The following is a 217,551-nucleotide window of genomic DNA, read 5'->3' as shown; positions in this document are numbered from 1 at the left end:
GCAGCTTCCTCTCGATTGGAAATCCGGGATGGCCGCTGCTTTGTTTGAGTATGCCCAAATTTATGGAAGGCGTATGTATAATTTTGGATAATCAACACTCGTGGTTTTAAAAAGGAGTGGTGGTAAAAGTGGACCATATTCCAACTTTATGGAAAAGAGATGAATTTTCAATTTCGACTGAAAAAAGTTACTTGGATATGGATGTAATATTTAATTTCTTGAATAAGGAATCATATTGGGCAAATGGAATCTCCAGAGAAATTATTGCGGAATCAATTAAAAATACTCCTTTATGTTTTGGAATTTATAAAGGAGACCCAACCATTGGGCCAGCACAACTAATTGGCTTTGGAAGAGTTATTTCAGATTTATCCACGTTTGCATATTTAGCTGATGTTTTTGTTCTAAAGCCTTTTCGTGGGTTAGGTTTATCAAAATGGTTAATGAGTATAATTAAAGAACATCCCCAACTTCAAACTGTCCGTAGATTTATGTTGGCAACAAAAGACGCACATTCTTTGTATGCACAATATGGCTTTGAACCATTGGATAATCCATCCATTTTTATGCAGATTGTTCGTAAAAATATTTATCAGAATCGGGAGTAGCCACGATGCAGAGCTAAACAGCTCCATTTTTGTTTACTTGGCTAACATGACAAGATAGTTAAGACTAATGTTAAATAAAGGAAGGTAACTATGAACACTTTCGGAATTGGTGTGATGATGTTATTAGTAGGTATAGGCATTTTTCCTTTTGGAGTGTTATATTTTAAGGAAAGTTGGAATGAATACAAAAATTTACCACCAAACCAAAAGAAAGTAGTTATCTTTCTTGAAATATTAGACATATTCTCATTTTCACCTATCTTATCAACGTGGTTAATTTTTATCTCACTCCTACTTATTATTGGAGGTGCCGGATTAATTTTTTTATACCTAACGAGAGCTTTAGTTTAATAAAGGTGTTGAGTAACACAAAAAGTCGTTTAGTTTACAAAAATATTGTTTAAAAAAGTAAAAAACAATTAGAACGTTAGATGGTTACAGAAATAATACGTATTAGGATGAATATAATGGGTGTGCAAAATACAAATGAAGTAGATATTATAGGTATTAATAAAGAGACAGGTATTTGTACTTTAACAATAATTGATAGTCTTGATTGGCGGAACGAAGAAGAACACTTATTGCTTCTACAAGGGAAGATAAATGTTTATTTAAGTTTCATCGAAAGTGGTGAGATTTATACTACATATACACCATCTAAGGGGAAAAAGTTTGAAATTAAAATTTGCTTTAAAGAGTCTATTCCTGATAGTTGTATACTATTTCTACAACAAGCATCTAAAATTATAGCCGATGCAGGCTTTTTCTTAACTTACTCAGTTGGGCTTGAAAATGAATAATTCAACCATATATGTTTTCATTCATTTTCTGGTGCCGCCACGTGGCATGAAGGTCTATTCTGAAAATGAATATTTTCATCCTTCTGATGGTCCAGCATAGATGTAGCATAGTTTTCTCCTATGGAAGACCCAATCACCTTTCATCATCTGTGATGAAGCTCGATTCATGGGTGGCTACGGGCAGTTTAATAGTTAAACGAGGAGGGGATATGATGCAATATACCATTACACCAATCGCATTTGTTAAAAATAACCGCAAAGATGTTGAAGATGATAATTGGGGTAGTGTTATTTCAATAATTGAATTATCAGATGAAATCGATGATTCAGCTTTACAAGGTATCAGTGAGTTTTCGCATTTAGATATTATTTTTTATTTTGACCGAGTTACAGATGACAAAATTCAATATGGAGCAAGGCATCCAAGAAATAATAAAGAATATCCAAAGGTCGGAATTTTCGCTCAAAGAGGCAAAAATCGACCGAATAAATTAGGTTTAACAACCGTTGAATTGTTAGAACATAAAGGGCGAACATTGAAAGTAAGAGGATTAGATGCAATAGATGGTACTCCTATTGTTGATATTAAGCCGGTTATGAAGGAGTTCTTACCCAAAGGCGAAGTAAGGCAGCCTGCTTGGTCGGTATCATTAATGGACCGATACTGGGATTAATGTTATTGAATTAACAACGTACTTTATTTAAATTGATAACAGAACAAGTTTTCAAATAAAAAACAATTTTTAAGCAAAACAATCTCTTAATCAATACCGAAGCCTTCGACAATATGTTGAAGGAAAGTGTTGGCAATACTTTATGCCAACACTTTTATTATTTTGGCTCTATTAAATGTAAATGTTGATTTTACTTATTCAACTCCCATGGAAGAACGAATGAACTTCCTCATCTGTGGTGCCATGAAACGTGGTATGGGTGGCTAACGGGGGAGTTCAGTAGAATAAGATTCTGGGTGGTATATGCTAAACTGAGTAGAATGATACGGAAGGTGTGAACGTTACAAAATGGATATTAAAAAATCCACCGATAGAGAACTTAAACAAATTATGGCACTTTCTCCACAAGCCATGTTTGAAGGAACATTGGGTGAAGTAAAACCGACTGGTGAGAAAATTAAGCAACTTGTGGAACCACTCTTAGAGAAGGGATGTTATTATTTAATTGCAACAGAAAACGATAAATTAATGGGCTGGATTTTGATTGGGGAAAACAAAGACCAATTTATTGATAAAAGGATTGGATTTATATATGAACTTTTTGTTCTGGAAGAATTCAGAGGAAAAGGGGTTTCTAAACAGTTGTTGAGTAGTGCTATTGACCGTTTAAAACGAGAAGGATACCCTGGAGTTCGACTTAGTGTATTTGTGGAAAACCCTGCTATTAAACTTTATGAGAAAATGGGTTTTCATTCAAGAAACATTACTATGAGTTTACCATTGTAAAAGATAATGAGGCTGAACACATCCTTTCAACTTCCGTGGAAGAACAGAATTCTTCCATCATCTGTGGTGCCATGAAATGTGGTATGGTTGGTTAGCGGATGCAAGAGTTCAATTAACCCACTCTTTTCTGAGCGGGTTTCTTTTGTTCGGAAACAACAACCAACGGTTATAGAGCTTAGAATAAAAAACCACTCCATCACCACTGGAAGTGGTTAATGTTGATTTATCGTTCTGTTTCTTCAACAACGATTGCTTGGGCCCTTTCGGTTGCTGTATCGAATGTTATTCTTACATAAACTCCAAACTCACGATTTCCTTGCTTTAGCCAAAGTTTGAATGTTTCTCGGGTAGTAGTTGAGGATATGGTTTGTCGACCTACATGTAGATAGTCAACAATTTTGGCGTTAGGATACTTCTTGGTGGTTTCCTGTATGGCTAATGTACCCCATTTTGCGTATGGAGAATTATGATTAGATTGTTCAGTTTGTTTTCCATATAGTTTTGGTTCAGCATGGACAGGAATAGATGTTGAAGCCATTAGCAAAGCGAGTAAGAACATCATAAAGGTTCTTTTCATCAAATCACCTCTTGTTTATGTTTCCCAATTATCGGCAGAGCATGAACATCAATAAGACTACTCCGTTAGCGTTGGAAGTGGTCTTTGTTTTGGTTAGATACAAATAAAAACCTTATTTTCAAAATCAACTTTGTTATTTGGTGAAGTTCGGTGGAAGGAAAGCAGAACCGAAGTTGGTTATAAAAGATAATGAATAGTATTCAACAGCAGTATATAAAGTGGTATAAGGAGAATATATTCAAGCACTAAGTAGGATAATTGAACATTGCAATACCAGTTAATAAAAATTTTGTACAAAAAATACTTCAACAAAAATATTTACAAAAATTTTCCATATTTATTGGAATACAGCTTGTCTCAATTTTTATGTAAACATATAATAAAAATAAACCAACAAATACTTCGTTTATAACCGATAAATTATGGTGAGATGGCAAAGTGATATTGGTTAAAATCCCAATGTTTTTCTAATTTTATGTTTTAATGTTCGTTTTATATAAGGGGTGAGCCGCGGCAATCTCGAATCCATTTCTTCCTTATTTGGCTACACCGTCAGCATGTAGAAAGCAAAACCGACGAACTCGGAATTAATTGCTCCAATGTAGAAAAATTCACGAATTTTAATAATGCAGAAAAAAGGCAAGAAAAAGTATTGACCAAAAATGAGATAATTTATATAATATCTGCAAACAGCATGAAGGCTCGAGTCGTATTCGGTAATAATGGACCAAAAGATGAGAAAATGAAAGAACCCCTTGTCGCATATGGGTTTGCTTTAATTGAGAGGGATGCACGGTTTCATAATCGACTCAAAATCGTGTGGGGTAGCCCCCCGTGTGGGTTCGACTCCCACCATCGGCATCCTTGGAATTCGATAGCCCACGATCTAAAATCGTGAAACCCTTGATACGACCGCGTTTGCGGTCGTTTTTCATTTTCTGGGAGTTCCGAAAAAATTTTGCATGAATTTTGCATTTCTACCATCTAGATCATCCATGATTTCGTCAATCATCATGTTTTTTTAGTACCCATGATGGATTTGACAAACTGGAGCTTTTCATAAAAGAGTGAAACGATTTTTTCGTAAATGCGACTAATGTAACAAAGGAGGAGGAGATTGGGCTGAAAAGATGGCTTGCTTTCATTGCCGCCGTGTGGAGTGTTTGGTTGGCAGGTTGTAGCGGGCAAACTGACCGCTATGCCATTGAAGGGTATGTCGTGAGAAAAGAAGGAGGGAGCATTTTGGTTGTCAGTTCTGATCCGCAAGATTTTCGTTCCACAGGCGGGCTTAAAGAGTTTTATAATGCCATCTTGGTTTCTAGTGCACCAGCGCGAGTGAACATTGGTCAAAAAGTTCAAGTTTGGATAGATGGGGGGATTGCTGAATCGTATCCAGGCCAAGGGAAGGCGGGCAAAGTATTGGTTGTGCCAAGCTCTCCGCGTGATGGCGCCAGCTTATCGGAGGAGGAGGCGATTCGCCAAGCGTTGAAGCAAGAAGAGAGTCGGCTCGAGCATATGATTCCTGTGATTCGAGCTGTTCATTATGACAAACAAGCGGACACTTGGATGATTCAAATAAAAGACGCCCATGAACGAACGGAATTCGACGTTCGGATCAAAGATGAATAAAAGCGTTTTGCCGCATGCGAAGCAAAAGCTGTCCCCCTCTTCCCAGCACGGGGGAGAGGGGACAGCTTGTCGATGACGCACCCAAACAATTCGTTGGATTCCGAAAACAAGTTATTACGAAGACAACGCCGAGACAAGCGGACGGTCCGGCAAGTAGAGCTGGGCGTTGTCGCTTTGGCCGGCCGCGATCCAGTCGCTTTGGGGGAATTTCTTTCGGACAGCCCCCGCGGTTCGTGTCTGGAAGGAATGTTTTTTCCATGTTGCGCTGCACAGCTCGCCCCTTGTCCATTTGTTCCCTTGTCGAGTTATTGCGCTTGCCGCAGGCTGGCGATGGATGCCTCATGTTCAATCGAGCGTTTGGAGAGGATGGCCAAAATGTGCTCGTGGCGTTCTTGGTTGACCTCGATCCTTTTGACAATTTGATCGATTTCCATGACCGCTTGTCGAATAGGAACGAGATCGTCTTTGGTCGCCATCTTTGCTTGAATTTCGTTTACATTGGATTGAAGTTCGTTCGCTTTGAATTGGAGTTCATTCACTTTGGACCGGAGTTCAGCCAGTTCCTCTTTGGTCGCCATCTTTGCTTGAATTTCGTTTACGTTGGACTGGAGTCCGTTTACAGTGGAGCGAAGTTCAGCGAGTTCGTCTTTCGTGGCCATTTTCGCTTCGATGTCGTCCACTTTGGATCGGAGCTCGGCGAGTTCGTCTTTGGTGGCCATGTTGGTTTCAATGTTGTTTACTCTTGATTCGATGCTGTCTACTCTCGCCTCGATGCTGTTCACTCTCTCTTCGATGCTGCCCGCTCTCGCTTCGATCTTGTTCAGTTGATTTTTCATCTCGTTGACCTCGGATGTCAAGACGCCGACGCTCGAATGGAGTTGATCGAGTCGATCCAAAATTTGGTTAAGCAATGCTTCCATATGGATCATCCTTTCCAAGTGTGGATTGACGGTGATTCAAAACAGCTATTCATGGCTTTTGTTGCTTTCCTAACGCTGTCTGGACCTTGTTGGTGAAGGGGTTGCCAAAGGAGTCGATCATCTGTGGGCATGTGTGCAGCAGATTTGGGGACATCCAGCTTCCATTTTAGCATAAATCGTATGGGGGGAGACAAGGGATTTTTTGAAGAATGATGATGAACAGGGGCGACAAGTTCTAGAGGGCTGGTGATTTAGCGCAAAATATGGCTGATTCCTGCTATCTTTCAATTCGAGAAATGCGGCTGAATCGGCTTTCTTTTCTGATGAAATGCCATCGATTTGCAGGCCGTTCTCGTTTTTCACCATCCTTCTAGAGGGTGGGTGATTGGGTAAAAAAGACTATCGATTCGCATTCTTTCTCAATTAGAGAAACCCTTGCAAAACTGACTTTCTTTTTCTGCGAAAATGCGCCGCTTTGATCAGCGATTTTCATGCCAGGGTAGGGAGCAACGCTTGCTTATGAATGTTTTTTATTATTGTATTGACAAAGATATTCAATATCAATTATCATCTTAATTGATAAGGATTATCATTATTAAATATAGATTGAAGGAGGAATATGTAACGTGTTGCAGAAAAAATGGACCTCTCTTCTTGCCATGCTGATGGCGCTGTTCGTGTTGCTTGTGCCGTTGGCTCAACCGGCTGCGCCTGTCGAGGCCGCATCCAAGACAAGGGTGTTTAAGACGGAGCTTGGCAAGCTGGTGATCAAAGGTACCCCGAAGCGGATTGTCACGTTAAGCATGGCGGGGACAGATGCGGTTGTCACGTTAGGCTTAAAGCCAGTGGGGTATACGATTTCCAATTCTGGAACGGTGCCTACATACTTGCGCAATAAACTAAAAGGGGTGCCAAGCGTTGGGGCACTTAGCGCCCCGAGTTTAGAGAGAATCGCAGCGCTCAAACCGGATTTGATCATTATCGACCATGAATTTGAGTTCCATAAAGCGATTATCCCTCAGCTGAAAAAGATTGCGCCAGTAGCGGGATTTCGTGCGAACAGCTACAAAGAAGCCATGAATCAGCTTCTTGTATTAGGAGACATCTTAGGGCGGAAGGCGAAGGCAAAATCGTTTGTGAATCAGTTTTATAAAGAATTGAAATCGCAGCAGGCAAAATTAAAAGATAAAAATCTTCGTGTATTGGGCTTTTTCGTCAATAAAGATGGCATTAATGTATGGCAGGACAACTCATTCTCCGGATCGATTTTTACGGCGCTTAAGGCTGATTATGCATTTAAGGAAAAAGGGGATGAATACTCCGACTTTAAAACAGTAAGTTTAGAAAGAATTTTAGAAATCGATCCAGACGTGCTGTTTGCCTATACGGATCCTGGGAAGAATGACCTGAAAAAAGTGAAAGCCAACCCGATTTGGTCCCAATTAAAAGCGGTGAAAGAAAAGCGGGTGGTGGAAGTCAATCGCGATCTTTGGTCTCGCAGTCGGGGACCGTTGGCGGCAAAATTGATTGTAAAAGAAGCGGCATCCATTTTAAAACGTTATCAGTGATGGGATGGGGCTAGCGAGAGGATGTCATCTTTGACATACGGAAAAAGAGCGATATGGATCAGTTCGATGTTAGTGTTGGGCATCATTTTGTTGATCATCGTTTCTTTAGTCTCTGGTCCGTTTTTTGTGCCTATTCCAAAAGTGCTGGATGTCCTTTTGCATGACGATGGATCCAAAGCACGAACGGTGGTTTGGGAACTGCGTTTTCCCCGCGCCCTTCTAGCGGTTTTGATTGGGGCGAGTTTGGCTGTAGCTGGAGCGATGATGCAATGTTTAACGAAAAATCCAATGGCCGAGCCAAAAATCATGGGAGTGTCGGCCGGCGCTGCTGCGATGGTTGTTCTAATCGAATATTTTTTCGCCGGCCTTCCCCTTCTTTTCTTTTCTCCCCTTGTCTTTTTGGGGGCGGCGGTTGGAGGGGCGACCGTATATAGTTTGTCGCTGAAGAGAGGATCCCTTTCCCCCGTCCGTTTAACACTCGCTGGAGTAGCGGTCAGCGCATTTTTGCATGCGATCACCGTCGGAATTTTGGTCTTGCTTGGCCAGGATGCGGCCGCCGTATATGCCTGGTTGGCCGGTGGGTTAAACGGCTTGACATGGCGCCATGTTTCGCTGATCGCTCCATGGTCTCTCGCCGGCTTGCTCCTCTCCATCATGATTGCTTCGAAAATGGATCTGTTGGAGCTCGGCGATGATACAGCCAAAGGGCTTGGTGTTCATGTGGGGATTCTCAAAACTGTGATGGCAGTCATTATTATTATTTTGGCTGGAAGTGCGGTGTCCGTATCCGGGGTCATCGGGTTTATCGGCTTGATCATTCCGCACATCGTCCGAAAAATGGTCGGGGTGAACTATACGTATATCGTTCCAGTCAGCGCCTTGTGCGGAGGAATGTTGCTTTTGACGGCTGACTTGCTTGCACGCTTGGTGGCGCAGCCGATTGAACTTCCTGTCGGGGTGTTTACCGCCGCCATTGGTTGCCCATATTTTTTGTATTTGATTAGGAAGCAGGGCGAATGGAATGCGTAAGCGTGATGTGGGACTTGTGGCTGGTTTGGCATTGCTTCTTGTCATCATCGTGCCGCTCAGCGCTTGTTTCGGGGATGTGAAAATCCCTGTTTCGCAAGTATGGGAGGCATTTTTCAACCGAAAGTCTTCCCTGAATGGGGAAATCGTGTGGGAATATCGCTTGCCAAGGATATTGGTTGGGCTGTTTGTCGGTGCCAACCTCGCCGTATCCGGAGCGCTGTTGCAAGCCGTGACGCAAAACCCGCTTGCTGCTCCGAATGTCATTGGAATGACGGCTGGCGCCAGCTTGTTTGCTGTGTTGGCGCTGCTGATCATTCCGCATTTTCCTGTCAGCGGCCTGCCGTTCGTCACCTTTTTCGGGGCTCTCTTCGCCGGCCTTTGCGTGTATGCGTTTGCCTGGAAGAAAGGAATGGATAAGGGCCGGTTTGCTCTATCGGGAATTGCTTTTGATGCCTTGTTTCAGGCCGTCATTACAGGGATTTTGGTTTTTGCGACCAAAGGGATTGATGCCGCGGTCATTTGGTTGGCGGGGAGTTTATGGGGACGGACATGGGAACATGTTTTTCTCATTGTTCCCTGGTCGGTGATCGGACTCGGATTTGCTTATCTTTGTTATCGCCGCATGAATGTTTTGCAGCTGCATGATGATATAGCGGCGAGTTTGGGACTGCGTGTCCAAGCAGCCCGTTTCCTGATTTTTCTCATTGCGGTCGGCTTGTGTGGAAGCGCCGTAGCTGTATCGGGTCCGATTGGATTTGTGGGACTGGTCATCCCCCATCTTGCCCGTTTGTTGACAAGGGCCGATTATCAGCGGCTCATTCCGGTCAGCGCCTTATTAGGAGCGATTTTGATGATCAGCGCGGATACGGCAGGAAGAACCATCGCGGCGCCAATCGAAATCCCAGTCGGCATCCTGACGGCATTCCTTGGTGCCCCGTACTTTCTCTTTCTGCTTCGACGAGCAAAATTATAACATGATCGAATCTATCGATGAAAAGGGGATCGTTATGGGTTGGAAAAAATGGATGGTTTCTAGTTTCGTAACAGCCAGTTTAGTCATAGCGGGTGCGGCGGAGTCTGAAGCATATGCGGCGAAACCGGCCAAGCTTGCCATTGAAAGTGCACAGCCGGTGAATGCTTCAACTGTGAAAGAGTATATCGTAAAAGGAAAAGGGCTCAAGGGAGCGAAGATCAAAATTGTGATCACCGATGGAAAAGCATCTGTCACTCATTACACTGTTGTTCAAAAGAGCGGATCGTTTGAAGCGCCGGTCAACGTATCGACATTACGAGATGGGACATTGACGGTGTCTGTCACGCAAATCATCAAGGGACAGAAGCATAGCCGCGTACAAAAAAAGATTATCAAGGATACGAAGGCGCCTTCCGTTCCGGTGATCACGAATAAAGGATGGATCAATGCCAAGCAGCAGAACGCTTATGCTGTTCAAGGAACAGCAGAACCCCATAGCGCTGTGAAGGTTTCATTGAGCGATGGAAAGCAGCGCATCACCAAAACGGTGCATGCAGACGGCAAAGGGAGATTCCGAGCGGTGATCGATGCGAGAAAACTGGCGGAAGGAGAGATTACGGTCTCCGCGGTTAGCGTGGATTCGGCAGGAAACCAAAGCGGCCAATCGAAGAAAGTGCTTCGGAAAGATGTGAGCATAGAGGCCCCTGAACTGTTGAATGAAGGATATATTAACGCTTTCAACTATGAAGCGTATCCAGTCACGGGGACAGGCACGCCTGGAGAGAAAGTGGTGGTGGAGGCTGCTGATGGAAAAAAATCCGTCTCAGCGAGCGGACTTGTGGATGAAGATGGGAATTATGAAGTAGAGATCAATACTTCTTCTCTGAAGGACGGGAAGATCACGATCCGTGTGAAAACGATCGATCAGGCGGGAAATGAAAGCCGGATGGCAAGCGTCGTCCTCATCAAATCGTTGACCTCTCCTGCCAAGCCGTCTATTGAGAATAAAGGATATGTGAACGCCAGTGCAGATGCAACTGCTTATGAGGTGACGGGCAAGGGAGAGCCAGGGGCGGAAGTGGAGGTCACTTTGTCCGATGGAACGAATGAAATCAGCACAGTCGGTACGGTGGAAGAAAACGGGAGATACCGTGTAGAAGCTGATATTTCCCCGTTAAGCGATGGACTGATTACCATTACAGCCGTTCAAACGAGTGCAACGGGCAATGTAAGCCCAGAGGCAACCACGACGGTTTGGAAGGATACCGCTGTTGCCGCTCCATCATTGAACGCCCTGCCAGCCGTTACGAATCAAAATCAAGCGGCATATACGATCGCAGGAACGGCAGAAAGCAACGCATCGGTGCAAATCATCATTACGGATGGACAAAAATCTCTCGTTGAACGGACGTCGGCGGACTCGAATGGGAATTTTTCGAAGACGATCGATCTGTCTGCATTCAACAATGGCCAGCTGATGATCATTGTGACACAAGAAGACAAAGCGCAAAACCATAGTGAAGCGACCACAGCGACGGTGACGAAAGGGCAATAAGAAGGAACCTGTCGGCCGAGCCTTTCTTTGAAGCGGGATGCTTCAAAGAGGGTTAGGCCGATTTTTTTATGAGTAGAAATGTTTCATAAGTATATGGCATAATCGTTGTAACATGTGGGTCCCTTGGGGAATCGATGGGAATCGATGATTTGATTAACGATGATCATGCAATTGTTCGCAATTGTTCGGGACCGTACACGACTTTTGGGCCTGGGAACAGAAAGCAAGGGGGATTTCCTATGGGAAACATCCAGCCAAGGCGGTTGGTGACGGCAAGCGGCCAACCGATTGTTATACGGACGGCATGGCCCGAGGATGCCGAGCGTGTCGTTGCGTTTGTGAAGGCGGTGGCGGCGGAAGCGCCGTATTTGCTGACGACGGAAGCGGAAGTGGTGACGACGAGCGAGCGGCAAAAACAATGGCTGCAACAAATCATGGATGATCCCGGAAAGCTGGCGATTGTCGCCGAGCAGGAAGGGGACATCATCGGGTTTTTGGATTTTCATAACGGTAATAAGCAGCGGACGAAGCACCAAGGGTCTTTCGGCATGAGCGTGAAAAACGGCTTTCGAGACCAGGGGATCGGCACGGCGTTGCTTGCAGCGCTCCTTGATTGGGCAAAAGAAAATCCTTTGATTGAAAAAGTTTGCCTCGAAGTCGTCGCTGACAACACGAACGCGATTCGATTGTATCAAAAGTTTGGATTTGTGGAAGAAGGCGTGAAGAAAAAAGCTGCAAAAATCGATGACGGGACGTATTGGGATTTGATTTTGATGGCCCGCTTTGTCAAGTAGGTTCGGCGGATGAGTGCGGGGAGATCGCTCGATGAGCATTTCCTTCCTTTCTATTGCGCCGGTTTGCGCTTCGGTGCGGCGGCCGGCGTGACAAGGAGGGAGAACGTGAGCGACAAGGGAATGAGGTTGTTGCCGCTTGGCGTCAGGCTCATGAAGCCGCAGCGGGAACAATACAAACGGATGGCGGCCTGCGAGAGAAAGGCCGCCATGTTGGTTTTGGCTGAAATGCCCAATCTTTTGTCATTTGGTCCCGATGTGCTGTTATTTCTGCCGTTGCTTCTCCTAGAAGACTTGTGATTTAAGGGGAAATGTTGCTCCCCAACAGCGTTTCTCAAATTGAAAAACCTTGCAACACCATAACTTTATCCCTTTCGACTTCTCGCAAATCGAGCGAATCCGTTGTTTTTCACCGGTCCTCTAGGAGGCGCGGCACTTTTTTGAGTAAAAGAGGTGTTGGAGGCTGCTCGCAGAAAGGAGCGGCCGCTCCTGGCCGCGCGCCGCTACGAACGCTCGCTGAAGGCGATTTGAATGCCGATTAGGGCGAACAGGGCGCCTTTTAGCCGATTGATCCGCTTGGCGATTCGTTTGTTCGACAGCAACAGATGGCGCAGTTTTTCCGCGCCGATGCTCACAAGGGTGAAGACGGCGAGCGCTTGAGCGAGAAAGACGGCGCCAAGAAGCAACATCTGTTGCGGCACGCGGCCCTCTGACGGATCAACGAACTGAGGCAAGAGCGCCAAAAAGAAGAGCGACACTTTCGGGTTGAGCACGTTCATGACAATGCCTTTTTTGTACAGCGAGGCGTATGCCATTGGCTTCTGCCGCCCAAAGGCGAGACTGCTGTCTTTTTCGCGGAACGCCTGCCATGCCAAGTACAGCAAATACGCGGCGCCGGCGTACTTGACGATGGCAAACGCCAAGGCGGATTGGTAAATGACAGCCGAGACGCCAAGCGTGGCTGCACTGATGTGGACAAGCAGTCCGGTGCACAGCCCGAGCGCGGTGGCGATGCCCGCCTGTTTGCCTTGGGACAGGCTTTGGGCGATGACGAACAAAATGTCTGGCCCCGGCGCTAACGTAAGCAAAACGGCGACGCCGAAAAACGAGAAGATCGTTCCGATTCCCATGAGGCATCCCTTCCTTCGGCATGATGACTCTATATGTTCGCCGCGGATCGTATTGATTCCTTTTTGTTTGAAAGGGAAAATGGACAAACGAAAAAGCCGCCCATGCCATTAGAAGTAGAGGCGGCATTTCCTATTCATGGAAAGCTTTTTTTCTCCAAAAACGCCCGGCCATAGCGGCCATGGTCATGGAGCATGGCGTGCTCCACCTGGATGGTGGCGTGCTCGATTCCGTATTTTTCCTTCAACATTTCATTCACCGCCAAGATGACGCATAGCGGCTGGATGCGTTCGTTGACAAACACATGAGCCGACAGCGAGTAATGGTCGGTCGAGATGGCCCATAAGTGCATGTCGTGCACGTCTTCGACCCCTTCGATCTTTCGAATATCGGCGCGGATTTGTTCGAGGTCGAACCCATCTGGCACGGCTTCCATTAAGATGAGATACGATTCGCGCATAATTTTCGCCCCGCCTGTGAAAATGATGGCGGCGATCACTAAGCTGATGATCGGGTCGAACACCGTCCAGCCGGTGAAGTAAATGAGCAGCGCGGAAACGATGACGCCGATCGAGCTAATCAAGTCGCCGATGAAATGCCAAAGGGCGCTCTGAACGTTCAAGTTGTCTTCCTCTTTCGTGCTCCGGCTTAAGACGATGGTCAACGTCAAGTTGACGACGAGGCCGATCGCTGCGATCCCGAGCATGAGGCGAAAGTTGATCGGTTCAGGATGGAGAAAACGCTGAATGCCTTCCCATAAAATCCACAGCGCAATGACGGCCAACGTCAGCCCATTCAAAAACGATGTGATGATTTCAAACCGCAAAAAGCCGAACGTAAACCGACGGTTCGGCGGGCGCGTCGCCATGTAGAGGGCGACCATGCTTAAGCCAAGCGCCAGTACATCGGATGCCATATGGGCCGAATCGGACAAGAGGGCGAGTGAGTTGGAAATCAGTCCGCCAATGATTTCGACGGCGGTGAAAAACATGGTCAACAAAAGCGTCACCCAGAGCGCTTTTTTCGATTCATTTTGCGTTTTGACGTGCGGGAGATGGTGAAAATCGTACAGTGTTGGAGCCATAATGCACCTCCATTATTTATAATAATTATCAATTTGTATATATTATAATATAAAAATCCACCTGTGTGCAAATGAAATTTCGACAGCCAGAAACAGCGGTTGTTGGAATTTGTCTAAAAATATAGACGAAGCATTCAAGGAATAAAGCCTTCTGTTGGCGAATAGGAATCAATGCTGTGTATGGCCATCATTTTGCTTCGGAAAGGATGCGATCCAGCTTGATTGCGGCGAATCCGACAGATTTAGAAGTGTATTTGTTTCATGAAGGCCGTTTGTATCAAAGTTATGAGCTGTTCGGCGCTCATGTCATCCGCGGCGGCGGAGCGGTCGGCACTCGCTTTTGCGTGTGGGCGCCCCATGCGCGGGAAGTCCGTCTTGTCGGCAGTTTCAACGATTGGAATGGGGCGAATTCCCCCCTGACGAAGGTGAACGACGAAGGGGTATGGACGATCGTTGTTCCAGAAAACTTGGAAGGGCATCTCTATAAATATGAGATCATCACACCGGATGGCCGTGTTCTGTTGAAAGCGGACCCGTACGCCTTTTACTCCGAATTGCGCCCTCATACCGCCTCGATTGTCTACGATTTGAAAGGATACGAGTGGAATGATTCACCTTGGCAGCGGAAGAAACGGCGAAAGCGGATTTATGACCAACCGATGGTCATTTATGAACTTCATTTCGGTTCGTGGAAAAAGAAACCGGACGGCCGCTTTTATACGTACCGTGAGATGGCCGACGAACTCATTCCGTACGTGCTGGAGCGCGGATTTACGCACATTGAGCTGCTTCCGCTTGTCGAGCATCCGCTCGATCGTTCGTGGGGATATCAAGGGACCGGCTATTATTCGGTGACAAGCCGCTATGGCACGCCGCACGATTTCATGTATTTCGTCGACCGCTGCCATCAAGCGGGGCTTGGCGTCATCATCGACTGGGTGCCGGGGCATTTTTGCAAGGACGCCCACGGGCTGTACATGTTTGACGGCGCGCCGACGTATGAATACGCGAATGAAAAAGACCGAGAAAATTACGTCTGGGGGACGGCGAATTTTGACTTGGGCAAGCCGGAAGTGCGCAGTTTTCTGATCTCCAATGCGTTGTTTTGGCTGGAGTATTACCATGTGGACGGGTTTCGCGTCGATGCGGTCGCCAATATGCTTTATTGGCCGAACAACGACCGGCTCTATGAAAATCCGTATGCGGTCGAGTTTTTGCGCCAGTTGAATGAGGCGGTGTTTGCCTATGACCCGAACGTCTGGATGATCGCTGAAGATTCGACCGACTGGCCTCGGGTGACCGCGCCGACGTACGATGGCGGCCTTGGGTTTAACTACAAGTGGAACATGGGCTGGATGAACGACATGCTGAAGTATATGGAAACGCCGCCGCATGAGCGGAAATACGCCCATAACCAAGTCAGTTTTTCCCTCCTTTATGCGTATTCGGAAAATTTCATTTTGCCATTTTCCCATGATGAAGTTGTGCATGGCAAAAAATCACTGCTCAATAAAATGCCTGGGTCGTACGAAGAGAAGTTCGCCCAGCTGCGCCTATTGTATGGCTACATGATGGCCCACCCTGGGAAAAAGCTGCTGTTTATGGGCAGTGAGTTTGCCCAGTTTGATGAATGGAAGTCTGCCGAGGAGCTGGACTGGGTGCTGTTCGATTTTGAATTGCACCGGAAAATGGACGAATATGTGAAGCAGCTGATCGCCTGCTATAAACGGTATAAGCCGTTTTACGAGCTTGATCATGATCCGAGAGGGTTTGAATGGATTGACGTTCATAATGCCGAGCAAAGCATTTTCTCATTCATCCGCCGGGGGAAAAAAGAAGGTGATGTGCTGGTCATTGTTTGTAATTTCACAAATCAGGCGTATGACGATTACAAAGTCGGCGTGCCGCTTTTGGCGCCGTACCGCGAAGTGCTTAACAGCGATGCAGCGGAGTTTGGCGGTTCGGGACATGTCAACGGGAAGCGGCTTCCCGCTTTCAGTGAGCCGTTTCATGGAAAACCGTACCATGTGCGCATGACGATTCCGCCGTTTGGCATTTCCATTTTGCGGCCAGTGCAAAAACGAGGGGAGAGAAAGCAGAATGAAGAAGAAGTGCATCGCCATGTTATTGGCCGGCGGGCAAGGAAGCCGGCTTCGCTCGCTGACGAAAAACATCGCGAAACCAGCCGTGCCGTTTGGGGGGAAGTACCGGATCATTGATTTTACGTTGAGCAATTGCACGAACTCGGGCATTGACACAGTCGGGGTGTTGACCCAATATCAGCCGCTTCTTTTGCACTCGTACATCGGCATCGGAAGCGCATGGGATTTAGATCGAAGAAACGGGGGCGTCACCGTCCTTCCCCCTTACTCCGCCTCTTCCGGCGTCAAATGGTACGAAGGCACAGCGAACGCCATTTATCAAAATATGAATTATATTGAACAATACGACCCGGATTACGTTCTCGTGCTGTCTGGCGATCATATTTACAAGATGGATTACCAGCAGATGCTCGACTACCATATCGCCAAACAGGCGGATGCAACGATTTCCGTTATTGAAGTGCCGTGGGAAGAGGCGAGCCGATTCGGCATTATGAACACGAATGAAAACATGGAAATTGTCGAATTTGCCGAAAAGCCGGCCAATCCGAAAAGCAATTTGGCATCGATGGGCATTTACATTTTCAATTGGCCGTTATTGAGGGAGTATTTGCAAATCGACAACGCCGATCCGCATTCGTCGCACGACTTCGGCAAAGATGTGATTCCGCGGCTGCTTCGGGAGAACAAGCGGCTCGTGGCCTATCCGTTCAAAGGCTATTGGAAAGATGTCGGCACCGTCAAAAGCTTGTGGGAAGCCAACATGGATTTGCTCGATGAACACAATGAACTTGACTTGTTTGATCGCTCGTGGCGCATTTATTCGGTCAACCCGAACCAGCCGCCGCAATACATCGCTCCCGAGGCGGAAGTGAGCGATTCTCTCATCAATGAGGGATGCGTCGTGGAAGGAACGGTGGAGCGCTCGGTGCTGTTTCAAGGCGTCTGCATCGGCAAGGGAGCGGTTGTGAAAGAATCCGTCATTATGCCAGGGGCAACAGTTGGTGAAGGAGCGTATGTCGAGCGAGCGATCGTCACTCCGGAGATCGTCATCCCGCCGCATTCGACTGTGAGCCCGGGCGATGCTGATGATGACGTCGTGCTCGTAACGACCGAGTGGATCAAGCAACGGAATAAGGACACCGCAAGGAAGGATGGAGCACAATGAACAACAACATGATGTTGGGCGTCATCGACGCGACCACGTATATGGAGGCAATGGCGCCGCTTGTCGAGCAACGCTCAATCGCAGCGGTGCCGTTTGCCGGGCGGTATCGGCTCATTGATTTCGTGCTTTCAAGCATGGTCAACTCCGGCATTGAAAGCGTCGCGATTTTTCCGAAATACCAATATCGGTCGCTGATGGACCATTTAGGATCAGGGAAGAATTGGGATTTAAACCGAAAGCGGGACGGATTGTTTTTCTTCCCATCGCCGGACTTGTTGTTTTCCGGTGAGCGCCGGGTCGGGGCGTTTGCCCATTTTGAGCAGCATATCGACTATTTTTTGCGGAGTCGGCAAAAGTATGCGGTCATCGTCAATAGCTACACGGTGTGCAACATCGACTTTGACGCCGTCCTCGAGCGCCATATCGAACGCGGCTGCGATGTGACGCGAATCTGCCATCGCGGCGAGCCGCTGGAGATGTACGTGTTGGAGACGTCTCTTCTGCTTGATTTCATTGCCAATTATAAAAACCGCGGCTATCGAAGCATCGTCGATGTCGTCTGCGATAACTGTCATTCGCTGTCCATTTGCGACTATGAATACAGCGGGTATGCGGCCGTCATCGATTCGCTCGCCCGCTATTTCCGCGCGAGCATGGAGCTTCTTGACCGCAGTGTTTGGGAGCAGCTTTTTCTTCCATCGCGGCCGATTTATACGAAAGTGAAAGACGAGCCGCCGACGAAATACCGGCGGGAAGGGAATGTGAAGCGCTCGATGATCGCCAACGGCTGCGTCATTGAAGGAACGGTGGAAAACAGCGTCTTGTTTCGTTCCGTGAAAATCGGCAAAGGAGCCGTTGTGAAGAACAGCATCATTATGCAAAAATGCCAAATCGGCGATGGTTGTGTGCTTGATGGCGTCATCGTCGACAAAGACGCGAAAATCGAACCGGGGGTCGTTTTGCAAGGGACGGCGGAGCGGCCGTTTGTCGTTCGCAAAGGAACGGTGCAAGGGGAGGTCGTGAATCGATGAACGTGCTGTTTGCCGTATCAGAATGCGCTCCGTTTGCCAAATCGGGAGGATTGGCTGACGTCGCCGGCGCGCTACCGAAAGAGCTGCGCCGGCTCGGCGTGGACGTCCGTGTTATGATGCCAAAGTATGAAACGATTGCTCTAAAGTGGAAAGAACGAATGGGCAAAGTGGCGGAGCTCGTCGTGCCGGTCGGGTGGCGCCGCCAGTATTGCGGCGTTGAGAAGCTCGAGCATGACGGGGTCGTCTATTACTTGATCGACAACGAATACTATTTCAAACGGCCGCAGCTGTACGGCCATGGTGACGACGGCGAGCGGTTCGCCTATTTTTGCCGGGCGGTGCTGGACGCGCTTCCGGCGATTTCGTTTCAGCCCGACATCATTCATTGCCATGACTGGCACACCGGCATGATTCCGTTTTTCTTGCGCGAGCAATACCGTCATGATCCGTTTTATGCGGATATCCGCACTATCTTTACGATTCACAACTTGCAGTTTCAAGGGCTGTTTCCGCGCGGGATTTTAGAGGATTTGTTGAATTTGGACGGACGGTATTTCACCGTCGACCATCTCGAGTTTTACGGAAGCGTCAGCTTTATGAAAGGGGCTCTTGTCGCCTCCGATTTGATTACGACGGTCAGCCCGACGTACAAAGAAGAGATTCAGACCGCCTATTACGGCGAGCGGCTTGACGGGCTGTTGCGGGCGCGGCGGGATGATTTGCTTGGCATTTTAAACGGCATTGACGACGAGTTTTACAACCCGGAAACCGATCCGTTTTTAGCGGCGACCTATAGCGTACATACGCGGGAAAGAAAAAAACTCAACAAGCGCGCTTTGCAGCGGCGGTTTGGTCTGCCAGAGCGGGATGATGCACCCGTTGTCGCAATGGTGACGCGAATGACGGCGCAAAAAGGGCTCGATTTAGTCACGTGCGTCTTTCATGATTTGATGCAGGAAGAGATGCAGCTTGTTGTGCTTGGAACGGGGGATTGGCGGTTTGAACAGTTTTTCTCGCAAATGGCGGCGGCCTATCCGGACAAAGTCGGGGTGTACATCGGCTTTCACGAACCGCTCGCCCATCAAATTTATGCGGGCGCGGACTTGTTTTTAATGCCGTCGTTGTTTGAACCGTGCGGGCTGAGCCAAATGATCGCGCTTCGGTATGGGACGATTCCGATCGTTCGGGAAACGGGCGGGCTGAACGATACGGTGCAATCGTACAATGAATTCACAGGAGAAGGGAACGGGTTCAGCTTTACGAACTTTAACGCCCACGACATGTTGTACACGATCCGCCGGGCGCTGTCGTTTTACCGCCAGCCGTCTGTCTGGGAGCGGCTCATGGAGCGGGCGATGCGCGGCGATTACAGCTGGCGCCGGTCGGCGAGGGAGTATCGAAAAGCGTACGAACAGCTGAACAAAAAGGGGGAAGACGCGCTTGTTCGCGGATAAAGAAACGTTTCAACGGGCGTTTGTGACGCGGGTCGAGGCGTTGTGCGGCAAACCGTTTGCGGAGTCGACGGCGCGCGATCATTATCATGTCCTTGGCCATATGGTGCGCGAACATATCAGCCGCCATTGGATCGCGACGAACGAGCGCTGCCGGGCGGAGCGGCGGAAGCAGGTGTACTATTTGTCGATCGAGTTTTTGCTCGGCCGTTTGCTCGGAAGCAACTTGTTAAACCTCGGTGTCCGCCCGATGGTCGAAGAGGGGCTTCGCGAGCTCGGCATCCGCCTCGAAGACGTCGAGGAGAGCGAGGCGGACGCTGGGCTTGGCAATGGCGGGCTCGGGCGGCTCGCCGCCTGTTTTCTTGACTCGCTCGCCACATTGAATTTGCCGGGCCACGGCCACGGCATTCGCTATAAACACGGGCTGTTTGATCAAAAAATCGTTGACGGCTATCAAGTCGAGCTGCCGGAGCAATGGCTGCGAAACGGGAACGTTTGGGAAATCCGGAAAGAAGAGCTGGCGGTCGAAGTTCGCTTCTGGGGAAGGGTCGAGGTGTCGGAACAAAACGGCCGTCTTGTGTTCCGCCATGTCGACAGCGAAAACGTGATGGCTGTGCCGTACGATATGCCGGTCATCGGCTTCGGGACGAACACGGTCAACACGCTCAGGCTTTGGAGCGCCGAGCCGGCGAAAACGTTCCCGCTTCATAAAGATGCGATGAAGTACAAACGGGAGACGGAAGCCATTTCGGAGTTTTTGTACCCGGACGATACGCACGATGAAGGCAAACTGCTGCGGTTAAAGCAGCAGTATTTTCTCGCCGCCGCCAGCCTCGGCAGCATCACTCGCGCCCATCGCCGCCAGCACGGGAGCTTGCGCCGCCTCCATGAATATGTCGCCATTCATATCAACGACACGCACCCCGCGCTTGCGATTCCGGAGTTGATGCGCATTTTGCTCGATGAGGAAGGGATGAGCTGGGAAGAGGCTTGGCACATTACGACCCATACGATCGCGTACACGAATCATACGACGCTGGCGGAAGCGCTGGAGAAATGGCCGATTCGTCTGTTTCAGCCGCTGTTGCCGCGCATTTATATGATCGTCGAGGAAATCAACGAACGGTTTTGCCGCGAGCTGTGGGAACGTTATCCCGGCGATTGGAGGCGGATTGAACAAATGGCCATCGTCGCCCACGGGATGGTGAAAATGGCGCACTTGGCCGTTGTTGCGAGCCATAGCGTCAACGGTGTGGCGAAACTGCATACGGACATATTGAAACAGCGGGAAATGCGCTTGTTTTACGAATGGGCGCCGCACAAGTTCAACAACAAAACGAACGGGGTGACGCATCGTCGCTGGCTGTTAAAGGCGAACCCGGAGCTGTCGGCGTTGATTACGGAAACGATTGGTCCGCGCTGGATCCGCGAGCCGGAAGCATTGATTGAGCTGAAGTCTTATGCTTCCGATCCGGTGTTTCAGCAGGCGTTGGCTGCGGTCAAACAGCAGCGGAAGGCGAGGCTCGCCGCCCGCATTTACGAAAAAACCGGGATTCACGTGGACGAATCGTCCATTTTTGACGTGCAAGTGAAGCGGCTGCACGCTTATAAACGGCAGTTGTTAAACGTTTTGCACATTATGCATTTATACAATCGGCTGAAAGAAGACCCGTATGTTTCGATCCACCCGCGCACGTTCATTTTCGGAGCGAAAGCGTCGCCAGGCTATTACTACGCCAAGCGGATCATCAAGCTCATCCATTCGGTGGCGGATCAGGTGAACAACGATAAACGGACGAACGAGCAACTGAAGGTCATTTTTTTGGAAAATTACCGCGTATCGCTCGCGGAAGAAATCATTCCGGCCGCCGATGTGAGCGAGCAAATCTCAACAGCCAGCAAAGAAGCGTCCGGGACGGGCAACATGAAGTTTATGATGAACGGCGCCGTTACGCTTGGCACGCTGGATGGAGCGAACGTCGAAATCGCGGAAGCCGTCGGGGAGGACAACATGTTTTTGTTCGGACTGACGGCCGATGAAGTGCTCCGCTACTACGAACACGGAGGCTATCGGGCGCATGAGTATTACCATCATGACAAACGGATCAAGCAAGTTGTCGACCAGCTCATCAACGGCTTTTTCCCTGATGTCGGCGACTACTTTGAGCCGATTTACGACTCGCTGCTGGCGCAAAACGACGAATATTTTGTGCTGCGCGACTTTGCCGCCTACGCCGAGGCGCACGAGCGGGTTGAGGCCGCTTACCGCGATCCGGCGCGCTGGTGGCGGATGAGCGCCGTCAACATCGCCCATTCCGGCCGTTTCGCCAGCGATCGGACCGTAGCGGAATACGCCGCCGAAATTTGGGGTCTTTTGCCGTCGGGGGAACGTTTCTCAACTTAGGAAAGGACATTTTTGGGCTGCTTTTTCATTCAATCATCGTCCTTTTAGGGAATTTCGAGGGGGAAGGCAGAAAAGCAAAAGGGCGTTCCGTTTGGCCGGAGCGCCCTTTCTCGCTTAGTCGTCGCCGTCGAGCCAGTCGCCGATGCCGCCGAGGATGCTGCCTTCGCCGACCGACCGTCCGCCGGCGCTCGGGGCGGCAGCGAGGACGCGGTCAGCGAGCCGGCTGAACGGAAGCGACTGCACCCACACTGCTCCCGGACCGGTGACGGTGGCCAAAAACAATCCTTCGCCGCCGAAGAAGGCGGTTTTGATGTTGCCGACATATTCAATATCGTAGTTGACGTCTTTCGTCATGGCGACAAGGCAGCCGGTGTCAATACGAAGCGTTTCCCCGGGTTGCAAGTCGCGGCGGTGGATCGTTCCGCCGGCGTGCAAAAAGGCAAGCCCGTCACCTTCCAACTTTTGCATAATAAACCCTTCGCCGCCGAAAAAGCCAGCGCCGAGCTTGCGCTGAAACTCAATGCCGACGGAAACGCCTTTTGCCGCACACAAAAAGGAGTCTTTTTGGCAGATGAGCTTCCCGCCAAGTTCGCTTAAATCGACCGGGATGATTTTTCCCGGATACGGAGCGGCGAAGGCGACGCGGCGCTTGCCGCTTCCTTGGTTGGTAAACACGGTCATGAACAAGCTTTCGCCGGTGAGCAGCCGCTTTCCCGCGCCGACAAGGCGGCCAAGCAGCCCTTTTCCGGACGAGGAGCCGTCGCCAAATACGGTTTCCATGACGATGCCGTCATCCATCATCATCATCCCGCCCGCTTCCGCGACCACGCTTTCGTATGGGTCGAGCTCGATTTCGACAAACTGCATGTCATCGCCGTACAGCCGGTAATCGATCTCATGTGCGTTCATCATTTCGCCTCCATTCGGATCATATGACGTTCTGCTCTGTACTACGGAAAACGGCATCGGCCCGTTTCACAAAAAAGACCATCTTGCCGATGGCCTTTTTCATGGAGTTGTTTCCCCAAAATGCTGCTGGGACGGTCTTTCATCGTACCGGCGGTAGCTGTCTGTCGATGTATACGGGTCTTTTTCATACGCCGGCAAATCGCCGATGTTCGACATGATGCCTTCGTCATCCAATATGTTTTCCAGCAGCTCATGCTCCCGCGTCGGGTACACACGTACGTGTCTGCCATGCAAATCGACGGCCGCGAAATTTTCCAAGTCTTCGACATAGCCGACGTTCTCTTCCGACTCGGCATACACTTCGCTGTAGGAATCGACGTTTTTGCCAAGGTCCGAAGGGGTGTCGGATGTGCCGTAGCGGGCTGCTTCCTGCCATGCATCTTCCGCGTCGTAAGCGACCGATTCCGCGCGGTCATCGAAATCGAATTTGCCAAACGGCGGCATAAGCACGCCCTCTTCAAGCGGCCGCTTTTGCGACACCGTTTGATCCGGGCTGTGCTCGCGGCAGTAGAGTGTTGTCGGCAGCGCCTCGAGCCGTTCGTATGGGATCGGCCGGCCGCATACGCGGCACGTTCCGTATGTGCCGTCGGCGATGGCGCCAAGCGCCCGTTCAATCTCGCGAACTTCGCGCTCGGCATGCTCCTTTAGGGCGAGATCTTTTTCCCGCTCATACAGCTCTGTCGCCTCATCGGCCGGATGGTTGTCGTAGCTCGCCAGCTCACCGACCGCATCGTGGGCGTGGCTGCGGATCATGCCGAAATGGTCGTTTTGCTTCAGCCGGTCTTCCGTCTCCCGTTTCATGTCGAGCAGTCTTGAGCGGAGGGCGGCAAGCTGTTCGTTCGTCAGCATCAGTCGCAATCCCTTCCTTCGCAGTAGCGTCTATATGGTGTAGTATGGGCGAAAATCAAAAAAAAACACGGTCATGTTGACCGTGTTACAGCCAATGGGCAATGAGCAAGCCAGCGGCGAGCAAAAAGCCGAACTGTGTATTCGTTTGCGCCGTCGCCTTCATGGCCGGCATCATCTCGATCGGCTTGATTTTGCCGATAAATCCGCGCGTCGCGGCGATTGCTTTTGGAATGCTCAATAAAGCGAGCAGCGCCCAAAACGGCACGATCTGAAACACCGCAAGCGCGGCCGTCCAAAGAAAGGCAACGGCGAACATGGCAGCGAGCAGGCGGATGGCCCAATCGCGGCCAATCAAAATGGCGAGCGTCTTTCGCCCTTTTTCACGGTCGCCGTCCAAGTCGCGAATATTGTTCGCCAGCAAAATGGCGCCGACCAAAATCGCGATCGGAATGGCGGTGAGCACGGCGCCGCCGCTGATATAGCCCGTTTGGATGAAAAATGAAATCAAAATGATGACAAAGCCCATAAAAAACCCAGCCGCCAGTTCGCCAAACGGCGTATAGGCGATCGGAACCGGCCCTCCGGTGTAAAAATAACCGGCCGCCATGCAAATCGTTCCGACAACGGCGAGCCACCAACTGCTTTCGGCGCAAATGTAGATGCCGATGAGCATAGCCAACCCAAGACAGCCAAACGCCAACGCCAGCACCGTTTTCGGCTTGAGGCCGTCGCGGACGATGGCGCCGCCGATGCCGACCGACTCCGGTGAATCGAGGCCGCGTTGATAATCGTAGTATTCGTTGAACATGTTCGTCGCCGCCTGAATCAACAAAGAGGCGATCATCATCGCGGCAAACAGCAGCCAATCGATCGATGTTTCGCCAAGCGCCAGCACCGTGCCGACGCATACGGGCACAAATGCCGCCGTCAGCGTATGCGGGCGCGTCAGCCGCCAAAAGACGCGCCAGTCGCGGCGCGCCGGCGGGCGATGGTCCATATGTGTGAATGATTGCATATTCATTCCCCTTAGATTCTGTGAAAATGTCATTCGTTTGTGTCCAAAATAAGTGTAGGCAAACGTTGAAAGCATGTCAACCCTTCCCGATAGATAAATGATTTCCTATTATATTATAATGGGAAGTGGGGATGGAGGGGGAATTTTACGACAGAAAGCGTGAGGAACGTGGCGATTGGATTTCGACATCACCTGCAGCAACAATTGCATAGATTGGCGGTGAATGCAGGGCGGCCGTTTGTCAGCTGGGCGGAACCGTGGGAGGGCGTTGATCCGGTTTCTTTTTTTATGCAAGGGCCGTCATGCGGCTTCCGCGAACGGTTTTTTTGGGCGGATCGAACCGGAGGCACGATATTGGTCGGCCTCGGCTCCGTTTATGCGATCGAAACGGAGAAGGCCGACAGCCGGTTTGATGACGTGGAAGCGGGCCGGCGCCGATGGAAGAAGGAGATGGAGCCATACGGCGCGGCCGATGCGCCGCCGTTATTGTTTGGCGGATTTTCGTTTGACCCCTATCGGCCGGGCACCGACATGTGGCGCGGCTTTCCGGCCGGGAAGCTCGTGGCGCCGGCCGCGCTTCTTGCCGTAAGAAACGGCAAAACGACGTTGACCGTCACCGTCCCAACGGACAAAAGAGGACGGGACTGGGAGCGGGTCGGGCGCTTGCTTGAGCGGATCAGCGACCCCATGGCCGCTCCAAAGCGGCTTCCGCGCCTTGTGTCAGACGAAGAAGAAGAGAAAGAACGATGGTTGGCGGCTGTTCGCGAAGCGATCGCCTCGATTCGGGCGGGGGCGTTGGACAAGGTGGTGCTCGCCCGCGCTCGGCGCCTGGCGTTTGCCAAAACGGTGGATGCCGCGGCCGTACTCCAGCGGCTTCGCGAGCAGCAGCCGTTTGCTTACATTTTTGCGTTTGAACAGGACGGCCGCTGTTTTATCGGGGCTTCCCCTGAGCAGCTTGTCCAAAAAGAAGGGAAAATGTGCCGGTCGGTTTGCCTCGCCGGATCGGTGCGCCGCGGGGCCGATATGGAGGAAGACGAGCGGCTTGGCGCTTGGCTGCGGGCAGATCGAAAAAACAACGAAGAACATCAGTTTGTTGTGCAAATGATCGGCCGCTTGTTTTCTTCCGTCTGCGAGACGGTCGAGATGCCGCCCGCACCGCAGCTGCTCAAGCTGCCGCACATCCAGCATTTATGCACTCCGGTTGTCGGCCGTGGCTCCCGCGAGCGCTCGGTGCTCCGCTTAGTGGAAATGATGCATCCGACACCCGCGCTCGGCGGAACGCCGCGCGATCGAGCGCTGGAGGTGATCCGCGCCCTTGAGCCGCTTGACCGCGGATGGTATGCAGCGCCGATCGGCTGGGTGGATGGCGAAGGCAATGGGGAATGGGCGGTCGCCATTCGCTCCGCCTTGCTCGCCGGGAAGGAAGCCATGCTGTTTGCCGGCTGCGGCATTGTCGCCGATTCCGACCCAAACAGCGAATATGAAGAGACAAATGTGAAAATGGCCCCGATGTTATCGGCGTTGGGAGTGATGAACGATGGCTGATGCCTTGTCTGTTTATGCAGCGGCATTGGTGGACGGATTGGCGCAGGCCGGGGTGACGGAGGCGGTGATCAGCCCCGGTTCGCGCTCGACGCCGCTTGCGATGGCGATGGCGGCCCACCCTGGCCTTCGACTATATATGAATATCGATGAGCGGTCGGCCGCGTTTTTCGCCCTCGGCTTGGCGAAAGCGAAGCAGCGTCCGGTCGCGCTCGTATGCACGTCCGGAACGGCGGCGGCCAACTATGGGCCCGCGGTTGTCGAGGCATACTATTCGCGCGTGCCGCTCGTGGTGCTGACGGCCGACCGGCCGCATGAACTGCGCGATGTCGGGGCGCCGCAGGCGATTGATCAGCTGCACTTATACGGACGCTACGCCAAGTGGTTTGTGGACTTGGCGCTGCCGGAAGAGGCGGATGATATGCTGCGATACGCGCGGACGATGGCGGCAAGAGCCGTCCAAACGGCCGCCGGTGCACCGTGCGGGCCTGTGCATGTGAACGCGCCGTTTCGCGAGCCGCTTGTCCCGCATATCGATGAGGCGGTTTGGGAGCGGGTGCGGTCTGTTTCGAGAGCGCCGCAAGTGTGGCACGGCCGCCCAGCGCTGCCGCAAGAAAGCGTATCGGCGCTGTATGAGCAGCTGTCGGCGGCGGAACGCGGGTTGATCGTCTGCGGGCCGCTCGATCGCCCTGGGTTTGCCGAGGCGGTCACCGAGTTGGCGCGGGCGCTTGATTTTCCGATTTTGGCCGATCCGCTTTCCCAGTTGCGCGTCGGTACGCATGACAAAACGTACGTGCTGGACAGCTATGACGCCATATTGCGGGAGGAAACCGCCGCTTCCAAGCTTGTGCCGGATGTGGTGCTTCGGTTCGGCGCCATGCCGGTGTCGAAGCCGCTCTTTTTATGGCTCAAGCGCCATCGCGCGATTCGTCAAATTGTTGTCGACGACGGCGGCTGGCGCGATCCAACGTTGTCCGCGGACAGCTTCGTTCAGAGTGATGAACTGATTCTTTGCCGCCAGCTTCTTGAATGGGCGAAACCGAAAGAAAACAAAAGCGCGTGGTCGGCGATATGGCTAGAGATGAACGCGATCGCCCGCGCGGCGCTTGAGCGCCATCTGCCAAAAGAAGAATGGTTTGAAGGGAAAGTGTTCACGGAACTTGCCAATTTGCTTCCAGCCGGGGCGGCGCTGTTTGTCGGCAACAGCATGCCGATTCGCGATGCGGATACGTTTCTCTTTGCGACGGACAAGCCGCTTCGCGTTTTGGCCAACCGCGGCGCCAACGGCATTGACGGAGTCGTCTCGAGCGCCTTGGGCGCAAGCGTTGCCGCGAACCCGCTTGTGCTGGTGATCGGCGACTTGTCGTTTTACCACGATGTAAATGGCTTGTTGGCGGCGAAGATGCATTCGTTGTCAGCTACCATTGTGTTGTTGAACAACAACGGCGGCGGCATTTTCTCGTTTTTGCCGCAGGCGCGCCATAAAGGGGCGTTTGAAACGCTGTTTGGCACGCCGACGGATTTGTCGTTTGCCCACGCCGTCGAGATGTACGGCGGCCGCCATACGGTGCCGCACAATTGGGCGGAGTTCCGCCGCCATGTATCGGAATCGCTGTCGTCAGGCGGGCTTCATGTCATTGAAGTGCGCACGTCGCGCGCGGAAAATGTCCGAATGCATCGATTGTTGTGGAACGAGGTTGCTCGGGAAATCGCGAAATGTCTCGAATGAAGAGGATTGGCATGACCATGATGGTGAATGGGGTTTGTTACCATGTGGAACAATACGGAGAAGGAGAGCCGCTTCTGTTGCTTCACGGGTTTACGGGCAGCGCGGACACGTGGCGGCCGCTCGCCCCGTTTTGGCCGGACTTCCGTGTGATGGCCGTCGACTTGTTGGGCCATGGGCGGACCGAGGCGCCAAAGGACGCCCGACGGTATCGGATCGAACACGCGGCGGCTGACTTGGCGGCGCTCCTTGACGAATGGGGCGTCGAACAAGTGAACGTGCTCGGCTACTCGATGGGCGGCCGGCTCGCGTTGGCGTTCGCCGTTTGGCATCCGCGCCGCGTTCGCCGCTTAGTGCTGGAAAGCAGTTCGCCCGGCTTGGAGACAGAGGAGGAGCGGCGCGCGCGGCGGGAAGCGGATGAGGCGTTGGCGCGAAAGATCGAAACGGAAGGCGTCCGTGCTTTTGTCGATGATTGGGAAAAAATCCCGCTGTTTGCCACTCAGCAGACGCTCCCGGATCCGGTGCGAGCGGCGATTCGCCGCGAGCGGCTCCGCCATACGGCAACGGGGCTTGCCAACAGTTTGCGCGGGATGGGGACCGGCGTGCAGCCGTCGTTTTGGGAACGGCTTGGCGAACTTGCCATGCCTGTGCTCCTTGTTTGCGGGGAGCGCGATGAGAAGTTTTGCCGCATCGCCGCCCAAATGCACGAGCGGCTGCCCAACAGCGAACTTATCTGTGTAAAAGGAGCCGGACATGCAATTCACGTGGAACAGCCCGGCATTTTTGCTAAAATAGTAAGTGAATTCATGACAAAGGGGGAAGTGTAAATGCCGTTTGAATGGGTGAAGCAGTACGACTATGAGGATATTATTTACGAAACGTACAACGGCATCGCCAAAATTACGATCAACCGTCCGGAAGTACATAACGCGTTTCGGCCGAAAACGGTGAACGAGATGATCGATGCGTTTACGAAAGCGCGCGATGATTCGAATATCGGCGTCATCATTTTGACCGGCGCCGGCGGCAAGGCGTTTTGCTCGGGCGGGGACCAAAAAGTGCGCGGCCATGGCGGCTATGTCGGCGAGGATGAAATTCCGCGCCTCAATGTGCTTGATTTGCAGCGGCTCATCCGCGTCATTCCGAAGCCGGTCATTGCGATGGTCGCCGGCTATGCCATCGGCGGTGGGCATGTGCTTCATGTCGTATGCGATTTGACGATCGCCGCGGACAACGCCATCTTCGGCCAAACCGGGCCGAAAGTGGGAAGCTTTGACGGCGGCTATGGCGCCGGTTATTTGGCCCGCATCGTCGGCCATAAAAAGGCGCGGGAAATTTGGTATTTATGCCGTCAGTACACGGCGCAAGAAGCGCTCGAAATGGGGCTGGTCAACAAAGTCGTGCCGCTTGAGCAGCTTGAAGAAGAAACGGTCAAATGGGCGCAAGAAATTTTGGAAAAAAGCCCGACGGCCATTCGCTTCTTAAAAGCGGCATTCAACGCCGACTCCGACGGCTTGGCCGGCATCCAACAGCTCGCCGGCGACGCGACGCTTCTCTTCTACACGACCGAAGAGGCGAAGGAAGGAATGCGGGCGTTCAAAGAAAAACGGAAGCCGGACTTCAGCCAATTCCCGCGCTTCCCGTGATGAGAACGAAGAAGCAGCTTGATGGCGCGTCAAGCTGCTTTTTGTCGCTTTTCCGAAGGGAGGAATCCTTTCGCTGGCCGTCGGCGGAGGAGGGGGCAAGAAAGGAGGACGCTAGATGACAACGATGCCAAACTGGCTGAAGCAGCGGGCGTTTTTAACCCCGGAGCGAATCGCCGTGAGCGACGGGCGGCGGACAAAAACGTTTGCCGAATTGTATGAAGCGGCTGCCGTCTGGGCGCGGCGCCTCGCTCAAGCAGGCGTCAAGGAAGGAGATATTGTCGCCTTGCTGATGAAAAATCGCATCGAGATGATCGAGATCATCCATGCGTTGTTTTTTCTCGGCGCCCGCGTCCTGCTGCAAAACGTGCGCCTTACGTCCTATGAGCTTGGCTGGCAGCTTGATGACAGCGGCGCGCGGCTTGCCATCGCCGATGAGGAGCTAGCCGGGAGCCTTGACGGCGATGGACGCGTTCTGACTGTGGGCGCGGTTGCCGCGCTTCCGGAAGTGGACGTCTCCTTAAAAGAAACGTGCGATTTGGAGGAAGTCGCCACGATCATGTATACGTCCGGGACGACCGGCACTCCGAAAGGCGTCTTGCAAACGTACGGCAACCATTGGTGGAGCGCGGTCGGTTCGGCGCTCAATTTAGGCTTGCATGAGCGCGACTGCTGGCTGGCCGCCGTGCCGCTGTTTCATATCAGCGGCCTGTCGATCGCCATGCGCAGCGTCATTTATGGCATGCCGATGCGGCTGCAAACGTCATTCGACCCAAAGGAAGCGAACGAATGGATCATGCGCGGCGACGTGACGATCATGTCGGTCGTGGCTGCCATGCTTCAGCGGATGGTGGCCGAGCTCGGGGAAGCGCGCTACCCCGATACGTTCCGCTGCATGCTGCTGGGGGGCGGGCCGGCGCCGCGCCCGCTGCTTGAGGCATGCAAAGAAAAGGGCATCCCGGTGTACCAGACATACGGGATGACGGAAACGGCGTCGCAAATCGCAACACTCGCGCCGGAATACAGTTTGACGAAGCTCGGTTCGGCCGGCAAGCCGCTTTTTCCGGCGGAGCTTTGCATCCTAAAAGACGGAAAGCCGGCTGCGCCGCATGAAGCGGGGGAAATTGTCGTCAAAGGGCCGAATGTGACAAAAGGATATTGGCAACGCCCGGAAGCGACGGCGCAAGCGATCCGCGGCGGCTGGTTTTTTACCGGCGATATCGGCTATCTTGATGAAGACGGATTTTTGTACGTCCTTGACCGCCGTTCTGACTTGATCATTTCCGGCGGCGAAAACGTCTATCCCGCTGAGGTGGAGGCGGTGCTGCTGTCGCATCCCGATGTGGAAGAAGCCGGGGTGACGGGCGTCGAGAATGAAACGTGGGGGCAAGTGCCGTATGCGTTCGTCCGCCTGAAACGCGGAGCGTCGCCAGACGAAGCGGCCCTTCGCGCGTTTTGCCGCGAGCGGCTGGCGAAATATAAAGTGCCGGCCCGCATTTACTTCGTCGACGAACTGCCGCGCAACGCCGCGCAAAAACTGCTGCGACGCGAACTGAAAAGGCTCATTCCAAAAACGGAACAAACCTTTTGATAGGAGTAAAAACACCTGTTCGGAAGCAGAAAAGGCAGGACCTCGCCTAAGTCGAGGTTCCTGCCTTTTTGCCGCTGCCATTCCCGCGGCGTTCCGACCGGGAGGCATGGCGTTCGCCGAATCGAAGCCCTTGCTTTTAGACCGCTGCGATCCAGCTTCATCCGTCCGCTTTGTCCCCTGTTGGAGGACGGCAGTCAAACGTCATCCCTTGCACGACCGATTTCCATCGCGCAGATGGAAACATAGGGATGGCCATCCAACGTCGTTTTTTGCTCCACCTGGCGTTTGTTCCGAAATGGACGGCCCTCAAACGTCATCCATCCACCCGAGTTCAGCGGCCCGATGGGCGATGAGCCGTTCAATCTCAGGTGGGAGTTGATCAAACGAACCGAACTCATAATCCCACAAACGGGCGAAGGAGTCGATGCAAGCTGGGTATGTTCCTAAAGCGGCCCGCTTCATTTCCGTTTGCAGCGCTTGAATGAGGCTGGCGCGTTTGTCCATCGTCATCCCCCTCGAACGATGCAAGCGCCGCCCGGTTGGCCGGGCAGCGCCTCGTTGGTCTCGCATCATGCTTTATGGGCCGGAACAAACGTTTTGCAGTCTGTTTCCGTTGAATCAGACGCCATTTTTCCTGCATGGCTGACCACGTAAATGGCTTCAGCGCTGCAGCGATTCCCTTCTGCCCAATAACGGCAGTTGTGCACTTCGCAAAGAACATCTTTCGCCATGGTCATCCCCCTTGTCGTGATGAAATCGCCCGCCTCTATAGTTTGACGCATTTGCAGGCATTTTATCCATCTCTAACCGAGAAGACTCCCGCTTCCATGATCAACGGAAGCAGGGGTAATCGGCGGCTTCCATCATGGTTGTTCTCCCACGCCGCCCCAAATATAAAAGAAGGACTTCGCGCAGAAATGGCGTTTCCTTCTTTACCATCGTTGAAGCGGGGGCTCATCGCCCCAAAAAATGATGAAAATATCTCTTGTTATAATTGACATAGAAAATCATTCTCAATTAAAATAAAAAAGAAAGAAGCGAGCAAAGGAGGCTTTCGTGATGGCATCACTGCTTGTTGTCGGAGCCGATCATTTAGGCCATATTACCGATAAATTGGAGCGTTCCGGATTCCGGGAAATCATTCATCTCAATGGACGAAAAGTGAATATGGTGAGACGTGACATTCCGGAGCATGTGGACGCCGTATTGGTCATGATCGATTACGTGAACCATAATTTGGCGAAGAAAGTGAAAGAGAAGGCGAAAAGCAAAGACAAGCCTATTTATTTTGCGAAACGGTCATGGAGCTCGATAAACGCTGTATTGGAGCAGCTGGAAAAACATTCATGAACAAACAGGAGGCGAGCCATGGTGCCTATCCATCACGAGACGTTGGATGTCTGGCCGTATGCGCTGCGCCGGTTTCTTCGCCGCGTCATTCAAGCGTATTGCGACACCGCTCCTTCGCTGCGGTCGCCGCTTTGCTTGCTTCGGTTGATTGATCAGCACCGTTCGCTCCTTCCTTTGTCGATGTTTCCGACGCCGTTGCATTACGGTCTTGTCTTGGCGAAGGTGACGGATCATTTGCTGCAGTTTTTCGGTTCGATGGAAGAGGCGGCATGCAAGCCGCTGCTGCTGGCGGACGGCGGATTGGGCGAAGAAGCGGATCGGGAGTTGTACATCGTTTACCGCGACCGGGTTCGCGTGTTGCTGTGGTGTGAGGAAGAGGAAGCCATTCGGCGATGCAAAGAAACGGCGTCGTCCTTATGCCGCAAAACAATCGGACGTTGTCCGAACGAACTGGAATGCTGCTTTTTATGGACGGGCGGACGCCGCATTGAGTGGATTCCGGCTTAAGGGAAGGAGAAAAGAGGCATGAAAAGCGTCTTTCTCGGGTGGAATGTGATGGAACGGATTCCGGCTTGAATGAAGGGGATCGCCGGCGTATAATGAAATAGGTTGAAAATGAAAATCGTTATTTTTAAATAAAATGGGGGAGCAAGTCATGAAACGCATGCCTTGGAAAGTCATGGCCACGTCGGCGGCGGCCTCGCTGCTTTTGGCGTCCGGCTGTTCCGCCGTCGGGGAGAAAGAGAACGGCCGTTCAGCGGAAGCGCCGCGCCTGCACGTGCCGGTGGCGGACGATCATTTTGATACGGCCGGCAATATGTTTGCCTATTCCGAATTTGAGCTGTCCGGAGAGCCGTTGGCGGAAGGGCTCGGGCTTGATTTGGACACCCTTGACGCGAGAAAGCCGGATGAGCCGACGAAATTTGACTATACGGCCGGCATCGAGTCATACGAGTATTCCGAAGAAGCCATGTATGAGGTGACGGAAAAGTCAGGGCTCGGGCTCCATCTCATAAACGGCCCGATCGCCAAGCAACGGGCCGAACAGCGGCATAAGCCAGCCGATGAAGCACTCGCCGACCGTTTTTATGAGCTTGCGGACAGCGTCGGCTATCCGCGCGAGGAAATTTTCCGCAACATGTTCCCGACCTTCATCGAGTACGCCGGCGGCGATCCGCATTATGCGCAAAAGGTTGACACGGACGTGTACGCGGAAAATGACGACGGTACATACGTTCCCGTCTATCAAGTCGATTTCCAATCGCTTCGCTGGGATCGCGGAAAAATGGACAAAGTGCTCACGCCATCGGCTTACGGCGGCGTCTTTTTGAAGCAAGCGCTTTGGGCCGGCGACTTTTTGGGCAATTTTCATCAAAAAGACAGCGATGAAGAGGTGGAGGCGAAAACGCCAAACGACGATCAAAGCGGGAACGTCGCTCTTGGCGTCAGCTCCGCCGACGGGATGCAAGGGATGATTTTGACGGAACAAATATGGAACAAGCTGGCTTTTATCCGTGACCATTTATTTTATGATGCGAAGCAGCAGGCGTTGACGAAGGCAGCCGGCAGCCGTTACGACCCAAGCGGAGGATTCGTCTATTTGCCGCACGCGGTGGAAGTGGCTGAAAGGGGAAGCGAGCTGGCGCCGGATGCCGCGAAGTTGGTCGTCAAAGATCCCCGCAGCTTGCTTGAGGACCAATGGCTCATGCTATGGCCGGCGGCGGAGTTTTTCGGCATGACCGACCAGCGGCCGGAAAACAAAAATCAAAACCCCGCGTTTTTGGCCGTGTTTGACGGAAAACCGTTCCCGAAAGCGGCAAAAGAAAATGTGGATGCCGATCCAGCCAACGACCGTGTGGCCGACGACCCGTATTCCGTCAACCGCGACGTGCTGCTGCAAGTGTTCCGCAACATCGATGCCATGCATTTCAATGAAAAAGCGGGCGCGTTTGTGACAGAACATGACGGGCGAACGCAAGGAAATCGGGTCGATACGTTCCAAGCCGGCTATACAATGGAAGCGCTCCGCATCTTCGAACGGGCGATTGACGGGATGCCGGTCGGCTATGCGAGCGGAGAGAGCGCCAAAGGGCTTGGCACGCCGGAAGGAAAGCGGGCGCTTGAGCTCATCCGCCGGCAAGCGGATTTTATCATGCACAACTTGATGCGAAAAGACGGGCTTGTCGCCAACGGCTATACGATCGGCCAAGGGCCGGATCAAGACGAGCCGACGCTTCTTGCCCAGCTTGGTGCGATCCGCGGGCTGACGGTGGCGTTTTTGGCGACGAAAGACGAAGCGTACCGCGATGCGGCGCGCCTTGTTTATGAGGCGATGGACCGCCATTTTTGGGATCAAAAATGGCACGTGTACCATACGGGAGAAACAGAGGACAAGTACACCCCGTGGCTCGCCGGCGCGTTGTCGGGGGTGTTCCGCGTGGCGCTGCAAAACTTGAACAACGACCAAGCGGATGAGACGGCGAAATCCCTTGACCGCGAAACGATCATCTCCCGCTACGTCGACTTTTACGACCGGATCGTCGATGGCCCGACGCTTCAGGAAGGGATGCAGGCAAGCGAGTTTTGGGATACGGGAGATGTCTACATCAAAGGGAAAAAATTGGGCAACACTGACCGCGACCATGTGCCGCAAGTGCAGGCGGCCGGCGGCCCATACGGCGTGGCGCCGGTGTTGCGGACGGTCAAGGTCAATGTTGGATCCGGCAACAAATAACAGAAAGAAAGCGGCGAATACGATTGAGATTCGCCGCTTTTCTTTGTAAAATTGAGGATGGTTATCATTTTCGTGAAAAAACGGGGGAATATTGAAATGCGAAAATGGTGGTTCGCCGCGGCGATCGCCGCGCTGTTGGCCGGCTGTCAGGACGAAAAGGCATGGCATGAGCAGCCGAAAGTGGTCAGACACGCCCCGGCGCACGGCGACAACATCGCCGTAAGCAGCGACGGGCGCTATGTCTACACCGCCAACATCGATGTGGATACAGTGACAATCATCAACGCGAAAACCAAAACGAAGGAAGCGGAAATTCCCGTCGGCCGCGAACCGCGCCAGCTGGCGCTCAGCCCGGATGGACGGACGCTGTATGTTTCCTGCATGTACGATGATGAAGTGGACGTCGTATCGCTTGACAAGCGGACAGTCGTCGACCGTTGGAAAACGGGGATCGAGCCGTTCGGCATCGTCACCAGTCCAGATGGGGAGGAAGTATATGTCGCCAACTACCGCTCGGGCACGGTCTCGGTGTTTGACGCTGAGAGCGGGAAGCGGACCAAAGACATCCAAGCGGGCGATCGGCCGCGGGCGCTGGCGCTGACAGCGGACGGAAGGAAGCTGTACGTGACGCAATATTTGGCGGCTAAAGTCACCGTGATTGACACAAAGAAACGGCGGGCGGTCAAGGAAATCGCCCTCGCCCCGTCGCCGGACAAAGCCGATCGAAAAAAGAGCCAAGGCATTCCGAACACGCTTGAGCAAATCGTCATCGCCCCGGACGGCAAAAAAGCGTATATTCCGCACTTATTGACGAACATCGATACGCCGATCCAATTTGAGGAAACGGTGTTTCCGGCCATCTCGGTCATTGATGTGACGAACGACGTTGAGTTGCCGGACGAGCGGAAAGAGCTGTTTGCCGCGATCAATGTCACTGATGTTCATAACGAGACGATCATCGTCTCCAATCCGTACGATGTGGCGTTTTCCCCGGACGGCGGCAAAGCGTACGCGGTCATGTCTGGAAGCGAGGACCTCGTCGTCTTTGACTTGCGCCGCGGCGGCAAGGCGACGCAAATTTTGCGACGCATCCACGGCAACAATCCGCGCGGGATCGCGATTTCGCCGGATGGGAAGACGCTTTACGTCCACAACGCCATGAGCCATGATTTGGCCGTGATCAAAACCGGAGGAAAAAGCCCATATGCGAAAGCGAAGCAGGAGAGCGGCACGATCCGCCTCATTGCGAAAGATTCGCTCTCCCCGCTCGTGCGTGAAGGAAAAACGATCTTTTACAGCGCCAACAGCGACGAGTTTGCCATCAACATTACAGGAAACAATTGGATGAGCTGCGCTTCGTGCCATAGCGACGGCGACATCAACGGCTTGACGCTCATGACGGCGAAAGGGCCGCGCAACGTGCCGAGCAATATTTTGGCGACGAAAACCGGGCTGTTTATGTGGGATGGTTCGCGCGACGATTTTACCGACTACATTCATACGGTGCAAGGCGAGATGGGCGGCATGACGGCGATCGACCCGTCCAAGCCGCTGCCGCCGAAAGTCCAGCATATGTTTGACGCCATTCTCGCCTACTTGAACGACCCGCGTTCGTTCCCCGTGCCGAAAAGCCCGTATCGAAAGGCGGACGGCAGCTTGACGGCGGAAGCGAAGGAAGGGGAGCGCCTGTTTAACGGGAAAGGGAATTGCTTAAGCTGCCATGGGGGCGAGTATTTCACCGACAGCGTCAAGGCGGTCGGGCCGGACGGGAAATTGACGACTGCCAATACCGCCTACTTGCACGATATCGGCACGGCCAATCCGAAGGACCGCGCCTCCAAAGGCGACGCCCGCGCCCGGTTCACAAACCCGCGGACGCCCAAACAGTGGGATACGCCGACGCTGCGCGGCGTATGGGCGACAGCCCCGTATTTGCATGACGGCAGCGCGAAAACGATCGAGGAAGCAATCCGGCGCCATCGGACGAAAGAAGTGCAAACATTGACGCCGGGAGAAATTGCGGCCATTGCGGCCTATGTCCGCTCGCTGCAATAGTGAGAGTGATGGGTGAGGAAAAGGGTGCTTTTCTTTCTGCAGGGCAGAAGATCGCACGTCATAAAGGAAGGTGTCCCACGCTCGTTGGGGACACCTTTTTCCTTGTTATTTTGGCCGTACATAGCGCTTATCGTGCATAAACAAACGCCAGAAATAGACGAAGCCGGGAAACAAAATGAGAAAGCCCACGAATCGAAAGAGACAGGCGGTTGTATTTTAATAAAGGGCTTTTTGCAGCACGCGGAGATTCTCGGCCATAAGAGCAAAGTAATCTTTGTGGGCTTTTCGATCTTCATCGGTCAGCGATTCCAAGTTATGCAGACGGAGCGGCTTGGCGCCGATTTCGTTCTGAATCACTTCCGCCGTTTTGGGATGAACATTTTGTTCGAAAATGACATAGCGGATGTGATGCTGTTTGGCTGTCTGGATGAGCTGAGTCAGCTCTTTTTGCGATGGTTCGTTGCTCGGAGAAAGCCCGGAAACGCTCAGCTGTTTGATTCCGTAGCGGTCTTCCCAATATCCGTAGGCTTGATGGGAAACGAGCATCTCTTTTCTGGGAGCTTTCTCCACTGTTGAACGGAATTGCCCGTCAAGGCGCTCGAGTTTCATCTTTAACGTTTCAAAGTTTTGCATAAACAGGTCTTTTTTGTCAGGTTTCAGTTCAATCAGCAAATCGCGGATGTTCTCGGCGATCGCAATGGAGCGGATCGGGTCAAGCCATACATGAGGATCTTTGTCTCCGTGTTCGTGGCCATGTTCTTCCTCATGTTCGTCTTTGTGCCCTTCGCCATGCGCATGCTCCTGTTCATGGTTCGATTCAAGCAATTCGATGCCGTTTGTGGCAACGAGAAATCGGACGTGCTCATTTTGTAATGTTTCCTGCAGTTTTTCGGCGAACGGTTCCATCCCGTGGCCAATGTAAATGAAGGCGTCCGCATCGGCAATCTGCTGCACGGTTCTGGTTGTCGGTTCGAACGTATGGGCTTCCACTCCCGGCGGGTAAACACTTTTGACGTTCACAGCGTCGCCGCCGATTTTTTTCGTAAAGTCTTCAAGCGGATAGACGGTTGTATAAATCGTTAGCTGATCGTTCGATGTTTGGCCCTCTTTTGCCTCTGGCTTCGATTGACAGCCGTATAGCAAGGCGCTCGTCGCCAAGAGGAAAGACAAAATGATGGACGTTGCTCTCATGTTGAACTCCTTTCTGGAATAAAGATGTCCGCATTTATTATATCGTAATCATTACGATTTGAAAATGAAGGATCACCGTTTAGGCCGAAGGAATCAATGAAGGAAACGGATTGGGCAACAGCGTCCAATCTTCCTTCATCTCCTCATCGGTCAGCAAGCATTGGTCCAGCGAGCGTTCGATGTCATCCGCGTTCATCTTGATGCCAATCAACACGAGTTCGGTCAAGCGGTCGCCGTAGGTGTCATCCCACTTTTCCCGCCATGTTTCCTCTTCTTGCAACAGCTGTTTGATGTCCTCTTCTGGATAGGAAGCCATCCATCGCCCCGCTGCTTGGATGGAGATCGATGTCCCTGCTTGTGATAGAAGAACGCACATGTCATTCCAAGAGGCAAGCCAAAGAAAGCCTTTGGCGCGCACCACTTCTGTTGGCCAATGTTCAAGCCAATTCATCAAACGTTCCGGATGAAACGGCCGCTTTCTTCGATAAACAAAGGAAGAGATGCCGTATTGTTCAGTCTCGGGTGTGTGCTCTTCATTCAGCTCTTTGATCCAGCCGGCTGATTGGCTCGCTTTTTCAAAATCAAATAAGTGGGTGTTTAAAATGGAATCGAGCGGCACTTGGCCGAAAGTTGCCGGGATGATGACGGCTTCCGGATTCAGCTTTTGAAGCACGGTTTGTAATTTTTGCGCTTCCTCCGCCGATACAAGATCGATTTTATTGATGATAATGACATTGGCGAATTCGATTTGTTCAATAAGCAAATCCGCAATTTCGCGGCTGTCCGTTTCATCGACGGCCTGTTGGCGGTCAAGCAAGGTTTCACCCGAGGAAAAGTCCGTCCAAAAGCGGTTGGCGTCGACAACCGTCACCATGGTGTCCAATCGGCATTTTCGGGATAGATCGATTCCAAGTTCCTCATCCAAATACGTAAAAGTTTGCGCAACTGGAATGGGTTCGCTAATTCCGGAAGATTCAATGACAATATAGTCGATTTCTCCGTTTTCGACGAGCTGATCGACCGCTTTGATCAAATCCTCCCGCAAGGTGCAGCAAATACAGCCATTTTGAATTTGAATGAGCTTTTCTTCGGTGCGGAAAAATCCGTTTTGCCGAATGAGTTCGGCATCCATATTGATTTCGCTCATATCGTTGACAATGACGGCGATTTTTTTTCCTTCCCGATTGTGCAAGATATGATGAAGCAAAGTCGTTTTCCCTGATCCTAAGTAACCGCTTAATACAGTGACAGGGATTTTTTTCATCTGCTGCTCCTCCTCTTTTGAAAATAGTAATCATTACGATTTAACAAGATCGATCATACAAAAAAATGAAGTAAAAGGCAAGGGCCATCAAGTGATTTTGTTTTTTTTCAGGTGTTGGGATGGTTCAGGAACGGGATCAAAACCGCCCGGATGGAACGGATGGCATTTCAAAATGCGCTTGACCGTCAGCCATCCCCCTTTTATGGCGCCAAACCGCCGGACCGCTTCGATGCCATAGTTCGAGCAAGTCGGATAAAAGCGGCATGTCGGCGGTTTGAGCGGAGAGAGGAAGCGTTGATAAAAGCGGATGCACCAAATCAGCCATTGGCCCATGTACAGTTCTCCTTTCCGTTATCATCATGATTACAATAGAACAAACGGTTCTTTTGTTCAAGAAAAACGACTGTCATTCGCTCGGAATGGGGCGCCGACCCAGCCTTTGCTTTTTGGGCATAGACGCCAAGCCGAGCGAGAGGCAAAAAAGATGCAGGACGCCCCCCGTTTTGGTTATGATAAAAAAGAGAATCAATAACTAGGAGTGATTGACATGCCTTCACCGGTGGAAAGCTTTGAATTGGACCATTGCGCGGTTAAGGCGCCGTATGTGCGGCATTGCGGAGTTCACAAAGTCGGCAGCGACGGCGTCGTCCATAAGTTTGACATTCGCTTTTGCCAGCCGAACAAGGAAGCGATGGACCCCGCCGCCATTCATACGCTCGAACATTTGTTGGCGTATACGCTGCGCCAACATGCGGTGAAATATGATCATTTCGACATTATCGACATCTCGCCGATGGGCTGCCAGACTGGGTTTTACCTTGTGGTGAGCGGTTCGCCGACCGTGGACGAGGTCATCGATTTGTTGGAAGACGCCATGAAGGACGCGCTCGCCGCGACGGAAGTGCCAGCGGCGACCGAGCGGCAATGCGGCCAAGCGAAGCTGCATGACCTAGAGGCGGCCAAAAAGCTTATGCGTTTTTGGCTTTCGCAAGAGAAAGAAGAGTTGAAAAAGGTGTTTGGCTGATGAACAAGCCGGCCCAGGGCCGCTCTACTGTGGCTGCTTCGGGCCGGCTTGTTGTCCGCTGCCGCGCTCTTCCGGGAGCGGATCGACGACCGTATGCTTGTGCGCGTACGCTTTCGAAGTCGTCGCGACCGCTAAAGCGAGAACGACAGCGACAATGATGAGGCAAACAGCCAACGTCCAGTACATCATAGCGGCTCCTTTTTTTCTTTTCATTATACCATATCCCGCAGGCCGGGCGTTCATATTTCCGGCGAAATGGGGGAAGCTATCCATCGGCAGGTTTCCATGTTTCATCAGCAAGCCAGCTGGGTACAACAACCATGAGGAGGAGTGAGATGATGGCAACCCGACTGATCGATCTCGTCAACAAACAAATCGCCAACTGGACCGTTTTGTACGTGAAATTGCACAACTACCATTGGTATGTCACCGGGCCGCAGTTTTTCACGCTGCATGAAAAATTCGAAGAGCTGTACAACGAAGCCGCGACCCACATTGACGCCCTGGCCGAGCGGCTGCTGGCGTTGGGCGGCAAGCCCGTGGCGACGATGAAAGACTGCCTCGAGCAGGCGTCCGTCAAAGAAGCGGCCGGGACGGAAACGGCCGAACAAATGGTGGCTTCGATTGTCCGTGACTTTGAAACGATGATCGGCGAATTGAAAGAAGGCATGCAGCTGGCGGATGAAGTGAACGATGAAACGACGGGGGATATGCTGCTTGGCATTCATCGCAGCTTGGAAAAACACGTCTGGATGTTGAAATCGTTCTTAGGACGATAAGAATGAGGAGGCTGTCCTCAGGCCGGGGGACGGCCTTTTGCTTTGTCCTTTCTTTGTCGAAAAAGGGCGATTTTTTAGGGAATGCGCCGCGCCGCGTTCTCCCCTCCGGGCATACGATAGTTACGCGTATCCTATGTTCAAGGAGGGGGGAGCGTGAACAAGCCGATCCCGATGGTTGCCGTGTCGCTGTTCGGTTCGTTTCTGTCGATGTTTGTCGGCAGCGTGGACTCATTTGTCGTGATTTTGCTTGCTTTGGTCATTGTCGACTACCTTACCGGCATTGCCGCCAGCGCGGTCGAAGGCAAGCTGTCAAGTCAAGTCGGCTTTCGCGGCATCATCCGCAAACTGTTGATTTTCGTTCTGGTGGCAGCATCGCATCTCGTCGATTTGGCCATTGGATGGAACATGCATGTAATCCGCGATGCGATCATTTTTTTCTATATCGCCAATGAGTTTATCTCGATTGTGGAAAACGCCGGCCGGGCGGGCGTTCCGATCCCGTCCGTGCTGCGCAAGGCGATCGAGCTGTTGAAAGATGAAATAAAATAAGCATATTTTTCCCCGATTGCCCCACACTAAGCAAAAAGAGCAAAAGAAGGAGTGGACGAAGGTGGCAGACGAACGAAAAAAGACGTATTACGTCTCGATGGCAACCGGAGAAATCTCGCAGTTGAAAACCGCTTCGCCGTGGGACTTCCAAATTGAAGCAACGGATGAGGAAATCACCCAGCTGCGCGAATATTTTGATCAAAATTATTCGACCGACTGGCAGGCGTTTTGGCGCACCCATGTGCCGTACATCCAATACCATTATGATCGGGAAAACGATGCTTACGACCGGACGTTGACGAAAATTTATGAAATGATTTACCGCCTCGGCAACGAGGAGGCGAAGGAGCATATCCGCTCGCTCGGCATCCTTCCTGACGAAAAAGAAGAGTAAACGCCGCGAGTCGAGCGGCGTTTTTCTGTATAATGGGGAGAGGAAAGGGGAGAGTCCGATGCATGAATTTCGCGATTACTACGGACATCGCGTTCGGCTGGCCTTTGCGGATCATCCGTTTTCCCCCTCCCCCGGGCATGTATGGGTCATTTGCCGCTATGGCGGGCGATGGCTGTTGACGGATCATCCGCGCCGCGGCCTTGAGTTTCCCGGCGGCAAGGTGGAAGAAGGGGAAACAGCGGCGGAAGCCGCGGCCCGCGAAGTGATGGAAGAAACGGGGGGAATCGTCGGCCGGCTTGAATACATCGGCCAATATGAAGTGGAGCCGGATATCGTGAAAAACATGTATTTTGCCGACATCGCTGCGCTCGTCGAGCGGGGGTCGTATTTGGAAACGAACGGCCCGGTGCTGCTTGAGGCGCTGCCGGATGACATCCGCGCCGATCAGCGTTTCAGCTATTTCATGAAAGATGACGTGCTTTCACTGGCGCTTGCCAAGTTGAAACAGCGCGGGCTGATCGATTGAAAAGGGGCGCCGATCGGCGGCGGCTCCCGAAGATGGGCTTCCCAAAAGCGGCGGATGCCGGCTCATTGGGACGACAGGAATGAAACGAGACGCCCGGCAACATTCGGCGGGCGTCCCGCTAGCGGCGGTTTCCCCATTTTTTCTCGATCAAGGCGACAAGCTGATACATAACGGTCGACAGCAAGGCGACGATGAGCAGGCTCATCAACACAAGCGTGAAGTTGAACACTTGGAAGCCGTAAATGATTAAATACCCAAGCCCTTGTTTCGAGACGAGAAACTCGCCGGTGATGACGCCGACCCAAGCGAGGCCGACGTTTACTTTCAACGTCGAAATGATCGCCGGGAACGACGCCGGCAGCACCGCCTCTTGAAAGCATTGGTAGCGGGTGGCGCCGAACGTCCGCAATACTTTCAAATAGTTCGGATCGACCTCTTGGAACGCCGAATAGACGACGATCGTCGTGATGATGATGGAGATGACGACGCCCATGGCGACAATCGACGTAAATCCCGGTCCAAGAGCGACGATCAAAATCGGCCCGAGGGCGACTTTTGGCATGGCGTTGAACACGACCAAATACGGATCAAGCGTCTTCGCCAGACGCGGAAACCACCAAAGAAGCGCGCCAATCAGCGCCCCGCCGGCTGTGCCGATGAAAAATCCAAGCAAGGTCTCAAACAGCGTCGCCGATGTATGGGCGAATAGAGAGTGATCGCTCATTTTTTCGACAAACAGCTTGGCGATGGCGGATGGAGAGCTAAATAGAAGGGGATCGACCCAATGGAAGCGGCTTGCCGCTTCCCAGACGGCGAAAAAGGCGACAAGCAGCACCGTCTGCCAAAGGCGGATGATCCGCTGTTCTTTGCGCAAGACGGTGAGGTATTCTGTGTGCAGCGCTTCAATGCGTTCATTGGGCGGATTCAAGGGCCTCCATCTCCTTCCAAATGGATTGAAAGAGCGCCGGAAACGATGGCTGCTGGCGGGCGGCAAGCGGCGGGCGGCAGCGCAGTTCATCCGGGATGACAAACGTCCGCACCAGGCGGCCGGGGCGTGGCGAAAACAAGAAAATGCGATCGCTCATGGCGATGGCTTCTTCGATGTCATGGGTGACGAGCACCGCTGTTTTTTCGTATTGTTTTAACGTCTTCCAAACGAGTTCTTCCAGTTTCAGCTTTGTTTGTTGATCGAGGGCGGAAAACGGTTCATCAAGCAAAAGCAGCTTCGGGTCGGTCGCCAACGTGCGCACGAGCGCCGCGCGCTGGCGCATGCCGCCGGACAGCTGGCTCGGGTAATACAACTCGACGCCGGCTAGGCCGATCTCCGACAGCAGAGCGAGCGCTCGTTCTTTCGTGTCAGCGGTCAGCGTGTCGGTGATTTTCAACCCGAGAAGGATGTTTTCTTCGATCGTTTTCCACGGAAACAAATAGTCTTGCTGAAGCATGTAGCCGACCGCGCGCCGCGCCGCCGGCGCGGCCGTTCCGCTCGGCCAAATCGGTTGGCCTTCGATGTGGACCGCCCCTTCCGTCGGCTCAATCAGCCCAGCGATGATCGACAAAAGCGTCGTTTTGCCGCAGCCGCTTGGGCCGAGAAAGGAGACAAATTCTCCTTTCTCGACGGACAGCGACACGTCATCGAGCGCAGTGACAGCGGTCGTTTTCGTCAAATACGTATGCGAAAGGCGGTCGATCGAAAGAAACATGACGTTCACCCGCTTTCGTCAATCGTTCATCGCTTTTTTGGCAAACGACGAATCGACAAGCGTATTCAGGTCGATGCGCTTCGGCAGCTCGCCGGCTTCGGCCATAATGGTTTGCAAGTTGTTCCATTCTTCTTCATCCAAAATCGGATCGGTCGCATAGGTCCCTTGGCTTTTGTAGCGCTCAACCACTTTTTCGATGATGGCCGAGTCCGTGTCCTTAAAGTACGGTTGAATGGCTTTGGCAATTTCAGCTGCGCTGTGCGATTCGACCCATTGCTGCGCTTTGTAGATCGCGCGCGTAAATTTTTCAATCACGTCTTTGTTTTCGTTCATGTAGCTTCGTTTTGCCATATACGACGTGTACGGCACGCGCCCGGATTCGGTGCCGAATGAAGCGACGATATAGCCTTTCCCTTCTTGTTCAAAAATGCTCGCTGTTGGCTCAAACAGCTGGACGAAATCGCCGGTGCCGCTCGCAAAGGCGTTGGCGATATTGGCGAAATCGACGTTTTGAATGAGATGCAAATCGTTGTGCGGGTCAATGCCGTGTTTTTTCAGCACAAACTCGCCGACCATCTGCGGCATGCCGCCTTTCCGTTGGCCGAGGAACGTGCTTCCTTTCAACATCTCCCATGTAAAGTGGCCGATTTTTTTGCGCGAGACGAGAAACGTTCCGTCCGTCTGGGTCAGTTGGGCAAAGTTGATGACCGGGTCGTCCGTTCCTTGGCTGTAGACGTAAATCGACGTTTCCGAGCCGACAAGGGCGATGTCCGCGCCGCCGGAAAGCAGCGTCGTCATCGTTTTGTCGCCGCCCCATGTCGTCGTCAGTTCGACATCCAGCCCCTCTTCTTTAAAGAAGCCTTTTGCCAGGGCGACGTACTGTGGTGCGTAAAAAATCGAGTGCGTCACTTCGGCGAGCCGCACTTTTTGGAGCGGCTTTTCGCTTTGGCCCCCGTCATTCGTGCAGGCGGAAAGCGGCAAAAGCAGCAGAAGCGAGCATAACCATACGGCCCATTTTTTCATGTTCGTTAACCCCCTTGGTTCGCATGCGGTAAACCGTGGTTTCACCTTATCGTATGCACGCAGCCAAAATGTGTGAATGCCTAGAAAAAATGGGCGGTCGAACGAGAACGGGCGGCGGTCGGGACGCTCCTCGCGCTCCAGGGCTTTTTCAAGCTGACGCTCGGCCAAGGGGCGGCATGCACCAACAGCGAGGCAGTCGGACAGCCCCACTTGCCCTAATGAAAGAAGGCGTTGGGGGATGATGACGGGTGGTTCGCATCATCTGTTTTCGCGTAGGAAGGAGGCAGGCGTATGGACGGGGACATCATCGACCAATACCGGTTTCCGTCGCCGCATCCGGGAATCGATGTGTTCTTTGTCACCTATATGTCCCAAGGGCTGAAGGTGAAAGGATTTTTAGCGGCGCCGAAGCGAAAAGGCGTTTATGACGGGTTTTTGTATTTGCGCGGCGGCATCAAAAACGTCGGGCAAGTGCGGGTGCCGCGCCTTGTCCAATTCGCTTCGCACGGGTTTGTCGTCTTCGCTCCGCTCTATCGCGGCAATGGGGGCGGAGAAGGAAACGAAGATTTCGCCGGTGAAGACCGTTATGACGCGCTCGCTGGGTTTCATCTCCTTCGCCGCCATCCGCTCGTCCATCCCGGGCGCGTTCACATGTTCGGCTTCTCCCGCGGCGGGGCGATGGCGCTCCATGCCGCCCTAATGGCCGAGGGGGTCTGTTCGGTGGCGGTCTGGGGAGGGGTGGCGGATATGGAGCTTACGTATTGGGAGCGGCCTGACTTGCGGCGGATGATGAAGCGCGTCATCGGCGGGACGCCGAACAAATGCCCGGAGCGCTACCGGCACCGCACGCCGCTCTATCATCTGGAACGGCTCAAGGCCCCGGTGCTCATCATCCACGGCGAGCGCGATGAGAACGTCTCGATTGAGCACGCCTGGCGGCTGGAACGGCGGCTGAAGCAGCTCGGCAAACCGGTCACGGCTTGGTACTTCCCTGAGTTCACCCACTATTTTCCGCCGCAAGCCAATCGCGAGACGGTGCAAAGGCTCACGGAATGGATGAAACAACAGCCGACGATGTGATACGATACAACTAGAGGGGCGGCTGCGTGCGCCGCTCGGGTGGCGGCGCGGCCGCCAACGAATCGATGGGGTGCCAAGGAGGTTGGAATCATATGGGCATGCCGATGGAGCTGCAGACGGTCATTGTGACAAAAGGAAAGGAACAGCGCGTTCAAGGAAATGTGTTTGTGTTGAAAAAAGAAGGCTACCGCTTGTATCCGCTTGACGTGCCGCTTGAAGTGCGCCGGACGGTGCAAAGCGAAGCGAGCGGCGTCGCGGTCGTGAGAAAGCTCGAATGGGAAGACAGTCGGACGACGGTGACGTATGAGCTCGTCAGCCTGTATTCGACGAATTGAACGAGGCTGCACACCATGAAGCGGCTGAATGAGAGCTGAACGGGTTCATCGGCCAGGAGCGCAAACGGAAGAACGGTTTGCGCTCTTGGCTCAAGTTTTTTCCGTCTATAGTTAACTTGTGGCGTCAGGCCGGTTCAGACAAGCATAAAAATAGCCTTTGCTTGAGGATTTCCTGTGCGACGTTTGATCATACCATAAAAAAAGTAGGGGGGAGGAGAAGGAGTTTGGCCGCGGAGAGCGAATATCATACGATGAATTCGATGCCGCAAGGAGGGGAAACGTGGCCAAACCGCGAATCGATCACGACCGGTTGTTCAAAGAGTTGCTGTCGACGTTTTTCGAAGAGTTTTTGCTTCTTTTCTTTCCCAACGTGTACGAGCACATCGACGTTCGCCACCTTTCTTTCCTCACAGAAGAACTGTTTACCGACGTGACGGCCGGAGAGAAGCATCGCGTCGACTTGTTGGTCGAAACGAAGATGAAGGGGGAGGAAGGGCTCATCATCGTCCATGTCGAACACCAAAGCTACGCACAGCGGACCTTCCCCGAGCGAATGTTCCTCTACTTCAGCCGCTTGTTTCAAAAATACCGCCGCCGCATTGTTCCGATCGCCATCTTCAGCTATGATGAACACCACGATGAACCTTCCTCATTGGTCGTCCAGTTTCCGTTTTTGACGGTTCTCGATTTTCGTTACTTGACGGTGGAGCTGCGCAAACTGCCGTGGCGCGCGTACATCCGCCATGACAATCCCGTCGCCGCTGCCTTGTTAAGCAAAATGGGGTATAATGAAGAAGAAAAGGTCGAAGTGAAAAAAGAATTTTTGCGCATGCTCGTCCGCCTTGAGCTCGATGAGGCGAAACAGCGGCTGTTGTTCGGTTTTTTTGAAACGTATTTGCGGTTGTCCGAAGAGGAGGAAGCCAAACTGCGAAACGAGGTGAGCCAAATGGAAACGAAGGAAGCGAAGCAAGTGATGGAGCTCATCGTCTCGTACGAACAGCGGGGAATGGAAAAGGGAATTCAACAAGGAGTCAAACAAGGGATGAAGCAAGGGCGCCAAAAAGGGATTGAGGAAGGGAAGCTCGACGTGGTGAAGAGAATGCTGGCGAAAGGGTATGATGTCGACACGATCCACGAACTGACCGGGCTGCCGGTTGAGAAGATCGAACGGGTGAAGGGGTAAGCAGAGCAGACTCTTCGCCGTCGAGCCTCACATTGTCGTCGACCCCCAATCGTGCAAAAACCCCGGGGGATCGACGACAATCATTTTATGCGTTCGAAAAAACAGCCGGACAGGGAACGGCTCCCTGTCCGGCCGGGTTCTTGTTACACGAGCGGTCCGCCGAGTTTTTCGATCGTCGGGTCGATATGGGCGAACTTTCGGAAGTTGGCGCGGAACTTTTGCGCCAGCTCTTTTGCTTTTTGTTCGTACGCTTGTTTGTCAGCCCATGTGTTTTGCGGCTGCAGGACGTCATCCGGCACGCCGGGGACGTGGGTTGGGATAGCGAGGCCGAAAATCGGGTCTTGCACCGTTTCGACGTTGTCCAGCTCCCCTTCGACGGCGGCTTGCACCATCGCCCGGGTGTAGGCGAGCTTCATGCGGCTGCCGACGCCGTACGGTCCCCCTGTCCAGCCGGTGTTGACCAAAAAGACGCGGACGTTGTGTTCGGCGATTTTTTGCCCGAGCATTTCCGCGTATTCGACGGCCGGGCGCGGCAAAAACGGTGCGCCAAAGCACGTTGAGAACGTTGCTTCCGGTTCGGTGACGCCGCGTTCGGTGCCGGCGAGTTTGCTTGTGTAGCCGCTTAAGAAATGGTACATCGCCTGTTCGCGCGTCAGCTTGCTGATTGGCGGCAGGACGCCGAACGCATCAGCCGTCAAAAACACGATCGTGGACGGATGGCCGGCGACGCTTGGGTCGACGATGTTTTTGATCGCTTGAAGCGGGTAGGCGGCGCGCGTGTTTTCCGTCAGCGTGCCGTCGTCGTAATTCGGCACCCGCGTCGCGTCGTCGAGGACGACGTTTTCGAGCACCGCGCCGAAGCCGATGGCGTCAAAAATTTGCGGCTCTTTCTCGCGCGATAGGTTGATGCATTTCGCATAGCAGCCGCCTTCGATGTTGAAAATGCCGCGGTTTGACCAGCCGTGCTCATCATCGCCGATCAAGCGGCGGTTCGGGTCGGTCGAGAGCGTCGTTTTTCCCGTTCCCGACAAGCCGAAAAAGAGGGCGACGTCGCCTTCCTGGCCGACGTTGGCCGAGCAGTGCATCGGCAGGATGCCTTGTTCCGGCAGCAAATAGTTCATCACCGAGAAAATCGATTTTTTCATTTCGCCGGCATACTCGGTGCCGCCGATCAACACGGTGCGCCGTTCAAACGAGATGATGATGAACGCTTCCGAGCGCGTGCCGTCAACTTTCGGGTCGGCTTTAAAGTTCGGCGCGCAAATGACGGTGAATTGCGGCTCATGCGCGGCGAGCTCTTCGGCGTTCGGCCGGATGAACAGCTGATGAACGAACAAGTTGTGCCAGGCGAATTCGTTGACGACTTGAATCGGCAGCCGGGATTTCGGATCGGCGCCGGCAAAGCCTTTAAACACGAACAGTTCATCTTTCTTCATTAAATAGTCGAGCACTTTGTCGTACAGTTTATCAAACGTCTCCGGAGACATCGGCTGGTTGACCGCGCCCCAGTCGATCGTTTGCTTCGTTGACGGTTCTTCGACGATGTATTTGTCTTTCGGCGACCGCCCTGTGTACTTGCCGGTTGTCACCGCGACGGCTCCGGTGTGCGTCAGCCGTCCTTCGTTCCGCCGCAGGACTTTCTCGACGAGCTCGGCGACGGACAGTTGATGATGCACGTACGGTTTTTGCAGCAATAAATCAAGCTTATTCGTCATGTTTGCGATCCCCATATTCAAAACCTGCCTTCTTTTTGTAATCACTCTTGAAAATAGTATAACACATTTTTATTAATAGTCCATACTAATTGTGTGGGTTTTTCAAACTTTATTTTGCCCAATGTGTTGGTTTCCTTGAGGAAAGAATTTTCGCGGCTGGAAATGATAAAAAATGAATTTTGATAGTTGACTTTGCCGATTCCGTTGCGATAAGATAAGTCATTGAACGGATACTCTTATCCCGAGCCGGTGGAGGGACAGGCCCGATGAAGCCCAGCAACCGTCACAACTGTACATGTGTGAAATGGTGCTAACCTGTGGCAAGGCGCAGTCCTTGAACGATAAGAGTGAAAGGAAGCAATACGATTGCCATGACCTTTCCTCAGCCGTTACAGGAAAGGTTTTTTATATTGCGAAGGGAAAAAGGGAAATGAGTTCCGTGTCGCCACATTATGCCAAGAGGAGGAAACAAACCGAATGTCAGCCAAACGCCGCTTGTTTACTTCAGAGTCTGTGACGGAAGGACATCCGGATAAAATTTGCGACCAAATTTCTGACGCCATTTTGGATGCCATTTTGGAAAAAGATCCAAACGCCCGCGTCGCCTGCGAAACGAGCGTTACGACCGGGCTGGTGCTCGTGAGCGGGGAAATCACGACATCAACATACGTGGACATTCCGCGCATCGTCCGCGATACGGTCCGGGAGATCGGCTACACGCGCGCCAAATACGGATTTGACGCCGATACGTGCGCGGTGCTGACATCGATTGACGAACAATCGCCGGACATTGCGATGGGGGTGGACCGGGCGCTCGAGGCGCGCGAAGGTCAGATGACTGACGAGGAAATCGAAGCGATCGGCGCCGGCGACCAAGGATTGATGTTTGGGTTCGCCTGCAATGAGACGGAAGAATTGATGCCGATGCCGATTTCGCTTGCGCACCGCTTGGCGCGCCGATTGGCGGAAGTGCGCAAAACGGACGTCTTGCCGTACTTGCGGCCGGACGGGAAAACGCAAGTGACGATCGAATACGATGAAAACGGCAAACCGGTGCGCGTCGATACGATCGTCGTTTCCGCGCAGCACCATCCGGAAATTACGCAAGAGCAAATCCAGCGCGACATTAAAGAGCAGGTCATCAAGCCGGTCGTGCCCGCGGAGCTGCTTGATGAGAACACGAAATATTTCATCAACCCGACAGGACGGTTTGTCATCGGCGGTCCGCAAGGGGATGCTGGGTTGACGGGGCGCAAAATCATCGTCGATACGTACGGCGGCTACGCCCGCCACGGCGGTGGCGCGTTCTCGGGCAAAGATCCGACGAAAGTCGACCGCTCGGCGGCGTATGCGGCCCGCTATGTCGCGAAAAACATCGTCGCGGCAGGACTGGCCGACAAATGCGAAGTGCAGCTTGCCTACGCGATCGGCGTCGCCCGCCCAGTTTCGATTTCGATCGATACGTTCGGCACCGGCAAAGTGTCGGAAGACATTTTGATTGAAGTCGTGCGCAACAACTTCGATCTCCGCCCGGCGGGCATCATCAAAATGCTCGACCTTCGCCGCCCGATTTACAAACAGACGGCTGCTTACGGCCATTTTGGGCGTACGGACATCGACCTGCCGTGGGAGCGCACCGACAAAGCCGCCTTGTTGAAAGAACAAGCGCTGGCGTTGGCGGACAAGTGATGAAAGAAAAAGAGCTGCCTGATCACGGCAGCTCTTTTTTGTCGGCGCACGATGTCCGCTGTTGCTGCAGCGCTTTGTAATACTGCCCTTTCTCGACATATTCGCGGCGGATGCGCTCCATTTCGCGGATATCGTCTTCCGTCAGTTCGCGGACGACTTTCGCCGGCCGGCCGAGGGCGAGCGTGTTGGGCGGAATTTTTTTGCCCGGCGGCACTAAACTGCCGGCGCCGATAAACGCGCCTTCCCCGATTTCCGCGCGGTCCAAAATGATTGAGCCCATGCCGATGAGCGCGTTTTTGCGAACGATGGCGCTGTGCAAAATGACTTGATGGCCGACCGTCACCCCGTCCTCAATGATAAGCGGATTGTTTGGACTTTGATGCAAAATTGAGTTATCTTGAATATTGACCCGGTTGCCAATCACCGTTGGCGCCACATCGCCGCGAATGACGGTATTGAACCAAATGCTTGTCTCTTCGCCGATCACGACATCGCCGGTGATCGTCACATAGTCGGCGATAAAGGCGGAGGCGGCAATTTGCGGCGTTTTGCCTTTGTATGGGTAAATCATGGGCGTTCGTTCCTTTCTGTTGCAAAATCGATCGTTCACCATGTATTGTACAACGCTGCGTCCAAATCGCCAACGAAAGCGAGCGCGCCTAATCGGGATTGGTGAAAAACGTTTCGTTTCGCCCGATGAGTGGTTGGGATCGGGGAAGAAGATCCGATTTCACAAAGCTTCTCAACGTGAGAAGAACCGTTGTTGAGCGGCTTTTTCACTCCGTCGCCAACCCTTTTATGGTTTGCCCCGGCCGCATTGATGGCAATACTGGAAGACGAGATCGCAAGCTGTTCAGACGCGAAACGATTTTGGTTGCCGATAAGATGGAAATGCTAGGAGACGAGACCATGGTGTTTGCACCTGAGGTGAGCCGATTGAACATTCCGAAAAACCCCATCGCCTTGATGAAAATGGTGTATCGTGACGTGCTTCCGCTTGTCCACCGCGAGCTTGCCTATTGGCGGCGCCAAGCCGAGCGCATTCCCGACCCGGAATTGCGGCGCCAGGCGCTCGCGAGCATCGCTTCGAAAACGTTCCATTGCGAAGGCGGCTCCATTTTGGCGCTCTTGGCCGGAGAAAACATGGAGGATTGCATCCGCTTTATCGTTGCTTACCAGACGATCAGCGATTATTTGGATAATTTGTGCGACCGCAGCACCTCGCTCGATCCGCTCGACTTTCGCGCCTTGCACGATTCGATGCCGGACGCTTTGACGATCGGAGCAGAGCCGTCGAACTATTACCGCCATCGCCGCGAACAGGAAGACGGCGGCTATTTGCCGGCGCTTGTCCGCACGTGCCAAGAGGTGCTCGAGACGGTGCGCCATTATGAGACGATCGCCCCATTTTTGCATGAATTGGCCGGATATTATTGCGACTTGCAAGTGCATAAACATGTCGAAGCGAGCGAGCGGGTGCCGCGGCTGGAGAAATGGTTCGCGCAATACAAAGACGCCTTGCCGCCGATGGAGTGGTATGAGTTTTCCGCCTGCTCCGGTTCGACGCTCGGCATTTTCTGCCTCGTCGCCTATGCGTTTGGCGAATCGCTGCCGCCGGAGATGGCGAGACAAGTGCGCGACGGTTATTTTCCTTACATTCAAGGACTGCACATTTTGCTCGACTATTTGATCGATCAGGAGGAAGACCGGGACGGCGGCGATTTAAACTTTTGCTTTTACTATCCGAATGAAACGGTGATGCTTGAGCGGCTTTGCCATTTCATCGAAGAGGCCGACCGCCATGTCGGCGCCCTTCCGCACGGCGAGTTTCACCGCCTTATTCACCGAGGGCTTCTTGGGTTGTATTTGTCGGATGCCAAGGTGAAAAAGCAGCGCGGGCTGCGCCGGCTGGCGCGCCGGCTCGTCCGCGCCGGCGGGGCGGCGTCGCAGTTTTTCTATTGGAACGGAAAAGCATACCGCTTTTGGCAGGAGCGGCAAAAACGGCTGTCCTTTTCATAAGGGCGGCCGTTTGCTTGTATTGGCAAAAGGGGCGGGATCCGATTGAATCAGGCGCCCTTATCCGCCCGGGTTTCGAGCGCGAGCAAAAACGGCGGGTTGTTTTGCCGATTGATGAATTCGTATTTCAAGGCATGGACGCGCCGTTGATCAAGAGAGCGGACGTAATCAAGGAGCGCGTCGCGTTCGCGCTTTCCTTCCGGATGGCCGTGGTAGACGACAAGAACGATGACGCCGCCCGGCTTCATGACGGAAAGCAACTGGCGGACCGCTTCGATCGTCGATTCCGGCTGGGTGACGATTTGCTTATTGCCGCCCGGCAAATAGCCGAGGTTGAACACCGCGCCGGCGATGCGCCCGTGTACATCGGCGGGAAGCGCCTCAAGCAGTTCACTATGGCTTCGCTCGAACAACGTCGCCCGCCCGCATAGCCCATGTTTCGCGAGGCGGGCGGAAGCGGCGGTGATGGCCTCAGACTGAATGTCAAAGCCGAACACATGGCCGAAATCCCCGACGCGTTGGGCCAAATACACGGTGTCGTGCCCGTTGCCGACGGTCGCGTCGACGGCGATGTCGCCTTCGTTGACTGCTTGATCAAGCAAAAAGCGGGCAAACGGCAAAATGTTCATCAAAGCCATCGGTTGGCCCCTCCTTGTGATCGTTTCATCGTTTACGTTGGCAGGCGTGGCGTTGCGCCAAAGTGTCGGATGCCATCGCTTTTCCCCTAAACTTTCCATCCTCTGCGCCGGCGTGACAGAAAACCTTGAGCTGACCGACATTGATCGAGCTGAACGAAGATCCTCACGTCGGCATTGTAACAAAAACTTCATGGAAAATCGACCGCTGCCAATCATTGGCGTGATACGGCCGGCCTATGCGGCGCATAGTAAACATGAGGGAATATCACGAAACGAGGTGAGCGCATGGCGACAAGACAATCCGTTGAGGAATTTTTGCAGCGGTGTGAAGATGTGATCCGCTACGCGAAAGAGCAATATACGGAAGCGCAAAAGCAGGAGCATTACAACATCACCGAATACACCAACGCCCAGCAGATGCTCGAGCAGACGGTCATCGATTTAGCGCACTTGGCGCGAAGCTGCAACGCCCAGCAGCGCGAGCAGCTGCATCGGATGCGGCTCCAACTGGAGCAATTGCAAAACGACATGATTTTGCTTGACCGCTGAAACGAGGAGGAACACGACATGAAGCGACGCTTGAAACAAACGAATCCGGAACAAAAAACACGCAACGGCCAAAACAATAACGATCTTGAGCTTGGTCAAGACTTTGACCCGGTGAAGCTGGCGAAAAAGCAATACGAGGAAACGGGCGGCCAACCGATCCGCTCCAAGCAGCGGAACGGGTGACGACAAGCCAAAGGGGCGGAAGCCGCTCCAACTTGTTCTTCTTTTCGCGCAGGAGCCCCGCTTCAAAAGCCATTGTTTCCGTGGGGAGTTAGTTTGGCAAAAAAGTGGCGGACGCATCGGAACGCTCCGCCTTTTTGATTGCATTTTTTCCTGTTTTCCCCTACAATTATTTCGGAACTCAAAATAAAAACCAGAAAAGGATGATGACCGATGCCCCGCGCTCTTTGGTGGCTGCTTGTCGGCATGGCGCTCAATGTGACAGGGGCGTCGTTTCTATGGCCGCTAAACACGATCTATTTGCACGAACAGCTCGGCCAGCCGCTCGCTGTCGCTGGTGTCGTGCTCATGCTCAACTCTGGGGGAAGCGTCATCGGCAGCTTGGCCGGCGGCTTTTTGTTTGACCGGATCGGCGGGTTTCGCGTTTTGTTGGCCGGAGCGGTGTTGACGATGGCCGCGCTCGGCGGCTTAAGCGTTTGGCACGGTTGGCCGCATTATGCGGTGTTTTTGGCGTTTGTCGGCGTTGGCAGCGGCGTCGTCTTTCCGGCGGCGTCGGCGTACGCCGGGGCGATTTGGCCGGAAGGGGGGCGGCGGGCGTTCAACGCCTTGTATGTCGCGCAAAACATCGGCGTCGCCGTCGGGTCGGCGCTTGGCGGGCTTGTCGCTTCATATTCGTTCTCGCTCGTTTTTTTCGCCAATCTTTTGTTGTATGCCGCGTTTTTGTTTACGGTTGTGGCCGGGCTGCGCCGCGTTCCGCTCTTGCCGCCGCCGAGAAAGAAACGATCCGGAGAAGCGGAAAGAGCGCCATCCCGCTCCGCGGGCTGGGCGCTTGCCCTCCTTTGCGCCGGCTATGGACTGTGTTGGTTGAGCTATGTCCAATGGTCGACGACGATCGCCGCCTATACACGCGAGCTCGGGATACCAGTCGGGCAGTACAGCTTGCTTTGGACGATCAACGGAGCGTTGATCGTCTTGGCCCAGCCGCTGTTGTCAGCGGTCATCCGCCGCTTCATGCCGACGTTGAAGCGGCAAATCGTGATCGGTTTTTTTATTTTCGCCGTTTCGTTTGCCATGCTGTTGGGGGCGCATTCGTTTGCAGAGTTTGCCGCGTCCATGATTGTGCTCACGATCGCCGAGATGATCGTCTGGCCGGCGATTCCGGCCGCGGTGAACGAATGGGCGCCCCCGGGGAAAGCCGGGTTTTACCAAGGAATCGTCAACGGGACGGCCACGGCCGGACGGATGATCGGACCGGTCATCGGCGGCTCGGTCGCCGATCTGTTTGGAATGAAACTGCTCATCATGATGTTAGCATTGTTTGCCTTATTGGCGGTGCTGGCCGCGCTTTTGCATGATCGTCGGCTCCCGAAGCGGACGGAGAACGCGGATGAAAAAACCGCGGCTTCCGTATAGATTTCGGCTTGCAATTGATCGACAAATTTTTTAAAATAATAATAAATTTGTCATTCTGTCCACTCATCGGTCGATTCATGTGCGAATAAGGCGAATAACGGTGAAGAGGAGCAGTAGCGGGCCCGACGGACGGCAGAGAGTTGACGGATGGTGCGAGTCAACCGAAGTCGGCTCGTGAACTCGCCTCGGAGTTGCCGGCGTGAACGGTCATCGACAGCGCCGGCCGTCCATCCGCGTTAAGGAAGAAAGCGGGTGCGCCGTTTGGCGCGCCAAAAAGGGTGGTACCGCGGGAAGCGCGCCTCTCGTCCCTTTGCTGTGGGGATGGGGGGTTTTTTTGTACATATTTTCGTCAATGATGCAAGTAGAACTTGATAGGAGGAGTGCTGCGATGAGCTTCAACCACCGCGAAATTGAACAAAAATGGCAGGACTATTGGGAGAAAAACAAAACGTTCCGCACGCCCGATGATGATGACAAGCCGAAGTTTTACGTTCTCGACATGTTCCCGTATCCATCCGGCGCCGGCTTGCACGTCGGCCATCCGGAAGGATATACGGCGACCGATATTTTGGCGCGCATGAAGCGGATGCAAGGGTACAACGTCCTTCACCCGATGGGCTGGGACGCGTTCGGGCTGCCGGCCGAGCAATATGCGCTCGATACCGGCAACGACCCGGCGGAGTTTACGCAAAAAAACATCGACAATTTCCGCCGGCAAATCAAATCGCTTGGCTTTTCGTACGACTGGGACCGGGAGATCAATACGACCGACCCGAACTATTACAAATGGACGCAATGGATTTTCTTGAAGCTGTATGAAAAAGGGCTCGCCTACATGGATGAAGTGCCGGTCAACTGGTGTCCGGCGCTCGGCACGGTGCTGGCGAACGAAGAGGTGATCAACGGCCGGAGCGAGCGCGGCGGGCATCCGGTCATCCGCAAGCCGATGCGGCAATGGATGCTGAAAATCACCGCCTATGCCGACCGCTTGCTTGAAGATTTGGAAGAGCTCGACTGGCCGGAAAGCATTAAAGAGATGCAGCGCAACTGGATTGGCCGTTCGGAAGGAGCGGAAATCGAGTTTGCCGTCCACGGCCATGACGAAACATTCACCGTGTTCACGACGCGTCCGGATACGCTGTTTGGCGCGACGTACACCGTCTTGGCGCCGGAGCATCCGCTCGTTGAAAAAATCACGACGCCGGAGCAAAAGCCAGCCGTTGACGCCTACTTAAAGGAAATTCAAAGCAAAAGCGACCTTGAGCGCACCGATTTGGCGAAAGAAAAAACGGGCGTGTTCACCGGCGCGTACGCCATTCACCCGGTCACCGGCGATCGGCTTCCGATTTGGATCGCTGACTACGTCTTGATGAGCTACGGCACCGGAGCGATCATGGCCGTGCCGGCGCACGATGAGCGCGACTACGAGTTTGCGAAAAAATTCCACTTGCCGATGAAAGAAGTCGTCGCCGGCGGCGATATCGAAAAAGAACCGTACACCGGAGATGGCGAGCATATCAACTCCGAGTTTTTGAACGGGTTGAACAAGCAGGAAGCGATCGACAAAATGATCGCCTGGCTTGAGGAGCACGGCAAAGGGCGGAAAAAAGTGTCGTACCGGCTGCGCGACTGGCTGTTCAGCCGCCAGCGCTACTGGGGCGAGCCGATTCCGATCATCCATTGGGAAGACGGCACGATGACGCCGGTGCCGGAAGAGGAATTGCCGCTTGTGTTGCCGAAAACGGATGAAATCCGTCCGTCGGGAACGGGCGAGTCGCCGCTGGCCAACATCGAAGAATGGGTCAATGTTGTCGACCCGAAAACCGGGAAAAAAGGGCGGCGCGAAACGAACACGATGCCGCAATGGGCCGGAAGCTGCTGGTATTATTTGCGCTACATCGACCCGCACAACGACAAGCAGCTCGCCGATCCCGAAAAGCTGAAACAATGGCTGCCGGTCGATGTCTACATCGGCGGAGCGGAGCACGCGGTCTTGCATTTGCTTTACGCCCGCTTCTGGCATAAGTTTCTCTACGACCTTGGCATCGTGCCGACGAAAGAACCGTTCCAAAAGCTTTTCAACCAAGGGATGATTTTAGGCGAAAACAACGAAAAAATGAGCAAATCAAAAGGCAACGTCGTCAACCCGGACGACATTGTCGAAAGCCATGGAGCCGACACATTGCGGCTGTATGAAATGTTCATGGGGCCGCTTGAGGCGTCGATCGCTTGGTCGACGAAAGGGCTTGACGGGGCGCGCCGCTTCCTCGACCGCGTCTGGCGTCTGTTTGTGACCGAAAACGGCGAACTGAATCCGAACATCGTCGACGAACCGGCGAACGATACGCTCGAGCGGGTCTATCACCAAACGGTGAAAAAAGTGACGGAAGACTATGAAGCGCTCCGCTTTAACACCGCCATTTCGCAGCTGATGGTGTTCATCAACGAAGCGTACAAAGCGGAGCAAATGAAAAAAGAATACATGGAAGGATTCGTCAAACTTTTGTCGCCGGTCTGCCCGCACATCGGCGAAGAATTGTGGCAAAAGCTCGGCCATGCGGACACGATCGCTTATGAACCGTGGCCGACGTATGATGAAACGAAGCTTGTGGAAGACGTCGTGGAAATCGTCGTGCAAATCAACGGCAAAGTGCGGTCGCGCTTGCACGTGCCAGTTGACTTGCCAAAAGAAGCGCTCGAGGAGCGGGCGCTCGCCGATGAAAAAATCAAAGAGCAGCTTGAGGGCAAAACGGTGCGCAAAGTGATCGCCGTCCCCGGCAAACTCGTCAATATCGTCGCCAACTGATGGCAAGAGCGGGCTTCGGCCCGCTCCCTATCCACCAAAGAAAGGAGTACATCCGCCATGGAAGAGATCAAGGAAATCACGCCGGCTGAAGTGAAAGAAAAACTCGAGCGCGGCGAAAAGCTGAACATTGTCGATGTGCGCGAAGACGAGGAAGTCGCCCTCGGCATGATTCCGGGCGCCAAGCATATCAAAATGGGCGACATCCCCGATCGGCTTGAGGAATTCGACCGCAATGAAGAATATATTTTCGTCTGCCGCTCCGGGCGGCGTAGCGAAAACGTCTGCCGCTATTTGCAAGAGCGCGGCTATCGCGTCCGCAACATGACAGGCGGCATGCTTGAGTGGGAAGGGGAAACGGTGCCGAAGCAATAAGCGCTTTCGGCTCAAAGAACAGGGCATGGCGGTGGGCCGTCATCCAAAGTGATCCCGTTTTTGTCGAGACCAAAACGACCGAACGTGTCAGCGGATGGAACAGCCCCGCTCGGTCAAGAGGAATGGCTTGCTGGCGCCGGCCTTTTCATGCGTCCGGCGGCTTGCGCGTCTTCGGTCGGCGTATAGTGGGGAGTCGGGCGGTTCCGCGTTTCTCAACGGTGAATATTGTTCTTCCCGCACGGTCCAATGGTTGTTTGCCGCTGGTCTTGCATGAGCGAAAAAGCGTCCCAGCTTTTTGGGGCGCTTTTTCCATTTTGTTTTAGTACCAAAGTGTGATGAAAGAAAAAAAAGGAAAGGATATAATTTTCGGTAAAATCAGACACTTGTTCGAAGGAGGAGCTCTCTGTTGAAACTCGGCGACCGCTTGAAATTCGCCCGCTTGATGAAAGGCCTGACCCAAGAAGAAACGGCTGAAGGCATTATTTCGGTTTCTTATTTATCGAAAATTGAGAATAACCAAGTCATACCGAGCCAAGAGGTGCTCGAATGGCTGTTTCGGCGGCTGGACATCCGGCCGGGCGGAAACGAAACAATGCCTTCATGGTTCGAATGGGTGATGTCGTGGTATAAGGCGATGACGAACCGTGATGTGCCTGCCGCGCGGGAACTGTATGAAACGGTCAAAGAACGATGCGAGCAGTCTGGGGATGCCGAAGCCATGATTTATTTTCAGCTGATGCGAATCCGGTATTGGCTGCTTCTTGGCGACAAAAAGGGGGCGGAAACGGCGGCGCAAAGCGTGCGGGACTGGTATGGGTCGTTGAGTGATGACATGCGCTATTATTATTGGAAGTTTTTTGGGCTTTTATATTATTGTCAAGAAAAATATGATGATGCCTTGCATTGTTATCAAAAGGCAGAAGAGTTGTTGAAGGGAGAATGGAAAACGAGCGGGGAGGAGGCCGATTTGGCTTACTTGTCGGCGCTTGCATGCAGCCGTCTGTGGAAATGGTTCCAATGCCTTCATTACGCCGAGCGCGCGCTGGCGCTCAGCCAGGCGGAATACGACTTGCGGCGGAGCGCCGAATGCCATGTGCTGCTGGCGATTTGCCATCGGCGCTGCGGGGAGATCGACAAAGCGGTCGACCATTGCCTGTTGGCCCAAAAGGCGGCGAGGATGGTGGATGATCGACGGCTTCTTGGGATTGTGGAACACAATCTCGGCCATTTGAAAGGAATCAAACGCCAATACCGCGAGGCGGTGCAACATTATGAGAACAGTTTGATCTATAAAGAGGCCGCTCCGCTGGATTCCCGGCTCATCACGCTTTTGTCGCTCGTGCGCGTGCATTGTGATGCCAAGCATTATCGCAAAGCGTTGATGGCTGTCGAGGAAGGGTGGAAACAGCTCGAACAAGCCCCTAACGGCGCGTCCGAGCATTATGAGTATTATTTGCATTTTTCCATTTACCGGCTGCTTTTGAGCGAAGAAGATGAACCGTTGGAGCGGCTGCTCAAACAGGAGGCGATTCCCTATTTCCAAAAAAAGAAGGAGTATGACGACGCGTCATTGTATGCCGAATATTTGGCGGATTGTTATATGCGGAGGCGCCAATACAAGCAGGCGGCCCAATATTATCAATTAAGTTGCGCTCTCTTGCGGGCGCAAACCGGCGTTTGAAAGGAGGTGAAGCTCGTGAAAAAGCGGGTCGTTGTGATCATCGCTCTCGCCGTCCTTGGCCTCGCTTCAGCCTTTGGCCAAGGCATCGGGGTGAAAGAAGCGGCTAAAGATGAGCATCCGCCGCCGACGGTGATCGCCCGATAAAAGAAGCGGCTGGATTGGCGCTTTGCCTGTCTGTGTTGATCTTCTTCGAACCGATCCGTCTCCTGTTTTCGCCATGGGGCGAAAGCGGGGGATGAGTCGGTTTTTTGTTTTGTCCGTTGAAGCACGTTCTGTGGAAATCCGTCGGCTCAAGCGAAAAAGATCAATCGTTTTTTCGCTTGGCAGCTTCGCTGTCGGTCGTTTTTCACTTTGGCTGTTTTGTCGCAGGCGGAAAGCCGCAAAGAGGGAAAAACGGAAAATAGGCTGCCGGATCAGGACGCATGTCGCCCGATCATTTTCCCAATACCCAATCAAAATATATTGTAATAAAATTTTTATTAGAATAAATAATTTGAAAATATAAGAAAGGGGTAAAGGGAATGAACAAACGGGCGATGCTTGGCGCGATTGGGTTGGCGTTTGGATTGATGGCTTGGCCGTTCGGGGCTTCGGCGAAGGAAAAGTCAATGGTGTGGAACGAACAGTGGAAGACGCCGTCGTTCGTTTCTGGTTCGCTGTTAAAAGGCGAGGATGCTCCGGAAGAATTGGTTTACCGTTATCTTGATCAAGAGAAGAATACGTTCCAGCTTGGTGGACAAGCCCGCGAACGGCTGAGCTTGATTGGCAAACAAACGGATGAACTCGGCCATACGGTCATGCGTTTTGAACAGCGCTATCGCGGCATCCCAGTGTATGGCGCCGTGCTCGTTGCCCATGTCAACGATGGCGAATTGTCCTCTTTGTCGGGTACGCTCATTCCGAATTTGGACAAACGAACGTTGAAAACAGAAGCTGCCATTTCCATTCAACAAGCGGAAATGATCGCGAAACAAGATGTGGCTGATGCGGTGACGAAAGAACGGCCGGCGGCCGAAGAGGGAAAACCAACGCGGCTTGTCATCTATCCGGATGGGGAGACCCCGCGCCTCGCCTATGAAGTCAATGTCCGCTTTTTAACCCCTGTCCCAGGCAACTGGATCTACATGATCGATGCCGCAGACGGAAAAGTGTTGAACAAATGGAACCAAATGGACGAGGCGAAGCCGGGCGGCGGGCAGCCGGTCGCCGGCACGTCGACGGTCGGCGTGGGCCGCGGTGTGTTGGGGGATCAGAAATATATCAATACGACGTATTCCTCGTATTATGGCTACTACTATTTGCAAGACAATACGCGCGGCAGCGGCATTTTTACGTATGACGGACGAAACCGCACCGTTTTGCCCGGCAGCTTATGGGCCGATGTCGACAACCAATTTTTCGCCAGCTATGACGCGGCGGCCGTGGACGCCCATTATTACGCCGGTGTCGTGTATGATTACTACAAAAATGTGCACGGCCGGCTGAGCTATGACGGCAGCAACGCCGCCATCCGTTCGACCGTCCATTACGGCCGCGGCTACAACAACGCGTTTTGGAACGGTTCGCAAATGGTGTACGGCGATGGCGACGGACAGACGTTTTTGCCGTTTTCCGGCGGCATTGACGTCGTTGGGCATGAGCTGACCCATGCGGTGACGGATTATACGGCCGGGCTTGTTTACCAAAACGAATCCGGCGCCATCAATGAAGCGATGTCCGATATTTTCGGCACGCTCGTGGAGTTCTACGCCAACCGCAACCCGGACTGGGAGATCGGCGAAGACATTTACACGCCGGGAATTGCCGGCGACGCGCTTCGCTCCATGTCGGATCCGGCGAAATACGGCGATCCGGATCATTATTCCAAACGGTACACCGGCACACAAGACAATGGAGGAGTCCATACAAACAGCGGCATCATCAATAAAGCGGCGTACTTGCTCAGCCAAGGCGGCGTCCATTACGGCGTAAGCGTCACCGGCATTGGCCGCGACAAAATGGGGAAAATTTTCTACCGGGCGCTTGTCTACTATTTGACGCCGACGTCGAACTTCAGCCAGCTGCGCGCCGCCTGCGTGCAAGCGGCCGCTGATTTGTACGGGTCGACAAGCCAAGAAGTCAACTCGGTGAAACAGGCGTTCAATGCGGTTGGAGTGTATTAAGACGAATGAAGTTTCTGACGTCACGCGTCCCGCTGTTCGAGGGCGCGTGACGCCTTTTGTGGGCAGGATTTTCCCTAAATGCGTGGAAAAGGAAAAAGAAAACGGGGGAATGGCGATGTACAAAGTGAAAGTGTTTGATAAAGAGCATGAAAAAGATTTGGAAGCGGCGGTCAATGATTTTTTAGCCCGATTGAAAGACGGACAGTTGATCGATGTCAAGTACAGCGTGGCGGCGATGGAATCGGAAGGCGAGCAAATCTACTGTTTTTCCGCCATGGTCATTTACCGGACTTGACACTTCACACGGCTCCAGACTGCGGGATTCTTTGGCCGTTTTCGTGCTGATCCCCCTAAAGCGGGCGACGCTTTTTTCGTTGCGGCATTTCCATTTCAGGCGGCGAAATTTTGCGATCGCCCGCCTTGAAGACGGGCGTTGTCGGAATGTCAGCGAACGCCCCGGAGCACCCGAGGGGCATGAGGACGGCGGTCAATTCGTTGCTGTCTGCCCCGCGGAGCCGCTCGCCCCGTTTTTTTCCGCCAATGCATAGCGGGCGGCGTTCACGCCGGCGAGCCGCCCGGTGACAAGGGCGGCGGTGATGTTGTAGCCGCCCGTGTAGCCGTGAATGTCCAAAATTTCCCCACAAAAGTAAAGGCCGGCCATGCATTTGGAGGCCATTGTTTTCGGCTCAATTTCTTTGACCGACACGCCGCCGCCGGTGACGAATGCTTTCTCAAGCGGCAGCGTGCCGTGGACGTAAAAGGTAAATTGTTTGCACTGTCGGACAAACGCCCGCAGCGCCTCATGGCCGACCGTGCCGGCAGAGGCGTGCGGGTCGATGCCGGCCCGCTCGAGCAAAAAGACGGCGTACCGCTCGGGAAGCACCGTTTTGGCGATCGTTTTCATCGCCTTTTTCGGCTCCTCTTTGCACAGCTTGGCGAACTGTTGAAACAGTTCTTCCTGTGTCACGTCCGGAAGCGCGTCGATGCTCATTTTGACCGCGCCGTCCGCCGCTTTTTTCAACGCCTTAACGACAAACTGGCTGCAGCGGAGAGCAGCTGGGCCGGAAATGCCGAAGTGCGTAAACAGCATATCCATCCGGTGGGTGATGATCGGTTTGCCATTCGGCTTTAAGACGCTTAACGCGACGTCGCGCAGCGACAAGCCTTGCAGCGTCCGCTCTCGGATGAACGGCTCATGCGAGACGATCGGAACTTCGGTTGGAAACAATTCGGTCACCGTGTGGCCCGCTTTTTCCGCCCACGGATAGCCGTCGCCCGTTGAGCCGGTTTGCGGCACCGATTTGCCGCCGACGGCGACGACAACCGCACGGGCGTGGATCGTCTCCCCGCTTTTCAGCGTGACACCGACTGTTTTTCCTTGTTCATACAACACGTCCGCCACTGGCGATTCAAGCCGAACATCGACGCCAAGGCGCGACAATTCGCGAACAAGCGCGTCGACGACCGACTGGGCGCTGTCGCTTTTAGGAAACATGCGGCCGTGGTCTTCCTCCTTGAGCGGCACGCCGAGCCGCTCAAAAAAGCGGATGATGTCTTCATTGTTAAATACGGAAAAGGCGCTGTATAAAAAGCGGCCGTTGCCGGGAATATGGCGGACCATTTCATCCACCGGCAGCCGATTCGTCACGTTGCAGCGTCCGCCGCCGGAGATGGCGAGCTTGCGCCCGAGCTTCGTTCCTTTTTCCAACAAGAGCACCTTCGCCCCTTCTTCGCCGGCGCCGATGGCCGCCATGAGCCCGGACGGACCGCCGCCGATGATGATGACGTCGTATCCCATGTTCATTCCACCCTTTCTTTCTGCGCGTGGCCGATATTTTTCGTTCCATTGACAACTATGGTAAAATAGATACGTTGTCATTTTCAACGTCCATGGCTAGGGAAGGGGTCATATGTCAACATCGAAACTGCTGCGCGGCACGTTTATTTTAACGGCTGGCGTGATGATTTCTCGCCTTCTTGGTTTATTTTACGTCATCCCGTTTTACCATCTTGTCGGCGAGCGTGGCGGGGCGCTGTACGGATACGGCTATGTGCCGTACCAAATTTTTTTGAGCTTGGCGACCGGCGGGCTGCCGGTGGCGGTGTCAAAGTTTGTGTCGAAATACAACGCGCTTGGGGAATACGGCGTCGGCTATCGGCTCTTTCGCTCCGGCCTTATCTTGATGATCGCAAGCGGCATCGCCTCATGGCTCATTTTGTACGCCCTGGCGCCCATCTTGGCGCCGCACGTCATCGATGCGAAAACGAACGTCAACTCGGTCGACGACGTCACGGCCGTCATCCGCGCGGTCAGCTTTGCGCTCCTCATCGTGCCGGTGATGAGCTTGATCCGCGGATTTTTCCAAGGACATGAGTCGATGGGCCCGACGGCGCTGTCGCAAGTCGTCGAACAAATCGCGCGCATCGCTTTTTTGCTTGGGGCGTGCTACGTCATTTTGCGCCTGATGGACGGCTCGATCGTCTCCGCTGTAAGCGCGGCGACGTTTGCCGCGTTTGTCGGGGCGGCGGCGGGGCTTTTGGTGTTGCTTGTCTATTGGTGGAAGCGGCGTCCGTATTTGCAGTCGCTGCTTGCGCGTGACCGCGGCGAAGCGGACGTGTCGCTTTTGGCGATGTATAAAGAGCTGCTTCTTTCTTCGATTCCGTTTGTTTTTGTCGGCTTGTCGATGTCGCTGTACCAGCTCGTCGATCAGTTTACGTTCAATCACGCGATGGCGGCGGCGGGCCGCGGGAACATCTCGGAGCACGCGTATTCCGTGTTCAACATGTGGGCGCAAAAGCTCGTCATCATACCCGTGACGCTCGCGACCTCGTTCAGCTTGGCGCTCATCCCGACGATTACGAAAGCGTATGTCGCGCAAGACCGGAAAGCGCTGCGGCAATATTTGAACCAGACGTTTCAAGTGCTCATGTTTTTAACGCTCCCGGCGGTGATTGGCATGGCGGTGCTGGCAGGGCCGGTGTACAGCTCGTTTTACAGCTATGATCCGCTTGGTGAACAAGTGTTGCGCTGGTATGCGCCGGCGGCGATTTTGTACGCTTTGTTTTCTGTGACGGCGGCGATCATGCAAGGCATCAACGAGCAGCGGTTTACGGTCGTCAGTTTGACAGCCGGCTTGCTTGTGAAGCTTTTGCTCAACACGCCGCTCATTATGAAATGGTCGGCCGTCGGGGCCATTGTTGCCACGATGGCGGGCTATTTCGTCTCTGTGGCGTTCAACTTATGGGTCATTCAGCGCCGCACGCGCTACCGCTATCGGTTTGTCGCCCGCCGGACGGCGTTTATGGCCATCTTGACGGCGGCGATGTCAGCGGCGGTTATGGGGGTCGAGGCGCTGGCGTCCCGATGGATCGATTACCGCGCCGGCACCGCTGAATCGGTGGGCGCTGCTGCCATCGGCGCAGCGGTCGGGGCAGCCGTCTACTTGTTTCTCAGCATCCGCTCCGGGTTGTTTTCAGCGCTGTTTGGCGACCGGTTTGCGTTTTGGCGCCGGAAAGAGAAAAAGGCGGTATCGTAGAAGGGATCGGCCGTTGACCGGACGGCCGTTTCCTAGAAGCGGCTCGTTTAGGCCGGGAGCCCGGCGGACGGCGCTTCTTGCGAACATCGCGGCGCCCGAGCAAAAGGGTTCGACGACGGCTGTTTTTCGCCCTCCCCCATGCCGTTCGGCTTGCGGCAAAAAAAGAAGAAGGCGGTCGTCCCCGCCTTCTTTCTCCATTTCGCTTACGACAGGCCAAGCCGGCGTTCGATGCGATCGAGGCGGCTTTCCACCCGGTCGAGCCGGCGGTCGAGCCGTTCGACGGCCCGCTCAAGCCGTTCGATGCGCCGCGCCCAGTTGGCGAATGGCCCGCCTGGGTATCCGGGCCAAAATTGGCTGGCTGGCGGCTGTTGACGGTAATCATCCAACGTTGGGACATAATAGTAATATTCATTCATCGGCAAATCCCCCTTCTTGATGTTTCCTTCACAGTGTATGGGGGGAAGGCGGAAGCGGACTAGATGAACGCCTAATGAAGGCCATATTTTTAGGAGGGAGATTTGTGGAGCTGCGCATTGACAAGCTGCTCGCCCATATGGGGTATGGGACGAGGAAGGAAGTGAAAAAGCTGCTCAAGTCCGGAGCGGTGAAAGTGGACGGCGCGCCGGTTCGTGATGCGAAAACGAAAGTGCGGCCGGATGAGCAAATCGTGACCGTTTGGGGAGAAACGGTCGAGTACAAGCCATTCATTTACTTGATGATGAATAAGCCTTCGGGGGTCGTTTCCGCGACGGAAGATGCCGTGGAAGAGACGGTCGTCGATTTGCTTGAAGAAGAAGACCGGGCATTTTCCCCGTTTCCGGTCGGGCGGCTTGACAAAGATACGGAAGGGCTGCTGCTCTTGACGAACGATGGCCAGCTCGCTCATCAGCTGTTGGCGCCGAAAAAACATGTGCCAAAAACGTACTTTGCGGTCATTGACGGGGACGTGACGGAAGCCGATGTGGCGTCGTTCCGGCGCGGCGTCGTGCTTGATGACGGATACGAAACGAAGCCGGCCGAGCTTGTGATTTTGAAATCAGGGCCGCGTTCGGATGTCGAAGTGACGATCACCGAAGGGAAATTTCATCAAGTGAAGCGGATGTTTCAGGCGGTCGGCAAACGGGTCGTGTATTTGAAGCGGGTGAAAATGGGTCCGCTTGCCCTTGACCCGGATTTGGCGGTCGGTGAGTATCGGGAATTGACGGACGAAGAGGTGGACATGTTGAAGCAATACCGGCCAGAGACGGACGAAAAAAAAGGAACCTGACGCGGTTCCTTTTTTATGGAAAAATAGTGGATATCCATCTGTGGAAAAATGGTTCGCGTTCATCTCCCATCTTGCCTACCCTATTGGCACCGGGTTTACGAAGAGATGCGCACTTTTTTGTTTGTGGTCGTCCATTTGCCCTTGCTTGGGCTGCGAACGAGATCGTTGTACATAAGCACGTTTAAGTCGCGCTGGATCGTTCGTGGGGTGGTGCCGAACTCATCAACAAGCTCTTGGGTCGTAACCGTTCCTTTTTCGCTAATGTACATATACACGGATTTGATGCGGGTAAGCATCCGATGTGTTGAAGGTTTCAAAAGACCACTCCCTATCTTAGCATCATTCGCATGGCACAACCGACCGCTAGCAGATGAGAGATGTCTTTGTCTGTTTACTACCATTGTACACGAAATGAGAGGGAAAATGCTACCCGGTTGCCTCTATTCACGAAAAATTTCAACATTTTGTCATGAAACGGAAATCGATTTGCAACGAATGAAACATTTTGACTTCCTGTTTTTGATATGATACGTTGGCAACAAAGGGTGTTGAATAAGGAAAGGAAGAATGGCGTTGAACATCGACTGGATGAACGAAGCGAAGAAACGAAAAGACGATCTTGTCCGCGACGTGCAAGCGCTTGTCCGCATTCCGAGCGTCCGCGATGATCAGCAGGCGCAGCCGGGTGCGCCGTTTGGGCCCAAGGTGGCCGAGGCGCTTGAGCATATGCTTCGCCGCGGCCGGGAGGAAGGGTTTCGCATCAAAAATGTGGACGGGTTTGCCGGGCATATCGAAATGGGGCATGGGGAGAAACTTGTCGGCGTGCTCGGCCATATCGACGTCGTGCCGCCTGGGGACGGCTGGACGATGGATCCGTTTGCCGCTGAGGTGCGCGATGGCCGCCTTTACGGGCGCGGCGCGATCGATGACAAAGGGCCGACCGTCGCGGCGTTTTACGCGATGAAAATCATCCGTGACCTCGGGCTGCCGCTTGGCAAGCGGGTGCGGCTTATCATCGGGGGCGATGAGGAAAGCGACTGGCGGTGCGTAGAGCACTATTTTCGTCATGAAGAAATGCCGGATGTCGGATTTGCGCCGGATGCTGATTTTCCGATCATTCATGCCGAAAAAGGAATCATTGACGCCGATTTGTCGTACCGCCCGCCTGAATCGGCGGAGGCGGAAGGGCTCGCGCTTGCCTCATTCCAAGCCGGGCGCCGCTACAATATGGTGCCGGATGCGGCCGAAGCGGTGGTGGAAGGAGCGGGACGGACGGAGGAGCTGCTTGGCCTCTATGAACAGTTTTGCTGGGAGCGCGGCGTAAAGGGGAGCATCAGGCAAAGCGAAGGGGCCGTCGTCTTTCAATTGGAAGGGGTGTCCGCTCATGGCGCCGAGCCGGAGCGCGGCAAAAACGCCGGCGTCTATTTGGCTCAGTTTTTGGCGTCGCTTCCGCTCGATGGCCGAAGCCGGCCGTTCGTTCAGTTTGTGGCCTCCGCCTTTTTCGGCGATGCCCGCGGCCGGCGGCTCGGCCTTGCGTATCGGGACGAACAAAGCGGCGACTTGACGGTCAACGTCGGGGTGCTGTCGTATGACCGGCGGCATGGCGGAACGATTGGGCTGAACATCCGCTATCCGGTGACGGCCGACGGTGACGCGATCCGCCGGACGCTCGCCGGCGCTGCGGCTGAACATGGATTCGCGCTCAGCCGTTTCAGCGATACGAAGCCTCATTATATCGATCCGAGCCACGAGCTTGTCCGCACGCTTCAGCGCGTCTACGAAGAGCAGACGGGCGAGCCGGCCCGGCTTTTGGCCATCGGCGGCGGCACATACGCCCGCGCCTTGACCGCCGGGGTGGCGTTTGGCGCGTTGTTTCCGGGCCGTCCGGATGTCGCCCACCAGAAAGATGAGTATATCGAAATCGACGATTTGGTGAAAGCGACAGCCATTTACGCGCAGGCGATCTACGAGCTGGCGAAATAAACGGCGGTCCGCCGCCCCGGCGAAAAAAGAGAGCGGGGCGGGCGTTGTTTTAACGAAAGGGGGGACGGGATGGAAGCGGCGTTCAAACGGGAGGCGGCGGTGCGAAAACAGGTGTTTCCGCTCTTTTATTTTCTCATCTTTTTTGCTTTTGGCGCGTTGTTTCCGCTTTTGTCCGTCTATTTGCAGGAAGAGGCGCGCCTTTCGGGGGCGGCGATCGGCTGGATCATGTCGCTTCCCCCGATCGTGACGATGGCGGCCCAGCCGCTTTGGGGCACGGCGGCCGATTATACGCGCAAACCGGTCGAACTGTTGACGCTGGCGCTCGGGGTGACAGCGCTGTTTGGGCTTCTTTATTCGCTGGCCGGAAACTACCAGGTGTTCGTCGCCCTGACCGTGCTGCTTTCGGCGGCGCAAAGCGCGATCGTTCCGCTCTCAGACAGCATCGCCCTTCATCATGTGCGCCGCTCGGGCGGAAACTACGGGGCGATTCGGCTTTGGGGGTCGATCGGGTTTGCCGCGTCGGTGTTGGTTGTCGGATGGCTGTCCGATCATGTCGCGTTTGCGGTCATTTTTTACGCCTTTTCGTTGGCGCTGTTGGCCGCGTCTGTTTTGGCCGCCCGCCTGCCGCGCTACCCGATGGCGGCGCCGGGGGCGTTGACGTTTCGGGATGTGCGCGGGCTGCTGTCCGTCCGCTCGTTTCAGCTCCTGCTTGTCGCAACATTTTTGCTGTTTGGTCCGATTTATGCCAACAATTCCTATTTCGGGCTGTTGATCCACGAGCTTGGCGGCACGCTGACCGGCATCGGCTTCGCCTTTTGGCTGGCTGCCGGAAGCGAAGCGCCGTTTATGAAAACGGCCGACCGGCTCATCGGCCGTTTCGGCATGGTGCGGCTTCTTCTATTGGCTGCGCTCATCTCGGCAGTCCGCTGGTTGTCGTATGCGGTCGACCCGCCGCTTTGGTTTGTGTATGTAACGACGGTCGTCCAAGGCTGCTCGGTCGGGCTGGCAATTCCAACCGCCCTCCAGTATGTGCGCCGCTTGGCGCCCGAGCGGGTGCAGGCGACGGCCGTCGCCCTTTACTCGGCGACGAGCAGCGGACTTGGCGCGTGGTTTTGCACGTTGGTGGGCGGATATTTGTTTGAGCGTTGGCAGATCGGCGCTGTCTACGTGTTTTTTGGCGCTTGCACCATCGTTGGAGTGTTCGTGCTCATTTGGTTGGGGAAACTGGAAAAAACGACCAAATCGGCAGGTGAGAAAGGATGAAACGGAGTCATTATTTCATCGCTGTTCCGCTGACAGCCGAAGCGAAACAAGCCATCGCCCGTTTTTCGAGCAATGCGGCGCCGTCGCTGCCGTTTCGCACATGGGTGCATGAAGAGGACTATCATATCACCCTCGCGTTTTTAGGCGATGTGCCGCCGAAAAAAATGGCGCCGCTGTGCGAAGCGATGGCCGCCACCGCCGCCCGATGCGCCCCGTTTCCCCTCGTGCTTGCCGGGCTTGGGACGTTCGGGGAGCGGACGGCGCCGCGCATTTTTTGGCAAGGAGTCGAAATGGAAGAGCGGCTGCATGCGCTGCGGCGCGACGTGTATGAAGCGTGCATGAAGCTTGGGTTTTCCTTGGACCGGCGGCCGTTTGCCCCGCATATTACGATCGCTCGCAAATGGCAGGGAGCCGAACCGTTTCACCCGGATCGCCTCCGTTCGCTTGCCGCGGCCAAGGCGGTGTTTTCGGTGCCTGAGATCGTGCTGTATCGGACGAATATGGAACGGACGCCGAAGTACGAAGCGATCGCCGCGTTCCCGTTGCTTGGCGCGCCGATGAATGGCCGGAAATAGCAGGTGAAACAATGGGTCAGCTCGTTAAACTCATGGATTGCATTTCCCGCTACGAAACGGATGTGTACTATTATGTGCCGGAGTTCATCCGGCTGAAGCAGCGGCAATGGGAGCAGGCAAAAGCGCGGTGGCAAGCCGAACGAACGGCTGAGGCCAGCGGATGGCTTGAAACGGGCGAGACGTGGAATGCTTGGCTTGACAAACCGTCATGGTGGGAACGGCTGACGAAACGATGGCGCCGCCGTGCCGCGCTTACGGAAGAAGAGACGTTTTCTCTTGCGCCGATGGCTCGTCCGGCGGCTACTCTGGAGGAATTGAAACAGCAGTTTTTGGATGAGTTGTTCGAGTTGCAGCTGAAATGGGCGAGTTCCACGATGATGTACGTTTCCTCCCTCGATGAAGCCGTGTATGGCGATGAGACGTTGAAATATTTTTTGCAACGGTTTCCGGATACGCATTTATGCTTTTACCGGCCGGTGGCGATGGTCGGCAAGGCGCCGGTGGAGCTGGAGACGATGATGTTGACGCCATCCGCGCTCTGGTGCATTGCCTTCGTCGAAGGAAGGCCGGACAACATCGTCATGGCGTCAACCGGCCGGTTTTGGGTGGAACAGGCCGGAACGAACGAAACGAGGCTGGTCAACCCGGTCGTGTCGCTGCGGCGGACGGAGCAGATCGTTTCGGAGATTTTTCGCAAACATGAGGTCGATTGGCCGATCCACCTCGTGCTGTTAAACCGCTCCGGCTACATTGACAGCGGCGGTCTTTTTCCGTTTATCCGCTATATTGATAAGCGAAATTATGACGAGTGGTTTTCCCGCCTGCGCCGCTCCGCTCTCCCGCTTCGGCACGGGCAGCTGAAAGCGGCTGAGGCGCTGCTTCGCCATTGCGCCAGCTTTTACGACCGCCGCCATGACGGGAATATGAGCGGCGAGGAAGGGCAACAATAGAAACATCTGTGCATCGATAGGGCGACCGGCCGATGATTTGGCACCGCCCTTTTTCTTTTACGTATGATGGTATTAACGGGAGAAAAAAGGGGTGAACGCACATGCTTCACATCAGCCGAACGTTTGCCGCCTATTTGGACGAGATGGATCAAATCGTTGTGCTTGCGCCGAAATCGCTCGGCTTTGATGGAATGGCGCCGTTTACGCTCGTGGCGCCGAGCGGCGAGGAGATTCCGCTGTCCGTGCAGCACGTCGAGGATGTTGGGGAGACGGTGAAATATGTGTGCCGGTTTGCATCCGCGTTCGAGTTTGGAGCGACATACTGGGTGCGTTCTTGCCGCGGGGAGGAGACCGATGTTCAAATCGGCGCCGTTGTGCGCACTCCTGCATTTGATGATCGGTTTTTCTATGATGGACCGTTAGGAGCGGAGTATCTCAAAGAACAGACGGTATTTCGCGTATGGGCGCCGACCGCCACCGCGGTTAGCGTCAAGCTGGTTCATCCGCATCTCGACGAGATCCGCTGCGTGCCGCTTGTGCGCGGCGAACGCGGCGTATGGTCAGCCGTCGTCCCCGGCGATTGGGAGCGAGCGCGTTACACATATATCGCCTGCATCAACCGCGTATGGCGCGAGGCAGTGGACCCGTATGCGACCGCGGTTTCGGTCAATGGCGAGTTCGGCGTCGTGATCGACTGGGAGAAAACGAAGCTGGCGCCGCCCTCTTTGCCGCTTCCGCCGCTCTGTTCGCCGACGGATGCCATCATTTATGAGCTGAGCATCCGCGACTTTACCAGCCACCCGGACAGCGGCGCCGTCCATAAAGGGAAGTATCTCGGGCTGGCCGAAACGAACACGAGCGGGCCGAACGGGACGGCCACCGGGCTTTCGTATGTCAAAGAGCTGGGCGTCACCCATGTGCAGCTCATGCCGTTTATGGACTTTGCGGGCGTCGATGAGCGCGACCCACAAGCGGCTTACAACTGGGGATACAATCCCCTTCATCTATATGCGCCGGAAGGGAGTTATGCGACCGATCCAGCGGATCCATACGCGCGCATTGTAGAATTGAAGCAGGCGATCCACACGCTGCACGAAAATGGCTTGCGCGTCGTGATGGATGCGGTCTACAACCATGTCTATGACCGGGAGCAATCGCCGCTTGAGAAGCTCGTTCCCGGTTATTACTTCCGCTACGACGCCTATGGCCAACCGTCCAACGGCACCGGCGTCGGCAACGACATCGCTTCGGAGCGGCGGATGGCGCGCCGCTGGATCGTCGATTCGGTGGTGTTTTGGGCGAAAGAATATGGCATTGACGGGTTCCGCTTTGATTTGATGGGCGTGCACGATATCGAGACGATGAAAGCGGTGCGCGATGCCCTCGACGCCATCGATCCGTCGATCCTTGTGTATGGGGAAGGGTGGGATTTGCCGACGCCTCTTCCACCGGAACAAAAGGCGACGATGGCCAACGCCAAGCAGCTGCCGCGCTTCGCTTATTTCAATGACCGGTTTCGCGATGCGGTGAAAGGGAGCACCTTTCATTTGCCGGACCGTGGGTTCGCCCTCGGCAACCCAGGCGGGCGAGAACAGGTGAAGCTCGCCATTGCCGGGAGCTTGCGAGCGCTCGGCGGGCTGTTTTGCCACCCGCGTCAGTCAATCAATTACGTCGAATGTCATGACAACCATACGTTTTGGGATAAGATGGAGGCGGCCAACCATGATGAGCCGGAATGGCTCCGGCGAAAGCGGCAAAAGCTGGCGACGGCGATCGTTCTGTTGGCGCAAGGCATTCCGTTTTTGCACAGCGGCCAAGAGTTTTATCGGACGAAAGGCGGCGATGGGAACAGCTACCGATCGCCGGATGCGGTCAATCAGCTGGATTGGGAGCGGAAAAGCCGCTATGAAGACGACGTCCGCTACGTTCAAGGATTGATCGCCCTTCGCCGTGCGCATGGCGCATTTCGCCTCGCCACGGAGGCGGAAGTGCTGCGTCATTTCACGTTTCTTGAGCCGCTGCCGCCGTCGGTCATCGCCTACCGATTGCATGATGCCGCCGTCTATGGGCCTTGGGAGGACATCATCGTCGTGCATCATAACGAGGAGAAAGAGACAGCCATTGCGCTCCCCGACGAGCGCGAGTGGGCGGTTGTATGCGACGGACAGCGATGCGGGACAACGCCCTTTGGCCAAGCGCGCGGCATGCTTCGGCTTGACGGCATCGGCACATGGGTGCTCGTCCATCCTGCAGGGTGACCGCTCAGACGGCGCGCGGGGTTCGCCACAAGACCTTTGGAAGGCCGATGAAAAACGAGTATGTTCGCCAAGCCAATGGGGGTTGTCGGAAAGGAGAAGCCGATTTGGCAATCCTTCTGCACTTGAGAAAGACCGGCGTTGAGCAGGTTGTTTGTTTCAGTCGTCAGCCCTTTGCAAGAGCGGCTGCGCTCGTCTTTGGCGCACCCAATGAACGGTGTTCCAGTTGAGACGAAACGGGAAAGGGCGGCCGATCGGAGTGGGAGCCGCGGGGCACTTCCGCTTTGGCAGTTTTAAGCAGGGCGTTTGCCGAGAAAAATGTTTGCATGCCGGAGCGGTATTTCAGTATAATACAAGTAAAACGGACGGAGGAAGGACGCGGCCTGGCCGTCCTTTTTATTTGGGCGCGAGAAGCAAACGGAGATGTTTCTATTTTTAAGTCGCAGGTGAACACGCTTGGAACAGTTACTAGGTAAGGAGTGGGAGATCACTCCCGCTGGCGGCGCTACAGGGGATGCGTATTTTGCGGAATATGAAGGAAAGAAATTGTTTTTAAAGCGGAATTCTTCTCCGTTTCTGGCTGTATTGTCGGCCGAGGGCATCGTCCCGAAGCTTGTATGGACGAAACGGCTCGAAAACGGCGATGTGTTTACGGCCCAGCAATGGCTGAACGGCCGGGAGCTGAAGCCGTGGGAGATGGGAAGCGAGCAAGTGGCGGCGCTGCTAAGGAAAATCCATCGTTCAAAAGAGCTGGTGACGATGCTGAAGCGGCTCGGCAAATCTCCGCTGCGCGCGAAGAAAATGCTCGCTCTCCTCGCTGAGCAGCAGCGGCGTCATCCGGCCGGTGGTTCTGTCGTCTGTCAGGCGCTTGACTGGCTGGAGCAGCATGTGTCGTCATTGCCGGATGGCGAATATGTTGTCTGCCACTGTGACATCAACCATAACAATTGGCTGCTGGCCGATGATGGCACGTTGTACTTGATCGATTGGGACGGAGCGATGATCGCCGATCCGGCGATCGACATCGGCATGCTCCTTCATCTGTACATTCCGCGCGCCGAATGGAAGACGTGGCTCGACCAGTACGGATGGGCATGGAGCGAGGAGCTTGGCCTCCGCCTAAAGTGGTATACGATCGCTCATACGTTGCACTCGCTGTTTTGGCCGAAAGGGAAGGACGGCCAAAAAGAAAAGGAGCAGTCGCTTCGGTTATTGAAGCGCGTCATGGTAGAGAGTTGACCAAGCGAGGCCTCAGCGTCCGAACGGCCGGCGCCGGGGGCTGCGCGATCGCTGTGTTCGGCTGCCGCCGCGCCATTTGTTTCCGCTGCCGATGACGAAGGCGCCGCGGTCAGGACAGCCCATTCACCCAGTCGGCGAGCTGGCCTTGGTGGGCGGAAATGTGGGCGTTTAAATCAGTGCTGTATTTCCCGCCTTGGCCATAAGCGTAAATATGGGGGAGAATTTGCTTGACTTGGCCGTCCACCTCATCGTTGGCGAGCAGCGATTTAGCGAGCCGTTCAATTTGTTCGCATTCGGACACCGTTCCGCAGCAATCGAGCTGATGTTCGGATAAAATGTCGCGAAGTACGGTCAATTGATGGTTATAGTTGAGCGGCATGCTGGTCACCATCCTTTCGCCAGGCTGTACGGTTTTATCATGCCCGGATCGAGCCGAGTTTATTATTCGAAACCGAAAAGACCCCCTGCTTCTACGCGTGAGCGTAGGCGGGAGAGCGTTCAAGCCCGGGCGTTTTTTCGCGTTTGCTTCTTTGGCGCGAGTGTGGTATCGTCAAACCAACAAACGGAAACAAGGCTGAGGTGTCAATATGCGTTTGCGCAACAAACCGTGGGCGAAAGACAAAATCGCCGCGTATCCGCAATACGTCATTCCCGATCCCGAAACAAAGCGCGGGCGATGGCGCGAGCTGTTCGGCCACGACCAACCGCTCCATGTCGAGATCGGGACGGGGAAAGGCAAATTTATCACGGAAATGGCCAAACTTCATCCGGATGTCAATTTCATCGGCATCGAGCTGTACCCGAGCGTGCTCGTGTCCGCGCTTGACAAACTGATCGAAAGCGGGCTCGCGAACGTCAAGCTGCTGAACGCCAATGCGAAAGATCTGACCGCGTTTTTTGCCGACGGGGAAGTGTCGCGCATTTATTTGAACTTTTCCGACCCATGGCCGAAAAAGCGGCACGAAAAGCGGCGGCTGACGTATCGGGACTTTTTGGCGCTCTATGACCGCATTTTGGCGGAAGACGGAGACATCCATTTGAAAACGGACAATCAATCGTTTTTCGAATACTCGCTTGTCAGTTTGTCGCAATATGGGTTTGTGCTCGCATCGGTCCAGCTCGACTTGCATCAAAGCGGCATGACGGACAATGTCATGACAGAGTATGAGGAAAAATTTTCTGCCAAAGGAAACCGCATTTACCGATGCGAGGCGGTGCGCCCGCCGCGGCGGTCGTCATAGGCCCGAACCGATTGGTCGGGTCTTTTTCTATTTCCGATTGATGGAGAAAATGGTACACTAGTGGAGGGGGGAGAGAGGAAATGGAACAGTTGCGAATTGGACAAGTCACATTGACATGGCTTCGGGGCGGCGTCACCCATCTTGACGGCGGGGCGATGTTTGGCGTCGTGCCGAAACCGCTTTGGTCGAAAAAATATCCGCCGAACGACAACAATCAAATCGAGCTGCGCACCGATCCGATTTTGGTGGAAGCCTATGGAAAACGGCTGCTCATTGAATCCGGCATCGGCAACGGCAAGCTGACCGACAAGCAAAAGCGAAACTTCGGCGTCACGGAAGAATCAGCGATTGATGAATCGCTTGCCAAGCTCGGGCTGACGCGGCGCGACATCGACATCGTCATCATGACCCATTTGCATTTTGACCATGCGTGCGGATTGACCGTTTGGGAAGACGGACGGCTCGTGCCGGCGTTTCCGCGCGCGGCGATCATCACCTCGGATGTCGAGTGGGAGGAAATGCGAAACCCGAACATCCGATCGCGCAATACGTATTGGAAAGAAAATTGGGAGCCGATCGCGGATCAAGTCGTTCCGTTTACAAAGGAAACGGAAGTCGTTCCTGGCATCCGCCTCGTCCATACCGGCGGGCATAGCGCCGGGCATGCGATCGTGCTCATCGAATCAGACGGGGAGACGGCCATTCATCTTGGCGATTTGCTTGGCACGCACGCCCATCAAAACGTCCTTTGGGTGATGGCGTACGACGATTACCCGATGGATTCGATTTTTGCCAAACAGCGATGGCTCCCGTACGGCGTAAAGCAAAATGCGTGGTTTACCTTCTACCATGATGCCTACTATCGGGCTGTGAAATGGCAGGAAGACGGGACGATGGCCGCCGCCGTGAAGCGGGAGCGGCCGCTATGACAGCGGCTTGGCGTCTACGATGGCTCCCGTGTAGGCGTTGATGAAAAACTCGTCATCCCCGTCGTCGCGGCAGACGCCGCCGCGGTATACGGTGTACGCCAGGCCGTTTTTCTCATACCGCTCCGGGGCGGATTGAATCCAGGAACCGCGGATGGCGCGCGGACCGCCAAGCGCGGCTTTCGCCAGCGCCAGCGCTTGTTCCGGGGCAAGGAGCGCCGGTTTGGAAGCGGAGCGGATGGCATAGACGACGGCCGCACCGACGGCGGCGCCGACGAGCCACTGTTTCCAAGCCATGTTTCTTTCCTCCTTTTCGCTTTGATACGGTTTAGTATAGCCGATTTTGGCGGAACATGTAAGAAGGACGGAAAGAAACGGAACGGTGAAATCGAACATAGAAAGGGAGACGCGTGATGAATAAGGACACGCTGCAATTATTCCAAACGTTGACCGAGCTTCCAGGCGCACCGGGTTATGAACATCCGGTGCGGCAGTTTATGCGCCAAGAGCTCGCGAAATACGCCGATGATATTGTGCAAGACCGCCTCGGGAGCCTTTTCGGCGTCAAACGCGGTGATGAGGCGGGCCCGACGGTGATGGTCGCCGGCCATATGGATGAAGTCGGATTTATGGTGACAGCGATCACGGATCACGGCATGATTCGTTTCCAGCCGCTAGGAGGCTGGTGGGATCAAGTGCTGCTCGCCCAGCGCGTGCAGATTATCACGGACGGAGGGCCGGTCATCGGCGTGATCGGGTCGATTCCGCCGCATTTGCTTGATGAGGAACAGCGCAAAAAACCGATGGAGATCAAAAACATGTTGATTGACATCGGAGCGGAAAGCCGTGAAGATGCCGAACGAGTCGGCATTCGCCCCGGCCAGCCGATCGTGCCGGTCAGCCCGTTCACGGTGTTGGCCAACGGAAAAACCGTGATGGCAAAAGCGTGGGACAATCGGTTTGGCTGCGGATTGGCGATCGAGCTGTTAAAAGAGCTGAACGGCGAAACAGTGCCGAACGTCTTGTACGCCGGGGCGACCGTGCAGGAAGAGGTCGGGCTGCGTGGGGCCCAGACGGCGGCTTCGATGATCAACCCGGACATCTTTTTTGCCCTGGAAGCAAGCCCGGCCAACGATATGTCCGGCGACAAGCAGGCGTTCGGCCATATCGGCAAAGGAGCGCTCATCCGCTTGTACGACCGGACGATGATTACGCACCGCGGCATGCGCGAATTTGTGCTTGATACGGCGGAAACGATCGGCGTCCCGTACCAGTTTTTCATTTCCCCAGGCGGCGGAACCGACGCCGGGCGGGTGCATATCGCCAACCGCGGCGTGCCGTCGGCGGTGATCGGCATTTGCGCCCGCTACATTCATACGCATGCGTCGATCATTCATGTCGACGATTACGCGGCGGCCAAACAGCTCATCGTTGAGCTCGTCAAACGGTGCGACCGGACAACGGTCGAGACGATTCGCCAAAACAGCTGAGGAGAAGCGAGCGCTTCTCCTTTTCCATGACAAGGAGGGCACTGGATGAAAACTGTTGCGGTTGGAACGAACAACGAAGCGAAAATCGCCGCCGTTCGGGCGGTGCTTTCGGAAAAGGAATACCGCATTGTATCGCTTGAGGTGCCATCAGGCGTTTCCGCGCAGCCGCTGTCCGATGAAGAGACGCGGCTTGGCGCCATCGGGCGCGCCAAACGGGCGCTCGAAGCGGCGGAGGCGGACATCGGCATCGGATTGGAAGGCGGCGTGACGAAGATCGATGGGCAATGGTGGCTGTGCAACTGGGGGGCGCTCGTTGACCGAGACGGAGTGATGGTGGCCGCCGGCGGCGCACGCCTCGCCCTCCCGCCGGACGTCGGCGCCGGCATCGAGGCGGGGCGCGAGCTCGGCGACGTGATGGAAGCGTACACCGGGCGGAGGAACGTTCGGCGGAAAGAAGGCGCGGTCGGCGTATTGACGAACGGGCGCGTTGACCGATCGGCGATGTTTTCCCACATCGTCGAGCTTTTGGCCGGTCAATATGAATGGCTTTGTCAAAACGGGTCGTTCCATGTATGATAAATAACGAACGGTCATGCCTATGATGGCGGGCGGCTGAATGAGCGGGCCGCGCGAGGATCTAGACCGAGCGGCCGGCAAAGCGAGGGGCGGCGCCAAACGGTGAAAACGCCGCACGGGCATGGCCTGGCATTGTCAACGCCGGATGCGCCTTTGGCCAAGTCCCGGCCGAAAGAGGGAAACGGAAGGCACGGCCGCCGGCAAAACAAGGAGGAACACGAATGAACAGCCGGCAAATGTATGAGAAGATTAAAGAGCGTCTCGTCGCCCACCGGCACTGGACGTTTCGCTTTGACGCCAAGCAAGACGCGATGCGCGTCGAAGACCGCCGCACGAAAAAAGGCGTCACGATCTCGCTTCCCGGCGTGATCGCCAAATGGCACGAACAAAAAGATGAGGCGGTGCGCGAAGTCGTTTATTATATAGAGGAAACGTTGAAAACAATGGAGGAAGACGCGGCGCTTTCCGGCAACGAGCGAAACATTTATCCCGTCATTCGCTCGGCGTCGTTTCCGACGGAGACGAAAGAAGGCATTCCGTTGCTGTTTGATGATCATACAGCCGAAACGCGCATTTACTATGCGCTCGACCTAGGCAAAACGTATCGCTTGATTGATGAGCGCATGCTGGAGAAAGACAAATGGAGCCGCGAGCGGGTGAAGGAAATCGCCCGTTTCAACGTTCGGTCGCTGCCGACGCCGGTGAAAGAGGATCGGGTGGCCGACAACGTGTTTTATTTTGTGAACACCAATGACGGGTATGATGCGAGCCGCATTTTAAACGAATCGTTTTTGGCCGGCATGCGGGCGCGCGTGGAAGGAACGATGGCCGTCGCTGTTCCGCATCAAGATGTGCTCATCATCGCTGATGTCCGCAACGACATCGGTTATGACGTGCTCGCGCAAATGACGATGAGCTTTTTTGCCGGCGGCCGCGTGCCGATCACGGCGCTGTCGTTTTTATACGAAAATGGGAAACTTGAACCGATTTTTATTTTAGGAAAAAAACGGAGAACGTAGCGGCAAGGAGGAATGAAGCGATGAACGTGTTTTACAACCGAGAAGGGGTCGGCGACGTGCTGCTCGTGTCGCTGAAACCGGCGGCGGATGAGGAACGGACGTTTGTCAGACAAGGCGATGTCGTCCGCATCATGTCCGAACGGACGGGCGAGACGGTCGGCTATAACATTTTTTCCGCGTCTTCGTACTATCCGTTTTCCGGCAACGGTCCGCTGGAAGTGAATGAGGAGCTCGTCGGCGTCATCAACGACATCTTGGCGAAAAACGGTTTTGACGAACCGATCGAAGCTGACTTGTCGCCGAAGTTTGTCGTCGGATATGTGAAAGAGAAAACGAAGCATCCGAACGCCGATAAATTGAGCGTCTGCCAAGTCGATGTCGGCGGTGAGGTGCTGCAAATCGTCTGCGGAGCGCCGAACGTCGCCGAAGGGCAAAAAGTCGTCGTCGCCAAAATCGGCGCCGTGATGCCAAACGGCCTCGTCATTCAAGAAAGCGAGCTGCGCGGCGTCCGGTCATCCGGCATGATTTGTTCGGCCCGCGAGCTTGGGCTGCCAAACGCCCCGCAGGAGAAAGGCATTTTGGTGCTGTCCGATGAGTATGAGGTCGGCCAGCCGTTCGTTTTTTGACGTTCCGACGGGCGGTGCAGACGGATTCCGACTGTTGTTTCGCCACTGGAACGACGCCAGTGGCGTTTTTTCCGACAATGAAGGCAAAGAAAGAGTGACGTGATGGATGAAATTTTGGAAACGATGGCTTCGTTTTCTCACGAGCGACGAGGAAGAGGAAGGGAACGAGCAGCGAGCGAATTCCCGGCTGTCGGCCGGCATGCCCGAACGCGGCGCGGTGAATGTCATTTACCAATATCCGCAAGGCCGCTTCCGCTTTCCGTTGATTCCGGATGACCAGCCGGGTGAAAATCAGGAAAGGCCGAGGCGGGAGAAAAGCGAAGCATCCCGGCCGCTGCCGAGTCGGCGCCCGTCAGCTGGCGTTTCAAGGGAAATAGCGGAAAAACGGCCGTTCCGCCCGTCCGATGTGCCATCCCCGGTTTTTGGATATGATCGGAATCGGGGGAAACAGCGGCAACGAGCGGATGAACCCGAGCTGACCGGTGCGGGGGACATAGAGAATCGGAGCGATGAGGCGGTTCGGGAAGAGGCCCTCCGCGGAGAAGCGACACGGCGAGACGCGCGAGAGGGCACGGAAAGCCGGGCGGCTGAACCGCCAAAAGAAGAGGCGCCTTTGGCCAAGGGGGCAGAGGAATGGAACGAAGACGCGAGCGGAGCGATGCCCGCGGCTGTTATGGAAACGGAAGGAAAACATGAGCTGGCGCCGGCGGCAGGGCAGGAAGAACGTGATGCCGAGGCGGATGAAAAGAAAGGGCAGGAGCTGGACGAACGAGGCAACGAACGCGCGCCGCACGCAACAGACGGCGGCTTGGAGAGCGAAGGACGAGGGGTGCCGTCACAGATGAGGAATGGAGACGGAGGGAGCGCTTCTTCGACAGAACAGCGGGAGACGACCCCAGATCGCGAAATCCGTCACTCGGCGGCGCCCGCGGGCCGGGAGGAGGCTTCCCGCCCCGAACGAACGCGCATCCCGTATAATGTGATCATGTTAAAGCAAGATTGGCGCAAACTCGAAGAAAAGGCGGCGAATCGATCGAACGGCTGCGTACTGCCGCCATTGGCGCTTCTTGAACCGCCCGAGAAAGCGGCCGAACGCGACGAGCAGTGGCTTCGCGACCAATGCCAGCGTTTGGACCGGACGTTTGCGAGCTTCCATATCGGCGCCAAAGTCGTTGGGGCGACGCAAGGACCGACGGTGACGCGGTTTGAAGTGCAGCCGGATTTAGGAGTGAAAGTGAGCAAGATTACGAGTTTAATCGATGATATCAAACTCAGTCTGGCGGCGAAAGATATTCGCATCGAGGCGCCGATCCCGGGAAAACGGACGATTGGCATTGAAGTGCCGAACCGAACGAGCCGTCCGGTGCGCCTGCGGGAAATTTTAGAAAGCGAAGCGTTCCGTAAAAGCCCATCGCCGCTTACCGTGGCGCTTGGGCTTGACATTAGCGGTGCGCCGGTCGTGACTGACATCCGAAAAATGCCGCATGGGCTGATCGCCGGGGCGACCGGGTCGGGAAAAAGCGTATGCATGAACGCGATGCTTATCAGCATGTTGTATAAAGCAGCGCCGCACGAAGTGAAATGGCTGCTCATTGATCCAAAAATGGTCGAACTGGCGCCGTACAACGGGCTGCCGCATTTGCTCAGCCCGGTGATCACCGAGGCGAAGGCGGCGGCGGGGGCGCTCAAGTGGGCGGTCGGCGAAATGGAACGGCGGTATGAACAGTTTGTCCACGCCGGCGTGCGCGATATTGAAAAGTATAACGCCCATCTTCGCGAACGCGGAAGCAGCGAGCCGCCGCTGCCGTACATCGTCATCGTCATTGATGAGCTAGCGGACCTCATGATGGCCGCTCCAGCCGATGTCGAAGAATCGATTTGCCGGCTGGCGCAAAAAGCGCGGGCGTGCGGCATCCATCTGCTGATCGCGACGCAGCGGCCGTCGGTCGATGTCCTCACGGGATTGATCAAGGCGAACATTCCGACGCGCATTGCGTTTTCCGTCTCCTCCCAAGTCGATTCGCGCACCATTTTAGATGTGAATGGGGCTGAGCGGCTGCTTGGGCGCGGCGATATGCTGTTTTTGGAAAATGGTTCGGCCAAGCCGGTGCGGCTGCAAGGCTGCTTTATTTCTGATGAGGAAATCGAGCGGGTGGCAGCGCACGTGAAAGAGAAGCAAGGCCCATCCTATCTGTTTGATCCGGACGATTTTCGGCAAACGGCGTCGATGGGCGGCGAGGATGACGAACTGTTCGAGGAGGCGTGCCGGTTTGTCATCGCCCAAGGAGGGGCGTCGACATCGAGCCTGCAGCGTCATTTCCGCATCGGCTACAACCGCGCTGCCCGGTTGATCGAGATGATGGAGGAACGAGGGTTGATTTCGGAGGCGCGCGGCAGCAAACCGCGCGATGTGTTGATGAGCGAGGATGAGTGGGAGCGCTGGCGCGAGCAGAACAGCTGAGGGCGGGCGGCCTCCTTTGGGCGGGCGGTAGTGTTTTGCCTCCTTGCGTGCTATAATGGGGAAATGAATGGTGCACCGCAATGAGAGAAATGGCAAAACGAGATGGATATCATATACTGTCTTACAGAGAGACGATGGTTGGAGGGCTTAACGATGACAGCTTACCATTTTGTAGGCATTAAAGGCACGGGGATGAGCGCGCTCGCGCAAGTGCTTCATGACCTTGGCTATACGGTGCAAGGGTCGGATGTAGAGAAATGGTTTTTCACGCAAAAGGCGCTTGAAGAGCGGGGAATCCCGGTGCTGCCTTTTTCGAAAGACAATATTCGTCCAGGTTATACGGTCATTGCCGGCAACGCATTTCCGGATACGCATGAGGAAATCGAGGCGGCCCGTCAGCTTGGTGTGCCTGTCATTCGTTACCATCGCTTTTTAGGCCAGCTGGCAGGCAAGTTTACGAGCATCGCGGTGACCGGTTCGCATGGAAAGACGACGACGACGGGGTTGCTTGCCCATGTGATGCAAGGAGCCCATCCAACGTCCTATTTGATCGGAGACGGCACGGGAAAAGGAGAGCCAGGGAGCAAATACTTTGTGTTTGAAGCGTGCGAATACCGCCGGCACTTCCTTTCCTACTTTCCAGATTATGCGATCATGACAAATATTGACTTTGATCACCCGGATTATTTTGCCAATGTCGACGATGTGTTTTCCGCTTTCCAGCAAATGGCGAATCAAGTGAAAAAAGCGATCGTCGCCTGCGGGGATGATCCGTATTTGCCGAACATTCAGGCGAAAGTGCCGATTTTGTTTTATGGATTCGGCGAAGAAAACGATTTTCAGGCGCGCAATATCGTCAAGACGACGGAAGGGATGGCGTTTGATGTGTTCGTGCGCAACACATTTTTCGCTTCGTTTGCCATTCCGCGCTTCGGCACTCATAACGTATTGAATGCTCTCGCCGTGATCGCCCTCTGCCACTACGAAGGGGTGGATGCGGGCACGATCGCCAAGCGGCTGCAAACGTTCCAAGGCGTGAAGCGCCGCTTCAGTGAAAAAACGGTCGGGCGCCAAGTGCTGATCGATGATTACGCGCATCATCCACGCGAAATTACGGCGACATTGGAGGCGGCAAGGCAAAAATATCCGGGGCGCGAAGTGGTGGCGATTTTTCAGCCGCATACGTATACGCGGACGCAGACGTTTTTGCGCGAGTTTGCCGAAAGTTTGCTGCAAGCGGACCACGTGTATTTGTGCGACATTTTCGGCTCGGCGCGCGAACATGAGGGCAAGCTGACGATCCGTGATTTGCAGGCGCAAATTCCGCGTTCCCAGCTGCTTGAGGAACAAAACGTAGCCGTGTTGAAGCAGCATCAAGACGCGGTGTTGGTGTTCATGGGCGCCGGCGACATTCAAAAGTTTCAACAAGCGTACGAACGGGCCGTTCTTTCCGCCTGACGGCCGACAGGGAACGGGCTGTGATGAAGATGGCCCGTTTTTTCCTGTTTCAAAAAGGAAGCCGTCTTTTCTATGTCGAAGTTTGAAAGCGGGAAAAGATGGGTACAAAGGGAATGAAACGTTCGAATGGGCAAGGAGGGAATCGGGTGGAATGGCTTTTGTATGGAAGCGTGGCGCTCATCGCGCTTGCTTTTTTGCTGCTTGTTGTTTACATAGCCAGGACGCTCATCGTTTTGCAGGAAACGCTGCGCCGGCTGACGGCGGCGATCGACCATGCCGATGAGCAAGTGCAAACGGTGGCGAAAGAAGTTCGTGAACTTCTCCATACGGCCAACGGCATCGCCAGCGATGTGCAAAAAAAAGTAGAAACGCTAAATGGCGCAATCGAAGCGGTCGGAGAGATCGGCGGCACGATTCGTTCGCTCAACCGCGCGCTTCGGCAGGCGGCTGCCGGTTTGTCGGCGCGGGCGGGCCTGGGGCAAGGAAAATGGGGCAAGGCGTTGCGCTGGACAAATGTTTTGCTCGATTTACGGGAAAAATGGAGAAAAAACAATCGTTAAAGGAGGGTGTATCGAATGGCGAAAAATAACGGTGGATTTTTGCTTGGCGCGCTGGTCGGCGGCATCGCCGGCGCGGCTGCTGCGTTGTTTTTGACGAGCGAAAAAGGGCGGAAATGGCTGGCCGAGTGGAGCAACGATGAAACGTGGGAGCCGGTGAAAACAACGGCTGTCGAATGGTTGGAAACGGCGAAAGAGAAAACGAAGGAAATCGCCAACTTCATCCCGTTGAAATCCACGACGGCGCCAGCCGGCGGGGAAAACGATGGAGAGGAAGCCAAGGAGGCGACGATTCCGATTCCGCCATCCGCCGGGCCAGCCGACCGGGAAACGCTGCAAAAGCTGCTTGAGGAAGCCGAGGCGGCGCTTGATGACGCCGAGCAAAGCATCACGTCGCGAAAAGAAACGGAGTGAAGGCGATGGGAATGGAGAAGCTGGAGACGATCGAACAGTTTGACCGCGTCATGAAGGAAACGGAGCGTTTTTTGTTCGTCAAGCATAGCCTCACCTGCCCGATCAGTCAAGCGGCGTTTGGCGAATGCGAGAAGTTCGCCGCAGACCATCCAGAGCTGGCGGTGTATTGCCTGTACGTCCAAGAGGCGCGGCCGCTCTCCAACTATATCGCCGAAACGACCGGGGTGAAACACGAGTCGCCGCAAGTGCTGCTGTTTGAAAACGGCCGCGTCGTCTGGCATGCGTCCCATTGGGCCATTACGTATGGCGCGCTCTCGGAGCATGTCGGCGCTTGACCGTCCGCCTTTACTGCGGGCGGTTTTTTGCACACTTTTTACTTTATCGCTTAAAAGCGTTTAATCAAAAAAGCATTTTTTTCGTGACAACGATAGCTCCATCGATTATAATAAACACTAATTAAACGACTTCGCTCTCCAAGACGGGGGCGCCGCTTGCCGGCAAGCGGCGAAAACAATGCACTACACTTGGCGAAAGGATGAGAAAAGCATGAGCAATGAGAGATTAGACGAACTGCGGGCGCGAGTCGATGAGATCAACTTGCAGCTGTTGAAACTGATCAATGAACGGGGGCGGCTCGTTCAGGAGATCGGAAAAATTAAAGAAGCGCAAGGGACGCACCGCTACGATCCGGTGCGCGAACGGAAAATGTTGGATCTCATTTCCGAGCATAACGATGGGCCGTTTGAAACATCGACGCTGCAGCACATTTTCAAGGAAATTTTTAAAGCAGCGCTCGAGCTGCAGGAAGACGACCACCGCAAGGCGCTCCTTGTCTCGCGGAAAAAGCATCCGGAAAACACGATTGTTGAAGTGAAAGGCGAGCGAATCGGCGACGGCAACCAATATTTCGTCATGGGCCCGTGCGCTGTGGAAAGCTATGAACAAGTCGCTGTGGTGGCGGAGGCCGTGAAAAAACAAGGGATCAAGCTGCTGCGCGGCGGCGCCTACAAACCGCGCACGTCGCCGTACGATTTCCAAGGGCTCGGCGTGGAAGGGCTGAAAATTTTGAAACGGATCGCCGATGAGTTTGATTTGGCGGTCATCAGTGAAATCGTCACCCCGGCGGACATTGAAATCGCCTTGGACTATATTGACGTCATCCAAATCGGCGCGCGCAACATGCAAAACTTTGAGCTGCTTAAGGCAGCCGGCCAAGTGAACAAGCCGATTTTGCTGAAGCGCGGCTTGGCGGCGACGATTGAAGAATTCATCAACGCCGCTGAGTACATCATGTCACAAGGAAACGGGCAGATCATTTTGTGCGAGCGCGGCATCCGTACGTACGAGCGGGCGACGCGCAACACGCTCGACATTTCGGCTGTGCCGATTTTGAAGAAAGAAACGCACTTGCCGGTGTTCGTCGATGTCACCCACTCAACGGGGCGGCGCGATCTGCTCATCCCGTGCGCCAAAGCGGCCTTGGCGATCGGCGCCGACGGCGTCATGGCCGAAGTGCATCCGGACCCGGCCGTCGCCTTGTCCGATTCCGCCCAGCAAATGGACATCGCCCAATTCAACGAGTTTATGGAAGAAGTGCGCGCGTTCCAACGTCAGTTTGTTCAGGCGTAAGACGATCCCCTCGGTTGTTGCCCGAGGGGATTTTTTGATGAGATGGCGAGTGTTGGGGCAAACTACCCGTGAACGGTTTGTGAACAAACCGGCAAAATGGTTGCGATTTCGTTGCGAGTTGGCGATAATGTATCGTATGATAGTTGTACATACATTCGGAATTTGACCGGTTATCGGATCGAGCGAAAAGGAGTGAAACAAAATGACGGTAACGATTTATGATGTGGCGCGGGAGGCGAACGTCTCGATGGCGACCGTCTCGCGCGTCGTCAATGGCAACCCGAACGTCAAACCGTCGACGAGGAAAAAAGTGCTTGAGGCCATCGAACGGCTCGGCTACCGCCCGAACGCCGTGGCGCGGGGGCTCGCCAGCAAAAAAACGACGACGGTCGGAGTGATCATCCCGGATATTTCGAGCATTTTCTTCGCCGAACTGGCGCGCGGCATTGAGGACATCGCCACGATGTACAAGTACAACATCATTTTGAGCAACTCCGACCAAAACAAAGAAAAAGAGCTGCATTTGCTCAACACGATGCTCGCCAAGCAAGTGGACGGCCTGTTGTTTATGGGCGGGACGATCACCGATGAGCACGTCGCCGAATTTCAAAAGTCGTCGGTGCCGATCGTGCTTGCGGCGACGATGGGACCGAACGAGATTCCCTCGGTCAACATCGACTATGAGCAGGCGGCGTTTGAAGCCGTGACGTATTTGCTGGAAAAAGGAAACCGCCGCATTGTCTATGTGACCGGTCCGACCGATGACCCGATCAACCAGCGGAAGTTGGCGGGGTACCGACGCGCGCTTGAAGAACACGGCGCGCCGTATGAGGAAGAGCTCGTCATTGAGGGCGACAACTCGTACGACTCCGGCTTGGAGGCGTATGAGAAAATCACAGAGCTTGCCGAACGGCCGACGGCGGTGTTTGCTGGCACGGACGAAATGGCGCTCGGCATCATCCACAGCGCCCAAGACCACGGGGTGCGCGTGCCGGATGAACTGGAAGTCGTCGGTTTTGACAACACGCGATTGGCGACGATGGTGCGGCCGCGGCTGACGACCGTCGTGCAGCCGATGTACGACATCGGGGCGGTGGCGATGCGGCTCTTGACGAAGTATATGAACAAAGAGCCAGTGGACCACCATATCGTTGTCTTGCCGCACCGGCTTGAAGTGCGGGAGTCGACGAAATGAAAAAAGCTGGCCTCAACACGGGGGCCAGCTTCTTGCTTGCTTTGCTCCATTTCTTTTTTGACAGCTGCAATCGCCTTGCAGTCGGCCCGTTTTTCGGTGAAAACGGAAGTTGACTAGGAAAACAGGACGTAGAAATCCATTGTTTTCTTTAAATGAAAAAAAATCAAGTCCCCGCCCGGCGTTGACTGCGAATGAAATACAACGCCTTTTCCACCGTTTGCGCATTTTTTTCGCTGATCTCCGCCTTGCGCGGGATCGGGGGATACAAGTCATCCGGGTCGTCCCACTCAAGCGGAAGCGCGACGGGTGAAAGCGGTTGCCAACGTTCGCGCCACTCATCCGGCAGCGGGCCGGACACATCGGCTTGTCCCGTCATCTCGAGCCAAAGGAGCGCCCATGCCCGCGGCACGACGCGCCAGATGTCATAGCCGCCGCCGCCGACGGCGATCCAGCGTCCGCCGCAATATTCATGCGCGATTTCGTGCGCGAGTTTCGGAATGGCGCGGTAGGTTTTCATCGTCACCGACAAATGGGTGAGCGGATCGTAATAGTGGGCGTCGACGCCGTTTTGCGTCACGATGACGTCCGGGCGGAAAAAGTCGGCGATTTCCCGAAGCGCGGTCGTATAGGCGGCGATCCATGATTCGTCTTCCGTGAACGCATCAACGGGAATGTTGAACGAATAGCCGTAGCCCGCGCCTAAGCCGCGCTCGTTGACATTTCCGGTCCCTGGGAACAAATAGCGCCCCGTTTCATGAATGGAAAACGTGCAAACGTTCGGATCGTCGTAAAACGCCCATTGCACCCCGTCGCCGTGGTGGGCGTCCGTGTCGACGTACAACACGCGCAGTCCGTATTTCTCCCTGATGTATTGAATGGCGACCGCGCTGTCGTTGTAGACGCAAAAGCCGGATGCTTTGCCGCGGAAGCCGTGGTGCAGACCGCCGCCAAGGTTGAGCGCATGCTCGGCCGCTCCGGAAAGAACCGCGTCGACGGCGGTGAGGGTGCTGCCGACCAAAAGAGCGCTCGCTTCGTGCATGTTTGGGAAAATCGGCGTATCCTCGGTGCCAAGGCCGTAGTTTTGCGCCGCCGCTTCCGACAGCTCGCCGCGCCCGGCCGCTTTCACCGCCTCGATGTAGGAGCGGTCGTGAATGAGCGCCAGCTCGTCATCGGTCGCCATGCGCGGGGCGACGATCTGGCGGTCTTCGAGCGCGCCGAGCGTGCAAAGCAAGTCGTATGTCATTTTGACCCGCAGCTGGTTGAACGGATGGTCGTCATGAAATTTGTACTGAAGAAATTGCTCGCTATAGACGAATGCGCAGTTTCGGCTCATGACGTAACCCCCGGCAAGTTCGGCCATAGCACGTGATAGCCGGCGTTTTGCAAATCGCGGATCAATGGAAGCGGATTCATCGTCTGCACGCGGAAAACTAAAATTTTCTCATTCGGATCCGGAGCTGGATACACCAAGACGCTGGCGATGTTCACATGGCGCTCGCTGATGATGGCCGCCGCTTTGCTTAACATGCCGGTTTCGTTCGGCACTTTGATCTCGATTTGCGACCCCGGCTGGTGAACGCCGGTCAATTCAATGAACGTGCGGAGCAAATCCGTTTGCGTGATGATGCCGACGAGTTTCCTGTGATTGACGATCGGCAGACAGCCGATTCGGTGTTCGTAAAAGAGCGCCGCCACCTCCTCGACGAAATCGAGCGGATGGCCGACGATGAGGTCGGTTTTCATAATCGTGCTGACCGGTTTTTGCAAGTCTTCAAGATGTTCATGAAGATGGAAAATGGACGGGCTCGCGTCGCGCAAATCTTGGCTCGTCACAAGCCCCAGAAGACGTCCTTCCTCGTCGACGACCGGCAGATGGCGGATGCGGTGATGTCTTAGCAGCTGCAGCGCTTCGGCGATTGTATTGGTGGCGCGAAGCGTGATAACCGGTGCTTTCATCACTTGTTCGACAAGCATCGTTCTCCTCTCCCCTTTGTGCGTGGCATTTTATGCGCGCCGCCCGCAACCGGCAAGGCGGGCGCAAACGTCCGGACAGCTGAGAATTTCAGCTAGTACATATAGCGGTTCATAAACCGAAGCCGGTCGAACCGTTGAATCGATTCGGCGTCGACCCGTTTGCCAATGCGGACCATGAGGCAGTTCGCCGGATGGGAGCAAATTTCCGGGTCGTCGGTCGCATACCAGACGAGCCCGCCGGCGTTCATCATTTTCTCCATCACTTTTCGGTACTCCCATACGTTCAGCCCCGTGCCTTTTAAATCCCAATGCCAGTAATATTCAGTTGTAATGATGATGTAGTCTTCCATGGCGTCGTCCATCATCGAGACGATCAATAAATTTTTTCCGACGCCAAACCCGCGGAACTCCGGAATGACTTCAATGGCGCCAAGCTCGAGCAAATTTTCCATGTTCCCTTCCGACCAACGCTCAAGCGGATCGGGATACAAAAACGTCACATATCCGACAATCACCTCGCCGCGGCGGGCGATGATGATCCGCCCTTCCGGCAGCTTGGCGATTTCGATCAACGCTTTGTGCTGTTTGGCAGGCGGGCGGAAGGAAGTGAGGTCATGGTGGAATTCGTAGCTGGCCAACGCTTCCGGCGTCACCGGCCCTTCGATGAGGAGCGTTCCTTTCGGGGTTTTCAGCTCTTTGGCGTTATACGTTTTTTTATGTTCCATTCGTCCACCACCTGAATTGGTCGTTCTGCTTCCATTATACATAAAAACGGCGCCGGCTGGCGCGGTTCAAAAAAATTTCAAAAAAGTGGGGACGAGGAATATTTTAAAAATTGAGAAATGGTTTTCAATCGACTATAATAGAAATGTAATCACTTACATAAGGGGGATCGGAGAATGAACACAGAACGGCTTCCTGTCATACAAGGGGACTACAATTTGAAAAACTACGAAGAAACATATAAACAGTTTCAATGGTCGGAAGTGGAGAAAGAGTTTTCTTGGCATGAAACGGGCCGAGTCAACATGGCGTATGAGGCGATCGACCGCCATGCTGAGTCGTTCCGTAAAAATAAAGTGGCGCTCTATTACCGCGACGCGGTGCGGAACGAGAAATATACGTTCAAAGAAATGAAAGAGATGTCCAATAAGGTGGCGAACGTCTTAAAACAGGCGGCGGACATTCAGAAGGGCGACCGTGCGTTCGTGTTCATGCCGCGTTCTCCGGAACTGTACTTTGCGGTGCTTGGGATCATTAAAACCGGCGCCATCGTCGGGCCGCTGTTTGAGGCGTTCATGGAAGGAGCGGTGCGCGACCGTCTTGAAGACAGCGGGGCGAAGGCGATCATTACGACGCCGGAGCTTCTGCCGCGCGTGCCGGTCGGCGATTTGCCGGAGTTGAAGTACGTCTTTTTGGTCGGCGACGGCATTGTCGAGGAAGGGCCGTACATCGATTTGAAAAAGCGGATGAATGAGGCAAGCAAGCATTTCGACATCGAATGGGTCGACCGCCAAGACGGCTTGATTTTGCATTACACATCCGGTTCGACCGGCAAGCCGAAAGGCGTTTTGCACGTCCATAACGCGATGATTCAGCACTATCAAACGGCGAAATGGGTGCTCGACTTAAAAGAAGACGACATTTACTGGTGCACGGCTGACCCGGGGTGGGTGACCGGGACGTCGTACGGCATCTTCGGCCCGTGGCTGTGCGGAGCGTCAAGCGTCATCGTCGGCGGCCGCTTCAGCCCGGATGCTTGGTATCAAACGATCCAAGATTTCGGCGTCACCGTCTGGTACAGCGCGCCGACGGCGTTCCGCATGCTGATGGGCGCCGGCGATGAAGTCGTGAAAAAATATGATTTAAGCTCGCTCCGCCACATTTTGAGCGTCGGCGAGCCGCTCAACCCGGAAGTCATCCGCTGGGGGATGAAAGTGTTCGGCCGCCGCATCCATGATACGTGGTGGATGACGGAAACAGGCGGGCATCTCATTTGCAACTACCCGTGCATGGAAATCAAGCCGGGATCGATGGGGAAACCGATTCCGGGCGTTGAGGCGGCGATCATTGATGACCAAGGAAACGTCTTGCCGCCGTACCGGATGGGCAACTTGGCCATCAAAAAAGGCTGGCCGTCGATGATGAAAACGATTTGGAACAACCCGCAAAAATATGAATCATACTTTATCGGCGACTGGTACGTATCCGGCGATTCGGCCTACATGGATGAAGACGGCTACTTCTGGTTCCAAGGCCGTGTTGACGATGTCATCAACACATCCGGCGAGCGCGTTGGGCCGTTTGAAGTCGAAAGCAAGCTCGTCGAGCATCCGGCCGTTGCCGAAGCCGGCGTCATCGGCAAGCCGGATCCGGTGCGCGGGGAAATCATCAAAGCGTTCATCGCGCTTCGCGAAGGGTACGAGCCGTCCGAGGAGCTGAAAGAAGACATCCGCCAATTTGTGAAAAAAGGGCTTGCCGCTCATGCCGCGCCGCGTGAGATCGAGTTCCGCGACAAACTGCCGAAAACGCGGAGCGGGAAAATCATGCGCCGCGTCCTAAAGGCGTGGGAGCTCAACTTGCCGACCGGCGATTTGTCGACGATGGAAGACTGATGAGCGAAAAGCGTCTGGAACATCCGCTGTTCCAGGCGCTGTTGTTCTTTTCAGACTGGGGCCGAAGCGGGGCGGCTGCAAAGACGGTGATGGAACGGAAAACGCGGCCAACAGCGTGATTTCTCCATTTGAAAAACTTGATACATGCCCGTTTCCTCTTCGCTTAAGAACCATCCATTTGGCGAAAATCGTTGTGCTTTCCCCATCTTCACAAAACAAGAAAGGGTGTCCCAACAAGGATCGGGACACCCTCTTTTCGATCACCATATATACGCGCCAACTCTTTATTCAAAACGAATGGCATCTTCTAAAGAAAGCCAATCAAAGAAAGACAATCTTTTGGGTCAGCTCCTTGTCACTCTACGTCACCCGACGGCGGGGGAGAAGACGGCTCGCCGCTCTTTTGATGACCGGAATTGGGCGGCGAGGCGGACGGCAGCGAAACGAGGTTCGACGGCGCCGATTCCTGTCCGGCGATGTCCACAGCAGTGACGCAGTACGCGGCGCCCGGCTGCAGCGGCGAAAACGAGGCTGCCTCGTCCGCTTTAACAGCGGCGGCGAGGCGTCGTTCCCCCGTTTCGTTCACTAGATAGACGCGGTAGCCGATGACATCCGGCTCGTTATGGCGATTCCAGACGAGCTTGCCCCCTGCAAGCCGAGCGGCGGGTGGAGCCGGTGGACGGCCGTTTTCCTTTAATGTGGAGACGAGCGATGCATCGCCCGCCTGCCCTTCGCCGTTGATCCCCCAATCGGCGAGAAGCTTCGGATTCACGATCACTTCGCGAGTGACAAACTCTTCCGGCGTCGTCTCAAGCGCCACATAGCGGCGTCCGCCGATGACGACGACCCGGCTTTCCATCACTTCCTCGCCGCTTCCTTCCCGCGGTGCAAACTTCGTATTGTACAGATCGTAACGGACGAGCCCGGCTTTTTCGCACGCGGCCGACGGGCTGAAGCCGCTCGCGGCGCAGTAAGCGCGGCGGACGATGCCGCCTGGCATGAGAAACCGCTTCGGCGGAGCGATGAGCTTCGGGTTTTCTTGATAGGCAGCATTGATCAACCGCGCCCATAACAGCTGGGTGCGCTGGCTGTAGGAAAGCCCTTTGTAGCGGGACTCAAGCGGCGCCGGCCGGTCATAGCCGATCCAAACGCCGAACGTGACGTTCGGATTGACGGCGATAAACCACGAATCGCGCTTGTCTTGCGATGTGCCGGTTTTTCCCGCCCAATCGGCGGAAAAGGTCAAGTAGCGCGGCACCGACGAGGCCGTTCCGCCGTGAAGCACGTCGCGCATCATATCAATCATCAAGTACGACGTTTGCGGCGAAAACACCGGGACGGGTTTGCTTTGATGTTTGTAAACGATCTTTCCGTTTTTGTCCACAATCTTCTCAATCATGTAAGCGTCCACGAACGATCCGTAATTGGCGAACGTCGCATAGGCGTTGACGTTTTCCTCGACCGTGACGCCAATGTGCGTCCCGCCGATCGCCAAAGCTGGATTGGCCTCTTCTTGTTTGGCGACGCTCGTGACCCCCATTTTATGCAAATAGTCAATCGGATGGCGGGATCGAATTCTCATATACGTCCGAACGGCCGGAATGTTGAACGATTGCTGCAAGGCATAGCGCGCCGTGACGAGCCCGTGCGTTTTTCCGTCCGCGTTTTTCGGTGTATACGAACCGATCGAAAGCGGCAAGTCGGGAATGATCGTCGCCGGCTGGATGACGCCCATCTCCATCGCCGGCGCGTATACTAAGAGCGGTTTCATCGTTGACCCGTTGGACCGGTGCGCTTGGGTGGCGTGGTTCAACTGCTCGCGCCCATAATCGCGGCCGCCGACGAAGCTGATGATTTTTCCCGTTTTGTTTTCGATGAGCATCGCCCCGACTTCGACCGGTTGGCGATGGGGGATCATTTTTCCTGTTTTCTTGTCTTTGGTGTAATACACATTGTCGCTTCCGTAATACGGGTAGCGGGCGGCGATGCGCTGCATTTGTTCATAAATCTTTTTGTCGATCGTCGTATAAATCCGATATCCGCCTTGGCGCAACGCTTTTTCCGCCTCGCCGAGATAGCGGCGGAAACGAGCGGGGTCGCGCTTCACCTCTTCCGGCTTATAGCCGTCGCGCTTGGCGAACGTCTCGGCGAGCACCTCTTTCGCCCGCCGCTCAATCTCCATCGTCAAAAACGGATATTGTTCAAACGGCGACGGCTTCGGGGCGGCCAAATGCTTCGCCACATCATAGGAAAGCGCTTCCTTATACTGTTTTTCCGAGATGTAGCCGGCCCGTTTCATCCGGTACAGCACCGTTTTCATCCGTTTCAATCCCGCCGAGAGATCCGATTTGACGCTGCCGTCAGCGGCAAACGGGGTGTAGACGAACGGGTTTTGCGGCAGTCCGGCCAAAAACGCCGCTTGAGCGAGATTCAACTCTTTGGCGTTGACGCCAAAGACGCCTTGGGCCGCGGCTTGGATGCCGGCGATGTTGCGCCCTGAAGAATTGCGGCCGAACGGAACGACGTTTAAATACGCCTCTAAAATGTCTTCTTTGGAAAAAAATTTCTCCAGACGAAGTGAAAGCAGCATTTCTTTCGCCTTCCGCTCAAACGACACCTCGTTCGTCAACATCTGGTTTTTGACGAGCTGCTGCGTAAGCGTGCTCCCGCCGCTTTTGACCGGCGAGTTGGTCAGCTCTTGAAACACGGCGCGGATGACGGCCTTCGGAACGACGCCGTCGTGTTCATAAAAATGTTCGTCTTCGGTCGCGATGATCGCCTGCACGACGTATGGCGACACCTCGGAAAGAGGCACCGCCTCGCGGTCAAGGTCGGACCGGAACCGCCCTAAATATACGCCGCCGTCAAAGTACATGTGGCTCGTTTCGCCGTAATGGTAAATCTCCTTTTTCATCTCGTCGGGCGAGGGAACGGGCATATCTTTGACCAAAAAGGCAAAATAGCCGGCACCGGCGCCGATGGCAAAGCAGACAAGGCAGAGTGCGGCGATGAGCAAAATTAAGATGACGTTCCAAACCACATCGTATGTAAGGGAAAAATAATGCCACGCTTTTTCAAGAGAAATGGAAAGTTGGTTTCGCTTCATGCCAGCCCCCCTATGCGGCAAGTCATTATATATCAGTATACCATAGGAAGGGGAGGCATTGTGGAATTTTGCCGATTTTTCGCCGTTTGTGCGAAAAGCGTTAGGGTTGACAGCGAGCGCATCGCTATGGTAATAAGAATGTATATATTTCATATGAGAAAGCGATGATGGGAACAAGTAGCGGCTGTCTCCCTGGTGCAGAGAGCTGGCGGACGGTGCGAGCCAGTCCACAGGCAGGCGTGAATTACCTCCCTGAGCAGCGATGGCGAACGTTTTTGGCACCTAGTAGCCATCCGCCGGCCGGCGCCGTTATCCAAATGAGTGAGAAAGCACCATGCTTTCTAAGTAGGGTGGTACCGCGACGAACACTCGCCCCTTCATCACGGGCGGGTGTTTTCTTTTGCATGACATTTATAGAGAGGTGAAGGATATGGATTTGCTTGCGGAATTGCAATGGCGCGGGCTCGTCAACCAAACGACGGATGAAGACGGGTTGCGCAAGCTGTTGAATGAGGAGCGGGTGACGCTCTACTGCGGGTTTGACCCGACGGCGGACAGTTTGCATATCGGCAACTTGGCCGCCATTTTGACGCTGCGCCGCTTCCAGCAGGCGGGGCACCGGCCGATCGCCCTAGTCGGCGGAGCGACGGGGTTGATCGGTGACCCGAGCGGGAAAAAAAGCGAGCGCACGCTCAATGCGAAAGAAACCGTCGAGGCATGGAGCGCGCGTATTAAAGAACAGCTCGGCCGTTTTTTAGATTTTGAAGCGGACGGCAATCCGGCGAAAATCAAAAACAACTACGACTGGATCGGGCCGCTGGATGTCATTACGTTTTTGCGCGATGTGGGCAAGCATTTCAGCGTCAACTACATGATGGCGAAAGAGTCGGTGCAATCGCGCATCGAGACGGGCATTTCATTTACCGAGTTCAGCTATATGATGCTGCAGGCATACGATTTTCTCCGCCTGTACGAGACGGAAGGCTGCCGCCTGCAAATCGGCGGGAGCGACCAATGGGGCAACATCACGGCAGGGCTTGAGCTTATTCGCAAAACGAAAGGCGAGGCGCGGGCGTTTGGCTTGACGATCCCGCTTGTGACGAAAGCGGACGGCACGAAATTCGGGAAAACGGAAAGCGGCACGATTTGGCTCGATAAAGAGAAAACATCGCCGTACGAGTTTTACCAGTTTTGGATCAACACCGACGACCGCGATGTGATCCGCTACTTGAAGTACTTTACGTTCCTGTCAAAAGAGGAAATCGAAGCGCTTGAACAAGAGCTTCGTGAAGCCCCAGAGAAGCGGGCGGCCCAAAAGGCGCTTGCTGAGGAAGTGACAAAGCTCGTGCACGGCGAAGAGGCGCTCAGGCAAGCGATTCGCATTTCTGAAGCGCTCTTTAGCGGCGACATTGCCAATTTGACAGCGGCGGAAATTGAGCAAGGGTTCAAAGATGTGCCGTCATTCGTTCATGAAGGAGGCGACGTTCCGCTTGTCGAGCTGCTCGTTTCTGCCGGCATTTCGCCATCGAAGCGGCAAGCGCGCGAAGACATCCAAAACGGCGCCATTTACGTCAACGGCGAGCGCCTTCAAGACGTCGGAGCCATATTAACGGCTGAACACCGCCTTGAGGGGCGGTTTACGGTCATCCGCCGCGGGAAGAAAAAGTATTATTTGATTCGCTACGCCTAAGAAAAAAGATCCGAAATGCATCGGCATTTCGGATCTTTTTTGCGCCTTAACGCGAGTAGAACTCGACGATGAGCGCTTCGTTGATTTCCGCCGGCAGTTCGGAACGCTCCGGCAAGCGGGTGTACGTCCCTTCCATTTTTTCCGGATTGAACGTCAAGTAATCCGGAATGTAGTTGTTCGCTTCGAGCGCTTCTTTAATCACTTGCAAGTTGCGCGATTTTTCGCGAACGGCGATCGTTTGTCCCGGTTTGACTCGGTACGACGGGATGTTGACACGGCTGCCGTCGACCAAAATGTGGCCGTGCGTCACGAGCTGGCGGGCTTGACGGCGCGTGCGGGCCAACCCTAAGCGATAGACGAGGTTGTCTAGGCGCGACTCCAACAAAATCATGAAGTTTTCGCCGTGTTTACCCGGCATTTTGCCTGCTTCTTCAAACGTTTTGCGGAATTGGCGCTCGTTTACACCGTACATATGGCGCAGCTTTTGCTTTTCTTGTAGCTGCACGCCATATTCCGACAATTTCCGACGCTGCCCTGGACCGTGTTGGCCAGGCGGATACGGACGTTTTTGCAATTCTTTCCCCGTGCCGCTCAACGAGATGCCAAGGCGGCGGGAAATTTTCCACATTGGACCAGTATAACGAGCCATTCGTTGCTCCTCCTTGCGCTTTTATTCGTAAAATAAAAGCAGATGTGCGCCAACAATTATGGCCATTTTGTTTTCATGCATCCTCGCTCTCGCAGCTAAGAGTTACACGATGCACCTCGGCGGGCCGAGGAACAAAATGAACCATAAAGGCGGGCACAAAGGCTGCTATATTTTACACAAAGGCTATTATATGATTTTTAGAGGATAAAGTCAACATTTTGTTTCCCTTTTTCTCCATTGGTATGGTATAATAAAAGATGCAATTTTTAAAAAATTGTCATCCCATTCTCTCGTTTGGAATGATGATGCCGGTTTGGGTGGAAAAGGCGATGAACAAGGAAGAAATGAAACGGTATGAATCATTTAAACAAAAATTTTTCCACTGGTTTTTGGCGTTTCAGGACGATGGGCCGTTTTCGGCGGCGGCGGGCGAGTTGCTCGCGCTGCTAAAAGAAGAGCTGGCGCTCGAGCAAGCCGTTTTTTATTTGTACGACCCGGTGCGGGCTGCCTTTTATCCGGAAGCGGCCGCGGTTGGGACGCCGGACGCTGGGCCGATCGCGGCTGATGGAGAGCGGAAAGTCGCTGTTGTCGATGCCGGTGGGCCGCATATGGCGGCCCGGCTCTTTTTCATGCTTTCCGATGAGACGCCGGCGATGGTCGAGCTGATGTATCGAAAAGATGGCGGTTTTGACGAGCGGTTGTTGTGGGAGATCCGGACGGATTTGGCGCGATTGTTTCGGAAACTTAGCGCGGTGCTGCAAGGAGAGGGCGAAGAGAAACGGTATGGACAGCTGCATCACTTTGCCGCAAAAATTCATTCCTCGATGCATATCGATGTTGTGCTTGAAGAAATTATCCGCACGCTGCAAAACGTCTATCCATCATTCACCTACCACCTTCTGTTGTCGCATGACAACCATCTGCGCGGAAATTTGCCAATTAAAACGCTTGTATTGGATGAAAGGGAAAAACAGACGGCGGCGTTGCGGGCGTTTTTGACTGGACAAGTGCAATGCGAGGAGATGGAGGCGCCGCCGCGCTCGGTGCTGTACGCCCCGATTAAAGGGGCGCAGGCGGTGTATGGGGTGATTGAAATTATCGCCCCATACGCTGCGCCATTTCCAAAACGAGAGATTCATTTTATTTCGCTGCTGGCGAGCACGGCTGGAAGCGCGCTTGAGAACGCCAAGTTGTATGAACAGTCGCGCCGGCTTGTCGCCGATTTGCAGCTGATCAACGACACAATGCGCCAATTGAACGCCCGGCCGCGGCTTCATGAAGCCATTGAGTACATGGTATCGCAAATCCAACAATCGTTCGGCGCGGATGAAGTCGGTTTTTTCTTGTTTGCCGACGGCAAGCGGGAGCTTTTGCCAGGCAGCACGCCGTTTTTTTTCGACCATCGGTCCGAGCCCTATATCGAATGGGTGGAAAAGCGGCGCCAAAGCGGAAATGACATTTTATTTGCCGGTGATGTATGCGTGTCCGCTTTCGGTTCGTTTCGTTCCATCATGGCGGCGCCGATGCAGCAAAACAAGGAAACGAAGGGACTGTGCATTGCGCTCGCCAGCGAGCCATACCGATTTACGTTTGAGATGTTTAAGCTCTTGGAATCCCTCGTTCAACATTCAACGCTGGCGTTTATGAACGCGATGCTGCGCGAAGAGCTCGAGAAGATGGTAGTCACCGATTATTTGACAAAGCTGCATACGCGCCGTTACTTGGACGAGGTGATCCAAACATCCATGGGATCCGATGCATCCGGGGCGCTCATTTTGTTTGACATTGACAACTTTAAGCAAATCAACGATGTGTACGGCCATCAAACGGGCGATGGGGTGCTCGTCCAAGTGGCTGAGACGGTGCGCGCCAACATTCGCGATGGCGATGTGGCGGCGCGTTGGGGCGGGGAAGAGCTGGCGGTGTATTTGCCGAAAGTGCCGCTGTCTGACGCCATTTCGATTGCCCGCCGCATCACAGAAAAAGTCAGAGAACAAACGATTCCGACGGTGACCGTTTCGTGCGGCGTGTCATGGTGGGAGCGCCAAGGCTGCGAGGATGCAAAACAGCTGTTCAAACGAGCCGACGCCGCGCTTTATATGGCAAAAGAGACGGGAAAAAACTGCATTTTTGTGCACGATGACTGTCATTTGTATAAGGTGTAAAAAAAAGGAATCCGAGCAAGCGGATTCCTTCTTCGCGCTTGGTGCGCTTTTTTCGTCAGGCGGAAATGAGCACGCTGGCAAACTGCTCCAAGTAGCGGCGGTCGATGTCATCGAAGCGGTTTTTCACCGGGCTGTCGATGTCAAGAACGCCGATGACGCGGTCGTCTTTGATGAGCGGCACGACGATTTCCGATTGAGACGCCGCATCGCAGGCGATATGGCCCGGGAATTGGTGAACGTCTGGAACGACCACCGTCCGCCGTTTGGCGGCCGCCGTGCCGCACACCCCTTTGCCGAACGGAATGCGCACGCATGCCGGCAAGCCTTGGAACGGGCCAAGCACAAGCTCCTCGCCGTCTGCGAGATAAAAACCGACCCAATTGATGTCGGTGAAAAACTGGTTGAGCAAGGCGGCTGCGTTCGCCAAGTTGGCGATGAAGTTGGGTTCCCCGGAAATGAGCGATTTCAGCTGTTCGATGACGAGCGCGTAATTTTCTTCGCGTGTTCCGTTGTAAGCCATGGGACGAAACATAGAACTAGCCTCCTTTTTCATCATGGTTGGAGCAGGACTCTGGCCTCAACATCCAGCAGGATGCAAGCAGGGAAATGGCTGATTCGCCTATTTTATGACGGCTGCGGGCGGTTGTCAACCGAAAGCGCCTCGCGGTCCATCCTCTCCCGTCCTTGGTGCAAGTCGGCGGCGCGATGGGCGTCGGATCCGTAGACGATTGGGATGCCCCGCCGCCGCGCCTCGGCGATCACGCCGCCCGGCGGATACGGCTCAAGGCAGAGCGGTTTGGCGGCGCCGGCGCCGTTGTAGTCCAATTCATAGCCGAACTGCTTGATGTCATCGAGAATGGCAACAATCCACTCATCCATTGGTTCCAAGCATGGGAAACGGCGTTGGAACTTGCGCACAAGCGTCATATGGCCGATGCGTCTCGGTTTGTAGCGGCCAAGCTCCGTGCGGATCGATTGCAGCACCGTTTCGTAGTAGGCGCGGTGGACGCGTTCGACCGATCCGAACAAGCGGACGATGTCGGCGAACATATCTTCGCTGTAATCAAGGCATACATATTGCCCTTCGTGGGCCAAAAAGTGAACCGATAAAATGCTGTCGTCAAGCAGCGGGCCGACCTCGTCGAGCAGGCGGGTTGTTTCTTCCTCAAAGCCAGGAATAAAATCGACTTCGAGCCCGACACGGATGGCAATGTCGTTTCGGTAGCGGGCTTTCACCTCAGCGACGGCGTGCAAATAGCGCTCAAGCTGGCTAAGCTTCATCGAACAGTCCTGGTTGGGCGTTGGATCGATAAACCGCTCAGGAAGCGGGGCATGCTCCGTAAAGGAAATGTCGGTATAGCCCAGTTCGATCGCGCGCTCTACATAGGCCTCAAGCGGATCTTGGCTTCCGTGCGGACAAAACGGCGTATGAATATGCCCGTCGCGCATGATCGATTTTCCTCCTTTCTTCCTTATGTATCATAGCAAAAATAGTGAAGATTCTTGTAAAAAAAATAAAAATTTTGGTCAAAAAATGTCGTTAACATGGTATCATAAAAACATTGAAAAACATATATTTTTGCCTTCTCCGCTATTTTCGTTTGTTCGATAGAAGTAGCTTGAATGCAAGGAGGGCATCAGCGGATGGGAATGGCATGGATCGTTCTGCTCCTCGGAGCGGGGGCAATCATATATAATCATGTGTACCGGAAGCGGATGTACCGGGAAATCGATCGGCTCGAGGAATGGAAAATCAACTTGATGAACCGGCCGGTGCCGGATGAGCTGGCGAAAGTGAAACAGCTGAATATGACAGGGGAGACGGAGCAGCTGTTTGAACGATGGCGCCAGCAATGGGACGACATTGTGGCAGTGAAGCTGCCGAATGTGGAAGAACAGCTGTTTGACGCGGAGCGGCTGCTCGACAAATACCGCTACCGGCAGGCGCGCCGGCTGCTTGGGCAGATCGCCGACGGATTGCGTCGTCTTGAGGAAGAAGTGCATGAAATCATTCATGAAGTGAATGAGTTGATCGGCAGCGAGGAACAAAGCCGGGCGGAGATCGAGGAGCTGCGTGCGGCTCACCGGGAAGCGAAAAAGGCGCTGCTTGCTTACCGTTATACGTTCGGTTCGGCTGCCGACTTGCTTGACGTCCGTTTAACGGAAGCGGAAAAGCAGTTTCAGCGGTTTGCCGAATTGACGGAAGCCGGCAACTATTTGGCGGCGCGCGATGTGGTTCTGACACTGAAGGAAGAGCTCGGCCGGCTCACAGCCATGATAGAAGAAATTCCCAAACTTCTTGGCGAATGCCAAACGTCGTTGCCAGCTCAGCTCGCTGAGTTGGCTGATGGCTATCGAGAGATGGAAGAGCGCGGATACATCCTTGACCATTTGCACATGGAGCGCACGCTTCAGGAAAAACGGGAAAAAATCGAGCAATGTCTGGCCATGATCCATGAGCTGCGCATCGAAGAAGCGAAGCAGATTGTCGCTGAGCTGAAAGAAGAGATCGACGCGCTCTACGATTTGCTCGAAAACGAAGTGCTCGCGCATCAATATGTGCAAACGGAAATGCCGCGCCTCAGCGGCATGCTTCAGGAGCTCGCCGCCGAGGCGAAGGAAACCGAGGCCGAGGCGCTGTTCGTCCAGCAAAGCTACCATTTGGCGCCAAGCGACCTCGAAAAGTACCGGAGCATCGAAAAGCAGCTGCACCAGTTGCAAAAGCGGTTTTTTCTCATTCAAGACCGCGTTGCCGAGGCGAAAACAGCGTATTCGCTCCTGAAAGAGGAGCTTGAGCAGCTTGTGTCTCAGATCGACCTCATGAAGGAAGAGCATGAACAGTTTCGAACGATGCTGCAGACGCTGCGCAAAGACGAATTGATCGCCCGCGAAAAGCTTGACGGCATGAGAAAAACATTGGCCGAGGCGCTCCGCCTTGTGCAAAAAAGCCGGCTGCCGGGGCTGCCTGAACCGTATGCGCTTGAATTGGCGGAAGCGAGACGCAGCTTGCAAGCCGTTGCCGCGCGTCTTGAAGAAAAGCCGCTTGACATGCCGGCGGTCGACCAAGCGTTGGAGGAGGCGAAAGCGGCTGTGGAACGGTTGTATGAGCGGACGGTGGAAATGATCGAACAGGCGACGCTGGCGGAGCGGACGATTCAATACGGCAACCGCTACCGCCGCCGCTATCCAGCGGTCCGCAAAGGGCTGGAAGAAGCCGAATTTTTATTTCGCCATTATGATTATGAGGAGGCGCTCCGGCAGGCGGTGGCGGCCGTTGAAGAAGTCGAGCCGGGCGCGTTTGACCGTGTGCAGAAATTATGGCAGGAGGATAACAGCCGCGAACAGTGATAAACCACCCGATCACGAGTATTGATTATCCATTATTTTACCTAAAAAACACAGAATCATATGGCTGAACACAAGCTTTTCTGCCTCTTCCCTCGAACAAGAACGCCGCCCGGAATATCTTGAATGAGGGGCTTCGTTTGCTGTCTTCGTAAGGCAGCCAAACCGTGGGACGCACGGGGATGGCTTGGCTGACAGCCTGCCGTGGGGCGGGTGTTCCCAAGAATCTCCCACCTCTAAGCGCAGGTGGGAGATTGTTCAATGGGTTTTTGGTGAATAATGTAAATGACGGTGTGTTTTCGTTGTCGATTGGCGCCTGTTTTGGTTAAGATGGACGATGTACAGCGATATTTTGCCGACAATGAGCGGAGGATGGAAGCGATGATTTATCTTGACAACAGTGCGACGACCAAACCATTTCCCGAGGTGATCGATTCGTTCGTCGCCGTCGCAACGAACTATTTTGCCAATCCGTCGTCGCTCCATGGGCTGGGCATGAAGGCGGAGCGGCTTTTGGCGCAGGCGCGTGAACAAATCGCCGCCATGCTGCGCGTTAAGCCGAACGAAATCGTTTTTACCTCCGGCGGAACGGAGGCGAACAATTTCGCCATCAAAGGGGTCGCCTGGCAATATCAGCGGCGCGGCCGGCATATCATTACGACGAAAATCGAGCATCCGTCTGTCGCTGAACCGTGCCGCCAGCTTGAGGAGCTTGGTTTTGAGGTGACGTACTTGCCGGTCGACCGCGAAGGAAGGGTATCGGTTGAGCAAGTGGAACGCGCGCTGCGCGACGATACGATTCTCGTGTCGGTCATGCACGTCAATAACGAAGTTGGCACGGTGCAGCCGATCGAAGAAATCGGCGCCCTCTTGTCCCGCTATCCGAAAACATTGTTTCACGTCGATCGGGTGCAAGGGATCAGCAAAGTGCCGCTCGACTTGAAGCAAGCCGGTGTCGATTTATGCACGATATCGGCGCATAAATTTCACGGATTGCGCGGCGCCGGCTTGCTTTACGTCCGTGAAGGCGTCCGCTTGGCGCCGTTGATTGCCGGCGGCGGGCAGGAGCGGCAGCTTCGGTCCGGAACGGAAAATGTCGCCGCCATCGTCGCGATGGCGAAGGCGCTTCGCTTGGCGCTCGAGCGCTACGAGCGGGACATCGGCCGGCTTCAAGCATTGAAAGACGAGTGGCTTGAAGCGCTCTTGGCGATTCCAGACATCGAGATCAACACGCCGCGCGATGGCGCCGCTCCTCATATCATCAACTTTTCGTTAAAGCGCGGCGTGAAGCCGGAAGTGTTTGTTCACGAACTGGAAAAAAGCGGAATCTACGTTTCGACGACGTCAGCCTGTTCATCGAAAAAAAAGGCGCCGAGCAAGACGCTTTTGGCCATGGGGCTTGGTGAAGACCGAGCCGAGCGCGGCATTCGCATCAGCTTGTCGTTTGACAACAGCCGGGAAGAAATCGCGCCGGCGGTGGCAGCGATCAAGCAGGCGATCAAAACATTAAGCGAGGTAACGGAATAAGATGATGAACTATGACCGCATTTTGATCCGCTACGGAGAAATGACGACGAAAGGAAAAAATCGGAACATCTTCGTCCGGCGTCTTAAAAACAACATTGCCCGCAAACTGCAGGCGTTCGAGCGGATTCAGATTGAATATATGCGCGACCGAATGTACATTTTATTAAACGGCGAGCCGCATGAACCGATCATCGAAAAGCTGAAAACCGTTTTTGGCATTCATTCGTTCAGCCTGGCGATGAAGTGCGAAAACGATCTGGACGCCATTAAGGAAACGGCGCTCGCCGCCGTCCGCCAGCTCCCATACAAAGGAAAAACGTTTAAAGTGAGCGCCCGCCGCGTCGATAAGCAGTTTCCGTATCGAAGCGACGAGCTGAACTACGAGGTGGGGGCGCATATTTTGCGGCAGACGGACGGGCTTAGGGTCAACGTGCGCGAGCCGGATATTGACGTGCGCATTGAAGTGCGCCAAGACGGGACATATGTCACGTGCCGCGACATTTTCGGCGCCGGCGGCCTGCCGGTCGGAACGAGCGGCAAGGCGATGCTCATGCTCTCCGGCGGCATCGACAGCCCGGTTGCTGGTTATTTGGCGATGAAGCGCGGTTTGGAAATCGAGGCCGTCCACTTTTTCAGCCCGCCGTTTACAAGCGAACGGGCGAAGCAAAAAGTGATTGACCTCGTGCGCAAGTTGACGACATACGGCGGGAGAATCAAGCTTCACATCGTGCCGTTTACGGAAGTGCAGCAAGCCATTTATCAAGGAGTTCCGAACGAGTACTCGCTCATTTCCACTCGGCGGGCGATGCTTAGGATCACCGACGCGCTGCGCCGCCGCCAGCGGGCGTTGGCGATTGTCACAGGCGAAAGCCTCGGCCAAGTCGCGAGCCAGACGCTAGAAAGCATGTACGTGATCAATGAGGTGACCAATACCCCGATTTTGCGCCCGCTTGTTTCGATGGATAAACTTGAAATTATCGAGCTGGCGAAGCAAATCGGCACACATGATATTTCCATTCTTCCGTATGAAGACTGTTGCACCATTTTTACGCCAAGAGCGCCGAAAACGAAGCCAAAAAAAGAAAAAGTGTTCCATTATGAGAGCCAGCTCGACCTCGCTCCGCTTCTGGAAAAGGCAGTCAATGACACAGAAACGCTCGTCATTGATGAAGAAACAGGGCAGGGCGATGAGTTTGCCGAGCTGTTTTGAATCTCAAAATTTACCAAAAAGCATCGCTGCATATCGCCATCTGTTTTCACACATTCTATAGGTACAAGGAGGTGAAAACAGATGGCACGCAACAACAGCAATCAACTGCTTGTTCCGGGTGCGCAACAAGCGCTGGAGCAAATGAAATATGAGATCGCTCAAGAATTTGGCGTGAACTTAGGCGCTGACACGACTTCGCGCGCCAACGGTTCGGTCGGCGGCGAGATCACGAAACGTCTCGTAGCCATGGCGCAGCAACAATTGGGCGGCGCACGCCAATTCTAATTTCATAATGATGGCTTACTGATGGCTTACGCGGCGGGGGCATTCCCCGCCGCTTTCATATGAGAAAAACGGTATTCAAAATAGAACGACTATTTTGTATAATAGAGATGCCGACCAAGGCGAAACAAGACAGAGGGGGAGAGGAACGATGAGGCGGGAAGACTTGATTGCTCCCGAGCGCTACAATTTAACATCGGAAATGGAACGGCATGCGGCCGCCGACCCGGACCGGATCGCGTTGAAATGGGAGAGCGAGCAAGGCGAAACGAAAGAGATTACATACGGCCGCTTGATGGCGCGCGCCAACCAAATTGGAAACGCTTTCTTATCACATGGGCTCGAAAAAGGCGATAAAGTGCTCGTCATGATGCCGCGCCTCATTGAAACATACGAAGTGTATATAGGGGCGCTCAAAGCCGGGCTTGTCGTCATCCCAAGCTCGGAGATGCTGCGGACAAAGGATTTGCAATATCGGCTCGTCCATAGCGAAGCGAAAGCGGTTGTCGCTTATGCGCCGTATACGGACGAATTTGCGCCGATTGACGGCATCGAACGTTTGACGAAGTTCGTCATCGGGGAACCCCGGGACGGATGGATTCCGCTTGAAGACGCCATGGCCAAAGAGAGCGAAACGCTCGAGGCGGCGGATACCTCGCGCGATGATATGGCGTTTTTGTCGTACACATCCGGCACGACCGGCAATCCGAAAGGGGTCGTCCATTGCCATGGTTGGGCGTACGCCCACTTGCGCACGGCTGCGAAAAACTGGCTGTGCATTGAAGAAGGCGACCTCGTTTGGGCGACGGCCGGACCGGGATGGCAAAAATGGATTTGGAGCCCGTTTTTATCGGTGCTCGGCTCGGGGGCGACCGGTTTCGTCTACTACGGCCGCTTTGAGCCGGAAACATATTTGTAGCTATTGGAAAAATACAACATCAATGTGCTGTGCTGCACGCCAACCGAGTATCGTTTGATGGCGAAAGTGCCGGACATCGGCCGCTATCATCTATCTCATTTGCACAGCGCCGTGTCCGCCGGAGAGCCGCTCAACCGCGAAGTGATCGACACGTTTGCCAAGCATTTCGGCGTCGAAGTGCGCGACGGCTACGGCCAGACAGAAAACACGCTGCTTGTCGGCGTCATGAAAGGAATGCCCATCAAGCCGGGTTCGATGGGGAAACCGACGCCAGGCAACCGCGTCGAAATTATCGATGAAAACGGCGAGCCGTGCCCGCCCGGACAAGTCGGCGACATCGCCGTCCATATCGAAACGCCGGCGCTGTTTAAGTATTATTACAAAGATCCGGAGCGGACAGCGATGCAGTTCCGCGGCGACTACTACATTACGGGAGACAAAGCGCGCAAAGACGAAGACGGCTATTTCTGGTTTGAAGGCCGCGGGGATGACATCATCATCAGCGCCGGCTATACGATCGGCCCGTTTGAAGTCGAAGACGCGCTTGTCAAGCACCCAGCCGTAAAAGAGTGCGCCGTCGTCGCCAGTCCGGATGAAGTGCGCGGCCATGTTGTCAAAGCGTTTGTCGTGCTGCGCGACGGGGTCGACAAAGACGATCCGTCTCTGATTCCGGCCCTGCAAGAACATGTGAAACAGTTGACGGCGCCGTACAAATACCCGCGCAAAATCGAGTTTGTCGACGATTTGCCGAAAACGGCGTCCGGAAAAATCCGCCGCGTCGAGCTGCGCGAGCGGGAAGCCCGCCTTGCCGGCCGGTCGTTGTAAGCAGAAAGAGCCGATTGAGCTGGCCGTTGCCAGAAGCGGAGCGATGTCCGCACAGCGGCCAAACAAGAGGGTGTCTCGTTGCGAGACACCCTCTTGCCGCATGCGCGTCGAACGGATTCGCCATTTTAGATCCGGTGTTTCGCCGGGAGAACAGACACACGCTTCACAAAAAGACGCGTTTCACTTTATCCCAGAACGAATTGTCTTTTAGGCGCACCGTTTTGACCACCCGGTCGCTTAAACGAATGTCAATCCGCTCAATATGCTGGATGCTGAGCGCTTCATTGTCGAGGCCGATGATTGGAAAATGGCTTGTTTCTTCCGACATTTTCAGCGTCAACGTCCGCGAGCCGCTCAAAATGAACGGCGAGCCGAGCGTCCGATAGCGGTTGCTGTTGAGCGAGGCGAGTTCGCTCACTTGAAAGCACGGCAAGAGCGGATCGACGACCGCTCCGTGCACCGATTTATTGTAGCCGGTGCTGCCGGTCGGCGTCGAAACGATGATGCCGTCGCCGCGGAACGTCTCGAAATGCAAGTCGTCGATGAAAACGTCGATCGCCATCGTTTTAATGATTTGCGAGCGGATCGAACATTCGTTTAAGCAGAAAAACGAAGCCGCGCCGTCGATCGTCACTTCGATGATTGGGTAGCGCCGCACTTCGAGTTTCCAATTTTTCGCCGCTTCCACCATATGATCGATGTCGTCAATATGGAAATCGCAGTAAAACCCGCGCGCCGGCAAGACGGACACGCCGACGTACAAACGGTCAGGAAGAAATCCCGTCTGCCGCACCGCCTGCAAAAACGCGCCGTCATCCCCGATGCTGACGATGATGTTCGCTTCCCGATAGTCGTCGACGACCACAAACGGACCGCGCTCTGCCAGCTCAATGAGCGGCTTCACTCGTTCGATGAGCTTGTCGTCGCGCTTATAAAAAAAATAAAGACGGTTGCGTTCCATATCCATGTTTTGCGTCCTCCCGATGGCATCATCTAATCAATCGATGTACAATGAATATTGTACCACGTTTGCCAGGATTCTAAAAATATGGGCAGCCGATGCAGGGGGGAAGACGATGAATCGAAAACGATGGACCGCGTTGGCCATCGCCGCCGCCTTGTTTGTGATCTCGGTGCTTGTTCAAGCGGTTGGCGTTCTTTTGTCCGACAAGGCCGGCGGCTGGTCGGAAAGCTGGCTGGCGCTCATGGAGTCGCCATTTAGCGAAGAAGTCATCGCCGAGGGCGACCCGTTGAAAAAAATCGCTGTGTTGGAAGTGAACGGAGTTATTCAAGATGCGGGGGAAGCGGAGTCGCTTCTTTCCTCATCACAGTACAACCACCAAACGTTTTTGCAAATGATCAAACAGGCGAAAGAGGATCAAGACGTCAAAGCGATCATCTTGCGCATCAATTCGCCGGGCGGCGGTGTCGCGGAAAGCGCGGAAATTTACGATCAGCTGATGAAGCTGAAAAAGAAGACGAACAAGCCGATTTACGTATCGATGGGGGCCATGGCCGCCTCGGGCGGTTACTATATCGCTGCGGCCGGCGATAAAATTTTCGCCAGCCCGGAGACGATCACCGGCTCCATCGGCGTCATCATGCAAAGCGTCAACTATGAAGGGCTGGCAAAGAAGTACGGCGTGGAGCTTGTCACGATCAAAAGCGGGCCGTACAAAGACATCATGAATCCGGCGCGCAAAATGACCGAAGCGGAACGGAAGATTTTGCAGCGGCTGATCAATGATTCGTATGATGCGTTTGTTGATGTGGTAGCCAAAGGGAGAAAGCTGCCGGAAGACACGGTGCGCAAGCTGGCGGACGGCCGCATTTATGACGGGCGACAGGCGAAGGCGCTCCGCCTTGTCGACGAGTTCGGCTACTTGGATGACGCGATCGCTGCGCTCAAAAAAGAGCATCATTTAACCGGCGCTCAAGTCGTAAAATACGTGAACGATGCGCCGTGGAGCTCTCTCTTTGAGATGGTGTCGAACCGGATGAAGCCGGACAGCGAGGCGGCCGGGCTCATCCGCCTGTTGTCGCGCCCTTCCTCGCCGCGGCTTATGTATTTATACGCCGAATAAAGGAGTGGAAACATGACGGACATGCAAATAACGGCGACGCTGGCGGATCATCATCTCCCGCCGGCAGAGCGCCCCCTCTGCTACGGCGGCTTTTGGCTTCGTTTTTGGGCGTATTGCCTTGATGTCATTGTTGTCTCGAGCCTCAACCGGCTCATCGTTTGGCCGCTTTTTCGCCTGTTCGATTGGCCGCTTGCGCAGGACGGTTTGTTCGCGCCAGCGACGGTCGCGGCCGCCGTCGTCTTTTACGCCTATTTCGTGTTGATGACGAAAGCGTTTGGGCAGACGCTTGGCAAAATGGTGTTCGGCTTAAAAGTGGTCGATGAGCGCGGCGAGCCGCTCACCTGGCTGACCGTGTTGTTTCGCGAAGTCGTCGGCAAATTCATCGCGAAAAAATTGCTGTTCATCGGTTTTTTGTTTGTTGCGTTTTCCGAAAAGAAAAAAGGGATGCATGACCAGTTCGCGGATACGATCGTCGTCCGCGAGTAACAATCCGCCTGCATCAAGAACAGAACGTCAACCAATGTCCGCCTGCCGAAACGGCAGGTTTATTTTTTTTCCAGATGGCGACAATGTATGATGAAAGGGAGGGCGGACATTGAAAGCAGTCATCGCGGTCATCGCAACGGTTGTTCTTTTGCTTCTTCTCGTCGCCTGGATGAAAGTATCGGTGACGGTCGTGTTTCGCCATGTGAAAGACGACGATGAATGCAAAATCGTGGTGCGCACGCTGTTTGGCCTCCTCCGCTATACTGTCCGCATTCCGTTCATCAAGCTGGACATGGATCCGGATGCGCCGGGAGTGGCGTTTCTCCAAAAAAAAGGAGTGGAGGGAACGCGCGGGAAGGAGGAAAAGAAAGGGAAATTGACCCTAAAAAAAATCGCTGACCTGTTTCGACAGCTGAAACGGTTTCTCGAGCAAGTCGTCGACTTGCATGAAATTATGAAACAATTTTATCGCCACGTGACGATTACGAAATGGGAGTGGAAAACGAGAATCGGCACCGGCGACGCCGCGTCAACCGGCTTGCTCGTGGGGCTTGGCTGGTCGCTGAAATACATGATCATCGGCGCGGCGAGCCGCTATATGAACATGAAAACAACTCCGGCTGTCGCCATCGTTCCGGCCTACGATCGGGCCGCTTCGGAAACGGTGTTTTTATGTATGATTCAGTTTCGAATCGGGCATGCTATGGTAGCAGGATTGCGAGTGGTCAAACATTGGCGCGGACGGCGGCTGCCAAAGCGAAACCCATTGGCGGCCAAGCAGGCAAATGAAGGCTACTAGGAGGAATGACGATGACGAACCATCCGATTCAAGGGCTGATGACAACAGCGATGGAAAACTTAAAACAAATGATCGACGTCAATACGATTATCGGCGACCCGGTGGAGACGCCTGACGGCAGTGTCATTTTGACCGTTTCGAAAGTCGGGTTTGGCTTTGCCGCCGGCGGCAGCGAGTTTATGCTTGACGGTCAACAAAATGGCCGCCAAGGGGCGCAAGCCGACGGGAACGGGCAGGCCCAAGGGAACGGACATCCGTTTGGCGGCGGCAGCGGCGGCGGCGTCTCGATTACGCCGATTGCGTTTCTCGTCGTCAACTCGTCCGGGGTGAAGCTGCTCCATTTGGATGAAAGCACGCACTTATACGAAAAAATTCTCGATGTCGCGCCGCAGGCGTTTGAGAAGATTCAGGCGATGCTGAAGAAAAACAAGAAAGACGGCGCCGCAGGCCAAAAAGCAGACGACTTTGACATTTAGCCGGACCGTTGGCGTCCGGCCTTTTGTTTGTCTGCTGTCATGAACGGACAAAATCGTTGAAAAATTCCGTTCCGCGTTTTAGTATGGAAGTAGTACATATTTTTTCTAAAGGGGGAGAGAACCCATGGCCTATGTGACGTTTAAAGGGCAGCCGGTGACGCTTGTCGGCAACGAAGTGAAAGTCGGCGACAAAGCGCCGGATTTCACCGTGCTTGATCAAAACTTGCAGGAAGTGACGCTCGCGGATACGAAAGGGCACGTCCGCCTGATCAGCGTCGTTCCGTCGCTCGACACCGGAGTTTGCGACGCGCAAACGCGCCGGTTTAACGAGGAAGCGGCAAAGCTCGACAATGTGAAAGTGTTGACGATCAGCGTCGATTTGCCGTTTGCGCAAAAGCGGTGGTGCGGCGCCGCCGGCATTGAGAACGTTCAAGTGTTGTCCGACCATCGCGATGTTTCGTTCGGACAAGCATACGGCGTCTTGATCAAAGAACTGCGCCTGCTTGCCCGCGCCGTGTTTGTCATCGACAGCAATGACACAGTGACGTATGTCGAATACGTGCCGGAAGTGACGAACCATCCGAACTACGAAGCGGCGATTGAAGCGGCGAAAGCGGCGAAATAATGAAAAGGCCCCGACCCGTTCGGGGCCTTTTCGTTCCTATCGGCGCTTTTCTTGCGGCGCGAGGCGGACGGTCGTACAATATACAGAAGGGACGTTGGCAGAAAGGTGGGGACGTACAGATGATGACGCCAGTCGAACGGTTGTTCACGGTATTCGATGAAACGGCCCAACTTTTGCAAGAAGAATTGCAATGCACGTATTTAGAAGCCGTCGCGGAGACGGGGGAGAATTTGTTCCACGGCGACGTGCTGCAAAGCGAAGTGAGCGAGCTGAACGCGAAACGGCTGAAAAAGCAGTATCGCGAACTGATGCTGGAACGGTTTCAAAACGAAGAAATCCGCAAGGCGTTTCAGCTTGCGGTGTTAAAAGGGATGCGCAAGCATGTCCAGCCGCACCACCAAATGACTCCGGATGCGGTCAGTTTGTTTTTGGCGTATTTGGTCCGCGAGTTTACGCGCTCGCATTTGGCGCTTAAGATCCTCGACCCGGCCGTCGGCACGGCGAATTTATTGACGGCGGTGTTAAACGGCCTTCGAGGAAAACAGGCGGCGAGCTACGGCAGCGATGTCGATGATCTGCTTGTCAAATTGGCGTACGTCAACGCGAACTTGCAAAAGCATCCGGTGCAGCTGTTTAACCAAGACAGCCTAAGGCCGCTGTTTGTTGAGCCGGTTGACGTCGTCGTCTGCGATCTGCCGGTCGGCTATTACCCGGATGACGACAATGCCGCCCGCTTCGCCTTAAAAGCGAAGGAAGGCCGGTCGTATGCCCATCATTTGTTCATCGAGCAAAGCTTGCGCTATACGAAAGAGGGCGGCTACTTGTTTTTCCTCATCCCGAATATGTTGTTCTCGAGCCCGCAGGCGGGGCAGCTGAACGAATTTTTAAAAGAGGCGGCCATTGTCCAAGGAGTCTTGCAGCTGCCGCTGTCGATGTTTAAAAACGATCAGGCGGCAAAAAGCGTGTTGATTTTGCAAAAGAAAGGGCCGAACGTCAAAAAGCCAAAACACGTGCTGCTTGTCGAGCTGCCGCGGTTTTCCAACAAATCGGCGATGCAGGCGATGATGGCGAAAATCGACGCCTGGATCACCGAGGAAAAAGAATGTTGACGAAAGGGTGTCCCAAACGCAGCGGGACGCCCTTTTTGATCACCGTATAGGCCGTCAAGCCCCTTCACAAAACGAGAGGTTGCATCTTCCTCCCCTTGCGCTCACGCGTGGAAGTGGGGGGTCTTCTCGGCTCAAGATGATAAATGTTGCTCTTTTCTTCATCGAAGAATCGCTGTTTTTCACCGACCTTTTCGGTCAGCTCCGTTTTCATTTTTCACAACATAAAAACTTTTTCTTGCAACCGGTTGCGAAACAAAGCCGCGCTTGAAACGCGAAAACGGGAGGCATACAATGAAAAAGGCATAGTGAAACGGCGCCCAATCGCGCACACTAACGGTAAGCGCGAGCGGATTTTGGCAAAAAAGGAGCTGTGTTTTCGATGGCGAAAGTGCTAGCCATTAATGCGGGAAGTTCCTCGTTGAAATTCCAGCTGTTTGAGATGCCGGCAGAAACGGTGTTGACCAAAGGGGTCGTCGAACGGATCGGCTTTGACGACGCGATTTTCACCATTGTCGTAAACGGTGAAAAACATCAAGAAGTGACGGCGATTCCGGATCATGCCGCGGCCGTTAAAATGCTGCTTGATAAGCTCATTCGCTACGGCATTATCCGTTCGTTTGACGAAATTGACGGCATCGGGCACCGCGTCGTCCACGGCGGGGAGAAGTTCAGTGATTCGGTGCTCATCACCGAGGACGTCATCAAGCAAATTGAAGAAGTGTCCGAGCTCGCCCCGCTCCATAACCCGGCCAACCTCGTCGGCATTCGGGCGTTTCAGGAAGTGCTGCCGGACGTGCCGGCCGTGGCGGTGTTTGACACGGCGTTCCACCAGACGATGCCGGAACAGTCGTTTTTATACAGCTTGCCATATGAGTATTACACGAAATTCGGCATCCGCAAGTACGGATTCCACGGCACGTCGCACAAATACGTCACCCAGCGGGCGGCGGAGCTTCTCGGCCGACCGATCGAACAGCTGCGCCTCATCTCGTGCCATTTAGGCAACGGGGCGAGCATCGCGGCGGTTGAGGGCGGCAAGTCGATCGACACGTCCATGGGCTTTACGCCATTAGCCGGCGTGGCGATGGGAACGCGCTCCGGCAACATCGACCCGGCGCTCATCCCGTACATTATGGAAAAAACGGGAATGACTGCGGATGAAGTGATTGAAGTGCTGAACAAAAAGAGCGGCATGCTCGGTCTGTCCGGCATCTCGAGCGATTTGCGCGACTTGGAAAAAGCGGCCGCCGAAGGAAATGAGCGCGCGGAACTGGCACTTGAAGTGTTTGCGAACCGCATTCATAAGTACATCGGCTCGTATGCGGCGCGCATGTGCGGAGTCGATGCCATCATCTTCACCGCCGGCATCGGCGAGAACAGCGAAGTCGTGCGGGCGAAAGTGTTGCGCGGCCTCGAGTTTATGGGAGTTTACTGGGATCCCATCCTAAACAAAGTGCGCGGCAAGGAAGCGTTCATCAGCTATCCGCACTCGCCGGTCAAAGTGCTCGTCATCCCGACCAATGAAGAGTTGATGATCGCCCGCGACGTCATGCGGTTGGCGAATTTGTAAGCGGATTGTAATAAAAAGAATCGTTGCAGCCATTTTGGCCAAAACGGCTGCCCCAAACAAACGGGGCAGCCATTTTTTTGTTTTGCCGCTTTGGTGCGCTTGATTCTTGTTTCAACAACTCCGGACGGAGATGTCTTGCGTTTTTCGTCTCCCCGGCAATCATCGGAATTGCCGGCGGCGTTGTTTCACGCCAAAATGAGAGTGCATACTCGGTTGAAGGGAGTGAACGGATATGGCATTGTTTCGTGATGATGCTCATGTGTATCGGGTGATTGGCGAGTTTATGCAAATTCCGTCGCGCCCAAGGACGGAATTTGAGCTGCGCAGCTGGTGGGAGCGGCATCCAGCGTATAAGGAATACGGCAACGAGGTGGAGCAAATCAATCGGATTGGAGAACAAATCCGCCGTTCCCGCGCCGCGTTCGTCTTTTATTTGACCGATCCGGAGGCGGTCATCAGCATCGATGCGAGGCGGCCGGAAACCGGTGAAAACTACGCCATTTATTTCGGGCAGGCAATCGATGCGCCTGATGTCGCCATCAAGACGACCGGCGATATCGCCCACCAATTTTGGGGCGGCAACATCAACGTTCCATTGGCGCTCATGACCGGAAAAATGAAGGCAAAAGGATCGAAAGCGAAGGCGTTGCAGCTGTTGCCGCGCATCGTGCCGGCGTTTCCGCTTTATCGGCGCTATTTGGAACTGATCGATGAGCGCGCGCTTCTCCATGCTTTAAAGGCGTAAAAACATCGGGGAGCGCCGCGAGGGAGGAAAGAAAGTTCCGACGATTTTCGGGATAGGACATGAAACGGAAACGCGATATAGTAAAATTACAAAATGAAATTTCAGACAGTTCTAAATTTTTAAGGAGGCCATGAAGATGACGACGGTAAGAGACATTTTCCAACTGATCGATTCGCAATTGAGGGAAGACCCATCCCGCGCCGATGGGATTGTCGCGGTGTACCAGTTTAACTTAAGCGGGTCTGATGCGGGGGTGTACCAAGTCGTCCTTCGCCCAGACGCTGGATTTGTCATTGAAGGGGAGCAAGAAACGCCTGATTGCACGCTCAGCATGGACAGCGAGGATTTTAAAAAAATGGTGGACGGCGAGCTCAACGGAACGGAAGCGTTTATGAGCGGGCGGCTTCGCATTGACGGGGACATGGGGCTGGCGCTGCGGCTCCAAGAAGTGCTGTCCGCCTACAACAGCGCCAATCAAAACCAATAAGCACAACAAGAAAGCCGGCCGGCATGTTTTTCCGTGCATTGACAACAGCGCCGACCGTCAGAAGGAAGGAGACGAAAGGCGGCGGGCTTGGCCTTTTTCGCAGGCCCGCCTAATTTGGTTAAAGGAGACGGGGGAATGGATTTACGAACGGTTTGGACGAAAAATATCGAGCGGTTCGGTCCTTATCCGGCACTGATTTTTGAAGGAAACGAATATACGAACGTGGACTGCGACGCCCGTTCGTCCCAGCTGGCTCATGCGTTGATTGAACTTGGGGTCAAGCCGGGCGACCGCGTTGTTGTAACGATGCCGAACAGCCCAGAAGTAGTAGTCGCCTTCAGCGGCGTCTTGAAAGCAGGAGCGGTTGTCGTGCCGGTGTTGCCGCTGTTGCAGACGCAGGAGCTCCATTACATTTTTAAAGACTGCGAACCGAAAGTTGTGCTGACGGCGGAAATGCTGTGGGCGAAAGCGAAAGAGGCCGCCAATGGCTTGCCGGCGCCTCCGATGATGTTTACGATTGACGATCCTCATTCACCGCGCTCTCTGCGAACAAGAATGGAGCAAGCTCCTGCCAGCATGCCGCTGGCGGCAGTCACCGAAAATGCCCCTGCCGCCTTGCTTTACACATCGGGAACGACCGGCCATCCGAAAGGGGTCGTGCTGACGCACCGCAATTTGTATGCCAACGCGGAAGCAGCGGCCGAGATGGCGAAGCGGCTGCCTACCGAATATGACCGCGTCGGTCTTGGCGTGCTGCCGATCTCCCATGCGTTCGGTTTTACGATGATGAACGTCGCGCTGTTATTGGGCGACAAGATCGTCCTCCTGCCGTATTTCGAGCCGAAAAAAGTGCTGGAGACAATCGAACGGCATCGAGTGACGCATACGGCGATGGTGCCAGCGATGTTCCATGCGTTGTGCTATTGCCCCGAGGCGGACCGCTATGACACATCCAGTTTGGTCGCGTGCGTGTCCGGCTCGGCTTCGTTGCCGCCGTCGCTCGCTTGGCAGTTTCAACGCAAGTTCAATTGCCTGATTTTGGAGGGATACGGACTGTCCGAGGCGGCGCCGATTGTGACGGCGACCGATCCGACGAAGCCGATCAAGCCGGGGTCGGTCGGGCTTCCGTTGCCTGGCGTGCAAGTGGCTGTCGTCGATGAACACGGCAACCGCCTGCCGCCGAACGAAGTCGGAGAACTGATTGTTTCCGGCCCGAACGTTTTCCAAGGCTACTACGGAAAAGACGAAGAGACGCGCCAAGCGCTGCGCGACGGCTGGCTGTATACCGGCGATATGGCGCGCATCGATGAAGACGGGTACGTGTTTATCGTCGACCGGAAAAAAGATGTCATCATTCGCGGCGGATTCAACATTTATCCGCGCGATATCGAGGAACTGCTTATGTCCCATCCGGATGTGCTTGAAGCCGGCGTTGTCGGCGTCCCTTCGCCGAAAATGGGGGAAGAAGTCGCCGCATATGTCGTCGTCCGACGTGGGTCCCAAGTGACCGAAGAGGAGCTGATCGAGTTTTGCCAAAAGCGGGTGGCGAAATACAAAAGCCCGCGCTTTTTGAAAAAGGTCGGCTACCTGCCGAAAAACATCATCGGCAAAATCGACAAAAAGAAGCTGCGTGAATGGGCCAGCGAGTTTATTCCCGCTGTCCAATCATAATGGAAAAGGAGAGGGACAAGGTGATTTCGTTTCAACCGACTGAAGAAGAACAGGCGTTTTTTCAAGTCGCCCGCAGCCTTGCCGTCGAGAAAATTCGGCCGGCCGCGAGAGAATGTGAGAAACGCCGGACCGTTTCGGCTGACTTGAGTGACCGGGTGGATGAGCTCGGCTTGTCGGCGCTCGAGCTCCCGGAATCGTGGGGAGGCTTGGAACTGCCCCTTCTGTCGCAAGCGCTCATTTGGCAAGGGCTCAGCTATGGCGATTTAGGCGTCATTCAAGGGCTTCCGGGGGCGCAAGAGGCGTCTTCCCTCTTTCGTCTGTCTTCCGAGCACCGCGTGTGGCACCGGTACCGGGAGATGGCGAAAGGCGGATGGCCGACTGTCTCCTGGATCGACGAAGCGGAACAAAAAGAACCGCTGAAGGAAGCGATTCGCGTGCGCCGGCGCGGCAGCGGATATATTGTGGACGGGGTGTCGTCTCCAGTCCGCTTGGCGTCGAAAGCCGACTGGGCGGTCATCGCCGCTAGGGACGAAGAAGAGGAAACGGTATTGCTCGCCTTTGATGAGCGAGTATGGGAGATCGAAGAAGGAGACATAAGGCTTGGGCTGCTTGCTGCCGGCATCGCTCGCCTTCGGTTTGCGGAAGTGTACGCCGGTCCGGAACAACTCGTTGCCCGCGGACCGGAAGCGGACGCATTGCTCAACCGCGTGCGCGCCCGAAACCAAGTCATCGAAGCGGCGAAGGAAGTCGGCTTGATGGAGGCGGCGCTTGATTACACCATTGAATACACTGCGGGAAGAAAGGCGTTCGGACAAGAGATCGCCAAGTTCCAAGGGGTGTCATTTACGATCGCAGAGATGGCGTTCGAATGCCGCGGGGCGAAACTGCTTGTATGGCAAGCGGCCGCTGCGGTTGACCAAGGGGATGAACAGGCGGGCGGCTACGCCTGGAGGGCGTTGTCGCGGGCTCATCGTTCCCTGCGCTATGTCACCGATCAGGCCGTGCAAATGCTCGGCGGGCACGGGTACGTGCAAGAATATCCAGCCGAAAAATGGATGCGCGACGCCGAAGCGCAAGTGATGCTGTACGGCCGGGAAACGGACTGGCTCATCCGCCGCGGCGAACAGCTGCTGGGCAAACGGAAAGAGAGGGTGGCGCCATGATTTCCTTTGAATTCTCACCGCAGCAAAAACAAATCAAAGAACTCGTTCATTGGTTTGCTAAACATGAAGTGCGCCCGATCGCGCTGGAGGCCGACCGGCTCGGGCGGGTGCCGGACGAATGGCTGCAAAAAGTCAACAAAATGGGCATCCAGCTGAATGCGTCTTCGTTTGGCGGAGGGCGTCCGCCGTCTCATGCGGAAGGAAAGAAAGAGAAAAAAGAGCGCGAAGGCAACCGCGTGGCCGTCATCGCCGCTGAGGAGCTCGCGTGGGGATGCCCAGGCATCGCCCTTTCCCTTCCCGGCCCTGGCCTTGGCGGGCCGCCGATTCAATCGAGCGGCACGCCGGAGCAGAAACGGCGGTTTTTGTCCATTTTCACGAAGGAGGAGCCGCGCTGGGGAGCTTACGCCTTGACGGAACCGGAAGCCGGCTCGGACGCGTCCGGCATCCGCACGACGGCGAAAAAAGTGGACGGCGGCTATGTATTAAACGGGCAAAAAATTTTCATCACCAACGGCGCCCGCGCTTCTTGGGTCGTCGTGTTCGCCACGGTTGATCCGAAGTTGGGCCGCGCCGGGCACCGGGCGTTTGTCGTCGAAAAAGGGACGCCGGGATTTGTCGCGACCCGCACCGTCCATAAGATGGGTTTGCGCGCCAATGAAACGGCGGAGCTCTTGTTTGAAGACTGCTTTGTTCCTGATGAAAATTTGCTTGGCGGTGAAGAGTTGTATAGCGCAAATGCGAATAAACCGTCCGGTTTCCAAGTGGCGATGAAAACATTTGACAGCACGAGGCCGATCGTCGCGGCCATGGCCGTCGGCATCGCCCGCGCCGCCTATGAATATACGCTTGACATCGTTCGTAGCGAGTACCCGAAACAAGGACGGTTGTACTATGAAGCAGCCGCCCTGCTTGCCGAGGCGGAGCAAGAGATTGACGCTGCTCGCCTGTTGACGTGGGAAGCGGCGTGGAAAGCCGACATTGGCGAGCCGAATGCGATGGAAGCGGCCGTCTGCAAAGCAGTCGCCGGTAAAATGGCGCTTCATGTCTGCGCTATGTGCCTTGAACTGCTCGGTCCCGTCGGCCTTGGCGGACATTTGGTCGAGAAATTGTACCGCGATGTGAAAGTGTTTGATATTTTTGAAGGCACGCAGCAAATCCAGCGCCTTGTCACAGCAAGACGGTTGTATGCGCCATACGGCGTGCACGTATAGAAGAGCGAGGCGGCGACCCAAACATCTCCGCTCGCGGTGGAGAGCGATGATCATTTGTGAAGTTTGCCGGTTCGATTGAACGAAAGGGGGAATTCCGATGCCTTATGAAACGTTGCGCATAGAGCGGCGAAACAAAGGAGTCGCTTGGGTGATGATCCACAACCCGCCGGCGAACGCCATTAGCGAGCGATTAATGGAAGAATTGGAGAAAGCGGCCGATGAATTGGAAGCCGACCGCGGAGTGCGCGTTGTCGTCATCGCGTCGGCCCATCCGAAAACGTTTCTCGCCGGCGCTGATTTAAAGGACATGATTCAGCGAGGAACCCAGTTTGCCGGCAATGAAGCGGGCATCGCCGAACAAAGCGCCCGCATGCAGCGCTGTTTCGACCGCTTCGCGACGATGCCGAAGCCGGTCATCGCGGCCATCAACGGCTATGCGCTCGGCGGCGGCTGTGAATTGGCCCTGGCGTGCGATTTCCGCATCATGGGCGGCGGCAAAATCGGCCTGACAGAAGTCTCGCTCGGCCTCATTCCCGGCGCGGGCGGCACGCAGCGGTTGACGCGCCTCGTCGGGCGGGCGAAAGCGACGGAACTCATTTTTCTTGCCAGACGGCTTGACCCGCAAGAAGCGCTCGAACTCGGCCTTGTTCATCGCGTCACGCCCCCGGAGCGGTTGGAAGAAGAGGCGTCGGCGTTTGCCGAGCAACTGTCAGAAGGGGCCGTGCGGGCGATGGGGCTCGCCAAGCGGGCCATCTATGCGGCCGAAGGGCTTCCAGAAGACGGATTTGGCATCGAAGCGGCGTCATTTGCGGCAACGTTTAAGACAGGAGAGCCGGCGATTGGGCTGGCGGCGTTTTTCCAAAAGAAACAACCGCAATTTTTACGTTAAACGGAGGGATCACCGATGTCGTCATGGGCGGAACTGCTGAAAGGAAAAGTGGCGGTCGTCACCGGCGCCTCACGCGGCCTCGGGCGCGCGGATGCCTTGGCGCTTGCCGAAGCGGGAGCGGATGTCGTCATTACCGATATTTTGCTCGAATCGGATGAAGAAAGCAAACAGACGGCGCAAAAATATGGGCCGCTCTCACAAGTGATGCAGAGTACAAAAGTGGTGTACGCCGAAAAGACAGCGGAAGACATTCGCGCCATGGGGCGGCGGGCGCTGGCTCTCAAAATGGACGTCACCGACCGCGAGCAAGTGAAAGAAGTGTTTGCCCGCGTCAAGGAAGAGTTTGGTTCCATTGACATTCTCGTCAACAACGCCGGCACGCTCGACCACGTTTCGCAAATCGAAAAGCAAAACGATGAGTTTTGGGAGCGCGATTTGCGGGTGAACCTGACCGGCACGTACAACTGTACAAAAGCGGTATGGCCGTATATGAAAGAACAAAGATGGGGGCGGATCATCAACATGTCGTCCGTCGCCGGGACGCTTGGCGGCTTTGGCCAGGCGAGCTATTCGGCCACGAAAGGAGCGGTGTTGAGCTTTACGAAAAGCATGGCGCTTGAGGGGGCGCGCTACGGCATCACCGTCAACGCCATCGTGCCGGGCATCATCAATACAGAAGCGTTCCGCATGGGCAATCCGAAAATGAACGAGCGGATGATCCAGCGCACGGCGTTCCGCCGCCCGGGCGAACCGGAAGACGTCGCCAACGCCATCGTGTTCCTTTGTTCCGATAAAGCGAAGTACATCACGGGGATTGGGTTGAATGTTTCAGGCGGCATCGAATTGTTTACGTTCTGATGAATAAGCGGCCCGCTTTGGAATGTGGCGATTTGAACATAGGAAGAGAGGCCTGCGGCGGCTCTAGCCGCGCAGGAAAACGGTTCGATTTTGATACGGAACAGGAGGAGCGGCATGAGGGAAGTGGTGATTGTTGACGCCGTGCGCACGGCGATCGGCAAGAAAAAAGGGGCGCTCTCAAGCGTCCATCCGGTCGATTTGCTTGTTCCGGTGCTGCGGGCGCTTGTCGACCGAAATGGGCTGGATGCCGGCCTGGTGGAAGATGTCATCGTCGGCTGTGTGACGATGACCGGAGAGCAAGGGGGCAACATCGCCCGCCAAGCGGTGCTCGCCGCCGGATTTCCGGTCGGAGTGCCGGCGTTTTCCTTAAACCGGATGTGCGGCTCGAGTCAGCAGGCCATCCATAACGCGGCGCAAGCGATTTTGGCTGGCGACATCGACATCGCCATCGCCGCCGGGGTCGAAAGCATGACGCGCGTTCCGATGGGAAGCGACATGGGGCGGTTCAGCCGCCAGCTGACAAGTCGGTACAACATCGTGCCGCAAGGGATTTCTGCGGAGATGATCGCGAAAAAATGGGGATTGTCGCGGGAAGAGCTTGATGCGTTTTCCTTGCAAAGCCATGAAAAAGCGGCGGCGGCAACCGACCGCGGGATGTTTGAGCGGGAAATCATTCCGCTTGACGTGCCGGGCGAGGAGGGGACGGTGTCCTTCACCCGCGACGAAGGGATTCGGCGCGACACCTCGCTCGAAAAGTTAGCAGCGTTAACGCCATCATTTCAGCCAAAAGGCGGTGTCATCACGGCCGGCAACTCAAGCCAAGTGAGCGACGGAGCGGCCGGCGTGCTGCTCATGTCGGCAGAAAAAGCCCGGCAGCTCGGTTTGCGACCGAGAGCCCGCATCGTCGCCCGCGCGGTCGTCGGCGAAGATCCGATTCTGATGCTCACGGGCGTCATCCCGGCCACGCGCCGCGTGCTCGAAAAAACGGGACTGCGCCTTGAGCAAATCGATGTCATCGAAATCAATGAAGCGTTCGCTTCGGTCGTGAAGGCGTGGGAGCGGGAGCTCGAGCCGGATATGGCAAAAGTCAATCCGCGCGGCGGAGCGATCGCCCTCGGACACCCGCTCGGCGCGAGCGGCGCCCGGCTGATGACAACGCTGCTCCATGAGCTTGAGGACATGGACGGGAAATACGGATTGCAAGTGATGTGCATCGGCTTTGGCATGGCGACAGCCACGATCATCGAGCGGCTGTAAGCAGAAAGGAGGAAAGCGGGTTGCACGCATCACTCGAAACGGCCAAGCCAAAACCAGCGCGCGACTTTGCGGCCATTGGCGCTGCCATTGAAGAGGAGCTGGTTGCCATTACGGCGGGAAAACGGCGGCGGAAAATCATCGCTGTGCTTGTCAAAAACGGGCTTGGCATGGTGCTGGGCGACGCCATTGCCCGCAAGCTGCGAGGGAACGAGGGAGACAAACAATATTTGCACCATATCGGCCGGAGGCTGCGCCTAGCGTTTGAGGAGCTCGGCCCGACGTTCATCAAGCTCGGGCAGGTGCTTGTCACAAGGCAAGACTTATTGCCAGAGCCGATTACGCTTGAGCTGGAGAAATTGCTTGACCGGGTGCCGCCCATTGAGTTTGCCAAAATCGAATACATTTTGGAGCGGGAGCTGCCTGACGGCTTGGAGACGTTTGAATGGATTGAGGAGGAGCCGCTCGGCTCGGCGTCGCTCGCTCAAGTGTACAAAGCGAAACTTAAAGACGGGCCGGTTGTCGCGGTCAAAGTCGTGCGCCCGACGGTCGAAAAACTGTTTCAAACCGATATCGCCATCATTAAAAAAATGGCCGCCCGCCTGCAAAAGCGGCTGCCGCCTGAACTGCAGGCCGCCCTTGACCTCGGGGGGCTCGTGCAAGATTATTACAGCAGCGCCATGGATGAGCTGGACATGACGGAAGAAGCAAGAAAAATGCAAGAAATGAAGCAAAAGTACGAAAGGAGGGCTGAACATGTCACGGTTCCGCACGTGTATGAAGCGACGAAAAGCGTCTTGATCATGGAATACATTGACGGCTGGCTCATTAAAGACTTCCCTGTCGATTTTCTCACCTTCGAAGAGCGGATCAACATCATGATCGATCTTGTCCATCATTACGTGCAAACGATGCTCGACGGCCATTATCATGCGGATGCCCACGGTTCCAACATTATGATCGACAAGCGGACGAAAAAGGCGGTCATCATCGACTGGGGGATGACCGGGCGGATGGACAGCGTGATGGCGCAAATTTTGATGCGTGTCATTTTGCACATCCAGCTCAACCAGGCGGAAGACGCCGCCGAAGTGTTTATGGAACTGATGTCGCCCACCATTTACACCGATGTTGTCAAATTGAAAGATGAACTGCGGACGTTGACGTTAAACTATGTGTCCGCCCATCAAGGGAGCAGCCGCTACAACTACGGCCGCCTCGTCCTTGAAGCGACGGCGATCGGGCTCCGCAACTACTGCAAAGTCCCGAACGGCTTGGCGCTTTGGGCGAAAGGATTTTCCGCCACCGAAGGGACGGCGCGCTGGATTTGCCCGGAAATTTCGTACGGCGAAGTCGTGGAGGCGTATGAAATTCCAATTTTAAAAAGCATCCTCGGAAAGCGCTTTAATTTTCGCGCCAACGCGAGTCTTGTCGCTGAAACGGCGGAAATGATCGCCACCTTCCCGCGCCGGTTCAACAAAGTGTTGGAGACGATGGCCGAAAACAAATGGCGCATGACCGTGCAAGTCCAAACCGACCCGGTGACGCGCAATACGCTCAACCAAATCGCCAACCGTTTGGCGCTTTCCCTCATCGCGTTTGCCATCATTATGGCCACCGGGTTTATTGTCGCCAGCATCCCGGGCGGAACGTTTCTCGGCATGGAGAAAACGACGATCGCCAACATCGGGTTGGCCGTTTCTGTCATCTTGGTCGTTTTCCTTGGCTGGCGGCTGTTCCGGACGCGCAAACAGCGGCCGCGATTTTAAAGAGGGAGGAAGGAACATGCGCGAGGAACAAGAAGAGCTGACGATGTCAAAGCGCATCGAAGCGTTTTACCGGCAAAGCGGCGGGCCGGGAAGCCCGACGATCCGGCGGTTGCTCGATAAGCATTTGCTGTATGGGAAAGACCACGGCCTGCCGGGGAAAAAGGAAGAGTTTGAGGATGTCATCCGCGATGTGTTTTTGCAAGACCATTCGACCCGGCCGCTCGTCATCGGCCTTTTCAAGCTGAAAGAAACGCTCAAGCAGGAATGGGACGCCTATTTGGATGCATTGCGGGGCCGCGGCATCCGTGAAGAGGAAGCGGATATGGCCGGCAAGCGGGCGTAATGGGCGGATGGAAAAGGAGGGAACGACATGGCAAAAGCCGCAGTATTGCACCGCTACGGGGAGCCGCTGTCAATCGAAGAACTGGATTTGGCAAGCCCCAAGCGCGGGGAGGTCAAAGTGAAAATGAAAGCGGCGGGCCTTTGCCATAGCGATTGGCATGTGGTTCAAGGGCAATTGCCGCTCCCGCTTCCCATTGTGCTCGGCCACGAAGGAGCGGGCATTGTCGAGGAAGTCGGGGAAGGGGTGACAAGTGTCAAACAAGGCGACCATGTGGTGCTCAATTGGGTGCCGTCATGCGGGACGTGCAGCTATTGCCGCACCGGGCGGCCCGATCTATGCGAGGAGGCGGCTCGGCTGATGGCGACCGGCACGCTGCCGGATGGGACGACGCGCTTTTCGCTGCATGGAAAACCCGTCTATCAATTTTTAACCGCCGGCGCGTTCAGCGAGTACACCATCGTGCCGGAGCAGGCAGCCATCCCGATTCGCCGTGATGTGCCGTTTGAGTTGGCGGCATTGATCAGCTGCAGCGTCATGACCGGGGTGGGCGCCGCCATTCATACAGCGCAAGTGCGCCCGGGCAGCACAGTCGCTGTGATTGGCGCCGGCGGCGTCGGCTTCAACATCATCCAAGGAGCGGCGCTCGCCGGGGCCAAACAAATTATCGCCGTCGACATTGTCGAGGAAAAATTGGCGATGACGAAAACGTTCGGGGCGACGCACACCGTAAACGCCCGCGAGGACGATGCCGTCAGCGCCGTGCTCGACTTGACCGACGGCATCGGCGTCGACTATGCGTTTGAAGCGATCGGCCGCCCGGAGACGATGGCCGACGCATACAACATGACGCGAAAAGCGGGAACGACGGTCATCGTCGGCATCGCCGCGCCGCATGAAGCGGTGGAGATCAACGCCTTTTCGCTGCCGTCCCAATCCAAAGCGTTGACCGGTTCTTGGCTTGGCCAAGGCAATCCGCCGATTGACTACCCGAAGCTGCTTGATTTGTACGCGGCGGGCAAGCTGAAGCTCGAACCGCTCATCAGCGCCGTCTATTCGCTCGATCAAATCAACGACGGATTCGCCGCCTTAAAGAGCGGGCAAAACATTCGCGGCATCATTCGCTTTGAAGAATGAGACGACAAGCCGCCCCGCGTGCGTTTGGGTGAACAAACAAGAGAAGCCGTTGGGCGGTCGGAAAGAGGGCGTTCCATCTGCCCTTGGACGAAAACGGGAAGGCCGGTGTTTGGGCGGGCAAACAAGGGGATCGAAAAAAACGTGGAACGATCGAGACGAGAGGGGGATTGACATGCCGGTGTTTCAAAGCGAGCAGGAAGTATACGACGTTCTCGGCCGCTTTTTTGAACGCGTGGCCGAAACGGAAGAGTCAAAAGAATTGATTGCGGCGACGGAGCTAGGACCTGGATATGACGCGTTTGTCCAATACATTTTCCATAAGCCGGAAGCGAAAATTACGTGGACGCATGAAAATGGGAAATTGAAAATTGTCTGCGGCGAAACAGCGCTGCGCCCGGAGCTCATTTTTGAGCAGACGGCGGATGTCGGGCATAAGTTTTGGCTTGGGAAGCTCGACTTGCAGCAGGCGCTCGCCCGCCAGCAAATCAAAGTGCAAGGCCCGCTTGTGAACGCCTTGAAAGTATTGCCGCAGCTTGACGCCATTTACCCGGCGTACCGCGACTATTTGCAGGAAATCGGGCGGAGCGATTTATTGCCGTAGCTTGGTTTCAAGATCCGATCAATCGGGAACGTGGAGCGATGGAAAGGAGGAGATGACAATGATTTCGGCGCAAACGACGGAAGCCGATTTATGGATTGATGGAGAATGGCGGCCGGCTGCCAGCGGCGAACGGTTTGACGTCATCGACCCGGCGACGGGCGAAGTGACGGCCCGCGTCGCCAACGCTGGCGAGGACGATGTTGACGCGGCGGTCGCCATCGCCGAAGAGGCGTTTTCGGATCGGCGCTGGCTGGCCATTTCCCCGCTTGAGCGCGGACGCATCTTGCGCCGCATCGCTGAACTGATCCGCCAGCATCATTGCGAGCTGGCGCAGCTCATGACGCGGGAAAACGGCATGCCGATCAATCTAGCGTTGTTTATTGAAATTCCGCTCGCCGCCGACTGCTTCGACTTTTTCGCCTCGCTTGTCGTCAAGCCGCAAGGGGAGGTGCTGCCGTTTTCCGTCGCCGGCTCGGCGCCGGATTATATGGCGTGGACGATGAAGGAGCCGATCGGGGTGGCTGGGCTCATCACCCCGTGGAACTTTCCGCTTTTGATGCCGACGTGGAAAATCGCCCCAGCGCTGGCGGCGGGCTGTACGATGGTGGTAAAACCGGCGCCGGAAACGCCGCTGACGGCGTTGAAGCTTGCTGAGATTTGCCATGAGGCCGGCGTGCCGGAAGGCGTCATCAACGTCCTGCCTGGACTCGATGAGGCCGGAAAAGCGCTCGTCCGCCATCCGCGCGTGCCGAAAATCGCCTTTACCGGCGAAACGGAAACCGGGCGCCACATCTTGCAGGCGGCCGCTCCCCACATTAAGCGGGTGACGCTTGAGCTCGGCGGCAAGTCGCCGAACATCATCTTTGCCGATGCCGATCTCGAACAGGCGGCAAAAAGCGCGCTGTTTGGCGTGTTCTACAACTCCGGGCAAGTATGCCAGGCCGGGAGCCGCATTTTAGTGGAACGGCCGGTTTACGAAACGTTTGTCGAGCTGTTGGCCAGCAAAGCGAAAAAGCTGAAAGTCGGGCCCGGCACGGATGCGCGCAGCGACCTTGGCCCCGTCATCAGCCGGGAGCAATACGAGAAAGTATTGCGCTACATTGACATCGGCAAGCAGGAAGGGGCGAAGCTCGTTGCGGGAGGGAGCGCTTTAGATGGGCTTGGCGGCGGCTATTTCATTGAACCGACCGTCTTTGCCGATGTATCGCCATCGATGCGCATCGCCCGTGAAGAAATTTTCGGGCCGGTCGCCGCTGTCATTCCGTTTCAAGATGAAGAGGAAGCCGCCTCCATTGCCAACGATACGATTTACGGCTTGGCGGCGGCGGTTTGGACGAATGACATCAAGCGGGCGCTCCGCTTAGCGCGGCGGGTGAAAAGCGGAACCGTGTGGATCAACACGTACCAAGTGCTGTCGCCGACTGCGCCGTTTGGCGGTTATAAGCAGAGCGGCCTCGGCCGCGAGCTCGGGATGCAGGCGCTTGAAGCGTATTTAGAAACGAAAACGGTCATTTGCGATATGAACGACCGGCCGATGACTTTGTTTTAAGGTCGAAGGTGGTTTCCTAATAGAGCATTTCAAGGAGGGAGATCACGATGGTCCATCACGATGGATTTCAAACGGTGAAAGGAACGATCGATTGGGAGCATCCGATGTACAAATTGTATGAAAAAGCGAAGCGGAACGGGAAATGGAACCCGGCGGACATCGATTTCAGCCAAGACAAAGAAGATTTCGCGCGTTTGACAAGCGAAGAAAAGATCGCGGCGCTGCCGCTCGTTGCCGGCTTTTCCGCCGGCGAGGAGGCCGTGACGCTCGATATTTTGCCGATGACGAACGCCCTCGCGCGCCAAGGGCGGCTCGAAGATGTGATGTTTTTGACGACGTTTATGCATGATGAGGCGAAACATGTCGAGATGTTTTCCCGCTGGCAGCAGGAAGTCGGCATCGGGGCCATGGACTTGTCCGTCTTCCATAACGACCATTATAAACGCATTTTTTACGAAGCGCTGCCGGAGGCGATGAACCGGCTGTACACCGACGACTCGCCGGAAGCGGTCATCCGCGCCGCCACCGTCTACAACATGATCGTCGAAGGGACGCTCGCCGAATCGGGCTATTACACGTTCCGGCAAATTTACAAAAAAGCCGGGCTGTTCCCAGGGTTGCTCCAAGGGATCGATTACTTGAACATGGACGAAGGCCGGCACATTCAGTTCGGCATTTATACGATCCAACGGCTCGTCAATGAAAACGAACGATATTATGAGTTGTTCATCCGCTATATGGACGAATTATGGCCGCATGTCGTCGGCTACGTCGCCTATTTGACCGAGCTCGGAAAGCGCCAGCAGCAGCTCGCCCGCACATATGCGCTCGAGATCGACTACGACATGCTGAACAACTATGTCGTCAAACAGTTCAACATTCGCAAAAAACAAATCAGCCGAGCGAAACGGTATGACAGCGTCGAGGAGCTCGAAAAAACGTTGAGTGAGGCGGAACGCTGAAAACCAGCGGGGGAGCGGCTGTTTCCGCCACCAACAGGGGGATGAAGATGGCTGAACGTTTGAGAAGAATCGTTGCTCTTTCTGTTGTAACCGTTTTGGCTGCCGTTGTTGGCTGGCTTTTGGGCGGCGCTGGCCGGGCGGCGGCAGAAGGACAGGAACCGTCCGGATTTGTCATACATGCAGATAAAGTGGTTGGGACGATCGATTTAGGCGGAATCATTCTCAAAGCGCCGGTCGTTTTAACGGGAGATATGCCCATCGCCTTTATTCAAGCGAAAATATACGGGATGACATTGACGAAACAACAAACGATGGCGGGGCACACTGTGTCGTTTACGTTCCATACCGATCAAGTTGCGCGGACAAAATGGATGAAAATGAGAGTGAAAAAAATGGAAATCGGCGGTCTGTGCATGGATGGCGTGCCGCTTGTCGAGCAATGTTTGAAAGATGTAACGGTAGTCGCGACAGAACTGACGGCGGATGAGCTTGTCATTCCGCAGTTATCCGCTGCTGCGGCGTTCGGAACGGCTTCAGTGGATGAGGGCAGCTCGATGAAATCGAATGGGGGCCAACCGCCAGAGACGTCAACGGAAACCGATCAGCCGGCTGCGCCGTCATCAGGAGAAAAGCCAACCGCGCCATCGGAACCGAGCGCATCGCCGGATGAACCATCTTCCGCTGCGCCCAGTGGGCCGACGAATGGAAGCAGCAATGGGGCGGGGGACGGAAACGATCCGCCATCCGTAAAACCGGCACCTGAGAAAGAAGGGACGCCATCGATCCCAACTGCTCCTGCCGAGCAGCCGTCAACCATCACCCTTCCATCGCTTGACCCGGCGGGCGGGTTGATCGAGGAAGTGAAAGAAGAACAGAAGAAAACAAGCGAGCTGATTGACCAAATCAGCGATGTGGTGCAATCCGGGGTGAGCGGGAAGACGCTCGATGGCATCGAGCAGATGATCCGCAACCAGACGGAGCAGCTGACTGAACAGCTGGCACAAATCGATGCCATCTGGCAGCAGACAAATGAACAGTTGAAAGACATGCAGCAGGAGTTAAAGGAGCATAAGCCGCCGGATGGGACGGGGAGCGGACAACGGCTGCCGACGCAGGAACTGCCTGCGCCGCTTTCCGATGCGGGAGAAGAGAAGGGGATGATCGAACAGGTGTCGGAACGCATTCAACAGTATAAAGCGCAGCTTGAACAGCTTGAGGAAGTGAAACAACAGCTCGAACAACAGAAAAATGAGCTGAAACGCTGGCTGCGGGCGCTGCCATAAAGCGCGGGGACGCGCCGCTGTCAAGAGGCAAAAAAAAAAGCGGCGCGCTCTTTTTTCCGCGCCGGCGCTTCAAATAATGCCGTCGCGGATCGCTTTCACAATGGCTTCCGTCCGATTTTTGGCGTTCATTTTTTGCAAAATGGCCGATACATAGTCGCGCACCGTATACTCGCTCAAATGGAGCCGCTTCGCTGCTTCATACGTGGACGCCCCTTCGGCGACGAGCTTCAGCACCTCGATTTCCCGCGGCGACAAGTGCGGCACTGATGGAACGAGCTCCGGACGGCCTCCGTTGAATTTCGCCAGCACTTCGCCGGCGCTTTGGCCGAATTTCATGACCGCGGTGAAAATGTCGCTCGATAACGTGAAAGGTTGCCCGGGGCCTTGATCCAAAATGGCTGCACCGATGAGCCGGTTTTCCGATGGAGCGTAAATCGGAGCGATGACGATCGATTCGAGCTGGAATTGTTCCACATATTTCGCCGGCAACCCTTCCGCTGCATCAGACAAGTAAATGGGCGGAACGTTCGCCATATGATTGCCAAGCAATTGCAGCTGCTGCACGTACTGTTTAATGAGCGGCAAGGCATTAATGTCCTCGCGAATGCTTTTGATTTGATCGATGTCCAGTTTGTATCCGTAAAGTCCGAATCCGCTTTCATTGACACTCGAGTAGGCGAACAGTGCGCATCGTTCAAACGGCAAATAGGAGACAAAACCGGAGGAAATGTATTCCACCGCCTGCTGCAATGATTTCGCACGCATGATCAACCGGTCAAATAAAATGACGGCATCTTTCCAAAGCTGGTCTTGTTTCGTTTGCTCAAGCGCCATTCCCCCGGCGTGAAACAATTCGAACGAATGAAGGAGAAACGGAAGAACTTGGTGATCCGCTTCATCTGTGCAAAATAGGAAAACGCTTTCTTCCCATGGAAGCGGAATGACGCGTTTCTTTCCCCTCGCCTTTGGCATATAGGCAAGCAGCTGTTCACCCAAGGAAAAAATGGTGTCAGCCCCCATCATGTGGACGTCTGTCGGCAGCCACTCTGCTTCTCCGTATAGTTTTTTGACGTAAAAGCGGCCGTCCGCCTTGTCCAGTTCGGCGATCCAATGGATGGGCATTTGTCTCGAGACGGCAAGCTGTTCCAAAAACCGACCGATGTCCGGCTGGTTGTCGACCGTTGGGGAAAAAACGGCCTCATACATTTTGGAAAACAAATATTGAACGGCTTGATGGTCATGAAATGTGCTGCCGGGGATGGCTTGAACGACTTCGTGCACCGCATTTTCGAGCATCGTAAAGACAAACGTCATTTTGTTGGACGGCGAAAAACATGAATGGCTGCGCCATGCTTCACCGATCGTTTTCAGCCATTCGCGCGCCTCGCCATTCGCTTCCGTCATGTGTTTGGAAAGCAGTTCAATGGCCGCTTCAAGTGAATGGGCCGCGATATGCTGCTTTTTCTTCAATTCGCCTAATTTTTCATTCCAGCGGGCTGCGATCGATTCGCGGTGCCGTCCGATGACCGCCATCCCATCTTGCAAAATGGCCTGTAGCTTTTCACTTAGCGTACGATGCACCGCTTTTCCCTCCTTTTGCCGACTTGTCCGTTATCCATGAGTGGACAATTGCGTTTTTCTCTATGTGTTAATATTATAACAATTCTGTCTATTATATAACAAATAGTTTTATCCGAAAGTGTACAAAAAAGACGGCCGCCCGAAAACGGCCAGGCGCGCCTTCGGGACAGCCGATTGGTTGTCTTGTGGAGTGTAGGCGGAAGACATCGATTTCACGATGGGGTCTTTTCCTTTCGTTTCGCCAGCGAGAAGCAGCCGGCAAGAGTTGGGTAATTTTTGCTATACTATAGCCAACAACACAATGACAAAAGGAGATGAGGGAATGAGCACAGCTGTCCATAAACAAGAAGCTCCCCAAACCGTCCGCTGCAAAGTCATCACCGTCAGCGACACGAGAACGGAGGAAACCGACCAAAGCGGCCGGCTGATGATCGAGCTGCTCACGGAAGCCGGGCATGAGGTCGTCGGCTATGAGATCGTGAAAGACGAAGCGGACGCCATTCGCGAGGCAGTGCTTGACGGCTGCCGCCGCCTTGATGTTGATGCGGTGCTCACGAACGGCGGCACCGGCATCGCCAAGCGCGACGTGACGATCGAAACGGTCGGCGCATTGCTTGAGAAAGAACTCGTCGGCTTTGGCGAGCTGTTCCGCTTCCTAAGCTACACCGAAGACATCGGCCCGGCCGCCATGCTGTCGCGCGCCGTCGCCGGCGTGGCAATGGACACCGCCGTCTTTTGCACTCCCGGCTCCACCGGCGCTGTGCGCCTCGCGATGACGAAGCTCATTTTGCCGGAGTTGGGGCATGTGGTGAGAGAGATTCGGAAGGATAGGGAGATGCAGCGAAAGACGCTTTGACGAAAGGAGAGGATGAGCGGAAATGGGGGGCTGACCTAAAAGGTTGTTTTTTCTTAAACAAAACACAACACATCGTTTCTTCAAGATTGTTTTACGCCTACATATAGTTAAGAAAGGGTGTCCCGAGCCTTTTGGGACACCCTCCTCTTTGTTTTTTTGTATATTTTACCAAATGGAAGAAAATCCCGATTCTGTTCACCCCTGATTTGCGCCACCAAGGACAATTGCTTGTCCCTAGCAGCTTTTTTGAGAAGATTGTGGGCAGCACAAATCAGCCCTTTTCACTCGTCAAGCCTTGATTGACTTTTCCCTTTCTTGATTGCGCAGGATGAACCGCTGGATTTTTCCGCTCGGCGTTTTCGGCAATTCGGTGACAAATTCGACTTCGCGCGGGTATTCATGTTTGGATAAGCGCGTTTTGACGAACAAGGACAGCTCTTCGGCCAGCTCGTCCGACGGCGCAAAGCCTTCTCTGAGCACGACAAACGCTTTGACGATTTCCCCTTTGACGGGATCCGGCTTCCCGACGGCGGCTGCTTCGACGACAGCCGGATGCTCAAGGAGGCAGCTTTCAATTTCAAACGGCCCGATGCGGTAGCCGGCGCTCGAGATGATGTCGTCCGCCCGTCCTTGGAACCAGAAATACCCGTCTTCGTCTTTTGTCGCCAAATCGCCGGTCAAAAACCACTTGCCGACGAGCCGCTCGGCGGTTTTTTCAGGGTCTTTCCAATACCCCTTAAAGACGTTTGGGATCGAGTCGGTGTTAAAGGCAATTTGTCCGACTTCGCCGTCGGCGACTGGGGTTCCATTCTCATCGAGCAGGGCCACGTCAAAGCCCGGCAGCGGCCATCCCATCGAGCCTGGCCGGATTTCCATCTCGGCGGCGTTGAAGTTTCCGATCAGCATCAACGTTTCCGACAAGCCATAATGGTCATGGATCGTAACGCCCAAATGCTCTTGGAAAAAGCGGATGACTTCCGGATTGAGCGGCTCGCCGGCCGAGCTCATGGCGCGCACGTTCAGTTGATAGCGGCGAATGACGTCCGCGCCGGCCGCCGCCATCGCCCGATACGCGGTCGGGGCGTACGCGAAATTGGTCACCCGGTATTTTTCCATCAAGGAATAGCACGTCTCCGGCTTAAACGGCCCTTCGTAAAAGACGATCGGCACACCAAAGGCCATCGGCGCGAAGGTGCAAAAGATCAGCCCGTACGCCCAGCCCGGATCCGCCCCGCCGAAAAAGACATCGTCATCGCGCAGGCCAATCGCATAGCGCATATACGGATAAATGTTGATGAGCACGTTATGCGGCCACATGGCGCCTTTTGGCATCCCGGTCGAGCCGGACGTATACTGAATCGCGAGCAGATCGTCGACCGTCGTTTCTTCGATCGAGTGCTCAGTCGGCATCGATGAAAGCGTTTCCCAAAATGGCTGGTCTTGATCATGAGACGATCCGTCAATGACAAAAATGTGCTCCAATGTCGGCATGTTGTCCCGCGGCGGCAGTTTGGCGCGCTGTTCCTTGTTCGTCAAGAGGACTTTCGCCTCGGAATGGTTGATGCGATATTCAATCGCCTGCGGGCCAAACGCGGTAAAGAGCGGCACATACACGGCGCCGACTTTCCAAGCCGCCAAAATGTAGACGACAAGGGCCGGGTTTTTCGGCATCAGCGCGCAGACGCGATCCCCTTTTTTCACGCCCAGCTTGCGGAACACGTTCGCCATTTGGTTCGACCAATCGCGCAATTGCCGATAGGTGATCGTTTTTTGCTCTCCTAAAGCGTTTTCATAAAACAGCGCAATGCGATTCGGATCCTCGGCATACCGGTCGCATACTTCGTGGGCGGCGTTGAACCGTCCGCGCGGATCGCCGTCGTAGTGGGCGAATGCCTGATCCCAAGAAAACGATTGAATGATAGAAGCGGGTGATAGATGGTTGGCCATGTCTGATCCCTCCGTTGTGTGAAAAGGAGTCAAATCAATAATAATTGAAATAAAAATAAAATTCAATATATTTTTGGCGGATAATAAATGGAAATCGTTTGAGAAAGGGGATAGAATGAAAAAAGAGGAGCTCTCCAGCTTGAGTGCTCCTCTTCAATCGCCAAGAAAGCTTTCGTTTGCGACAGCGTATCCTTCGTCATCGCGGCGGAATCCGCCGCATCAATCCTCGATCTTCTCGTCAAAATTGTTGCGGCCGCATGGTTTGTCTGCCGTCTTCAAAAAGGGGACAAGCGGCATCGGCGCTCATTTGTTATGGGGTGTTATGGTTTTTCGACCCGCTTTTTTCCGTGTCGGCGATGAAACGGATGGAGCAATGCGATACCAAATCCATAAATCGTTGACGATCGAAGCGAGCTCGGCGATGTCAGCATTGAGCTGGCACGAGCGCGCAAAATCCGCTTCTTGGCCGAGCGCGTCTTGTTTTTCGTTGATTTCCCGCTCCAGTTCGGCGATGCGGTCGGGGATCAAGCCGCGGATCGTTTCCCATTCCAGTAAAATCGCCTCTTGTTCGTTTGGGCTGTAGTCCTCCCAAGGCTTGTCCAGATGCGGCAGGCGGATGCCGAGCCGTTTGTCTTCGATGAAGATGCCGTTCATCCTCATGGCCTCCTTTTCTTCTATTATACGAAACGTCCCCATAGAGCGTGGTGGAATTTTTATGCTTTTTCAGGAATACGTATTGAAAAATGATCCGAAAGCTGATAAAGTGATAATGTATTAAATTTGAATATTTATTTATGTTTAAGTATATTTATGTGACGAGAGAGGAGAACGACCATGGCAAATCCGAAATTGGTGCTGGCATACTCTGGTGGTTTAGATACATCAGTTGCGATCAAGTGGCTTCAGGAGCGCGGCTATGATGTGATCGCGTGCTGCTTGGACCTTGGCGAAGGGAAAGACCTCGATTTCGTGAAAGAAAAAGCGCTCAAAGTCGGCGCGATGAAATCGTACGTGATCGACGTCAAAGACGAGTTTGCGAACGAGTATGCACTCATCGCCTTGCAGGCGAACGCGTTGTACGAAGGGAAATATCCGCTCGTTTCGGCGCTGTCGCGTCCGCTCATCGCGAAAAAACTCGTTGAAATCGCCGAGCTTGAAGGCGCGGTGGCGGTGGCCCACGGCTGCACGGGGAAAGGGAACGACCAAGTGCGCTTTGAAGTGTCGATCAAAGCGCTCAATCCAGATTTGGACGTGATCGCCCCGGTGCGCGAGTGGAGCTGGTCGCGCGAGGAAGAAATCGAATACGCGAAAAAGCACGGCATTCCAATTCCGGTTGACCTTGACAGCCCGTTTTCCATCGACCAAAACTTGTGGGGACGAAGCAACGAGTGCGGCATTTTGGAAGACCCGTGGGCGGCGCCGCCGGAAGAGGCGTATGAGCTGACGGCTTCGCTTGAGAACGCGCCGGATGTGCCGGATGTCATCGAGATCGGCTTTGAACAAGGCGTGCCGGTGACGTTAAACGGGAAGGCGTATCCGCTTGCGCAATTGATTTTGGAGCTGAATGCGTTGGCCGGCAAGCATGGCGTCGGCCGCATCGACCACGTCGAAAACCGCCTTGTCGGCATCAAGTCGCGCGAAGTGTACGAATGCCCAGGGGCGATCACGCTCATTAAAGCGCATAAAGAGCTGGAAGACTTGACATTGGTGAGAGAAGTCGCCCATTTCAAACCGATCATCGAACAAAAAATCGCCGAAGTCATTTACAACGGCCTTTGGTTCTCACCGCTGAAAGACGCGTTGGTCGCGTTTTTGAAAGAAACGCAGAAAAACGTCACCGGCGTCGTGCGCGTGAAGCTGTTTAAAGGCCATGCGATCGTCGAAGGGCGCAAATCGCCGTTCTCGCTCTATGATGAAAAATTGGCAACATACACGTCCGAAGATGAATTTGACCATCAAGCGGCGGTCGGATTCATTTCGCTGTACGGCCTGCCGACGAAAGTGCACAGCATCGTGAACAAGCAAAACAAGGCGTCAGTGCCGACCGGCCAATGAAGGAAAATGAAGGGAACTTCATGAAAGGAAGGAGGAAGTCGCATTCCTCTGCGGCGAGATTCGTGAAAAAGCTTTGGGGCGGACGGTTTACGAAAACAGCGGAAGAATGGGTCGACGAGTTTGGCGCGTCGATCCCATTCGACCAAGAGCTCGTTGAAGAAGACATTGAAGGCAGCCTTGCCCATGTGACGATGCTTGGCGAATGCGGCATCCTGCCTGAAGGCGATGTAGAGCAGATCAAAGGCGGGCTCATCCGCCTGTTGGAAAAGGCGAAGCAAGGGGAGCTCAAATTTTCCATTGCCTACGAGGACATTCATTTAAACATTGAAAAAATGCTCATCGACGACATCGGACCGGTCGGCGGCAAGCTGCACACTGGACGGAGCCGGAACGACCAAGTGGCGACCGATATGCATCTATACTTGCGCAAGCGGGTTGAAGAGATTCTCGGCCTCATCCGCGGGATGCAGCGGGCGCTTGTCGCTCAAGCCGAAAAGCATGTCGAAACGATCATGCCCGGATATACGCATTTGCAGCGGGCGCAACCGATTTCGTTCGCCCACCATCTGCTGGCTTATTTTTGGATGCTCGAGCGCGACTATGAGCGGTTTTCCGAGTCGCAAAAGCGCATCAACCGCTCGCCGCTCGGCGCCGGGGCGCTCGCCGGGACGACGTTTCCGATCGACCGGCATCGGACGGCGGAGCTTTTGGGCTTTGCCGATATTTACGAAAACAGCCTCGATGCGGTGAGCGACCGCGACTTCATCATCGAGTTTTTAAGCAACAGTTCAATGCTCATGATGCACCTGTCGCGGTTGGCCGAGGAGTTGATTCTTTGGTCAAGCCAAGAGTTCCAGTTCATTGAGCTGGATGATGCGTTTGCGACCGGCAGCAGCATCATGCCGCAAAAGAAAAACCCGGACATGGCCGAACTCATCCGCGGCAAAACCGGCCGCGTGTACGGCCACTTGATGGCGCTCCTCACGGTGATGAAAGGGCTGCCGCTTGCTTACAATAAAGATATGCAAGAAGATAAAGAAGGCATGTTTGATACAGTAAAGACGGTCATCGGGTCGCTGAAAATTTTCACCGGTATGATTGAGACGATGAACGTGCGCACGGACGTGATGGAGCGGGCGACGAAACAAGACTTTTCAAACGCGACCGAGCTTGCCGATTACTTGGCCGCGAAAGGCGTCCCGTTCCGCGAGGCGCATGAAATCGTCGGCAAGCTCGTCTTGCATTGCATCGAACAAGGCGTCTTTTTGGCCGATTTGCCGCTTGACGTGTACAAAGAAGCGTCGCCGCTTTTTGAAGAAGACATTTATGACGCCTTGCACCCGCGCACGGCCGTCAACCGCCGCAACAGCGCCGGCGGCACCGGTTTTGCCGAAGTGCGCGCGGCGCTGGCGAAGGCGAAACAGTTGCTTAGCACCCCGTAACGGCGGGGTGTTCTTTTTTGACCGTCACATGTTTTCGCATCGGACAAGGAAGTTTTTCGGTCCATCTGCTTCATGTGACGAAGACATTATTCTTTCGGCGTCCTTACAACGAGCACATCGCATTTCGCATGGCGGACGATGTTTTCGGAAACGCTGCCGATCAAGAGCCGTTCGACAGCGTTTAAACCGGTCGCCCCGCAAACGATGAGATCGGCTTTGTATTTCGGAGCGACGTCTTTGGCGATTTTCACTTTCGGCGAGCCGAATTCGACCGCGATGTCCACATCGTCGAGCCCGGCGGCGATGGCTTCGTTTTTATACCGTTCCAGAAGTTCGTTCGCATATTGCTCCGACCGTTCGGCGAGGGCGTAATCGTGCGCTTCCACGGTTGTGAACCCGCGCAAATCGATGATGTGGGACAAAATGAGTTTCGCTCCGTTTCGCTTGGCGATTTGGATCGCTTTTTTCAACGCCCATTCCGCTTCTTTCGAGCCATCGACGGCGACGACGATCGTTTGGTAGGTCATGGTCATGTTCTCCCCTCCCTTTGGTTAAAAATGCTATCTCTATATATGGTATACCCATCGCCCTTTGACGAGAAACTAGGCCATATATTGAGATTTTGTGAACAGGGGAGGAAGAGCAATGGAAAAGCGGTATAACGACTGGCAGTACGATGAGGAGGAAGTGCGGACGATCACCGAGCAAATTACCGAGTCGTATGAAAGCGGCATTGTTGACGAGGATGAATCGTATTACGACCCGCGCCGCGAAGTCGGCGAATAGCCATAGCGCCTGCGCGTTATGGTTATTTTTTTGTATTCGCTCCGGTTTGTAGTAAAGTAAAAATGAGACAGCAAATCGCGACGAGGAGGGAGAAGGGTGCGGCACGCCTTGATTACGGCCGGAGCGAAAGGATTGGGGAGAAAAGTGACCGAGCTGCTGCTTGATAAAGGCTACTCGGTGACGGTGAACTACCGGAGCGATGAACAGGCGGTGCGCTCGCTTGCCGAGAAGTACCGCGGCGCCGCTGACCGCCTCCAGTTTGTGCAGGGAGATGTGACGGACAAAAACGATTTAGCGGCGCTTGTGGACGCCGCCATGGAGCGGTTTGGCCGCATTGACTGCCTCATCAACAATGCAGGGCCGTACATTTTTGAACGGAAAAAGCTGGCCGATTATACGGAAAACGAATGGTACGAAATGATTGAAGGCAATTTGAGCTCGGTCTTCCATTTAGTGAGAAGGACGATCCCGATTATGCGAAAACAACGGTTTGGCCGCATCATTACGTACGGATTTCAAGGAGCGGCGGATGCCCCGGGCTGGGTGCACCGTTCGGCGTTCGGCGCGGCGAAAGTCGGGCTTGTATCGCTGACGAAAACGATCGCCCTGGAAGAGGCGGAATATGGCATTACCGCCAATATGGTGTGCCCAGGCAATATTGTCGGCGCCATGAAAGAGGCGGGGATCGCCGACGCCCGCGCCAGGCGGGATGCGGAAACGCCGGTCGGACGCCCGGGGACTGGTGAAGATATCGCCCGCGTGATCGCGTTTTTATGCGAGGACGACTCGGATTTCATCACCGGCGCCGTCATTGACGTCACCGGCGGAGCGAACGTCATTTACCGCCACCTTTTCCGTTGAGAACAGCGCCTCCTCCTTTTTCGTTTGCTTTTGCGCGAAACGGGGCACAATAAAAGAAGAAGCGGGAAGGAAAAAGGAGGAAAAAGTAATGAAGATCGGCATTCCAAAAGAAATCAAAAACAATGAAAACCGCGTCGCCATCACTCCGGCAGGCGTGATGACGCTCGTCAAAGCGGGGCATGACGTGTATGTGGAGACGGAAGCCGGCGCTGGGTCGGGTTTTTCCGATTCCGAGTATGAAAAAGCCGGGGCAGTGATCGTGACGAAAGCGGAAGATGCCTGGGCGGCGGAGATGGTGTTGAAAGTGAAAGAACCGCTGGCTGAGGAGTTCCGCTATTTTCGCCCCGGATTGATTTTGTTTACGTATTTGCATTTAGCCGCGGCCGAAGCGCTCACGAAAGCGCTCGTCGAGCAAAAAGTGGTCGGCATCGCTTACGAGACGGTGCAGCTTGCGAACGGCTCGCTGCCGCTGTTGACGCCGATGAGTGAAGTCGCCGGCCGCATGTCGGTGCAAGTCGGCGCCCAGTTTCTCGAGAAGCCGCACGGCGGGAAAGGCATTTTGCTTGGCGGCGTGCCCGGGGTGCGGCGCGGCAAAGTGACGATCATCGGCGGCGGCACAGCGGGGACGAACGCGGCGAAAATCGCGGTCGGCCTCGGGGCGGACGTGACGATTTTGGACATTAACGCCGAGCGGCTGCGCGAGCTCGATGATTTGTTCGGCGACCAAGTGACGACGTTGATGTCCAACTCGTATCATATCGCCGAGTGCGTGCGCGAATCCGATTTGGTCGTCGGCGCCGTCTTGATCCCGGGGGCGAAAGCGCCGAAGCTTGTGACGGAAGAGATGGTGCGCTCGATGACGCCAGGCTCGGTGTTGGTCGACGTCGCCATTGACCAAGGCGGCATTTTTGAAACGACCGACCGCGTCACGACGCACGACGATCCGACATACGTCAAGCACGGCGTCGTCCATTACGCTGTCGCGAACATGCCGGGCGCTGTGCCGCGTACGTCAACATTCGCGCTTACGAACGTCACGATCCCATACGCCTTGCAAATCGCCAACAAAGGCTACCGCGCCGCGTGCTTGGATAACCCGGCGCTGTTAAAAGGGATCAACACGCTCGACGGGCACATCGTGTACGAAGCGGTCGCGGCGGCGCACAACATGCCGTATACGGATGTTCATTCGTTGCTGCAGGGATGAAACAATGAAGATGGAGCCGCCTTGATGGCGATGAGAAAACAAAGCTGTCCGAATCGGCTTGGGGATCGGGCCGGTGGACAGCTTTTTTGATGCGCTCATTCGCGGCAGCTTTTGCCAATGGCCTCTCTCGTTAAACAATGATCAACTCCTTCGAAAACGACGTCAACACCTCAACCCCATGATCCGTGACCGCGACGTCGTCTTCAATGCGCACGCCGCCGATGGATGGGACGTAAATGCCTGGTTCGATTGTAAACACCATGCCGGGGGCGAGCGGTTCGTTGTTGGCGCCATGAAGCGATGGGTATTCGTGGATCTCGATCCCTAAGCCGTGTCCGACGCGGTGGGTGAAATAGTCTCCGTAGCCGGCTTGTTCGATGACGTTTCGGGCGGCGCGGTCGATCTCGCCCATCGCGGTTTGCGGGCGGCAGGCGTCGATCGCCGCCTGCTGGGCGCGCCGAACGGTATCGTAAATGAGCCGCTGTTCGTCGCTTGCCGTCTGACAGACGACGGTGCGGGTAATGTCGGAGCAATACCCATCGACGATGACGCCCAAATCGAACAGCACGAAATCGCCTGGTGCGACCGCCGCCGTTCCCGGCACGCCGTGCGGATCGGCTGATTTTGCGCCCGTGAGCACGGTCGTGGGAAACGACATCCCTTCAACGCCGAGTTTTTTCAGCTCATATTCAATAACGGCGACAAGTTCGAGCTCCGTCACGCCCGGGCGGATGGCCGAGACGCCGATTTCGATCGCTTTGTCGGCAAGTTCCGCCGCCTGGCGCAACACCTTCATTTCCTGCTCATCCTTGATCAGGCGAAGCTGGCGCAGCTTTTCTTCGGCGTCGTGCCACTTGGCGTTTGGAAACAATGCCGAGAGACGCTCGAAACGGGCAAACGACAAATGGTTTTTCTCGATGGCAATCAAGCCGGGTTTTGCGCCGCGCGCTTCGAGATGGCGCCCGATCTCTTCCCATGGGTCGGTGCTGTCGTCGTAGCCGATCACCGTATACCCAAAGCCGCTCCGGCGGGCGCGCGGGACTTCCATTTGCGGACAGACGAGCGCGGGCTCGCTGTCAGGGAAAACAAGCAATGCAAGCAGCCGCTCGTGTGGATCGCAAAAAAAGCCGCTCAAATAAAAAACGTTGGCGCTTGACGTAATGAAGGCAAATGAATCATCATGATGTTGAAGCCATGATGAAAAAGCATCCAGCCGTTGGTTCATCGTTCCCTTCCTTCCTTTTTTCTTGATCGTCCATTTTGAGCGTATCAAGAAACGGGCCGTTTGTAAATGGACAGGCGGGAAAAGAAGGAAATGGATGGGCGGCGGCGAATCATGTGTAGTGGAAAGGAGAGATGTGACGATGAAAATCAGCTACCATGGCCATTCGGTCGTCCGCATTGAGACGAACGGAAAAACGATTTTGATCGACCCGTTCATCACCGGCAATACGACGACCGATTTGAACGCGGCGGATGTGAAAGCGGATGTCATTTTGTTGACGCACGGGCACGGGGATCATGTCGGCGATACGGTTGAAATCGCCAAGCGGAACAACGCCCTTGTCGTGGCCACATTTGAGCTGGCGACGTATTTAAGCTGGCAAGGCGTCGAGACGTTTGGCATGAACATCGGCGGGGCGCGCGAATTTGACTTTGGCACGGTCAAGTTCACGCAGGCGTTCCACAGCTCCGGGTTTGTGACGGACGACAAGCAAATCATTTATTTAGGCATGCCGACCGGCATTTTGTTCACGTCCGAAGGCAAAACGATCTATCATGCCGGCGATACCGGGCTGTTTTCCGACATGAAGCTGATCGGCGAGCGCCATAACATCGATGTCGCCTTTTTGCCGATTGGGGACAGCTTCACGATGGGGCCGGAAGACGCGGCGGTCGCCGCCGAGTGGCTCGGGGCGAAACTCGTCGTGCCGATCCATTACAACACGTTCCCGCCGATCACCCAAGACCCCGAGCGGTTCGTCTCGCTCCTTCCGCCGGGCGTCGGCCGCGCGTTGAAACCGGGGGAAAGCATCGAGCTGTAACAGAGGCGCTCTTCCCGCTTTGGGAAGGGCGCTTTATGATGGCCGGCGCGACCGTTGAATCCCCGCCGCCAGGCCCGTTATAATGAAAGTAACAAACGCGTAAAGGGTGAAGAACCGTTGGCGACAAAACACGAGCAAATTTTGGAATACATCCACCGGCTGCCGATCGGCGAGAAAATTTCTGTCCGGCAGATCGCCAAGGAAATGGGCGTAAGCGAAGGGACGGCGTACCGGGCGATCAAGGACGCCGAGAACAAAGGGTATGTGAGCACGATTGAACGCGTCGGCACGATCCGGATTGAGAAGAAACGGAAGGAAAACATTGAGAAGCTTACGTACGCCGAGGTTGTCAACATTGTGGACGGCCAAGTGCTTGGCGGACGTGAAGGGTTGCATAAGACGCTCAACCGTTTTGTCATCGGCGCAATGCAGCTGGAGGCGATGATGCGCTATACGGGCGCAGGGGATTTGCTTATCGTCGGCAACCGGACGAAGGCGCACGAGCTGGCGCTTCAGGCGGGGGCGGCCGTGCTCATCACCGGCGGGTTTGACACGGCCGACCACGTGAAAAAGCTCGCCGATGAGCGGCAGCTGCCGATCATTTCGACGAGCTATGACACGTTTACGGTCGCGACGATGATCAACCGGGCGATTTACGACCAGCTCATCAAAAAAGAAATTGTGTTGGTCGAGGATATTCTCATTCCGCTTGACAAAACAGCGTACTTGCGCGTCCATGATCCGATTGAGCGGTGGTATGCGTTGAACAAAGAGACGCGCCATAGCCGGTTCCCGGTCGTCGATGATGAGCTGAAAGTGCAAGGGGTTGTGACGGCAAAAGACGTGCTGGATGTCGACCGGCAGCTGCCGATCGAAAAGGTGATGACGAAGCAGCCGATTACGGTGAACGGAAAAACGTCAGTGGCGTTTGCTTCTCATATTATGGTATGGGAAGGAATTGAGCTTCTCCCGGTGGTGGATGACTATAACCGGCTGCAAGGGATCATCAGCCGCCAAGACGTGTTAAAAGCGTTGCAAATGGCGCAGCGCCAGCCGCAAGTCGGGGAGACGATCGATGATCTCATCACCGCCCAGTTTCGTGAGTCAGGCGACAAAGAAACGCTGTTTCGCTGCACGATCACGCCGCAGATGACGAACTATTTAGGGACGCTCTCGTACGGCGTGTTTACGACGATCGTCACCGAAGCGGCGGCGCGCATGCTTCGCGCGTACAAACGCGGCGATTTGGTGATGGAAAATATCACGATTTACTTCATCAAGCCGGTGCAAATCGACAGCACGGTCGACGTGCGGGCAAAGCTTTTAGAGCTCGGGCGCAAGTTCGGGAAAGTGGATGTCGAAGTGTATAACGAAGGCGATCTTGTCGGCAAAGCGATGATGATGTGCCAGCTGATCGACCGATAAACGGTAAAGGAAAAAAAGGATGTCCACTTCCTTATGGGAACATCCTTTTCCTTTATCGTTGACCGGCGCATACGCCAAACGGCATTACCCTTGTTTTGCCGCTTCCTTTGCCTCTTCGACCGCCTGCGGCAGATAGCAGCGGTAGGCGCGGTAGCCGGCCCAAACGCTCCCGAAGCCTAAGGCGATAAAAATGGCGCAGATGATATAGGTCACGGTTGTCTGATACAAAAACAATTGGTTGATCCCGAACAAGGCAACGAACAGTCCAAGCGCCATGCTCGATTTCGCTGAGAGAAAGCGGCGTTCCATCGGGCGCTGGGAGCGGACGTAGCGGATTTTATAATAGACGTAAAACGAAAAGGAAAATATAATGAAAATAACCAAGGCTGGCATGGTTGGGTCCCTCCGTTGTTCATTTCTTTTTTCATTGTACATAGAAGCAGGGAAAAATGCCAGCGGTTGAATATGACAGGTGACTAAAGGGGAAGAACGAATGAAACCGGTTCATCAACAAATTCTTGATGCGATTCGTGAATTTGACACGATCATCATCCACCGCCATGTTCGCCCGGACCCGGACGCGTACGGGTCGCAAGGCGGGTTGGCGGCGTTGCTTCGGGCGTCGTTTCCGGAAAAACGAGTGTATGCGGTGGGGACCGATGACCCATCGTTATCATTTTTACGACAAATGGATGTCATTGACGATGCCGTTTATGAACAGGCGCTTGTGATCGTCTGCGATACAGCCAATGAGGAGCGGATTTGCGACAGCCGCTATCGGCTCGGGCGAAAGCTCATTAAAATTGACCATCACCCGAACGACACGCCGTATGGCGACATTATGTGGGTCGATACCGCCGCCAGTTCGACAAGCGAGATGATTTATGAGTTTTATTTGGCGGGGAAAGAGGAAGGGTTGACGATGACCGCTGAGGCGGCGCGTCTCATTTACGCCGGCATTGTCGGCGATACGGGCCGCTTTTTGTTTCCGCGCACAAGTGAAAAAACGTTCCGCTACGCTGGGGAGCTCATTTCGTACGGTTTTTCGCTGACGGAATTGTACGACGGATTGTATCGGACGAGCTTGCCGCTCGCCCGCTTAAGCGGTTATGTGTTGTCGAACTTTATGATCGAGGAAGGGGTGGCGGCTGTGAAAATGCCGCGGGCGCTGCTTGGGGAATACGGCGTCACCCCGCTTGAGGCGTCGCAACTCGTCAGTTTGCTCGGCAATATTGACGGCATTGTCGCCTGGGTGTTTTTCATTGAGGAAGAACGGGAAATCCGCGTCCGCTTCCGTTCCAAAGGGCCGGTCATCAATGTGGTCGCCAAACGCTACGGCGGCGGCGGCCATCCGCTCGCAGCCGGTGCGTCCATTGCTTCTTGGGAGGAAGCGGATCGCGTGATTGAAGACGTAAAAGCGGTTTGCCGGGCTGAGCGGTGACGGAAACGAGTGGTTTTAAAAAGTTGTTGTTTCAAATGAAGCGTCATGTTGATAGGAGAAGGCGTCCCGAAGGCTTTCGGGACACCCTCTTTTCCCGCAAGACGCGCTTGTTTGGCACTCCACCGCGGCGGAATGGGGTGGCAAGGTGCGCTCTACGGAAGCGGCGTCAGTTTCACTTCGACGGCCAACAAGGTAAAGATCGTGAGTGTGTGAAGTTCAAGCCGGTATGTCTTCTCGTGGATCGTATACGTTTTGTTTTCAATTGCCCGCTCAATCAGTTCGCGGCTGTTGTACACTGTTTCGATATCTTTCGCAATCAAATGGGACAAATCTTCTTTGACGCTGTCTTCAATGCGAAACGTCGTGTATGAATCAAGTTTATATTGCTCGGCGTTGGCGAGATGGACGGAAACGTCCTGCACGGTCAGCTTTTTTTTCATTTCCTTATTGTAATGAATATAGTCTTCCTGCCAAATGCGAATTTCGTTTTGCAAATCGGCGATCTGTTCGTTGAGCTCATTGACGTGTTGCACTTGTTTTTCCTGCAAGACGCCGAAAATATACAAAAAGACAAACCAACTGATGAGCGCTCCGATCGCCGCGCCGGCGAAAAAGCGCTGCCATGACGGGTATTGGTAATACGGAGGAATTCTCATGGCGAAATGTGCTCCTGCGTCAGCCACGTGATGATCGCCACTCCGGTCTGTGCTCCGCCCATGGCGGACAAAATGAGCAAAAATTGCCGCACGATGTCTTTCGTTTCCCCTAAAAACAGCCCTCGCTCAACGACGTAAAACGTGTCAAACGTCCCGCCGATGGCGGCGACGACCGCCCAAATGCGCAAATCGCCGGCAAATCGGTACATGGCCGTCAGCGGCTGGCCGCCGCTCAAAAACGCGCCGAGCGCGCCGATGATGGCGCCGCCAAGCAGCACGCCGACGGCGATAAAATAGCTTTGAATAAACGCCGGCAAGAAGGCCGCTTTTTCGTTCATGCGTTTCCCCGCCCTTTCTTTCTCTCTTATCTATGTATATCAATAGGGTGGACGGAGTATGTAGCCGAAAGAAAAGTTTTCGCCCGTCAAGCGCACGGATGAGGGAGGGATGGTCATGATGTTCGTCCACTTGCATGTGTTGAGCGGATACAGTTTGTTTCAAAGTGCAGCGGCGGTGGAGGCGCTTGCAGCGAGGGCGAAACAGCTCGGCTATCAAGCGCTCGCGCTCACGGACCGGAATGTGTTGTATGGCGCTATTCCGTTTTACCGGGAATGCAAGCAGAACGGCATTCGCCCGATTATCGGCGTGACGGCTGATGTCGCTCTTTCTGGGGAGGAAGCGTTCCCGCTCGTGCTGTTGGCCGCCAATGAAGAGGGGTATCGCCATTTGCTTGAAATCAGCACCATGATACAAATGGGGGAAACAAAGCATATGGAGGAAGCCGCTCTTGTACGCTTAAGCGGCGGCATCATCGCCATCACTCCCGGAAGCGAGGGACGCGTCGAGTCGCTTGTGGCCGCCGGCGAATGGGAGCGGGCGAAAGAGGCGCTTGGCCGCTATCATCAGCTGTTTCCAGGACGGCTGTATGTCGCCGTTCAGCGCGGCGAGCAAACGCGAGCCCCATATGAAGCCGGGTTGTTGCAGCTGGCGGAGGAAACCGGCGTCCCGATCGTGGCGACGAACGACGTCCGTTACGTGGAGCGCAGCGATGCCGTGGCGTGGCGTTGCTTGCAGGCCATCGGCCGCGGCGCGTTGCTCGCTGACATTGAGGACGATAACGGCCGCTATTTGGCGGGGCCAGAGGAGATGGCGCGCCGGTTTGCGGACTTGCCGGAGGCGCTCGAGAACAGCCTGGCGATCGCCGATCAATGCGAGCTGCAGATCGAGTTTGGCGGTTGGCGGCTGCCGGCGTATCCCGTTCCGGACGGAGAGACGGCCGACAGTTATTTGCGCCTCTTATCGGAACAAGGGCTCGCCCGACGCGTGCCGTCGGCCGATGAGCGCTACTGGCGTCGGCTTTCGCATGAGCTGGATGTGATTCAGTCGCTTCATTTCAGCGACTATTTTTTGATCGTCGCCGATGTGCTCGCCTACGCCCGCCGGCGCGGCATCTTAACCGGCCCGGGCCGCGGTTCGGCGGCCGGGTCGCTTGTCGCCTACGCATTGTCGATCACCGATGTCGATCCGATCAAGTATGGGCTTTTGTTTGAACGGTTTTTAAATCCGGAGCGGGCGTCGGTGCCGGATATTGACTTGGATTTTCCTGATGGCCGGCGCGAAGAAGTGATTCGCTATGTGGCGGATAAATACGGGCGCGACCGCGTTGCGCAAATCATTACGTTCGGTACGTTCGGCGCCAAAGCGGCGCTGCGCGAGACGGCCAAAGCGCTTGGCGTCCCTGGGCGGGAGGCGGAACAGGTCGCGGCGCTGCTGCCGAGCAAACAAAGTGTGACGCTCCGCCAATGGCATGCCGAGTCCGCCGCTTTTCGGCGCGCGGTGGCAGCGGTTCCGCAAGGGAGAGAGTGGCTGGCTGTTGCGCAAAAACTGGAAGGGCTGCCGCGCCATACGTCGATCCACGCTGCTGGTGTCATCATCAGCCCGGAGCCGCTCGTTCGCTTCGTGCCGCTGCAGCCAAGCCATGGCGAATGGCCGCTGACGCAATACGCGATGGGGGCGCTTGAAGCGCTTGGATTGCTGAAAATTGATTTTCTCGGTTTGCGCACGCTCACGTTGATCGAGCAGATCGTGCGTTTGATCGAGCGGCAGACAGGAAAGCCGTTTGACATCCGCACGCTGCCGCTCAATGATGAAAAAACGTACGCGCTGCTTGGCGCTGGAGATACAAACGGCATTTTTCAGCTGGAATCAAGCGGGATGAAGCGTGTGCTCGCCGAGCTGCGGCCGTCGCAATTGGAAGATGTCGTCGCCGTCAATGCCTTGTATCGGCCAGGGCCGATGCAAATGATCCCCGTTTACATCCGGCGCAAGCGCGGGGAAGAGCCGGTGTCCTATGCCCATCCTGATCTTGAGACGATTTTGGCGCCCACATACGGGGTGTTGATCTACCAGGAGCAAATTATGCAAATCGCCGCCCGGCTTGCCGGATTTTCGCTCGGACAAGCGGACGTGCTTCGCCGGGCGGTGGCGAAAAAAGAGAAAGCGCTGCTTGCTGAGCAGCGTCAGGCGTTTGTCGCCGGCTGCGTGGCGAACGGCTATCCGAAAGCAGTCGCCGAGGAACTGTACCGACACATCGTCCGCTTTGCCGATTACGGCTTCAACCGAAGCCACGCGGTCAGCTATGCGCTGTTGTCGTATGCGATGGCGTATATGAAAGCTCATTACCCGCTTTGTTTTTATGCGGTCATGCTCACCAATGCTTCCGGCGACCGAGAAAAAGCGGCGGTATACTATTGGGAGGCGGCGCGAAAAGGGATCAACGTCCTTTTGCCGTCGGTCAACAAAAGCGGTTTTCGCTCTTCCGTGGAGGGGAGCGCCATTCGCCTTGGGCTCGCGATGGTGAAGCAAGTCGGCTCGGCGGCGAAGCTGATTGTCGAGGAGCGGAAAGCGAACGGACCGTTTGCCGACTTCTTTGATTTCGCTGCTCGCCTGCTGCCAAAAGGGCTCGGGCGCCCGGCGCTCGAGGCGCTCATTTCCGTTGGGGCGTTTGACGAGTTCGGTGCAGATCGGGCTTCGCTTCTTGCCAGCATTGACATTGCGATCGAACATGTGCAATGGGTTCAGGCGCTGCAAGCCGGAGGGCTGTCGTTAAAACCGAAATATGCTGCCGCACATTCGTGGCCTTTGTCCGAACGGCGGCGGCGGGAAGCGGAGTTTCTTGGCTTCGCCGTCACCCCGCATCCGGCGGCGGTGTGCCGCCCGTTGCTGCAAGCGGCGGGGGCGGTGTGTGTTGCCGATGTACAAGGTCCGTCAACTGTAGTCGGGGGAGCGGTCGTCCGCATACGGAAAACGAGAACAAAGCAGGGTGAAGAAATGGCGTTTTTCACCGTCGGCGATGAGAGCGGGGAATTGGAGGCGGTGGCGTTTCCGAACGTTTACCGCCGTGCGGCGGACATATTGAAAGAAGGGCAGTTTGTATTGCTTGCCGGAACGATTGAGGTGCGCGGCGGACGGCGTCAGCTCATCATCCGCCGGGCCGAACGCTTGACGGCGTCGGCGTTGTATATCGACGCCAGCCGCCAAGACAAGGCGCGTCTTGCCGCGCTGAAGCCGCTGTTGGAACGACACCAAGGCCGCACTCCGGTGTATTTGTACGATGAAGCGAAGCGGAAGCTTCTCCGTCTTCCCGAGCGGTATGCGGCCGATCTCACCGCCCCGCTTGTCGATGAACTGCTTTCCTTGTTCAGCTTCGGACGCGTGGTCGTCAAGTAAATCGCTCTTTACTATTTCATTATTTTGTTATATCGTATAACCATTAGGTGGTCAGACCAGTGGATGAAGCGAAGGAGAGGGGTCATTGTATCAAAGAGGAGAACGTGTATGCCGAGACGTTGAAACACATCCACCGCATGATGGCGGAAGACAACCTAGCCCCTGGCGACAAGCTGCCGTCGGAGCGCGAGCTGGCCGAACGGCTCGGCGTCGGGCGTTCATCGGTGCGCGAGGCGTTGCGGGCGCTTGAATTTCTCGGCTTGATTGAAACGCGGCGCGGCGAGGGGAGGTATAGGCGTGAGGTCGGCAGCCACCAGCTGATCGACCTGTTGGCGATGTTTTTGTTGGAAAACGAACGGGCGAAGGCCGATTTGGCGGAAACAAAATGGCTCATCGAGCGCCTGTTGCTTGCGCTTGCGTGTCGGCGCCGGAGCGCGGAGGACGTAGACGAGTTGAAAAAAATCGTTCGTCAAAAACCGATTGATTTCGCGCGGTTTTTCGAGACGGTGGTGGAAGCGGCTGGCAATGTTTTGCTCGCCCGCATTTGGCGGGTGCTGTCGGGGTTTGCCGCTTCATTTGCGCCCGAGCCGCCCCTTGCCGACGCCAGCTATGAACAGCTGCTCGCCGCTTTGGAAAGGCAAGATCCGGCGGAGACTGTCGCCGTCTGGGAGGCGCAACGGCCTTCGCCGTTGTCGAAACGGGCCGGACATCGTTTGACAAACAATGATGTCCATTTTCGATAAAGTAGTAGAGAGGCGAAAACGCAAAGGAGGGGCTCCCTCGTGTGGAAAGACTTGTTTGTGAAAAAGAAAAAGTATGCACCGCTGCCTTCAGAACAAGCGAGGCATGAAGTGCCGGAAGGCGTGATGACGAAATGTCCGCAATGCAAGAAAATTATGTATACAAAAGAGTTGATCAAAAACTTGCGCGTTTGCCTAAGCTGCGGCTACCATCATCCGATGCCGGCGCGTGAACGGATTGCAAGCCTTCTTGATGACGGCAGCTTCCGCGAGTATGACGCCGATATGATCTCGGTCAATCCGCTCGGCTTTCCGGGCTACATCGAAAAACTGGAAGAAGACCGGCGCAAGTCAGGGCTGAACGAGGCGGTCGTCACCGGCGAAGGGGCGCTTGACGGCCATCCGCTCGTCATTGCTGTCATGGATTCATCGTTTCGCATGGGCAGCATGGGCTCGGTCGTCGGCGAAAAAATCACCCGCGCCGTCGAACGGGCGCACAAACAGCAGATGCCGTTTCTCATTTTCACCGCTTCCGGCGGCGCCCGCATGCAGGAAGGGGTGTTGAGCCTCATGCAAATGGCGAAAACAAGCGCGGCGCTCAAACGGTTCAGCAACGACGGCGGCTTGTTCATCTCCGTCATGACCCACCCGACGACCGGCGGTGTATCGGCGAGTTTCGCCTCGCTTGGGGATTATAACTTTGCCGAGCCGGGGGCGCTCATTGGTTTTGCCGGCCGCCGCGTCATCGAGCAGACGGTGCGCGAAGAGCTGCCGAACGATTTCCAGACGGCGGAGTTTTTGCTGAAGCACGGGCAGCTTGATGCCGTCATTCACCGCCACGAGCTGAAAGAAACGCTTGCGGTCGTCTTGGATCTTCATCAAAAAGGAGGGGAAGAGGGATGGTGGCGGAATTAGAATTCGAAAAGCCGCTTGTCGAGCTGCGCCGCAAAATTCAAGAGTTGAAAGAGTTCATGAAAACGGCGGACGTCGATTTATCGGCGGAAATCGAAAAGCTTGAGGCGCGCCTCGCCAAGCTGGAAAACGAGATTTATGCGAATTTGACGCCGTGGGACCGCGTGCAAATCGCCCGCCACCCGCAGCGGCCGACGACGCTCGATTACATCGAGCGGTTGTTTACGAACTTTCTTGAGTGCCACGGCGACCGCTGCTTTGGCGATGACGAGGCGATCGTCGGCGGCATCGCCAAATACGACGGACTCCCCGTGACGGTCATCGGTCATCAGCGCGGCAAAGATACGAAAGAAAACTTGCGCCGCAACTTTGGCATGCCGCATCCGGAAGGATACCGGAAGGCGTTGCGGCTCATGAAGCAGGCAGAAAAGTTTTCGCGGCCGATCATCTGCTTTATCGACACGAAAGGCGCCTACCCGGGCAAAGCGGCCGAAGAGCGCGGGCAAAGCGAGGCGATCGCCCGCAACTTGTTTGAAATGGCTGGGCTCACGGTGCCTGTCGTCTGCATCGTCATCGGAGAGGGCGGAAGCGGCGGGGCGCTTGCCCTTGGCGTCGGCAATCATATCCATATGCTTGAAAACTCGACGTACTCGGTCATCTCGCCGGAAGGGGCGGCGGCGATTTTGTGGAAAGACGCCTCATTGGCGCAGCGGGCGGCGGAAACGATGAAAATCACCGCTCATGACTTAAAGGCGCTCGGCGTCATCGATGAAATCATTCCAGAAGTCAAAGGCGGCGCTCATCGCAACGCCGACGAGCAGGCAAAAGAAATTGACCGCGTGCTGCGCCGTTCGCTCAAACAGCTGTTGGCGCTTGACGGCGAAGAGCTCGTCCGGCAGCGCTATGAAAAATTTAAACAAATGGGCCAAGTGTCGTTTTTGCCGGAAACGATTCGGGCAAGATAAGGAAAAAGCTGTCTCCGTCGCGGGACAGCTTTGTTCTATCGTGAAAAAATCCACTTTTGTAAGCCGTTTCAGCGATCGCTTCTATATTGTGTTCCGCTGTCGTTCATGGTACATTAGGGATGTTCAAGAAGACGTATGAGGTCGGACGTGTGCAATTCGATGCAAACGAGGTGGAAATGATGAAACGGATTGGTGTGTTGACAAGCGGCGGCGACTCGCCGGGCATGAATGCGGCCATTCGCGCTGTCGTCCGCAAAGCGATTTACCATGGGGTGGAAGTGTACGGAATCTACCACGGGTATGCCGGGTTGATCGCCGGCAATATCAAAAAACTGGAAGTCGGGGACGTCGGGGACATCATCCATCGCGGCGGCACCATCCTTTATACCGCACGCTGCCCGGAGTTTAAGACGGAAGAAGGACAGAAAAAGGGGATCGAGCAGCTGAAAAAGCACGGTATTGAAGGGCTGGTCGTCATCGGCGGCGACGGGTCGTATCAAGGGGCGAAAAAATTGACGGAGCACGGCTTCCCGTGCGTCGGCGTGCCCGGGACGATCGACAACGACATTCCAGGCACCGATTTTACGATCGGTTTTGACACCGCGCTCAATACGGTCATTGACGCCATTGACAAAATCCGCGACACGGCGACGTCGCATGAGCGGACGTACGTCGTCGAAGTGATGGGCCGCCATGCCGGCGATATTGCGCTATGGTCGGGGCTTGCCGGAGGGGCGGAGACGATTTTGATTCCGGAAGCGGACTACGACATGGACGACATCGTCGCTCGCTTGAAGCGCGGCCATGAACGCGGCAAAAAACACAGCATCATCATCGTCGCCGAGGGAGTCGGCAGCGGCGTCGACTTCGGCCGGCAAATTCAAGAGGCGACCGGCTTTGAGACGCGCGTGACGGTGCTTGGCCACGTGCAGCGCGGCGGATCGCCGACGGCGTTTGACCGCGTGTTAGCGAGCCGCCTCGGCGCCCGTGCGGTCGAGCTGCTCCTTGAAGGCAAAGGCGGCCGCTGCGTTGGCATTCAAAACAACCAAATCGTTGACCATGACATTGCCGAAGCGTTGGCGAAAACACATACGGTCGATCAGCGGATGTATACATTGTCGAAAGAGCTGTCGATTTAATTCCCGAGGGGAAAGGAAGAAGAAGTGATGAAGCGGAAAACGAAAATCGTCTGTACGATCGGGCCGGCAAGCGAGAGCGTAGACAAGCTCGTGCAATTGATCGAAGCGGGGATGAACGTGGCGCGCCTCAACTTTTCGCACGGAGATCATGAGGAACACGGGCGGCGCATCGCCAACATTCGCGAGGCGGCGAGGCGGACGGGCCAAACGGTCGCCATTTTGCTCGATACGAAAGGCCCGGAAATCCGCACGCACAATATGGAGAACGGCGCCGTCGAACTGAAGGAAGGGGCAAAGCTCATCATTTCGATGAGCGAAGTGCTCGGCACGCCGGAAAAAATTTCCGTCACCTATCCGGGGCTGATCGATGATGTGTCCGTTGGTTCGAAAATTTTGCTGGACGACGGGTTGATCGGCCTTGAAGTCAACGCGGTCGACAAGCAAGCTGGAGAAATTGCCACGACCGTCTTAAACAGCGGTGTGCTCAAAAACAAAAAAGGGGTCAATGTCCCCGGCGTGCGTGTCAATTTGCCGGGCATCACCGAGAAGGACCGAGCCGATATTTTATTTGGCATCCGCCAAGGCATCGACTTCATCGCCGCCTCGTTTGTGCGACGGGCGTCTGATGTGCTCGAAATCCGCGAGCTGCTCGAGGCGAATGACGCCTTACATATCCAAATTATCGCGAAAATTGAAAATGAAGAAGGCGTCGCCAACATCGATGAAATTTTGGAAGCCGCCGATGGCCTCATGGTGGCGCGCGGCGACCTTGGCGTTGAGATTCCGGCTGAGGAAGTGCCTCTCATTCAAAAAATGCTCATTAAAAAGTGCAACATGCTTGGCAAACCGGTCATCACGGCGACGCAAATGCTCGACTCGATGCAGCGCAATCCGCGGCCGACGCGGGCTGAGGCGAGCGATGTCGCCAACGCCATTTTTGACGGCACCGACGCCGTCATGCTTTCCGGAGAAACCGCAGCCGGCCAGTATCCGGTCGAAGCGGTAAGGACGATGCACCAAATCGCGCTCCGCACCGAGCAGGCGTTGGAGCATCGCGACATTTTGTCCCAGCGCACGAAAGAGAGCCGAACGACGATCACCGATGCCATCGGCCAATCGGTCGCCCACACAGCGCTCAATTTGGATGTCGCGGCGATCGTGACGCCGACGGTGAGCGGAAAAACGCCGCAGATGGTGGCGAAATACCGCCCGAAAGCCCCGATCATCGCGGTGACATCAAACGAAGCGGTCTCGCGGCGGCTGGCGCTCATTTGGGGCGTGTATACGAAAGAAGCACCGCATGTCAATACAACCGATGAAATGCTCGATGTGGCGGTCGACGCGGCAGTGCGCTCCGGCTTGGTGAAGCACGGCGACTTGGTCGTCATCACGGCCGGCGTGCCGGTCGGCGAAACGGGATCGACGAACTTAATGAAAGTGCACGTCATCAGCGACTTGCTTGCCAAAGGGCAAGGCATCGGCCGCAAGTCGGCATTCGGCAAGGCGGTCGTCGCCAAAACGGCAGAAGAGGCGTGCCGAAAAATGGTAGAGGGCGGCATTTTAGTCACCATCAGCACCGATGCCGATATGATGCCGGCGATCGAAAAAGCGGCGGCGATCATCACCGAGGAAGGCGGGTTGACGAGCCATGCGGCGGTCGTCGGCTTAAGCCTTGGCATTCCGGTCGTCGTCGGGGTGGAAAATGCCACAAGCTTGTTTAAAGATGGGCAAGAGATCACGGTCGATGGCGGCTTTGGCGCCGTCTACCGCGGCCATGCGAGCGTGTTGTAACGGACGTTGCAGCAAAACAGGGTGTCCCAAAAGCAGCGGGACACCCTTTCGCATCGTCCTATATACCCATTAAACATCTTTGTGAAACGAAAGATTGTATTCCTATTATAGAAAGCCGAGCTTTTGAGACAGCTCCCTTCGATTACGTGGCCGGCTTGCCGATAATAAAGCGCCAAAGATCACGAAAAACATTGGCGCTATGGAGCGTGCGGATGATGACAAGCGCGACGGGGCCGGCAATCAAGCCGAGAAAGCCGAGCAGTTTGAAGCCGACGAACAAGGCGATGAGCGTCGCGAGCGGATCGAGGCCGATCGTTGAAGAAAGCACTTTCGGCTCCATGATTTGCCGTTGGACGAGGACGACGACATACAGCACGCCCAATCCGATGGCAAACGGAATGTCGCCGCTAGCCATGGTGTAAATGATCCAAGGAACAAATACAATCCCCGTTCCCAAATATGGCAAAAGATCGACGAACCCGATGATCAATGCGATCGTAATGGCGTAATCGACGCGCAAAATAAGCAAGCCGATCAACACGATGACCGTCGTAATCGAAATGAGCGTCGCCTGCGCTTTGATAAAGCCAAACAGCGCCCGCTTTAAATCAAGAAACACCGTTTTTCCGCTTGTGCGGGCTTTCGTCGGCAGCCATTGCTGCGCCATGCGCATCAGACGGTGCCAGTCTTTGCTGATGAAAAACGTCGCCAACAGCGAAAAAATAAACACGGTCGCGGCATTCGGCAGCCAGGCGAGAAGCTGCGGAATGTTTTGCAGGATGCTTTGGACAAATTCACCAACCGTCGTCCCAATTTTTTTTCCGACGGCTTGAATGTTTTGCATAATCGTATCCTGTTGGGCGGCGCTTAAACTTTTAAACATCCCGGCCAAATCTTTGTAAATCGGGATGATTTGGTCGGCGACGAACGTCTCCATGTACGTGATCAATGCTTGAAATTTTTCCGGCACGACGCGGGCTAAATATTGCGTTCCCGAAACGATTTCGGCAACAAGAAGCGTGACCAAGCCGGCGACCGCGGCAAACAACATGATGAGCGTGACGCTGACCGCGAGCCAGCGCGGCATTTTCGCTTTCCGCTCCAAAGCATCGACGAGCGGGTTGATGATCATCGCGATGAAAAAGGCGATGATGAACGGATACGTCACCGTCGCGATGTAGTACATAGCGATGGCGCCGAGCGCGACAGCGGCGATGACAAGAAAAAAGCGCAAAAAGCGATCAACATAAACTCGGGACAATGTTTCACCTCCAACGACGTTCCATATTGATATATTACACGTTTTCTTACGGGGAAGCAAAAAGACAAGTTTCATAGGAAAGGACGGACGACCGTGAACGAACCGGTGTTGTTTTTATTGTTGTTGCTTGCGCTCGGCTTTCTTGCGAAAAACAAGTCGCTTATTGTCGCCGTCGTTGTGCTGTTGGCCATCAAACTTGTCGGCTTGGATCAAAAAGTGCTGCCGATCATTCAGTCCAAAGGGATCAACTGGGGAGTGACGGTCATTACGATCGCCGTGCTCGCTCCCATCGCTTCTGGGGAGATCGGCTTTCGGCAGCTTGTCGGCTCTCTGCAGTCGTTGTCGGCCTGGGTGGCGCTCGCATCTGGCATTTTTGTCGCCTTGATCGCCAAAAATGGAGTAACGCTCCTTGCCAATGACCCGCATATGACCGCCGCGCTTGCATTCGGCACCATCCTCGCGGTTTCGCTGTTTCATGGGGTGGCGGTTGGTCCATTGATCGGCGCTGGCATTGCCTATACGGTCATCAAAATGGTAGAATATTTTTGATCATCAGGCGGTGTGTGGGATCCTCCGTTTTGAGATGAATCGATTTCCATTTTATTCCTGATCATCATTTCTTTTGACGTGTGACAGCTGACAAAAGTCTGATAATTGTTTATAATAATAAACGTGAGTGAGTTTTCGGCCAAGCATTGTGCAGCTGTTGCGACGGGGCGGTTGTCGCCGGCGTCATGTAAGCACTTTCGCGCGCGCGTTTGTTTTTGCCTCCATTTCGAGCAAGCGCTCATCGGCCATCGGTCGTTATGGCCGGAACTTATGAAGAGAAGGGGAGATTGAACATGACAGTAACCCGTGGGTTAGAGGGAGTTGTGGCCACAACTTCAAGCATCAGTTCGATCATCGATGACACGTTGACGTATGTCGGTTATGACATTGACGATTTAGCCGAAAACGCTTCCTTCGAAGAAGTCGTTTATTTGCTTTGGCATCGCGAACTGCCGACGAAAGAGCAGCTTGAGGAATTAAAGAAACAGTTGGCGGAAAACGCTGAAATTCCAAATGAAATCATTGAACACTTCAAGCTGTATCCGATTGACAAGGTGCATCCGATGGCGGCTTTGCGCACCGCGGTATCGCTTCTCGGCTTGTATGACGAAGAGGCGGATGTGATGACGAAAGAGGCGAATTATCGGAAAGCCATTCGCCTGCAGGCGAAAATCCCGACGATTGTCACCGCCTTCGCCCGCGTGCGCAAAGGGTTGGAACCGGTTGCGCCGCGCAAAGATTTGAGCTTTGCTGCCAATTTCTTGTACATGCTGACCGGCAAAGAACCAGACGACATCGCCACGGAAGCGTTCAACAAGGCGCTCGTGCTGCATGCCGACCACGAGTTGAACGCGTCGACGTTCACGGCGCGCGTCTGCGTAGCCACGCTGTCCGATATTTATTCCGGCATCACGGCGGCGATCGGAGCCTTGAAAGGGCCGCTTCACGGCGGGGCGAACGAAGCGGTGATGAAAATGTTGACGGAAATCGGCACGGTCGACAACGTCGAGCCATACATCCGCAGAAAGCTCGCCAACAAAGAAAAAATTATGGGCTTTGGCCATCGCGTTTACCGAAAAGGCGACCCGCGCGCCAAACATTTGAAAAAAATGTCGGAAAAACTGACGAAGCTCGTCGGCGAGCCGCATTGGTATGAAATGTCGACGAAGATTGAAGAAATCGTCACATCGGAAAAAGCGCTGCCGCCGAACGTTGACTTTTATTCCGCCTCGGTTTACCATTGTTTAGGAATCGATCATGATTTGTTTACGCCGATTTTTGCCGTCAGCCGCACCTCGGGATGGTTGGCTCACATCTTGGAACAATACGACAACAACCGTCTCATCCGTCCGCGCGCTGAGTACACCGGCCCAGGCAAGCGGGCGTACGTGCCGATCGACGAGCGCGGCTAAAACAAGTGGACAAGGCGGTGAAGGCGCGCCTTCACGCCTTTTTATAAAAAAACTGCATTGGGGGTTTTGCTCGTGACGCAAGGAGAAAAAATTACAGTCCAAAATGGTGTGCTCAACGTTCCGAACAACCCGATCATTCCGTTCATCGAGGGGGATGGAACCGGCCCGGACATTTGGGCGGCCGCTTCGCGCGTGCTCGAAGCAGCGGTGGAAAAAGCGTACAAAGGTGAGAAAAAAATCGTCTGGAAGGAAGTGCTCGCTGGTGAAAAAGCGTACAAGCTGACGGGCAGCTGGCTTCCGGATGAAACGCTTGAGACGATCCGCGAATACATAATCGCCATTAAAGGGCCGTTGACGACGCCGGTCGGCGGCGGCATCCGCTCGCTGAACGTAGCGCTCCGCCAAGAGCTCGACCTGTTTGTCTGCTTGCGCCCGGTTCGCTACTTCCCAGGCGTTCCGTCGCCGGTGAAACGCCCGGAAGACACCGATATGGTCATTTTCCGGGAAAACACGGAAGACATCTACGCTGGCATTGAATATGCCAAAGGCACGCCGGAAGTGAAAAAAGTCATCGACTTTTTGCAAAACGAAATGGGCGTGCGCAAAATCCGCTTCCCGGAAACGTCCGGCATCGGCATTAAACCGATTTCCGAACAAGGGACGAAACGGCTTGTGCGCGCGGCGATCAACTACGCGATCGAACACGGCCGCAAGTCGGTGACGCTCGTTCATAAAGGAAACATTATGAAATTCACCGAAGGCGCGTTTAAAAACTGGGGTTATGAATTGGCGGAGGAAGAATTCGCCGACAAAGTGTTCACGTGGGCGCAATACGACCGAATCGTTGAAACGGAAGGCAAGGAAGCGGCGAACAAAGCGCTTGCTGATGCGGAAGCGTCCGGCAAAATCATTATCAAAGATGTCATCGCCGACATCTTCCTGCAACAAATTTTGACGCGTCCGCGCGAATTTGACGTCATCGCGACGATGAACTTAAACGGCGACTACATTTCCGACGCGCTGGCCGCTCAAGTCGGCGGCATCGGCATCGCGCCGGGGGCCAACATCAACTACGAAACCGGCCACGCGATTTTCGAAGCGACGCACGGCACGGCGCCGAAATACGCAGGGCTTGACAAAGTCAACCCGTCGTCCGTCATTCTCTCGGGCGTCATGATGTTTGAGCATCTTGGTTGGAACGAAGCAGCGAAATTGATCATCAAAGCGATGGAGAAAACCATCGCCGCGAAAATCGTCACGTATGACTTCGCTCGCCTGATGGAAGGGGCGACGGAAGTGAAATGCTCCGAATTTGCTGATGCGCTCATCCGCAATATGGACTAACCTTTGAAGGAAAGGGATGGCAAACGATGGCGATGAAACGGAAAAAAATCTCGGTGATCGGCGCCGGATTCACGGGGGCGACGACGGCGTTCCTTTTGGCGCAAAAAGAGCTCGGCGACGTCGTGTTGGTCGATATTCCGCAGCTTGAGAACCCAACGAAAGGGAAGGCGCTCGATATGCTCGAGGCAAGCCCGGTGCTCGGCTTTGACGCGAATATCATCGGCACATCGGATTACGCTGACACAGCCGATTCCGACATCGTCGTCATCACAGCAGGCATCGCCCGCAAGCCGGGCATGAGCCGCGACGATTTGGTGACGACGAACCAAAAAATTATGAAGCAAGTGACGAAGGAAGTCGTCAAGTACTCGCCGAACTGCTACATCATCGTCTTGACGAACCCGGTCGATGCGATGACGTATACGGTCTTTAAGGAATCCGGATTCCCGAAAAACCGCGTCATCGGCCAGTCGGGCGTCTTGGATACGGCGCGCTTCCGCACGTTCGTCGCCGAGGAGCTGAACATTTCGGTAAAAGATGTCACTGGGTTTGTTTTAGGCGGCCATGGCGATGACATGGTGCCGCTCGTCCGCTACTCGTACGCCGGCGGCATTCCGCTCGAAAAACTCATTCCGAAAGATCGTTTGGACGCCATCGTTGAGCGGACGCGCAAAGGCGGCGGTGAAATCGTCAACCTGCTCGGCAACGGCAGCGCCTACTACGCACCGGCCGCCTCGCTTGTCGAAATGGTTGAAGCGATTTTGAAAGACCAGCGCCGCATTTTGCCGGCGATCGCCTACCTTGAAGGCGAATACGGCTATGAAGGCATTTATTTGGGCGTGCCGACGATCCTCGGCGGCAACGGCATCGAGAAAGTGATCGAGCTCGAGCTGACCGAAGAGGAAAAAGCGGCGCTCGCCAAATCCGTCGAATCCGTTAAAAATGTCATGCGCATGCTGGAATAGCGGCGAGGCAAAAATTCGGGCATTGCCCCGGATTTTTGCCCACAGTCAATGAAAGCGCTTTCTAGACAACGAAGGGGTGGGAACATGTTGAAAAAACGAAAGCTCGGGAGACGGATCGGGGAAATTCAAGCGGGGGAAAAGCTCGTGTTCCAAGCCGCCATCGAAGACAAAGACTTGCTTCTTTATCTTGGGCTGACGGATGATGCCAATCCGCTCTATATCCAGCATGATTATGCTTCACAGACGCCGTTTGGAAAACCGGTCGTGCCGCCGGTCATGTTGACGGGGATGATCACTTCCGCGGTCTCCAAATATTTGCCGGGCCCGGGCAGCTACATTACGCGGCAGGATCTTCGCTTTCTCCGCCCAGTTTATCATTATGAAACGCTCGAATTTTTGCTCGAAGTCGCCGATGTCGATGAGGCGGGCCATTGCGTGACGTTGTCCGTCATGGCGACGCGCGGTGCGGAGACGGTGCTTGACGGAACGCTGTCTGTCTGCCCGCCGCATACGTTGCCGCGCCTAGACGGGCGGGTGCTCGAGAACTTTTGACCTCATGTTGAAAGCAGTCCCCCACTTCGAAACAAAGGGGGAGTTTCATGCCGCTTTCCGCCAAAGGAAGCCAGCCAAACGCGAGGGGCAGTTTTCCGAGGGCAACCTGTCCGCAGGAAAACGCCCTTTTTTCTTTTTTTGTCCGAATCAAGGCGTCAATTGTGGTATCATAAAGGCAGAAACCATTGGACGGGATGGAGGAGCGGCATGGGACGAAAAATTTTAGTTGTCGATGACGAACAGCCGATTGTGACTCTGTTGTCGTACAATTTGGAGAAAGCCGGATTTCACGTCGTGACCGCTCACGATGGCGAAGAGGCGCTCGTGAAAGTAGCGTCCGAGCAGCCGGCGCTCATTATTTTGGACTTGATGCTGCCGAAGCTTGACGGCGTTGATGTGTGCAAGCGGCTTCGCCAGCAGCAAATCATGACGCCGATTTTAATGTTGACGGCTCGCGATGATGAATTTGACAAAGTGCTTGGTCTTGAGCTTGGCGCCGACGACTATATGACAAAGCCGTTCAGCCCGCGCGAAGTCATTGCCCGCGTCAAGGCGATTTTGCGCCGCACGGAGATCGTTCAGCCGGCGGCTGAATCGAGCGAGCGGCTTGTTGTTGGCGAGCTGGAAATTTTTCCGGAACGCTATGAAGCAACGATCGACGGCAAGCCGCTTGAGCTGACGCCGAAAGAGTTTGAGTTGCTCCTTTATTTGGCTCGCCATAAAGGGCGGGTGTTGACGCGCGACCAGCTGCTCAGCGCCGTGTGGAACTACGAGTTTGCCGGCGATACACGCATTGTCGACGTCCATATCAGCCACTTGCGCGAGAAGATCGAAACCGATACGAAAAAACCGATGTACATTAAAACGGTGCGCGGCCTTGGCTACAAGTTGGAGGAACCGAAGCGGCATGAATAGCTTCCGCACCCGCCTTTTGTTTTGGCTCGTGACGCTCATCGCCACGGTGTTGATCGCCCTCGGGCTTTTGCTCGGGCAATTGCTGAAAGATTTTTACGCCGAGACGATGAACAAACGGATGGAAAAAGAGGCCCAAGCGCTTGCGATTTTGCTTGAAAATGAACCGCTCGAGCAAATCCGCGCCGATTTGCAGGAAATGGGGAATGAACTGTCGTCCCGCATCACCGTGCTCGATAAAGAAGAACGGGTGCGGTTTGACAGCGGTCGCGTCGCAGCGATCAGCGACAAAGACCATGAGCGCATCGTCCGCGCGATTTTGCGCAAAAAGCAGTTTCCCCGCTTTTCCGTGATTGAAAAAACAAACGATGTCTATTACTACATCGTCCCGTACGAGCGCGGTGAACGGAGCGGGTACGTCGTTTTAAGCACACCGACGAGCTCACTCCAAAAAGTAAACGAGCAAATTTGGGGCGTGCTCACGAGCAGCCTCGGGATGGCGCTCGTTGTCATCATCGCCCTCGTCTGGAAAATCGCCAATCAATATATGAAGCCGATTGAAGAAGCGACGAAAGTGGCGTTTGAGCTGGAAAAAGGCAATTACGCCGCCCGTGTGCCCGATGGTGAATATAACGAGGCCGGGATGCTTGTGCGCTCGATCAACCGGCTGGCCCGCCATTTGCAGGAGATGAGCAGGGCGCGGGAAATTCAGACCGATCGGCTTCACACGCTCATTGAAAACGTCGGCAGCGGCCTGTTGTTTATTGACCACCGCGGACATATTTCTCTCATCAATCGGGCGTTCCAGACTCAGTTTCATCTCGATCCGTCGGATTGTTTGTACCGTCCGTACGCCGATGTGCTGCCGCACCGCGACATCGTCCGGTTTATCGATGATATTTTCATCACTGAAACGACGATGCGCCGGCATATGCGGCTGACGATTGGCATCGAGCGGAAACATTTCGATGTATACGGGGCTCCCATCATTGGCACGAACGCCGAATGGAAAGGGATTGTCGTCGTGTTTCATGACATTACGGAGCTGAAGCGCCTTGAGCAAATCCGCAAAGACTTTGTCGCCAACGTTTCGCACGAATTGAAAACGCCGGTGACGTCCATCAAAGGATTCGCCGAAACGCTATTGGATGGCGCTATGAAGGATGAAGCGGCGCTCGAACATTTTTTGACCATCATCTTAAAAGAAAGCGAACGGCTGCAAACGCTCGTTGAGGAACTGTTGGACTTGTCGAAAATCGAGCAGCACGGATTTCAGCTGCAACTCGAAGACGTGGATATCGCTCAAGTCATCGCCGAAGCGGCTGCTGTGTTTCGCCAAAAAGCGGCGGAAAAACAAATTGATTTGCATATCGAATCGCCATCCGGGCTTGTCATCCGCGGTGACAGAAATCGGATGAAGCAAATTTTGCTGAACTTGCTCGCCAACGCCATCACGTATACGCCGGAGCACGGACGGGTCGCTGTCGAGGCGGAAGAGACGAAGAAAGAAGTGCTGATCCATGTGAAAGACACCGGAATCGGCATTGAGGAAAAAGAAATCCCGCGCATTTTTGAGCGTTTTTACCGCGTCGACAAGGCGCGCAGCCGCGATTCCGGCGGAACGGGGTTGGGCCTGGCGATTGTGAAACATTTGGTTGAGGCTCACCATGGATATATTACCGTAGCGAGCAAAGTGGGGCGCGGCACCGTGTTCACGATCCATTTTCCAAAGCCGGGGCGGTAGCCGGCTTCTTTTTATCATCTCCAACTGAGAAGCCTGCCATTTTTCAGCGTGAGCGTGAGCACGGGATGAATCGGCGCCTCCCATCATGGTGGGAGAGCGTTCAAGGCAAGCCGCAGGCATGGTACAATAGGACAAGGAAGCATCCGAGGAGGGATGAGATTGAAAAAAAAGCTTGTTTTAATCGACGGCAGCAGCGTGGCGTACCGCGCCTTTTTCGCCTTGCCGCTTTTGCATAACGACAAAGGCATCCATACGAACGCCGTCTACGGGTTTACGATGATGTTGAATAAAATTTTGGCGGAAGAAGAGCCAACTCATATGCTTGTCGCGTTTGACGCCGGGAAAACGACGTTCCGGCATGAAGCGTTTCAAGAGTATAAAGGTGGGCGCCAGCAGACGCCACCGGAGCTGTCGGAGCAGTTTCCGCTGTTGCGCGAGCTGCTGAGGGCGTATCGCATCCCCGCCTATGAACTCGAGAACTACGAAGCGGACGATATTATCGGAACGCTTGCCGCCCGCGCTGAGCAGGAAGGGTTTGAGGTGAAAGTCATTTCCGGCGACCGCGATCTGACCCAGCTCGCCTCCCCCCATGTGACGGTGGACATTACGAAAAAAGGGATTACCGATATCGAACCGTACACGCCGGAGGCGGTCCGCGAAAAATACGGCTTAACTCCGGAACAAATCGTTGATTTGAAAGGATTGATGGGCGACAAATCGGACAACATTCCCGGAGTGCCGGGCATCGGGGAAAAGACGGCGGTCAAGCTGCTCAAGCAATTCGGCACGGTCGAAAACGTGCTTGCCTCCATTGACGAGATCAAAGGCGAAAAGTTGAAAGAAACGCTGCGCCAACACCGGGAGATGGCGCTGTTAAGCAAAAAGCTCGCCGCCATTCGCCGCGACGCCCCGGTCGAGCTCTCGCTTGATGACATCGTCTATCAAGGGGAAGACCGGGAGAAAGTGGTCGCTTTATTTAAAGAGCTTGGGTTTCAATCGTTTTTAGAGAAAATGGAATCGCCGTCATCAGAAGAGGAAAAACCGCTTGCCAAGATGGCATTTACGCTTGCTGACCGCGTGACGGAGGAGATGCTTGCCGACAAGGCGGCGCTTGTCGTTGAAGTGGTCGAGGAAAATTATCATGATGCGCCGATCGTCGGCATCGCTGTGGTCAACGAACATGGACGGTTTTTCCTGCGCCCGGAGACGGCGCTTGCCGATCCGCAGTTTGTCGCCTGGCTTGGTGATGAAACGAAGAAAAAAAGCATGTTTGACTCAAAGCGCGCGGCAGTCGCCTTGAAATGGAAAGGAATTGAGCTATGCGGCGTTTCCTTTGATTTATTGCTGGCCGCCTATTTGCTTGATCCGGCGCAAGGTGTTGATGATGTGGCTGCCGCAGCAAAAATGAAGCAATACGAAGCGGTGCGCCCGGATGAAGCGGTGTATGGCAAAGGGGCGAAGCGGGCCGTGCCGGATGAGCCAGTGCTCGCCGAGCATTTGGTCCGCAAGGCGGCGGCGATTTGGGCGCTCGAACGGCCGTTTTTGGATGAGCTGCGCCGCAACGAACAAGATCGGTTGCTCGTCGAGCTCGAGCAGCCGTTGTCTTCGATTTTGGCGGAAATGGAATTTGCCGGAGTGAAAGTGGATACGAAGCGGCTCGAACAGATGGGCGAAGAGCTCGCCGAGCAGCTGCGCACGGTCGAGCAGCGCATTTATGAGCTCGCCGGCCAAGAATTCAACATCAATTCACCGAAACAGCTCGGCGTCATTTTATTTGAAAAACTGCAGCTGCCCGTCTTGAAAAAAACGAAAACCGGCTACTCCACTTCGGCGGATGTGCTTGAAAAACTTGCGCCTTATCACGAGATCGTGGAAAACATTTTGCATTACCGCCAGCTTGGCAAGTTGCAGTCGACGTATATTGAAGGATTGCTGAAAGTCGTGCGACCCGATACAAAGAAGGTGCATACGATTTTCAATCAGGCGTTGACGCAAACCGGACGGCTCAGCTCGACGGAGCCGAACTTGCAAAACATTCCGATTCGGCTTGAGGAAGGACGGAAAATCCGCCAAGCGTTCGTGCCGTCGGAGTCTGATTGGCTCATTTTCGCTGCCGACTACTCGCAAATTGAGTTGCGCGTCCTCGCCCATATTGCGGAAGATGACAATTTAATGGAAGCGTTCCGCCGCGATTTGGATATCCATACGAAAACAGCGATGGACATTTTCCAAGTGAGCGAGGACGAAGTGACGCCCAACATGCGCCGTCAGGCGAAGGCGGTCAACTTTGGGATCGTTTACGGGATCAGTGATTACGGCTTGGCGCAAAACTTAAATATTTCACGCAAAGAGGCCGCTGAATTCATCGAGCGCTACTTCGAAAGCTTCCCTGGCGTGAAGCGGTATATGGAAAACATTGTGCAAGAAGCAAAACAGAAAGGGTATGTGACGACGCTGCTGCATCGGCGCCGCTATTTGCCGGATATCACGAGCCGCAACTTCAACGTCCGCAGCTTTGCTGAACGGATGGCGATGAACACGCCGATTCAAGGGAGCGCCGCTGACATTATTAAAAAGGCGATGATCGATCTGAACGCTAGACTGAAGGAAGAGCGGCTGCAAGCGCGCCTTTTGCTGCAGGTGCATGACGAGCTCATTTTGGAGGCGCCGAAAGAAGAGATGGAGCGGCTGTGCCGGCTCGTTCCGGAAGTGATGGAGCAAGCGGTCACACTTCGCGTGCCGCTCAAAGTCGATTACCATTACGGCTCGACATGGTATGACGCGAAATAAAAAGGAGTCTTGGTGTGGATCGCCGGCACCCTTAAGAAGGCCTGTGATGCAATGAAAAAGCAGTTTCACAACGACTCTTCTCCAGTTGAGAAGCCTTGGAACATCGAGTCGTCCTTCTCAACCAACATGACCGATTTTGCGAAAATCAGCGTTTCTCACCGGCCTTCTAGGCAGAATCTTTCGGTGCGACGATTCTCGGCTGCAACTCGATGAATTGGAGCGAAACAGCTGCCGCCCCATGGAGAATCTTTCTCTCGGCGGATGAACCGGCGTCAATGCGAAAGCGTCGGCGGGAACGATGCAGGAAAACGGAGGAAAGGGGGGATCGCCATGCCGGAATTGCCGGAGGTGGAAACGATCCGTCGTACGCTTTTGCCGCTTATTGTCGGAAAAACGATTGAGGATGTGCGCATCTTTTGGCCGAACATCATCCGCCATCCGCGAGACCCCGAGGAGTTTGCGGCAAGAATGATCGGACAGACGGTGCGTGGTTTGGAACGGAGAGGGAAGTTTTTGAAATTCCTGCTCGACCGCGATGCACTCATTTCCCATTTGCGCATGGAAGGGCGCTACGCCGTTGCTTCTGCCCTCGAGCCGCTCGAACCGCATACGCACGTCGTGTTTTGCTTCACGGACGGCAGCGAACTCCGTTACCGCGACGTGCGCAAGTTCGGAACGATGCACGTTTATGCCAAAGAAGAAGCTGACCGTCGGCCGCCGCTTGCTGAGCTTGGGCCGGAGCCGCTTTCCCCGGCGTTTTCCCCAGCTGTATTGGCGGAGCGGGCGGTGAAAACGAAACGGTCGGTCAAAGCGTTGCTCCTTGATCAGACGGTCGTGGCTGGGTTTGGCAATATTTATGTCGACGAATCGCTGTTTCGCGCCGGCATTCTTCCCGGCCGGCCGGCCGCCTCTCTCTCCAGCAAAGAGATCGAGCGCCTGCATGAGGAAATGGTGGCGACGATCGGCGAGGCGGTCATGAAAGGGGGAAGCACGGTGCGCACGTATGTGAACACGCAAGGCGAGGCCGGCACGTTTCAACATCATTTGTACGTGTATGGCCGCCAAGGCAATCCGTGCAAACGATGCGGCACGCCGATTGAAAAAACGGTCGTCGCCGGCCGCGGCACGCATTATTGCCCGCGCTGCCAGCGCTAGGCGGCGTGTAAAAAGGAGAGAGGTTCCATGACGTTGACGATCGGATTGACCGGCGGGATCGCCAGCGGCAAAAGCACGGTGAGCGCGATGATGCGCGAGCTCGGCCTTCCGGTCATTGATGCTGACGAAGCGGCGCGCGCCGTCGTCCGACCGGGGGAAGACGCCTACCGTCAGATTGTCGCCGCCTTCGGTCCGGGCATTTTGCAGACAAATGGAGAGATCGATCGGGCGAAACTCGGGGCGATCGTGTTCAACGACGAAGAAGAACGGAAAAAGCTAAACGCCATCGTTCACCCGGCGGTGCGTCAGAAAATGCTCGCGGAGAAAGAAGCGCTCGTCCGTTCCGGGGCGAAAACGGTCGTATTGGACATTCCGCTTTTATTTGAAAGCGGATTGACATCCTGGGTCGATAAAGTACTTGTCGTGTATGTTGACGATGACATCCAGCTTCGCCGGCTGATGGAGCGGAACGGGTTCACTGAGGAAGAAGCGCGCGCCCGCATTCGCGCTCAATGGCCGCTGGCGGAAAAAATGAAGCGGGCCGACGCGGTCATCAACAATAACGGAACGAGGGAAGAGACACGCCGTCAGCTGTTGGCTATTTTGAAACAATGGGACGCCTTGGAAAAATAGGCGTCTTTTTTGTTCGCTTTCAGTCATTTTGTTCTCCACATTTCCTAAAAATATGATATACTATTTATACAAATATAAGAAAATAGTATAACATATATGAGAGGAGAACAAAGTGAATGAAGGCGAAAGTGGCGATTAACGGTTTCGGACGAATCGGACGGATGGTGTTCCGGCGCGCCATCAATTCCTCTGACCTCGACATTGTGGCGGTGAACGCCAGCTATCCGCCGGAAACGTTAGCCCATTTAGTAAAATATGACTCAAACCACGGTAAATTTGACGGTGAGGTCATCGCCTTGGAAGACGGCCTGCTCGTCAACGGCAAAAAAGTGAGGCTGTTAAACTCGCGCGACCCGAAACAGCTGCCGTGGAAAGAGCTTGATATCGATATTGTGATTGAAGCGACCGGAAAATTCAACGACCGCGAAAAGGCGAGCCTTCACCTTGAGGCAGGGGCGAAGCGCGTCATTTTAACCGCCCCAGGCAAAAATGAAGATGTGACGATCGTTGTTGGCGTCAACGAGCATATGCTTGACATCGACCGCCATTTCATCATTTCGAACGCCTCGTGTACGACAAACTGTTTGGCTCCGGTCGTCAAAGTGCTCGATGAAGCGTTTGGGATTGAAAACGGCCTGATGACGACGGTTCACGCGTATACGAACGACCAAAAAAACATCGACAACCCGCATAAAGATTTGCGCCGCGCCCGCTCATGCGCGCAGTCGATCATCCCGACGACAACGGGAGCGGCGAAAGCGCTTGGCCTAGTGCTGCCGCATTTAAAAGGGAAGCTTCATGGCATGGCGCTCCGCGTCCCGACGCCGAACGTCTCGCTCGTCGACTTGGTCGTCGACTTGAAGCGCGATGTGACGGTTGATGAGGTGAACGAGGCGCTGATCCGCGCTGCCAACGGCCCATTGAAAGGCATCTTGGATTTCACGATGGAGCCGCTTGTCTCGATCGATTTCAATACGAATCCGCATTCTGCGATTATCGACGGCCTGTCGACGATGGTGATGGAAGGGCGAAAAGTGAAAGTGCTCGCTTGGTATGACAATGAATGGGGCTATTCGTGCCGCGTCGTTGATTTAGCCCATCTTGTCGCGGCCAAAATGAATGAGCGTCTCAGCGTCAATGCGTAACAGCGGTTCGATGTGAAGCGCGCCGCCTGCGCTATGGCTTTTGCGATCCGCACAAACGGATCGGGCCACGGTGCGGGAGTGGGCGCTTTTTCTCTTTTTTATGCAAAAAAATTAAAAAAGCCTGTTGCAAAAACCCCCTAAACAAAGTATACTATGTCTCGTGAACTTCTTAACGGCAAGGGTAATGTGACTACTTAAAGGGTTAGGACCTCTTAGGACTAACTTTCCCCCGTGGTAGTTATACATGCCATTTTGCAACTCACCTTCTGTTTTTTTATTTGTTTGAGAAAATTGGTTAAAGGGGGATTCTTTTCATGGACACGATGGGTCGTCACGTTATCTCGGAACTTTGGGGATGCGACTTTGACAAACTGAATGATATTGATTTTATTGAAAAAACGTTCGTTGACGCCGCGTTAAAGTCGGGAGCGGAGATTCGCGAAGTGGCGTTCCATAAATTCGCTCCGCAAGGCGTAAGCGGGGTCGTCATTATTTCGGAATCGCATTTGACGATTCACACGTTTCCCGAACACGGCTATGCGAGCATTGATGTGTATACATGCGGCCATTTAGACCCGACGATTGCCGCCGATTACATTGCCGAAATGCTGGGCGCGCAAACGCGGGAAACGATTGAACTTCCGCGCGGCATGCGCCCGATCGAAGTGAAAAAGGCGCAGGCGCTGTAATTGGATAATGATAAACCGAAAGGAGCGTAAGCGAAACGCTCCTTTTTTTGCGCCCTCGGCGGTACAACAGCGGCGAAAATCATGGTATGATGGAAGAAAAAGAATGACTAGGGAGACGTGGCAATGAGCATGTGGAAAACACTCAAATACGCCTTCACAAACCATTGTGAAACGCGGGAAAATCATGAAGATGAAGAGCTAAGAAGCCATTATTACAAAGCGACGAACCGCGCCGTCATCGATGCGGTCAAGGAGCTGCTCTCGTCGCTGCCCGGCGCCGAGCTCGTTTCTGTTTCCGAAGAGCGCGGCGAAATTTGTGCGCAAACAAAGCGCGGCAAAAAGTTGTTCATCGTCGCTACCGTCATTTCCGTGCGGCCGTTTGAAACGGCGGTCGACTTTTCCGCGACGACGGAGACGAAGCTATTGCCGTTTGATTTTGGGCATAGCCGGGCGGTCATTCTCGATTTGTATCGGAAGCTCGACGCCCGCCTGCCCTATATCGGTTCCGGACTGAACAGCTAACTATATCTTGTCTGCTTTCGTCCATTCCGGTATGATAGAAAATAAGAAGATCAACGGAGTGGATGTTATGCGATGTCCTTCATGCCATCATCAAGGCACGCGCGTGCTTGACTCGCGCCCGGTTGAAGAGGGTCGTTCGATCCGCCGCCGGCGGGAGTGCGAACAGTGCCATTATCGGTTTACGACGTTTGAGCGGATCGAGGAGCCGCCGCTGATTGTTGTGAAAAAAGAGGGAACGCGCGAAGAATTCAGCCGGGAGAAAATTTTGCGCGGCTTGATCAAAGCGTGCGAGAAGCGGCCGGTGGCGCTCGAGGAGCTTGAAAAAGTGACGCAGGAAATTGAGCGCGAACTGCGCAATCAAGGCGTCTCGGAAGTGAAAAGCGAAACGATCGGCGAAATGGTGATGGAGCGCCTGTCACACATCGATGAGGTCGCCTATGTCCGCTTCGCTTCCGTCTATCGGCAGTTTAAAGATATTAATGTGTTCATTGAAGAACTGAAAGAGCTGATCAAAAAAGGGCAACGGTAAAAAGGGCTTTGGCGTTAGGCGGCAAGCCCTTTTTTCAACGTCTTTTCGGCAGGAAAGGGGAGAGCCGGTTTGAAACGAATACGGCGGAATGGAAGGTCGGAGCGATGCAGCACCATTGGAAAGAGCTGATTGCTGTCGACCGTTATACCGTGCAAAGCCGTGGGGTGTTGCAAGAGGTGGACCGTAAAGTGCTGACGCTGCTTTACCAGCCGCTCATCGGCTGCCGGGCGTTGGCGCTTTATATGACGCTTTGGGGGGAGCTTGAGCTGCTTGACGGCCAGGAAGCGACCCATCATCGGCTTATGGCGCTCATGCAGTGCGGACTGCCGGACATTTACAGCGAACGGTTGAAACTCGAAGGAATCGGGCTGCTCGACACATACGTCCACGCTCCAGAGGCGGATGAACCGAAGCTGTTTCTTTATGAGCTGCGTCCGCCGCTGGCGCCAGACCAGTTTTTCCGCGACGAGATGTTGAGCGTTTTTTTGCACCGGCAAGTCGGCCGCCACTTGTTTATCCAGCTGAGCAACTTTTTTGCCCGTCCGTCCATTGATGAAACGAAATTCACCCAGGTGACGCGGTCGTTTTCCGACGTGTTTTCGGCCGTGCCCGCTGAACAAATCGTCGCCGGCCTTAGCGAAGAAGCCGGGCCCGAGCTGCTTGAAGGGAAGGATCACATCAGGCGGGATGAGGCGTCGTATGTGCTCGATGATGATGTATTCGACTTTGAGCTGTTTTTTGCCGGCCTGTCCAAGCAGCTTGTGCCGCGCCGGGCTGTGACAGCGAAAGTGAAGGAAGCGATTAAAAAGCTGGCGTTTTTATACGGCATTCCGCCGCTTGAGATGCAAAAACTGGTCCTTGGCGTCATCGATCCGGCCTATCATATCGATATTGACGCGTTGCGCCGGGCGGCGCGCGAATGGTATGAGCTCGAACATGGCGGTGTCGAGCCGCGCCTCGTCGAACGAGTGCAGCCGCTCGCCTACCGGACGATGGAAAACATCGAACCGCGCACAAAAGAGGAGCAACTAATGAAACAGCTGGAAACAATTTCCCCGCGCCAGCTGCTGAAAGAGATTTCAGGCGGCGCTGAGCCGTCGCTTGCTGATTTGCAGTTGATCGAAGACATTATGTTCCAGCAGCAGCTGCTCCCCGGAGTTGTCAACGTGCTCATTTATTATGTCATGCTCCGGACGAATATGAAGCTGTCGAAAAAATACGTAGAAAAAATCGCCAGCCATTGGGCGCGCAAAAAGGTGAAAACCGTGAAGGAAGCAATGGAACTGGCGAAAGAAGAGGCGAAAACATACCAAAACTGGGCGAACGAAAAGGAAAAAGGGACGCGGACGGTGCGCAAAGTCGTGCGCACGGAAATCGTCCCGGACTGGCTGAACATGGATTACAGCCAGCCGGATGATGATGATTTTGACGTCGAACAGGCGCGCAAAGAGCTTGAGGAACGGCTGAAAAAATACCGTGATGAATCATAGAGGGAAAAGCCATGGAACGAGTAAACCACCTGTTGCAGCGGTTGCTTGGCAATCAACGGTTTAAACAACGCTACGAACAAATGAAACGCTACATTTTGGAGCATCCGGACGTGCAGCCGTTTTTGCGGGCGCACGAACGGCAATTGTCGGCCGATGCGGTTGACCGCAGCTTGATGAAGCTGTATGAGTTCATCGAGCAGCACGGGAATTGCCGCCAATGTCCGGGCCTTGAGCGATGCAACAACATGCTGCCGGGGTACCATCCAAATTTGGTGGTCAACGGTGGAAGGATCGACGTTGAGTACGACCGCTGCCCCAAAAAAGTGCAGCATGACGAGCGAAAACGGCAAGAGTCGCTCATTCAAAGCATGTTCATGCCGCGCGAAATCTTGCGTGCTTCGCTCTCTGACGTCGATCTCAATGACGATGGGCGGATCAAAGCGATCCGATTTGCCGAGCGGTTTGTGGCGGAATACGAGCCAGGGAAAAAAATGAAAGGCTTGTATTTGCACGGATCGTTTGGGGTGGGCAAAACGTATTTGCTCGCCGCGATCGCCAACGAGCTGGCGAAGCGAAACGTTTCGTCGCTGATCGTCTACGTGCCCGAGCTGTTTCGTGAGATGAAACATTCGCTTCAAGACCAGACGATGAACGAAAAGCTTGATTATATCAAAAAAGTGCCGGTGCTGATGCTCGATGACCTTGGGGCGGAGGCGATGTCAAGCTGGGTGCGCGATGATGTATTTGGCCCGATCTTGCAATACCGGATGTTTGAAAACTTGCCGACGTTTTTCACGTCGAACTTTGATATGCAGCAGCTCGCCCATCATTTGACGTATTCGCAGCGCGGCGAAGAAGAGAAGGTGAAGGCGGCGCGCATTATGGAGCGAATCCGCTATTTGGCCTATCCGATTGAAATCACTGGACCGAACCGCCGTGAGCAAAATATATAAAGGCGATTTGAAACGTTGCCGTTTGCACAGGCATGTTGATTAACCCATAAAAACTAGTTGAGCAGGTTCTGTTTCTAGCTTTTCTGCCGTAGTCGGCAAGCGGTTCGTTTGCCGACTGGGGCTGACCCAAAAGGGTAATTTCCCTTAAACAAAACACAACATATTGTTTCTTATTTAATTGTTTTATGCCTGTATACGGTAATAAGAAAGGGTGTCCCGATCCTTTTGGGGCACCCTCTCCTCGAACAATGAACGCCGCTAAGCTTTGTGGTTTTTTAGTCTAAACAGCCCGTTGTCCCCATATATATAAACCAAGCATTCCTTTCGGGCTAAAGGGGGGACAGCGGGTGATCGAAATCCATTTTGACGAGGCAAGCGAGGCGAAAAAATTGGTTGGGCTGCTAGATCACCGGCAACCGGATGACGGTCCGCTGTTTCATGCCGCTTATGACGGGAACAAAACCGTGGCGGTTTACATACAGGGCGAGGAGAAGCGTGTGCTTGAGGAGCATATCATCCCAGCGATGACGGCGTTTATGCAGGAGGTGATGGAAGACCGGCTGCTGCTATCCATCATTGCCAATGTTTTTTATTTCCGCGACGTCGAAGAACAGCAGCAAATTTTGGCCCTCGCTCATTCGTTTTTGGACGGCGAGCGGCGCGATTACCGGAAAAGCGCGGCGTTTGCCGCCTCGCGCACCGTGATGTTGCGCGACGCTTTTGCCTCCTTTTTGCGCGACGGCTTGTCATTTTCGTTTTCTTCGTTCGTTACGTTCCGGTTAAAGCCGTATATGGAGCGCCTCCAACATTATGTCGAGCTGGCGATTGATGAATACAAGCTGGAGCAGGAGTATCAAAATTTTGTGCAAATGCTGCGCGACTGCCTGGCTGGCCGGACGCCGCAATGGCCGCGCCTGTATTTGGTGCACGATCCGCCGCACTTCGTATTTTACGACAGCGAGCGGCGGGAGCTGTCGGCGGCGGAAGTGAGACAGTTGATCGACCGCCATCTCGTCTTCAGCCAGCCGATGTATATTGATGCATCGGTGCTCGCTCCGCTTGTCTCGCTCGCTCCGGCGGAAATTGAGCTGTACACCGATCATCCGGATGACGGCATGGTGCAGACACTGCAAAACGTGTTTCAAGAACGGCTGATCGTCTGCCGCCGCGCCGATTTTTCCCGCTTGTTTGCCGCCAACGCTGGAAATGGGGGAGAAGCTTGATTTTTCCTGCTGTTTTCGCTATAATGTCGTCATGAATATGGATGAATACAAGCGATGACGAGGACATGGGTGCATTTTTACGGTTTCCAGAGAGGGAAGGCAGCGGCTGGAACCTTCCTAACACGAAAAATGCGCTTACCCCCTCAGAGCTGCGGCAGCGAACGCAACGCCCAGTAGTTGCCGCCGGTGGACGACCGTTATTCTTGTTGAGCCATGGCATGGCGAGGCGCTGCCATGGGAAGAAGGGTGGAACCACGATGAAAACTCGTCCCTTTAGGAGGGAGGAGTTTTTTTATTTTTCCATTTTCATCATCATGACAAAGGAGTGATTGCCGATGCCAGACGTCATTCGCATCACGTTCCCAGATGGGGCGGAAAAGGAGTTTCCGAAGGGGACGACGACGGAAGACATCGCTGCCTCGATCAGCCCGGGGCTGAAGAAAAAAGCGATCGCCGGCAAACTGAACGGCCGGTTCGTTGATTTGCGCACGCCGCTTCACGAAGATGGCGAGCTTGTCATCATTACCCAAGACATGCCGGAGGCGCTTGACATTTTGCGCCATAGCACCGCCCACTTAATGGCGCAGGCGATCAAGCGGATGTATGGCAACGTCAAGCTCGGCGTCGGTCCGGTCATTGAAAACGGCTTTTACTATGATATCGACATGGAGCATAAGCTGACGCCAGACGACCTCCCGAAAATCGAAGCGGAAATGCGCAAGATTGTCAAAGAAAATTTGGACATCGTCCGCAAAGAAGTGAGCCGCGAAGAAGCCATCCGGCTGTATGAAGAAATCGGCGATGAGTTGAAGCTCGAGTTGATCGCCGATATTCCGGAAGGCGAGCCGATTTCGATTTATGAGCAAGGCGAGTTTTTCGACCTTTGCCGCGGTGTGCACGTGCCGTCGACTGGAAAAATCAAAGAGTTCAAGCTGCTCAGCATCTCGGGGGCCTACTGGCGCGGCGACAGCAACAACAAAATGCTGCAGCGCATCTACGGCACGGCCTTTTTCAAAAAGGAAGACTTGGATCGTTATTTGCGCCTGCTTGAAGAAGCGAAAGAGCGCGACCACCGGAAGCTCGGCAAAGAGCTTGAGCTGTTTACGACATCGCAACAAGTCGGACAAGGCTTGCCGCTATGGCTGCCGAAAGGAGCGACGATCCGCCGCATTATCGAACGGTACATCGTCGACAAAGAAGTGGCGCTCGGATACGATCATGTCTACACACCGGTGCTCGGCAGCGTCGAGCTGTACAAGACATCGGGCCATTGGGACCACTACAAAGAAAACATGTTCCCGCCGATGGAGATGGACAACGAAGAACTTGTGCTTCGTCCGATGAACTGCCCGCACCATATGATGATTTACAAAAGCAAGCTGCACAGCTACCGCGAGCTGCCGATCCGCATCGCCGAGCTCGGCACGATGCACCGCTATGAAATGTCTGGAGCGCTTACCGGCCTGCAGCGCGTCCGCGGCATGACGCTCAACGACGCCCACATTTTCGTGCGCCCGGACCAAATCAAAGACGAGTTCAAGCGCGTCGTCAACTTGATTTTGGAAGTCTATAAGGATTTCGGCATTGAGGAATACTCGTTCCGCTTGTCTTACCGCGATCCGCATGACAAAGAAAAATATTATGATGACGATGAAATGTGGGAAAAAGCGCAACGCATGCTGCGGGAAGCCATGGACGAGCTCGGCCTCGATTACTACGAAGCGGAAGGGGAAGCGGCGTTTTACGGGCCGAAGCTCGATGTGCAAGTGCGCACGGCGCTTGGCAAAGACGAGACGCTCTCGACGGTGCAGCTTGACTTCCTGTTGCCCGAGCGCTTTGATTTGACATACATTGGCGAGGATGGGAAGCCGCATCGTCCGGTCGTCATCCATCGCGGCGTCGTCTCGACGATGGAGCGGTTTGTCGCGTTCCTCATCGAGGAGTATAAAGGCGCGTTTCCGACATGGCTCGCCCCGGTTCAAGTCAAAGTGATCCCCGTGTCGCCGGAGGCGCACCTCGATTACGCGTATGACGTGCAACGGACGCTGAAAGAACGCGGCTTCCGCGTCGAAGTCGACGAGCGCGACGAAAAAATCGGCTATAAAATCCGCGAAGCGCAAATGCAAAAAATCCCGTACATGCTCGTTGTCGGCGATAAAGAAGTGTCTGAGCGAGCGGTCAACGTCCGCCGCTATGGAGAAAAAGAAAGCCGGACGATGGGGCTTGACGAGTTTATGGCCTTGCTCGCTGACGATGTGCGGAAAAAACGGACAAGATTAGGGAAAGCGCAATAAACCGTTGACAGGCGACATAAACGTTCAAGCGCCACAAGGAAGCAACGGTGGCGATGGCCCATGTCATGGGCGGTTTTTCAAAGAAATGGCGGCGTGAACAAGATTTTCTCTTGCCAATTGAATGTTGATCCGCTATAATAAAGGACGTTGTGTTTATCAAGATCCGCTCCTTGACATGCCATCGCCAAGGTGGTATAGTGTATAAAGTGGAATGATTGCTTGTTTGTAACAAAAGCAGAAGCACCCCGCTTCTCACCTGACCGACGCCAAGACGGCTGTTGGCAGGTTGTTACGGTTCGTCAATGCGAGTGTAAGGACGTACTGCGCGGGTGCTTTGTGCATCTGCGCTTTTTTTTGGGCTGGAAGTGGGGCTCTGCTGGCAAACAAGCCAGTCGGAAAAAACCTTGGAGGTGGCTCATTATTAGCAAAGATTTTATTATCAACGAACAAATTCGTGCCCGTGAAGTGCGCTTGATCGACCAAAACGGCGAACAGCTTGGCATCAAGTCGAAGCAGGAGGCGCTTGAGATTGCGGCAAGACGCAACTTGGATCTTGTGCTTGTCGCGCCGAACGCCAAACCGCCCGTTTGCCGCATCATGGACTACGGCAAATTCCGCTTCGAGCAGCAGAAGAAAGAGAAAGAAGCGCGCAAAAAACAAAAAGTGATCAACGTCAAAGAGGTGCGCCTCAGCCCGACGATCGAGGAGCATGACTTCAACACGAAGCTGCGCAATGCGCGCAAGTTTTTGGAAAAAGGCGATAAAGTGAAGGCGACGATCCGCTTTAAAGGTCGGGCGATCACCCATAAAGAAATTGGGCAGCGCGTCCTTGACCGCTTCTCGGAAGCGTGCGCCGACATTGCCGTTGTCGAAACGGCGCCGAAAATGGACGGGCGCAACATGTTTTTAGTGCTCGCACCGAAAAACGACAACAAGTAAGGAGGAACCTGCGATGCCAAAAATGAAAACTCACCGCGGCTCGGCGAAACGGTTCAAAAAAACGGCCAGCGGCAAATTAAAACGCGGTCATGCCTATACGAGCCACTTGTTTGCCAATAAAACGAAAAAACAAAAGCGTCATCTCCGCAAAGCGACGCTTGTCTCGCCTGGAGATTTCAAACGCATCCGCCAAATGCTTGACAACTTGAAATAACGACCGACTATAGGAGGGAACGATTATGCCACGCGTAAAAGGTGGACCAGTGACGCGCAGACGTCGCAAAAAAGTGTTAAAACTCGCAAAAGGCTATTTCGGCGCGAAACACGCATTATATAGAGTCGCGAACCAACAAGTGATGAAATCGCTCATGTATGCGTATCGCGACCGCCGTCAACGGAAGCGCGACTTCCGCAAACTGTGGATTGTCCGCATCAACGCAGCGGCTCGCCAAAATGGCTTGTCCTACAGCCGTTTGATGCACGGCTTGAAGCTGGCCGGCGTGGAAGTGAACCGGAAAATGCTCGCCGACTTGGCGGTGAACGACCAAGCCGCGTTCGCCCAACTCGCCGACTTGGCGAAAGCGAATTTGAATAAATAACAACGATGGCCATCCTTGATCAGGGTGGCCATTTTCTTATCAAGGAAAGGGATCGATATGGTACAATACGGGATAGCGATCAACCTTCTCGCTTTTTTCGTGATGGGGGTCGACAAATACAAGGCGAAGCGCCGCCGCTTTCGCACCGCCGAGCGGACGCTTTGGCTGCTGGCGTGGTTGGGTGGAGCTCTGGGGGCAATGGCGGGCATGTACACGTTTCGCCATAAAACGCGCCATCGGACGTTTCGCTATGGTTTGCCGCTGTTGGCAGCGGTGGAGCTGTTTCTCTATTGGCGATGGATGAGGTAGAAAGGGGAGGAGAGAATGAATTGGCCTTTGCTTTACGATATGCAGCGCATGTTGGATCGGCGCATTGAAACGGAGCATGGCTTGATGGAGGAAGATTTGTTTGCCCGCAAGCAGCTCGCCTTTCTTGTGGAGCTGGGTGAACTCGCGAATGAGACGCGTTGCTTTAAATTTTGGAGCATCAAACCGCCCGCGCCAGCCGAGCGAGTGCTTGAGGAATATGTTGACGGCTTGCATTTTTTATTGTCGCTCGGGCTGGAGTGCGGCTTGTTTTATGAAGAAAACGAAGCTCCGTCGGCGGGACGGCCGCTTGTCGAGCAGTTTCTTGCCGTGTTTCGCGCCGCCGAGCGGTTCGGGGAGACGAGAGCGCGAGGGGAATATGATGCGCTGTTTGCGGAGTATTGGCGGCTTGGCGTGGCGCTCGGTTTTTCTTCCGACGACATCGAGGCGGCGTATCGGCGGAAAAATGAAGTGAACCACAAGCGGCAAAACGAGCGCTATTGATCTTTTTTTCGGGTGGCGAATGATTCATTTTGCCAATCGTCAGCCTTTTCAAGTATAATAAAAAAGTGGACAAAACCGGAAAGGGGTGCCAAGATGGCGAAGTTGGACGAAACGTTGACGATGCTGAAAGCGCTGACCGATGCGAAAGGCGTCCCGGGCAATGAGCGGGAAGCGCGCGATGTGATGAAGACATACATAGCTCCGTATGCGGATGAAGTGACAACGGATGGCCTCGGCAGCTTGATTGCCAAAAAAGAAGGGAAATCGGGCGGGCCGAAAGTGATGATCGCCGGCCATTTGGATGAAGTCGGCTTTATGGTGACGCAAATCGACGACAAAGGATTCATCCGCTTCCAAACGCTTGGCGGATGGTGGAGCCAAGTGATGCTCGCCCAGCGCGTGACGATCGTGACGAAAAAAGGCGACATCACCGGCGTCATCGGTTCGAAGCCGCCGCACATTCTGCCGCCGGAGGCGCGCAAAAAACCGGTGGAAATCAAAGATATGTTCATCGACATCGGCGCGACAAGCCGCGAGGAAGCGATGGAGTGGGGCGTCCGCCCGGGCGATATGATCGTGCCGTATTTTGAATTTACGGTATTGAACAATGAAAAAATGCTGCTCGCGAAAGCATGGGACAACCGGATCGGCTGTGCGGTCGCCATCGATGTGCTCAAGCAGCTGAAAGGCGTCGACCATCCAAACACGGTATACGGCGTCGGCACGGTGCAGGAAGAAGTCGGCTTGCGCGGCGCGCGCACGGCCGCCCAATTCATTCAGCCAGATATCGCGTTTGCTGTTGACGTCGGCATTGCCGGCGACACGCCGGGGGTGTCGGAAAAAGAAGCGATGGGCAAACTCGGCGCCGGCCCGCACATCGTCTTGTACGACGCAACGATGGTGTCGCACCGCGGCTTGCGCGAATTTGTCATCGAAGTGGCGGAAGAGCTCAACATTCCGTACCATTTTGATGCCATGCCAGGCGGCGGTACGGACGCGGGAGCGATTCACTTAACCGGCATCGGCGTTCCGTCGCTCACGATTGCCATCCCGACGCGCTACATCCACTCGCACGCCGCCATTTTGCACCGCGACGACTACGAAAACACGGTCAAGCTGCTTGTTGAGGTGATCAAACGGCTTGACGCCGACAAAGTGAAACAACTGACGTTTGACGAATAAAAACACCGGCCGATTCGGCCGGTGTTCGTCATTGTTTAACCGCCTGCTCGAGTGTTGTGAGCATCATGTCTTTTTGCTGCTCATTGGCATGCGTCCAAATGGCTTCAAAGAGGACACCGAGGCCGGGCAAATATTTTTCCTCGCCTCGTTGGATCGCATCTTCGATCGTATGTTCCAGCTGCTCTTTCGAGTTGTTGGCTACGTTGTGCATAATGGCTTCCCGCAAGTTCAAATCCATTTGTCTCACCTCGTTGGCCGTATTGTACACCGTTATCGTTTGCCAATGGCGGCGGATTTATACATGGAGCGGCTCTCGTATATGGTATAATAGAGGAAAAACTAGACCGAAATGAGTGATGGCGACGATGGACGAGAAACCGCTCTATGGATTGGAACGAACGGTATTTCGCCAACTGCTCCATCTATTTTCCCGTTATGCTGATGTCATTGAAAAAGTCATTTTGTTCGGCTCAAGAGCACGAGGCGATTACAAGGAAGGATCGGATATCGATTTGGCGATCAAATTTCGAAAACCGTGAGGCCCGCTGTACCTCCTGCAATCGGACTTGGATGAACTTCCGATCATTTATCCGATCGATGTTGTTGATTACAATCAAATTCACAACGAACAGCTAAAAATGAATATTGACCAAGAAGGAAAGACGATTTTTCAAACGAACGAGCACGGGAAGGTGATGGTCACCATGAGCCGGCTGATGGATCGATTTTACGATTTCGAACGGGCGCTCTCCAAACTCCGGCAAAGTGCCGCAAGAGACGCCCAAACGGATGACCTTGTTGTTGATGCGACCATTCAACGCTTTGAATTCACGTACGAACTAGCATGGAAATGGATGAAACTTTATTTGGAGCATCAGGGATACGCTGAAGTGACGAGTCCGAGGAAAACGATTCGCGAGGAGTTTCGGGAAGGGTTGATTCAAGACGGAGAGACATGGCTTCGCATGCTCGAAGACCGCAACCGGACGTCCCATACGTATGATGAAGAAACTGCCATGGACATGTATGAACGCATTCGCACCCACTATATCCCGCTGTTTGACCGCTTGCTTGACGAAATGAAACAACGGCTTGACTCGGCGACATGAGCGGCCGGCGTGCGGAACGGAACGCGCTTGGCTTTGTGAAGGAACTTGACTTTGGTCGTGAAAGATGACAACGGCACACATTTTGCTATAATCAAAGGAAGAAACTTGATGCATGAGGTGACGACACAATGGAGAAAGCGACATTCGCCGGCGGCTGCTTTTGGTGCATGGTGACGCCGTTTGAGGAGCTCGATGGCATTTACGGCATCGTCTCCGGCTATACAGGGGGACATGTGGAAAATCCAACATACGAGCAAGTGAAAACCGGCACGACCGGCCACTACGAAGCGGTGCAAATCACCTTCGACCCGGACGTCTTTCCGTATGAGCGGCTCTTGGAGCTGTATTGGTGCCAAATCGACCCGACCGATGACGGCGGCCAGTTTCACGACCGCGGGCCGCAATACCGGACGGCGATTTTTTACCATAACGAAAAACAGCGCCAGCTCGCCGAGCAGTCAAAGCGGGCGCTCGAGGAAAGCGGGCGCTTCTCCAAGCCGATCGTGACGAAAATTTTGCCGGCCACCACGTTTTATCCGGCGGAAGAGTACCATCAAAACTATCATAAGAAAAATCCGGAACATTACAAGCAAGATCGAGCCGCCTCGGGGCGTGACGAATTTATCGCCAAACATTGGGGGACGAAGCGGTGAAGCGGATCGAATCGCCGAAAAATGCGCGCGTCAAACAATGGAAAAAGCTGCTGACAAAAAAAGGGCGCGATGAGACCGGATTGTTTTTGCTTGAAGGGTTTCATCTTGTCGAAGAGGCCATAAAAAGCAACGCGCCCCTTGTCGAGCTGATCGTTGATGAGCGGACGGCCGTCCCGCCCGGCTGGAACGTCACAGGTGTCCCGGTTACGATCGTGACCGAAGCGGTGATGAGGGCGATCAGCAGCACGGAGACGCCGCAAGGCATCGCCGCGGTGTGCCGGCAGCTGTCGACCGAGCTTGAAGGCGTGAAGACCGCCTTGTTTATTGACGCCGTGCAAGATCCGGGCAATCTTGGGACGATGATCCGCACCGCCGATGCCGCTGGGATCGATGCCGTCATCCTCGGTGAGGGATGCGCCGACTTGTACAATCCGAAAGTGGTGCGGGCGACGCAAGGGTCGCTGTTTCACCTTCCGGTTGTCAAAGGCGATCTGGCACAATGGATCGCGCGTTTCAAGGAGCAGGGCATTCCGGTGTACGGCACCGCCTTGGAGAACGCCGTCGATTACCGCACCGTTCCACAATCGTCTTCGTTCGCCTTGCTCGTCGGCAATGAAGGAAGCGGCGTCCGACCCGACCTGCTGCGCCTAACGACAGAGAACGTGTACATCCCGATTTACGGCCGCGCCGAGTCGCTGAACGTCGCCGTTGCGGCCGGAATTTTGCTTTATTCCTTGCAGGCGGTGCGGTAAAATAGAATCGAAAATCAATAGGACAAGGGAGCGGAGACAGATGGATGGCGAACTGCGGGCGTTATTGAACGCTGTGCTCGAGCGTCTTGATGTTCAAGGGGCCTACATCGAACAAATGCGCATGGATATCGTCAAGCTGCAAGGAAGCGTGAAACAACTCGAAGACAAAGTCGATCGCCTTCAAAGTGATGTGGACGCCATGAAAAAAGACATGGACGCCATGAAAAAAGACATGGATGCCATGAAAAAAGACATGGATGCCATGAAAAAGGACATGTTGGGGGTCAAAAAAGATGTCGCCGCGCTCAAGGAAGGGCAAGTGCGGCAGGAAAAAATTATGGAGCGCCTTGCCATCCGCTCGATTGAACAGGAAGCGGAAATCGATGAGCTGCGCAAAGAAATTTCGGCCTGACCTTGCCTTTGCCCACTCATTTGCGTATAATGAATAGCGACAATTTCCCATACGGACAACAACGATGACGGAGAAAAGTAGCTTGCTGTTCGCCATCCAGGGAGAAAACGCCATAGACTGGGAGCGTTTTTATGGCCGGCGCAAGTGAAGTTCACCTCCTGAGTTGACACCGGGACCATCCCGACGAGGGATGTAAAGGTGTTCCGGCTTTCGGCCGTTATCGCAATGAAGTGAACAGCACGCTTATGCTGTTAACAAGGGTGGTACCGCGAGCAACAACTCGTCCCTTACCGGGGCGGGTTTTTTTTATCATCTTAAACCGAGAAGCCCCCCGCTTCTACGCGTGAGCGTAAGTGGGAGGGCGTTCAACTGAAATGAGGAGGAATTGATGTGAAAGAACGGCTGTACGAGCTGAAACGCCAGGCGCTCGAACAAATCGGCCAAGCCCGCGACTTAAAAGCGCTGAACGACGTGCGCGTCGCCTATTTAGGCAAAAAAGGGCCGATCACCGAAGTGCTGCGCGGCATGGGGGCATTGCCGCCGGAAGAGCGCCCGAAAATCGGCGCGCTTGCCAATGAAGTAAGAGAGGCAATCCAACAGGCGCTGGAAGCGAAACAAGCGAAACTGGAACAGGAGGAAGTGGAGCGGAAGCTGGCTGCCGAGGCGATTGATGTGACGCTGCCGGGCCGGCCTGTGAGTCTTGGCAACCCGCATCCGCTGACGCGTGTCATTGAAGAAATTGAAGACTTGTTTATCGGCATGGGCTATACGGTCGCCGAAGGGCCGGAAGTGGAGACCGACTATTACAACTTTGAGGCGCTCAACTTGCCGAAAGGACATCCGGCCCGCGATATGCAAGATTCGTTTTACATCACGGAAGAGATTTTGCTTCGCACCCATACGTCGCCGATGCAGGCGCGGACGATGGAAAAGCACCGCGGGCGCGGCCCAGTGAAAATCATTTGCCCGGGCAAAGTGTATCGCCGCGACACCGATGATGCGACGCATTCGCACCAGTTTACGCAAATTGAAGGATTGGTTGTTGACCGGAACATCCGGATGAGCGATTTGAAAGGGACGCTGCGCGAATTTGCCCGCAAGCTGTTCGGGGAAGGGCGCGACATTCGCTTCCGGCCGAGCTTTTTCCCGTTCACGGAACCATCGGTCGAAGTCGATGTGTCCTGCTTCCGCTGCGAAGGGCGGGGCTGTGGCGTCTGCAAAGGCACCGGTTGGATCGAAATTTTAGGAGCCGGCATGGTGCATCCGAACGTGCTTGAGATGGCCGGTTTTGATTCGAAAACGTACACCGGCTTTGCGTTCGGCATGGGGCCGGAGCGGATCGCGATGCTGAAGTATGGCATTGATGACATCCGCCATTTCTATCAAAACGATCTACGTTTCTTGCGGCAATTTTTGCGTGTGTAACAGAAAAAGGAGGAGTTGGGAATGCTCGTTTCTTACCGTTGGCTAGGGGAATACGTCGATTTGACGGGCATCACCGCCAAAGAGCTCGCGGAGCGGATTACGAAAAGCGGCATTGAAGTCGAGCGGGTCGAAGCGCTTGACCGGGGAATGAAAGGAGTCGTCATCGGTCATGTGCTCGAGTGCGAGCCGCACCCGAACGCGGATAAACTGCGGAAATGCCTTGTCGACTTGGGAGAGGACGAACCCGTGCAAATCATTTGCGGCGCCCCGAACGTCGCCAAAGGGCAAAAAGTCGCCGTCGCCAAAGTCGGGGCGGTGCTGCCGGGCAATTTCAAAATCAAACGGGCGAAGCTGCGCGGGGAAGAATCGAACGGTATGATTTGTTCGCTCCAAGAGCTCGGCGTCGAAACGAAAGTCGTGCCGAAAGAATACGCGGACGGCATTTTCGTCTTTCCAAGCGACGCGCCGATCGGCGCCGATGCCATCGAGTGGCTCGGCTTGCATGACGAAGTGCTTGAACTGTCCTTGACGCCCAACCGCGCCGATTGTTTAAGCATGATCGGCGTCGCCTATGAAGTCGCCGCCATTCTCGGCCGCGATGTAAAACTGCCGGAAGCGGCGGTCAAGGAAAACAGCGAACATGTCCATGAATACATTTCCGTGCGCGTTGAGGCGCCGGAAGACAATCCGCTGTACGCCGGGCGGATTGTGAAAAACGTCCGGATCGGCCCGTCGCCTCTTTGGATGCAAGCGCGTTTGATGGCGGCCGGCATTCGCCCGCACAACAACGTCGTCGACATTACGAACTACATTTTGCTTGAGTACGGCCAGCCGCTTCATGCGTTTGACTACGACCGCCTCGGTTCGAAGGAGATTGTCGTCCGCCGTGCAAAAGCGGGCGAAACGATCATCACCCTTGATGATGTCGAGCGGAAGCTGACGGAAGAACATCTCGTCATCACCAACGGCCGCGAGCCGGTCGCCTTAGCCGGCGTGATGGGCGGGGCGAATTCGGAAGTGCGCGACGACACGACGACCGTGTTCATTGAAGCGGCGTACTTTACAAGCCCGGTCATCCGCCAAGCGGTGAAAGACCACGGGCTGCGCAGCGAGGCGAGCACCCGATTTGAAAAAGGGATCGATCCAGCGCGGACGAAAGAAGCGCTCGAGCGCGCCGCGGCGTTGATGTCGGAATACGCCGGCGGCGAGGTCGTCGGCGGCATCGTCGAAGCGAGCGTGTGGCGCCAAGACTCAGTGGTGGTGACGGTCACGCTCGAACGCATCAACGGCGTCCTCGGCACGGCAATGTCGAAAGAGGAAGTGGCCGCGATTCTTTCGAACTTGCAATTTCCGTTTACGGAAGACAACGGAACGTTCACGATCCACGTCCCGTCGCGTCGGCGCGACATTGCAATTGAAGAAGATATCATTGAAGAAGTCGCCCGTTTGTACGGCTACGACCGCCTGCCGGCGACGCTGCCGGTGGCCGAGGCGAAACCGGGCGGACTCACGCCGTACCAGGCGAAGCGCCGCCGCGTCCGCCGCTATTTGGAAGGAGCCGGCTTGTTCCAAGCGATCACGTATTCGTTGACGAGCCCGGACAAAGCGACGCGCTTTGCGCTTGAGACGGCCGAACCGATCCGCTTGGCGCTGCCGATGAGCGAAGAGCGGAGCGTTCTTCGACAAAGCTTGATTCCGCATCTGCTCGAAGCGGCGAGCTACAACCGCGCCCGCCAAGTCGAGAACGTCGCCTTGTACGAAATCGGCTCTGTCTACTTGTCCAAAGGAGAACACGTCCAACCGGCGGAAAACGAGCGGCTTGCCGGCGTTCTCACCGGCTTATGGCACGCCCATTTGTGGCAAGGCGAGAAAAAAGCGGCTGATTTTTACGTCGCCAAAGGCGTTCTTGACGGGTTGTTCGACTTGCTTGGGCTGTCCAAGCGCATCGCGTACCGCCCGGCGAAACGCGCCGATTTGCATCCCGGACGGACGGCGGACATTGTGCTTGACGGCCGGGTCATCGGCTTTGTCGGCCAGCTCCATCCGGCCGTGCAAAAAGAGTACGATTTAAAAGAAACGTACGTCTTCGAGCTCGCCTTGGCCGAGCTGTTGAACGCCGAAAGTGAAGCGATCCGCTACGAGCCGATTCCGCGATTCCCGTCCGTCGTGCGCGACATTGCCTTGGTCGTCGACGAAAACGTCGAAGCTGGCGCCCTCAAGCAAGCGATCGAAGAAGCCGGGAAACCGCTTGTCAAAGACGTCTCCCTCTTTGACGTCTACAAAGGCGACCGCCTGCCGGACGGGAAAAAATCGCTCGCCTTCTCGCTCCGCTACTACGATCCGGAGCGGACGCTCACGGATGAAGAAGTCGCCGCCGTCCACGAGCGGGTGCTCGCCGCGGTCGAGAAACAATTTGGCGCGGTGCTGCGCGGGTAAAACGAAAAGCTGTTCCAAAAAGCGACTCGCTTTTGGAACAGCTTTTTTTGGATGGATGGCATAGAATCGGAGCAAGGAAATAGGATTTGGAAGGTTCCGCTGAATCATCGCCTGATGTCCAAAACATGCATATAGATGCCATTTGAAGCTTTAAGATTCGTCGCTTTTCCTAAGCATTGGATCGACTGCCAAGACGTGATGGAGGCAAGCCTTGGCAGTCGAAAAAATGGACAAGCGGCTTTTCCATTAAGGAGATGGTAAACGTTTTCGTTGCGTCGATACAGATGCGGTTGTGCTGCCCTGTCAGCCGCGTTCGGCGATGATTTGCCCGGTTTGCGACACATCGTATCCGCCGAGCGCTTCGAGTTCGGTGCGGAACGAATCGGAGCGAAGCACGTTCAAGACGGCGGCGATGAGCGGTTCGTTCTCCCGCGTCCGCAGCATGACGACATCATACTGCTCTTTCATCAGCGGAATGAACTCGACGCCGGCCATTCGCGCCACTTTTTCCGTGCCGATGCCGACATCAGCGAGACCCGCCGCCACCGCGGAGGCGACGCTCAAATGGCTTGTCTCCTCACGCTCATAGCCGCGAATAGCGGACGGTGACAGCCCATGCAGGCGCAGCTGTTCATCCAAGAGCACACGCGCCCCCGCTCCTTTTTCCCGGTTGACGATCACGACGTCGCTCCTTCCCAAGTCGCTCCACGTTTGGATGCCGCGCGGATTGCCTTTTTGCACGTAAAACCCGATCGGCCTGCGCATCAAGTTCACCATGATGTACGTATGGCCTGTCAACAGCTTTTCAACATAGGGACGGTTGTACTCACCCGTTTGCCCGTCAAACAAATGCACGCTGACGATGTCACATTGCCCTTTGTATAGAGCGATCAATCCGTTGAGGCTGCTCGTATAGGTGCGAAGCGATTGATAAGGGCCGCCTTTCTCGAGATGGGCGCCAAGCAAATCGAGCGCCATATCTTGACCGCTGATGATGATGGGGCGAAAAGCGGTTTCGGTCGGCCGTGAAACGGCGGGGGAAACGGTGCTTGCCTCCCCTTTTTGCCCGGCGATGTACCGCTTGAGATCATCCGCGGTGATCCGCATTTGCCGCCCGACGCGAAAGGCGGGCAGCTTCCCTTTTTTCACTAAATCATACACCGTTAGTTTTGACACCTTTAATAAGGAAGCGATTTCTTCAATCGTGTATGACTGCGGCTCCGGCATCATGCAATCCTCCTTTCTTCCATTGTAGCGCAAAGAAAGGGAGGTGAAAAAATTTTTTCTTTCATAACTATTTATCATTATTTATAATTAGATATCATTACATATAAAAATCTAAATGGAGATAAGGGGGATGTAGATGCGAAAAATGGCATGGCTTGTCGCGGTGGTCTTGTTGTTCGGCTTGTATGGCTGCGACAGCGGTTCGAAAGAGGGGGCTGGGCAAACGAAATCGGCGGACAAAGTGGAGCTCACCATCTCCGCCGCGGCCAGTCTGCAAGAAGCGCTGGAAGAAGCGAAAACGGCGTTTGAACGAAAGCACCCGAACATCCGCATCCAATATAATTTTGGCGCGTCGGGCGCCTTGCAAAAACAAATTTCCGAAGGGGCGCCGGTCGATCTCTTTTTCTCCGCGGCTGCCGAGCCATTTGAGGAACTGAAAAAGGAAGGGCTGATCGATTCCAAACACGAAAAAACCGTGCTCGCCAACGAGCTGGTGCTCATCGTTCCGAAACAAGGAGAAGAGGCGATTCAGTCGCTCGATGACATCACCCGCGCCAAACGAGTGGCGATCGGCATCCCCGAGTCGGTGCCGGCCGGCATGTACGCCAAACAAACGTTGGAGAAGGCGGGGTTGTGGGAGCAGGTGAAAGCGAAGCTTGTTTACGCGAAAGACGTTCGTCAAGTGCTGACGTACGTGGAAACCGGAAACGTCGACGCCGGGTTTGTGTACCGGACGGACGCGCTCGTGTCGGACAAAGTCAAGATCGCCGCCTCCGTGCCAAGCGGCATGCACGACCCGATCGTCTATCCGCTTGGTGTTGTCAAGACGAGCAAACATCTCAAGGAGGCGCGGGAGTTGTATGATTATTTGACGAGCGAACAAGCGCTCCAAATATTCGAACAACACGGGTTCCGACCAAGCCGTTGAATCTGCTTCCCATTGGGAGGGGATATATGGTAAAATAAAGGCGATGCCAATCGAATAGGCGATGGAGTTCGCCATAACCGCCGGCTTCCGGCTGATGACTCCTGCTGCAAATTGAAGCGGCAGGAGTCTGTTCATTTTTGGAAGGAGGGGTCCTTATTGGTCTATCTCGCTGTCGGCATCGCCGGCATGATCGGCGCGCTTGTCCGCTATGGCCTCGGTTTGGTTGTTCCCGCCGCCGCCGTCGGCGGCTTTCCGCTCGGGACGCTTTTCATCAACTGGACAGGCTCGTTTTTGCTCAGCTGGTTCACCGTGATGTTCACCCGCCGCCCCGCGTGGCCGCCATGGCTGAAAACAGCCGTAACGACCGGGTTCGTCGGCTCGTATACGACGTTTTCGACGCTTAGTGTTGAATGTGTGGAATTGATGGAACAAGGGCGCTTTGGCATGGCGGCCGTTTATATCGCTGCCAGCCTGTTTGGCGGGTTGCTCGCCTCATGGGCTGGATATGCCGCCGCTCAACCGGAACGGAAGGAAGGGATTGGATAATGTACGCACCGCTGTTTGTGGCGACCGGCGGTTTTTTCGGCGCCATGGCCCGCTATCTCGTCAGCCGCTGGGCGGCTCGGCGTTCGCCGCGTTTTCCGCTCGGGACGCTCATTGTCAACTTGCTTGGGTCCTTCTTGCTCGGCTGGCTCGCTGGAAGCGGCGCCGCCGATGCCGCAAAACTGCTTGTTGGCACGGGCTTTATGGGCGCGTTCACCACGTTTTCGACCTTAAAATGGGAAAGCGTGCAAATGATGCAGCAACGCCAATGGGCGAAGGTTGTCGTTTATTTGGCGGCTACGTATTTGTGTGGCGTTTGGCTCGCGTGGCTTGGCTATCACGTGGGGCGGTGACCGCAGCGCCGAAAAACAAGCATTGTTTCTTAATTAGTTGATTGTGAAAAAGAACGTTCTTGGCTTGCTTTTAGAGGGCTGGTGATTGAATGAAAAATGTGAATCAACAACAGTGTTTTTCAATTTGATAAGCCTTGTAAAATCTGTTTTTCTCTTTGATCAAAAATGACCGATTTGCAGGAATGATTGTTTTTTCACCGCCCTTCTAGGCAATCAGTATGGATGAATGGATAGAAAAATCTTCCCCGCAAACGATTCGTTCGCGGGGAAACGGAGATCGATGAAGGACAACGTTCGAAACACGGATGGCGTTATCTTCTGCTTTTTCCAAACAATAATTGTTCGAGAATGTCATGAATGCGCGTATTTTCATAAATGCCGGTGAATCGCTCCGCTCCCGGGCCCATGGCAGTCAGCGGCACATCGGCGGCGGTGTGGCCTGTTGTCGTCCAGTCGAGGGCGAACGTTTGCGTAGAGCGGGCAATTGGAAACGGACCGTCTTCGCCGGAGATCGTTTTGCCGTCTCCCGACTCATCCGTGCCGCCCGGCGTTTCGATCGTCAAGCCGCCGCATTCATGGTCAGCGAGCACGAGGACGAGCGTATCCCGATGGCGCTTGGCGTACTGTTTCGCTACGGCGACCGCTTCGTCAAGCTGCTGGCCCGCTTTGATCATGAGCGATCCGTTGTTTTCATGGCTCATTTCATCAATGGCTTCTTCTTCGACAACGAGGAAAAAGCCCTTTTTATTTTGCGACAGCACGTCAAGCGCTTTTTTTGTCATATCGGGCAGCGGCACAACGGGATTGTACACATCTCCTTCTCCTTCGGGGCGCTGCTGGAACATTTCTTCGTTGGCAAACAGTCCAAGCAGCTTGCGGCCGGACGCTTGTTTCAGCTCATCGGCGGTGCGGACGTACGTGTAGCCGAGCTGCTTGGCGCGTTCAACCAAGTTTCCTTGCGTGCCTTTGCTTGCTTCTTCCGGATCTTCGGCTGGATGGTCGGGGTAATAGCCAGGATTTCCAGCAGGATACCAGTAATCTTCCCCGCCGCCCAAAATGACATCCACTTTCGTTTGTTCGATGTATTGCTTGGCGATGTCGCTTTGGGCAGAGCGATTGGCGGTGTGGGCGGCAAACGCAGCCGGCGTGGCGTCCGTCACTTGGGCGGTCGTGACAAGCCCTGTTGCCTTGCCGGCTTTTTTTGCTTGTTCCAAAATCGTTTCCACTGGTTTTCCTTGCAGATCAACAGAGATGGCGCCGTTGTACGTTTTCACGCCTGAGGCGATCGCGGTCGCCGCCGCAGCGGAGTCGGTGATGAATGACTTCGAGTCGGCGGAGTTCGTATGGACAAGCCCGCTGTATGGCATATCGTCCATCTCCAATTCTCCAGCGATCCCTTTTGTGGCAAGGCGAATGGTGTTGCGATGCGCTGTGCCCATGCCGTCGCCGACAAAAAGGACGACATTTTTCACCTCAGACGGCTTCGATTGTTTCGCTGGGGCGGCCCATGCATCTTGTCCAGCTTGATGCAGCGCCAGTCCGGCGCTCAGCCCGGCGATGAGCAAAGCCGTGCGGCGTTTCGATTGGAACATCGTTCTCCTCTCCCTTTTCAGATGATTTTGTCATCTTTATCGTACAAGCTGGATGTTAAGTGTTCGTGAATGCCATGTAATCGTTTTGAAAACATTTCCTTATTATTCGAATGGGGCGACAGAATGGGTTCTCTTTTGCCAACATTCCTCGTTGACTTTTTCTTTTTTCCTTGGTATCGTTACTAATAGTTCAACAGTTGAACTAAATGGACAAATGCCGCCGTGCAAGAGAGCATCTGGTTGATTGTGCAATCATGAAACAAACGGAGGTGAATCAATGCCGGGACGAAACATCGATGAGTGGATTGACCGCTATTTGTCCGTGTCGTTTCTCGTGATGAAACGCGGAGCGGCGCTTGTCAAAGGCAGTCTTTGCGAAGAGATGACGCACGATCAATATTATTTGCTTCGCTACATCCGCAGGCGGGGGGCGTGCACGTCAACGGAGCTCGCTGCGATGTTTGGCGTGAACAAAAGCGCGGTGACGGCGATGACAAATCGCCTCGTCGACAAAGGCTGGCTGCGCCGCGACCGTGACGAGAACGACCGGCGCGTCATCGTCTTATCGCTGACGGAGCAGGGGGAAGCATGGGTAGAGGAAATGGACCGCAGCGTCTATCGGCTCGTCGAAGAAGTGATCGCCCGCTTTCCAGAGGAGGAGATCGAAACGTTCATCCGTACGTATGAACGGTTGGCCCGCGTGCTGCAGGAGGTGGAAGAAGCGAAATGAGGGCGATGATCAAAGGAAGATGGTTTGTGCTTGCGGCGTGGATCATCATGGCGGCGGTGCTTGTGATGACCGCGCCGAACATGGGCGAGCTTGTCAGGGAAAAAGGGCAGCTGAGCGTGCCGGACGGCTACTCGTCGTCATTGGCGGCAAAATTGATCAAAGAGGCAAACGGCCAGGAAAACAAACAAAATGAACGATCCGCGGTGCTTGTCTTTTACCAAAAAGGCGGGCTGACGGCGGACGATAAAAAAGAGATTGAACGGGCGGTAAACGCGCTCGAAAAGAAAAAAGAGGAACTTCATGTCACGAACATCGTCTCGCCGTTTGCCAACCGGGAGCTGGAAAAAGAACTCATCTCCAAAGATGGAACGACGATGCTCATTTCCGTCAGCATCGACCCGGCCGGGCGGACGGCGAAGCAATTGACCGACGCCCTGTATAAAGCGGTCGATGGCGTCAAGGTCGAGCATTATTTCACCGGCGGCTGGATGATCGATGAAGATGTCGTGACGAGCTCGCAGGAAGGCGTGAAGAAAACGGAAGGGATCACGGTCGTCTTTATTTTAATTGTGTTGCTCGCCGTGTTCCGCTCGCCGGTGGCGCCGCTCATTCCGCTGCTCGCGGTCGGGGCGACGTATGTCGTCTCGCAGTCGGTCGTTGCGTTTTTAGTAGATAAAGTGAATTTCCCGCTGTCGACGTTCACGCAAACGTTTTTAGTCGCGGTGTTGTTTGGCATTGGGACCGACTATTGCATTTTGTTGCTGAGCCGGTTTAAAGAAGAACTGGCGAAACGCGGCGATCGGGTGGAAGCGATCGTCGCCACGTACCGGACGGCTGGGAAAACGGTGGCCGCAAGCGGCATTGCCGTCATGATCGGCTTTGCGGCGATCGGTTTGTCGACGTTTAAGCTGTACCAATCGGCGGCGGCCGTCGCCGTTGGGGTAGCGGTGCTGCTTTTGGCGCTCGTGACGCTTGTGCCGTTTTTCATGGCCGTGCTTGGCGAGAAGCTGTTTTGGCCGGTGCGGGGGAAGCTCGAGCATGGGCAAAGCCGGCTTTGGCTCGCGGCTGGCCGATTTGCGTTCGCCCGTCCGCTTTTGGCGCTGGCGATTGTCGCCGTCGTGACCGTGCCGGTGTTGGCGACGTATGATGGCAAACTGTCGTTTGATTCCATGGAAGAGATCGGCGATCATTATCGTTCCGTCAAAGCGTTTGACATCATTGCCGATCATTTCAATCCGGGAGATGCCATGCCGACGCAGGTGGTATTGAAAAGCAAAGAGCCGCTTGATTCGGAAGAAGGGCTGGCGTTGATTGAGAAAATGAGCCGTGAGATCGAAAAAGTTGATGGCGTGGCGAGCGTCCGCTCGGCGACGCGTCCGACGGGAGAGCCGATTCAGGAGCTGTATGTCACCGAACAGGCGAAACAGCTGAAAAGCGGCCTTGGCGCCGGCAAAGAGGGCATTGAGAAAATCGGCTCCGGCCTTGAGGCGGCAAGCCAAAAGTTGTCCTCGTCCGCTCCGCAGCTGAAGCAGGCGTCATCCGGCGTCGGCCAGCTCGTCTCCGGAACGGAGCGGCTTGAAGACGGCCTGCGCCAGCTGCAAACCGGTCTCAGTCAAATTGAACAAGGGGTGCGCCGGGGAGCAATGGGCGCCGGTGAGTTGAAAAACGGCTTAGTGACGCTTCGCGACAATGCGAAAAAGCTGCAGGAAGGCGCCACGCAGCTGCTTGACGGCTACAAGCAGGCGGAACAAGGACTGTCGGCGCTAAGCGGCCAGTACCGGCAAATCGAAGCGGGATTAAAAGCTGTCGCCGCTCAGCTTGCCGCCGTGCAGACGATGCTCGGGCAAGTCGAACAGTCGCATCCGGAACTCCGTCAAGATGGACAATACCAACAAGCGAAAATGACGGTCGCCGCCTTGTCCGGCCAGACGAAACAAATGGCGGACGGACTCACGCAATTGAACGGGGCGCTTGAGCAGGCGCGCGCCGGTTTGGCGAAAGCGAACGAATCGTTCGCCCAACTCGCGGCTGGTCAAGCGGCGGTCAACGGCGGCTTGGATCAAGTCATTGCCGGGCTTAGTGAGCTCGAAGCCGGATTGACGAAAGCGGCCGACGGCCAGAAACAGGCGGTTGACAAATTGCCGCAATTCTCCCGAGGGCTTGAGCAAGTGAACGGCGGCCAGCGCCAATTGCTTGAGCATTTCTCCGCGCTTGGCGGCCAGCTCGGCCAGCTTGTAAATGGCTTGGACCAAAGCGCGTCCGGCCTTCAAAAAGTGGCGGACGGCCTCGGAACGGCGGAAACGTATTTAGCCGATTTGTCATCGGCCCCGGAGAAAGAAATGGCCGGCTGGCACATGCCGAAAGAGGCGCGCGAAAGCAAAGACTTTGCGCAGGCGAAAGACGCGTATATGTCGAAAGACCGCCACATCGTGACGTTCGACGTCGTTTTAAAAGAAAATCCGTATTCAACATCGGCGCTCGGCCGCATCGATGACATTCGCGCCGCGGCCGAACGGGCAGTGAAAGGAACGAAGTGGGAAGACGCGACGATCGCTGTCGGCGGCGTCACCAGCACGTACGCCGATTTGCAGGCGATTTCGAACGCCGACTATCGGCATACCGCGGTGCTTATGCTCATTGGCATCGCCATCGTGTTGGCGGTGCTGCTCCGTTCGCTGATCATGCCGCTTTATTTGATCTTGTCGCTCGTGTTGACGTATTACACGTCGATGGCCGTCACCGAGCTCATTTTCGTCAACGGCCTTGGCTATGCCGGCTTGAACTGGGCGGTGTCGTTCTTCGCCTTTGTGCTGCTTTTGGCGCTCGGCATCGACTACAGCATCTTCCTGATGGATCGGTTCAACGAATACCGCGGCCGGCCGGTGAAGGAAGCGATGCTGTCGGCGATGGGCCATATGGGGACGGTCATCATCTCGGCCGCCGTCATTTTAGGCGGAACGTTCGCCGCGATGTATCCGTCCGGCGTCTTGTCGCTTTTGCAAATTGCGACGATTGTGCTGACAGGGCTCCTGCTTTACGCCCTCGTCGTCCTGCCGCTTTTCGTCCCGGTCATGGTCCGCACGTTCGGCCGCGCGAACTGGTGGCCGTTTCGGCAACCGGTGAGTGAAGCGGACGGACTGGAACAACAAAAAATTAGTTGAGAAGGCGGGCCATCGCTGCTTCCCAAGATCTAGGAAGCGGCGTTCTTTTTTAGGGAGAACGGAAAGGATGCCGACCTTCTAATCAAGAGAATGTACGTTCTGTTCGTGTTGCTTGATCATCTTCCAGTGATTCATTCCCCTCAATCATGATTCTATTTCACGAGCATATTTTTTCCGTTTTTGCCCAATGTAAAGGTATGATGAGTGATAGGGAACATTCCAGAACCTAAAGGAGGAATGACGCCATGACGAAACGAGTGCTCATGGTGGTGACGAACCATACGACGATCACCGACGACCATAAAACCGGGCTTTGGCTTGAAGAGTTTGCCGTGCCGTACTTGGTGTTTAAAGAAAAAGGGTATGACGTGAAAGTGGCGAGCATTCAAGGCGGTGATGTGCCGCTTGACCCGCGCAGCATCAATGAAAAAGACCCGTCTTGGGCCGAGGCGGAAGCAGCGCTGAAACATACAGCGCGCTTAAGCAAAGACGATGCACACGGGTTTGACGCCATTTTCCTTCCCGGCGGGCATGGGACGATGTTCGATTTTCCCGACAACGAAACGCTGCAATACGTCTTGCAGCAGTTTGCCGAAGACGGCCGGATCATCGCCGCTGTCTGCCACGGTCCGTCAGGGCTGGTGAACGCCACATACAAAGACGGTACGCCGATTGTGAAAGGAAAAACGGTCACGTCGTTTACAGACGAAGAAGAACGCGAAGTCGGGCTTGACGTCCATATGCCGTTTTTGTTGGAGTCCACCTTGCGCCTGCGCGGGGCGAATTTCGTCCGCGGCGAGAAGTGGACCGATTTCTCGGTGCGCGACGGCAACTTGATCACTGGGCAAAACCCGCAATCAAGCCGAAGCACGGCGGAGAAAGTCGTCGCCGCGCTGGAAGAACTGGCGTGAGCGATATCAGCTGAACTTGTGACAAGACGCTGCTTTTTTGGCGCGTCTTGTTTTTTTGGCACGATTTTCTGGCCGTTGTCCGGAAATGAATCCCGGTCAGTCAAGAGTTTGTGGAGAACTCTTTTCGGTTCACCACGTATGTTGTCGCCCACCAGTTAGCAAACCATTTTTATGTATTGATATCGTAAGCGTTTTTGGACTTTCATCTGTCATGGTAAGGTAGTGAAGCTGCAATCGATTTTTTACACCAAAACAAAATTCCGAAGAACTGACAGTGCTTAATGGGGCGGCATCCCGGACGACTGATGAAGATAAGGGATATTTTGACGTACCGTATCGGGATTACAATTCATTCACGTTCTGCTGGAATGGATTATTTTGTACGAGCAACGGAAAAATCGAAGGCCATCGATGGCGCGGCAGAATAGGCCGTCTAATGATCCCGGCTCACTAGGCTGGGTGGGGACAGCCTTTTGGTTGTTTGCGGATGAAAAGCCATTTTCTTCATACGTAAAACGAAACATGTGGAAAGGATGGGAAACGGTGTCGTTCAGTTACTACGGGTCGACCTGTGCAACGGAGCCAACGCTGCCGTTTCCCATGGATGTGATTGAAACAATTACCGGTGCTTGGCGATGTCAAGCGCCTTTTTCGTATTGGCAAAATGAAGCTTGGCGCACGTCTCGAGCATCTCTTCCCCTCGCTCGCGGATGATCCGGGCCGCGGCTTCGTCAACGATGGCGCCGGCGCCTTTCGGGAGCAAAAGGCCGACGGTGCGGGATAATCGCTCCATCTCTTCTAAAAACACATAGCGGGCGATGATCGAGGCGGCGGCGACAGCCACGTGCACGCTTTCTGCTTTTGGCAGGCAATGCACCCGCTCGCTTACGATGCGCGTTTCATCAGCGAGGCAGCGGAAATACGAGCCGCGTTCTAAAAACTGATCGATGATGATCGCTTCTGGTTCGATGGGCGCGATGGCGTCAACAAGTTTCGCGAGCGTCCGGTTGTGAAGCAGCGCCTTCATTTTCGTCTGCGGCATTCCGCTTCGCTGCCAGCGGTTGTATTCGGCGTTATCAAGCACAGTGACGGCATACGGCGCCGTTTCCATGATGGCGGGGGCGATTTTGTGGATCGCCTCGTCCGTTAGTTGCTTTGAATCTTTCACGCCAAGCGCCGCGATTTTGGCGATATGCGACCGATCAACGTAGGCGGCGGCGACGACGATCGGGCCGAAATAGTCCCCGGTGCCGACTTCATCCGAACCGATGGCAGAAAGCTTCTCGAGCCTATGTTCCAATGGGGGCGAGGCGGTCTCTCTCTCCTGTCGTTTGCCTGGATCAGCCCCCCTCTTCACCATCCATTTCCCTGCTTCTTGCTCCGCCGCTTTCCCTTGAAACAGCACTTTGCCTGAGCGGTAGGCGGTGATGACGACATCCGGGCGCTTGACGGCAAACAACGCTCCGGCCGGAAGCCGGTCGGATAAGGCGTCTTGGTAGTGGGCGCGCAAGGCGTCAAGCAGCTGTTGATCGGCTTGAATCACATAGTTTGACAATGTTCGATCGCTCCTTTATCTTCTCTATCGTCGCTGTGTGTCGCATCTTTCCATTATACCAGCGTTCATGATATGATAAACAGTAGGATTTTGCGAAATGGGGGAGAAAGTTTGACAGGACAGCCAAAAACGCGGGTGAGCGTCCGCATCTATGGTCAAGACTACACGATCGTCGGCGCGGAAAGCCCAGCCCATATCCGGCTCGTGGCGGCGTTCGTTGACGATAAAATGCATGAATTCAGTGAGAAAAATCCGATGCTCGATGTGCCGAAACTGGCCGTTTTGACGGCCGTCAATATTGCCAGTGAGTATTTGAAGTTAAAGGAAGAATACAACCGGCTTCGTGAACAGCTGAAGAAGGAGAAGGATGGGGAACGCGATGATTGATGTCGTGCTGCTGTTTGTCCTGTTGCTGGGGGCGATGATCGGGCTGAAGCGCGGCTTTATTCTCCAATTCATTCATATGGCCGGGTTTTTCATTGCCTTTTTCGTTGCTTATCAGTATTATGAGCGGTTTGTACCGACATTGCGCCTTTGGATTCCATATCCGACGTTCGGCGATCCGGAGACGATGAAGCTGCTGTTTCAGAGCACCCATTTAGACGATGCCTATTATCGGGCGATTTCCTTTGCACTTTTATTTTTTGTGGTGAAAATCGTGCTTCAAATCGTCGGCTCGATGCTCGATTTCGTCGCCCAGCTGCCGCTGTTGCGCAGCGTCAACCGTCTGGCGGGGGCGGCGCTCGGATTTGCGGAAGTGTATTTGCTCGTCTTTTTGCTTTTGTATATCGGGGCGCTCGTGCCGATTGACAGCGTGCAGGAGCAGCTGCAGCATTCGCTCATGGCGACCGTGATTGTGAAACATACGCCGGTGTTGTCGGAGATGCTTGGCAACTGGTGGATTCATGGCCGCGTCTGATGACCTGCTTGAAGGACGACAAACGCTTTCACCGATTCATGACTATGTTTGCTGGAATGTGGCCGTGGTGTTGGAAAGAGAGGGGACGGCATGGACATAAACAAAAAAGATGTCATCCGCCTGTTGGAAACGATTGCGTTATATTTGGAAATCAAAGGGGAGAATCCGTTTAAAGTGAACGCATTCCGCAAGGCGGCAAGCGCGTTGGAGGCGGATGAGAGGAGCCTCGCGGAAATTAGCGACTTTACCGCCATCCCTGGCATCGGCAAAAGCACAGCGGCGATCATCACCGAATTTATCAAGAGCGGCTCGTCGTCGGTGCTGAATGAACTAAAACGCGATGTTCCGGAGACGCTGCTCGCCTTGCTCAAACTGCCGGGGCTTGGCGGCAAAAAAATCGCCAAGCTGCATCAGGAGCTTGGCATTGTCGATATGGACGGATTGAAAGAAGCGTGCTTGGCTGGAAAAGTGCGCGCGCTTGCCGGTTTTGGCGCGAAAACGGAAGAAAAGCTGCTTGCGGCCATTGAAAAGGCAGGCAAACGCCCCGAGCGGCTGCCGCTCGCCCGGGTGCTCGCGATCGCGGCGGACATTGAACGCCAGCTCGCTTGTCTTGATGGCGTGATTCGCTTCTCGCGGGCCGGCAGCTTGCGGCGCTTGAACGAAACGGTGAAAGATTTGGATTATGTCATCGCTACCGATCGTCCGGCCGAGGTGCGCGACGGGCTGCTCGGCTTTGAGCGCATCCGCGAAGTGCTCGCCGCCGGGGAGACGAAAGTGTCGCTTCTTTTTCAGTATGATGATGAAATTGCGGCTGATTTCCGTCTCGTCGGCGAGGACGAGTTTGCGACCGCGCTTCACCATTTTACCGGATCGAAGGACCATAATGTGCGCATGCGCCAGCTCGCCAAAGAGCGCGGGGAGAAAATCAGCGAATATGGCGTGGAAGACCAAGCGACAGGCAAGGTGAAAACGTTCCCCGATGAATCGGCGTTTTACGCCCATTTCGGGCTGCCGTACATTCCCCCGGAGCTGCGTGAAGATGGCACGGAAGTCGATCGATATTCTTCTGATGATCCACTTGTCCATTTTGACGATATCCAAGGCGACCTGCATATGCATTCGGCATGGAGCGACGGCGCGTGTTCGCTCGAGGAGCTCGCCGAAGCGTGCCGCCGCCGCGGCTATCGGTATATCGCCATTACCGACCATTCGCACTATTTGAAAGTCGCCAACGGCTTGACCCCGGATCGGTTGCGGCGCCAGCGCGAGGAAATTGAGCGGCTGAACGCGCGCTATTCGGATTTTACGATTTTGGCCGGCATTGAGATGGATATTTTGCCGGACGGGACGCTCGATTACGACGATGACGTGCTCAAGGAGCTTGATTTTGTCATCGCCGCCATTCACTCTGCGTTCAAACAGCCGCGCGAGACGATCATGAAACGGCTTGAGGCGGCGCTTCGCCACCCGTACGTCGATGTCATTGCTCATCCGACCGGAAGGCTGATCGGCCAGCGCGACGGCTATGACGTCGATATCGAGCGGCTCATCGAGCTGGCGGCGGAGACGAACACGGTGCTTGAGTTAAACGCCAACCCAAACCGGCTCGACTTGTCGGCGGCCTACGTGAAAAAAGCCCAGGAAGCGGGGGTGTACATTGCCATCAACACGGACGCCCACCATTTGGACATGCTCGAGGATATGGCGATCGGCGTAGCGACGGCAAGAAAAGGTTGGATCCATAAGGAAACGGTCATCAACACATGGCCGCTTGACAAGCTGCGGCAGTTTTTGCGCGACAAACGAACGAAATGAATGAGCTGGGGGTCAGATACGTGCAACGAAAAGTGCTTCACACCTTGGAGTTTGATAAAGTGAAAGAGCAGTTGGCTGAGCATGCGTCCTCGCCGCTCGGTTTGGAAAAAATCGACGCTCTCATGCCGTCTTCTGACTTGGAGGAGGTGGCCGCCTGGCTTGACGAAACGGATGAAGCCGCCGCTGTTTTGCGGCTTGCTGGCTATGTGCCGCTTGACGGAGTAGTCGACATCCGTCCGCATCTCAAGCGGGCGGCGATCGGCGGCACGCTCAGCCCGCAAGAGCTGCTTGAAGTGGCGGCCACCTCGGCCGCAAGCCGGCAAATGAAGCGGCTGATCGCGGATCTCTATGACGAGCATGGCGGACTTGAGCGGCTTTTCCGTTATGCGGACACATTGGCTGAAGCGCCGGAACTCGAGCATGACGTTCGCCGCTCGATCGATGACCATGGCGAAGTGCTGGATGCCGCAAGCGACCGCCTCCGCTCGCTGCGCGGGCAAATTCGGTCAGTGGAAGCGCGCATCCGCGAGAAACTTGAGAGCATCATCCGCTCGCCGTCGGCGCAAAAGCGGCTGTCGGACGCCATCATTACGATCCGCAATGACCGATATGTCATCCCGGTGAAACAAGAGTATCGCGGCGCCTACGGCGGCATCGTCCACGACCAGTCGGCGTCCGGGGCGACGCTGTTTATTGAACCGCAGGCGGTCGTCGAGTTGAACAATGCGCTCCGCGAAGCGCGGGCGAAAGAAAAGCAAGAAATCGAACGCATTTTGCGCGAACTTTCGGCAAAAGTCGCTGAGCAGGCCGAGCCGCTTGCGCGGACGGTCGAAGCGCTCGCGGCGCTTGATTTTGCGTTCGCCAAGGCGAAATACGCCCGCCGGTTGCAAGCCGCGAAGCCAGCGGTCAATAGCCGAGGCTATCTTCGTTTTTTGCAGGCACGCCATCCGCTGCTGGATCAAGAAAAGGCGGTGCCCAATGATATTGAATTGGGCGGCGACTATACGACGATCGTCATCACCGGGCCGAACACCGGCGGAAAAACGGTGACGTTAAAAACGATCGGCTTGTTGACGCTCATGGCGCAAGCGGGGCTGTTCATCCCGGCGGCCGACGGATCGGAAGCGGCGGTGTTCCGTTCCGTTTTCGCCGATATCGGCGATGAGCAGTCGATCGAACAAAGCTTGAGCACGTTCTCGTCCCATATGGTCAATATCGTTGACATTTTGCGCCATGTCGATGGTGAAAGCCTTGTGCTGTTTGACGAGCTTGGGGCTGGCACCGACCCGCAGGAAGGGGCGGCGCTCGCCATCGCCATCTTGGATGAAGTGCACGGGCGCGGGGCGCGAACGGTGGCGACGACGCATTATCCCGAATTGAAAGCGTACGGCTACAACCGCCCCGGCGTCGTGAATGCCAGCGTCGAGTTTGACACCGAAACGCTCTGCCCGACGTATAAACTGTTGATCGGCATCCCCGGCCGCAGCAACGCCTTTGATATTTCGCGCCGCCTTGGGCTTGATGAACGCATCATCGAGCGGGCGAAAGCGCAAGTGAGCGCCGAAAGCCATAACGTAGAAAACATGATCGCTTCGCTTGAACGAAGCAAAAAGCAAGCGGAGGAAGATGAAGCGCGGGCGCGCGCGGCGCTTGAGGAAGCCAAGCGGCTGCGCGCCGAATGGGAACAAAAATGGGAAGAGCTCGAAGAAGAAAAAGCGGAGCGGCTGGCGGAAGCAACGCAAAAAGCAGCCGACATCATCCGCGCCGCGGAACGCGAAGCCGAGCGGATCATCCAGGAGCTGCGCCGCTTGCAAAAAGAAAAGCAGGCGGAAGTGAAAGAGCATGAGCTCGTCGAGGCGAAACAGCGGCTCGCTGCCGCTATGCCGAAAGTGGAGAAGCGGAAAAAGGCGAAAAAGGCTGCTTCACGCCATGTGTTCCAGCCGGGTGATGAAGTGAAGGTGACGAGCCTCAACCAAAAAGGCTACTTGATCGAAAAAGTGTCGGACGACGAATGGCAAGTGCAGCTCGGCATTTTGAAAATGAAAATTCATGAGCGTGATTTGGAGTATATCGGCAGCGCGCCGGCGAAAGATGTGACGCCGATTGCGACGGTGAAAGGCAAGGACGCCCATGTTAGCCTCGAGCTTGACTTGCGCGGCGAACGGTACGAAGATGCTCTCATTCGGCTTGAGAAATACTTGGATGATGCTGTGCTCGCCGGATATGCGCGCGTTTCGATCATCCACGGCAAAGGGACGGGCGCGCTCCGCCAAGGAGTGCAGCAGTTTTTAAAACAACACCGGGCGGTGAAAAGCTTCCGGTTCGGAGAGGCGAATGAAGGCGGCACCGGGGTGACGATCGTTGAACTGAAATGATGGGGGCGATGGCAATGGCGTCGTTTTGGGAGCACGACATGGTGAAAACGGCGGCCAATTTCAGCGTCGCCGTGTTGTGCATCGTCGTCTTTTTAGCCGTATTTGAATTGGTGACGAAGTACAAAAACTGGGAAGAGATTCGCAAAGGCAATGTGGCGGTGGCGATGGCAACCGGCGGGAAAATTTTCGGCATCGCCAACATTTTTCGCTATGCGCTCGCCCGCCATGAGTCGCTGCCGTCGATGATTGGCTGGGGGCTGTACGGGTTTTTGCTTCTGCTCGCCGCGTACTTTATTTACGAATTTTTGACGCCGAAATTCAATATTGATGACGAAATTGCCAATGACAACCGGGCCGTCGGCTTGATTTCCATGGCGATTTCCGTCGGCTTGTCGTTTGTCATCGGCGAAGGCATTCAGTAAAGGGGAACAACGAATGAACGCAGTAGTGAAATGGTTGTTGATTGCGGTCGGGCTGTTTTTGATCGCCGGCATCGTCTATATGGCCGTGCGCAACCGATCGGTCGATGTGCTGGCGAAAATCTTGTTTGTCATCTGCGCGTGCTTTTTCTTCGTTGGTTTGGTGTACTGGTTTTGGTAACGCTCGGTTCAAGCCCGGCGTTCTTTTTTTTTGATGAAAAATTGAAAATAGTAAAATAAAATAGAAGTAAGGGGGGATTGGGATGGAAAAACCGTGGCTTGCTCACTACCCGCCGGAGATTCCGCACACGCTCGACTATCCAAAGAAAACGCTTTCCGACTATTTGCGGGAGACGGCGGAACAATTCGGAGACCATGAGGCGATCGACTTTTTCGGAAAGACGATGACGTTTCGCGAGCTGTACGAGCAAGCGTTGACATTCGCGCATTATTTGCGGACGATCGGATTGAAAAAAGGGGATCGGGTGGCGATTATGCTGCCGAACTGCCCGCAGGCGGTCATCAGCTACTACGGGACGCTCCTAGCCGGCGGCATCGTCGTGCAGACGAACCCGCTTTACACCGAGTATGAGCTTGAATACCAGCTGAACGACAGCGGCGCCTCGGTGCTCGTGACGATGGATCTTCTGTATCCAAAGGCGGAAAAGGTGAAAGGGAGGACGCCGGTCAAACATTGGATTGTCACGAGAATGCAAGATTATTTGCCCACGGTGAAGAAATGGCTGTATCCGCTTGTGCAGCGGAAGCAAAACATGCCCATCGTCCGCATCGAGGAAAGCGAAACCGTTCATATGTTCCGCACGATCGTCAGTCAGAAGGAAACCGCTCCGATCGGGGTGGACATCGATCCGGTGGAAGATGTGGCGCTGCTGCAATATACAGGCGGCACGACGGGACATCCGAAAGCGGCCATGTTGACGCATCGCAACTTGATCGCCAATACGCTCATGTGCGCCCATTGGGTGTATAAATGCGAAAAAGGAAAAGAAACGGTGCTCGGTGTGCTTCCGTTTTTCCACGTGTACGGCATGACGACGGTGATGAATTTGTCCGTGATGATGGCGAGCAAAATGGTGCTGCTCCCGCGCTTTGATGTCAAGCAAACATTAAAAGCAATCGAGCGCACCCGGCCGACGATGTTCCCAGGCGCGCCGACGATGTACATCGCTTTGTTGAACCATCCGGATTTGCCGAAATATGATTTATCCTCGATCAACGTCTGCATCAGCGGCTCCGCTCCGCTGCCGGTCGAGGTGCAGGAGCAGTTTGAACGGGCGACGGGCGGAAAGTTGATTGAAGGCTATGGGTTAACCGAGGCGTCCCCTGTCACCCACAGCAACTTCCTTTGGGACGGGGAGCGGGTGAAAGGAAGCATCGGCGTTCCGTGGCCGGATACGGACGCGAAAATCATTTCCTTGGAAACGGGTGAGGAAGCAAAGCCGGGAGAGCGTGGAGAACTCGTCGTGCGCGGGCCGCAAGTGATGAAAGGCTACTGGAATCGTCCGGAAGAGACCGAGCAAGTGCTGCGCGACGGATGGCTGTATACAGGTGACATTGGATATATGGATGAGCGTGGGTATTTTTATATCGTCGACCGCAAGAAAGATGTCATTATCGCCGGCGGTTACAACATTTACCCGCGCGAAGTCGAAGAAGCGCTGTATGAGCACCCGAAAGTGCAGGAAGCGGCCGTGATCGGCGTTCCGGATCCGTACCGCGGCGAGACGGTGAAAGCGTTCGTCGTGTTAAAGCCGGGGGAGATGTGCAGCGAACAGGAGCTTGACGCGTTTATGCGCCAGCGCCTGGCTGCTTACAAAGTGCCGCGCATCTACGAGTTCCGCAGCGAATTGCCGAAGACGGCGGTCGGCAAAATTTTGCGCCGCGTGTTGGTGGAAGAGGAGAAAAAGAAGCTTGACAAATCGGCAGAATTGCCCGTAAAATGAAAATATGAATGATGGTTCATTCATTTGGCGGATGGAAAGTGAGAAAAGGAGAATCCATATTGCGGAGGGAAAAGCCGAAATTTAAGCAAATCATTGACGCTGCCGTCGTCGTCATCGCCGAGCACGGCTACCATCAAGCACAGGTGTCGAAAATCGCCAAGCAGGCCGGTGTCGCCGACGGCACGATCTACCTTTATTTTAAAAACAAAGAGGATATTTTAATTTCGCTTTTTCAGGAAAAGATGGGGGCGTTCATCGAGAAAATTGAACAAGAGACAGAAGGAATTTCAAGCCCCCTAGAGAAATTGTATGTATTGGTGAAAACTCATTTTTCCGCCCTCGCCGCTGATCCGCATATGGCGGTCGTGACGCAGCTTGAGTTGCGCCAGTCGAACAAAGAGCTGCGCCATCGCATCAATGAGGTGCTGAAAGGATATTTGCGGCTCATCGACCGCATCATCATGGAGGGGATGGAAAAAGGGGAGTTTCGCCAAGATTTAGACGTCCGGCTCACTCGGCAAATGATCTTTGGCACCCTGGATGAAACGGTGACGACGTGGGTGATGAACGAGCAAAAGTATGACTTGGCCGCCCTCGCCGATCCGGTGTACGAACTGCTCGTCAAAGGGTGCGCCGCCGGACGTTAGGAAAGGCAGAAAGGGGAGAGGCTTCATGGACTTTTTTCGTTTGGCGAAAGAGGAGTTCGTCGCCGTCGTGACGTTTTCGCGGCCGCCGGCGAACGCCCTTTCATCAGCGGTTTTGAAAGAGCTTTCAACCGTGTTGGACGAGCTCGAGACCGACCCGGACGTGCGCGTCGTGTTGCTTCATGGCGAGGGGCGGTTTTTCTCAGCCGGCGCCGATATTAAAGAATTCACGTCCATCGCTTCCGTCGAGGAGGCATCCGGCTTGTCGCGCAACGGCCAACTCGTGATGGAGCGGATCGAACGCTTTTCCAAACCAGTCATTGCGGCGATTCACGGCGCCGCATTAGGCGGTGGGTTGGAGCTGGCTATGAGCTGCCACATTCGTGTGGTGGCGGAAAACGCCAAACTCGGCCTTCCGGAGCTGCAGCTTGGCATCATCCCTGGATTTGCTGGCACGCAGCGGCTTGTGCGCTACGTCGGCTTTGGCAAAGCGGCGGAAATGATGTGGACGAGCGAGCCGATCACCGGACTCGAAGCGGTTGAATGGGGGCTTGCCAACAAGGCGGTGCCGGAAGAGCGGCTTCTTGATGAAGCAAAAGCGTTGGCGAAAAAGATCGCCGCCAAAAGTCCGCTTTCCGTCCGTGCGACGATTGAACTGCTCAACGCCGCGAAGGAAAAATCGTTTGCCGAGGCAGTGCGCGAGGAAGCGGAATGGTTTGGCCGCGTGTTTGTATCCGAGGATGCAAAAGAAGGCGTGCAGGCGTTTTTGGAAAAACGGCCGCCTGTCTTTAAAGGGAAATGATCCCTGTAAATATCTGAATGTTGGAACATGAAACAATGTTCGACCAAACCGAGGAGGGGAACGACATGAACATTTTTGTGTTGATGAAACGGACGTTTGACACAGAGGAAAAAATTTCCATCGTCAACAGCAAGATCAACGAGGAAGGTGCAGAATTCATCATCAACCCGTACGACGAATACGCCATTGAAGAAGCGATTCAAGTGCGCGACAAACACGGCGGCGAAGTGACGGTCGTCACCGTCGGCAGCGAGGAAGCGGAAAAAGAGCTGCGCACGGCGCTCGCCATGGGCTGCGATAAAGCGGTGCTCATCAACATTGACGATGATGTCGAAGAACAAGACCAATATACGACGGCGAAAGTGCTCGCTGAATACTTAAAAGACAAAAACCCGGACTTGATTTTAGCCGGCAACGTCGCCATTGACGGCGGTTCCGGGCAAGTCGGCCCGCGCGTTGCGGAATTGCTCGGCATTCCGTATGTGACGACGATCACGAAGCTCGACATTGCCGACGGCGGCAAAGTGACCGTTGTGCGCGACGTCGAGGGGGATGAGGAAATCATCGAAACGTCGCTGCCGCTCCTTGTCACCGCTCAACAAGGGCTGAATGAACCGCGCTATCCGTCGTTGCCTGGGATCATGAAAGCGAAAAAGAAACCGCTTGAGGAGCTGGAGCTTGACGATTTGGACCTCGAGGAAGATGATGTTGAAGCGAAAACAAAAACGATCGAAGTGTTCTTGCCGCCGAAGCGCGAAGCGGGCAAAATTTTGCAAGGCGAGATCGCCGATCAAGTGAAGGAACTCGTTCAGCTGCTCCGCTCCGAAGCGAAAGTGGTATAAGCGGAAACCGCTGTCGGCGTTCGGATGAAGCACAACGGGGAATCAAAGGATAGGGGGACTGAAACATGGCACGTAAAGTATTGACCTTAGCAGAAGTGCGGGATGGATCGCTGCGGAACGTTTCGTTTGAAGCCATTGCAGCGGCCAAAACGATCGCCGAAGGCGGGGAAGTCGTCTCGGTGCTCGTCGGCGACCAAGTGCAGGCGCATGCGAACGAACTCATTTACCGCGGTGCGGACCGCGTCGTCGTCATCGAACATCCGAATTTGAAATTTTATACATCAGATGGCTATTCGCAAGCGTTAAAAGCCGTGATTGACAAAGAGCAGCCGGAAGGCATCGTCTTCGGCCATACGGCGCTCGGCAAAGACTTGTCGCCGAAATTGGCCATCAAGCTCGACGCCGGCCTCGTTTCCGACGTCGTCGCCGTCGAAGAGGCAGGCGGCAACATCGTCTTTACCCGTCCGATCTACTCCGGCAAAGCGTTTGAAAAGAAAATCGTGACAAGCGGCATCATCTTTGCGACGGTGCGTCCGAACAACATCGCGCCTCTTGAGCGCGACGAGTCGCGCACAGGCAGCGTGGAAGCGCTCGCCGTCGAGATTAAAGACTTGCGCGCGATTGTCAAAGAAGTCGTCCGCAAAACGGCGGAAGGCGTCGACTTGACCGAGGCGAAAGTGATCGTCGCCGGCGGCCGCGGCGTCAAAAGCGCCGAAGGCTTCAAGCCGCTCAAAGAGCTCGCCGAAGTGTTGGGCGGCGCGGTCGGCGCTTCGCGCGGGGCGTGCGATGCCGGCTATTGCGACTACTCGCTGCAAATCGGGCAAACGGGGAAAGTCGTCACGCCGGACCTTTACATCGCTTGCGGCATTTCAGGCGCCATCCAGCATTTAGCGGGGATGTCCAACTCGAAAGTCATCGTCGCCATTAACAAAGACCCGGAAGCCAACATCTTTAAAGTCGCGGACTACGGCATTGTCGGCGATTTGTTCGAAGTCGTTCCGCTCCTCACCGAAGAGTTCAAAAAACTGAAAGTGCATTCGTAATGAACAACACGGGCGGCTGCAGCCGTCCGTTTTTTGACGGATAAATTCCGCGGCAAAAGCGAATAGTAGAAACGAAGCAAAACATTCGCGCCGACATGCATTCCATGGTATACTTTGCTTGCAGCATTCAAGAAGATGGGAGGGAATCCATATGGCGATTGTCAACGCCACTGACCAAACGTTCGCCGCAGAAACGAAAGACGGCCTCACGCTCGTTGACTTTTGGGCGCCATGGTGCGGACCGTGCCGCATGATCGCTCCGGTGCTGGAAGAGCTTGACCGCGAAATGGGCGACAAAGTGAAAATCGTCAAAGTGAATGTCGATGAAAACCAAGAAACAGCGTCGAAGTTCGGCGTCATGAGCATCCCGACGCTGCTCGTGTTCAAAAACGGCGAACTTGTCGATAAAGCGATCGGCTATCAGCCGAAAGAGGCGCTTGTGCAGCTGGTTGGCAAACATGTGTCATAACGGAGAAAGAAGGAAATCCAGAGGGGAAGAAGCCTCTGGATTTTTTTATTTAAGGTGTGATCAGCCAGGAAGAGAGGATTTTCAGCAAGAGGGGAGTCCTCTCTTTTTCATCATGTGTTGACATTGAAATTCATTTTCTCTTATAATCTTATTGTATTGATATTGATTATCATTTTTTGGATGTGTGAACGGGGGGATACATAATGTCATTGAAATGGAAGTGGCTCGCCGTGTTCGCCGCCGCGGCGTTGGCGCTTGGCGCGTGCGGCCAGAGCAAACAGACGGCGGGAACAGAAAAAGAAAGCAGCAACCAAACGGCTGTGGAAAAACAAGAAAAGCCGAAAGAGGAAGAGAAGGCGGAGAACGAGAAGGAAGAAGCGGAAGTCGATTATGCGGGAGCGTTCAGCGAAGCGCTCGCGGAGCTTGAGAAGGCGAAGCAAGGCGGGGCGGTCGACTTCGGCAAAGTGGAGAGCATCTACAAAGAAAAGCTGCAGCCGCTTGTACAAAAACGTGACGCGGAATTTGAAGATACGCTTGACCAACATATTACCAACGCACTGGCCGCCGGCAAAGACGGGTCGCTTGAGCCGTTGGTTGTCAAGCAAATTTTTGACAAGCTGATGCAAAAAGTGTTTTACACGACGATCAATCATGAGTTTACCGAAGCAGAAGAACATTGGGCCAATAAGGAAGAAGTAAAGGAAGAGCTTGAGGAAGCCAAAACCTTTTACGCGATTTTGCAGTCGACCGTGGAAAAGCGCGATGCGGCTTACGGAACGAAGTTGGTTGACGCGATCAACGGGGCGTTTGCCCAAATGGAGCAAGCGGTCCAAAACGATGATGCGCTCTCATTTGCCCTCGGCAAGCAAGTCGTGGACAAAACATTGATGAAAACATTCTATTTAGCGAGCGGAGCGCTGCCGCACGGCTATGCGGCGAAGGCGGCGGCTGCGGCCAAGGAAAACGCCGAAGAAGCCAAAGTGGAGCAGGCGGAAGGCTGGGCGTTTTATCAGTCCGTCTATCCGTATATGAAACGGCATGCCGCGGAGGAGGCGGACTACATTTTGAAACAGTTTGACCTGCAAACCGATGTCAAAACGCTCGATCCGAAAGCGGTGAACCATGCGTTCGTGCGCGGATGGGCGAAAGTGGCGCTTCACGAATATGAAGAAAGCAAAGAAAATTGGGGGCAAGACAAGTCGGTGATCACCGCCTTAGAAGGCGCGCTCTTTATTAACATGATCGAACAGGATATCAAAACGCTGCTTGGCGACAAAGCATACACCGACTTGAACGAACAGGCGACACGTTACCTAGAGGCGGCAAAGGCAAAAAACAAAGCTGAGGGTGACAAATGGCTGCCGCAAATCGAGGCTGCGCTTCAGCAAGTGATCCAGAAAGCGAACTAAATGATCAGCAAGGGTGTCCGGCGCGGCGCCCTTTTTTTGCAGGCGTCCATCCGGGGCGAAGGCAGCGATGGCTGGGCTGCCGCTTGCCTCACCGAGCCAAGGCGGGAAATGAAAACATTTGGTTTTTGCCGATTGGCCACGACGTTCCCCGACGGTTTATGGTAAGATGCTAATGGACAATGGAATTCGATGATGAGGTGAAGGCGATGAAAGTGGTGGTGACCGGGGGAGCGGGATTTATTGGCAGTCATTTGGCCGCTCGTCTGCATGAACAAGGTCATGAAGTGGCAGCGATCGATTGTTTTCATCCGTACTATCCTGTTGAGCGGAAGGAGCGGCAGTTTCACGCGCTCACCGGCGGCCGGGTGCCGCTTGTCCGCTTGGATTTGCTTGATGGGGAGCGAACGAAAAGGTGGCTGGCCGAGTTTCGCCCCGATGTCGTCTACCATTTGGCGGCGCTGCCGGGCGTGCCGTATTCGTTGGCGCATCCGCTCGCTTACATCGATTATGACATTAAGGCGACGGTGAACGTTTTGGCGGCGGCGGGGGAAGCGGGGGTGGCGCATGTGCTGTTTGCCTCATCGTCATCGGTGTACGGCGACCGCGGCAATGTCCCACTCCGGGAAGAGATGGCTGACGGCCGCGTCGTTTCGCCGTATGCGGCGGCGAAATACGGAGCGGAATCGTTTTGTCATGCCTATGCCCATTTGTATGGCTACCAAATGACGATTTTTCGCTATTTCACCGTTTACGGGCCGTGGGGTCGTCCGGATATGGCGATCGGCACGTTTTTGCGCCGATTGCTGGCGGGCGAGGAGATTGTCGTATATGGCAAAGGAACGGCGCGTGATTATACGTACATCGATGATATTGTGGAGGGCATGATCGCAGCACTTCACCGCAGCGGTGGGCGAAGCGAAGTGTTCAACTTGGGCGCCGGGGCGCCCGTCACCATGGAGCAGCTGCTCGCTGAGTTGCGGAAGCACTTTCCCGATCTGAAAATCGTGCACGCGCCGGAGCGGAAAGGCGATGTGAAAGCGACATGGGCGGACATCACGAAGGCGGAGCGGGCGTTTGGTTACAAGCCGAAGGTGGCGTTTGCCGAAGGGCTCGCCCGCACGGTGGCGTGGGCGCGCGAATATGAGCGGTAAACCGGCGGCTAAAGCGGCGTTGCAAGCAGCTGGGCTCGCGCTTCTTTTCTTTTCCGCTTGGTTGACATACCGCTGCTTTGACGGCCGGCAGATGCTCCATCATCTATCCAGGCTAGTCAGCCGCCCGATCGAGATGGCTGCCGCTGCTTTCGTATATGGCTTGTCGTTTTGGCTGCGGGCGTGGGCGTGGAAGCGATATGTCGGAAAGCCAATCGCCTTCTCTGTTTATTGGCGTGCCGTGCTGCTTAGTTTGTTTGTTAACCATCTAGCCCCAGTGAAAATCGGTGATGCTGTGCGTATGGCTTTGCTTGCCCGCCAGCCCGGTGTTTCAGCCAGCGAGGCCATTGAATCGGTGGCGGTGATGCGGCTCCTTGATATGGCGGTGCTTGGTGGATTGACTGTCATCGGGATGTATGCGTATATGCATTACATTCCCCGCATTTCTCTCTTGGCAGCGGCCGTTGCGGCCGGGTTCGTGCTGACCGTGATCGTGTTTCGCCGTCCGCTCCGCCTCGATCGGTTATGGCGGCGATGGCGGAGCGTATTTCACGGCTGGAGCGGCGCGGCGATGGTCGGGGCGGTG

205 protein-coding genes, 2 pseudogenes, 2 riboswitches and 5 other annotated features (1 of these 214 running past the window's edge) are annotated in these 217,551 nt (G+C 54.7%); of the genes and pseudogenes, 162 read left to right on the top strand and 45 right to left on the bottom strand.

All coding sequences use genetic code 11. The features are described 5' to 3' along the window. The first annotated feature begins 128 nt into the window (after positions 1–128). The 5 genes from ABS784_RS04145 to ABS784_RS04125 all read left to right on the top strand — a co-directional run bounded on the left by ABS784_RS04145 (position 129) and on the right by ABS784_RS04125 (position 2,868). Positions 129–608 (top strand): GNAT family N-acetyltransferase, encoded by a 480-nt coding sequence (locus ABS784_RS04145; RefSeq protein WP_352511540.1) that lies wholly within the window; start codon positions 129–131, stop codon positions 606–608. 90 nt (positions 609–698) lie between these two features. Beyond that, complete coding sequence (locus ABS784_RS04140) at positions 699–959, top strand: hypothetical protein (RefSeq protein ID WP_352511539.1); 261 nt, start codon at positions 699–701, stop codon at positions 957–959. 116 nt (positions 960–1,075) lie between these two features. Next, positions 1,076–1,408, top strand: a complete 333-nt coding sequence (locus ABS784_RS04135) for a DUF6572 domain-containing protein (protein WP_352511537.1) — start codon at positions 1,076–1,078, stop codon at positions 1,406–1,408. A 212-nt stretch (positions 1,409–1,620) separates the two neighbouring features. Further along, a complete protein-coding gene (gene tsaA, locus ABS784_RS04130; RefSeq protein ID WP_352511535.1) occupies positions 1,621–2,082 on the top strand; it encodes a tRNA (N6-threonylcarbamoyladenosine(37)-N6)-methyltransferase TrmO in 462 nt (153 codons plus the stop codon). Between the two features lie 348 nt (positions 2,083–2,430). Continuing rightward, positions 2,431–2,868: a GNAT family N-acetyltransferase gene (locus tag ABS784_RS04125; protein WP_352511533.1), complete on the top strand. Its 438-nt coding sequence runs from the start codon at positions 2,431–2,433 to the stop codon at positions 2,866–2,868. Positions 2,869–3,091: 223 nt separating this feature from the next. Here ABS784_RS04125 and ABS784_RS04120 read toward each other — a convergent pair whose 3' ends face one another. After that, positions 3,092–3,445 carry a YqzG/YhdC family protein gene (locus ABS784_RS04120; protein ID WP_352511531.1) on the bottom strand — a complete coding sequence of 118 codons (354 nt, stop codon included), beginning with the start codon at positions 3,443–3,445 and terminating at the stop codon, positions 3,092–3,094. A 1,167-nt stretch (positions 3,446–4,612) separates the two neighbouring features. Between ABS784_RS04120 and ABS784_RS04115 the strand changes: the two genes are divergently transcribed. Next, positions 4,613–5,074 carry a YobA family protein gene (locus tag ABS784_RS04115; protein WP_014196625.1) on the top strand — a complete coding sequence of 154 codons (462 nt, stop codon included), beginning with the start codon at positions 4,613–4,615 and terminating at the stop codon, positions 5,072–5,074. A 305-nt stretch (positions 5,075–5,379) separates the two neighbouring features. On the opposite strand, the gene ABS784_RS04110 is transcribed toward ABS784_RS04115, so the two are convergent. Next, complete coding sequence (locus tag ABS784_RS04110) at positions 5,380–5,994, bottom strand: hypothetical protein (protein ID WP_014196623.1); 615 nt, start codon at positions 5,992–5,994, stop codon at positions 5,380–5,382. Between the two features lie 626 nt (positions 5,995–6,620). Between ABS784_RS04110 and ABS784_RS04105 the strand changes: the two genes are divergently transcribed. From ABS784_RS04105 to ABS784_RS04080, 6 genes are all read left to right on the top strand, one after another. Further along, positions 6,621–7,562, top strand: coding sequence for an ABC transporter substrate-binding protein (locus ABS784_RS04105; protein ID WP_021322727.1), 942 nt, complete (start codon positions 6,621–6,623; stop codon positions 7,560–7,562). A gap of 21 nt (positions 7,563–7,583) precedes the next feature. Beyond that, entirely contained in the window at positions 7,584–8,591 is a 1,008-nt protein-coding gene (locus ABS784_RS04100; protein WP_023633406.1) for a FecCD family ABC transporter permease, read from the top strand. Then, positions 8,584–9,564 (top strand): FecCD family ABC transporter permease, encoded by a 981-nt coding sequence (locus tag ABS784_RS04095; protein WP_021322725.1) that lies wholly within the window; start codon positions 8,584–8,586, stop codon positions 9,562–9,564. The genes ABS784_RS04100 and ABS784_RS04095 overlap by 8 nt, the downstream gene beginning before the upstream one ends. A 34-nt stretch (positions 9,565–9,598) precedes the next feature. Continuing rightward, positions 9,599–11,119 carry an Ig-like domain-containing protein gene (locus ABS784_RS04090; protein ID WP_352511528.1) on the top strand — a complete coding sequence of 507 codons (1,521 nt, stop codon included), beginning with the start codon at positions 9,599–9,601 and terminating at the stop codon, positions 11,117–11,119. Positions 11,120–11,358: 239 nt separating this feature from the next. Further along, the gene (locus tag ABS784_RS04085; RefSeq protein WP_042382753.1) at positions 11,359–11,913 is read left to right on the top strand and encodes a GNAT family N-acetyltransferase; all 555 of its coding nucleotides are present in this window, start codon (positions 11,359–11,361) and stop codon (positions 11,911–11,913) included. 105 nt (positions 11,914–12,018) lie between these two features. Then, positions 12,019–12,210, top strand: a complete 192-nt coding sequence (locus tag ABS784_RS04080) for a hypothetical protein (protein WP_352511526.1) — start codon at positions 12,019–12,021, stop codon at positions 12,208–12,210. A 203-nt stretch (positions 12,211–12,413) separates the two neighbouring features. On the opposite strand, the gene ABS784_RS04075 is transcribed toward ABS784_RS04080, so the two are convergent. After that, positions 12,414–13,040, bottom strand: coding sequence for a LysE family translocator (locus ABS784_RS04075; protein WP_011232354.1), 627 nt, complete (start codon positions 13,038–13,040; stop codon positions 12,414–12,416). A gap of 134 nt (positions 13,041–13,174) precedes the next feature. After that, positions 13,175–14,122, bottom strand: coding sequence for a cation diffusion facilitator family transporter (locus ABS784_RS04070; protein WP_144329981.1), 948 nt, complete (start codon positions 14,120–14,122; stop codon positions 13,175–13,177). Between the two features lie 206 nt (positions 14,123–14,328). Between ABS784_RS04070 and glgB the strand changes: the two genes are divergently transcribed. Genes glgB through ABS784_RS04045 form a run of 5 tightly spaced genes read left to right on the top strand, consistent with a single transcriptional unit; the run spans position 14,329 to position 22,278 of the window. Then, positions 14,329–16,341 (top strand): 1,4-alpha-glucan branching enzyme, encoded by a 2,013-nt coding sequence (gene glgB, locus ABS784_RS04065; protein WP_352511549.1) that lies wholly within the window; start codon positions 14,329–14,331, stop codon positions 16,339–16,341. Continuing rightward, positions 16,223–17,392 (top strand): glucose-1-phosphate adenylyltransferase, encoded by a 1,170-nt coding sequence (locus ABS784_RS04060; RefSeq protein ID WP_025038910.1) that lies wholly within the window; start codon positions 16,223–16,225, stop codon positions 17,390–17,392. The genes glgB and ABS784_RS04060 overlap by 119 nt, the downstream gene beginning before the upstream one ends. Next, positions 17,389–18,423: a GlgC family sugar phosphate nucleotidyltransferase gene (locus tag ABS784_RS04055; protein ID WP_014196616.1), complete on the top strand. Its 1,035-nt coding sequence runs from the start codon at positions 17,389–17,391 to the stop codon at positions 18,421–18,423. Before ABS784_RS04060 ends, ABS784_RS04055 begins: the two co-directional genes overlap by 4 nt. Then, positions 18,420–19,877 (top strand): glycogen synthase GlgA, encoded by a 1,458-nt coding sequence (gene glgA / locus ABS784_RS04050; protein ID WP_014196615.1) that lies wholly within the window; start codon positions 18,420–18,422, stop codon positions 19,875–19,877. Before ABS784_RS04055 ends, glgA begins: the two co-directional genes overlap by 4 nt. Next, on the top strand, positions 19,864–22,278 hold the full coding sequence (locus tag ABS784_RS04045; protein ID WP_352511523.1) for a glycogen/starch/alpha-glucan phosphorylase: 2,415 nt from the start codon (positions 19,864–19,866) through the stop codon (positions 22,276–22,278). Before glgA ends, ABS784_RS04045 begins: the two co-directional genes overlap by 14 nt. A 114-nt stretch (positions 22,279–22,392) precedes the next feature. Here ABS784_RS04045 and ABS784_RS04040 read toward each other — a convergent pair whose 3' ends face one another. From ABS784_RS04040 to ABS784_RS04030, 3 genes are all read right to left on the bottom strand, one after another. Then, a complete protein-coding gene (locus ABS784_RS04040; protein WP_011232351.1) occupies positions 22,393–23,187 on the bottom strand; it encodes a TIGR00266 family protein in 795 nt (264 codons plus the stop codon). 99 nt (positions 23,188–23,286) lie between these two features. After that, complete coding sequence (locus tag ABS784_RS04035) at positions 23,287–24,096, bottom strand: yteA family sporulation protein (protein WP_014196611.1); 810 nt, start codon at positions 24,094–24,096, stop codon at positions 23,287–23,289. Between the two features lie 85 nt (positions 24,097–24,181). Next, positions 24,182–25,111 carry a 1,4-dihydroxy-2-naphthoate polyprenyltransferase gene (locus tag ABS784_RS04030; RefSeq protein WP_011232349.1) on the bottom strand — a complete coding sequence of 310 codons (930 nt, stop codon included), beginning with the start codon at positions 25,109–25,111 and terminating at the stop codon, positions 24,182–24,184. Positions 25,112–25,279: 168 nt separating this feature from the next. Here ABS784_RS04030 and ABS784_RS04025 point away from each other — a divergent pair, with 168 nt between their 5' ends. The 5 genes from ABS784_RS04025 to ABS784_RS04005 all read left to right on the top strand — a co-directional run bounded on the left by ABS784_RS04025 (position 25,280) and on the right by ABS784_RS04005 (position 31,613). Next, positions 25,280–26,656, top strand: coding sequence for an isochorismate synthase (locus ABS784_RS04025; protein ID WP_042381875.1), 1,377 nt, complete (start codon positions 25,280–25,282; stop codon positions 26,654–26,656). After that, the gene (menD, locus tag ABS784_RS04020) at positions 26,649–28,382 is read left to right on the top strand and encodes a 2-succinyl-5-enolpyruvyl-6-hydroxy-3-cyclohexene-1-carboxylic-acid synthase (protein WP_144329950.1); all 1,734 of its coding nucleotides are present in this window, start codon (positions 26,649–26,651) and stop codon (positions 28,380–28,382) included. Before ABS784_RS04025 ends, menD begins: the two co-directional genes overlap by 8 nt. 11 nt (positions 28,383–28,393) lie before the next feature. Continuing rightward, positions 28,394–29,206 (top strand): 2-succinyl-6-hydroxy-2,4-cyclohexadiene-1-carboxylate synthase, encoded by an 813-nt coding sequence (menH, locus tag ABS784_RS04015; RefSeq protein ID WP_020278047.1) that lies wholly within the window; start codon positions 28,394–28,396, stop codon positions 29,204–29,206. Further along, positions 29,207–30,025, top strand: a complete 819-nt coding sequence (gene menB, locus ABS784_RS04010; protein ID WP_011232345.1) for a 1,4-dihydroxy-2-naphthoyl-CoA synthase — start codon at positions 29,207–29,209, stop codon at positions 30,023–30,025. Positions 30,026–30,140: 115 nt separating this feature from the next. Then, positions 30,141–31,613, top strand: a complete 1,473-nt coding sequence (locus ABS784_RS04005; protein WP_011232344.1) for an o-succinylbenzoate--CoA ligase — start codon at positions 30,141–30,143, stop codon at positions 31,611–31,613. Positions 31,614–31,919: 306 nt separating this feature from the next. On the opposite strand, the gene ABS784_RS04000 is transcribed toward ABS784_RS04005, so the two are convergent. Both ABS784_RS04000 and ABS784_RS03995 read right to left on the bottom strand, forming a co-directional pair. Beyond that, entirely contained in the window at positions 31,920–32,117 is a 198-nt protein-coding gene (locus tag ABS784_RS04000) for a hypothetical protein (RefSeq protein WP_011232343.1), read from the bottom strand. Between the two features lie 65 nt (positions 32,118–32,182). Then, complete coding sequence (locus ABS784_RS03995; protein WP_011232342.1) at positions 32,183–32,344, bottom strand: DUF1540 domain-containing protein; 162 nt, start codon at positions 32,342–32,344, stop codon at positions 32,183–32,185. A gap of 328 nt (positions 32,345–32,672) precedes the next feature. Between ABS784_RS03995 and ABS784_RS03990 the strand changes: the two genes are divergently transcribed. The 4 genes from ABS784_RS03990 (at position 32,673) to ABS784_RS03975 (ending at position 37,752) form a co-directional block, all read left to right on the top strand. After that, on the top strand, positions 32,673–32,963 hold the full coding sequence (locus ABS784_RS03990) for a DUF2325 domain-containing protein (RefSeq protein ID WP_352511518.1): 291 nt from the start codon (positions 32,673–32,675) through the stop codon (positions 32,961–32,963). Between the two features lie 18 nt (positions 32,964–32,981). Further along, complete coding sequence (locus tag ABS784_RS03985) at positions 32,982–33,470, top strand: hypothetical protein (RefSeq protein WP_013524470.1); 489 nt, start codon at positions 32,982–32,984, stop codon at positions 33,468–33,470. 148 nt (positions 33,471–33,618) lie between these two features. Continuing rightward, positions 33,619–35,697, top strand: a complete 2,079-nt coding sequence (locus ABS784_RS03980; RefSeq protein ID WP_352511516.1) for a hypothetical protein — start codon at positions 33,619–33,621, stop codon at positions 35,695–35,697. A 96-nt stretch (positions 35,698–35,793) separates the two neighbouring features. Beyond that, complete coding sequence (locus tag ABS784_RS03975) at positions 35,794–37,752, top strand: beta-propeller fold lactonase family protein (protein WP_011232338.1); 1,959 nt, start codon at positions 35,794–35,796, stop codon at positions 37,750–37,752. Positions 37,753–37,968: 216 nt separating this feature from the next. Here ABS784_RS03975 and ABS784_RS03970 read toward each other — a convergent pair whose 3' ends face one another. The 3 genes from ABS784_RS03970 to yidD all read right to left on the bottom strand — a co-directional run bounded on the left by ABS784_RS03970 (position 37,969) and on the right by yidD (position 40,540). Beyond that, entirely contained in the window at positions 37,969–38,943 is a 975-nt protein-coding gene (locus tag ABS784_RS03970) for a metal ABC transporter substrate-binding protein (RefSeq protein WP_352511514.1), read from the bottom strand. 79 nt (positions 38,944–39,022) lie between these two features. Continuing rightward, on the bottom strand, positions 39,023–40,207 hold the full coding sequence (locus ABS784_RS03965) for a GTP-binding protein (RefSeq protein ID WP_352511512.1): 1,185 nt from the start codon (positions 40,205–40,207) through the stop codon (positions 39,023–39,025). A gap of 87 nt (positions 40,208–40,294) precedes the next feature. Continuing rightward, on the bottom strand, positions 40,295–40,540 hold the full coding sequence (gene yidD, locus ABS784_RS03960) for a membrane protein insertion efficiency factor YidD (RefSeq protein WP_352511510.1): 246 nt from the start codon (positions 40,538–40,540) through the stop codon (positions 40,295–40,297). 214 nt (positions 40,541–40,754) lie between these two features. On the opposite strand from yidD, the gene ABS784_RS03955 reads away from it, so the two are divergent. Further along, positions 40,755–41,231, top strand: a complete 477-nt coding sequence (locus ABS784_RS03955; protein ID WP_352511508.1) for an S-ribosylhomocysteine lyase — start codon at positions 40,755–40,757, stop codon at positions 41,229–41,231. A gap of 24 nt (positions 41,232–41,255) precedes the next feature. Here the strand turns inward: ABS784_RS03955 and ytzI are convergent, their stop codons facing one another. Continuing rightward, positions 41,256–41,417, bottom strand: a complete 162-nt coding sequence (gene ytzI / locus ABS784_RS03950; RefSeq protein ID WP_407067054.1) for a YtzI protein — start codon at positions 41,415–41,417, stop codon at positions 41,256–41,258. A 152-nt stretch (positions 41,418–41,569) separates the two neighbouring features. On the opposite strand from ytzI, the gene ABS784_RS03945 reads away from it, so the two are divergent. From ABS784_RS03945 to ytkD, 4 genes are all read left to right on the top strand, one after another. After that, the gene (locus ABS784_RS03945) at positions 41,570–42,010 is read left to right on the top strand and encodes a Dps family protein (RefSeq protein WP_014196600.1); all 441 of its coding nucleotides are present in this window, start codon (positions 41,570–41,572) and stop codon (positions 42,008–42,010) included. A 153-nt stretch (positions 42,011–42,163) separates the two neighbouring features. Next, positions 42,164–42,559, top strand: a complete 396-nt coding sequence (locus ABS784_RS03940; RefSeq protein ID WP_014196599.1) for a phage holin family protein — start codon at positions 42,164–42,166, stop codon at positions 42,557–42,559. A gap of 61 nt (positions 42,560–42,620) precedes the next feature. Then, complete coding sequence (locus tag ABS784_RS03935; protein WP_011232331.1) at positions 42,621–42,953, top strand: hypothetical protein; 333 nt, start codon at positions 42,621–42,623, stop codon at positions 42,951–42,953. 58 nt (positions 42,954–43,011) lie between these two features. Beyond that, positions 43,012–43,479 (top strand): RNA deprotection pyrophosphohydrolase, encoded by a 468-nt coding sequence (gene ytkD / locus ABS784_RS03930; protein WP_011232330.1) that lies wholly within the window; start codon positions 43,012–43,014, stop codon positions 43,477–43,479. A 118-nt stretch (positions 43,480–43,597) separates the two neighbouring features. On the opposite strand, the gene ABS784_RS03925 is transcribed toward ytkD, so the two are convergent. Genes ABS784_RS03925 through ABS784_RS03915 form a run of 3 tightly spaced genes read right to left on the bottom strand, consistent with a single transcriptional unit; the run spans position 43,598 to position 46,205 of the window. Then, complete coding sequence (locus ABS784_RS03925) at positions 43,598–44,407, bottom strand: ABC transporter permease (protein ID WP_352511505.1); 810 nt, start codon at positions 44,405–44,407, stop codon at positions 43,598–43,600. Then, positions 44,391–45,182: an ABC transporter ATP-binding protein gene (locus ABS784_RS03920; protein WP_011232328.1), complete on the bottom strand. Its 792-nt coding sequence runs from the start codon at positions 45,180–45,182 to the stop codon at positions 44,391–44,393. Before ABS784_RS03920 ends, ABS784_RS03925 begins: the two co-directional genes overlap by 17 nt. An 18-nt stretch (positions 45,183–45,200) precedes the next feature. Further along, the gene (locus ABS784_RS03915) at positions 45,201–46,205 is read right to left on the bottom strand and encodes an ABC transporter substrate-binding protein (protein ID WP_011232327.1); all 1,005 of its coding nucleotides are present in this window, start codon (positions 46,203–46,205) and stop codon (positions 45,201–45,203) included. 291 nt (positions 46,206–46,496) lie between these two features. Between ABS784_RS03915 and ABS784_RS03910 the strand changes: the two genes are divergently transcribed. From ABS784_RS03910 to ABS784_RS03900, 3 genes are all read left to right on the top strand, one after another. Next, positions 46,497–47,285, top strand: a complete 789-nt coding sequence (locus ABS784_RS03910; RefSeq protein WP_011232326.1) for an alpha/beta hydrolase family protein — start codon at positions 46,497–46,499, stop codon at positions 47,283–47,285. A 92-nt stretch (positions 47,286–47,377) separates the two neighbouring features. After that, a complete protein-coding gene (locus tag ABS784_RS03905; RefSeq protein ID WP_011232325.1) occupies positions 47,378–47,620 on the top strand; it encodes a DUF2584 domain-containing protein in 243 nt (80 codons plus the stop codon). Between the two features lie 280 nt (positions 47,621–47,900). Continuing rightward, positions 47,901–48,803: an Rpn family recombination-promoting nuclease/putative transposase gene (locus ABS784_RS03900; RefSeq protein ID WP_352511502.1), complete on the top strand. Its 903-nt coding sequence runs from the start codon at positions 47,901–47,903 to the stop codon at positions 48,801–48,803. A gap of 143 nt (positions 48,804–48,946) precedes the next feature. Here the strand turns inward: ABS784_RS03900 and pckA are convergent, their stop codons facing one another. Further along, on the bottom strand, positions 48,947–50,533 hold the full coding sequence (gene pckA, locus ABS784_RS03895) for a phosphoenolpyruvate carboxykinase (ATP) (RefSeq protein ID WP_352511500.1): 1,587 nt from the start codon (positions 50,531–50,533) through the stop codon (positions 48,947–48,949). Positions 50,534–50,751: 218 nt separating this feature from the next. Beyond that, positions 50,752–50,866, top strand: a riboswitch (SAM riboswitch). Positions 50,867–50,995: 129 nt separating this feature from the next. On the opposite strand from pckA, the gene metK reads away from it, so the two are divergent. Continuing rightward, positions 50,996–52,207, top strand: coding sequence for a methionine adenosyltransferase (metK, locus tag ABS784_RS03890; RefSeq protein ID WP_011232321.1), 1,212 nt, complete (start codon positions 50,996–50,998; stop codon positions 52,205–52,207). Positions 52,208–52,229: 22 nt separating this feature from the next. On the opposite strand, the gene ABS784_RS03885 is transcribed toward metK, so the two are convergent. Continuing rightward, positions 52,230–52,778: a gamma carbonic anhydrase gene (locus ABS784_RS03885; RefSeq protein ID WP_011232320.1), complete on the bottom strand. Its 549-nt coding sequence runs from the start codon at positions 52,776–52,778 to the stop codon at positions 52,230–52,232. A 338-nt stretch (positions 52,779–53,116) separates the two neighbouring features. Here ABS784_RS03885 and ABS784_RS03880 point away from each other — a divergent pair, with 338 nt between their 5' ends. Then, on the top strand, positions 53,117–54,226 hold the full coding sequence (locus ABS784_RS03880; protein ID WP_014196592.1) for a tetraprenyl-beta-curcumene synthase family protein: 1,110 nt from the start codon (positions 53,117–53,119) through the stop codon (positions 54,224–54,226). A 47-nt stretch (positions 54,227–54,273) separates the two neighbouring features. On the opposite strand, the gene mnmM is transcribed toward ABS784_RS03880, so the two are convergent. Continuing rightward, on the bottom strand, positions 54,274–54,861 hold the full coding sequence (mnmM, locus tag ABS784_RS03875) for a tRNA 5-(aminomethyl)-2-thiouridylate-methyltransferase MnmM (protein ID WP_011232318.1): 588 nt from the start codon (positions 54,859–54,861) through the stop codon (positions 54,274–54,276). A 285-nt stretch (positions 54,862–55,146) separates the two neighbouring features. On the opposite strand from mnmM, the gene ABS784_RS03870 reads away from it, so the two are divergent. The 9 genes from ABS784_RS03870 (at position 55,147) to ABS784_RS03830 (ending at position 64,319) form a co-directional block, all read left to right on the top strand. After that, positions 55,147–55,410, top strand: coding sequence for a YtzC family protein (locus ABS784_RS03870; RefSeq protein ID WP_011232317.1), 264 nt, complete (start codon positions 55,147–55,149; stop codon positions 55,408–55,410). A gap of 18 nt (positions 55,411–55,428) precedes the next feature. After that, positions 55,429–55,593: a hypothetical protein gene (locus ABS784_RS03865; protein ID WP_011232316.1), complete on the top strand. Its 165-nt coding sequence runs from the start codon at positions 55,429–55,431 to the stop codon at positions 55,591–55,593. Between the two features lie 210 nt (positions 55,594–55,803). Further along, positions 55,804–57,003 (top strand): MDR family MFS transporter, encoded by a 1,200-nt coding sequence (locus tag ABS784_RS03860; protein WP_011232315.1) that lies wholly within the window; start codon positions 55,804–55,806, stop codon positions 57,001–57,003. A gap of 91 nt (positions 57,004–57,094) precedes the next feature. After that, positions 57,095–57,316 (top strand) — a binding site (T-box leader). Positions 57,317–57,391: 75 nt separating this feature from the next. Continuing rightward, positions 57,392–59,809, top strand: a complete 2,418-nt coding sequence (gene leuS / locus ABS784_RS03855) for a leucine--tRNA ligase (protein ID WP_352511497.1) — start codon at positions 57,392–57,394, stop codon at positions 59,807–59,809. 57 nt (positions 59,810–59,866) lie between these two features. Beyond that, positions 59,867–60,181 (top strand): rhodanese-like domain-containing protein, encoded by a 315-nt coding sequence (locus ABS784_RS03850; protein ID WP_352511495.1) that lies wholly within the window; start codon positions 59,867–59,869, stop codon positions 60,179–60,181. A gap of 406 nt (positions 60,182–60,587) precedes the next feature. Further along, positions 60,588–61,862 (top strand): helix-turn-helix domain-containing protein, encoded by a 1,275-nt coding sequence (locus ABS784_RS03845; RefSeq protein WP_352511493.1) that lies wholly within the window; start codon positions 60,588–60,590, stop codon positions 61,860–61,862. 15 nt (positions 61,863–61,877) lie between these two features. Next, a complete protein-coding gene (locus ABS784_RS03840) occupies positions 61,878–62,006 on the top strand; it encodes a hypothetical protein (protein WP_023634537.1) in 129 nt (42 codons plus the stop codon). Positions 62,007–62,383: 377 nt separating this feature from the next. Then, positions 62,384–64,024, top strand: coding sequence for a M4 family metallopeptidase (locus ABS784_RS03835; RefSeq protein WP_023634539.1), 1,641 nt, complete (start codon positions 62,384–62,386; stop codon positions 64,022–64,024). Between the two features lie 115 nt (positions 64,025–64,139). Next, on the top strand, positions 64,140–64,319 hold the full coding sequence (locus ABS784_RS03830; protein ID WP_008880941.1) for a sporulation protein Cse60: 180 nt from the start codon (positions 64,140–64,142) through the stop codon (positions 64,317–64,319). Positions 64,320–64,511: 192 nt separating this feature from the next. Here ABS784_RS03830 and ABS784_RS03825 read toward each other — a convergent pair whose 3' ends face one another. After that, on the bottom strand, positions 64,512–65,822 hold the full coding sequence (locus ABS784_RS03825; protein ID WP_033014538.1) for a BaiN/RdsA family NAD(P)/FAD-dependent oxidoreductase: 1,311 nt from the start codon (positions 65,820–65,822) through the stop codon (positions 64,512–64,514). A 112-nt stretch (positions 65,823–65,934) separates the two neighbouring features. Between ABS784_RS03825 and ABS784_RS03820 the strand changes: the two genes are divergently transcribed. Next, on the top strand, positions 65,935–67,560 hold the full coding sequence (locus tag ABS784_RS03820) for a putative polysaccharide biosynthesis protein (RefSeq protein ID WP_352511489.1): 1,626 nt from the start codon (positions 65,935–65,937) through the stop codon (positions 67,558–67,560). A 203-nt stretch (positions 67,561–67,763) separates the two neighbouring features. Here ABS784_RS03820 and ABS784_RS03815 read toward each other — a convergent pair whose 3' ends face one another. Beyond that, positions 67,764–67,976, bottom strand: coding sequence for a hypothetical protein (locus tag ABS784_RS03815; protein ID WP_011232307.1), 213 nt, complete (start codon positions 67,974–67,976; stop codon positions 67,764–67,766). 104 nt (positions 67,977–68,080) lie between these two features. Here ABS784_RS03815 and ABS784_RS03810 point away from each other — a divergent pair, with 104 nt between their 5' ends. Then, entirely contained in the window at positions 68,081–68,827 is a 747-nt protein-coding gene (locus ABS784_RS03810; protein WP_352511488.1) for a pseudouridine synthase, read from the top strand. Positions 68,828–68,922: 95 nt separating this feature from the next. On the opposite strand, the gene ABS784_RS03805 is transcribed toward ABS784_RS03810, so the two are convergent. Beyond that, entirely contained in the window at positions 68,923–69,144 is a 222-nt protein-coding gene (locus tag ABS784_RS03805; RefSeq protein WP_008880936.1) for a DeoR family transcriptional regulator, read from the bottom strand. 250 nt (positions 69,145–69,394) lie between these two features. Here ABS784_RS03805 and pepV point away from each other — a divergent pair, with 250 nt between their 5' ends. From pepV to ABS784_RS03775, 6 genes are all read left to right on the top strand, one after another. Further along, entirely contained in the window at positions 69,395–70,810 is a 1,416-nt protein-coding gene (gene pepV, locus ABS784_RS03800) for a dipeptidase PepV (protein ID WP_352511485.1), read from the top strand. A gap of 69 nt (positions 70,811–70,879) precedes the next feature. After that, a complete protein-coding gene (gene malA / locus ABS784_RS03795) occupies positions 70,880–72,073 on the top strand; it encodes a maltose permease (RefSeq protein WP_352511483.1) in 1,194 nt (397 codons plus the stop codon). Further along, positions 72,070–72,648 (top strand): RNA 2',3'-cyclic phosphodiesterase, encoded by a 579-nt coding sequence (gene thpR / locus ABS784_RS03790; RefSeq protein WP_352511481.1) that lies wholly within the window; start codon positions 72,070–72,072, stop codon positions 72,646–72,648. The genes malA and thpR overlap by 4 nt, the downstream gene beginning before the upstream one ends. Before the next feature lie 11 nt (positions 72,649–72,659). After that, positions 72,660–73,598, top strand: coding sequence for a hypothetical protein (locus ABS784_RS03785; RefSeq protein WP_014196578.1), 939 nt, complete (start codon positions 72,660–72,662; stop codon positions 73,596–73,598). 101 nt (positions 73,599–73,699) lie between these two features. Further along, entirely contained in the window at positions 73,700–75,856 is a 2,157-nt protein-coding gene (gene pulA, locus ABS784_RS03780) for a type I pullulanase (RefSeq protein WP_352511479.1), read from the top strand. Between the two features lie 453 nt (positions 75,857–76,309). Further along, positions 76,310–77,092: a phosphotransferase family protein gene (locus tag ABS784_RS03775; protein WP_014196576.1), complete on the top strand. Its 783-nt coding sequence runs from the start codon at positions 76,310–76,312 to the stop codon at positions 77,090–77,092. A gap of 109 nt (positions 77,093–77,201) precedes the next feature. Here the strand turns inward: ABS784_RS03775 and ABS784_RS03770 are convergent, their stop codons facing one another. Next, on the bottom strand, positions 77,202–77,471 hold the full coding sequence (locus ABS784_RS03770) for a YtzH-like family protein (RefSeq protein WP_011232298.1): 270 nt from the start codon (positions 77,469–77,471) through the stop codon (positions 77,202–77,204). A 208-nt stretch (positions 77,472–77,679) separates the two neighbouring features. On the opposite strand from ABS784_RS03770, the gene trmB reads away from it, so the two are divergent. Further along, complete coding sequence (gene trmB, locus ABS784_RS03765; RefSeq protein ID WP_011232297.1) at positions 77,680–78,333, top strand: tRNA (guanosine(46)-N7)-methyltransferase TrmB; 654 nt, start codon at positions 77,680–77,682, stop codon at positions 78,331–78,333. A gap of 80 nt (positions 78,334–78,413) precedes the next feature. Continuing rightward, a complete protein-coding gene (locus ABS784_RS03760; RefSeq protein ID WP_069304474.1) occupies positions 78,414–79,262 on the top strand; it encodes a YtnP family quorum-quenching lactonase in 849 nt (282 codons plus the stop codon). Here ABS784_RS03760 and ABS784_RS03755 read toward each other — a convergent pair. Further along, the gene (locus ABS784_RS03755; protein ID WP_011232295.1) at positions 79,257–79,556 is read right to left on the bottom strand and encodes a PepSY domain-containing protein; all 300 of its coding nucleotides are present in this window, start codon (positions 79,554–79,556) and stop codon (positions 79,257–79,259) included. The two genes, ABS784_RS03760 and ABS784_RS03755, sit on opposite strands and share 6 nt — an antisense overlap. 116 nt (positions 79,557–79,672) lie before the next feature. On the opposite strand from ABS784_RS03755, the gene ABS784_RS03750 reads away from it, so the two are divergent. The 11 genes from ABS784_RS03750 to ccpA all read left to right on the top strand — a co-directional run bounded on the left by ABS784_RS03750 (position 79,673) and on the right by ccpA (position 90,684). Beyond that, entirely contained in the window at positions 79,673–80,749 is a 1,077-nt protein-coding gene (locus ABS784_RS03750) for a M42 family metallopeptidase (protein WP_069304472.1), read from the top strand. Between the two features lie 45 nt (positions 80,750–80,794). After that, positions 80,795–81,325, top strand: coding sequence for a DUF84 family protein (locus ABS784_RS03745; protein ID WP_069304471.1), 531 nt, complete (start codon positions 80,795–80,797; stop codon positions 81,323–81,325). Positions 81,326–81,546: 221 nt separating this feature from the next. Beyond that, on the top strand, positions 81,547–82,344 hold the full coding sequence (locus tag ABS784_RS03740; RefSeq protein ID WP_081133068.1) for a DUF1444 domain-containing protein: 798 nt from the start codon (positions 81,547–81,549) through the stop codon (positions 82,342–82,344). Positions 82,345–82,364: 20 nt separating this feature from the next. Further along, on the top strand, positions 82,365–82,970 hold the full coding sequence (ytpR, locus tag ABS784_RS03735; protein WP_013144448.1) for a YtpR family tRNA-binding protein: 606 nt from the start codon (positions 82,365–82,367) through the stop codon (positions 82,968–82,970). A 106-nt stretch (positions 82,971–83,076) separates the two neighbouring features. Next, on the top strand, positions 83,077–85,431 hold the full coding sequence (locus ABS784_RS03730; protein WP_014196572.1) for a DNA translocase FtsK: 2,355 nt from the start codon (positions 83,077–83,079) through the stop codon (positions 85,429–85,431). Positions 85,432–85,584: 153 nt separating this feature from the next. Further along, positions 85,585–86,889, top strand: a complete 1,305-nt coding sequence (gene murC / locus ABS784_RS03725; protein WP_011232289.1) for a UDP-N-acetylmuramate--L-alanine ligase — start codon at positions 85,585–85,587, stop codon at positions 86,887–86,889. Between the two features lie 146 nt (positions 86,890–87,035). Beyond that, positions 87,036–87,449 carry a DUF948 domain-containing protein gene (locus ABS784_RS03720; protein ID WP_011232288.1) on the top strand — a complete coding sequence of 138 codons (414 nt, stop codon included), beginning with the start codon at positions 87,036–87,038 and terminating at the stop codon, positions 87,447–87,449. A 15-nt stretch (positions 87,450–87,464) separates the two neighbouring features. Then, complete coding sequence (locus tag ABS784_RS03715; RefSeq protein ID WP_011232287.1) at positions 87,465–87,860, top strand: hypothetical protein; 396 nt, start codon at positions 87,465–87,467, stop codon at positions 87,858–87,860. 5 nt (positions 87,861–87,865) lie between these two features. Next, on the top strand, positions 87,866–88,195 hold the full coding sequence (gene ytxJ, locus ABS784_RS03710) for a bacillithiol system redox-active protein YtxJ (protein WP_011232286.1): 330 nt from the start codon (positions 87,866–87,868) through the stop codon (positions 88,193–88,195). A gap of 211 nt (positions 88,196–88,406) precedes the next feature. Further along, a complete protein-coding gene (locus ABS784_RS03705; RefSeq protein ID WP_025039243.1) occupies positions 88,407–89,489 on the top strand; it encodes a bifunctional 3-deoxy-7-phosphoheptulonate synthase/chorismate mutase in 1,083 nt (360 codons plus the stop codon). Between the two features lie 202 nt (positions 89,490–89,691). Then, positions 89,692–90,684, top strand: coding sequence for a catabolite control protein A (gene ccpA / locus ABS784_RS03700; protein WP_023633315.1), 993 nt, complete (start codon positions 89,692–89,694; stop codon positions 90,682–90,684). Between the two features lie 163 nt (positions 90,685–90,847). On the opposite strand, the gene ABS784_RS03695 is transcribed toward ccpA, so the two are convergent. The 3 genes from ABS784_RS03695 to ABS784_RS03685 form a co-directional block, all read right to left on the bottom strand. After that, a complete protein-coding gene (locus ABS784_RS03695; protein WP_011232283.1) occupies positions 90,848–92,017 on the bottom strand; it encodes an acetoin utilization protein AcuC in 1,170 nt (389 codons plus the stop codon). Beyond that, complete coding sequence (locus tag ABS784_RS03690) at positions 92,014–92,658, bottom strand: acetoin utilization AcuB family protein (RefSeq protein ID WP_021322104.1); 645 nt, start codon at positions 92,656–92,658, stop codon at positions 92,014–92,016. Before ABS784_RS03690 ends, ABS784_RS03695 begins: the two co-directional genes overlap by 4 nt. 92 nt (positions 92,659–92,750) lie before the next feature. After that, the gene (locus ABS784_RS03685; protein WP_011232281.1) at positions 92,751–93,383 is read right to left on the bottom strand and encodes a GNAT family N-acetyltransferase; all 633 of its coding nucleotides are present in this window, start codon (positions 93,381–93,383) and stop codon (positions 92,751–92,753) included. Between the two features lie 174 nt (positions 93,384–93,557). Between ABS784_RS03685 and acsA the strand changes: the two genes are divergently transcribed. After that, a complete protein-coding gene (gene acsA, locus ABS784_RS03680) occupies positions 93,558–95,273 on the top strand; it encodes an acetate--CoA ligase (protein WP_352511473.1) in 1,716 nt (571 codons plus the stop codon). Between the two features lie 355 nt (positions 95,274–95,628). Here acsA and ABS784_RS03675 read toward each other — a convergent pair whose 3' ends face one another. Then, positions 95,629–98,379 (bottom strand): transglycosylase domain-containing protein, encoded by a 2,751-nt coding sequence (locus tag ABS784_RS03675; RefSeq protein ID WP_023633313.1) that lies wholly within the window; start codon positions 98,377–98,379, stop codon positions 95,629–95,631. Between the two features lie 155 nt (positions 98,380–98,534). Next, positions 98,535–98,759 (top strand) — a binding site (T-box leader). Between the two features lie 50 nt (positions 98,760–98,809). On the opposite strand from ABS784_RS03675, the gene tyrS reads away from it, so the two are divergent. Further along, positions 98,810–100,069 (top strand): tyrosine--tRNA ligase, encoded by a 1,260-nt coding sequence (tyrS, locus tag ABS784_RS03670; RefSeq protein ID WP_015375638.1) that lies wholly within the window; start codon positions 98,810–98,812, stop codon positions 100,067–100,069. A gap of 46 nt (positions 100,070–100,115) precedes the next feature. Here tyrS and rpsD read toward each other — a convergent pair whose 3' ends face one another. After that, positions 100,116–100,718, bottom strand: coding sequence for a 30S ribosomal protein S4 (gene rpsD / locus ABS784_RS03665; RefSeq protein WP_352511471.1), 603 nt, complete (start codon positions 100,716–100,718; stop codon positions 100,116–100,118). 305 nt (positions 100,719–101,023) lie between these two features. Between rpsD and ABS784_RS03660 the strand changes: the two genes are divergently transcribed. Then, the gene (locus ABS784_RS03660) at positions 101,024–102,883 is read left to right on the top strand and encodes a sensor domain-containing diguanylate cyclase (protein ID WP_352511469.1); all 1,860 of its coding nucleotides are present in this window, start codon (positions 101,024–101,026) and stop codon (positions 102,881–102,883) included. 55 nt (positions 102,884–102,938) lie between these two features. Here ABS784_RS03660 and ABS784_RS03655 read toward each other — a convergent pair whose 3' ends face one another. Together ABS784_RS03655 and hisJ are read right to left on the bottom strand one after the other, a co-directional pair. After that, a complete protein-coding gene (locus tag ABS784_RS03655; RefSeq protein WP_011232274.1) occupies positions 102,939–103,415 on the bottom strand; it encodes a GAF domain-containing protein in 477 nt (158 codons plus the stop codon). A gap of 92 nt (positions 103,416–103,507) precedes the next feature. Next, entirely contained in the window at positions 103,508–104,332 is an 825-nt protein-coding gene (hisJ, locus tag ABS784_RS03650; RefSeq protein WP_011232273.1) for a histidinol-phosphatase HisJ, read from the bottom strand. A 195-nt stretch (positions 104,333–104,527) separates the two neighbouring features. Here hisJ and ezrA point away from each other — a divergent pair, with 195 nt between their 5' ends. The 5 genes and pseudogenes from ezrA to mbcS all read left to right on the top strand — a co-directional run bounded on the left by ezrA (position 104,528) and on the right by mbcS (position 110,991). Beyond that, positions 104,528–106,231, top strand: a complete 1,704-nt coding sequence (gene ezrA / locus ABS784_RS03645; RefSeq protein ID WP_352511467.1) for a septation ring formation regulator EzrA — start codon at positions 104,528–104,530, stop codon at positions 106,229–106,231. A gap of 378 nt (positions 106,232–106,609) precedes the next feature. Continuing rightward, complete coding sequence (locus ABS784_RS03640) at positions 106,610–107,755, top strand: cysteine desulfurase family protein (protein WP_011232270.1); 1,146 nt, start codon at positions 106,610–106,612, stop codon at positions 107,753–107,755. A gap of 4 nt (positions 107,756–107,759) precedes the next feature. Next, positions 107,760–108,965: a tRNA uracil 4-sulfurtransferase ThiI gene (thiI, locus tag ABS784_RS03635; protein ID WP_011232269.1), complete on the top strand. Its 1,206-nt coding sequence runs from the start codon at positions 107,760–107,762 to the stop codon at positions 108,963–108,965. A gap of 81 nt (positions 108,966–109,046) precedes the next feature. After that, a complete protein-coding gene (locus tag ABS784_RS03630) occupies positions 109,047–109,250 on the top strand; it encodes an alpha/beta-type small acid-soluble spore protein (RefSeq protein WP_011232268.1) in 204 nt (67 codons plus the stop codon). 148 nt (positions 109,251–109,398) lie between these two features. Beyond that, positions 109,399–110,991 (top strand): annotated as a pseudogene (gene mbcS / locus ABS784_RS03625) (acyl-CoA synthetase MbcS). Between the two features lie 163 nt (positions 110,992–111,154). Here mbcS and ABS784_RS03620 read toward each other — a convergent pair. After that, the gene (locus ABS784_RS03620) at positions 111,155–111,958 is read right to left on the bottom strand and encodes an NAD kinase (protein ID WP_011232266.1); all 804 of its coding nucleotides are present in this window, start codon (positions 111,956–111,958) and stop codon (positions 111,155–111,157) included. A 109-nt stretch (positions 111,959–112,067) separates the two neighbouring features. Here ABS784_RS03620 and sppA point away from each other — a divergent pair, with 109 nt between their 5' ends. From sppA to ABS784_RS03510, 22 genes are all read left to right on the top strand, one after another. Further along, a complete protein-coding gene (sppA, locus tag ABS784_RS03615; protein WP_011232265.1) occupies positions 112,068–113,075 on the top strand; it encodes a signal peptide peptidase SppA in 1,008 nt (335 codons plus the stop codon). A gap of 12 nt (positions 113,076–113,087) precedes the next feature. Beyond that, positions 113,088–113,561 (top strand): RDD family protein, encoded by a 474-nt coding sequence (locus ABS784_RS03610; protein ID WP_023633310.1) that lies wholly within the window; start codon positions 113,088–113,090, stop codon positions 113,559–113,561. A 109-nt stretch (positions 113,562–113,670) separates the two neighbouring features. After that, a complete protein-coding gene (locus ABS784_RS03605; protein WP_352511464.1) occupies positions 113,671–114,360 on the top strand; it encodes a DUF2953 domain-containing protein in 690 nt (229 codons plus the stop codon). An 11-nt stretch (positions 114,361–114,371) separates the two neighbouring features. Then, the gene (gene ytfJ / locus ABS784_RS03600; protein WP_011232262.1) at positions 114,372–114,836 is read left to right on the top strand and encodes a GerW family sporulation protein; all 465 of its coding nucleotides are present in this window, start codon (positions 114,372–114,374) and stop codon (positions 114,834–114,836) included. Positions 114,837–114,960: 124 nt separating this feature from the next. Beyond that, complete coding sequence (gene tpx, locus ABS784_RS03595) at positions 114,961–115,461, top strand: thiol peroxidase (protein ID WP_011232261.1); 501 nt, start codon at positions 114,961–114,963, stop codon at positions 115,459–115,461. Positions 115,462–115,580: 119 nt separating this feature from the next. After that, positions 115,581–116,570, top strand: coding sequence for a class I SAM-dependent methyltransferase (locus ABS784_RS03590; RefSeq protein ID WP_021322113.1), 990 nt, complete (start codon positions 115,581–115,583; stop codon positions 116,568–116,570). A gap of 379 nt (positions 116,571–116,949) precedes the next feature. Continuing rightward, complete coding sequence (locus tag ABS784_RS03585) at positions 116,950–118,140, top strand: acetate kinase (protein WP_011232259.1); 1,191 nt, start codon at positions 116,950–116,952, stop codon at positions 118,138–118,140. A 232-nt stretch (positions 118,141–118,372) separates the two neighbouring features. After that, the gene (locus ABS784_RS03580; RefSeq protein WP_011232258.1) at positions 118,373–118,885 is read left to right on the top strand and encodes a hypothetical protein; all 513 of its coding nucleotides are present in this window, start codon (positions 118,373–118,375) and stop codon (positions 118,883–118,885) included. Between the two features lie 136 nt (positions 118,886–119,021). Further along, a complete protein-coding gene (locus ABS784_RS03575; RefSeq protein ID WP_011232257.1) occupies positions 119,022–119,372 on the top strand; it encodes an SCP2 sterol-binding domain-containing protein in 351 nt (116 codons plus the stop codon). Between the two features lie 135 nt (positions 119,373–119,507). Beyond that, complete coding sequence (locus ABS784_RS03570) at positions 119,508–121,043, top strand: long-chain-fatty-acid--CoA ligase (protein ID WP_011232256.1); 1,536 nt, start codon at positions 119,508–119,510, stop codon at positions 121,041–121,043. Positions 121,044–121,063: 20 nt separating this feature from the next. Beyond that, positions 121,064–122,206: an acyl-CoA dehydrogenase family protein gene (locus tag ABS784_RS03565; RefSeq protein WP_014196548.1), complete on the top strand. Its 1,143-nt coding sequence runs from the start codon at positions 121,064–121,066 to the stop codon at positions 122,204–122,206. Further along, positions 122,203–123,417: an acyl-CoA dehydrogenase family protein gene (locus ABS784_RS03560; protein WP_011232254.1), complete on the top strand. Its 1,215-nt coding sequence runs from the start codon at positions 122,203–122,205 to the stop codon at positions 123,415–123,417. Before ABS784_RS03565 ends, ABS784_RS03560 begins: the two co-directional genes overlap by 4 nt. 97 nt (positions 123,418–123,514) lie before the next feature. Next, a complete protein-coding gene (locus ABS784_RS03555) occupies positions 123,515–124,306 on the top strand; it encodes an enoyl-CoA hydratase/isomerase family protein (RefSeq protein ID WP_011232253.1) in 792 nt (263 codons plus the stop codon). 15 nt (positions 124,307–124,321) lie between these two features. Next, positions 124,322–125,164, top strand: coding sequence for an SDR family NAD(P)-dependent oxidoreductase (locus tag ABS784_RS03550; RefSeq protein WP_044730574.1), 843 nt, complete (start codon positions 124,322–124,324; stop codon positions 125,162–125,164). Between the two features lie 114 nt (positions 125,165–125,278). After that, positions 125,279–126,421, top strand: a complete 1,143-nt coding sequence (locus tag ABS784_RS03545; RefSeq protein WP_011232251.1) for a thiolase family protein — start codon at positions 125,279–125,281, stop codon at positions 126,419–126,421. Between the two features lie 20 nt (positions 126,422–126,441). Next, on the top strand, positions 126,442–128,187 hold the full coding sequence (locus ABS784_RS03540) for an ABC1 kinase family protein (RefSeq protein ID WP_352511459.1): 1,746 nt from the start codon (positions 126,442–126,444) through the stop codon (positions 128,185–128,187). Positions 128,188–128,203: 16 nt separating this feature from the next. Continuing rightward, positions 128,204–128,530, top strand: a complete 327-nt coding sequence (locus ABS784_RS03535; RefSeq protein ID WP_011232249.1) for a hypothetical protein — start codon at positions 128,204–128,206, stop codon at positions 128,528–128,530. Between the two features lie 27 nt (positions 128,531–128,557). After that, a complete protein-coding gene (locus ABS784_RS03530) occupies positions 128,558–129,664 on the top strand; it encodes a Zn-dependent alcohol dehydrogenase (RefSeq protein WP_011232248.1) in 1,107 nt (368 codons plus the stop codon). Positions 129,665–129,836: 172 nt separating this feature from the next. Continuing rightward, positions 129,837–130,265 (top strand): hypothetical protein, encoded by a 429-nt coding sequence (locus ABS784_RS03525; protein WP_031212582.1) that lies wholly within the window; start codon positions 129,837–129,839, stop codon positions 130,263–130,265. A 58-nt stretch (positions 130,266–130,323) separates the two neighbouring features. After that, positions 130,324–131,814, top strand: coding sequence for an aldehyde dehydrogenase family protein (locus ABS784_RS03520; protein ID WP_031212584.1), 1,491 nt, complete (start codon positions 130,324–130,326; stop codon positions 131,812–131,814). Positions 131,815–131,861: 47 nt separating this feature from the next. Further along, positions 131,862–132,776: a R2-like ligand-binding oxidase gene (locus tag ABS784_RS03515; protein WP_023633828.1), complete on the top strand. Its 915-nt coding sequence runs from the start codon at positions 131,862–131,864 to the stop codon at positions 132,774–132,776. A gap of 47 nt (positions 132,777–132,823) precedes the next feature. Next, positions 132,824–134,059: an AAA family ATPase gene (locus tag ABS784_RS03510; protein WP_052524465.1), complete on the top strand. Its 1,236-nt coding sequence runs from the start codon at positions 132,824–132,826 to the stop codon at positions 134,057–134,059. A gap of 69 nt (positions 134,060–134,128) precedes the next feature. Here ABS784_RS03510 and ABS784_RS03505 read toward each other — a convergent pair whose 3' ends face one another. Further along, the gene (locus ABS784_RS03505; protein WP_023633830.1) at positions 134,129–135,640 is read right to left on the bottom strand and encodes a response regulator transcription factor; all 1,512 of its coding nucleotides are present in this window, start codon (positions 135,638–135,640) and stop codon (positions 134,129–134,131) included. A gap of 322 nt (positions 135,641–135,962) precedes the next feature. On the opposite strand from ABS784_RS03505, the gene ABS784_RS03500 reads away from it, so the two are divergent. Next, complete coding sequence (locus ABS784_RS03500) at positions 135,963–136,496, top strand: MogA/MoaB family molybdenum cofactor biosynthesis protein (protein WP_131872153.1); 534 nt, start codon at positions 135,963–135,965, stop codon at positions 136,494–136,496. 288 nt (positions 136,497–136,784) lie between these two features. On the opposite strand, the gene ABS784_RS03495 is transcribed toward ABS784_RS03500, so the two are convergent. Both ABS784_RS03495 and ABS784_RS03490 read right to left on the bottom strand, forming a co-directional pair. Beyond that, positions 136,785–138,443, bottom strand: a complete 1,659-nt coding sequence (locus ABS784_RS03495) for an acetate--CoA ligase (RefSeq protein WP_119877883.1) — start codon at positions 138,441–138,443, stop codon at positions 136,785–136,787. Between the two features lie 303 nt (positions 138,444–138,746). Next, entirely contained in the window at positions 138,747–139,097 is a 351-nt protein-coding gene (locus ABS784_RS03490) for a hypothetical protein (protein WP_011232232.1), read from the bottom strand. A 180-nt stretch (positions 139,098–139,277) separates the two neighbouring features. Here ABS784_RS03490 and ABS784_RS03485 point away from each other — a divergent pair, with 180 nt between their 5' ends. Together ABS784_RS03485 and argH are read left to right on the top strand one after the other, a co-directional pair. Beyond that, positions 139,278–140,498, top strand: a complete 1,221-nt coding sequence (locus ABS784_RS03485) for an argininosuccinate synthase (protein ID WP_011232231.1) — start codon at positions 139,278–139,280, stop codon at positions 140,496–140,498. Positions 140,499–140,560: 62 nt separating this feature from the next. Next, positions 140,561–141,940, top strand: coding sequence for an argininosuccinate lyase (argH, locus tag ABS784_RS03480; protein ID WP_021322121.1), 1,380 nt, complete (start codon positions 140,561–140,563; stop codon positions 141,938–141,940). A gap of 86 nt (positions 141,941–142,026) precedes the next feature. Here argH and ABS784_RS03475 read toward each other — a convergent pair whose 3' ends face one another. Beyond that, a complete protein-coding gene (locus tag ABS784_RS03475; protein ID WP_021322122.1) occupies positions 142,027–142,473 on the bottom strand; it encodes a universal stress protein in 447 nt (148 codons plus the stop codon). Between the two features lie 112 nt (positions 142,474–142,585). Here ABS784_RS03475 and ABS784_RS03470 point away from each other — a divergent pair, with 112 nt between their 5' ends. The 3 genes from ABS784_RS03470 to ald all read left to right on the top strand — a co-directional run bounded on the left by ABS784_RS03470 (position 142,586) and on the right by ald (position 144,794). After that, positions 142,586–142,726, top strand: a complete 141-nt coding sequence (locus ABS784_RS03470) for a hypothetical protein (RefSeq protein ID WP_011232228.1) — start codon at positions 142,586–142,588, stop codon at positions 142,724–142,726. 96 nt (positions 142,727–142,822) lie between these two features. Then, positions 142,823–143,587 carry an SDR family oxidoreductase gene (locus ABS784_RS03465; RefSeq protein WP_011232227.1) on the top strand — a complete coding sequence of 255 codons (765 nt, stop codon included), beginning with the start codon at positions 142,823–142,825 and terminating at the stop codon, positions 143,585–143,587. An 88-nt stretch (positions 143,588–143,675) separates the two neighbouring features. Then, positions 143,676–144,794 (top strand): alanine dehydrogenase, encoded by a 1,119-nt coding sequence (gene ald / locus ABS784_RS03460; protein WP_011232226.1) that lies wholly within the window; start codon positions 143,676–143,678, stop codon positions 144,792–144,794. A 130-nt stretch (positions 144,795–144,924) separates the two neighbouring features. On the opposite strand, the gene ABS784_RS03455 is transcribed toward ald, so the two are convergent. Further along, positions 144,925–146,019, bottom strand: a complete 1,095-nt coding sequence (locus ABS784_RS03455) for a M24 family metallopeptidase (RefSeq protein ID WP_023633836.1) — start codon at positions 146,017–146,019, stop codon at positions 144,925–144,927. Positions 146,020–146,158: 139 nt separating this feature from the next. Between ABS784_RS03455 and ABS784_RS03450 the strand changes: the two genes are divergently transcribed. Together ABS784_RS03450 and ABS784_RS03445 are read left to right on the top strand one after the other, a co-directional pair. Next, on the top strand, positions 146,159–146,839 hold the full coding sequence (locus ABS784_RS03450; RefSeq protein WP_062898864.1) for a metal-dependent hydrolase: 681 nt from the start codon (positions 146,159–146,161) through the stop codon (positions 146,837–146,839). Positions 146,840–146,956: 117 nt separating this feature from the next. Further along, positions 146,957–148,264 carry a CBS domain-containing protein gene (locus ABS784_RS03445; RefSeq protein WP_011232223.1) on the top strand — a complete coding sequence of 436 codons (1,308 nt, stop codon included), beginning with the start codon at positions 146,957–146,959 and terminating at the stop codon, positions 148,262–148,264. An 84-nt stretch (positions 148,265–148,348) separates the two neighbouring features. Here ABS784_RS03445 and ABS784_RS03440 read toward each other — a convergent pair whose 3' ends face one another. After that, complete coding sequence (locus tag ABS784_RS03440) at positions 148,349–148,657, bottom strand: YtpI family protein (protein WP_011232222.1); 309 nt, start codon at positions 148,655–148,657, stop codon at positions 148,349–148,351. A gap of 100 nt (positions 148,658–148,757) precedes the next feature. Here ABS784_RS03440 and ABS784_RS03435 point away from each other — a divergent pair, with 100 nt between their 5' ends. Continuing rightward, positions 148,758–149,705 (top strand): DHH family phosphoesterase, encoded by a 948-nt coding sequence (locus ABS784_RS03435; RefSeq protein ID WP_011232221.1) that lies wholly within the window; start codon positions 148,758–148,760, stop codon positions 149,703–149,705. 152 nt (positions 149,706–149,857) lie between these two features. Here ABS784_RS03435 and ytrI read toward each other — a convergent pair whose 3' ends face one another. Together ytrI and ytrH are read right to left on the bottom strand one after the other, a co-directional pair. Then, complete coding sequence (ytrI, locus tag ABS784_RS03430; protein ID WP_014196532.1) at positions 149,858–150,361, bottom strand: sporulation membrane protein YtrI; 504 nt, start codon at positions 150,359–150,361, stop codon at positions 149,858–149,860. Then, positions 150,358–150,699: a sporulation membrane protein YtrH gene (ytrH, locus tag ABS784_RS03425; protein ID WP_011232219.1), complete on the bottom strand. Its 342-nt coding sequence runs from the start codon at positions 150,697–150,699 to the stop codon at positions 150,358–150,360. Before ytrH ends, ytrI begins: the two co-directional genes overlap by 4 nt. Positions 150,700–150,814: 115 nt before the next feature. Here ytrH and dnaE point away from each other — a divergent pair, with 115 nt between their 5' ends. The 6 genes from dnaE (at position 150,815) to pyk (ending at position 159,637) form a co-directional block, all read left to right on the top strand. After that, positions 150,815–154,090 (top strand): DNA polymerase III subunit alpha, encoded by a 3,276-nt coding sequence (gene dnaE / locus ABS784_RS03420; protein WP_352511451.1) that lies wholly within the window; start codon positions 150,815–150,817, stop codon positions 154,088–154,090. A gap of 59 nt (positions 154,091–154,149) precedes the next feature. After that, a complete protein-coding gene (locus ABS784_RS03415) occupies positions 154,150–154,833 on the top strand; it encodes a FadR/GntR family transcriptional regulator (RefSeq protein WP_031213151.1) in 684 nt (227 codons plus the stop codon). A 39-nt stretch (positions 154,834–154,872) separates the two neighbouring features. Further along, a complete protein-coding gene (accD, locus tag ABS784_RS03410) occupies positions 154,873–155,745 on the top strand; it encodes an acetyl-CoA carboxylase, carboxyltransferase subunit beta (RefSeq protein ID WP_014196529.1) in 873 nt (290 codons plus the stop codon). Beyond that, positions 155,730–156,707, top strand: a complete 978-nt coding sequence (gene accA, locus ABS784_RS03405; RefSeq protein ID WP_011232215.1) for an acetyl-CoA carboxylase carboxyl transferase subunit alpha — start codon at positions 155,730–155,732, stop codon at positions 156,705–156,707. The genes accD and accA overlap by 16 nt, the downstream gene beginning before the upstream one ends. 179 nt (positions 156,708–156,886) lie before the next feature. After that, complete coding sequence (gene pfkA / locus ABS784_RS03400) at positions 156,887–157,846, top strand: 6-phosphofructokinase (RefSeq protein ID WP_025039132.1); 960 nt, start codon at positions 156,887–156,889, stop codon at positions 157,844–157,846. Between the two features lie 27 nt (positions 157,847–157,873). Next, positions 157,874–159,637, top strand: coding sequence for a pyruvate kinase (pyk, locus tag ABS784_RS03395; RefSeq protein WP_025039133.1), 1,764 nt, complete (start codon positions 157,874–157,876; stop codon positions 159,635–159,637). A 142-nt stretch (positions 159,638–159,779) separates the two neighbouring features. Here pyk and ytvI read toward each other — a convergent pair whose 3' ends face one another. Next, the gene (ytvI, locus tag ABS784_RS03390) at positions 159,780–160,898 is read right to left on the bottom strand and encodes a sporulation integral membrane protein YtvI (RefSeq protein ID WP_023633466.1); all 1,119 of its coding nucleotides are present in this window, start codon (positions 160,896–160,898) and stop codon (positions 159,780–159,782) included. A 93-nt stretch (positions 160,899–160,991) separates the two neighbouring features. On the opposite strand from ytvI, the gene ABS784_RS03385 reads away from it, so the two are divergent. From ABS784_RS03385 to ABS784_RS03270, 24 genes are all read left to right on the top strand, one after another. Next, positions 160,992–161,447 (top strand): DUF441 domain-containing protein, encoded by a 456-nt coding sequence (locus ABS784_RS03385; protein WP_021322131.1) that lies wholly within the window; start codon positions 160,992–160,994, stop codon positions 161,445–161,447. A gap of 293 nt (positions 161,448–161,740) precedes the next feature. Then, positions 161,741–162,859: a citrate synthase gene (citZ, locus tag ABS784_RS03380; RefSeq protein WP_011232210.1), complete on the top strand. Its 1,119-nt coding sequence runs from the start codon at positions 161,741–161,743 to the stop codon at positions 162,857–162,859. A 72-nt stretch (positions 162,860–162,931) separates the two neighbouring features. Beyond that, the gene (gene icd / locus ABS784_RS03375) at positions 162,932–164,203 is read left to right on the top strand and encodes an NADP-dependent isocitrate dehydrogenase (protein WP_011232209.1); all 1,272 of its coding nucleotides are present in this window, start codon (positions 162,932–162,934) and stop codon (positions 164,201–164,203) included. A 26-nt stretch (positions 164,204–164,229) separates the two neighbouring features. After that, positions 164,230–165,168 carry a malate dehydrogenase gene (gene mdh / locus ABS784_RS03370; RefSeq protein ID WP_013524302.1) on the top strand — a complete coding sequence of 313 codons (939 nt, stop codon included), beginning with the start codon at positions 164,230–164,232 and terminating at the stop codon, positions 165,166–165,168. 84 nt (positions 165,169–165,252) lie between these two features. Next, positions 165,253–165,720, top strand: coding sequence for a MaoC/PaaZ C-terminal domain-containing protein (locus ABS784_RS03365; protein ID WP_011232207.1), 468 nt, complete (start codon positions 165,253–165,255; stop codon positions 165,718–165,720). Between the two features lie 207 nt (positions 165,721–165,927). Beyond that, positions 165,928–166,635 (top strand): response regulator transcription factor, encoded by a 708-nt coding sequence (locus ABS784_RS03360; protein ID WP_015375585.1) that lies wholly within the window; start codon positions 165,928–165,930, stop codon positions 166,633–166,635. Continuing rightward, positions 166,628–168,376 (top strand): two-component system histidine kinase PnpS, encoded by a 1,749-nt coding sequence (gene pnpS / locus ABS784_RS03355; protein ID WP_014196522.1) that lies wholly within the window; start codon positions 166,628–166,630, stop codon positions 168,374–168,376. Before ABS784_RS03360 ends, pnpS begins: the two co-directional genes overlap by 8 nt. A 153-nt stretch (positions 168,377–168,529) precedes the next feature. After that, a complete protein-coding gene (gene polA, locus ABS784_RS03350) occupies positions 168,530–171,166 on the top strand; it encodes a DNA polymerase I (protein WP_047758145.1) in 2,637 nt (878 codons plus the stop codon). Between the two features lie 330 nt (positions 171,167–171,496). After that, positions 171,497–172,321 (top strand): DNA-formamidopyrimidine glycosylase, encoded by an 825-nt coding sequence (gene mutM / locus ABS784_RS03345; RefSeq protein ID WP_015375584.1) that lies wholly within the window; start codon positions 171,497–171,499, stop codon positions 172,319–172,321. Between the two features lie 27 nt (positions 172,322–172,348). Next, on the top strand, positions 172,349–172,954 hold the full coding sequence (gene coaE / locus ABS784_RS03340) for a dephospho-CoA kinase (RefSeq protein WP_014196518.1): 606 nt from the start codon (positions 172,349–172,351) through the stop codon (positions 172,952–172,954). Between the two features lie 116 nt (positions 172,955–173,070). After that, a complete protein-coding gene (locus ABS784_RS03335) occupies positions 173,071–174,099 on the top strand; it encodes a glyceraldehyde-3-phosphate dehydrogenase (protein ID WP_021322135.1) in 1,029 nt (342 codons plus the stop codon). 314 nt (positions 174,100–174,413) lie between these two features. Then, positions 174,414–174,788, top strand: coding sequence for an adenosylmethionine decarboxylase (gene speD, locus ABS784_RS03330; RefSeq protein WP_011232199.1), 375 nt, complete (start codon positions 174,414–174,416; stop codon positions 174,786–174,788). A gap of 123 nt (positions 174,789–174,911) precedes the next feature. Beyond that, entirely contained in the window at positions 174,912–175,310 is a 399-nt protein-coding gene (locus ABS784_RS03325) for an aminotransferase class IV (protein ID WP_014196515.1), read from the top strand. 67 nt (positions 175,311–175,377) lie between these two features. After that, positions 175,378–175,839, top strand: a complete 462-nt coding sequence (gene nrdR, locus ABS784_RS03320) for a transcriptional regulator NrdR (protein WP_013144522.1) — start codon at positions 175,378–175,380, stop codon at positions 175,837–175,839. A gap of 104 nt (positions 175,840–175,943) precedes the next feature. Continuing rightward, positions 175,944–177,329: a replication initiation and membrane attachment family protein gene (locus tag ABS784_RS03315; RefSeq protein WP_025039135.1), complete on the top strand. Its 1,386-nt coding sequence runs from the start codon at positions 175,944–175,946 to the stop codon at positions 177,327–177,329. Between the two features lie 11 nt (positions 177,330–177,340). After that, positions 177,341–178,282: a primosomal protein DnaI gene (gene dnaI / locus ABS784_RS03310; RefSeq protein WP_013144524.1), complete on the top strand. Its 942-nt coding sequence runs from the start codon at positions 177,341–177,343 to the stop codon at positions 178,280–178,282. 347 nt (positions 178,283–178,629) lie between these two features. Continuing rightward, complete coding sequence (gene ytxC, locus ABS784_RS03305) at positions 178,630–179,505, top strand: putative sporulation protein YtxC (protein ID WP_131872168.1); 876 nt, start codon at positions 178,630–178,632, stop codon at positions 179,503–179,505. Positions 179,506–179,550: 45 nt separating this feature from the next. Then, positions 179,551–179,781, top strand: a binding site (T-box leader). Between the two features lie 59 nt (positions 179,782–179,840). Continuing rightward, positions 179,841–181,799, top strand: coding sequence for a threonine--tRNA ligase (gene thrS / locus ABS784_RS03300; RefSeq protein ID WP_318538360.1), 1,959 nt, complete (start codon positions 179,841–179,843; stop codon positions 181,797–181,799). Between the two features lie 226 nt (positions 181,800–182,025). Further along, positions 182,026–182,159, top strand: a sequence feature (ribosomal protein L20 leader region). Continuing rightward, positions 182,154–182,738 carry a translation initiation factor IF-3 gene (infC, locus tag ABS784_RS03295; protein WP_075261478.1) on the top strand — a complete coding sequence of 195 codons (585 nt, stop codon included), beginning with the start codon at positions 182,154–182,156 and terminating at the stop codon, positions 182,736–182,738. Its footprint overlaps the feature before it by 6 nt. Before the next feature lie 13 nt (positions 182,739–182,751). Next, entirely contained in the window at positions 182,752–182,952 is a 201-nt protein-coding gene (gene rpmI, locus ABS784_RS03290; RefSeq protein ID WP_011232191.1) for a 50S ribosomal protein L35, read from the top strand. Between the two features lie 25 nt (positions 182,953–182,977). Next, the gene (rplT, locus tag ABS784_RS03285) at positions 182,978–183,337 is read left to right on the top strand and encodes a 50S ribosomal protein L20 (RefSeq protein WP_011232190.1); all 360 of its coding nucleotides are present in this window, start codon (positions 182,978–182,980) and stop codon (positions 183,335–183,337) included. Positions 183,338–183,394: 57 nt separating this feature from the next. After that, positions 183,395–183,646: a DUF1294 domain-containing protein gene (locus tag ABS784_RS03280; RefSeq protein WP_047758142.1), complete on the top strand. Its 252-nt coding sequence runs from the start codon at positions 183,395–183,397 to the stop codon at positions 183,644–183,646. 15 nt (positions 183,647–183,661) lie between these two features. Beyond that, positions 183,662–184,147: a dUTP diphosphatase gene (locus ABS784_RS03275; RefSeq protein WP_011232188.1), complete on the top strand. Its 486-nt coding sequence runs from the start codon at positions 183,662–183,664 to the stop codon at positions 184,145–184,147. Positions 184,148–184,240: 93 nt separating this feature from the next. After that, a complete protein-coding gene (locus ABS784_RS03270; protein ID WP_011232187.1) occupies positions 184,241–185,329 on the top strand; it encodes a M42 family metallopeptidase in 1,089 nt (362 codons plus the stop codon). A 28-nt stretch (positions 185,330–185,357) separates the two neighbouring features. Here the strand turns inward: ABS784_RS03270 and sspI are convergent, their stop codons facing one another. Next, positions 185,358–185,567 (bottom strand): small acid-soluble spore protein SspI, encoded by a 210-nt coding sequence (gene sspI / locus ABS784_RS03265; protein WP_013524294.1) that lies wholly within the window; start codon positions 185,565–185,567, stop codon positions 185,358–185,360. A 127-nt stretch (positions 185,568–185,694) separates the two neighbouring features. Here sspI and ABS784_RS03260 point away from each other — a divergent pair. The 6 genes and pseudogenes from ABS784_RS03260 (at position 185,695) to pheT (ending at position 192,116) form a co-directional block, all read left to right on the top strand. Then, positions 185,695–186,438, top strand: a pseudogene (locus ABS784_RS03260) (HI0074 family nucleotidyltransferase substrate-binding subunit). 128 nt (positions 186,439–186,566) lie between these two features. Then, a complete protein-coding gene (msrA, locus tag ABS784_RS03255; protein ID WP_013144533.1) occupies positions 186,567–187,091 on the top strand; it encodes a peptide-methionine (S)-S-oxide reductase MsrA in 525 nt (174 codons plus the stop codon). Beyond that, a complete protein-coding gene (locus ABS784_RS03250; RefSeq protein WP_352511441.1) occupies positions 187,088–187,843 on the top strand; it encodes a TrmH family RNA methyltransferase in 756 nt (251 codons plus the stop codon). Before msrA ends, ABS784_RS03250 begins: the two co-directional genes overlap by 4 nt. A gap of 40 nt (positions 187,844–187,883) precedes the next feature. Then, positions 187,884–188,255: a hypothetical protein gene (locus ABS784_RS03245; protein WP_011232182.1), complete on the top strand. Its 372-nt coding sequence runs from the start codon at positions 187,884–187,886 to the stop codon at positions 188,253–188,255. A gap of 55 nt (positions 188,256–188,310) precedes the next feature. Further along, positions 188,311–188,546: a binding site (T-box leader), on the top strand. Positions 188,547–188,645: 99 nt separating this feature from the next. Continuing rightward, on the top strand, positions 188,646–189,680 hold the full coding sequence (pheS, locus tag ABS784_RS03240) for a phenylalanine--tRNA ligase subunit alpha (RefSeq protein WP_011232181.1): 1,035 nt from the start codon (positions 188,646–188,648) through the stop codon (positions 189,678–189,680). A 21-nt stretch (positions 189,681–189,701) separates the two neighbouring features. Continuing rightward, a complete protein-coding gene (pheT, locus tag ABS784_RS03235) occupies positions 189,702–192,116 on the top strand; it encodes a phenylalanine--tRNA ligase subunit beta (RefSeq protein WP_021322144.1) in 2,415 nt (804 codons plus the stop codon). A gap of 303 nt (positions 192,117–192,419) precedes the next feature. On the opposite strand, the gene ABS784_RS03230 is transcribed toward pheT, so the two are convergent. Next, a complete protein-coding gene (locus tag ABS784_RS03230) occupies positions 192,420–193,343 on the bottom strand; it encodes a helix-turn-helix transcriptional regulator (protein WP_011232179.1) in 924 nt (307 codons plus the stop codon). A gap of 136 nt (positions 193,344–193,479) precedes the next feature. On the opposite strand from ABS784_RS03230, the gene modA reads away from it, so the two are divergent. The 3 genes from modA (at position 193,480) to crcB (ABS784_RS03215) (ending at position 195,167) form a co-directional block, all read left to right on the top strand. Further along, complete coding sequence (modA, locus tag ABS784_RS03225; protein ID WP_033025967.1) at positions 193,480–194,271, top strand: molybdate ABC transporter substrate-binding protein; 792 nt, start codon at positions 193,480–193,482, stop codon at positions 194,269–194,271. A 48-nt stretch (positions 194,272–194,319) separates the two neighbouring features. Next, a riboswitch (Fluoride riboswitch) is annotated at positions 194,320–194,382 on the top strand. A 45-nt stretch (positions 194,383–194,427) separates the two neighbouring features. After that, positions 194,428–194,817, top strand: coding sequence for a fluoride efflux transporter CrcB (crcB, locus tag ABS784_RS03220; protein WP_011232177.1), 390 nt, complete (start codon positions 194,428–194,430; stop codon positions 194,815–194,817). Further along, positions 194,817–195,167 carry a fluoride efflux transporter CrcB gene (gene crcB / locus ABS784_RS03215; protein ID WP_042379905.1) on the top strand — a complete coding sequence of 117 codons (351 nt, stop codon included), beginning with the start codon at positions 194,817–194,819 and terminating at the stop codon, positions 195,165–195,167. The genes crcB (ABS784_RS03220) and crcB (ABS784_RS03215) overlap by 1 nt, the downstream gene beginning before the upstream one ends. Before the next feature lie 311 nt (positions 195,168–195,478). Here crcB (ABS784_RS03215) and ABS784_RS03210 read toward each other — a convergent pair whose 3' ends face one another. After that, positions 195,479–196,759: an alkaline phosphatase gene (locus ABS784_RS03210; RefSeq protein WP_352511437.1), complete on the bottom strand. Its 1,281-nt coding sequence runs from the start codon at positions 196,757–196,759 to the stop codon at positions 195,479–195,481. Between the two features lie 277 nt (positions 196,760–197,036). Between ABS784_RS03210 and ABS784_RS03205 the strand changes: the two genes are divergently transcribed. The 3 genes from ABS784_RS03205 to ABS784_RS03195 all read left to right on the top strand — a co-directional run bounded on the left by ABS784_RS03205 (position 197,037) and on the right by ABS784_RS03195 (position 201,561). Beyond that, entirely contained in the window at positions 197,037–197,489 is a 453-nt protein-coding gene (locus ABS784_RS03205; RefSeq protein ID WP_011232174.1) for a MarR family winged helix-turn-helix transcriptional regulator, read from the top strand. Next, complete coding sequence (locus tag ABS784_RS03200) at positions 197,486–200,650, top strand: MMPL family transporter (protein ID WP_352511434.1); 3,165 nt, start codon at positions 197,486–197,488, stop codon at positions 200,648–200,650. The genes ABS784_RS03205 and ABS784_RS03200 overlap by 4 nt, the downstream gene beginning before the upstream one ends. Before the next feature lie 245 nt (positions 200,651–200,895). After that, the gene (locus ABS784_RS03195) at positions 200,896–201,561 is read left to right on the top strand and encodes a type 1 glutamine amidotransferase domain-containing protein (RefSeq protein WP_023633477.1); all 666 of its coding nucleotides are present in this window, start codon (positions 200,896–200,898) and stop codon (positions 201,559–201,561) included. 619 nt (positions 201,562–202,180) lie between these two features. Here ABS784_RS03195 and rnhC read toward each other — a convergent pair. Continuing rightward, complete coding sequence (gene rnhC, locus ABS784_RS03190; protein WP_352511432.1) at positions 202,181–203,116, bottom strand: ribonuclease HIII; 936 nt, start codon at positions 203,114–203,116, stop codon at positions 202,181–202,183. Positions 203,117–203,227: 111 nt separating this feature from the next. Between rnhC and zapA the strand changes: the two genes are divergently transcribed. From zapA to ABS784_RS03115, 15 genes are all read left to right on the top strand, one after another. After that, the gene (gene zapA, locus ABS784_RS03185; protein WP_011232170.1) at positions 203,228–203,503 is read left to right on the top strand and encodes a cell division protein ZapA; all 276 of its coding nucleotides are present in this window, start codon (positions 203,228–203,230) and stop codon (positions 203,501–203,503) included. Continuing rightward, positions 203,496–204,035: a CvpA family protein gene (locus ABS784_RS03180; protein WP_053414976.1), complete on the top strand. Its 540-nt coding sequence runs from the start codon at positions 203,496–203,498 to the stop codon at positions 204,033–204,035. Before zapA ends, ABS784_RS03180 begins: the two co-directional genes overlap by 8 nt. A gap of 90 nt (positions 204,036–204,125) precedes the next feature. Then, positions 204,126–205,850 carry a DNA polymerase/3'-5' exonuclease PolX gene (gene polX / locus ABS784_RS03175; protein ID WP_352511430.1) on the top strand — a complete coding sequence of 575 codons (1,725 nt, stop codon included), beginning with the start codon at positions 204,126–204,128 and terminating at the stop codon, positions 205,848–205,850. 20 nt (positions 205,851–205,870) lie between these two features. Continuing rightward, complete coding sequence (locus tag ABS784_RS03170) at positions 205,871–208,225, top strand: endonuclease MutS2 (RefSeq protein WP_352511428.1); 2,355 nt, start codon at positions 205,871–205,873, stop codon at positions 208,223–208,225. Between the two features lie 14 nt (positions 208,226–208,239). Next, positions 208,240–208,647 (top strand): DUF350 domain-containing protein, encoded by a 408-nt coding sequence (locus ABS784_RS03165; protein ID WP_352511426.1) that lies wholly within the window; start codon positions 208,240–208,242, stop codon positions 208,645–208,647. A gap of 13 nt (positions 208,648–208,660) precedes the next feature. Further along, on the top strand, positions 208,661–208,825 hold the full coding sequence (locus ABS784_RS03160; protein WP_011232165.1) for a hypothetical protein: 165 nt from the start codon (positions 208,661–208,663) through the stop codon (positions 208,823–208,825). An 82-nt stretch (positions 208,826–208,907) separates the two neighbouring features. Further along, positions 208,908–210,608 carry a long-chain-fatty-acid--CoA ligase gene (locus tag ABS784_RS03155; protein WP_011232164.1) on the top strand — a complete coding sequence of 567 codons (1,701 nt, stop codon included), beginning with the start codon at positions 208,908–208,910 and terminating at the stop codon, positions 210,606–210,608. A 59-nt stretch (positions 210,609–210,667) separates the two neighbouring features. Continuing rightward, positions 210,668–211,255, top strand: coding sequence for a fatty acid metabolism transcriptional regulator FadR (locus ABS784_RS03150; RefSeq protein ID WP_011232163.1), 588 nt, complete (start codon positions 210,668–210,670; stop codon positions 211,253–211,255). 25 nt (positions 211,256–211,280) lie between these two features. Further along, the gene (locus ABS784_RS03145; protein ID WP_011232162.1) at positions 211,281–212,054 is read left to right on the top strand and encodes an enoyl-CoA hydratase; all 774 of its coding nucleotides are present in this window, start codon (positions 211,281–211,283) and stop codon (positions 212,052–212,054) included. A 65-nt stretch (positions 212,055–212,119) separates the two neighbouring features. After that, entirely contained in the window at positions 212,120–212,896 is a 777-nt protein-coding gene (locus ABS784_RS03140) for an electron transfer flavoprotein subunit beta/FixA family protein (protein ID WP_033012308.1), read from the top strand. Between the two features lie 65 nt (positions 212,897–212,961). Beyond that, the gene (locus ABS784_RS03135; RefSeq protein ID WP_011232160.1) at positions 212,962–213,939 is read left to right on the top strand and encodes an electron transfer flavoprotein subunit alpha/FixB family protein; all 978 of its coding nucleotides are present in this window, start codon (positions 212,962–212,964) and stop codon (positions 213,937–213,939) included. Positions 213,940–214,090: 151 nt separating this feature from the next. Then, positions 214,091–214,408: a thioredoxin gene (trxA, locus tag ABS784_RS03130; RefSeq protein WP_011232159.1), complete on the top strand. Its 318-nt coding sequence runs from the start codon at positions 214,091–214,093 to the stop codon at positions 214,406–214,408. Between the two features lie 203 nt (positions 214,409–214,611). Continuing rightward, positions 214,612–215,817: a hypothetical protein gene (locus tag ABS784_RS03125; protein ID WP_352511422.1), complete on the top strand. Its 1,206-nt coding sequence runs from the start codon at positions 214,612–214,614 to the stop codon at positions 215,815–215,817. A gap of 206 nt (positions 215,818–216,023) precedes the next feature. Next, positions 216,024–216,968, top strand: a complete 945-nt coding sequence (locus ABS784_RS03120) for an NAD-dependent epimerase/dehydratase family protein (RefSeq protein WP_069304625.1) — start codon at positions 216,024–216,026, stop codon at positions 216,966–216,968. Beyond that, positions 216,958–217,551: the 5' portion of a lysylphosphatidylglycerol synthase transmembrane domain-containing protein gene (locus ABS784_RS03115; protein WP_138187793.1), read on the top strand. Its footprint extends 339 nt past the window's final position; 594 of the gene's 933 nt are visible here — the first part of the coding sequence; its start codon is at positions 216,958–216,960; the stop codon falls past the right edge of the window. Before ABS784_RS03120 ends, ABS784_RS03115 begins: the two co-directional genes overlap by 11 nt.

Origin of the sequence: Geobacillus sp. G4, from assembly GCF_040327975.1 — a bacterium.
In the GTDB taxonomy this organism is placed as follows: domain Bacteria; phylum Bacillota; class Bacilli; order Bacillales; family Anoxybacillaceae; genus Geobacillus; species Geobacillus thermoleovorans.
This window is presented reverse-complemented; position numbering and strand designations above follow the sequence as displayed.

Bases quoted from the DNA above. Each gene is read 5' to 3' on its own strand.
- ABS784_RS04140 (WP_352511539.1), top strand. From the start codon at position 699: ATGAACACTTTCGGAATTGGTGTGATGATGTTATTAGTAGGTATAGGC.
- ABS784_RS04135 (WP_352511537.1), top strand. From the start codon at position 1,076: ATGGGTGTGCAAAATACAAATGAAGTAGATATTATAGGTATTAATAAA.
- tsaA (WP_352511535.1), top strand. From the start codon at position 1,621: ATGCAATATACCATTACACCAATCGCATTTGTTAAAAATAACCGCAAA.
- ABS784_RS04125 (WP_352511533.1), top strand. From the start codon at position 2,431: ATGGATATTAAAAAATCCACCGATAGAGAACTTAAACAAATTATGGCA.
- ABS784_RS04120 (WP_352511531.1), bottom strand. From the start codon at position 3,445: ATGAAAAGAACCTTTATGATGTTCTTACTCGCTTTGCTAATGGCTTCA.
- ABS784_RS04110 (WP_014196623.1), bottom strand. From the start codon at position 5,994: ATGGAAGCATTGCTTAACCAAATTTTGGATCGACTCGATCAACTCCAT.
- ABS784_RS04100 (WP_023633406.1), top strand. From the start codon at position 7,584: ATGTCATCTTTGACATACGGAAAAAGAGCGATATGGATCAGTTCGATG.
- ABS784_RS04095 (WP_021322725.1), top strand. From the start codon at position 8,584: ATGCGTAAGCGTGATGTGGGACTTGTGGCTGGTTTGGCATTGCTTCTT.
- ABS784_RS04090 (WP_352511528.1), top strand. From the start codon at position 9,599: ATGGGTTGGAAAAAATGGATGGTTTCTAGTTTCGTAACAGCCAGTTTA.
- ABS784_RS04085 (WP_042382753.1), top strand. From the start codon at position 11,359: ATGGGAAACATCCAGCCAAGGCGGTTGGTGACGGCAAGCGGCCAACCG.
- ABS784_RS04075 (WP_011232354.1), bottom strand. From the start codon at position 13,040: ATGGGAATCGGAACGATCTTCTCGTTTTTCGGCGTCGCCGTTTTGCTT.
- ABS784_RS04070 (WP_144329981.1), bottom strand. From the start codon at position 14,122: ATGGCTCCAACACTGTACGATTTTCACCATCTCCCGCACGTCAAAACG.
- glgB (WP_352511549.1), top strand. From the start codon at position 14,329: ATGCGATCCAGCTTGATTGCGGCGAATCCGACAGATTTAGAAGTGTAT.
- ABS784_RS04060 (WP_025038910.1), top strand. From the start codon at position 16,223: ATGAAGAAGAAGTGCATCGCCATGTTATTGGCCGGCGGGCAAGGAAGC.
- ABS784_RS04055 (WP_014196616.1), top strand. From the start codon at position 17,389: ATGAACAACAACATGATGTTGGGCGTCATCGACGCGACCACGTATATG.
- glgA (WP_014196615.1), top strand. From the start codon at position 18,420: ATGAACGTGCTGTTTGCCGTATCAGAATGCGCTCCGTTTGCCAAATCG.
- ABS784_RS04040 (WP_011232351.1), bottom strand. From the start codon at position 23,187: ATGAACGCACATGAGATCGATTACCGGCTGTACGGCGATGACATGCAG.
- ABS784_RS04035 (WP_014196611.1), bottom strand. From the start codon at position 24,096: ATGCTGACGAACGAACAGCTTGCCGCCCTCCGCTCAAGACTGCTCGAC.
- ABS784_RS04030 (WP_011232349.1), bottom strand. From the start codon at position 25,111: ATGCAATCATTCACACATATGGACCATCGCCCGCCGGCGCGCCGCGAC.
- menD (WP_144329950.1), top strand. From the start codon at position 26,649: ATGGCTGATGCCTTGTCTGTTTATGCAGCGGCATTGGTGGACGGATTG.
- menH (WP_020278047.1), top strand. From the start codon at position 28,394: ATGACCATGATGGTGAATGGGGTTTGTTACCATGTGGAACAATACGGA.
- menB (WP_011232345.1), top strand. From the start codon at position 29,207: ATGCCGTTTGAATGGGTGAAGCAGTACGACTATGAGGATATTATTTAC.
- ABS784_RS04005 (WP_011232344.1), top strand. From the start codon at position 30,141: ATGACAACGATGCCAAACTGGCTGAAGCAGCGGGCGTTTTTAACCCCG.
- ABS784_RS04000 (WP_011232343.1), bottom strand. From the start codon at position 32,117: ATGGACAAACGCGCCAGCCTCATTCAAGCGCTGCAAACGGAAATGAAG.
- ABS784_RS03995 (WP_011232342.1), bottom strand. From the start codon at position 32,344: ATGGCGAAAGATGTTCTTTGCGAAGTGCACAACTGCCGTTATTGGGCA.
- ABS784_RS03990 (WP_352511518.1), top strand. From the start codon at position 32,673: ATGGCATCACTGCTTGTTGTCGGAGCCGATCATTTAGGCCATATTACC.
- ABS784_RS03985 (WP_013524470.1), top strand. From the start codon at position 32,982: ATGGTGCCTATCCATCACGAGACGTTGGATGTCTGGCCGTATGCGCTG.
- ABS784_RS03980 (WP_352511516.1), top strand. From the start codon at position 33,619: ATGAAACGCATGCCTTGGAAAGTCATGGCCACGTCGGCGGCGGCCTCG.
- ABS784_RS03975 (WP_011232338.1), top strand. From the start codon at position 35,794: ATGCGAAAATGGTGGTTCGCCGCGGCGATCGCCGCGCTGTTGGCCGGC.
- ABS784_RS03970 (WP_352511514.1), bottom strand. From the start codon at position 38,943: ATGAGAGCAACGTCCATCATTTTGTCTTTCCTCTTGGCGACGAGCGCC.
- ABS784_RS03965 (WP_352511512.1), bottom strand. From the start codon at position 40,207: ATGAAAAAAATCCCTGTCACTGTATTAAGCGGTTACTTAGGATCAGGG.
- yidD (WP_352511510.1), bottom strand. From the start codon at position 40,540: ATGGGCCAATGGCTGATTTGGTGCATCCGCTTTTATCAACGCTTCCTC.
- ABS784_RS03955 (WP_352511508.1), top strand. From the start codon at position 40,755: ATGCCTTCACCGGTGGAAAGCTTTGAATTGGACCATTGCGCGGTTAAG.
- ytzI (WP_407067054.1), bottom strand. From the start codon at position 41,417: ATGTACTGGACGTTGGCTGTTTGCCTCATCATTGTCGCTGTCGTTCTC.
- ABS784_RS03945 (WP_014196600.1), top strand. From the start codon at position 41,570: ATGGCAACCCGACTGATCGATCTCGTCAACAAACAAATCGCCAACTGG.
- ytkD (WP_011232330.1), top strand. From the start codon at position 43,012: ATGCATGAATTTCGCGATTACTACGGACATCGCGTTCGGCTGGCCTTT.
- ABS784_RS03920 (WP_011232328.1), bottom strand. From the start codon at position 45,182: ATGTTTCTTTCGATCGACCGCCTTTCGCATACGTATTTGACGAAAACG.
- ABS784_RS03915 (WP_011232327.1), bottom strand. From the start codon at position 46,205: ATGAAAAAATGGGCCGTATGGTTATGCTCGCTTCTGCTGCTTTTGCCG.
- ABS784_RS03910 (WP_011232326.1), top strand. From the start codon at position 46,497: ATGGACGGGGACATCATCGACCAATACCGGTTTCCGTCGCCGCATCCG.
- ABS784_RS03905 (WP_011232325.1), top strand. From the start codon at position 47,378: ATGGGCATGCCGATGGAGCTGCAGACGGTCATTGTGACAAAAGGAAAG.
- pckA (WP_352511500.1), bottom strand. From the start codon at position 50,533: ATGGGGATCGCAAACATGACGAATAAGCTTGATTTATTGCTGCAAAAA.
- metK (WP_011232321.1), top strand. From the start codon at position 50,996: ATGTCAGCCAAACGCCGCTTGTTTACTTCAGAGTCTGTGACGGAAGGA.
- ABS784_RS03885 (WP_011232320.1), bottom strand. From the start codon at position 52,778: ATGATTTACCCATACAAAGGCAAAACGCCGCAAATTGCCGCCTCCGCC.
- ABS784_RS03880 (WP_014196592.1), top strand. From the start codon at position 53,117: ATGGTGTTTGCACCTGAGGTGAGCCGATTGAACATTCCGAAAAACCCC.
- mnmM (WP_011232318.1), bottom strand. From the start codon at position 54,861: ATGGCTTTGATGAACATTTTGCCGTTTGCCCGCTTTTTGCTTGATCAA.
- ABS784_RS03870 (WP_011232317.1), top strand. From the start codon at position 55,147: ATGGCGACAAGACAATCCGTTGAGGAATTTTTGCAGCGGTGTGAAGAT.
- ABS784_RS03865 (WP_011232316.1), top strand. From the start codon at position 55,429: ATGAAGCGACGCTTGAAACAAACGAATCCGGAACAAAAAACACGCAAC.
- ABS784_RS03860 (WP_011232315.1), top strand. From the start codon at position 55,804: ATGCCCCGCGCTCTTTGGTGGCTGCTTGTCGGCATGGCGCTCAATGTG.
- leuS (WP_352511497.1), top strand. From the start codon at position 57,392: ATGAGCTTCAACCACCGCGAAATTGAACAAAAATGGCAGGACTATTGG.
- ABS784_RS03850 (WP_352511495.1), top strand. From the start codon at position 59,867: ATGGAAGAGATCAAGGAAATCACGCCGGCTGAAGTGAAAGAAAAACTC.
- ABS784_RS03835 (WP_023634539.1), top strand. From the start codon at position 62,384: ATGAACAAACGGGCGATGCTTGGCGCGATTGGGTTGGCGTTTGGATTG.
- ABS784_RS03830 (WP_008880941.1), top strand. From the start codon at position 64,140: ATGTACAAAGTGAAAGTGTTTGATAAAGAGCATGAAAAAGATTTGGAA.
- ABS784_RS03825 (WP_033014538.1), bottom strand. From the start codon at position 65,822: ATGGGATACGACGTCATCATCATCGGCGGCGGTCCGTCCGGGCTCATG.
- ABS784_RS03820 (WP_352511489.1), top strand. From the start codon at position 65,935: ATGTCAACATCGAAACTGCTGCGCGGCACGTTTATTTTAACGGCTGGC.
- ABS784_RS03815 (WP_011232307.1), bottom strand. From the start codon at position 67,976: ATGAATGAATATTACTATTATGTCCCAACGTTGGATGATTACCGTCAA.
- pepV (WP_352511485.1), top strand. From the start codon at position 69,395: ATGGCGTTGAACATCGACTGGATGAACGAAGCGAAGAAACGAAAAGAC.
- malA (WP_352511483.1), top strand. From the start codon at position 70,880: ATGGAAGCGGCGTTCAAACGGGAGGCGGCGGTGCGAAAACAGGTGTTT.
- thpR (WP_352511481.1), top strand. From the start codon at position 72,070: ATGAAACGGAGTCATTATTTCATCGCTGTTCCGCTGACAGCCGAAGCG.
- ABS784_RS03785 (WP_014196578.1), top strand. From the start codon at position 72,660: ATGGGTCAGCTCGTTAAACTCATGGATTGCATTTCCCGCTACGAAACG.
- pulA (WP_352511479.1), top strand. From the start codon at position 73,700: ATGCTTCACATCAGCCGAACGTTTGCCGCCTATTTGGACGAGATGGAT.
- ABS784_RS03770 (WP_011232298.1), bottom strand. From the start codon at position 77,471: ATGCCGCTCAACTATAACCATCAATTGACCGTACTTCGCGACATTTTA.
- trmB (WP_011232297.1), top strand. From the start codon at position 77,680: ATGCGTTTGCGCAACAAACCGTGGGCGAAAGACAAAATCGCCGCGTAT.
- ABS784_RS03760 (WP_069304474.1), top strand. From the start codon at position 78,414: ATGGAACAGTTGCGAATTGGACAAGTCACATTGACATGGCTTCGGGGC.
- ABS784_RS03755 (WP_011232295.1), bottom strand. From the start codon at position 79,556: ATGGCTTGGAAACAGTGGCTCGTCGGCGCCGCCGTCGGTGCGGCCGTC.
- ABS784_RS03750 (WP_069304472.1), top strand. From the start codon at position 79,673: ATGAATAAGGACACGCTGCAATTATTCCAAACGTTGACCGAGCTTCCA.
- ABS784_RS03745 (WP_069304471.1), top strand. From the start codon at position 80,795: ATGAAAACTGTTGCGGTTGGAACGAACAACGAAGCGAAAATCGCCGCC.
- ABS784_RS03740 (WP_081133068.1), top strand. From the start codon at position 81,547: ATGAACAGCCGGCAAATGTATGAGAAGATTAAAGAGCGTCTCGTCGCC.
- ytpR (WP_013144448.1), top strand. From the start codon at position 82,365: ATGAACGTGTTTTACAACCGAGAAGGGGTCGGCGACGTGCTGCTCGTG.
- ABS784_RS03730 (WP_014196572.1), top strand. From the start codon at position 83,077: ATGAAATTTTGGAAACGATGGCTTCGTTTTCTCACGAGCGACGAGGAA.
- murC (WP_011232289.1), top strand. From the start codon at position 85,585: ATGACAGCTTACCATTTTGTAGGCATTAAAGGCACGGGGATGAGCGCG.
- ABS784_RS03715 (WP_011232287.1), top strand. From the start codon at position 87,465: ATGGCGAAAAATAACGGTGGATTTTTGCTTGGCGCGCTGGTCGGCGGC.
- ytxJ (WP_011232286.1), top strand. From the start codon at position 87,866: ATGGGAATGGAGAAGCTGGAGACGATCGAACAGTTTGACCGCGTCATG.
- ABS784_RS03705 (WP_025039243.1), top strand. From the start codon at position 88,407: ATGAGCAATGAGAGATTAGACGAACTGCGGGCGCGAGTCGATGAGATC.
- ccpA (WP_023633315.1), top strand. From the start codon at position 89,692: ATGACGGTAACGATTTATGATGTGGCGCGGGAGGCGAACGTCTCGATG.
- ABS784_RS03695 (WP_011232283.1), bottom strand. From the start codon at position 92,017: ATGAGCCGAAACTGCGCATTCGTCTATAGCGAGCAATTTCTTCAGTAC.
- ABS784_RS03690 (WP_021322104.1), bottom strand. From the start codon at position 92,658: ATGCTTGTCGAACAAGTGATGAAAGCACCGGTTATCACGCTTCGCGCC.
- ABS784_RS03685 (WP_011232281.1), bottom strand. From the start codon at position 93,383: ATGGAACATAAAAAAACGTATAACGCCAAAGAGCTGAAAACCCCGAAA.
- acsA (WP_352511473.1), top strand. From the start codon at position 93,558: ATGAACACAGAACGGCTTCCTGTCATACAAGGGGACTACAATTTGAAA.
- ABS784_RS03675 (WP_023633313.1), bottom strand. From the start codon at position 98,379: ATGAAGCGAAACCAACTTTCCATTTCTCTTGAAAAAGCGTGGCATTAT.
- tyrS (WP_015375638.1), top strand. From the start codon at position 98,810: ATGGATTTGCTTGCGGAATTGCAATGGCGCGGGCTCGTCAACCAAACG.
- rpsD (WP_352511471.1), bottom strand. From the start codon at position 100,718: ATGGCTCGTTATACTGGTCCAATGTGGAAAATTTCCCGCCGCCTTGGC.
- ABS784_RS03660 (WP_352511469.1), top strand. From the start codon at position 101,024: ATGCCGGTTTGGGTGGAAAAGGCGATGAACAAGGAAGAAATGAAACGG.
- ABS784_RS03655 (WP_011232274.1), bottom strand. From the start codon at position 103,415: ATGTTTCGTCCCATGGCTTACAACGGAACACGCGAAGAAAATTACGCG.
- hisJ (WP_011232273.1), bottom strand. From the start codon at position 104,332: ATGCGCGACGGGCATATTCATACGCCGTTTTGTCCGCACGGAAGCCAA.
- ezrA (WP_352511467.1), top strand. From the start codon at position 104,528: ATGGGAATGGCATGGATCGTTCTGCTCCTCGGAGCGGGGGCAATCATA.
- ABS784_RS03640 (WP_011232270.1), top strand. From the start codon at position 106,610: ATGATTTATCTTGACAACAGTGCGACGACCAAACCATTTCCCGAGGTG.
- thiI (WP_011232269.1), top strand. From the start codon at position 107,760: ATGAACTATGACCGCATTTTGATCCGCTACGGAGAAATGACGACGAAA.
- ABS784_RS03630 (WP_011232268.1), top strand. From the start codon at position 109,047: ATGGCACGCAACAACAGCAATCAACTGCTTGTTCCGGGTGCGCAACAA.
- ABS784_RS03620 (WP_011232266.1), bottom strand. From the start codon at position 111,958: ATGGATATGGAACGCAACCGTCTTTATTTTTTTTATAAGCGCGACGAC.
- sppA (WP_011232265.1), top strand. From the start codon at position 112,068: ATGAATCGAAAACGATGGACCGCGTTGGCCATCGCCGCCGCCTTGTTT.
- ABS784_RS03610 (WP_023633310.1), top strand. From the start codon at position 113,088: ATGACGGACATGCAAATAACGGCGACGCTGGCGGATCATCATCTCCCG.
- ytfJ (WP_011232262.1), top strand. From the start codon at position 114,372: ATGACGAACCATCCGATTCAAGGGCTGATGACAACAGCGATGGAAAAC.
- tpx (WP_011232261.1), top strand. From the start codon at position 114,961: ATGGCCTATGTGACGTTTAAAGGGCAGCCGGTGACGCTTGTCGGCAAC.
- ABS784_RS03590 (WP_021322113.1), top strand. From the start codon at position 115,581: ATGATGACGCCAGTCGAACGGTTGTTCACGGTATTCGATGAAACGGCC.
- ABS784_RS03585 (WP_011232259.1), top strand. From the start codon at position 116,950: ATGGCGAAAGTGCTAGCCATTAATGCGGGAAGTTCCTCGTTGAAATTC.
- ABS784_RS03580 (WP_011232258.1), top strand. From the start codon at position 118,373: ATGGCATTGTTTCGTGATGATGCTCATGTGTATCGGGTGATTGGCGAG.
- ABS784_RS03575 (WP_011232257.1), top strand. From the start codon at position 119,022: ATGACGACGGTAAGAGACATTTTCCAACTGATCGATTCGCAATTGAGG.
- ABS784_RS03570 (WP_011232256.1), top strand. From the start codon at position 119,508: ATGGATTTACGAACGGTTTGGACGAAAAATATCGAGCGGTTCGGTCCT.
- ABS784_RS03560 (WP_011232254.1), top strand. From the start codon at position 122,203: ATGATTTCCTTTGAATTCTCACCGCAGCAAAAACAAATCAAAGAACTC.
- ABS784_RS03555 (WP_011232253.1), top strand. From the start codon at position 123,515: ATGCCTTATGAAACGTTGCGCATAGAGCGGCGAAACAAAGGAGTCGCT.
- ABS784_RS03550 (WP_044730574.1), top strand. From the start codon at position 124,322: ATGTCGTCATGGGCGGAACTGCTGAAAGGAAAAGTGGCGGTCGTCACC.
- ABS784_RS03545 (WP_011232251.1), top strand. From the start codon at position 125,279: ATGAGGGAAGTGGTGATTGTTGACGCCGTGCGCACGGCGATCGGCAAG.
- ABS784_RS03535 (WP_011232249.1), top strand. From the start codon at position 128,204: ATGCGCGAGGAACAAGAAGAGCTGACGATGTCAAAGCGCATCGAAGCG.
- ABS784_RS03530 (WP_011232248.1), top strand. From the start codon at position 128,558: ATGGCAAAAGCCGCAGTATTGCACCGCTACGGGGAGCCGCTGTCAATC.
- ABS784_RS03525 (WP_031212582.1), top strand. From the start codon at position 129,837: ATGCCGGTGTTTCAAAGCGAGCAGGAAGTATACGACGTTCTCGGCCGC.
- ABS784_RS03520 (WP_031212584.1), top strand. From the start codon at position 130,324: ATGATTTCGGCGCAAACGACGGAAGCCGATTTATGGATTGATGGAGAA.
- ABS784_RS03515 (WP_023633828.1), top strand. From the start codon at position 131,862: ATGGTCCATCACGATGGATTTCAAACGGTGAAAGGAACGATCGATTGG.
- ABS784_RS03510 (WP_052524465.1), top strand. From the start codon at position 132,824: ATGGCTGAACGTTTGAGAAGAATCGTTGCTCTTTCTGTTGTAACCGTT.
- ABS784_RS03500 (WP_131872153.1), top strand. From the start codon at position 135,963: ATGAGCACAGCTGTCCATAAACAAGAAGCTCCCCAAACCGTCCGCTGC.
- ABS784_RS03495 (WP_119877883.1), bottom strand. From the start codon at position 138,443: ATGGCCAACCATCTATCACCCGCTTCTATCATTCAATCGTTTTCTTGG.
- ABS784_RS03490 (WP_011232232.1), bottom strand. From the start codon at position 139,097: ATGAACGGCATCTTCATCGAAGACAAACGGCTCGGCATCCGCCTGCCG.
- ABS784_RS03485 (WP_011232231.1), top strand. From the start codon at position 139,278: ATGGCAAATCCGAAATTGGTGCTGGCATACTCTGGTGGTTTAGATACA.
- ABS784_RS03475 (WP_021322122.1), bottom strand. From the start codon at position 142,473: ATGACCATGACCTACCAAACGATCGTCGTCGCCGTCGATGGCTCGAAA.
- ABS784_RS03470 (WP_011232228.1), top strand. From the start codon at position 142,586: ATGGAAAAGCGGTATAACGACTGGCAGTACGATGAGGAGGAAGTGCGG.
- ald (WP_011232226.1), top strand. From the start codon at position 143,676: ATGAAGATCGGCATTCCAAAAGAAATCAAAAACAATGAAAACCGCGTC.
- ABS784_RS03455 (WP_023633836.1), bottom strand. From the start codon at position 146,019: ATGAACCAACGGCTGGATGCTTTTTCATCATGGCTTCAACATCATGAT.
- ABS784_RS03450 (WP_062898864.1), top strand. From the start codon at position 146,159: ATGAAAATCAGCTACCATGGCCATTCGGTCGTCCGCATTGAGACGAAC.
- ABS784_RS03440 (WP_011232222.1), bottom strand. From the start codon at position 148,657: ATGCCAGCCTTGGTTATTTTCATTATATTTTCCTTTTCGTTTTACGTC.
- ABS784_RS03435 (WP_011232221.1), top strand. From the start codon at position 148,758: ATGAAACCGGTTCATCAACAAATTCTTGATGCGATTCGTGAATTTGAC.
- ytrI (WP_014196532.1), bottom strand. From the start codon at position 150,361: ATGAGAATTCCTCCGTATTACCAATACCCGTCATGGCAGCGCTTTTTC.
- ytrH (WP_011232219.1), bottom strand. From the start codon at position 150,699: ATGAACGAAAAAGCGGCCTTCTTGCCGGCGTTTATTCAAAGCTATTTT.
- dnaE (WP_352511451.1), top strand. From the start codon at position 150,815: ATGATGTTCGTCCACTTGCATGTGTTGAGCGGATACAGTTTGTTTCAA.
- accA (WP_011232215.1), top strand. From the start codon at position 155,730: ATGGTGGCGGAATTAGAATTCGAAAAGCCGCTTGTCGAGCTGCGCCGC.
- pfkA (WP_025039132.1), top strand. From the start codon at position 156,887: ATGAAACGGATTGGTGTGTTGACAAGCGGCGGCGACTCGCCGGGCATG.
- pyk (WP_025039133.1), top strand. From the start codon at position 157,874: ATGAAGCGGAAAACGAAAATCGTCTGTACGATCGGGCCGGCAAGCGAG.
- citZ (WP_011232210.1), top strand. From the start codon at position 161,741: ATGACAGTAACCCGTGGGTTAGAGGGAGTTGTGGCCACAACTTCAAGC.
- mdh (WP_013524302.1), top strand. From the start codon at position 164,230: ATGGCGATGAAACGGAAAAAAATCTCGGTGATCGGCGCCGGATTCACG.
- ABS784_RS03365 (WP_011232207.1), top strand. From the start codon at position 165,253: ATGTTGAAAAAACGAAAGCTCGGGAGACGGATCGGGGAAATTCAAGCG.
- ABS784_RS03360 (WP_015375585.1), top strand. From the start codon at position 165,928: ATGGGACGAAAAATTTTAGTTGTCGATGACGAACAGCCGATTGTGACT.
- pnpS (WP_014196522.1), top strand. From the start codon at position 166,628: ATGAATAGCTTCCGCACCCGCCTTTTGTTTTGGCTCGTGACGCTCATC.
- polA (WP_047758145.1), top strand. From the start codon at position 168,530: ATGAGATTGAAAAAAAAGCTTGTTTTAATCGACGGCAGCAGCGTGGCG.
- mutM (WP_015375584.1), top strand. From the start codon at position 171,497: ATGCCGGAATTGCCGGAGGTGGAAACGATCCGTCGTACGCTTTTGCCG.
- coaE (WP_014196518.1), top strand. From the start codon at position 172,349: ATGACGTTGACGATCGGATTGACCGGCGGGATCGCCAGCGGCAAAAGC.
- ABS784_RS03335 (WP_021322135.1), top strand. From the start codon at position 173,071: ATGAAGGCGAAAGTGGCGATTAACGGTTTCGGACGAATCGGACGGATG.
- speD (WP_011232199.1), top strand. From the start codon at position 174,414: ATGGACACGATGGGTCGTCACGTTATCTCGGAACTTTGGGGATGCGAC.
- ABS784_RS03325 (WP_014196515.1), top strand. From the start codon at position 174,912: ATGAGCATGTGGAAAACACTCAAATACGCCTTCACAAACCATTGTGAA.
- nrdR (WP_013144522.1), top strand. From the start codon at position 175,378: ATGCGATGTCCTTCATGCCATCATCAAGGCACGCGCGTGCTTGACTCG.
- ABS784_RS03315 (WP_025039135.1), top strand. From the start codon at position 175,944: ATGCAGCACCATTGGAAAGAGCTGATTGCTGTCGACCGTTATACCGTG.
- dnaI (WP_013144524.1), top strand. From the start codon at position 177,341: ATGGAACGAGTAAACCACCTGTTGCAGCGGTTGCTTGGCAATCAACGG.
- thrS (WP_318538360.1), top strand. From the start codon at position 179,841: ATGCCAGACGTCATTCGCATCACGTTCCCAGATGGGGCGGAAAAGGAG.
- rpmI (WP_011232191.1), top strand. From the start codon at position 182,752: ATGCCAAAAATGAAAACTCACCGCGGCTCGGCGAAACGGTTCAAAAAA.
- rplT (WP_011232190.1), top strand. From the start codon at position 182,978: ATGCCACGCGTAAAAGGTGGACCAGTGACGCGCAGACGTCGCAAAAAA.
- ABS784_RS03280 (WP_047758142.1), top strand. From the start codon at position 183,395: ATGGTACAATACGGGATAGCGATCAACCTTCTCGCTTTTTTCGTGATG.
- ABS784_RS03275 (WP_011232188.1), top strand. From the start codon at position 183,662: ATGAATTGGCCTTTGCTTTACGATATGCAGCGCATGTTGGATCGGCGC.
- ABS784_RS03270 (WP_011232187.1), top strand. From the start codon at position 184,241: ATGGCGAAGTTGGACGAAACGTTGACGATGCTGAAAGCGCTGACCGAT.
- sspI (WP_013524294.1), bottom strand. From the start codon at position 185,567: ATGGATTTGAACTTGCGGGAAGCCATTATGCACAACGTAGCCAACAAC.
- msrA (WP_013144533.1), top strand. From the start codon at position 186,567: ATGGAGAAAGCGACATTCGCCGGCGGCTGCTTTTGGTGCATGGTGACG.
- ABS784_RS03245 (WP_011232182.1), top strand. From the start codon at position 187,884: ATGGATGGCGAACTGCGGGCGTTATTGAACGCTGTGCTCGAGCGTCTT.
- pheT (WP_021322144.1), top strand. From the start codon at position 189,702: ATGCTCGTTTCTTACCGTTGGCTAGGGGAATACGTCGATTTGACGGGC.
- ABS784_RS03230 (WP_011232179.1), bottom strand. From the start codon at position 193,343: ATGCCGGAGCCGCAGTCATACACGATTGAAGAAATCGCTTCCTTATTA.
- modA (WP_033025967.1), top strand. From the start codon at position 193,480: ATGCGAAAAATGGCATGGCTTGTCGCGGTGGTCTTGTTGTTCGGCTTG.
- crcB (WP_042379905.1), top strand. From the start codon at position 194,817: ATGTACGCACCGCTGTTTGTGGCGACCGGCGGTTTTTTCGGCGCCATG.
- ABS784_RS03210 (WP_352511437.1), bottom strand. From the start codon at position 196,759: ATGTTCCAATCGAAACGCCGCACGGCTTTGCTCATCGCCGGGCTGAGC.
- ABS784_RS03205 (WP_011232174.1), top strand. From the start codon at position 197,037: ATGCCGGGACGAAACATCGATGAGTGGATTGACCGCTATTTGTCCGTG.
- ABS784_RS03200 (WP_352511434.1), top strand. From the start codon at position 197,486: ATGAGGGCGATGATCAAAGGAAGATGGTTTGTGCTTGCGGCGTGGATC.
- ABS784_RS03195 (WP_023633477.1), top strand. From the start codon at position 200,896: ATGACGAAACGAGTGCTCATGGTGGTGACGAACCATACGACGATCACC.
- ABS784_RS03180 (WP_053414976.1), top strand. From the start codon at position 203,496: ATGATTGATGTCGTGCTGCTGTTTGTCCTGTTGCTGGGGGCGATGATC.
- polX (WP_352511430.1), top strand. From the start codon at position 204,126: ATGGACATAAACAAAAAAGATGTCATCCGCCTGTTGGAAACGATTGCG.
- ABS784_RS03165 (WP_352511426.1), top strand. From the start codon at position 208,240: ATGGCGTCGTTTTGGGAGCACGACATGGTGAAAACGGCGGCCAATTTC.
- ABS784_RS03160 (WP_011232165.1), top strand. From the start codon at position 208,661: ATGAACGCAGTAGTGAAATGGTTGTTGATTGCGGTCGGGCTGTTTTTG.
- ABS784_RS03155 (WP_011232164.1), top strand. From the start codon at position 208,908: ATGGAAAAACCGTGGCTTGCTCACTACCCGCCGGAGATTCCGCACACG.
- ABS784_RS03145 (WP_011232162.1), top strand. From the start codon at position 211,281: ATGGACTTTTTTCGTTTGGCGAAAGAGGAGTTCGTCGCCGTCGTGACG.
- ABS784_RS03140 (WP_033012308.1), top strand. From the start codon at position 212,120: ATGAACATTTTTGTGTTGATGAAACGGACGTTTGACACAGAGGAAAAA.
- ABS784_RS03135 (WP_011232160.1), top strand. From the start codon at position 212,962: ATGGCACGTAAAGTATTGACCTTAGCAGAAGTGCGGGATGGATCGCTG.
- trxA (WP_011232159.1), top strand. From the start codon at position 214,091: ATGGCGATTGTCAACGCCACTGACCAAACGTTCGCCGCAGAAACGAAA.
- ABS784_RS03125 (WP_352511422.1), top strand. From the start codon at position 214,612: ATGTCATTGAAATGGAAGTGGCTCGCCGTGTTCGCCGCCGCGGCGTTG.
- ABS784_RS03120 (WP_069304625.1), top strand. From the start codon at position 216,024: ATGAAAGTGGTGGTGACCGGGGGAGCGGGATTTATTGGCAGTCATTTG.